We start from the raw sequence: 169655 nt of genomic DNA on the forward strand, positions 1-169655 counted from the left end.
CTGCTCAGCCCGACCACCCATCAACCCCGCAACCCTTGTCGCTGCTGCGTTTGCAGCGCGGTTTGTGTTGCGAGGGGACGAATAGTAGGCGACTGATGGCGGGCTGGCAAGCGATTTCGCAAAATAATTCTAAAGTTCATCGCAGATGCTGTTTAGCGCACAAATATAAGGAAGCCATGACCATCCGCATCGTGAGATTGGGATCACCGCGCGTCGAGCACGAAGGGCTGCGCATGGGCACCGTCCGGCGGCCGCCGCGGGGCGTGCCCAAGGCCGAGTTTGCCAGCCGGGACTATTACGATGTCTGGTACCCGGCACTTGCGCCGTCCACAGACCTCGTCGCGCTGGCCCAGACGGCCACGGACGACAAGGCGTGGCGCGTCTTCGAAAAAAAGTACCGCGCCGAGATGGCCGAGCCCGATGCCAGCCGCACGCTCGATCTGCTTGCGGCGTTGTCTCATCAGACAAACTTCTCGCTCGGTTGCTATTGCGAAGACGAATCTCACTGTCATCGCGCCATCCTGCGCGACCTGCTGGCCAAGCGGGGCGCCGACCTGGCGTAATCCGCACGCTATGATGCGAAGCTTCGCCGCCTCCTTATTAGTAAGAAGGCGAGGCGAAGCTTCTCACTGGCCTCTCATACGTCGATGGCACTTAACCTCGTCTGGCTTGGATTCTTTCTGATTTCCTTCCTGGCCGCCTGCGTGCGGCTAGCCCACGGCGACACCGCGGTCTTCCCCGCCATGCTCGCCAGCCTGTTCGACAACGCGCGCACCGCTTTTGAGATTTCTCTTGGGCTGGCCGGCGTCATGTGCCTCTGGATTGGCATCATGCGGATTGGCGAGCGGGCCGGCGTCGTCGATCTCTTCGCCCGGGCGATGAACCCACTACTGCGTCATTTCTTCCCGGGCGTGCCGCAGGGCCATCCGGCACAGGGCGCGATGATGATGAATGTGTCGGCCAACCTGCTTGGCCTGGACAACGCCGCCACGCCGCTCGGGCTCAACGCGATGCGCGAGCTCCAGGCGCTGAACCCCAAGGCCGACACTGCCAGCAACGCCCAGATCATGTTCATCGTCCTGAACACGGCCGGGCTGACGCTGATTCCCACGTCCGTCATCGCCATCCGGCAGGCGATGGCGGTCAAGCAGGGGCTCACCGGCTTCAATGCGGCCGATATCTTCCTGCCGACGCTGCTCGCCACGGGCGTTTCCTGCCTGGCCGGCCTGCTGGCCGTGGCCTGGGTGCAGCGGCTGAACCTGCTCAAACCCGCTGTGCTGGCCGCGTTCGCGATCGCAGCGGCCGCTGTCGGCGGCCTGTTCGTCTGGCTGCGGCACGCGCCGCCGGACCAGGTCAGCCAGTTGGCGGCGCTCGTCGGCAGCGCCTTCATCTTGTCACTGATCACCCTGTTCCTGGTTTGCGGCGCGGTGCGGCGGGTCAATGTCTACGACGCCTTTATCGATGGCGCGAAGGAAGGCTTCGGCGTCGCGGTTCAGATCATTCCTTATCTAGTGGCAATCCTCGTGGCGATTGGGCTGTTCCGCGCCTCGGGGTGCATGGATGTGCTCATGCAAGGTCTGTCGGCCGGATTCGCATGGCTGGGACTCGATACCGACTTCGTGCCCGCCCTGCCGGTTGGCCTGATGAAGATCCTGTCCGGCGCCGGCGCACGCGGGTTGATGGTCGATGTGATGAGCACCTACGGCGTCGACTCCTTCCAGGGGCGCCTCGCGGCAATCATCCAGGGATCGACCGAGACCACCTTCTATGTGATGGCCGTCTATTTCGGTAGCGTCAATGTGCGCAATACCCGTCACGCGTTGGGCTGCGCGCTGTTCGCCGACATCGTCGGCATGACCGCCGCCGTGTGGATCGCCTACCTCTTTCGATAAGACTGTTGTCCAAATGCAACGTGATTGTGCGCTTTTGAAGTCATTCTCGAGCGCAGGACTTGGTGCGTCGCAACAACTTGTGTATAGTGAAGTCTGTCTCCTCCACCACCTCGGTGGATTCCAACCCGCGCATCACCTGCGCGGGTTTTTTTTGCCCAAAATCCGCGGAATCCTCAGATCGATAGGTAGTTTTTGATCGGTCTACGTCATGAATCTGACATCTGCACCGGTCAGCGTCACATTTCCCCGCCGTGGTGCAAACGCGCACAGTTGCCGCGCAAATCGCAGAAAACCCACAGCTTTGTTGCGACGCACCAATCGGCATCGTAGAGTGGCATCAGCAATAACCCTGATCCCCGCCGCTCTCCTTTATTTGCCTGCGATGCCTACCGCTGCGCGCCTTCTCCGCTACTGGCCCGATGCCGCTTACCTGCGGCGAGGCATCGTCTACGCGTTGTCTTTCCTCGCGCTGGCGGGCACTGGCTGGCTGACCGGCGAACACGGTTATCTCTGGTCCGCGACGGCGTCGATCTGGACCTGCCTGGCCGACCGCCAAGGCACGGCGGCAGCCCGCATGCGCGCGCTGGGCACGGTGGGCATTGGCGGCGCGCTGGCCAGCGGCCTGGGCGCGAGCCTTTCCGGGTCGCCGCTGCTGGCGCTGCTCGTGGTGCTCGCCGCAGGGCTGGCGGCCGGTTTGGTCGAGTTGCGCGGCCCCGCAGCCGCTTTGTGCTTCAAGCTGCTCTATGTCGTGCTGATTGCCGCCTGCCTGCAGCCGGCCGAAGGCTTGCCGATCGGCACCTACGCGTGGACTAGCAGTGTCGACTACCTGCTGGGCGGCGTCTTTGCCTGCCTGACTTGCCTGCTGTTGATTCCCTCCCAGCGTGACACCCGGCCACGTACCGAGGTGGTTGCCGTCTACGACGCCCTGCTGCGCTTTGCCGATTTTCTGGCGACAACCTCGCCCGCGCACGACAGCACGCCGCACAAGCAGGAAATCCGCCTTCGCATCGAGGCCGCGCGCGCCGCCGTGACCGCCCGGCGCGGCCTGCGTGACCCGCTGGGCCTGCTCCACTACGCCTACGCCGTGGCGGTAGCCGACGCGATCTTCGCCCTGTTGATCGTTGCTGGCGAACTGCGCGAGCGCGCCGGCGACACCCACGGCCTGCCGCTGGCCTATGCCGCGCGCTGCCTTGCCGATACGCAGGAGCAGGTTCGCCAGGCCCTCGCCCGCCATGCCCCGGACCTGCCGGCTCTCAGCGCGATGCTGACCCGCGACCTGCGCAGCCTCGTGGCGCAGCGCCCCAATGCGTCCGCGCCGCCCCCCTACCAGTCCGCCCTGGCCGCGCTGGCCCAGCACCCCGCTTTCGACCGCTGGCGCGAGCGCTTCGTCTGGCCGAATACCGGCGTCACGGCCATGCTCGACCGTCTGGCCCATACGCTGGCCGACCTCGCCGCGCGCGATGCCCGGGTGTCGCGCCACGCGGTCCGGCTGGCGCTGGCGGGCGGACTGAGCCTGTTGCCGTCGCAGATCTGGCAGGTCCATCACAGCTACTGGGTCGCCGTCACTGTGATCATGGTGCTGAGCCCGCGCCTGCAAACCACGCGGCAGATCTCATTTCTGCGCTTTGCCGGTTCGCTGGGCGGTGCGCTGCTAGCCTGCGGCATCAGCCTGATGCATCCCACGCCGGCGCTGGCGCTCGGCATCAGCGCCGCGTTCCTTGCCGCCGCCTATGCCACGCGACTGGCCGGCAATGCCGGAGCCTTCGCGTTCTGCCTGACGCCGGCGGTCATCCTGTTCTCGTGGCTGGGCGAGCCCGCCGCCAGCAGCAGCCACGTGGCGGCGCTGCGCGGTGCCGATACGGCCATCGGCTGCCTGATCGCGCTGGCCAGCTATGTGGTGTTGGCGCCGCGCGCGGAGCTGTCGCGCGCTTTCCGCCACAGCCTGGATGCGCTCGCGGTCAACGCCGTCTACCTCCGTGCATCGATCAGCGCGGCGCGCGCGCTGTCCGCAGCGCCGGCTCGGCTCGAGGCGCTGCGCGTGGCCGCAGGCCGTGCTTCCACCCGGGCCGAGGACACGCTCTCCCAATGTGCTGCCGAGCTGGACCCGGCTCTGGCGGCCACCCATCGCGCCCTGCACGCCACGGCACGGCGCATGGCCGCGCTGGCGGGGCTGCTGCGCGCCGGCACCGAATCGGGGGAGATCTACACACGGCCCGTGCCGGCCGTGCAGGCGCTGCTGGGCGACCTGGAGGCGCGGTTGGCCGAGGTGGCCGTCCGGCCGGGTCACACCGGCGTGACGGACGCGGTGGCGCCGGCCCGCCTGGCACCGCTGACACCCACCGATCCGCCCTTCGACCGCTTTCTGGCCGAACAGGCCGGCTACGCGGACAACCATATCGATGCCGCGCATCACACGGTGGCCCGGCTGCGCACCCTGGTGGCGGAACAGGCGCTGGCGACGCGCCCGCGCTTGCGCGGGGTCAAGGCGGGATGAGATAGCCCGGCGTTTTGGGGTTCGGGCAGGCGATCAGGCAGACACCGGCAACTATCCTAGAATGATTGGATACCCGCCGTTTCCCCGTTCCCGACAAGTCCGAGGTGCGCCATGGCTCAAATCTCCTTCCCGACCAGCGTTCCGTCTTACTGCGCCGCCAGTCTGACGCTATCGTGCCCCGCCACGGTCAATGGCAATTCATCGCAGTATTCCGTCACGGCCGAGGCGCTCGAGAACCATTGCGGCGCCCAGTCGCCGCGCGAGGACGACCTGCGCGCCGCGTTCACGAGTCACCGCCAGCGCATCGAGCATCTGGCGGAAACCATGTTCGAGCTGACCAAGGCGCGCGAGATTGTCCTGCGCAGCGGGCATTTCCGCTTCGCGGACTGAGCGATTACGACTGAGCGGTTACCCTTCGGCCGCCTGCCCGCGTACCAGCAGCACCGGCATCGTCGCCTGACGGATCACCGCCTCGGCCACGCTGCCGAGCACGATACGCCGCACGCCGCGCCGGCCATGGGTGCCGATGACCAGCAAGTCCCCGCCCCACTCGCGCGCGGCTTCATTGATCGACCCGGCGATGTCGCCGGCCACGGCGGGCTCCGTCACCAGCTTGGTCTCGAACGTCGCGCCGGCATCGGCCAGCACCTTGCCGGCCGCCTCCAGCGCGCGTTTGCCGCTGTCCGCGAAGGCGCGCTCGATCTGCGTGGGGTCGTAGTAGCCCGCGTCGAACAGCATCACACCGTTGTCCACCACATAGAGCGCCAGGATCGTCGCACCGCCGCCGGCCACGCGTAGGGCCTCGCGCAGGGCCAGGTCGGACGTGCTGCTGCCGTCCACCGCCACCACGATCCTGTTGTAAGCCGTGCTAGTCATTGCCTTGTCCTCCGGTAAGAAGAGAGAAGCGCCGCAGCCGTGCCGCGACCGCTACATCCGATACTACACGTGGCGCCAAACCCACGTGATGAGCCAATTCTGAAAATGGGATAGGCGGATCACCCATCACGTGGCCCCGTCCATACGCCATTAAATTGACCGACCGGTCGGTTTATATATATAGTGAGCAGACCCGCCGCCGCCGTCCAGCCCTCGACAAGAACAACCCCCGCGCGGCCACCCACCAGAAGGAGACGTTATGTACACGCAGAGTCTCGACCTGCCCGGCCAGCCCAGCGCAGCCGCGTCGCATGGCGGGCCGCAGGACGCCGGCCTCGCCACGCGCCAGGCCGCGTTCGACGCGCGCATGGCGGAAGACGGCAAGATCGAGCCGATGGACTGGATGCCCGACGCCTACCGCAAGACGCTGGTGCGCCAGATCTCGCAGCACGCGCACTCGGAGATCGTCGGCATGCTGCCGGAAGGCAACTGGATCAGCCGCGCGCCGTCGCTCAAGCGCAAGGCCATCCTGCTGGCCAAGGTGCAGGACGAAGGCGGCCACGGCCTCTATCTATATAGCGCAGCCGAAACACTCAATGCCTCGCGCGACGATCTGGTCGATGCCCTGCACACCGGCCGCGCCAAGTATTCGTCGATCTTCAACTACCCGACGCTGACCTGGGCGGACGTCGGCGTGATCGGCTGGCTGGTGGATGGCGCGGCGATCATGAACCAGATTCCGTTGTGCCGCTGCTCGTACGGCCCGTACGCGCGCGCGATGATCCGCATCTGCAAGGAGGAGTCGTTCCACCAGCGCCAGGGCTTCGACGCCCTGCTGGCCATGATGCGCGGCACCGACGCCCAGCGCGAGATGGTCCAGGACGCAGTGAACCGCTGGTGGTTCCCGGTGCTGATGATGTTCGGCCCGCCGGACGCCGCCTCCACCAACAGCAGCCAGACCATGGCCTGGGGCATCAAGCGCATCTCGAATGACGACCTGCGCCAGAAGTTTGTCGATGCGACCGTCGAGCAGGCCAAGGTGCTGGGCGTGACGCTGCCCGACCCCGGCCTGAAGTGGAATGCCGAGCGCGGCCACCACGACTACAGCCCGCTCGACTGGGACGAATTCTGGCGTGTGATCAACGGCGACGGCCCCTGCAACAAGGAGCGCCTGGCCACGCGCGTGAAGGCGCACGAAGACGGGGCCTGGGTGCGCGAGGCCGCGCTGGCCCACGCCCGCCGCCGCGCGGAACGACCCCAGCGCGAAGCCGCCTGAACGCGGCCCAAGGAGACAGAAATGGCGCAATCGACACCCGAGATGCACCCGAACAAGAAGGAATGGCCGCTGTGGGAGGTGTTTGTCCGCAGCAAGCAAGGGCTGGAGCACAAGCATTGCGGCAGCCTGCACGCCGCGGACGCCGAGCAGGCGCTGCACATGGCCCGCGATGTCTACACGCGCCGGCAGGAAGGCGTGTCGATCTGGGTGGTGCCCTCGTCCGCCATCACGGCCAGCGCGCCGGCGGAGAAGGCCGAGTTGTTCGACCCGGCCGCCGACAAGATCTACCGGCACCCGACGTTCTACCAGCTCCCCGACGAAGTCAACCATATGTAAGGCCGGCCCCATGATGCAGACCCCCATCGCCGACGACCGCTCCCTCGACCGCACCGCAGACCTCGCCCGCACCGCGCCGTTGCAGTACGTGCTGCGGCTGGCCGACAACGCGCTGATCCTGGGCCAGCGCAACGCCGAATGGTGCGGCCATGGCCCGGCGCTGGAAGAAGACATCGCGCTGGCCAATATCAGCCTGGACCTGATCGGCCAGGCGCGGCTGCTGTACACCCATGCCGGCGAACTCGAGGGCCGGCTGACCGGCCGCGCGCGCCAGGAGGACGAGTACGCGTACTGGCGGGAGGAACGCGAATTCCGCAACTGGACCCTGCTGGAACTGCCGCACACCGGCCCGCTGGCCGGCACCGCCCGGACCGAGCGCGACTACGCGGTCACCATCATGCGAAATTTCCTATACGGGGCGCTGATGGCCGCACTCTGGCCCGCGCTGGAGAACAGCCGGGACGCCGGGCTGGCCGCCATCGCCGCCAAATCGGCCAAGGAGGCGCGCTACCACCTGCAGCATGCGGCGGGATGGGTGGTGCGGCTGGGCGATGGCACCGATGCGTCCCACGTCCGCATGCAGCGCGCGCTGGACCACCTGCTGCCCTATATGAACGAATGCTTCGCGCCCGATCCGGTCGAGCAGGCCGCCGCTGACCAGGGCGTGGCCGTGCCGACGGCGAGCCTGCGCGACGACTGGGAGGCCATCGTCCACGCCACCCTGGAGGACGCCACGCTGCGCCTGCCGGCCCCGTCGGCGTTCGTCTCCACGGGCAAGCTCGGCCTCCATTCGGAACACATGAGCTACCTGCTGGCCGAAATGCAGGGGCTGGCGCGCGCCCACCCCGGCGCGCAGTGGTAGGCGGGGGTCCGGTCATGCGGATTGCGTCGACGATCCCCTCCCCCTTCGCACCGGCCTTCCCTGCCGCCGCCCCGGCTGGCCCGCGCTCGGCCGACGACCGGCTCGCCGCCGCCTGGGCCGCGCTGGAGGCCGTGCCAGACCCCGAAATCCCGGTCGTGTCGATCCGCGATCTCGGCATTTTGCGAGACATACGGCTGTCCGACGACGGCGCGACGGTCGAGGCGATCATCACGCCGACCTACTCCGGCTGCCCGGCCATGTCACAGATCGAGGAAGACGTAGGCCGCGCGCTCGAAGCCGCCGGACTGGCGCCGTGGCGCGTGCGCACGGTGCTGGCACCGGCCTGGACCACCGACTGGATCACCGAGGCCGGCCGCGCCAGCCTGCGCGCGTACGGCATCGCCCCGCCGGGGCGTTGCGGATCGCAAGACAGCGAGATGGGCGCGGGCGCCGCGGTCCGGCCGCTGCGCTTTGTACCGCGCGCAACCCAGGTCATCGCCTGCCCCCATTGCGGCAGCACGCATACCGAGGAGCTGTCGCGCTTCGCCTCCACGGCGTGCAAGGCGCTCCACCGTTGCCTGGACTGCCGCGAGCCGTTCGACTACTTCAAGCCCTACTAAGCCCAGAAAGCCAGAGGCAGACACGCGATGACCCCACAGTTCCACCCGCTGCGCGTGGCGCAGGTACGCCCGGAAACGTCCGACACGGTGTCGATCGCCTTCGAGGTGCCCGAGCCGCTGCGCGACGCCTACCGCTTCACGCAGGGCCAGTTCCTCACGCTGAGGGCTGCCGTCGATGGCAAGGACGTGCGTCGCTCCTATTCGATCTGTTGCGGGGTGCAGGACTACGACGAGCGCGGCGAGCTGCGCGTGGCCGTGAAGCTGGTGGACGACGGCCTGTTCTCCACCTGGCTGCACGACACCGTGGCGCCCGGGCAGGTTTTCGAGGTAATGACCCCCGATGGCCGCTTCCACGTGCCGCTGGACGCCGCCGCGGCGCGCCACTACGTGGCCTTTGCCGCCGGCAGCGGCATCACGCCGGTGCTGTCGCTGATCCGCACCACGCTGGCGCGCGAGCCGCGCAGCCGCTTCACGCTGGTCTACGGCAACCGCAGCGTGGACAGCATCATCTTCTCCGAGGCGCTGGAGGATCTGAAAAACCAGTATCTGTCCCGTTTCACGCTCTATCACGTGCTGTCCCGCCAGCCACAGGAGGTGGACCTGCTGCACGGCCGGCTCGACCGCGCCCGCGTGGCCGCCTTCCTGGAAACGCTGATTCCCGTCGACGATATCGACGCCGCCTTTGTCTGCGGCCCGGCCTCCATGATCGACGAAGTGGAGGCAGCACTGAAGGCGGCGGGGCTGGACCCCCACCAGATCCACGCTGAACGCTTTGGGGTGCCGCTGGCGTCCGCGCCGCGCAAAACGTCGACGGAACACTACGCCAGCCACGCCGGCACGGCCGAACTCGTGGTCGTGCTGGACGGCAAGCAGCACAAGATGCGCCTGCCGCTGGAAGACGCCAATGTGCTGGACACCGCGCTGGCGGCCGGGCTGGACCTGCCCTACGCCTGCAAGGGCGGGGTCTGCTGCACCTGCCGCGCCAAGGTGCTCGAGGGCCAGGTCGAAATGGAGAAGAACTACACGCTGGAGCCGTGGGAGATGGAAAAGGGGTTCGTGCTCACCTGCCAGGCGCGCGCGCTCACGCCCCGGGTGGTGGTCAGCTACGACGAACGCTAGTTGTTGCTGGTGGCACGACTGTTGCCGTGATTACAATGGCGGGACACGCTCCATGCGTCGCATCGTCCGCCACAGGGCCGTCCGCCGACGGCGGGGCCGATGGCGGCCGGGATTCCTCCGGGACACGTCGCACCCTATACAATCACGGTCATGCAATATATCCATGTCGTCAACGGCGATGTTGCGGGCAACACGCTGCGCCAGGCCCTGGCCCAGGCGGCCCGTCCCGACCCGGTGGTCGTCCTGCGCGACGACCTGGCCGTCGGCCCCATCGCGGACGTGGACAGCACCGGCCTGATCCGCTCCGGCTTCTGGCAGCGGGTGGCGCCCCATACCGATATCGACTTCGCGGCCGAGATGCGCCAGGCGCTGGACCAGCTCCAGTCGCTGCGCCGCGCCGACATGGAGGTCGCCATCTGGCACGGCCAGAGCGCCTCCGACCAGCTGATGCTGCGCCGGGTGGTCTTCCACCTGTACCAGGCGCCCCAGCGGATCAATGAAGTGTCGATGGACCTGCGCGAACTGGAGGTGCCCGCCCAGGGCAACCTCGCCGCCATCGGCATGTACCCGGCCGCACGGCTGGCGCGGCGGTTCTCGACCATCGCCCCGGTCTCGGTGCTGCGGCTGGGCCGGCTGGGCTACGAATGGCAGCAGAACGTGAAGGAGAACGCCGACGTGCGGCTCTGGAAGGGCAACACGCTCGTGCCGGCCGCCTACCATAACGTCGACGACGTGATCCTGGAGCGCGCCCCCGAGGACTGGAAGCCGGCCGCCGAGGTGGTGGCCAGCGTCATGGGCGCCATCGAGGGCCTGCTGGCCAGCGACTGGTTCGTGTTCTGGCGCTGCCGGGAGCTGATCGGCACGGGCCAGCTCGTACTGCGCGGCAACGCCGATTCGCTCCAGACCTGCGAACTGCGCCGCAACCAACTCAACGCGAGCGCGGAATAAGCGGCCCATGGCAAGAACCAAGGCGCCCGATTTCGAGGCACAGCGCGAGCAGATCCTGGACCTGGCCGCCGCCGCCTTCGCGGCGAGCAGCTACCCGAGCACCTCGATGGCCGACCTGGCAGCGGCCTGCGGCACGTCCAAGGCGCGGCTCTATCACTACTACGAGAGCAAGGAAGCGATCCTGTTCGACCTGCTGGACCGCTACACGCGCCGGCTGATGCTGATCGTCACCGAGGTGGAGGCCGAAAGCGAGCGCCAGGGCCGTACGGACGCCGAGAGTTTCGGCGATCTGCTGCGCGCCTTCCTCGCCGAGTACGAAACGTCTCAAACCCGACACATCGCGCTGATCAACGACGTCAAGTTCCTGGCCGAAGAGCAGCGCGACCTGATCCTGAAGCGCGAGCGCGACGTGGTGGCTGCCTTCTCCCGCAAGCTGCGGCTGGCCTACCCGGCGCGCGTCACGCGCGACAACCAGACCGCGCTGGCGATGACCGTGTTCGGCATGATCAACTGGACCTTCACCTGGCTCAAGCCGGGCGGCAAGCTGTCTTACGCCCAGTTCGCCGAGATGGTCGTGGACCTGCTCGACAATGGGTTGGCAACTGGGTTGGCAACCGGGCTGGCCAGCGGGCTGGCGCGCAGCGCGCCGGCCCAGCCCTGAATCAGGACCACTCCGCGTCTTCCTGCTTCTGCCGCTGCTCGCGGTCCTGGCGGAACATTTCCTCGAGTTCGTCGCGCGCCTGCCGCGCCAGCGACACCAGCTTGGTCTGGTCGCGGTAGTGCGGATAGAAGCGGTCGATCGCCTGGATATTGTGACGCCGGAAGCGCAATGCCACGCTGCGCGCATCGGCCGGATCGATTCCCAGCCCTTCCAGCACGCGGCGCCCCATCATCAGCGAACCCTCGAACATCTCGCGCTCGAAGATCTCCACGCCACGGTCCTTGAGCTGGTACACGTGCGAGACGTGGCGCGCCCGCGCGTAGATCTTCAGGTGCGGAAAGCGCGCCCGCACGCGGTCGATCAGCGCCAGGCTGTCTTCCATACCCTCGATGGCCACCACGAGGATCTTGGCCGTGCCGGCGCCCGCCGCCTCGAGCAGGTCCACGCGGGTGGCATCGCCATAGAACACCTTGAAGCCGAAGCCTTTGAGGAACTCGATCTGGTCCGGGTCGTGGTCGAGAATCGTCGCCGTAATGCCCTGCGAGTACAGCAGGCGGCCGACGATCTGGCCAAAGCGCCCGAAGCCGGCAATCAGCACCGGGTTGTGCTGCGGCGGGATCGCGTCATCCTTGCGGCGCGACAGCGCATGCAGGCGCGGCGCGATCAGGCGGTCGAAAACCAGCAGCAGCAAGGGCGTCGCCACCATCGACAAGGCCACCACCAACACCAGCAGCGCCTCCATATGCGGCGGCAGCAGGCCCGCATGGGCGGCCACGCCGAATACCACGAAGGCGAACTCGCCGCCTTGCGAGATCAGCAGCCCGAACAGCAGCCACTGGCCACGCGCGATGCCGAAGCGGCGCGCCAGCAGCGCCAGGATCAGCGTCTTGACCACCACGAAGCCCGCCACGAGGCCCAGCACCTGCCCCGGCGCCTGCGCGAGCACGCCGAAGTCGATCGACATGCCCACGGCCATGAAGAACAGGCCGAGCAGCAGGCCCTTGAACGGCTCGATATCGGCCTCGAGCGCATGGCGGTACTCCGAATCCGCCAGCAGCACGCCGGCCACGAAGGTGCCGAGCGCCATGGAAACGCCCACCGCGTCCATCATCAGCGCGATGCCCACCACCAGCAGCAGCGCAAACGCGGTGAACATCTCGCGCATGTCCGTGCGGGCGATAAAGCGCAGCACCGGGCGCACCAGGTAGCGGCCCACCACCACCAGCAGCGCCATCACGGCCACCGCCTTGCCGGCGGTCTGCCACGCGGGGGGGCCGTGCGGCACCGCGCCAACGGCGTCGGCGGCCAGCAGCGGCAGCAAGGCGATCATCGGGATCGCGGCGATATCCTGGAATAGCAGAATGCCGAAGCTGGCCGCGCCGGCCGGGGTGCTCATCAGGTTCCGCTCGGCCAGCGTGGCGAACGCGATGGCGGTGGAAGACAGCGCCAGGCCAAGCCCCGCCACCAGCGCCACCTGCCATGGCGCCCCCAATAGCGCGGCCAGGACGCCCAGCACCAGCGCGCAGGCCGCAAGCTGGGTCGATCCGTAGCCGAAAATTGATTTCTTGAGGTTCTTGAGCTTGCGCGGCTCCAACTCCAGGCCGATGACGAACATCATCATCACGACGCCGAATTCCGAGAAATGCAGGATCGACTCGACATTGGTGACCAGCCGCAGCGCAAACGGGCCGATGGCGGCGCCCGCAATCAGGTAGCCGAGCACCGCGCCCAGGCCCAGCCGCCGCGCCAGCGGCACGGCCACCACGGCCGCCACCAGGAACACCAGCAGCGCGATCAGGAAGTCATGCTGGTTCATGGCGCGTCCTCCGGCTCCTCGGACGGCACTTCATCGGCCGAGGACACCTCGGGCGGTACCGGCAGGGGCGGCGTCAGGTGCCGGGCCACGTGTTCGACATGCTGGGCAATGGCCTCCGGATCGGCATTGCCGGCATCGTGCAGCACCACCGGCGGCAGCCAGGTCATGCCGCACAGCAAGGCGGTCTGCTCCAGCGGCAGCAGGAAATCGGCAATCGGATGGCCGTGGGAGCCGTCCGGCCCGTAAGCGTCGGCGTGGCCGCCGGTGCTGACCACCACCAGCATCGACTTGCCGCGCAGCGCGGTGCCGCCCGGCCCGTAGGCCCAGCCGGATTCGAGGACTTCGTCGATCCAGAGCTTCAGCAGCGCAGGCACGCTGTACCAGCGCACCGGGAATTGCAGGACCACCGTCTCGGTGGTGGAAAGCAGCCGCTGCTCGGCCACGACGTCGATGTCGTAATCCACATAGAGCCGGTAGAGCTCGCGCACGGCCACGTGAGGGAGGGCCGACAGTGCCTCGGCGAGCGGACGGTTGACGCGCGAACGGCGGGGCGCAGGATGCGCATAGATCACAACGATGGGGGGCTCGTGCATGGAGGGTGGCAAGGCGAAGATTCCGAGTTAGCGTCTGATAGCCACAGACCGCTGGAAGTGTGCGGCGTTGCAGCAAATCCACAGCCGTCACCCATATGACGTTGTAGTCTCTCCGGCAACCGCTTGATTTTACGGGATTTTCTGAGCTGTCACAGTCTGATGCAATTTCCTGCGGCGACTGTTGCGCCCGAAAGCTTACGCGACCCTGACAAATCCACTACAATACTTTTCGCATTGCAGCAACCTAGTGTTTGCCCCGAGTATCGCTGAAAGTGACTGGGCATTCATGGCGTGGGTGCTATTTTCATACTGATTGTCGCAAGAGGAAACCAAAGTGAACCCGCTCGAACTGAGCAAGGCCGTCGGTGCCGTAACCGATGAAGATCTTCGCCGTGCCGCCGAGGCCAGTGCCGCCAGCCGGGCCGGACAACGCTCCACCGTCCTGGTGCGGGAGTTGGCCGCGCATCACCGCTCGCGCCTGCTCAAGCATTTTCTCGCCCTGGGCGAGGAAGATCGCCTGCTCCGTTTTGGCCAGTCCGTTGGCGACCACGTGATCGAAGCCTACGTGGACAGCATCGACTTCGACCACGACACCGTATTCGGCGTCTATGACGAAGACCTCGTGCTGATTGGCGTGGGGCACTTTGCCAACCTGCGCGACAACGCCCAGGGCCGCGTGGCCGAGTTCGGCGTGTCGGTCTCGCAGAGCGCGCGCGGCCGGGGTATCGGCAGCGCGCTGTTCGAACGCGCCGCAATGCATGGCCGCAATACCAATGTCCGCACGCTGTATATGCACTGCCTGTCGCGCAATGCCGCGATGATGCACATTGCCAAGAAGGCCGGCATGAAGGTGCAATATGCCTATGGCGAGGCCGATGCCTATTTGGAACTGCCGCCCGCCGACACCGTGAGCCGCCTGACCGAGGCGCTCGACGAACAGGTGGCCGACCTCGACTACATGGTCCGCCGCAACCTGCGCGACGCACGGCGCTTCGGCCTGCGCTTCTGGCGCTCGCTGCTGCCGCAGAAGCGCGTGGTCTGACGGCTCGCCCGCAACGGCATGACCGAATCGGCGCACCCTGGTGGTGCGCCGATTGCGTTTAACGAACCACTTACCAGGCCGACTTCCCCCGATCAGCCCCCGGCCACCGGCAGCGCCGTGGTGTCCTTGATCGACTCCAGCGCGAAGCTGGACCGCACATCGATCACCGACGGATGCGCCAGCAATTGCTCCTGCATGAAGCGGGCGAAGTGCTCCATGTCCTGCACATAGACCTTGAGCAGCAGGTCCATCTCGCCGGTCATGGCGTGGCAGGCGGCCACCTCGGGCCAGTTCTGGATGGCCGCACGGAACTGGTCCAGCGGCGCCTTGCCCTTGGGCGTACCGCCCTGCTTCTCCAGCCGCACATTGATATAGGCGAGCAGCCCCAGCCCGATCTTGTAGGGCTCGAGCAGCGCCGCGTACTGGCGGATCACCCCGATTTCCTCGAGCCGGCGGATCCGGCGCAGGCATGGGCTCGGCGACAGGTTCACGCGCTCGGCCACTTCCAGATTGGTCAGCCTCCCGTTGGTCTGCAGGACCTCCAGAATCTTGCGGTCGATCTTGTCCAGCTCCACCTTGCTCACGTTTTGTTGCTCCGCAGTATATTTGTCGGCAATTTTTTTGCGCAAATTTAGCAAGTCAGGCACAAGTACGCAATTTATTTGATGAGATATCCGCCTGAACCGCCCTCGACGTGCGCCGGCGGTGCGCCCCGGAGAGGCAAGGATGGTGCCAACTTCGGCACTTTCCGGGGTACCCAGACAAAAAAAAGCGCGACCCGAAGGTCGCGCTTTCCAGCGGGGTGGCGAAGACTTAGCCGCCGCTGCTCGACGGCACCGCCGGGGCCGAGGCGCCCGGGCCGCGGCCGGGGCCGCCGTGGCGCTTCATGTGTTCGTCGCGCATCTTCTTCATGCTCGACTCCACTTCGGCGGTGGTCACCTTGCCGTCGCGGTTGGCATCGATCGCATCGAAGCGGTTGGCCATGCGCGGGAACGCGGCCTTGAACTCGTCACGGGTCAGCGCGCCGTCGTTGTTCTTGTCCGCTGCCTTGAATTTGGCTTCGAACTCGGCCTTCATCTTGGCGCGATGCTCTTCCATGGCGGTCTTGCGGTAGGCCGCCAGTTCCGACTTGTCGAGCTTGCCGTCCTTGTTGGTATCGATCTTGGCGAACATCGCGTCGGCCTCGGCCTTCGAGATGGCGCCGTCGCCGTCGGTATCCACCGACTTCAGCCACATGCCGCCATGGTGGTGGCCGGGGCCGCCGTGGCGACCTGCCATGTCGCCGCGCGGGCCGCCTTGGGGGCCTTGCGCCGCCGGGGGGGTGGTCGGTGCCGGGGCCGGGGTGGTGGCCTGGGCGAAAGCGGCGCCCGCCACCACGACCATGGCCGAAGCGGCCGCGAACTTCTTCAGGATGTGGGTCTTGTGAGTCCGTTGCATGTCTGTGCTCCTTTTCGTCATGTTGGGCATGTACGGATTAGAACGCAGACGATCTCGCAAAGTTGGCACTTTTAATACGATGTTACGGGCCTCACAGAATGGACGACTCGCGTAAACATGCGAAAGACAGCCCAATATTGCGCAACCGTTTGAAACGGTTGCGTCAGCCGCCCCCGGGGGCGTCAGGCATGCCTGGAGGCATCTGCGGCGGCGCCACCTGGGGCTGCGGCTGCATGGTCTGCTGCGGTGGTGGCTGATAAGGCTGATAAGGCTGCTGGGGCTGCTGGGCCGGTTGCGCCATCGCACCAGCCGTTACGGAAGGCGGCGGTGCGAGGTTGCCCGGCGGTTGCAACGGCGTGGAGAGCGGCGCGGCGGCGCCCGATGGCGGTGCCGCCGGCGCGGGGCCACGGCTGCCGGCGCTCACGCCGGTCTGGAGCGGCAGCGCGATTTCCTGCCGCACGCCGTTGCGTTCGATCACGATGTTGCGGCCGTGGATCTCGGTCAGCTTGATCTGCGGCGACAGCGACGTCCCGGCGCGCACGGACTTGGCCGGCCCGCCGTCGAGCGAGAGGATGGCGGCGGCCGGACCCACGCCGTCGAGGTCCGCCACCACGCCGATCAGCTGCACGTCACGCACGCCCGCCTGGGCGCTGCCGCCGAACAGCGTGGCCACGGCGCCTGTCTCCACCGCCTCCGTCTGCGCCACGCGCGCGCTCTTGGGCACCGGGATCGTGCGCATCGCGCTGAACGCGAGCACCCAGTGCGTCACCAGCGCGCACAGTGCCACAAATAGCAGCAGCCCCGCGACGCGGGGCAGCCAGGGAGCGGAGAGGTCGAAGCGAAGCGGAGACCGGGAAAGGGTGGCCACGAGACAGTACGCCGGCACGCCGACGATCAAAGAAGATCGCCTAGCGTACCAGACGCATGTGTCGGCTGTCAGTCGACTGTCAATCGGCGGTCCGCCAGCCGGTCAGAGCAGGTCGTCGAGCAGGTCGGGACCGAACACTTCGCGATGGATATGGCCCACCGGAATCCCTGCCGAGATCAGCGCCAGGCGCTGGGCCTGCATGAAGCCGATCGGGCCGCACATATAGAACTGGCCGTCCTGGAACGCGGAGGTTTCCTCGGCCGTCAGCAGCGCGTGGATCGGCAGCGTGCCGACGTGATCGTAGTCGTGCCCGGCCACGTCGCCCGCCTGGGGCGTCTCGTAGCTGATATGGGTACGCAGGTTGGGCATGCGCTCACGCGCCCAGGCCAGGTCCTTGCGGTGGGCGTGGTGACGGCCATGGCGCGCCGCATGGGCGAACAGCACCGGGCGGTTCGGGTTCTCCAGCGCCAGCGTGCGCAGCACGGCAATCATCGGCGTGATGCCGATGCCGGCCGACATCAGCACCATCGGCTTGGTACCGGCCAGCGCGGGCGCGAAGTCGCCCCACGGCGTGCTCACGTTCAGCGTCGTGCCGACATGGGCGGTGTCATGCAGCCAGTTGGAGACGGCGCCGGCCGGGGTCTCGGCATTGCCGGCCTCGCGCTTGACCGAGATGCGCCACGTCGGCAGGCCACGTTCGGCGGAAAGCGAATACTGGCGCAGCTGACGGCCGCCATCGGGAAAATTGGCTTCCACGCTGATGTACTGGCCCGGCGCGAAGTCGCGCAGCGGCGTGCCATCCTCAGCGGCCAGGGTCAGCGCCACCACGGCATCGCCCTCGTTCTCGCGGCGTACCACGCGCACGGCCTGCAGCTCGCCCGCCTTCACGTTGTGGCGGTCGTAGAGGCGTGCCTCGGCGGCAATCAGTTCGCCGGCCAGCAGCCAGTAGGCTTCGTCCCAGGCGGCCATCAGCGGCGGCGTGGCGGCGTCGCCCAGCACGGCGGAAATCGCTTCGAGCAGATGCTTGCCGACGATCGGGTAGTGCGCGGAGGTCAAACCCACGGCCACGTGCTTGTGGACAATGCGCTCCACCACGGGCGCGAGCACGTCGGCGCGGTCCACATTGGCGGCGTAGGCGAACACGGCCGAGGCGAGCGACTGCTGCTGCGCGCCATTGGCCTGGTTGCCCATGTTGAACAGCCGGGTCAGTTCCGGCCGCGCGGCGAACATTTCGCGATAGAAGTGCGTCGTGATGGCAAGGCCGTGCTCACGCAGCACGGGAACGCTGGCATCGATATAGGGGCGGGAAGCTGCCGACAGCATCTGGAAAACTCCGAATTATCATGCATGTTGGATGCATGTTTTATCGCACAATAAAGCCGGCGCATGGCTCGAGGGTCCGGGATCTGTGGTCCCGGAACCGTCAGGCTGCTCGCCGGCTCAGGAAATTACGATGCAGGGTGATGATCGACTCGGCGGTACGGCTGCCGATGACATCGCCCAGGGTGACGCCGTCCAGCGCGCGGTAGAAGGCCTCCTCGGCCTCGTCCAGCGCCAGCTTCAGCCGGCAGTTGCCCTTGAGCGCGCACGGCGGATCGGCGCAGTCGACCACCGACTTGTGCCCTTCCAGCTCGCGCAGGATCGTGCCCACCGACAGCCGTTCCGCACCCGGCCCAAGCTGCAGGCCACCATGGCGGCCGCGCGTGGCCGTGATCCAGCCGAGCTTCGACAGCCGCGCAGCCACCTTCACGAGGTGGTTGTGCGAGATGTCGAATTGCTGGCCGACCTCGGCAATCGTGATCGGCCGGCTGCCATCCGCCCGCGATACATACATCAGCAGGCGCAGCGCATAGTCGGAGAAACGGGTCAGTTGCATCGTGGATGAAATACTAGATAAGATGCATTGAAGATGCAAGTTATAAATGCGCGGTTGCCGGGTACGCCACACCCCACACGAAACAGTCACGCCGCGGGGGTTATACTTTCTGGCCATACCCGGCCGTGCCTGCCCGCCAGGCGCGGAATGTCCATCCCGATAAGGCCAGACACACGATGCGCAGATTCGCCAACTTCTCCTCCGCCCGCACGCCCGCCACCGCCCGCCCGCATGGCCAGCGCCGTGCCCGCGGCTTCACCCTGATCGAGATCATGGTGGTGATCGTCATCCTGGGGGTGCTGGCAGCGCTGGTGGTACCCAAGATCATGAGCCGCCCGGACGAAGCCCGTATCGTGGCCGCGCGCCAGGATATCTCGTCGATCATGCAGGCGCTCAAGCTGTACCGCCTCGACAACGGCCGCTACCCGACCACCGAGCAAGGCGTGCAGGCGCTGGTCAGCAAGCCGACCACCGAGCCGGTGCCGAACAACTGGAAGGGCGGCGGCTACCTCGAAAGGCTGCCGAAAGACCCCTGGGGCCATGCCTACCAGTACCTGAACCCCGGCGTGCGCGGCGAGATCGACGTATTCAGCTTCGGCGCCGACGGCCAGGCCGGCGGCAGCGCCAACGACGCCGATATCGGCAACTGGGAATAAGTCCTCCCGCCTCCCGCTCCTTCATCCACATGGTCCCGGCGACGCCCGCCTTGCTACCGCGCCGCCCTTGCCCGCAGCGCCGCCGGCCCGCCGGCTTCACGCTGCTCGAATTGCTGGTGGTCATGGTGATCGCCGGCATCGTCATCTCCCTGGTGGCCGTCAACGCCTCGCCCAACGAGCGGGGCCGCGTGCTCGATGACGGCCAGCGCATCGCCCGGCTGTTCGAACTGGCCCAGGAAGACGCCCAGCTGGGCGCCCGCCCGCTGGCCTGGGAGGGCGATGCCGGCGGCTGGCGCTTCCTGGAATCCACCCCGCAGGGCTGGGTGCCGATGCGCGCCGATGTCTTCGCGCCCGGCCGCTGGCGGCTGGGGCTGGACAGCGTGATGATCGTCGAAGGCGGCCGGCGCGTGGGCACTGGCCCGCAGCGGCTGGTATTCGGCCGCGAACTGGTGGACGAGCCGCAGCGGCTGGTCCTCACGCGCGGCGACATCCGCGTGGACATCACCGGCGACGGCAGCGGCCGCTACCAGGCCACGGTGCCGCAATGAGCCGCCGCACGCTCCCCCGATCGACCCTCCGTCCGCAACACCGGTCCGGCTTCACGCTGATCGAGGTGCTGGTGGCGCTGACCATCCTCGCCGTGGCGCTCACGGCCGCCATGCGGGCGATGGGATCGATGACCGAGTCGAGCGCCGCGCTGCAATCGCGCATGCTGGCCGAGTTCAGCGCCGAGAACCATTTCGCCACACTGCGCCTCTCCAAGACCTGGCCCGAGGCCGGCACGCGCGGCTACGACTGCCCGCAGGGCGGCACGCCGCTCTGGTGCGAGGAATCGGTCTCGGGCACCCCCAATCCGTCGTTCCGGCGCGTGGAAATTGCCGTGTACCCGTCGGCCACCGACAAATCGGTCAGGCTGGCCTGGCTCGTCACCCTGGTTCCCAATGAAACGCGCGGCGTCCTCTGAGCGGCCCTCCCCCCGCAGCCATGGCCGGAATGGCCGAGGTGGCTTCACGCTGCTGGAGATGCTCGTCGCCATCACGCTGATGGCCGTGATGGCCGTGATTGGCTGGCGCGCGCTGGATTCCCTGACGCGCAGCCGCGAACGCCTGACCGACCACGACGCGCGCCTCGACGCCCTGAAGGTGCTCTACGGCCAGTTCCAGTCCGATTGCGAGCACCTGGCCAACCCCACCCAACTCCAGGCCAGCCCCGTGGAACTCGGCGCCAACCAGCTGATGCTGGTGCGCGACCGCCGCGACGAAGGCCAGCCCACCGCCTGGCAGGTGGTGGTCTACCGTGTGGATAACAACACGCTGGTCCGCATGGCCAGCCGCCCCGCGCTCTCCCGCAACGCGGTGCAGGGCGCGATGGTGAACCTGCGCCAGGGCGCGCCCGGCGGCGCCCAGGTGCGGCCGCTGCTGCCCGATACGGCCGAGCTGGCCGCGCGCGTCTGGGTGGAGCCAGCCGGCTGGCAGGCCGAGAACGGCCGGGTACGGGCCGCGCTGATGCAGCAGAGCGCCATCGACAGCGCGGCGGCACAGGCCGCAACCGCCGCCACGGCTGCCGGCGCCAGTGACGCAGACGCCAGTGCCGCCAATATCAACGGCAACGCCACGCTGCGCGCGCTGGAGTTGACCGTGCTGGCAAAGATGGGCGATGGCGACGCGCCACGCCGGTTCCAGAAAGTCTGCATGACCGGCCTATGAACGCGCGCCCTGCCCTCCCTCGCCACCGTACCCACCAGCGCGGCGCCGCCGTGGTCACGGCCCTGCTGATGGTGACGCTGGCCGTGGTCATCGTCTCCGGCATGCTGTGGCGCCAGCAGGTACAGATCCGGTCGATCGAGAACCAGCGCCTGACCGCGCAGGCCGCGTGGATCGAGCGCGCCGCCGTGGACTGGGCGCGGCTGATCCTGCGCGACGACCAGCGCCGCTCCAACGTCGACTATCTCGGCGAGCCGTGGTCGGTGCCGGTGGCGGAGACGCGGCTGTCCGACTTCCTCGGCGCCGGGCTGCGCACGGACCAGGCCGGGGAGACCTCGTTCCTGTCCGGCCGCATCGTCGATGCGCAGGCGCGCTTCAACCTCAACAACCTCTATATCTGGAACGCCTCGGGCACCGGGCGCGTGGTGGAGATCGACCTGCCCTCGCTGCTGGTCTACCGCCGCCTGCTTCAAACGCTCGGCATGAACCCGTCGCTGGCGGAGCCCACCGCGCAGTATCTGGTACGCGCGGCGCGCGGGGCGTCGCCCGACGGCCAGCCCGTGCCGCGCCCGCCCGACACCGCCGCCGACCTGCTCGCCATTCCCGGCTATAACCCGGATATGGTGGCCGCACTGGAACCGTTCATCGTCTTCCTGCCCGAACGGACCAAGATCAACGCCAACACGGCCGAGCCCGAGGTGCTGGCCGCCGCCATCGACAAGCTCCCGCTGGACCGCGCCCGCGAGCTGGTGCGCCAGCGTGACCGCGCCTACTTCCGCAATACGGGCGACATCAGTACGCAGCTGCGCGCCGTGGCGCCGCAGGCCGGCAGCACCGCCGGCGAAGCCCTTGAGGTAAGTACCCACTATTTCCTGGTGTATGGTCTGGTGCGGCACGAGCGTGCGCGGCGGCTGCAGGTATCCCTGGTGCAGCGCGCCCCCACGCTCGGGAGCGGCAACACCACCCGTGTACTCTGGGTACGCGACACCGACCGCCTCCCCGAGGCGCCCTGAGCCGCGCAGGCACCCCGGGTGCGGCATGCTCCATAGATGTGGGACGAATGTCGGACGAATGTCGGCCCCAGATTCAGACAGGACTGTATTGACGTGCTTTAGTCACACAGGCAAGGTACGCTGTTGCGCCGAACCCGGGCGGCCTGCCGCGCCGCCCATCCAGACCGAGCGATTCCATTTAGGTAACCCTTGAGCACCACCCTCTACGTCCGCCTGCCGCAACGGCCGCACGACCAGCCGCAACCGTGGCAGTTTGGCGCCATGGCGTTTGCCTTGGTCCGCACGCCGGTGGCGGACAAGAGCCGCCGTCCGGGCCTGCCGCACGCCCCCGAACTGTTGCGCGAAGGCCACGCCTTGGCCGCCGACATGCCGGCGGCGGACCGCCTGGTGCTGATCGTGGCCGCCAGCGACGTGCTGCTGACCACGGCGATGGTGCCCCCGCTGCCCCCCGCGCGGCTGCGGCTGGCCCTGCCGAACCTGGTCGAGGACATGCTGGCGACGGACGCCGCCCCGTGCCATATCGCGCTCGGGCCGGCGCTGGACCCAGCGGCCACCGCCCGTGGCGCGCGCCGCCGCCTGCTGATGGTGACGGACCGCGCCTGGCTGCGCGCCGCGCTCGACAATTTCGCCGAACACAAGCACCGCCGCCGCCACGTAGTGGCTGCGCAGCTTTGCCTGCCGCTGCCGGAACCGGTCGAGGCAGTGCCCGCCGACGCCGAGGCGCCCGAGCCGGTGTTAGCTGGCGCCGGCGCTGCCCAGCCGGCTCCGGCCGTCCCGGTATCGAAGCCTGTCGTCCCGGTCCAACCGGCCACGTTGATCGTGGAAGCGGCTGCTACGGCACTTTCGCAATCCGCCTCGCTGCTCGACGTCACGGCCACCGCCACGACGGAAGCAACGCGCATGTGGCAGCTCACCGCCCGCACCGGCCAGTACGAAGGCTTCGGCCTGTTGCTGGGCGATGCCGCGCTGGCGGCCTGGCAGGCGCTCGCCCCGGCCGGCCAATGGCATGGCGATGCCACGGCGCGCGCCCACGCCCCGGTGCCGGCGCTCCGCGCGCAGCCCACGGTTACCCGCGCCTCGCGGATTTCCGAAACCTGGCGCATCTGGCTGACCGGCGCCGAAGAATGCCTGCAGAATCCCCAGCTCGACCTCGCCCAGTTCGAGTTCGCGCAGGGCCGCATGGATCGCTGGAACCTGCGCGCGTGGCGCCTGCCCGTGGCGCTGGCCGTCGGCCTGCTGCTGGTGCAGATCATCGGCACGAATATCCAGTGGCTGCTGCTGCGCAACGAGGCGAAGCGGGTCGAGGCCGCGCAGGCGGACCTGCTCCACACCGCCTTCCCCAATGTGCCGCAGATCGCCGAGCCGCCGCTGCTGATGCGCCGCCAGGTGGAACAGCTGCGCACGGCGAGCGGGCGCAGCGTGCCGGGCGATTTCCTGCCGCTGGCCGATGGCTTCGCGCGCGGCGCCCAGCAGTTGCCGCCTGATGCGCTGCTGGCGCTCGAGTACCGTGCGGGCACGCTCTATGTGACGCTGAAACCCGGCACCAACACCGGCGCGCTGCGCAACGCGGTGCGCCAGACCGGCCTGCAGATGGAAGAAGACAAGAATCCGCCGGACGCCGCACGCGGCGGCAGCTCGCCCCCGCAGGGCGCCACGCGCTGGATCGTGAAGGCTGCATCATGAAGATTTCGCGCCCTTCCACCCAGCCCAGCACCGTTTCCGCCCTGTCCGCCCGCTTCGCGCGCCTGAAGCCGCGCGTGCCGGAACGCTGGCGCGAACGCTTCGATGCCTTCTGGAACGCCCGCAACCCGCGCGAGCAGGCCATCCTTGGCGGCGGCGCCGTGTTGCTGGTGCTCGTCTTCGGCTACCTGCTGCTGTGGGAACCGGCCGCCGATGGCCTTGCCCGCCTGAACCGCAACCTGCCGCAGATGCGCGCGGACCTCGCCGAGATGGAAACGCTGGCGCACGAGGCACGCGGCCTGGCCGCCAGCCCGGCGCCCACGCTGCGCGGCGATGCGCTGACCCAGGCGCTGCAGGACAGCATGGGCCAGCACGGCCTGAAACCGACCCGGCTGGCGCCGACCGGCGACAATGCCGTGCAGCTCCAACTCGACAAAGTGCCGTTCGGCGCGGTAGCCGGCTGGCTCCAGGACGTACGCGCGCAGCAGCGGCTCAAGGTGGTCGATGCCCGCATCGCCTACGTGGGCGCCACGGCGCTGGTCAACGTGACCGCCACACTCCAAGGCCCCGGCTCGGGCGGCCGCAACTGATGGTCCGGCTGGAATCGCTGCGTCTGACGCGCCGGCGCGCGCCCGTGGCGCATGGCTGGAAGCGCGTGCGCTGGGCCCTGCTGGGCGTGGCCACGGTAGCCGTGACGGTGGCGGCCTGCGCGCCCGCCGCGTGGCTGGCCGAAAGCGTGGCCAGCCGCACGCAGCGCCGGGTACTGCTGGCCGATGCGGCCGGCACGATCTGGCACGGCAGCGCCACGCTGGCGCTGTCCGCCGGCACGGGCAGCCAGACCGCGACGGTCCTGCCGGGCCGGCTCGAATGGAACGTGGCGGGCTGGCCGCTGCTGACCGGCACGCTGCGCGTGGCGCTGGCGCACAGCGAGGCCATGGCGGCCCCGGTGACGCTGGCTGTGACGCCCACCGGCTGGACCGCGCAGGCCGGCGCCATCCGCCTGCCGGCCGCACTGCTGGAAGGTATCGGCGCCCCGTTCAACACGCTGCGGCCGGACGGCCAGATGCGGATCGACTGGTCCGCGCTGCGCAGCCAATTCGGCGACCAGAAGGCCGGCAGCCAGACCTTCGGACACCTGACGTTGCAGTTCGACCAGGTGTCTTCCGCCGTGAGCCGGCTGCGTCCGCTGGGCAGCTATCGTGCCGAAGTGGACCTGGCCGGCGCGGACGGCACGCTGCAACTGAAGACCACGGCCGGACCGCTGTACCTGGAGGGCAGCGGTACCCTGGGCCGGCAGGCGCGCTTCGAGGGCACGGCCCGTACCGACCCCGACGCCGCCACGCAACTGGCAGGGCTGTTGAGCCTGCTGGGTAGACATGAGAACAACGTGACACGGCTGCGCTTCTGAGCCACCACTAGCCCTTGACCCCGAGCGCAGCACGCTTCGAACCATGATGACAACGCACGCACACCACCGCATTCTCCGTACCGCCTGCGCCCGCGCCACCGCGCTGCTGTGCGGCCTGTCCCTGCTGGCCCCGGCCCCGCTGTGGGCCCAGGGCCAGCCGCCGCAGCCCAACGACATCACGCCGCGCACGCAGAACCGCGACCAGGTGGTGCTGAACTTCGTCAACGCCGACCTCGACTCGGTGGTCAAGGCCGTGGGCCAGGCCACGGGCAAGAACTTCGTCATCGATCCGCGCGTGAAGGGCACGGTGAATCTGGTGACGGAGCAGCCGGTGTCGCGCGCGCAGGCACTGGAGACGCTCGGCTCGGTGCTGCGCATGCAGGGCTATGCGATGGTGGAGAGCAACGGCTTCACCAAGGTGGTGCCCGAGGCGGACGCCAAGCTGCAGGGATCGCCCACCGTGATCGGCGCCGGCTCGAGCCGGGGTGACCAGGTCGTCACACAGGTGTTCCGGCTCAACTACGAGTCCGCCAACAACCTCGTGCCGGTGCTGCGCCCGATGATCGCGCCGAACAACACCATCACCGCCTACCCGGCCAACAACACGCTGGTCATTACCGACTACGCCGACAACCTGCGCCGGCTGGCCCGCATCATCGCCGCCGTGGACGCGCCGGCGTCGGGCGAAGTCGAACTGATTCCGCTGAAGAACGCCATCGCCAGCGACGCCGCCGTGATCCTGCAACGGCTGCTCGATCCGTCGGCCTCCGGCGGCGCCGGTGGCGGCGCCGCGCCGGGTGGCGATGCCAGCCTGCGCACCTCGGTGGTGGCCGAGCCGCGTACCAATTCGCTGATGATCCGCGCCTCCAGCCGCGCGCGCGTGCAGCAGGCGCGCCAGCTGATCGAGAAGCTCGACCAGCCCTACGCCCGCCCCGGCAACATCTGGGTGGTGCCGCTCAAGAACGCCGATGCGGTGAAGCTGGCCGCCACGCTGCGCGCCATCGTCGCCGCCGACACCAGCTTCGCCAGCTCCACGCAGCCGGGCGGGACGGCCGGCGCGGGCGCGAACACCGCCACGTCCGGCACGTTCCAGAACCAGGCGTCCACGCAAAGCGGCCAGTACGGCGGCGGGTCGTCCAGCAGCGGCGGCTATGGCCGCTCGGGCTCGTCGGGCTCGGGCTTCGGCGGCGGCGGGTCGAACGCGTTCTCGTCGTCGTTCGCGGTCAACCAGCAGCCGACCACCGGCGGCACGATCCAGGCCGACCCCACCACCAACGCGCTGATCATCACCGCCAGCGAGCCGGTCTACCGCAACCTGCGCGCCGTGATCGAAGACCTCGACGCGCGCCGCGCGCAGGTCTATATCGAGTCGATGATCGTGGAAGTGAGCGCCACGCAGGCCAGCGAACTGGGCATCCAGTGGCAGGGCCTGATCAACTCGGGCGGCAACGCCATCGGCTTCGCCGGCACCAACTTCGGCTCGGGCGGCAAGAACATCATCAACCTGACCGGCGCCATCGCGGCCATCAACAACGACAGCACGGCGGGCATCGCGGCCGCCACGCAGCTGGTGCCGGATATTGGCGGCCTGAACCTGGGCGTGGTCAACAAGGCCATCGGCCTGGGCGCGCTGCTGCGCGCGCTGGGCAGCAACGACAGCGTGAACCTGCTCTCCACGCCGAACCTGATCACGCTGGAGAACGAGGAAGCCAAGATCCTGATCGGCCAGAACATCCCGATCACGACCGGCTCCTACGCCCAGACCGGCAGCTCGGCCTCCGTCACGCCGTTCCAGACCTTCGACCGCAAGGACGTCGGCATCACACTGCGCGTGCGCCCGCAGATCACGGACGGCGGGCTGGTCAAGATGCAGATCTACCAGGAGTCCTCGTCGGTGGTGGCCAACACGGTCAACGCCACGCAGGGCCCGACCACCAACGTGCGCTCGATCGAGACCAACGTGCTGGTGGATGACGGCCAGATCATCGTGCTGGGCGGCCTGATCGAGGACAGCTACGGCGACGGCGTGCAGAAGGTGCCGCTGCTGGGCGACATTCCCTACCTCGGCGCCCTGTTCCGCTACGAGAACAAGAACCGCAAGAAGACCAACCTGCTGGTGTTCCTGCGCCCGTACATCATGCGCACGGCGCAGGCCACGGACCGCCTGACGCAAGACCGCTACGAGTACATCCGCGGCCAGCAGCAGGGCTTTGTCTCGCCTAACATGTTCGTACACGACAAGGACACCCCGGTGCTGCCGCCGGCGGACGCGCCGGGCGCGCCGTTCGTCGATCCGCGCTACAACGGGCCGGTGCAGAGCCCGCTGCCGCTGGACCCGACCGTGCCTGCCGCGCCGTCGCCGGCCCCGCAGGCAGCGCCGCGCCCGATCTCCAAGGGCCCGCAAGCCACCGATACGCCACACGCCGGTTAAAGGCGAACCATGGCCACCGAAACCCTCGACAACACCGCCCCGCCGGCACCGCCGGCACCGTCGGCACCGGCACCTGTACCGGCACCACTCGAGCCGCCCTCGCCGATGGCGGCGCGGCTGGTCTCGTACTCGTTCTCGCGCGAAGCGCCGCTGCTGATCGCCCACCAGCGCCCCGATGGCGTGGAGGTCTGGGTCAGCCGCGCCACGGCGCCGCAGGCGCTGGCCGAGGTGGCCCGCGTGCACGGCGCGCTGCAACTGCGCGTGCTGGAGCCGGACGCGCTGATCGCGGCAATCTCCGATGCCTACAACCGCCAGGACGGCAGCGCCGCCCAGGTGGTGGGCGAGGTGGAGGGCGAAGTCGACCTGTCGCGCCTGATGCAGGACATCCCCGCCGTGGAAGACCTGCTCGAGTCCGAGGACGACGCGCCGATCATCCGCATGATCAACGCCCTGCTGACCCAGGCGGCGCGGGAGCAGGCCTCGGACATCCATATCGAGCCGTTCGAGTCGTCGTCCGTGGTGCGTTTCCGGGTGGATGGCACGCTGCGCGACGTGGTGCGGCCCAAGAAGGCCCTGCACGGCGCGCTGATCTCGCGCATCAAGATCATGGCGCAGCTCGACATCGCCGAGAAACGCCTGCCGCAGGACGGCCGCATCACGTTGCGCGTGGGCGGCCGGCCGGTGGACGTGCGCGTCTCCACGCTGCCCACGGGCCACGGCGAGCGCGCGGTGCTGCGTCTGCTCGACAAGGAAGCCGGCCGGCTGGACCTTGCCAAGCTTGGCATGGCGCCCAATACGCTGGTCGGCTTCGACCATCTCGTGCGCCAGCCGCACGGCATCGTGCTGGTGACCGGGCCGACCGGCTCCGGCAAGACCACCACGCTGTACGCGGCGCTGTCGCGGCTCGATGCGCGCACCACCAACATCATGACGGTGGAAGACCCGATCGAGTACGACCTGGACGGCATCGGCCAGACCCAGGTGAATCCGCGCATCGACATGACCTTCGGCAAGGCCCTGCGCGCGATCCTGCGGCAGGACCCGGACGTGGTGATGATCGGCGAAATCCGCGACCTGGAGACGGCGCAGATCGCCGTGCAGGCCTCGCTGACCGGCCACCTGGTGCTGGCCACGCTGCACACCAACGATTCGGCCTCGGCCGTGACGCGTCTGGTCGACATGGGGATCGAGCCATTCCTGCTGTCGTCGTCGCTGCTCGGCGTGCTGGCGCAGCGGTTGGTACGCCGGCTGTGCCCGCACTGCAAGCGCGAGGAAGTGATCGAAGTGACACCCGCCGAGGCCGAGATCCTGCACGCGCAGGGCAAGCCGCTCCAGCGCGTGTGGCACGCCGTGGGCTGCGACAAGTGCGGCCATTCAGGCTATCAGGGCCGGATGGGCGTCTATGAACTGCTGACCGTGGATGCCGACATCCAGACCATGATCCACCGCCAGCAGCCCGAATCCGAGATCAAGCAGGTGGGGCTGGCCAAGGGCATGCACACCATGCGCACGGACGCCCAGCGCTGGATCGACAGCGGCGCCACGTCGCTCGAAGAAGTGCTGCGCGTGACGCGCGAATAGCCGGGAGCCGCACCGCATGCCCGCCTATCGCTACGAAGCGGCCGACGCCGCCGGCCGCGCCGACCGCGGCGTCATCGAGGCCGACAGCCCCAAGCAGGCGCGCACGCAACTGCGCGCGCGCGGCCTGACGCCGATTACCGTCGATCCGCTGGCCGGCGCCGGGCTGGCGCCACGCACCGGCAGCAGCGTATTGGTGCGCCGGCTCTCCACGCAGGAGCAGGCGCTGTTCACGCGCCAGCTCGCCAGCCTGATCGTCTCCGGCCTGCCGCTGGACGAGGCGCTGGGCGCGCTGGCCGATCAGGCCGAACGCCAGTACGTGCACGAACTGCTGGCCGGCATCCGCGCCGAGGTGATGGGCGGCAGCTCGCTCTCCGTGGCGCTGGCCCAGCATCCGAAGGACTTTCCCGATATCTACCGCGCCCTGGTCTCGGCCGGCGAACATTCCGGCCACCTCGGCGTGGTGCTGGAACGGCTGGCCACCTATATCGAGACGCGCAACCAGCTCACCTCGAAGATCCGGCTGGCCTTCACCTACCCGGCCATCGTCACCGTGGTGGCGTTCGCCATCGTGATCTTCCTGTTGTCGTACGTGGTGCCGCAGGTGGTGAGCGTGTTCGCCAATACGAAGCAGAAACTGCCGACGCTGACCATCGTCATGCTGGCGCTGTCGGATTTCGTGCGGAACTGGTGGTGGGCGGCGCTGGGCGTGATCGCGGTGGCTACGCTGGCCATCCGCAGCGTGCTGCGCCAGCCGGACGTCCGCCTGGCCTGGCACCGCTGGCTGCTGACCGCCCCGCTGGTGGGCAAGCTGATCCGGGGCTACAACACGGCGCGCTTCGCCAGCACGCTGGCCATCCTGGTCTCGGCCGGCGTGCCGATCCTGCGCAGCCTGCAGGCCGCCGGCGAAACGCTGACCAACCTCGCGCTGAAAACCAACGTGGACGACGCCACCACCCGCGTGCGCGAAGGCGCCTCGCTGGCCCGCGCGCTGGCCGCCCAGAACCAGTTCCCGCCGGTGCTGGTCCACCTGATCCGCTCCGGCGAAGCCACCGGCAACCTGCCGATCATGCTGGAACGCGCCGCCATCGGCGAAAGCCAGGAACTGGAACGCCGCACGCTGTTCCTGACCAGCCTGCTGGAACCGCTGCTGATTCTGACGATGGGCGTGGTGGTGCTGCTCATCGTGCTGGCGGTGCTGATGCCGATTATCGAGATCAATCAGCTGGTGCGCTGAGTTTCGAACTCGTACGATGTTCGCGGCGATACGGAGTCGCTAGCCTCGTGGGCTCTACTGCCTGCGAGGTGAAATGACTACGCTTATCCGCTACCTGCTGCTCGGCCTGTGGACCATCGTGGGGACGCTCGGCCTGACCTACGTGTGGTTCCACTGGGTCTCGTTCCTCATCCCATTTCCGGAAGCTTTCTGGGTCTGGATGTTCACCCAGTTCCCTGAGTTCGGGGACTGTGAATCGTCCCACGACCTCGTCATGCTGATCCACCTCGGGCTGTCGTTCGGGGTGGTGGTCATCGGAACCTGGCTGACCCGCAGATGGGTGCTGGCCCGGCGCCGGCGCATGGCCGGACTTCGTTGATGCGCCTGCCCTCTCCCTCGGTCCCTCTCCCACGGGGAGAGGGAAGCACCCCGAAGGCATAGCCACGGCTGGCGGTTAGCTCCCCGCGCCCGCCTGCTCAAGCGCGCAGCCCTCTGATGCGCTGAGTTTCGAACTCGTACGATGTTCGCGCCAAAGTCTGAGGCGTAGCCTCCTTCGTGCTCTCACGGTTGAGAGACTTCGATGGAGAACGAACATGCTCGAATGCACCTTTGAACTGAATGGCAAAGCAATGAGTGCGCTGCGCTGCGGCGCTCTGGCTTTTCCAGCGTTTTCTGGCCTGGATCACCATAAGAATCGACCCGAATTTTCCTGCTATGCAAGTACAGGTCCGATTCCCCGCGGAACCTACTACGTCGTTGATCGGCAATCCGGAGGCATGCTCGGGTCGATCAGAGATTCGCTTCGGAACAAGAACGAATGGTTCGCTCTCTATGCTGTTGACGGCAAGATAGATGACGAAGCCTTCTGCAACGCCATACGGCGCGGCGAATTCCGCCTCCATCCGAAGGGCGGCCAAGGCATCAGCAAAGGGGCATTACCGTCGAGAGCCACATGGGCTACCACCACCTACGCTCGCTCCTCAAAGCCCAGCGACAACACCCCGTGCCGGGGACGACGCTCAAGGCGTATGGCAGGGTGATCGTCAGATGAAGACCTTGGCTCGGTGGCTATTGTTGGCCGTGTGGACGGTTTTTGCCACGCTCGCGCTAACCTTCGTTTGGCTGCGTTGGCTTGCGGCCATCTTCCCATTCCCGGAGTCGTTCTGGTTCTGGATATTCACCCATGTCCCGGGATTCTGGGACGGCGAAGCTGGCGACGATCTGGAACTCCTGGTCCACCTCGCCTTGTCATTCGTGGCGGTGGTGATCGGAACCTGGCTGGCGCGCAGGTGGATGCTGGACCGGCGTGGGCGAGCGGCCCGGCTTCGTTAAGCCGGCCGCCCTCCCCTCACTACCTTACTCCGCTGCCTTCTTCACCGCCTTCTTGGCCGGCGCGCGCTTGCGCGGGGCGGCTTTCTTTGCGGGAGCTTTCTTGTCGGCGGGCTTCGGGGCTTCCTCGGCGGGGGCCGGGGCGGGCTCGGTGGGTTCCTCGACAACCTGGGCGGACAGCACCGTCGTGCCCGGGGCGGCGAAGACCGACTGGTCGATTGGCCACGGGGTGTCGCTCAGGGCGACTTCCGGACGCTTGGCGCGCTTGCCGCGTGACGAGGCCGGGGGTTCCACGGCTTCCGGGATCAGGGTCGAGGCGGAGCCGGCCGGCTCATCTTCGGACGCCGCCGAGAAGATCGGGGCCGGCTCGGGGATGGCGTCGATCTCGACCACCGGCGCGGGCGTTTCCACCGGCGGCACAGCCTGGGCCACCGTGGTGGCCGGCAGCGGCGGCGGCGACGGACGACGCTCCTGCTGGTTCGACTGGTTTTGCGGCTGGTTTTGCTGCGGGCGTTGCTGCTGGCCGGACTGACCGGACTGACCGGACTGACCGGACTGACCGGACTGACCGGACTGACCGGACTGCTGGCCAGACTGCTGCCCCGGCTGGCCGCCCTCCCCCCTGGCGCGCTTCTTCAGCCGCACCCAGATGGTCTTGTTGTTCCCGCCGTTGCGCGTCTCCACCTCGAACAGGTTGGTCGACGCCACGAGTTCGGACAGCTTGCCGTACCCATAATTGCGCGAGTCGAATTCCGGCGCCTGCTTGGCGATGTGGTTGCCCATGCCGCCCAGCGTGGACCAGCCGTCTTCGTCGGACACCGCCTGCGCCGCGCTTTGCAGCAGGCGCACCAGCCGCGAGTCCTGGCGCAGTTCCTGGCTGTTGCGGCGGCGCGCCGGGGCCACGGCGCCCTCGGCTTCCACGTCGGTATCGGTGTCCGCGCGCAGCACATCGGAATAGATGAACTTGTCGCACGCCGTCACGAACGGCTTGGGGGTCTTGCGCTCGCCAAAGCCGTAGACGATCAGCCCCTGCTCGCGGATCCGCGAGGCCAGCCGCGTGAAGTCGCTGTCACTGGAGACGATGCAGAACCCGTCGAAGCGGCCCGTGTAGAGCAGGTCCATTGCGTCGATGATCATCGCGCTGTCCGTGGCGTTCTTGCCCACGGTGTAGCGGAACTGCTGGATCGGCTGGATCGAGTGCGACAGCAGTCGCTCCTTCCATCCGGCCAGGTTGGGCTTGGTCCAGTCGCCGTAGATGCGCTTCACGGCGGCCACGCCGTACTTGGCCACTTCGGCCAACAGGCCTTCCACGATGGCGGGCGCCGCGTTGTCGGCGTCGATCAGCACAGCCAGGGTCGCGCCCTGGCGAGGGGAATTTGTCATGTGTCGATAGGGGGGTTGCGGTGCAGCCGGCGCCGCCCGGAGCGGGCAGCCGCGGCCGCCTGGATGCAACGCAGTGTACACGCTGGAGGCCCGCCCCTACGGGAAATCACGGGGGTAGCTGGCCCGGTTTATGCTGCATAGCAAGGTACCGCGCGCGCTACGCGGGTGCTACCATGCCGCGCAGAGACACGGCCTTCCCACGCCTCCACAAGAGGCCCCGGAAGGTTGCCCACAACTGATGTGTCGGTGATCCCGACAGCATGCCCATAGAGGAGCACTTATGAATGCCCCCCTGACCCCGCCGGTCAGCGACGCCATTCGTCGCGCGCTAGAGAACGTTTCCCTCGAAGACAAGTACACGCTGGAACGTGGCCGCATCTATATCAGCGGCACGCAGGCGTTGGTACGGCTGCCGATGCTGCAGCAGGAACGGGATCGCGCCGCGGGTCTGAACACTGCCGGTTTCATCTCCGGCTATCGCGGGTCGCCGCTCGGCGCACTCGACCAGTCGCTCTGGAAAGCCAAGAAGCATCTTGCAGCGCACAACGTCGTCTTCCAGGCTGGCCTGAACGAAGATCTCGCCGCCACCTCGGTGTGGGGCTCCCAGCAGGTCAACATGTATCCGGATGCCAAGTTCGATGGCGTCTTCGGCATGTGGTACGGCAAGGGCCCGGGCGTGGACCGCACCGGCGACGTCTTCAAGCACGCCAACTCCGCCGGCTCCAGCCAGCACGGCGGCGTGCTGGTGCTAGCCGGCGACGACCATTCGGCCAAGTCCTCCACGCTGGCGCACCAGTCCGAGCACATCTTCAAGGCCTGCGGCCTGCCCGTGCTCTACCCGTCCAACGTCCAGGAATACCTCGACTACGGCCTGCACGGCTGGGCGATGAGCCGCTACTCCGGCCTCTGGGTGGCCATGAAGTGCGTGACCGACGTGGTGGAATCGTCGGCCTCGGTCGAACTGGACCCCCACCGCGTGGAGATCGTGCTGCCCGACGACTTCATCCTGCCGCAGGGCGGCCTGAACATCCGCTGGCCCGACCCGCCGCTGGATCAGGAAGCGCGCCTGCTTGACTACAAGTGGTACGCCGGCCTGGCCTATGTGCGCGCCAACAAGCTCGACCGGATCGAGATCGACTCGCCGCACGCGCGTTTCGGCATCATGACCGCCGGCAAGGCCTACCTCGACACCCGCCAGGCGCTGTCCGACCTCGGCCTCGATAACGAGACCTGCGCGCGGCTGGGCATCCGCCTCTACAAGGTGGGCTGCGTGTGGCCGCTGGAAGCGCACGGCGCGCGCAAGTTCGCCGAGGGGCTGCAGGAAATCCTCGTGGTCGAGGAAAAGCGCCAGATCATGGAATACGCGCTCAAGGAGGAGCTGTACAACTGGCGCGACGACGTGCGCCCCAAGGTGTACGGCAAGTTCGACGAGCGAGACAACGCGGGCGGCGAATGGTCGATCCCGCAGAACAACTGGCTGCTGCCGGCCCACTACGAGCTGTCCCCGGCGATCATCGCCAAGGCCATCGCCACGCGGCTGGAGAAGTTCGATCTGCCGTCCGATGTGCGCGCCCGCATCGCCGCCCGGCTGGCGGTGATCGAGGCCAAGGAGCGCGCGCTGGCCACGCCGCGCGTGACCGCCGAGCGCAAGCCATGGTTCTGCTCCGGTTGTCCGCACAATACGTCAACCAACGTGCCCGAGGGTTCGCGCGCGCTGGCCGGCATCGGCTGCCACTACATGACCGTGTGGATGGACCGCAGCACCAGCACCTTCAGCCAGATGGGCGGCGAAGGCGTGGCCTGGATCGGCCAGGCGCCGTTCGCGGGGGACAAGCACGTGTTCGCCAACCTGGGCGACGGCACCTACTTCCACTCGGGGCTGCTGGCCATCCGCGCGTCGATCGCGGCGGGGGTCAACATCACCTACAAGATCCTCTACAACGACGCCGTGGCGATGACCGGCGGCCAGCCCGTGGACGGCCAGCTCTCGGTGCGCGACATCGCCTGGCAGGTGGCCGCCGAGGGCGCGAAGCAGATCGTCATCGTCACGGACCAGCCCGAGAAGTACAACGGCGCGATCAAGCTGCCGGAAGGGCTGAACGTCTACCATCGGGACCAGTTGGATCGCATCCAGCGTGAACTCCGCGAGGTGCCGGGCTGCACCATCCTGATCTACGACCAGACCTGCGCCACCGAAAAGCGCCGGCGCAGGAAGCGCGGCACCTTCCCCGATCCGGCCCGCCGCGCCTTCATCAACGACGCGGTGTGCGAAGGCTGCGGCGACTGCTCGGTCAAGTCGAACTGCCTGTCGGTGGAGCCGCTCGAGACCGAGCTGGGCACCAAGCGCCAGATCAACCAGTCGTCGTGCAACAAGGACTTCTCGTGCCTGAACGGCTTCTGCCCGTCCTTCGTGACGGCCGAAGGCGCCCAGGTGCGCAAGCCCAAGGCGCAGGGCATGTCGATGGAGAACCTGCCGGCGCTGCCGGAGCCGACCCTGCCGGGGCTCGATCATCCGTTCGGCGTGCTGGTCACGGGCGTGGGCGGCACAGGCGTGGTGACGATTGGCGGCCTGCTCGGCATGGCCGCGCACCTGGAAAACAAGGGCGTGACGGTGCTGGACATGGCCGGGCTGGCGCAGAAGGGTGGCGCGGTCCTCTCCCACGTGCAGATTGCCGCGAAGCCCGATGACCTCCATGCCACGCGCATCGCCATGGGCGAGGCGGATCTGGTCATCGGCTGCGATGCCATCGTCTCCGCCAACGACGAAGTGATCTCGAAGACGCAGGCGGGCCGCACCCGCGCGGTGGTCAACACCGCGCAGACGCCGACCGCCGACTTCATCAAGAATCCGAAGTGGCAGTTCCCGGGGCTGTCGGCAGAGCAGGACATCCGTACCGCCGTGGGCGAGCAGTGCGAGTTCATCAACGCCAGCGCGCTGGCCGTGGCGCTGATCGGCGACGCCATCTACACCAATCCGCTGGTGCTCGGCTTTGCCTGGCAGAAGGGCTGGATTCCGCTGACGCTGCAGGCGCTGGAGCGCGCCATCGAGCTGAACGGCGTGTCGGTGGACAAGAACAAGGCTGCGTTCGACTGGGGCCGCCATATGGCGCACGACCCGGCGCAAGTGCTGGCGCTGACCGGCAAGCTCAAGCCGGCCATGGAAGGCGCGGACGTGGTGAAGCTGCCGACGTCGTCCGGCGCGCTGCTGGAGAAGCTGATTGCAAGCCGCGTGGACCTGCTGACCCAGTACCAGGACGCCGCCTACGCGGCCCGGTACCGCGACGCCGTGCAACGCGTGCGCGCGGCCGAAACCGCCTTGGTGGGCGCCGGCAAGCCGCTGCCGCTGACCGAGGCCGCTGCGCGCAACCTGGCCAAGCTGATGGCCTACAAGGACGAGTACGAGGTAGCGCGGCTCTACACGGACCCGGTGTTCCTCGACAAGCTGCGCGCCCAGTTCGAAGGCGAACCCGGCCGCGACTACCAGCTCAACTTCTGGCTCGCGCCGCCGCTGATGGCCAAGCGCGATGAGAAGGGGCATCTGGTCAAGCGCCGCTTCGGTCCGTCCACCATGACACTGTTCCGCCTGCTCGCCAGGCTGAAGGGCCTGCGCGGCGGCGCGCTCGATATCTTCGGCAAGACCGAGGAACGGCGTACCGAGCGCGCGCTGATCGGCGAGTACCGGGCGCTGCTGGACACGCTGACGCAAGGCTTGTCCGCCGCGAACCATGACACCGCGATTGCGCTGGCGAACCTGCCGGACGACATCCGCGGCTTCGGGCACGTGAAGGAGAACAATCTCAACGCGGTGCGCGGCCGGTGGGCCAAGTTGCTGGCGCAGTTCAAGCATCCGGAGGCGGGGCAGCAAGCCGCCTGATAGCGCTGAGGTAAGCAGGGGCAGGTGTCGGCAATCGCTGGCACCTGCCCTTTTTTTCGTCTATCAATGTTCAAGTGAATCTTGGCGACTTGCGTATCGCCACAGCAACAGCGTCACGGCGCTGACATGGTCAGCCGGAACAATCCGCATTGCCGCCACCCAGTCGTGCATCAGGCGGCACTTTTCGCAGTTCCATCGCCAATTCCATCGCCATTTCACCTTCAAAGCGAGGTTCGCATGTCGTCCACTACGCTGGTGTTTCGACGTTTCATTCGCGCATGTTCCGGGCTGTTACTGATTGCGGTGTGCTCCCCGGCATTCGCGGGCTACTGGACCGGCGTGTCCCGCAGCCTGCCGGTCTCGCCACTCGGCAACACGGTCGCGCTGTCCTGCCACAACTGCTACGGCACCACCAACGCTGCCACGACCACCCAGGTGTCGATGGCGCTGAACCGGGGGCTCGACCTCGTGGAGTTCGACCTGACCCTGCACGCCGATGGCCAGGTCTATGTCGAGCACAGCGACTCCGAGTCCGCCGTGGGCACCTTCGCCAGCGCCCTGGCCAATACCGCGCTGCAACAGAGCGACCGCATGCTGTTCCTCGAAATCAAGGAGGGCTACTCGACGGCTGCCGCCAGCGACACCCTGATGCTCGGCGTGCTGCGCGCGATCCGCGACTGGGGCTATGCCACAGCGGGCCGGCCAGTCATGCTGCGCGCCTTCATGGACGGCAACAATCGCCACCAGCATCTGGTGCGAGCCAAGGCGCTGCTGGCCCAATCCGAATTCGCCAGCATTCGCGACCATGTGCGCTTTCATGCACTGATCGAGAGCGATATCCGCAACCGCATGCGCACGGCCAAGAGCCTGGGCTTCCAGGGCGTGGAACTCGAATACCGGATGGCCAGCCTGTTCGGCGCGATCGATCAGGCCAAGCTGCTCGGCCTCGGCGTGGGCGTCTACACCACGCCGGCCAGCCTCGGCGAGCTGTACCTGTCGGCGCTGCGCGAGGATGTGGACTTCATCACCTCGGACTACGACCGGGGCGCCACGCCGCTGGCCACCTCGGCCCGGGCGCTGATCACCGAAGCCACCTCGCTGTTGCACATGAACACGCTGACGCAGACCGCCTACCCGCTGACATACAGGCGCACGGGCCTGGCGACCTCCACGGTGGCCCAGAGCGGCACCACGCCGACGCTGGAAGTGCTGTCGGTCACGTCCGATGAGGACCGCGTGGGCGGCAGCATGGTGTTTGCCGGTGCGCAGTCGGTGACGACCTGGCAGGCCGACAACGACACCAACGGCGGCTTCCTGGTCAGCGCAGTGGTGAACTTCGACGACCTGACCTCGGGCGCCACCGCCGCGATCCTGGCCAAGAGCGACGCGGGCGGCTTCGCGCTGGAGCAGGCGGGCACGCTGCTGCGCTTCGGCGTCTACGTCAACGGCGGCTACCAGTACGCTACCGTGCCGCTGTCCTCGCTCAATGGCACGGATTCGTACTTCATCGTCGGCGCCTATGACGGCGACGGCGCGGTGCGGCTCTGGGTCAACAACGTGGAGCGCACCCCGTCGGTCTCGGTGACGGGCGGCGTCGGCCTGAACACCAGCCCGATCGTGATCGGCGCCGACCCGCAGGGCGCCACCGACCGCCGCTACTTCTTCAAGGGCAAGGTCCAGCAGGTGATGGTGCAGCGCTGGCGCAACCACTGATCGCGCCCCGGCCCCGCCTCGCGCGGGGCCAGTTTTGCCGGGCTACTTGATGCCGGCGTTCATGAACGACTGCATGAACTGGCGCTGGAACAGCAGGAAGGCGACCAGCAGCGGGCCAATCGACAGCAGCGTGCCGGCGGACAGCACGCCCCAGTCCACACCGGTCTCGGGCGCCGCGAACAGCGCCATGCCCACGGTCACCGGGCGGCTCGCCTCGGTGTTGGTAATCACCAGCGGCCACAGGAAGTTGTTCCAGTGATAGCTGATGGACACCAGCGCATAGGCCAGGTAGGTGGGCCGGGCCAGCGGCACGTACACCTTGAGCAGGATCGCCAGCCGGCCCAGGCCCTCGATGCGCGCCGCGTCCTCCAGCTCCTGCGGCACCATCATGAAGGTCTGGCGCAGCAGGAAGATGCCGAACGCGCTGCCAATGTAGGGCAGCGCCACGCCGAGGTAGTGATCCACCTGCCCGAGGCGCGCCACGCTGACGTAGTTCTCGGTAATCAGCACCTCCGGCATCACCATCAGCTGGAGCATGACGATGGCGAACACCAGCCCCCGGCCCGGGAAGCGCAGCCGCGCCAGCGCATAGCCGGCCAGCGTGCACACCAGGAGCTGGAGTACCAGCAGCAGCGTGACGATGCAGAAGGTGTTGACGAGGTAGCGCGCGAACGGCGCCACGCGCCACGCGGCGGGGAAGTTGCCGAAGCCCCAGCGGGTATCGAAGGACAGGCGCAGCGCATCGCCATCGGGGTGGAACGCCGCCCAGAACATCAGCAGCAGCGGGGCGATCCACAGCAGGCCGGCCAGCCAGCCGGCCACGGGAAGCAACAACCGGGGAGGAGCGATCGTCATCGGTAATGGACCCGCTTGCGGGAGAACCAGAACTGGAGCGCCGAGCACAGGGCCAGCAGCGCCAGCAGCACCAGCGTCAGCGCCGAGGCGTATGAGATGTCCTGGAACTTGAACGCCACTTCATAGAGGTAGTAGAGCAGCAGCGTGCTGGCGTTGTTCGGGCCGCCGCGCGTGAGCACGAACAGGTGATCGACCAGCTTGAACGCGTTGATCAGCGCGTTGACCACCACGAACAGCGTGGTCGGCGCCAGCAGCGGCAGCGTGACCCGCCGCAGCCGATACCAGGCGGACGGCGCCTCGATGCGCGCCGCGTCGCGCTGTTCGGGCGAGATCGACTGGAGCGCGGCGAGGTAGAAGATCATGAAGAAGCCCGCCTCCTTCCAGATGGTGATGACCATCAGCGCAGGCAGCACGGTCTCCACATCGCCCAGCCAGTTGCGGCCAGCAATGCCGACGGCGCCGAGCAGCTGGTTGAACAGGCCGATGTCCGGCGCGTAGAAGAACAGCCAGACATTGGCGGCGGCCACCATCGGCAGGATGGTCGGCGTGAAGAAGGCCAGCCGCAGCAGGCCGCGGCCCGCGAAGCGCTCGTTGACCCAGAGCGCCATCGCCAGCGCCAGCATTACCGAGACCGGCACCGTGACCAGCGCGTACCAGAAGTTGTTGCGCAGCGCCTGCAGGAACACCGGATCGTCCAGCAGCGCGGCGAACTGGTCCGCGCCGCTGAACATCGGATCGACGCCGGGCGCCTGCGTGTGCAGGCTCTCCCAGACGCTGCCCGCGATGGGCCAGTAGGTGAACGCCGCCAGCAGCACCAGCGCCGGCAGCAACATCAGCCACGCATGGACAGCCGGCCTGGAGACGAAGGATCGGGAAGTCATGGCGTGGCGGATGTCGTTCACGATGAGCCCGCCGCGTCAGCGCTGGTACGGCTTCAGGATGCGGTCAGCCTGCGCCTGGGCACCGGCCAGCGCGGCCTTCGGCTCCTGCTGGCCGGTGATGGCCGACTGGAGCGAGTCCTCGAGCACCTTGCGCACGCGGCCCGCCTGGTGCGTCGACAGTTCGGCGGTCGCCACCTGGAGCTGGTCACGCGCGACCAGCGTCTGCGGCACCTTGGCAGCGTAGCTCTTGAGCGTCGGCGTCTCGTAGCTGGCCGGGCTCACGCCCATGTAGCCGGTGGCCACGCTCCATTCGGCCGAACGCTCCGGCGCCGTCAGGAAGCGCACCAGACGGTAGGCCGCCTTCTGCTCGGCCTCGCTGCCGCTCTTGAACAGGTAGAAGTTGCCGCCGCCGGTGGGCGAGCCACCCGTCGGGTTGCCCGGCAGCGGGGCCACGCCCACGTCGAACTTGGCGTCCTTGAGCACGGCGGTCAGGTTGCCGGTGGAATGCCACATCATCGCCGTCTTGCCCTCGACGAAGTTCTGGCGCAGCGTGCCCCACTCGATCAGGCCCTTCGGGCTCAGGCCGTCCTTGGCCAGCGAGGTCCAGTACTGGAGCGCTTCCACGGTCTTCGGCGTGTCGAAGGTGGTGTGCGAGCCGGCCGCGTTCATCAGCGTGGCACCGTTCTGCTTGGCCAGCGCGCCGAACATCCAGTAGGCGTAGCCGGTGGACGGGATCATCACGCCCCAGCGCGACGTGGCGCCACCGTCCTGCTTCACCAGCTTGGCGGCGGCCTCGCGCATCTCGGTCCAGGTGCGCGGCGGCTTGTTCGGATCCAGGCCGGCCTGCTTGAAGGCGTCCTTGTTGTAGAACATCACGATGGTCGAGCGCTGGAACGGGATCCCCCAGGTCTTGCCGTCGGCACGGCCGTTGTCCATCAGGCCCGGGTAGAAGCTCTGGAGCCACGCCTTGTCCTCGGGCGTGGTGGCGAAGTCATCGAACGGCCGGATCACGTTCTGGTCCTTCAGCTCGAACAGGTCGATCGAGAACAGCACCGAGGTCTGCACCGGCGTGCCGGCCTTGAGGGCGGCCAGCGCCTTGGTGCGGGCGTCGTCGTAGTTGCCGGCGTAGATGGCGTTGACCTTGACGTCCGGGTTGGCCTGCTGGAACTGGTCGACCAGCTTGTCCACCACCTGCGTCAGCGGGCCGCCGACCGAGACCGGGTAGTACATGGTGACCTGCGTGGTCGCCTGCGTCTGCGCCGCCGCGCCCAGCGCGGCCATCGAGAGAACGGCGCCCAGCGCAAGGGCCAGGCCACGGGATTTGAACGACATGAAGGCTCCTGGTGAAAGACGAATCAAAACATCGGGAAAGTCATCGGGAATGGCATGGAAGGCGTTTCACGCGGCAAACCGGTGGGCGCGCGCCGCCGGCCATTCCAGCGCCAGCCGGCTGCCGGTCTGCAGCGCGAGCCGGCCCGGATGGCGCACCAGCACGGGCTGCTCGTACACCTGCACCTCGATCAGCGTGTCGGCGCCGTGATATTCGCTGCGCGCGACGACGCCATCGTGAACATCCGTGCCGCCAGTGCCGGCCGCCGCCAGCGCGATGTGTTCGGGCCGAATCCCCACCAGCCCGTCCGTCCCCGGCACGCGCAGCAGGTTCATCGGCGGCTGGCCGATAAAGCGGGCCACGACCGGCGTGGCCGGCTGCTCGTAAAGCTGTTCGGGCGTGCCGACCTGGGCGATCTCGCCCTGATGCATCAGCACGATGCGGTCAGCCATGCTCATGGCTTCCACCTGGTCGTGGGTGACGTAGATCACCGTCAGGCCGAGCGCGCGCTGGAGCTTGCGCAGTTCGGCGCGCATCTCGGCACGCAGCTGGGCATCGAGGTTGCTGAGCGGCTCGTCCATCAGGCAGACCGGATGATGCGAGACGATGGCGCGGGCCAGCGCCACGCGCTGCCGCTGGCCGCCCGACAGCTCGCCCGGCTTGCGCGCGAGCAGCTTGTCCAGCCCGAGCATGTCGGCGGCCTGCTTGAGCCGCGCCGCCTGCTCGTCGCGCGGCAGCTTGCGCGCGCGCAGGCCGAACACGATGTTCTCGCCCACGCTCAGGTGCGGAAACAGCGCGTACGACTGGAACACCATGCTCAGGTGGCGCTCGGCGGGGTCCACATCGGTCACGTCCGCGCCATCGAACCAGATCCGCCCGCCGCTCGGCCGGTCCAGGCCGGCAATCAGCCGCAGCAGCGTGGTCTTGCCGCAGCCCGAGGCGCCGAGCAGCGCGATGAACTCGCCGCGCGCCACGTCGAGGTCGATGCCGCGGAGCACGTGGTGCTCGCCGAAGCGCTGCTGCAGGTTGTCGAGTCGCAGGTAGGCCATGGTTGTTTTGTTGGCGTAGGGGTCGGCGTAGGGGTCGGCGAATCCGTCAGCAGATATGAAGCGTCACGCCCGCGCGCTCGCACAGCGCGGGCAGGTCCGCGCCGGCGACGGTGCGGGCTTCCTCGTCGGTGAAGAAATGGTCGATCTGGGCGAGCGTGGCCACGCGGCACGGCGCGTCGCGCAGGAACTTGCTGCTGTCGGCCAGCACCGCGCGCACGTGGCTGTTGGCGAACAGCACCTGGGTGAACTCCGCCTCGTCCGGGTGGAACTCGAACAGGCTGCCCTCGGCATCCACCGCGCCCGCGCCGCAGATCGACAGGTGCGCGCGAAAGCGGCGGATGAATTCGAGCGTGGCGCTGCCCATCACGTCGCGGTCACCGGGACGCAGCCGGCCGCCGGCCACCCAGGTCTCGATGGCGGGCTTCTCGGCCAGCGCGTGCACGGCGTCCAGGTTGTTGGTGACCACGCGCAGCGGCCGGTCGGCGGGCAACGCGCGGGCGAACTCGGCCACCGTGGTGCCGTAGCCGAGGAACAGCGTGGCGTTGTCCGGCACCAGCGCGATGGCCGCATGGGCAATGCGCCGCTTGCGTTCGATCTGCGCCGTGCTGCGCTGCAAAAAACTGAGGTTGCGCTGGCCCGCCGGCAGGCTCAGCCCGCCATGCAGCCGCCGCACCAGGCCCTGCTCGCTCAGGTCGTTGATGTCACGCCGGATCGTCTGCGTGCTGACCTGGAAGCGATCGGCAAGCTGGTCGGTGCTGAGTTCGCTGGCATCGCGCAGCCAGTCGAGGATTTCACGTTGTCGCGGAGTTAGGCTCATTCGATCATGTTAGATGTTCGAATGAAAATTTAAACCCGAAGTGTGTCGGCGCGATGACTGTCGCTTTCGGTACACTGGGGTTCACCCTGTCTTCCCCCACACCGGTCTTACGCGCATGCAGATCCGCCCCTTCCGCCCCGCCGACGAATCCGCCGTGGTTGCCCTGTGGCAAGCCTGTGGCCTGACCCGCCCCTGGAACGATCCCCACCGCGACATCGCGCGCAAGCTGACCGAGCAGCCCGAGCTGTTCCTCGTCGGCGAGGCGGATGGCCGCTTGGTGGCCTCGGCGATGATCGGCTTCGACGGGCATCGCGGCTGGGTCTACTACCTCGCCGTCGCGCCTGCCTGCCAGGGGCGCGGCTATGGGCGTATGCTGATGGCGCGCGCCGAGGCGCTGCTGATCGAGCGCGGCTGCCCCAAGATCAATCTGCAGGTGCGCGAAGGCAACGACGCCGTGATGGCGTTCTACGCGAAGCTTGGCTATGGCCGGGATGCGGCCGTCAGCCTGGGCAAGCGGCTGATTCCGGACCAGTAGGCGGGCGGAAATCCACAAAAAAGGAGACCCCATGACCACGTACCAGGGAAGCTGCCACTGCGGCCGCGTCGCCTTCGAGGCGGACGGCGAGATCACGCAGGTGCTGCAGTGCAACTGCACCATCTGCCGCCGGCGCGGGCATCTGCTCTGGTTCGTGCCCAAGGCGCAGTTCCGGCTCAAGACGCCGGACGAGCACGCCTCCACCTATCGCTTCAACACGATGAAGATCGCGCATCGCTTCTGCCCGGTCTGCGGCTGCGGCCCCTACGCCGAAGCGACCGACCAGAAAGGCAATCCCACCGCCGCCGTGAACGTGCGCTGTGTGGATAACGTCGATCTGGCCAGCCTCAAGGTCATCGAGTACGACGGCCTGCACGCCTGAACCTGGCTGACGCGCCCATGCTCCGCATCGCCGGCATCGACCACCTCGTCCTGCGCACCGCCAACGTGCCGCGCCTCGTGCGGTTCTATGTCGATGTGCTCGGCTGCACCGTGGAGCGCGAGCAGGCCGCCATCGGCCTGACGCAACTGCGCGCCGGCAACGGCCTGATCGATCTCGTCTCGCTGGACGGCCCGCTGGGCCGGGCCGGCGGCGCGGGACCGGGCGCTGAGGGGCACAACCTCGACCACTTCTGCCTACGTATCGATCCGTTCGATGCCGAGGCGATCTTTACCCACCTGCGCATTCATCATATCGATAGCGGGCCGGTCGAGCAGCGCTACGGCGCCGAGGGCACCGGCCCGTCGATCTATGTGAAAGACCCGGACGGCAACACCGTCGAACTGAAAGGCCCGCCCAACCTGCCCGGCGATGGCGGTAGCTGAGCAAGTGCGCTGACGTAGGCATTCGCGCGCCGCGCCGATACAATTCCCGCTTCATCCATCGCATCGCCACCGGCGCGCGCCCGCCCTGCGCCAGGCGCGCCATGACCACCATCGACGCCCCCGCCGTACCCACCGCTGCGCCCCCGCCCCGCCATATCGTCTGGACGCTCGGCCTGACCGAGATCATCAGCTGGGGCACGCTCTATTTCACGTTCACGGTCTTCATCGACCCGATGCACCAGTCGCTGGGCCTCGGCAAGCCGTTCCTGGCCGGCGGGTTCTCGCTCGGGCTGCTGGTCTGGGCGATGTGCTCGTTCGCCGTGGGCCGGCTGCTGGACCGCGTGCCGGCGCGCAAGGTGATGGGCGGCGGCTCCGTGCTGGCGGCCATCGGCCTGTTGCTGTGGGCCTGGTCGCCCTCGCCCACGATGTTCCTGCTGATGTGGATACCGCTCGGGCTGGCCATGGCGTCCACGCTCTATGAGCCCGCCTTCGTGGTGCTGCGCCAGGCGTATGGCGATGGCTACCAGAAGCCGATCGTCCACGTGACGCTGCTCGCCGGCTTTGCCAGCACGATCTTTATCCCGCTCGGTCAGTGGCTGGTGCTGCACCTGGGCTGGCGCGGCACGCTGGTGATCTTTGCCGCGCTGAACCTGTTCGTCTGCGCGCCGCTGCATGCGCGGCTGCGCTACACGGCGCATGCCACCTATGCGTCCGCGCAGGCCGGCGGGCCGCTGGCCGGTGCCGGCGGACCCAGCATCGCGCGGCTGACACTGCGCCAACCCGTGTTCTGGGCCGTGGTGCTGGCCTTCACGGCGACGGCGGTGGTGGCCTCGCTGCTCGGCGCGCACCTGATCCCGATGCTGACCGAGAAGGGCATGCCGGTGGGCCAGCAGCTCATCGTGGCGGCACTGATCGGCCCCGCGCAGGTGGCCGGCCGGCTGGTCATGGCGCGCCTGCCGATCCACCATCCGGTGCGGCTGTCGATGCCGGTCTACTTCCTGATGGGCGCCGGGCTGGCCTGCTTCGCGCTCGGCCACGGCTACTGGCTGATGCTGGCCGCTGTGCTCTATGGCTGCGCCAACGGCGTCAACACCATGCTGCGCGCGATGGCCATGCCCGAGCTGATCTCCCGCCACCACTACGCCACGCTGAACGGGCTGATGATGACGCCGGTGCTGATCATGCAGGCCGCCGCGCCGTGGTTCGGCGCGCTGCTGTGGCGCGCCGCCGGCGGCTACTGGCTGATGCTGTGGGTCATGGTGGCGCTGGCCGTGGCCGCGCTGCTGGCGTTCGGCTTCGCCCTGCACCGGCGCGGGCTGCTGCGCCCGGGGGCCGCGGCATGACGGATGTCTCCCGCGCCACGCGCGGCACCATGGCGCTGTTCTTCGTCAACGGCGCCACCTTCGCCACCTGGGGCGTCCACATCCCGACCATCAAGGCGCGCTTCGGGCTATCCGACGCCATGCTCTCGTTCGCCATGCTCGCCGTGGCCGGGGGCGCCATCCTGGCGATGGGCCCGGTCGGCCGCTGGGTGGCGCGGCTGGGCAGCGGGCGGGCCTCGATGCTGGGCGGCGTGGCGTTCGCGCTCTGCACGCTTGGCATCCTCGCCATGCCCGCCTTCACGCTGCTGCTGCCGATGCTGCTCCTCTTCGGCATGACCAACGCCGCGTTCGACGTGGCCATGAACGCGCAGGCCGCCACGGTGGAAGCCAGCCGCCCCCGGCCCGTGATGTCGGCCCTGCACGGCATGTTCAGCCTCGGCGGCATGGCCGGCGCGGCGTTTGGCGGACTGATGCTGACGCTGGGCGTGCCGCCACTGGCCCATGCGGCGATGATCGCGGCCATGACGGCGCTGACCGCCGTGGGCGTCGCGGGCGGGCTGCTGGCCGATCATCCGGCCATGCCGACGACCGATCATCACCACCGCGCGCACGCCTCCCGCGCGCTCTGGCTGCTCGGGCTGATGGCGTTCCTCGGGCTGGTCGGCGAAGGGGCGATGTACGACTGGACGGCGGTCTATATGCGCGATGTGGCCGATGCGCCGCTCGGCTGGATCAGCTTTGGCTACGCCACGTTCTCGGGCGGCATGGCCTGCGGGCGCTTTGGCGGCGACCTGCTGCGCGCGCGCCTGGGCGATGCGCGCACGCTCACCGGCAGCGCCTGGCTCGGCTTTGCCGGCATCGCGCTGGCCATCGCAGCGCCGTGGCCGGTGCCGACGTTGATCGGCTTCAGCCTGATGGGGCTGGGTGCGGCCAATATGGTGCCGATCTTCTTCGTGGCGGCGTCGCGCCTGCCCGGCGTGACCGCCGCAGAGGGCATCGCGCGCGTGGCGCGCTTCGCTTATGTGGGATTGCTGCTGGGGCCGGTACTGATCGGCGGGGTGGCGCACCTGGCCAACCTGCGCTTCGGGCTGGCCGTGGTGGCGGTGACGATGGGGGTGATCGCGCTGTTCGGGGCGCGCGCCGCGCGGCGGTATCTCACGCCGCGCTAGCCCGAAGGAAGATCAGGCGGCCTGCCGCGCAGGGGCGCTGCCCGCGCCGCCCTCGAACACGAAGGTGTCCATGGCGAGCACGCCGTAGGTGACTTCATCCGCGATGCGATCGACCTGGGCCTGTCCATCGGACTTGGATGCCGGACCGAGCGCCGCGCCCAGCGCCACGAAGAACGGCAGCAGGTGTTCGTCGGTCGGGTGCGCGCGGCGGGCGAACGGGGCGTTGTCCCGATAGCCGGCAATCCGGCTGGTGTCGCCGGTGGCCAGCGCCTCGTCCAGCGCGTCTTTCATCCAATCGCGGAAGGCGTCGACATAGGGCTCGGTCTCAGGACCGTGCTGGGCCTTGCGCCCACCGCCGAATACTTCCTGCAGGTTATGCGTGAAGCTGCCCGAGCCGATCACGATCACGCCTTCATCGCGCAAAGGCGCCAGCGCGCGGCCGATCTCGATCTGCGTGGCAGGGCTCAGGTACGGGTTCAGCGCAAGCTGCAGCACGGGCATATCGGCGTCCGGGAAAAAGTGACGCATCGGCATCCAGGCACCGTGGTCGAGCGGTCGGTCGGCGTCCTCGGCCACGTAGCAGACGCCCTCCACGCCTGCGGCTTCGACCAGCGCCTTGACCCGGGCGGCCACGTCCGGGGCGCCGGGCGCGTCGTAGCGGAGCGCGTACAACTCGCGCGGGAAGCCGCCGAAGTCGTGCCACGCCTCCTGGCGCGTGCGCGTGCCGACGACCAGCGTGCTGTAGATCCAGTGTGCCGAGATCACCAGCACCGCCTTGGGCTGGCGCGCGCGCAGGCGTTCGCCCAGCGCATCGAATGCGGCGCCGGAGGGGCCGGGATCGATCGCCAGCATCGGCGATCCGTGTGACACGTAAATGGCGGGAAGCGTGCTCATGGCCTTCAATCCTTTTGTCCAACTGCATGAAGTTTGGCAACATTGGCGTCCCCCGGTACACGCGGATTGCGGATACCTCATGCAAATTTTCTGAACATGGAACGGTGTGCGTCACGCTGGCCGCGCCGCCGCGTTGGATAGCGCACACAGGCCGACAGCGTAGGCCGCTGCCTGACGGCAGGCACATGGCGATTGGGCCTATGATGGCGAAAAGCACGCGATCCCCGGATCGCCTCCCCAAGCTGCCTCGGACCGGCTCGCCGGCGAACATCGTGTTCAAGCCCCACGCTCCGCTTCACGCCCTGCCCCACGCGCTGTGGTGGCAGCCGGGCGTCTATGGCAGCGGGCCCGCCGTGCTGCTGTGGATCGTGGCGCGGCTGCCGGCGGACACACTGGCCGCCGTCTTCGGCACGCCGCTGGCCCCCGCGCTGTTCAACCATGCTGGCGATACCGTCTTCGTCACGGGCTGGATCGCCAGCGCGCTCTGGCTGTGGTTCACGCGCAAGCGCCCGGCCCCTCCGGCGCAGCAAGACGCCCTCCCGACGGTGCCCGACACCTCCCAACCGCGTACGCAAACCCGGCAAATGTAAGGATTCGCTTAATATGGCGGCTGTTTTTCACCGTCATATAAGAGTGTAATGTCCGTCACAATTGCCACCGCCAATGACCTCTCCAAAGCCACCCGACGACGCGCGATCCTCGCCGCGACCATCGGCAATGGCCTGGAATGGTTCGATTTCACCGTCTACAGCTTCTTCGCGGTCATCATCGCCAAGCTGTTCTTCCCCACCGGCGACGACCTGACCTCGTTCCTGCTGACCGTGGCCACCTTCGGCGTGGGCTTCTTCATGCGGCCCGTGGGCGCCATCGTGCTCGGCGTCTACGCCGACCGCGTCGGCCGCAAGGCGGCGCTGACGCTGACCATCCTGCTGATGGCGCTCGGCACGGCCATCATCGGCCTGGCCCCCACCTACGACAGCATCGGCCTGTGGGCCCCGGCGCTGATCGTGGTGGCACGGCTGATCCAGGGCTTCTCGGCCGGCGGCGAAGTTGGCGGCGCCACCGCGTTCCTGATCGAACATGCACCGGACGAGGAGCGCGGCGCCTATGCCAGCTGGCAGCAGGCCAGCCAGGGCATCTCCTTCATGCTCGGCGCGGCGATGGGCGCGCTGGTGACCAACGGCCTGAGCCCCGAGCAGATCGATGCCTGGGGCTGGCGCATCCCGTTCCTGTTCGGGCTGCTGATCGGCCCCGTCGGCATGTACATCCGCTCGCATCTGGAAGAGCCGCCCGAGTTCGAGGCGCGCCAGGCCGAGCGACGCGCGAACAATGTGAAGTTTTCGCCGCTCTCGCAGGTGCTGCGCGACCATCCGCGCGAAGTGCTGGCCGGCCTGGGCGTGACCATCCTCTGGACGGTCTGCACCTACGTGCTGGTGTTCTACATGCCGTCGTACGCCAAGCAGCAGCTGGGCCTGCCGCTGGGCGCGACGTTCCAGTCCACCGCCATCTGCGGCGCCATCATCCTGGTGCTGTGCCCGCTGATGGGCATGCTGTCGGACCGCGTCGGCCGCAAGCGCATGCTGACGGTGGTGGCGGTGGCCATCGGCGCACTCGCCTACCCGCTGTTCCACTGGCTCAATGTCTCGCCGACCACGTCCACGCTGCTGCAGGTACAGATCGTGCTGGGCATCCTGCTGGCCGCGTTCACCGGCCCGGCCCCGGCCGTGCTGGCCGAGCAGTTCCCGACCGAGGTACGCTCCACCGGCCTCTCGCTGGCGTATAACTTCGCCGTGACGATCTTCGGCGGCTTCGCCCCGCTGATCGTGACGTGGCTGATCACATCGACGCAAAACAAGCTCGCGCCGGCCTACTACGTGATTGCCGCCGCGCTGATCAGCATCGTCGCGCTGGTGTTCATGCACGACCGCACGGGCAAGCGGCTCGCCTGAGTACGCGGCGGGGTCGCCGGAAGTCAAAAAAGCCAACCCTCGGGTTGGCTTTTTCTTTGGATGCGCGGGGCTTAGCGGGCGGCGGTGGCAGGCGCTACAGCGTTCGCGGGGGCCACCGGGGCCGCCGTGGCCACGCTCGGCACGGTGGACTGGGCCAGGCCGTACATGCCGGCGATCATGCTGGACACCGACTTGACGTCGCCCATCGACAGGCGCTGCATCACGCCGGGCACCTTGGCCGCATCGGCCAGCAGGCTGTCGAACAGCAGGTATTCGTCGTCGCTGGAGCCGGTGCCCGAGCGCAGCGCATATTCCTGCTTCCGGATCAGCCGGTTCTGCTCGCCCACGCGGAACGTGTAGGTGCCCTGGAAGGCGGGACGATAGGAATCGGTCATGCTGGCGGACACGTAGGCCGTCATGGTCTCCACGGTCAGCACGCCAACGCCGGCGGTGGGCTTGCGGGCGGCGAAGATCGCGTCGGGCTCCACGACCACGCGCAGGGCCGGCTGCACCTCGGCAATCTGCTTCGCAACCGCCTCGGCCAGGGCCTTGTTGACGTCCGGCACAGCGGGGTCCTGCTCCCGGACGGCCTCGATCCGGCTGGCGAGCTGTTGCGTGCGCTCGACCAGCGCGCCGGAGCCGGCAGCCTTGTCAACGGCCAGCGCCGCGCCCAGGGCGGCCAGCGTGCCGATGGCCCCGAAGGCGCTGCCAAGATTGGTCATGTGCTGGACATTCTGGCCACCGATGGTGCTCACCACGATGTACTTGGTGGGCAGGTAGGTGACCACCAGTTCCGCGAACGGCTCGGGCGGGGCGGGCGGCGGCGCGACCTTGGCGCGCCGGGACGCGCCGGCGCAACCGGCCAGGAGCACGGCAACCATGCCGAACACGACGCAACGGGAGGCAAAGCGGTGAGACATCATGGAGACCAATCCGAAAAATAGACCAGACCTTGCCTAACGGCTGCCCCGGGTGAAACCTGCATCACTCGGTGGTGGGGGGGAGCCTGCGCGGCGGCGGGGTTCCAATTGCATGTCCGCATCCAGCCTTCCGCAAATCCGCTGGTGCGGGCATGATCGCAGCCAAAGCGCCAGCGCGCGCCGTCCATCCCATCAGGAGCTTCCACGCATGACATCGCCAGAGACCGCCTCGCAGCCCCGGGTACGCTGCAGCTGGTGCGGGACGATCGAGGATTACTGCCACTACCACGACCACGAATGGGGCTTTCCAGTCGATGACGACCGGCGCCTGTTCGAGAAACTGTGCCTGGAAGGCTTCCAGTCCGGGCTGAGCTGGCTCACGATCCTGCGCAAACGTGAGAATTTTCGCAAGGCGTTCGCCAATTTCGAGATCGACAAAGTTGCCCGGTTTACGGCGCGCGACGTGGAGCGGCTGCTGGGCGATGCCGGCATCATCCGCCATCGGGGCAAGATCGAGGCCGCCATCCACAACGCCCGCTGCGCGCAGGATCTGCTGAAGACCGAACCCTCGCTGGCTGCCTATTTCTGGAAATTCGAGCCGGACCCGAAGTCGCGGCCCCGCAAGGTCACGCCGGAGGTGCTGCGCGAGCTGACGACGTCGCCGGAGTCCGTGGCGCTCTCGAAGGACCTGAAGAAGCGCGGCTGGAAGTTCGTTGGCCCGACCACGATGTATGCGCTGATGCAAGCCATGGGCCTGGTCAACGATCATCACGAGGGCTGCGCCACCCGCGCCGAGGTGCTGAAGGCCCGCAAGGCTTTCAAGGTGCCACGCTGATGCTCGCCTGAAGGCTAGCTGGAGGCCAATCCATCCACAGCGCCTTTCTGTTTCGGCAACGGTGCGTATACGTATACAGATATTGTTTACGTATACATAAATAGTAGTAGTAGGTAAACGTCGCCCCTGGCCGTTGATAACCCGGTTTTTCCCTTTCCCCTCAGGGGCTTGAGAAAAAGACAAGCCTAGGGGCGGCGCACCGCGTATACGTGGACAACCGCCCCGCGCCCGGTTTCATCCCCCGCCACGCCCCGGAGATATCCGTATACCGCCCACACGCGGCCCCCAGGCAGGCCACAGGCAATCCATGTGGTTGTCCCCAAGGCGGGGCGAAGATGTCCACAGGGTCCGTGCATGGGGGCGAGGATCGGGGCACACTGGCGGTTCGCTGCCGAAGGAGCCCCGACGATGGATGCCACCACCCTCTTTCTCTACCTGATTGCGGTTGCCGCCGTGATGGTCACGCCCGGCCCGACCATGCTGCTCGCGCTGAGCAACGGCGCCACGCGGGGCATGCGGGTGGCCGCCTGCGGCATTGCCGGCGCGGCGCTGGCCGACCTGCTCCTGATCGGCGCGGTGGGCTGCGGGCTGGGCGCGCTGCTGCTGGCGTCCGAGCAGTGGTTCACCGTCATCAAGTGGATCGGCGCTGCCTACCTGCTCTACCTGGCGTGGGGGATGTGGCGCGCGCCGACGCAGGCACTGGTGGCCACCTCCGGCGCGGCCTCGGCCAGCGGCCGGGCGGCGTTCTTCCGGGCGCTGTTCGTGGCGCTCTCCAACCCCAAGACGCTGCTGTTTACCTCGGCCTTCGTGCCGCAGTTCGTCCACGCGGACCAGCCGGTGGCGCTGCAATACACGATCCTGGCAGTCGTTGCCGCGCTGATGGACATCCTGATGATGTCGATCTACGCGTACGGCGGGCGCCACGCCATGCGCACGCTGTCAGCGCGCGCCGTGCAGTGGATCAACCGCAGCTGCGCCGGCATGCTCGCCTTTCTAGCGGTCGGCCTGAGCCTCTACCGCCGCAGCGACCTGCGCTGAATCGGGAGCCGGGGCCGGCACCGGGTCCACGTGGGTCATCACGTTGAGGACATCGTCGCGCAGCATGGCGCGGCGGCGCGCCTCGGCGGCGATGGCGTGGCCGCGTTCCACGGTCAGGTCGGCGCGGATCTCCAGGTGCACGTCGACCAGCACCATATCGCCCATCTTGCGCGTCTTGAGGTCGTGCAGGCCGAGCACCCCCGGGGTGTCGAGCATGGCGGCGCGCAGGGCGGCCACCACGTCGTCATCGGCGGCGCGGTCCATCAGGTCGCTCAGGGCCGTCCAGCCGAACTGCAGCCCCATGCGCGCCACCATCAGCCCGACGATGATGGCCGCCACGGGGTCCAGGATGTGATAGCCCAGCAGGTTCCCGCCGATGCCGAGCGCCACCACCAGCGACGACGCCGCATCGGACCGCGCATGCCAGGCATTGGCCACCAGCATGCTCGAGCGCACGCGCTCCGCCACGCGGAGCATGTAGCGGAACAGCAGTTCCTTGAAGATCAGCGTGCCAATCGCCACCCATAGCGCGACCGCCTTCACCGGCTGCAGCGCTTCGGGATGCTGGATCTTGCCGATGGCCGACCACAGCATGCCAGCGCCCACCGCCAGCAGGATCACCCCCAACGCCAGCGACGCCGCCGTCTCGAAGCGCTGATGGCCGTACGGATGGTCGTCATCCGGGTCCTTGCTGCCGTGATGCCCGGCGAACAGGACCAGGAAATCCGAAACCAGATCGGAAAGGGAGTGGATGGCATCCGCCACCAGCGCCTGGGAGCCCGCCACCACGCCGATCGCGCCCTGCGCGATGGTCAGCACGACATTGACGGCCACGCTGACAAAGGTACTGCGCCGGCCGGCCTGGGCGCGGGCGACGGGGTCGGTGCGATCGGGTGAGTCCTTGCCGAAGGTGTTCACGGGATTGAAGAGTGGTTCCAGGGATTGATGACGGTCAGCCCGGCGGCCTCGAAGGGGGCGGTATCGCGTGTTGCGACAATGTAGCCCCGGGAGGCGGCAATCGCACCGATATAGCCATCGGGCGTGGGGAATCCCTTCCCCGCCAGCCGCGCCTTCACGGCCAGTTCGGCATAGTGCCGGGCAGCACCGGTATCGAACATCAACACGCGATCGCCGAACAGCGCGAGCAAGCCGTCGAGGGTTTCGGACAAACCGTGCTTGCGCCGGCCTTCCGGCAAGGCGCCGATCCCGAACAGCAGTTCGGCGAGCGTGACACTGGACAGGTACAGCGTTTCCGCAACCTGCGCGTTCAGCCAAGCGCGCACGGCCGGATTGGGCTCCGGCTTCATCGCCTCGGAGACGACGTTGGTATCGAGGACGATCATTCGAACTTCATCGGCTCCGCCGGCGCTTTGTCACGCTGTGTGTCGAACACCGCGAAATCGTCGTTTGTCAGGCCCGCGCGCTGGCCCAGCGCGGCCAGGGCGTCACCCATCCGCACACGCTGCTCGGATTTCACCGCGCGTTCCAGAATCTCGCGGACCTCAGCCTCGGTGCTGCGGCCATGCTCGGCAGCCCGCATGCGCAGGGCGCGATGCACCTCATCGGGCACATTTCTCACGGTCAGCATCGGCATAGGCACCCCTTAAAAACTGCATTCAATGCCTGCAATTATAGAAAGGTGACAGCATGGGGGCAAGGCGGCATTAAAAACGCCGCCCCCAAAGCAAAACAACGCACTACATCTCTCGACGTAGTGCGTTGTTTTACAAGACAAATCCTGGTGGACCGAAGGAGGATCGAACTCCCGACCTCTGCATTGCGAACCTAAAAGTCTTCCTATATAGATCAATGAGTCTAGCGTCATGTTGGCTTATTTGCCACAATCTTGCCACAGTGAACTTAAAGGCACCTGAGGCATGGCAACAATTCGCAAGCGTGGTCCTTACCAGTGGGAAGCGCAGATCCGCCGCAAGGGATACCCCGCTCAAAGCAAGACATTCACCACGAAAGCTGAAGCTGAGGCATGGGCGTCCGTTATCGAATCTGAAATGACGCGCGGTGTGTGGACGAGCCGTGCCGAAGCCGAAGCGACCACTCTCCGTGAAGCTCTGGATCGCTACGAGATTGAAATCCTGCCGGCAAAGAAGGGAGCGGAGCCCGAGCGTTCGGTTGTGCGCACCTGGCGAGACCTACAACTTGCGAAGCGCACTCTGGCATCTATCCGTTCCGCTGATGTTGCGGGCGTTCGCGACGAATGGCTGAGGCACTACAAGCCGGCCACCGTACTGCGCCGGCTGGCCGTTCTCTCACATCTCTTTAACATTGCACGCAAGGAATGGGGGATGGAGAGCTTATCCAATCCGGTGGAATATGTTCGCAAGCCTCAGCCAAACAACGCTCGTACACGGCGCATTGCCGTCGTAAGTCCGTACCCACTTTCCGACGACTCGTCAAACGACGGTCCGGAGCGCGTGCTGGGGCATGGAGAATTGGAGCGCATCCTGGCAGCTAGCGAGTCAGCGCAGCTTCCCTCTATCGTCAAACTCGCCGTTGAAACGGCCATGCGGCGCAGCGAGATCATTGGCCTCAGGTGGGAGCACATTGACCTACAAAGGCGGATTGCCCATCTGCCAGCGACGAAAAACGGGAGCGCACGGTATGTGCCGCTTTCGTCGCGGGCAATAGTTGTCCTCAAGGCGCTTCGTGGGCAGAACGTTCACGCTACACGAGTTTTCGACATCCGTTGCGACGCCGTGACTAGGGCCTTTGAGCGTGCTGTTAGGCGCGCTCGCAAGGAATATGAGCGCCAATGTGATGCTGTCGGCCAGCGCCCTGATGCGAAGTTCCTAACGGACTTTCGGTTTCATGATTTGCGACACGAAGCAACCTCGCGCCTGGCGTCGATCTTCCCGATGCATGAGCTAACGAAGATCACCGGGCATCGGGACCCTCGCATGCTAATGCGGTACTACCACCCTCGTGCCGAAGAGTTGGCGAGGCGACTTTTGTAGTCAAACGCGGAGTCACGCCGGCTGCCCCACGTTTGGGCGGTTCCTGCTCTCTAGGTGTACACACTACAGTGCTGTTCTCGCCATGTTCGCGTCGATACCCCCGCAATTGTGTTTTCACACAACAGCGGTCGGAATGCAGCTCGCGCGGCACATGGTTGAAATTTGGATTGCAGCAACTTAACCTATAAGTTAAGATCAGTTCCATGCGCCTACGTGAGGTCCTCTTCTCTGATGTAATGCCCACGGGTCACAAGCCTCTTGTGACTCCGCCTAAGGCCCCCTTGGCGCTGTGGAAGGTGACTGTGCTTACAAAGGAATGTGAGCCATTCGACGCAACGGACTTCGCTCGGAGCGTTCAGGCAGAGGTCGACGACGATGACAAGGTCGGAAACTACGTTGCGATGCTGTTTGCGCTATTTAATGCGATCAAACAGGCGGACTTTCATGCCGCCCTTACGCAACTCGCAGTCCAGTGCAAAGAGGCACACGCATTCAAGTATCGCGGACACGGAGAGCGCCTATGGGAGTTGAAATCTAGCAAGAAGGACCGCATCTATTTTTATACTTTGGGCAAGCCCAAGATTATTGTGTTGCTTGAAGCGCACCACAAAAAAGATCAGACAACACCCAAAGCAGTTAAGAATCGCGCGGAAACAGCGATCAAAAAGATCGTCGACGATTCTGATTCTATTGAGTTTTGCAAAGGGTCTAAGCCATGAAATCCAACACCGAAATTGCCGCCGCTATTCTTAGGAGCGCTTCGATTTGGAAGGCGGCTCGCCGCTTGGCTCCGGTTATGCAAGTTCGACAAATTATGCATGAGAAAGGGCTGAAAAATGTCGACCTTGCAGAACGATTGGGCGTATCCGAAGCAAATATTTCTAAGCTTCTGAAGGGTGATAAGAACCTTCAGCTGGATACGCTTTACCTCCTCGCTGATGCAATTGGGGAGGAGCTCGCACTTTCCTATGGCCAAGACAATGCTCAAGCCGAGGATAAAGACCACGAGGATTGCAACGACCAACCCTCGCAGAGCGCTTTCAGCGAATGGACGGAAATTTCCGTAGAAGATGAAACGGTTGAAGCGGCACCAGCGTGTGCTGGTGCCGTTATTCATCTAGATACGTTTCGAAATCTAAGAAATGTGCTTAGCCGCCAATCCATCGCAGAAGACAGATTCTCTGGACAGGATTTTATAAATGAAAGCCGCGCCGCTTACGCTTAACAGACTCGAATTTACGCAAGTCTCTATCGAGGCAAACGATCGCTTTACTACCGAAGAGCAGCGGTATGCACCTCAACTAGAATTCGATTTTAGCGGTGCGATGTTCCGAAAAAAATCTTCACTCGCATACCAGGACGGTGAGAATTTTGAGCCGAAGGAGTTTGCACTGAAATTTGAGCTTGCTCTTAATAAGGAAGATCAGCCGAGCGAAATCTGCCCTCCCTACTACTTCCGTTTGACAGTTCAAGCGTTTATGACGCTGGAAAAAAACGGATTCGATAACACAATTGAAGTGTTTCGGGCCGTGCGGCAGACTGGGTATAGCATCATTTATGGCGCGATGCGAGAGATGATGGCTAATCTTACTGCACGGAGCACTCACGGAATGATGCAACTTCCGACGGCACAGTTTCAGCAGGCCGCAAAGGACGAGGCTGAAAAGGATGAGGCGGAACGCGTAAATAAGCTTAAAAAATTGCAGGCTAAAGCGTCGGCTCAGCTGTCAGGTGATTCGAATTTGCGCGACGCAACGGAGAAATCCTCTGCAAAGCGTCGTGCGATCCGAACAAAAGCAAAAACAGCTGAAACAGTAAAGACGCGCGATACGCTGAAGAAAGAGTAATTTTTACGATAGGCTTCGTATGAGAAATGTTCTTGCAACCAGATTCCGACACCAGATGCCGAGACTTCTCCGAATATGAGCTCATGGGAGCTCATATCATGTCATTTTGACAAGGAGATGTGAAATGACGCTGACTACTGGCAGCTGGTCCGGCAAGGACAACAAGCATTATCGGGGACACCTGGATCGAATCAATGTTTCGATTACCGAAGAGTGGGAGGTGGAGTATTTTATCGACAAATTCCTCACTTCTCACAACTACAGTCTCAGTGCGCCCAATCGCGAAGTGGTTCTCAAAGCAATCTCCGAATACCAGGGCAGGAAGCCTGTTTTGCGGGAGAAGTTGAACGCCTATCTGGAGCAAAAATTGCTGAAAAAATAGTCCGGAAACTGCTTATCAAAGATAATCAATCCTTAAGCCATGCACCGCTGCGTGGCTTATTTTTTGCCCAGCAAACTTAGCTGGCTCACCTAATTAGGTTTGCAAAAATCTACGATCCGGTGATCTTCAACAGTTAAAGACTCACAGACAGTCCCTGAAAAGGGGCTATTGGTACGCCCCGCGAGAGATTTAGCGGCTAAAAAATTCTGAGGATAGCTGTTCGCCTTGCAGAGCAAGAATTCCCTTTGAGCGCCCCCGGCGCGAATGTGGGAACATGAAGGTAGCAAGCCGGATTGCCGGTTAGCTAACTTCACATATCCTGCCCGCGCTCCTCGCTTTATGTGGTCTTTAGGCGTCGCGATGCCATCGTACGGGGGCTTTTATCGTTCCAACACGGAACTTTTGCCGAGCCGATGCTACGGCTTTACAGTTGCTCTATCGGCCAACACGAAACTTCAAAACTTCAGCCGAACCGCGCCGCACAAAATGGCGTTTCGTCGGTGCATTCGACGTGTCGACCATGAGCCGCTCTGTGTCGATCTACGCCAGAGAAGTTGAGCCCGAGTCCGCCGGCAACCCCACGCAGCCGCTCCCTCATGCAACCGGCAACTCGGCGTCAGCGGACTTAGTCTCTTCATCGGCACTGCCAGAATTTGGCCCCACTGCCAGCCGAATCGCCTCCAGATCGACCTTAATCTCATCGAAACTCATGTCGTCAGCAGCACGGGCAATCAAAGTCTGGGCCGCGCCAATCACGAAGCGGTCACCTGCAGAAATACGAATGCCTGCATCTTGCAGCCGCGCAGCCAGCGCATCGACGGCATGTCGTACATCCTGCATGGCGGATGACTGGTGCAGGGCAAATGGCTTCTTGCGACACACGAGGATTGCATCCAGGCTGATTGGGTCTTTGGCCGCCGTCTTTGGGCTCGCCGCGCGCAGCTCAGCGTGGACTGGATGGGCCGCGACCACCGCCAGTCCCGCCTTGTTGATCGCCTCGTAGATGGCCGCCCATCCCTCGGCCCGCGAATGATGGAAGCTGAAGGCTAGGACCCCATCGTCCTTGAGCACGCGGCATGCCTCGGTGAAAACCGAAGCAAGCTGGCGGGCGAACATACGTGGGTCCTTGTGCTGCACCTCTCCCTTATCAGACGAGTCCTCGCGAGCCATCCAGGGGTAGCGCTGACGCAGAACGGGCGAGAGCCAGGCAAAGAAGAAGTCGCTCAGCTCCGAGTAGTGAACGAAGTCGAAGTATGGCGGATCAGTTACCACCGCATCCACCGAGCCAGCGGGTACGGGCAGCCTTGAGCTGTCTCCATTGAGGATCATCAGGCCATGATCCGCGGCTTCCAGTTCGGGCCACGTCTCGACGTGACGCGCGCGGATTGGATGACTGGCCACCATCTTGCGCGAGCCCGCACGGTTGCCGTCCTGGTCATGCTCCAAAGCGACTTCGAAAGGCTCATCGAGATAGCGCTTTGCGCGCAGCAGTCGCGACTCGAACAACGTGCTAAACGTGCCGCTGCTCTTGTTAGTGCCCCACACGGAGTTCTCCAGCGGGGTGCGCTCTGGCTTGAGTATGTGGTTCGAGAACATGTGCCGCACGGCCCCAGTTCCCTCACCCTTGAAGCTGCAGAACAAATTGTTGAACTCCAAGGTGCTGGAGAACAAGCACAGCATCTGCTCTTGCACTGCCAGGTCGGCGATGGTCAGTATTTCGCGAAGCAGCAACCCAAGGCACAGGAGTTGGCGCGCATTGAAGAAGTCACGCCACTGGGTGTAGTTATAACCGCGCGCCTGGTCGGTGTTGTGGCCGGGTCGTACAGAGGTTTCCGGCAGGGGCAGCACCTCATTCGCAAGGCGCTCCTTGGCTTCCTCGTAGAGAGCCATATCCTCATCCCGCACAGGCAGGTAGACCTTCGTACCATCAGCTCGCAAGCCCATCATCGCGTACATGCGATGGATGGGCGGCGCACCGTCCTTAGGCAGTAGCTCCTTGATCCGGTAACGCCGGCCACCCGTGGTGGTGACGTATTGACCAGCGGCCGGGCCTTCCTGCGGGTTGAACTGGTGGCCGCAGTGCTGGCAGCGCAGGTCGGTTGCATCGTAGCGATCCTCCAGCACGCTCCAGCAGCCAGGGCAAACGATTTGCGCTCGTGGCTTCTTCTTCGGATAGGCATCCTGCGAGAACACGTAGCGCGACAGCAACGGGATCACCTCGCCCTCCGGCGTCGTGACTGTCTTGACCCAAAAGTAGTACAGCACCTGGATCAATTCGCCTGTCAATGGATTTCGGGTCTGGTAATAGCGCCGAATCTCTGGCGCCACATTGCGTTCCAACCGTTCAAAGGCAGCGCGAAGCTCTGTCTCGGACGCTGGCGTAAATGCCTGGCGCACAAGAAAAGTGCTGACTGGGTTGATGTCGCAGCCGATGGCTTTGGCACCCAGCTTGACGGCCTCACCTAGCGTCGTGCCACTGCCCATGAAAGGATCGAGTACCACCTTACCCGCCAGGTCGTGAGTCTTGTAGAACTGCGCCCAGGTGTCGGTGCCAGGCTGACTCAAAGCCCCGAGCGTGATGCCACGGAACACCGACCCGAGTCGGGTCGCCCACCATTTGTGGATGTGGTAGATAGGGCGATTGATTTCCTTACGCCAACTTTCCTGTTCGGCGATCTGACTGATCTCGACCAGCGGGAAATCGCGCTCCAGCTCCGTCGCTACTGCCGGAAATGCGAGTTCGATCTGATCAGTTCTATTCATTCTTCGTCCGGCAGGTTGTTCTCGTCGGGTTGCACCAGGGTGTCAACCATAGTGACCAGCTTGTTCGCGTCGTCCTTTAGCCTGTAGGCCACAAATTGGTGCCGGGTGCCTGCGTTTGGATTGGGCACGCGCTCTGCACTCAGCTCGTTAGTACGAAGGTCAAAGTTGTAGCCAACAACCAATGTTTCGGCCTCGACACGAGTAAGATTGCCGACCACTTGATAGCGGTCATCGCTGCCGAAGTTCTCCGGCAGGATCAGAGTCATCAGACCAGTAGTGCCCTTGGTCAACGCAAACGGCGTCGGCGCAACGTACATCTTCCGGTCACGGATCATGATGTCCCCGTAGGTGCCAAAGCCCTTTACGTTCTTGTTCTTGTGAACATAGTTGTGGTCAGCGTTCAGGAAGTCGCCGTGGCAGATCACCAGATCGACAACTGGGTACTCCATGCCGTCAGGCTCTTTCGGATAGCGACCGAAAACGTAAAAAATCTGACGCCCGTTGTGATAGCCAGTAGGCACTTGACTGTTCGAGTCGTAGTCGCGCTCTCGCCCAGGCCACGCCAGACCCTTGATTTCATAGCCTTCGGTGTACTCAACCAGCGAAAAATCAGGGTAGGTATTTCGTCCTGAACCCTCGAAGTGTCCCGCAAGGCCAGCCAGGCGCTTCTCGAACCAGTTTTGAAAGTGAAACTCTTTGTCTTTCTTGTGCTCCAGCTTGATGTTCTCGCCAGCTCCTTTTGCCTCGACGCACTTTTCAAACACGTCAAATACGGTTGTCTTTTGGATCACGTTGTCCATTTGCTGGATTTCTTGCTGTAGTTGTTCAGTTGCGATGCCATCTGCCATTTCATGTGCTAGCGGCAAAGGCCAATGAAAGTTCCCAAATTGGGTGCCGTCTGGGTCAGAAGGATGGCGCCCCCACGGTCGAGTTGCACCCATACAGATGCCACAAACGGCAGGGTACAGCTTTGGACATACCCTGAGCATTCCCGATGGCTCGGCCTCATAAGTAGCCGTGCCCGTTTAGGTCCGTGCCGGCGCCGAACCGCCAGACAAATAGGAGTTGCCTCGCTTGGAGCGAGGCGGGGCGCGTATTTTAACATTCGGGCCGCCTATCTACCGTCAAAAGGGGGACGAAGCGAGGCGCTTTGCATAGGACTGTAGTTGGGCAAGCTAGGCTTATGCCGCAACGAGTTCGGGAGCGCGTTCACTCAAACCTAGCGTTCAGACTTTAGCTGCTAAATTTTTGGGCATGCCCCCCCCTCGCGGTAGCGTAGGGCAGGCAATCGTCCATGAGCGCCAGAGGTGCGAATGGTCGTGAAAGTAGCGAATCGGCGTGCCGGTTAGCTAACTTCACATATCTTGCCCTGCTGCCGCACTTTGTTGCGGCTTCATAGTTCTGGGCTCATCTGAAAACTACCTTTATCGCGGTGGCACCAAGGTTTAGGGAAGCTTCACGGAAGCTTTGCGCAGGCTTTACGCATCCGAAGAAGTCGTGACGCCAGGCAATGGTGGCTTCCGCAGTCCGGCTCAGGATCGGCCATCGACCTCCCTTTTGAACGCCAGCATCTGTCGCATGGCGGCCTCCGACTCCTTGGCGTCAGTAACAGACTCCCCGCAAACGGGGCAGAACAAGCCCGTGACAGCACAGACCACAGTATCCCGACCCTTGTAGCGGTAAGGAACATCTCTGGTGGCGGGTTTCATCGCTGCGGCATTGCATGTAGGACAGATCATCGTTGTTCCAATGTGCTCAGCACTTACAGGGCCGAGTTATCCACAGATTTCGTGGCTCTTACTATCGGTAAACATATAGGAGTAAACCTATAGGTTTTAGGGGGGGGTGGATACGGCGCGAAAAAGGGGGGTGGATTCGGCGCAAAGGGGGGGTAAATTCGGCGTGGACAAGTCTTGCTATCGACAGGCTTATCCACAGCCGCCCCCTTCGGTTTCAAACGCTTTGGCCGGGGTGAATGGATCGTTCGCGCCGTTGGCGCTCCACTTGCTCAGCTTTCGTGGGGCGGCCTCGACGCGGCGAAGGCCCTTGCAAGGGGCTCAGAGCCCCTACGAGCCGCGATCTCGCGACGTGGGCTGCTAGCCAGCTCTCCACGTCCTCAGCACGCCATAGGAGCCGTTTGGTGCCCGGGAGCCGACAAATCGGCGGAAGGGACTGCGGATTACGCGTGGCGTCGCTACGGACGCTTGCTACGGACTTATGGAGGCATTGCGCCAATTGCTCGACCGTCAGAAGGACGGCCGTAGTTACTGCGACAGAAGTCTGTCCCATTTCGATAACCCAGTAAGCCGGCTAGGGTCATCAAGTAGTTGCGCCGTTGAGCTACTCGGTGATTGACCAGGGCGACACCGGGGCCCGGCCTTGTGTGTGTGAAATCACGATGTCGAGGCGAACCCGCAGCACAAACGGGGCTCTGTAGTCATCGAACCAACTGCGCAGGGCGCAGTTGGCCGGTAGTTGACCTGGGCGACACCGAAGCCCGGCCTTGTGGATGTGAAGTCACGGTGTCAGGTACAAACGCCCGCGTAGCAGGCGAGCAAAGTCTAGCAGCAGTGTTGCGCAGTGTCATGCATGCGAGTAGGTGTGGCACGTTGGTCGAATGCCACAAATCTGCCACACCCGATGTGCAAAAACCCGCATCCCAAAGCAAAACAACGCACTACATCGCCAGACGTAGTACGTTGTTTTACAAAGAAAATCCTGGTGGACCGAAGGAGGATCGAACTCCCGACCTCTGCATTGCGAACGCAGCGCTCTCCCAGCTGAGCTATCGGCCCGTGACGGACGATTCTAACCGAACTCCGCGCGGGGCATCAATTGCGTCCGCCCAACACTGCACATCGGCGAGAGCGCCTCAGGGCCTCAGGCCACCATGCCCGGGTTGCCGTCCATGCCGCGCACGGTGGGCAGGTTCAGCGGCCGGGCGCTGACTTCCTTGTTTGACCGCAGCCATTGGGCCATGACGTCCCACACCGGGGGGCCGCCGGTCTGGCGGGCTTCCTCGGCCACCGGGGCCCAGCCGGCTACCTTGTAGGTCTTGCTGGCGTCGAGCGGGTGGCCGGCCAGCCGCATGTTGCTGATGCGCCGGCCCATGGGCTGGTTCGGGTCGATGGTGTACTGCAGCCCGCCCACGCGCACCATGTCGCCGCCCTGCTGGTAGTACGGGTCCGGGTTGAACAGGTTGTCCGCCACGTCTTCGAGCACGGTCTTGATGGTCTCGCCGGTCATCGCCGTCACCGTCGTGTACGGGTAGGTGATGGCGGTCTGGTCCATCAGCGCCTCCATGGTGATCGGCTCGCCCGGCACCAGCGTGGTGCCCCAGCGGAAGCCCGGGGAGAAGGCGATTTCGGCGTCCTGCACCGCCATCAGGCCGTCCAGGATCAATTGGTCGAAGGTGCCGTTGAAGTTGCCGCGCCGGTACAGCAGGCCACGGTTCACGGCCAGGACCTCGCCAAGCTTGGCTTCGTAGGGGGCGCGGACCTTGCGGATCAGCGCATCCATGTCCGGGTCGGCGGGCAGGAAATCGGCGAAGACCGGCAGCAGCTTGTATCGGAAATCGACGACTTTGCCGTTGCGCACATCGAAATCCAGCACCCCCAGGAACTTGCCGTTCGAGCCGGCATTGGTGACCAGCGTGGTCCCGCCCGGGTTCTTCACCGGCACCGGCGCCGGCACGCCATCGTGGGTGTGGCCACCTAGTATTGCGTCCAGTCCGCGTACGCGCGAGGCCAGCTTCAGGTCCACATCCATGCCGTTGTGCGACAGCAGCACCACCACCTGGGCGCCCTTCCCGCGCACATCGTCAATCACCTGTTGCAGGCTTTCCTCCTGGATGCCGAAGGTCCAGTCGGGCACGAGGTAGCGCGGATTGGCGATGGGCGTGTACGGGAAGGCCTGGCCGATGATGGCCACCGGCACGCCGTTCATGTGCCGGATCACATACGGATCGAACACCGGATCGCCGAAATCGTTGGTCTTCACGTTCTGCGCGAGGAAGGACACGCGGTCCTTGAAGTCCTTGCCGACGATTTCCTTCACGCGGTCCGCGCCGAGCGTCATCTCCCAGTGCGGCGTCATGACATCCACGCCGAGTTGCAGCGCGGCATCGACCATGTCCTGGCCCTGGGTCCACAGCGCGGTGGCCGAGCCCTGCCAGGTGTCGCCGCCGTCCAGCAGCAGCGCGCCGGGCCGGCTGGCGCGCAGGCGCTTGACCAGCGTGGCGAGGTGGGCAAACCCGCCGACCTTGCCGTAGCGGCGCGCCGCCTCGGTGAAGTCGAGCGAAGTGAACGCGTACGCGGCGGGCGTGCCCGGGCGGATGCCGTACTGGCGCAGGAACGCCTCGCCCACCAGGTGCGGCGGCTTGCCCGCCCAGGGCCCCACGCCCAGATTCACGCTCGGCTCGCGGAAGTGCACGGGCCGCAGCTGGGCGTGGCAATCGGTGAAATGCAGCAGGTGGACGTTACCGTGGCGCGGCACATCGTAGAACTGCTGGGCGGCGCGCGCGGCCTGGGCCTCGCCGGCGGGCAAGGCCATGCCGCCCGCGCCGGCCACGGCCAGCACCTGCAGGAATTCGCGTCGATTCATGCCCGGAGCCGCGCCGGCCTTACTGGTTGACCGGCGATGCCGGGTCCAGCAGCAGCGCCATCACATCGCGGATCTGTTGCTCGGTCAGGATGCCCTTGTGGCCAAAGCGCGGCATGTTGGAGCAGGCGCTGTAGGCGTTGGAGTCCCAGATCTTGCCCCAGGTGTACTTGACCACCTCCGGCGAATTGCCGCGCAGCTTGCCGTACTGATATAGCGACGGGCCGATATTGCCGAAGGAGATCTCGGCCTTGGTCATCTGGTGGCAGGCATAGCAGTTGCCGCCGTTCACGCCGCCCACCGGGTCGGTGAACTGCATGCCACGGCCGTTCTGGGCGATTTTCTCGCCTTCCTTCCAGTCGCCGATCCAGTTGCTGTCGGCCGGATACTTCACCTGCTTCAGCTCGGCCGCTTCCACCTTCTTGGCCACGGCGGCCGGCACGCGCGTGCGGTCCGGGTACTGGCTGCACGCCTTCTGGGCGCCGTCCTGGTTGATTACGCCTTCCACGGTGGCCGGGCCCTTCGAGGTGAAGGAGGCCTCGATCATCTGGCGCACGTCGGCGTCGGTGACCTTGGCGGTGAAGGCCGTGGTGGCCGTGCTACCCGATTTGGCGGCGCGGGCGGGCTTGGCGGTGTCCTGGGCCAGGGCCGACAGGCTGAACGTGGCCATCGCGGCCAGGACCAGGGTGGCGACGGCAGTCAGCGCCATCGATTGGTATCGCGTCATCGTGTGCTCTCCGTGCCTCAGCGCTTCATGTTGGGACCGTCGTACGTGCCGCCGTTGGCGTTTTTCGCCAGGAACATCGACAGGGCGGTGATCACGTCGGAGCCATAGGCGGGCTCGGGGAAGCGCTGCTGGCGCAGGCAGTCGTAGATCCGATGCTGCATGGTGCGGACCTCGCCCTGCGAGACGCGGTACGCCGGCCACGTGGTGTATGCGGCCTGGGCGCCCTTGGGCTCCAGCAGGTTCGGCAGGTCCTGGAGGCGGATGCGCTGGCCGTCCACGGCGTGGCAGGTGGCGCAGGCGAAGTCATAGGCGCCGCCCCGGTAGAAGAACATCTTCTGGCCGAGCGCGTAGACGCGCTTTTCCTCGGGGTGCGTGAGTTGCACGTTCATCTTCACGCCGCGCGACTCGCCGGTCAGGTAAGACGCCAGCCGCTCGATGTCGGAAGGCTTGCCCGATGCCGAGAACGGCTGCTTCGTCGCCTCTTCCTGGGTCAGGCCCTGCAGCGTCACCCGGCACCAGGCCAGGCGCTGCTCAAGGTCCATCACCTTGTTGGCGTCCTTGAAGTAGCGCGGGAGTTCGGCGTAGGCGCCCTTGGTCACGCCCGGGCCCTTGCCCAGGTCGCACTGTTCGAGCGAGGCGTTCTTCGGCCCGGCCGGCTTCTTCCACAGTTCCTCGCCGGCGGCTTCCCAGAGTTCGGCGGGATTGCCTTCGGCCAGCATCTGGCGATACTTGGCGATTTCCTCGGCGGTGCTGCCCTGGGCTTGCGCCAGCGAGGCCAGGCCGGCCAGCGAGGCGGCGGCGATGGCCGCGGCGGTCAGCGCCACGGTGCCGCGCAGGCGGCGACGGGTATTGCGCATTGGGGGCTTCTCCTCGCGATGGCACCGCCGGCGTCAGCCCCTCATCGAGGCTGGGCGGTGCATCACTGTTCTATTGCACTGGACTTCGGCATCCGGCCAGCTTGGCTCCTGGCCGGATGCCGGGCACTGCGATCAGGGCTTCAGGTACGCGTAGCCTTCGTCGAACTGCAGGCGGGCGATCTCCACCACGCCGGCCTGCACGATCTTGGCGTCCATCAGCAGGCTTTGCTCGGAAATCCGGCGCGCGGTCAGCGTGTTACGGCAGACGCGGAACTCCACGCCCGACGACCCCAGCGCGCCCACGGCGGCCTCGAAGGTGTTGCCGCGCGAATCCTTGGCGCCTTCCACGAGGAAGTCCACGCCGTAGCCGAACGCCACCACCACGATCTTGGTGTCCGGCGCCGCGTTCAGGTGGTTGCGCAGGTTGGCCATGGCGCGCACGGCCTGGTCGATGCCCTCGGACAACTGGTACACCACCTTGACCCGTCCGCCCTTGCCTGCCTTGGCGCCCGTTCCTGCCGGGGCCGGGGCCTGCTGTGCCGCCGCCCTGGCCGAAAGGCCGATGGCGGCCAGCGCCGCCGTGGCCCGAATGAATGCTCGCCGCATGCTGCTTCCTCGCTTCGCCCGTTCAGGCGATGGTGGCCTCGTCGGTGCGCTTGTCGCCCCGGTTGTCGACCCAGGTCACGGTGACCTTGTCACCCTTGGCGCCGCCCTTGAACTTGAAGTTCAGGAACGGGTCCTTCGACACGGCGGGGCCAAACTGGGCGTTGAACACCTCGCGCCCCTTGTACGTGGCGATCACGGTCTGGATGTGCCAGGCCGGAATCGTCTTGCCGGCCGCATCCTTGCGCTGGCCGGTTTCCATGTCGTGCTTCATCAGAATCTTTACGTCTACGACGCCGCCGTTCTCGGTGGCGCGGACGCGCATCGGGTCTGCCATCTGGCTCTCCTGCTCGGGGTGGTTCGGGGTGGCTTGGGATAAATCGGGGAAATCGGTGCGATGGGGGGCGCGGGCGTCAGCCGCCGCAGCCGCCCAGCGTGACCTTGATTTCCTTCGATGCCACGTACCACTTGCCGCCAGCCTTGACCGCCGCATGCACGACGGACGTCTGGCCCATCTTCACGCGCGTGGAGACGAACGGCTCGGTGCCGGCCGGGATGGTGAAATCGGCCGCCAGCGTATTCGGATTCTTCTCAACCAGGATGGCGATCTGCTCGGTGTCCGGCAGCGTGCTGGTCACGGCCACGGGCACCACGGCGCCGTTCTCGGCGATATCCGGCGCGTTGAACGTGATGGCGCCGCTCTTCTCGGTGCCGCTGCCGCCCAGCGCCTTGATCACATCGGCCACGCTCTTGCCGTCGAAAGCCGTCTTGTTCCACTCCGCGGCCTGCGCCTCGCTGATCAGGCCGGTGGCCGCCATCAGCGAGAGCACCGCGGAAACCCGCAATACTTCTCGTCGTTTTTGATTCATCGTCTGTCCCGTACTTGCTTGCTGCCGACCCCGGTATTCGTGCTGCCTGCCGCTTCCGGGTCTTCCGGAAACAGCGCGGGCCGCCGGCGCTGCCGGACGGCCCGCGATACCAGATGGGGCTTACTTGGCCGGCGAGCCGGCCAGGATCCACTCCACTACCGTCTTGATATCGGCGTCGCTGACACTGGCATTCGCCGGCATCGGCACCGGGCCCCAGACGCCCGAACCGCCGCTCTTCACCTTGGCCGACAACTTGGCCAGGGCACCCTTGTCACCCTTGTACTTGGCGGCCACTTCCTTGTAGGACGGGCCCACCAGCTTCTTGTCCACCTGATGGCAGCCCATGCAGGCGTTCTTGTTGGCAATCTCCTGCGCGCGGGCGGCGTCCACGGCGGCGTGCGCCGACGCGGCGGCCGCGAACAGTGCGGCGGCGATGACAAACTGCTTCATATCGTGTTGCTCCAAACGGATTGAGCCGTGGGGACGGCAAATGGCCGCGCTTCATCGGTCGGGCGGCGCGGCGCGCTCGGCCGCCGTTGGGGCGATGCCTCTGCGGGCAGGTGCGGCCAGTCCGCTATTTTGCCTCAATAATCCATCGGCCTACGGATGCGCCGGTGATAAGGGTATTCACAAAACCACGGCAAAACGCTGTCGAATCAAGGGTTAACCCTCGCACAGGCAGCGGCTCACCCGCACGGTCAGCGCCGTACCAGCCGCCGCCCCGCCCCGAGCCGCCCGCCGAACACGTTGAGCAGCAGGCCGCCCATGACCACCAGCGCGCCGAGCCATTGCGCCAGCGACAGGTCCTCGCCCAGCAGCGCATGGGCCGAGATCAGCCCCACCACCGGCACCAGCAGCGTCAGCGGCGCCACCTTGCTGGCCGGATAGCGCGTGAGCAGCCGGCCCCACATGGTGTAGCCGAACAGCGTGGCCGCGAAGGACAGGTAGCAGATCGCCAGCACACTCATCATCGGAATCTGGCCGAGCGCCGCCGTGATCCGCGCCGGCCCTTCGAACCAGTACGAGAGCAGCGCGAACGGCACGATCGGCACCAGCCCGCCCCAGACCACCAGCCCGAGCAGGTCCACCGGCCCGATCTTCTTGCTGACGATATTGCCCGAGGCCCAGCAGAACGCCGCGCACAGCGTCAGCGCGAAGCCGGCCACGCTCATGCCGCCCGGCCCGTGCGCCGCCCCGCTGCCGATCAGGGCCAGCCCGCCGGCCGCAATCGCCATGCCGGCGATGTTGTGCCAGCGCACCGGCTCGCCCAGCCACATCCCGGCAATCGCCACGGTAAAGAACACCTGCGACTGCAACACCAGCGAGGCCAGCCCGGCCGGCATGCCCACCGCCATCGCATAGAACAGGAAGGCGAACTGGCCGAGGCTGATGAACCCGCCATAGGCCAGCAGCATGCGCAGCGGAATGCGCGGGCGCGGGATGAAGAAGACGGCCGGGAACGCCACCAGGGCGAAGCGCAGCGTGCCCAGCAGCATCGGCGGCACGCCGGCGAGGCCCACCTTGATGACGACGAAGTTGACGCCCCACACCACGATGATGGCGAGGGCAAGAAGGCGGTCTTTGGCTTGCATGGTCGGGTTCGGGGGGCGGCATGTCACGAAGGCGCAACACACCGGAACCCGCTAGCCTACCAGCACCTCGCCCAGCATGTCGGACCAGATGCTGCGCGCCCAGGCCCACGCGTAGCGCCCTTCGAGTGCGTTCGGGGCTGTGGATAACCCCCCGGAGCCGGGCACCGTGACCATCGTCCGCTCGACCGGGTCGTAGCGATGGACACTGGCGATGTGGATGGCCTCGTCGGCGGACGTGAAGCTGTAGCAGGTGTTCGTATACAGAGGGGTCGGGTCCGGCCCCTGTCCGGCCAGCAGCTGGAGGATGGCGGCGGCAGCCACCTTGCCGTGCTGGTTGGCCATGGTGCCGGACTTCGGCATCAGCGGCGCGATCTGCACGGCATCACCCAGCACATGGATTTCGGGCGCCACGCGCGAGGCCATGGTCAGGAAATCGACCTCGCACCAGCGGCCATTGGCCGTGGCGAGCCCGCTGGACACCGCGATGGCGCCGGCGCGCTGCGGCGGGATCAGGTTGACCACGTCGGCGCGCTCGTCGTCCTGGACCTCGAACTTGAGGGTGCGCGTGGCGGGGTCCACGTCCACGGTCTCGTGCTGGGGCCGATAGTCGATCATGCCCCGGTAGCGGGTCTCCCAGACCTGGCGGAACAGCGCGCCCTTGGAGGTGATGTCCGGATTGGCGTCGAAAATCAGCACTTTGCTACGCGGCTTGTGCGCGCGCAGGTAGTTCGCCACAAGGCAGGCGCGTTCGTATGGCCCGGGCGGGCAGCGGTACGGGGCGAGCGGAATGGTGATGGCGAAGGTGCCGCCGTCGCGCATCGCCGCCAACTGGCGGAACAGCGCGTCGGTCTGCGGGCCGGCCTTCCAGGCGTGCAGGATCTGGTCCCCGCCCGGCTGCGCCAGGCCGGGGATTGCGCTGGACTGCATCTCCACGCCCGGCGACAGCACGAGGCGGTCGTAGCGCAGCGTGGCGCCGCCCGCCAGCCGCACGGTGCGCGCGGCGGGATCGATCGCAAGCGCCGTATCGCGCACATGACGCACGCCATGTCGGCGCGCCAGCGCGTCATAGGTGAGCGTGATGTCGGCCATGCCGCGCTGGCCGCCCACCACGAGATTCGAGAGCGGGCAGGAGACGAACGCCGCGTCGGGTTCGACCAGCGTCACATCCACGGCGCCCCGGCTCCAGTGGCGCAGGTAGCGCGCGGCGGTGGCCCCGCCAAAGCCGCCGCCGATGACCACCACCCGGGCCGGCGCGGCGGCGCGTGCCTGGCGCGGGGTCAGCATGCCCAGCGCGGCGGCGCCCATCAGGCCGCCGAACGTTCCCAATACGGCGCGTCTGCGCATGAAGGCCTTCTTATTGTTGGTCGGCGAACCAGGACGCGATGCCGAGGATCTCCGTATCGCTGTACCCCTTGGCGATCTGCGGCATCACGGTGCCGGGTCGCTTGCCGTTCTTGTAGTTGAGCATCAGTTCGACGAGTTCCGCACTTGGGCGGCCGGCAAGTCCCGGCACGGGACTATCGGCCGGCGCGCGGCCGTCGGGACCATGGCAGGCCGCGCACGAGGCGGCCTGATTGCGAGCCTGCTGCATGCGCGCCGACTGCGCTTCCACGGTGGTGCGCGCCTCGCTGGCCGGGCCGGACGTGCCGGTCTGGGCCAGCGCCGCCCCCATCGTGGCGATGGCCGCCAGCGCCACCCATCCGCCAATCCAGAAGGCCAGCCGTGCGGTGGACATCTTGTGGCGAAGGGGCGGGGGCGCGCGCATGGTTCGGTTCCTGGGCGGGACTATCGCAAGACTACGGCAGGTTGCGGCCCGGCGGCAGCGCCGTCGGGGAGGTCACCGGCGCCGTGACCGGCGCGGTACTGACGGTGCCGGCCGGCGCATCCGAGGTCACCGGCGCGTTCGGCGCGGTGCCGGGCACGGTCTGCACCGGCGCCGGCGAGCCCACGGACTGGCTGCCCGCATCCGGATTCTGCGAGCTGGCGGCGGCGTCCAGGCGGGCGCGCTCGGCCTCGCTCACGTAGTCGAACGCCTTGACCACCTTCTGCACGCCGCTGGCGTTGCGGGCCACGTCGGTGGCGCGGTCGCCCTCGGCCGCCGTGACCACGCCCATCAGGTAGACCACGCTCTTGTCGGTGGTCACCTTGATCGAATTGGCCGGCACGCCCTCGGCTGTCACCAGGAAGGTCTTGACCTTGCTGGTCAGGTAGGCGTCGTTGCTGCGGGTCATGAAGCCCGGCGTGGACACCACTTCGAGTTCGTTGATCACCTCGCGCGCATTCGGCAGGCTCTTCACGTACTGCTCCACCTGCTGCTTGGTGTTGGCGTTGTTGGCCTCGCCCACCAGCAGCACCTTGCGGTTGAACACGGCGGCGTCCACGCGGGCCTGGCCGCTGTACTTGGCGTCTAGCGTGTTGTCGATCTCGAGCTGCAGGCCACGGTCGATGGCCTGGGTGCCGGTGGGACGGCGGTCCGTGGCCATGACCACGCCCGTGCCGACCGCGCCGGCCAGCACCGGGAAGCAGCCGGCGAGTTGCGTGGCCGACACCAGCAGTGCGGCCACGGTAATGGCCGTGCGCGCCACGCGCGCCGGAGTGGTCTTCTGGGTCATTGCGGTCGTTACGTTAGTCATGCGGTCCTTGGCTGGATACGGAATGATGCGGAAATAAGACGAAACCGGCGCGGCGCTGCTGTGGATGACTCTGTGGATGACGCCGCAATTCCTGTGAACAACTTGGGCAAATCCTGTGGATAAGGTGGGATAACCCCCCGCTTCCTATCCCCTATGCCCTATCCCCCGTTCCCTATGCCTCGCCCAGCAGCGCCTCGTCGATCCCGTCGCAGAGGCAATGCAGCGTCAGCAGGTGCACTTCCTGGATGCGCGGGGTACGGTCGCTCGGCGCGCACAGGTGGATGTCGAACTCGTCCAGCAGCGTGGCGATCTTGCCGCCGCCCTTGCCGGTCAGCGCCACCACGCTCATGTCGCGCTGGCGCGCCGCCTGGATGGCCGCGATCACATTCGCCGAATTGCCGGAGGTGGAGAGCGCCAGCAGGATGTCGCCGGGCTGGCCCAGCGCCTCCACCTGCTTGGAGAACACCACCGTGAAATCGTAGTCGTTGCCGATGGCGGTCAGGATGGAGCTGTCCGTGGTCAGCGCAATCGCCGCCAGCCCGGGCCGCTCGCGCTCGAAGCGGCCGATCAGTTCGGCGGCGAAGTGCTGGGCGTCGGCGGCCGACCCGCCATTGCCGCAGACGAGGATCTTGTTGCCACTGGTCAGCGCGGCCACCATGCGCTCCACCGCCGCGTCGATATGCGGCGCCATCAGCGTGGCGGCCTGCCGCTTGGTGTCGGCGCTGTCCAGGAAATGCTGTTCGATACTTTCAATACTCATGGCTCTTTGACTTCTGCCCAATCCCGCGCATTATGACGCAGCCCAGGACGCGCCATCGTCACCCCCGGCATTTTGGTCGAATGCGTTCGGCAACCAGGCCAGGCGCCCGGGCTCCAGCGCCACCACGTCGAAGCGGCACGGCGGCGTGTGGTCCAGCGTGCCGAGGTAGTGTTCGGCCGCCCGCAGCAGGCGGCGCTGCTTGGCCGGCGTGACGCTGGCCGCCGCGCCGCCAAAGGCGCGGCCGCTGCGCTGCCTGACCTCGACGAACGCCAGCGTGCCATCGGCGGCGCGCATCACGAGGTCGATCTCGCCGCCTTTGCAGCGATAATTGCGCACCACCAGCGCCAGCCCCTGCCTGAGCAGGTAGGCCAGCGCGCGATCCTCGGCCTCCGCGCCGCGCGCGGTCGTGGTGGTTTTGAATGAGCGAATCAACGGAAGTTCTCAAGCATGAGTGACTGGACCTCGCTGGCCTCGGGCCAGACCTACCCGCCCGGCACGCTGTACGTGGTGGCCACGCCCATCGGCAACGTGGCCGACCTGTCGCTGCGCGCGCTGCATGTGCTCGGGCTGGCGGACGCCATCGCCTGCGAAGACACCCGCAACACCGGGCAACTGCTGTCCCGCGTGGGGCTGCAACGGCCGCTGGTGGCCGTGCACGAGCACAACGAGCGCGAGGCCGCGGTGAAGATCGTCGCCCGGCTGGCTGCCGGCGAGCGCATTGCCTATGTGTCCGATGCGGGCACGCCCGGCATCTCCGACCCCGGCTCCCGTCTGGTGGAAGCGGTGCGCGCGGCCGGCCTGCGTGTGGTACCGCTGCCGGGGCCGAGCGCGGCCGTGACCGCGCTGTCCGTGGCCGGCGACATGCTCGAAGCCGGCGAAGGCCGCTTCACCTTCATCGGCTTCCTGCCCGGCAAACCCAAGGCCCGCGCCGACGCCATCGCGCAACTGGCCGCCCTGGACCACGCCTGGGTGGTCTACGAGGCGCCGCACCGCATCGCCGACACCCTGGCGGCGCTGGCGGCCGCCCTGCCCGGCACGCGCCGGCTGCTGGTGGGCCGCGAGCTGACCAAGCTGTTCGAGGAAACCCCGGTGCTGACCGTGGCCGAGGCGCCGGCGTGGCTGGCCGCCGAGGCGTCGCGCGGCAAGGGGGAGTTTGTGCTGGTGGTGGAAGGCGCGGGGCGCGCCGAAGGGGCCGATGCCGATGCGCCCGATGCCGAGGCCCAGCGCGTGCTGAAGCTGCTGGTGGCCGAGCTGCCGGCCAAGCGCGCCGCCAAGCTGGCGGCGGCGATCACCGGGGCGAAGACCGATGCGCTGTACCGGCTGGCGCTGGCGCAACGCGCCGCCGAGAGTGACGCGGGTGACGCGGGTGACGGCGGCGACAGCGAGGAATGAGAAAAGTCTGAAAGGAAGAGGGGGAAGCGGGCTGGCGGTGGAGCGGGAGTCGATCACGCCAGGCCGCATCGGGGTGCCTACCGGGGCTTGCGCTTGGTGGTCGCCTTGACCGTCCCAGCCTTGTTCCTGGCCTTGGACTTGACCGGGACCAGCGCGTTGGCGGTCTCGGGCAGGTCATCGGCACCGCTGCCGTCACCGGCTTCGTTGCCGCCCGCCTCGAGCTGCGGGCCCAGCGCCGCCACTTCCGTGCGCGACAGCCGGCGGATTTCCACCTGCGTAGCACCACGTTCGACGAAATTCAGCCGCTTGGCCGCCGCATAGGACAGGTCAAGCACCCGGCCACCGTGGTAGGGGCCGCGGTCATTGATCCGCACCACCGCCACCTTGTCATTGCGCAGGTTGCGCACCAGCACCCAGCTATCGAGCGGGAGCGACGGGTGCGCGGCAGTCATCGCGCGCATGTCGAAGCGTTCGCCATTGGCGGTCTTGCGGCCATGGAAGCCCTTGCCGTACCAGGACGCCGTGCCGCGCTGCTCGAAGGTGCCCAGATCCGGACGCAGGCCGTCCAGCGACGACTGCGCCGGCGCGTTGTCATCCTTGCCCCAGCCGAACAGATCCCAGTTGCCACGCTCGTCGGGACGGGCGCCGGACTTGTCGAGCTTCGCCTTGGCGGCGCGCGTCGGCACCGCACCGGTGGCATCGGCGGTCTGTTGGGAGTCGCTCTCCGGCGGCGTCGCGCAAGCGGCCATCACCAGCGCCGATACGAGGATCGCGCAGTGACGCAGCAAGCGGTTAGTGTCCGGTTTGGCGGGGGTCGCGCGTTGCGTCGCGCGTGCGAGACCAAACCCCGGACGAGATACGGGCAAATTGAACATCGGCGCAGTCTAACATCGGTCTCCGTGGGCTACATCCTTGATTTTGTTACGAAATTTAATCAAGTGGCTTTGAAGATCGGCACGAATCCCCGCAATCCAAAGCCTGACAAGGGATTGCGCCGAATGTGCCCGGGGCGGTTTGGGGCGGCGCAAACTTCACTTTCAGAATCTTCTCAACCGGTCTGACACCCGTTTGAGACGGGGTGCCATGGGCCGACGTTACAATGACCGCCTCGGCCAGACCGTGCCGTGGCGCACACGCCAAAGCACCCGCATCGACCCATGAAAGTCCTCCTGATTCCCGTTACCCCGTTCCAGCAAAACTGCTCGCTGCTGATCGACGAGACCACCGGCCGTGCCGCCGTGTGCGACCCCGGCGGCGACCTCGACCGCATCCTGGCCGCCGTGGCGGAGCAAGGCGTGACGCTGGAGAAGATCTTCCTGACGCACGGGCATGTCGACCATTGCGCCGGGGCGGCGGCGCTCGCGCGCCAGCTTGGCATTCCCATCGAGGGGCCGCACCAGGACGAGCGGTTCTGGATCGAGCAACTGCCCGACCAGACGCGCCGCTTCGGCTTCGGCCATGCGGAGGCCTTCGAGCCAGACCGCTGGCTGGATAACGGCGATACCGTGACGTTCGGCGGCGAGACGCTCGAGGTCTACCACTGCCCCGGCCACACGCCGGGCCACGTGGTGTTCTTCTCGCGCGCCAACCAGCTGGCGATCGTCGGCGATGTGCTGTTCGCCGGCTCGATCGGCCGCACCGATTTCCCGCGCGGCAACCACGCCGACCTGATCCGCTCGATCCGCACCCGGCTGTGGCCGCTGGGCGACGACGTGACTTTCGTGCCCGGCCATGGCCCGGTGTCCACCTTCGGCGAGGAACGCCGCAACAATCCCTACGTGGCCGATCATCTGATCGACGCGGCCTGAGCCGCCGGTTTCCCCTCCCCGATGGCGAAAAAGCAGGCACCCGACACCCGCCCCGAGATCTACGTCAGTACCGACGTGGAGGCCGACGGGCCGATCCCGGGCCCGCATTCGATGCTCTCGTTCGCCTCGGCGGCGATGCTGGCCGACAAGACCGTGCTCGGCACCTTCTCCGCCAACCTGGAAACCCTGCCCGGCGCCGCCGGCCATCCGGTGCAGATGCAGTGGTGGAAGACCCAGCCCGAGGCCTGGGCGGCGTGCCGGCGCGACCTCGAACGCCCCGAGGACGTGATGCCGCGTTACGTGGAATGGGTGGAGAGCCTGCCGGGCAAGCCGGTGTTCATCGCCTTTCCGGCCGGTTTCGATTTCACCTGGGTGTTCTGGTACATGATGCGGTACGCCGGCCGCTCGCCCTTCGGCTGGGCGGCGCTGGACATCAAGACGCTCGGTTTCGCCCTGACCGGCCGGCCGTACCGCAAGTCGGTCAAGCCGGCTTTCCCGGCCCACTGGCACGACCCCTTGCCGCACACCCACATCGCGCTGGACGATGCCCTGGAACAGGGCGCCCTGTTCTGCAATATGCTGGCCGAACTGCGCGCGCGGGAAGCGGCGCTGGTGGCGGCGTTGGTGGCGGTCACTTCGCCAGATTCCGCCACCAGCAAGGATTCTGCCGATAGCGACAGCTCACTTCCCGACGCCAGCCGCTGAACTGGGTACGCTCCGGCGGCCGCAGTAAACGGCGCGTTTCCCGTGGCATTTGCCTATAGTAGAAGTGGCTGTTGAAGCGGCTCCCGACGCCCGAGGAGGTGTGCCATGCGATTCCATCCCGATCTCCATCTCAAGGACCTGAGCGGCAGGCTGCACTGGCCACACCGCACGCACACGCGCACGTCCGCCATCACCCGTACGCATTCCCCAAGCGAGGATGCGGAAATCGCCAAGGCAACGGTCTATGTCAGCACGGTCACGCTGGTGACGCTACTGGTGGTGCTCGCCGCCATCGCTTTCGGTCAGGAGGCACTGCACTGGCTGGGTGTTTGATTACGACGACTCGCCTGACGCGAATCGCCTGTCTGACCGGCCGGCCTCCCCTTGCGGGAGGCCGGTTCTATTTCAGGCCCCGGAGCGGTGCTGGCGGTCAGCCCAGCAGCGCTGACACGGCCTCTGGCGGGCGGCCGATGGCGGCCTGGCGGTTGCGGACCACCACCGGGCGTTGCAGCAGGATCGGGTTGTCGGCCACGGCGGCCAGCAGCTCGGCGTCGGTCAGGCCGGGGTCGGCCAGATCGAGTTCCTTGTAGACATCCTCGTTGCTGCGCAGCATCTCGCGCACCGGCACGCCCAGCATCGTATGGAGCTGGCGCAGCGTGGCCAGCGTGGGCGGCTGCTTCAGGTACTCCACCACCTCAACCGGCTCGCCCAGACGCTGCGCCGCCGACTCGACCAGCGCGAGCGTCTCGCGCGACTTCGAGCAACGGGGGTTGTGGTAGATCGTGATCATGGTGGCGTTCTCCGGATAAATATCACCGCACTATATACAAGCGCCTGCGCACGCGACGCGGTAAGGTACGGAATGTGCTTCGCACAAGATTTCCCTGACTGGTCTGACTGCCTCCGAAACACCGTGTCCGAATCCTCCGCCCCCCGCAAGCCCTTCCACCTCCGCGATGCCACGCCCGACGACGTGCCGGCCATCCATGCCATCTACGCCCATCATGTCGTCCACGGGCGTGCCTCGTTCGAGGAAGTCATCCCGTCCGTGGACGACATGCGCCAGCGCTATGCCGAGGTACTCAAGAAGCACCTGCCCTACATCGCTGCCGAGCGCGACGGCGAGGTGCTGGGCTACGCCTACGCCTCGTCCTACCGCGCGCGCAGCGCCTACCGCTTCGCCATCGAGGATTCGATCTATATCGATCATCGCCACACCGGCGAGGGCCTGGGCCGCGCCCTGCTGGCCGAGCTGATCGCCCGTTGCGAGACCGGGCCGTGGCGCCAGATGGTGGCCGTGGTGGCCCTTACGGCCAGCGGCGAGGGCGCCGGGTCCGTGGCGGTGCATGAGCGGCTGGGCTTCCGTACGGTGGGCCGGCTCGAATCGGTCGGGCTCAAGCACGGCCAGTGGATCGACACGGTGCTGATGCAGCGCCCGCTGGGCGTCGGCAATGCCTCGGTGCCGGGCTGATCAGGCTGCGGCTTCGGTCGGGACAACCAACCCCGGCAGCGTGGCATCGGCCCAGGTCTGCAGGTGTTCAAGGCCCTGCGCGATGTACTCCGGGCCACGGGCGGTGTTGTCCATGCGCAGCACTTCCACGCTGGTGAGGCCGATCGTGCCAAGCACGTACTTCAGGTAAGGCGTCAGGAAGTCCTGCTGGCTGCCGGGGCCTTCGCGCACCGGGCCGCCACAGGCCACCACGGCCAGCACGGGGCGGTCGCGCAGCAGCCCGACCTTGCCCTGCCGCGTGCTGCGGAAGGTGCGCTCGGGCCGCACGACCAGATCGATCCAGGTCTTCAGCGTGGCCGGCACCGTGAAGTTGTGCATCGGCGTGGCCAGCAGCACCATGTCGGCGGCTTCGAGTTCCGCGATCAGCGTCTCGGACAGCGCCAGCGCCGGCGGCACCTCCCCTTCCTTCAGCAACCCGGCCGCGCCGGCCATGTTGGCGTCCGTGAACGCGGCGCTGATGGGCGGCAGCGGGTCGGCGGCAAGGTCCCGTTCGAGCACGGTCAGCGGCGCATGTTGCGCGGCCAGCTTCTGGCGAATCCAGTCGGCCGCGCGGCGGCTGTGCGACGTCTCGCCCCGGGGGCTGACGTTCAGGTGCAGCAAGGTCGTCATGTCTCAGTCCAATTGAAATTTGAAGCGCAGCGTCTGGGCCAGCAGCCCGTTACGGTAATAGAAGCGATGCCCGAGCACATTGGTGAGTGGCGTATCCAGCACCAGCAGGCGGGCGTTGAGCGCGCCGGACTCTTCCTTGAGCCAGTCCATCAGCATCTGGCCGTACCCAGCGCTGCGGGTGTTGGCGTCGGTGACCAGGTCGTCCACGTACAGGAAATCGCCGTAGACGAGGTTCTCCTGCATCCGATACCCGGCCAGCGCCACGAGTTGGCCGTCGTCCCACAGGCCGACCAGGCGGTAGCCCACGTCGGCCTGGCGCCGCCAGCGCGCCACGAGTTCATCGGCATCGGCCAGATGCGGCCGGAGCTGGTGCATCAGCGGGAAGCAGGCCGCCACTTCGCCGCCGGTGTCGATGCGACGAATCTGAATCAGGTCGATTTCGCGGACGACGGTGCTCATGTGCGGCTCCCGGTGGGGGTGGTGGACGTGGTCGGCGTGACGGATGTGGCGGCCGGCGGCGGGAAGTGCAGCCCCACGGCAATGCGGTTCCAGGCGTTGATGGCGGCGATGGCGGTGGCCAGGAACACGCGTTCCGGCTCCGTGAAGGCCACCTTGACCTGCGCCTGCGCGGCGTCCAGCGCGGCGTGGTCGGTCATGCGGACCAGCGCCTCGGCCCAAGCCAGGGCGGCCTGCTCGCGCTCGGTGTAGATGCCGGCGTCGCGCCATCCGGCCAGCAGGTCGAACTTGCGCGGGTCGATGTCGAGCTTGCGCGCGATGTTCAGGTGGAATTGCAGGCAGAAGGCGCAGCCGTTGAGCTGGGAGACCCGCAGCTTCACGAGTTCGGTCAGCGCCTTGTCCAGGCCGGACGCGTCCACCGCGCGGCCCACGCCGCCCATTGCCGCGTAGACATCGGGCGCTGTCGCCGCAAATTGTTGGAAATCCATCGCCATATGGTGCTCCTTGGTCCAGGTGGCCCGCTCGGTCGGGTTGCGGTAAGATGTAAGAGTTCGAACATGATATAAGAGCTTTGACATTATGACGAAGACCACGGCACCTGTAGGGGCATCAGAGGCGGAAGCGTCACGCATTCCCGGGCCCGGCGAAGGCAAGCGCGGCGAGAGCGGCTACCTGGCCTACCTGCTCCGGCAGGCCAGCGCCGCCAACCGGCTGCGCATGGAACGCGCGCTGGACGACCTCGGCGTGACCGTGCCGCAGTTCTTCGTGTTGACGATGCTGGGCGCCTACCCGGGCATCTCGGGCGCGGACGTGGCGCGGCTGGCGCTGCTGACGCCGCAGACCGTCAGCGTGATCATGAACAACCTGGAGAAGGTGGGCGCCATCGCCCGCACGCCGCATCCGGTGCACGGGCGCATCCAGACCATCGCGCTGACGGACGCCGGCCGCACGCTGCTGGCCGGCTGCAAGGCGCGCGCGACCAAGGTCGACGAAGACTTGCGCGCCGGCCTGACACCGGAGGAAGAGCAGGTGGTGCGGCGCTGGCTGGTCAGCCTGGCATCGCCCGAGGAGGGCCTGACCGCCTAGCCGGGCCATGAAAAAAGCCCGCGAGACGAAGGTCGCGCGGGCCGCAAGTCACAACAAAGGATTCTTTACAGGCGCTCAGGCCATCGGGAGCAGGCCCATGGGATCAGGCCATCAGGTCCGAGAGCGCCAGCGCCACCACCTTGGTCGCGCGGTTCAGGTCGTTCAGGCGCAGGTTCTCGTCCGAGTTGTGGCCGCGCGCTTCCATCAGCGTGCGCGGACCGGCGCCGTACAGCACCGTGGGAATGCCGTGGCTGGTGTAGTGGCGGGCGTCGGTGTAGAGCGGCACGCCCTGCACCGGGATCTCCACGCCGAACACGGCCTCGGCACGGCGCTTGAGCGCGCCGATCAGCTTGTCCACGCCGGGCAGCTCGGACAGCGGCTCGGCCAGGATGATGCGTTCCACCTTGACCTCGATGCCCGGGCGATCCTTGGCGGCACGCTCCACCACGGCGCGCAGCTCGCCTTCGGCATCAAAGCCGATCTCTTCCGGAATCATGCGGCGGTCCACGCGGAAGGTGACCAGGTCCGGCACCACGTTGGTGTTGATGCCGCCCTTGATCAGGCCGACGTTCAGCGTGGCCGTGTCGATGCCCGGCACCTTGCTCTTGCGCGTGGCCAGCTGCGCGCGCAGGCCGTAGATCGCCTGCAGGATGTGGGTGGCGGCCTCGATGGCGTCCACGCCGGTGTGCGGCATCGCCGCGTGGCCCTGCTTGCCCTTGACGGTCACTTCCACGTGCAGGCAGCCGTTGTGGGCCGAGGTGATGCCGTACGAGAAGCCGGCCGAAATCGCATAGTCAGGCTTGGTCAGCCCTTCGTCGAGCAGGAACTTCGGGCCGATGTCGCCGCCGGTTTCCTCGTCGTACGTGAACTGGAGTTCCACCGTGCCGTTGAGCTTGGCGCCCTGCTTCTCGGCTTCCTGGAGCGCCAGCACCGCGTAGGCGTAGGTGGCGAAGTCCGACTTGGACACCGCCACGCCACGGCCATACATCACCGGGCCGTGTTCGCTGTCGGCAATCTCGCCGCCGTACGGGTCCTGGGTCCAGCCCAGGCCGGGGGGCACCACGTCGCCGTGGGCGTTCATGGCGATGGTCGGGCCGCCCTTGCCGAAGGTCTTGCGCACCAGCAGGTTGGTGGCGCTGATCATGCCCGCCGCGCGGACCTTGTCCTCGGGCACCTTGTGCGCTTCCACCTGGAAGCCCAGCCCTTCGAGCAGCGTCTTGGCGCGCTTGCCGTGGGCGTCGCAGTCGCCGGGCGGGTTGTCGGACGGCACCTTGACCAGCTCGGCCAGGAAGGCCTCCTGCTGCGGACGCAGGGCGTCGATGGTCTGCGTGAGCGTGGTCTCGATGGGGTTCATGTTGTCTCGTGCGGTCATGTTCTGGCTCTGGATTCGGATTTGTTCGATAGATGGCTTGGGCGCGCTGCGTGGTACCGCCGGGGCTTACTGCTGCCGCTGGAAGTGCTCGACGAAATCGGCGAACACCCGCGCGGCGGTCTGCGCGTCTTCGGGGGTCATGGTCTCGGTGGGGTGATGGCTGATGCCGCCGTTGCCGCAGCGCACGAACAGCATCGCCACATCGGCGATCGCGGAAATCGCCATGGCGTCGTGGCCGGCGCCCGAGGGCAGGTGCCGCACCGGCACGCCCTGGCGCCCGACGGCGGCGGCCCATTGCGACTGCAGCCACGGTGCGCACGGCACGCTCTTGGCTTCGTGGGTCTTGCGCACCTGCACGCGCACGTTGCGGCGCGCGCCGATGCGTTCGACTTCGGCCAGCACGTCGTTGACGGCCGCCTCGCGCTCGGCGTCCTGCCCGGCGCGGATGTCGATGGAGAATACGGCGCGGCCCGGCACCACGTTGGTCGCGCCATTGGGCACGTTGAACTGGCCGACGGTGCCGACCAGGCCCGGCTTGCCGCTGCAGCGCTTCTCTATATAGAGGCCGATCTCGGCGCCGGCCATTGCGGCGTCGCGGCGCATGTCCATCGGCACGGTGCCGGCGTGACCGGCCAGCCCTTCGAGTTCGACGATAAAGCGCGTGGCGCCCGAGATGGCCGTCACCACGCCCACGGGCAGGCCCTCGTTCAGCAGCACTGGGCCCTGCTCGATATGCACCTCGACGAAAGCCAGCACGCGCTGGCGGGCATGGGCGGCGGCGGGCAGTTGGGCGGCGTCGAAACCGGCCGCGCGCATCACCTCGCGCATGGTCTTGCCGGAGTCGTCCATGTTGTCGAGCACGCTGGTGTCGAAGGTGCCGGCGATCGCGCGACTGCCCAGCAGCGTCGCCTTGAAGCGCACGCCCTCTTCCTCGGCAAAGCCGACCACCTCGATGGCGAACGGGAAGCGCTTGCCCTGGCGGTGCCACTCGGCCACGCAGGCAATCGGCAGGATCACGCCGAGGTTGCCGTCGTAGCGGCCGGCATCGCGCACGGTGTCGAAGTGGGAGCCGGTGAGCAGCGCGGGGGCGTCCGGCGAGGTGCCTTCGTAGCGGCCGATGACGTTGCCGGCGGCGTCGCGGCGCACGGTCATGCCGGCTTCGCGCATCCATTCGGCCAGTTGCGCGGCGGCGCCGTGGTGGGCGTCGGTCAGATAGGTGCGGGTCAGCAGCCCGGGCTGCTCGGTGTGGACGGCCAGGGCGTCGGCCCAGGCCATGATGCGGGCGCCGGCCTCCGGGGCCAAGGTCGTCGGGGTTGCTGCCGGGGTCACTGCCATAGCGGGTCTCCTGCGATCTACATGTAGCCCGGCGCTGAGGGTCCTGGCGGGGGCGCCAGTCCGGGCGGGCGCCCGGTGCCGAAGCTCTATTCTCTGCGATTCATGTTAGCACAGTGAATTCAAAAATTGCATACAAAAATGATATGCACTATATTGGCCTGCACGCACCGACAATCCCGCCCGGACAATCGTTTCTCGACAATCCTGTCGCAGCCGGCAAAGGGGTGCCGTGGCGTTCCCAAACCCAGATCAGGGCAGGCCATTTCCGGACCCGCCCGGCACGGAGACAACGATGCAGCAATCCCTTCCCGCGCAGCGCCCCCCTCGCCTGCATGCCCGCAGTTTTAGCCGCTTTACTCGCTCGCTATTCGGCCAGGTATTGATCGCCCTGGTGCTCGGCACCCTGCTCGGGCTCTGCTTTCCCGAGTTCGCCGCCAAGCTCAAGCCACTTGGCGATGCCTTCATCAAGCTGATCAAGATGCTGATCGGCCCCATCGTGTTCTGCGTGGTGGTGGCCGGCATCTGCGGCGCCGGTGAGCTGAAGAAGGTGGGCCGGGTCGGCATCAAGGCGGTGATCTACTTCGAGATCGTCACCACCATCGCGCTGGCGCTGGGCATCGTGCTGGCCTACGTGTTCCAGCCCGGCACGGGCATGAACGTGAACCCGCGCACGCTCGATATCTCGGCCATGTCGGCCTATATCGACAACGCCGAGAAGGTGAAGAGCGCCGGCACGGTCGATTTCCTGCTCAAGCTGATCCCGAACACGGTGATGGGCGCCTTCGCCAGCGGTGACGTGCTCCAGGTGCTGCTGGTCTCCGTGCTGTTCGGCTGCGCGCTGTCGCTGGTGGGCGAGCCGGGCAAGCCGCTGGTGCGCCTGATCGACACCTTTTCCCACACGCTGTTCAAGATGATGGGATTCATCATCAAGCTGGCCCCGCTGGGCGTGCTGGGCGCGGTGGCGTTCACGGTGGGCAAGTACGGCATCGGCTCGCTCAAGCAGCTGGGTTTCCTGGTGATCCTGTTCTACGGCGCGGTGACGGTCTTCGTGCTGGTGGTGCTGGGCACCATCATGCGGATCTGCGGGTTCTCGGTGATCAAGCTGATCCGCTATCTGAAGGCCGAACTGCTGGTGGTGCTGGGCACCGCGTCCTCGGACAGCGTGCTGCCGCAGATCATGAAGAAGCTCGAGTTCATGGGCGTGCGCAAGTCGGTGGTCGGGCTGGTGATTCCCACCGGCTACTCGTTCAACCTCGATGCGTTCTCGATCTACCTGACGCTCGCGGCAGTCTTCATCGCACAAGCCACGAATACGCCGCTTGCACTGGGCGACCTGCTCGGCATCCTGGCCGTGGCGCTAGTCACCTCGAAGGGCGCGCACGGCATTCCGGGCTCGGCCATCGTGATCCTGGCGGCCACGCTGTCGGCCCATCCGGCGATTCCCGCCATCGGCCTGGTGCTGGTGCTGTCCGTGGACTGGTTCATCGGCATCGCGCGCGCCGTGGGCAACCTGATCGGCAATTGCGTGGCGACGGTGGTGGTGGCGGCCTGGGAGAAGGATATCGACCGGGAGCGTGCCCACGCGGTGCTCAACGGCACGATTCCGGCGGGTGATCTCGACGCGGGCCTGGAGGCGCTGGGCGACAGCATCGGCGCGGACACCGGGAAAGTCCCCGTGGGCGCGCCGCTGCCTGGCACGGTCGCGGGGCGCTAGAATCACGCATTCCCAATCCCGCACCGCGCCGGTCGCCCCCCAACGGCGAGACGCGCGACACCATGCCCGAGCACATCGATCCAGACATGACCGCCGAGGCGATTGCTGACGACATCGTCGCCGCCATCGTCTCGCACCGCCTGCCTCCCGGCACCAAGCTGCGGGAGGAGGCGCTGGCCAGCGTCTATCGCGTCAGCCGCACCAAGGTGCGGGCCGCGCTGCTGATGTTGTCCAAGGACAAGGTCATCCAGATCGTGCCGGACAAGGGCGCCTTCGTCGCCAAACCGAGTGCCGAGGAGGCGCGCGAAGTCTTCGCGGTGCGCCGCATCCTGGAGGCCGCGCTGGCGCGCGAGTTCGTGGCGAAGGCCACGGCGGCGGACTACAAGCGCATCGACAAGCATCTGGCCGCCGAGCGCAAGTCACTGGGCGGCAACGACGCGCAGGTGCGCACCCGGCTGCTAGGCGACTTCCACATCGTGCTCGCGGAGGTGGTTGGCAACAACGTGCTGACGGAGATCATGCGCGAGTTGTCGATGCGCAGCGCGGTCATCACCATGCTGTACCAGAGCCGGCGCGATGCCACGTGTTCGTCCGACGAGCACCGCGAGTTCATCGACGCCGCGCGCGCGGGCGATGCGGAGCGGGCGGTCACGCTGATGGTCGATCACCTCGCCCATGTGGAGGCGGCGTTGCACTTTGAGGAAGTTCCGGGCGCCTCGCGCGGCAAGGATCTGGTGACGGCATTGCTGGCCTGATCGCTGCATCATCAGGGAATGCCAGGCGCTTGACGGCGATCAAGTCCAAAACGTGGCGGGAGGCGCATCATTCCTCTCGCCATGAAGTTGCGGGGGCGCACTTCATGAGCTCTCCCCGCCCTTCGCAAGAAGGGCTGCCCGCAGACCGCAACGGCTGCGGGCTTTTTCGTTTACGGCCCTGTTTTTACGCTTCGGCGCGCCCGGTCCAGTAACCAGGCTTCGCAAACGCCGTCTTCAGGTGTTCGATGAAGAAGCGGATCTTGGCCGGCACCGGCCGCTGCTGCGGGTACACGGCGAGGATGTCGTAGTCCGGCAGCGCGTATTCGTCGAGCACCGTGATCAACTCGCCGCTCTCCAGCTGCGGCAGGATCTCCCAGGTGGAGCGCCAGCCCAGTCCCAGGCTCTCGCCAGTCCAGCGGTGCAGCAATTCCCCGTCATTGCAATCGAGGTTGCCACGCGCGCGCACCGTCACCGTCTTGCCGTTCTGCTGGAAATACCAGCCCCGTTGCTGCCCGCCCTGCAGGTTGAAGGCGAGGCAGTTATGCCGCTCCAGATCCTCCAGCGTATGCGGCACCCCGTGTTTGGCGAAGTAGGCCGGCGTGCCGCAGACCACGCGCTTGTTCGTCGCGAGCTTGATCGCCACGAAATTCGGGTCGATGGCGCCGCCGATGCGGATGCCCACGTCGTAGCCCTCGCGCACGAGATCCACCACGCGGTCCGTCAGGTTGAACGATATCTGCACTTCGGGATTGGCACGCAGAAACGCCGGCGCGTGCGGCGCCACATGCTTGCGGCCGAACGCAGCCGGGGCGGACACGATCAGGTGGCCGGTGGCCTTGTGCTTGCCTTCGGCAATCAGCATCTCGGCGCGGTCCAGGTCGGACAGCGCTTTCTTGCACTGCTCCATGAACGCCGCGCCCTGCTCCGTCACGACGATGCGGCGTGTGGAGCGGTGCAGCAGCTTCACGCCGATGCGCGCCTCGAGCGCGTTGATGCGGCGGCCGATCATCACCGGCGTCACGTTCTGCGTGAGCGCGGCGGCGGCCATGCTGCCGTGTTCCACCACGGCGATGAAGGCTTCGATTTGTTTGAGTTTGTCCATATGGGCCAGTCAAGCCGGTTGTCTCCTGCTGGCACATTGTGAGGCATTCGCAGCCCCGGCGGGTCAGCTGGGGCGGCTGCGCAACAGCGCGTCGTTGATCTCGGCGGCCTCGCCCAGCACGTGGGCCAGGCGTCGCAGCGGCGCGCAGCACTGCAACTGGGCGAACAGGGCGAACGCCGCGCCGGCCACCAGCACGGCGCCGTACACGGCCACCAGCGCGGGCCCCTTGTCGGGCGCCGCCACGACCAGCCCATCGGCCAGCACGGCCGCCGCCGGGCCCAGCGCCAGCACCAGCGCCACGGTGCGCGCGGCGCCTTCCCAGAGCCGCGCCTGCAGCACGATGCGCCGCTGGCGCGCGCGCAACTGGAGCGCAGGAATCCGCCCAAGCTGCCGCACCAGCGCATCCTCCGCGTCGCTCTCCACATCCACCCGGCGCGACAGCCAGCGCAGCGGATGCCGCAGCGCATCGCGCCGCGCCAGCAGCCGCACCAGCCACGCGCCCACATAGAACACGCCACACACCGCCAGCAGCCCATGGAACACCTGCGGCAGCCACGCCGGCGGCGCCTGGCCGAGGATCTCGTGCCACCAGACCAGCCCACCTCCGGCCACCAGCGCCGGCACCAGCGCCAGCACGAAGCCGGCCCAGAGCACCGCCGCGAGCCGGCTGTCCGGCGCGCGCTCGGCGGGTCCGGCCTGGAGCGCTTCGATCAATTCATAGGTGGACGGCAGCCGCGTGTACATGGCAAGGCGATGGCGAGAACAGAGCCCGCTATTTTGGCCGGGGCAGCCTGCTACCGAAAGCCCGAATTGCACGGAAACCACCCCAAATCAGCCCAACCCCCACGCCGTGGGGGGACGGGGATTGCGCACTGCAACGTACCGAATTCATCACATAAATTTGGCGCCGGCGGTGCCATTACATACCTCAGGTATCGAATCAACTGATCGCCCTTCTGTTTATCCGCGCCCCGCTGCGGGCATAGGATCGACGCCAGCGGACATTTCACCCATTTCAATTCGATCCCTGGAGACAGACATGCCGAAGATGAGAGCAGTTGACGCGGCCATCGCCGTGCTGGAGAAGGAAGGCATCACCACCGCGTTCGGCGTGCCCGGCGCTGCGATCAATCCGTTCTACTCGGCCATGCGCAAGGCTGGTTCGATCAAGCACCTGCTGGCCCGCCACGTGGAAGGCGCCTCGCACATGGCCGAAGGCTATACGCGCGCCGAGCCGGGCAATATCGGCCTGTGCGTGGGCACCTCGGGCCCCGCCGGCACGGACATGATCACGGGCCTGTACTCGGCCTGGGCGGATTCGATCCCCATCCTCTGCGTGACCGGCCAGGCCCCGCGCGCCCGGCTGTACAAGGAGGATTTCCAGGCCGTCGATATCGAATCGATCGCCAAGCCGGTGACCAAGTGGGCCGTGACCGTGCGCGAGCCGGCGCTGGTGCCGCAAGTGTTCCAGCAGGCGTTCCACCTGATGCGCTCGGGCCGCCCGGGTCCGGTGCTGATCGACCTGCCGTTCGACGTGCAGGTGGCCGAGATCGAATTCGACCCGGAGACCTACCAGCCGCTCCAGCCATACAAGCCGGCCGCCTCGCGCGCGCAGATCGAAAAGGCCATCGCCATGCTCAACGCGGCCGAGCGCCCGCTGATCGTCTGCGGCGGCGGCGTGATCAACGCCGATGCGGCCGACCTGATGGTGCAGTTCGCCGAACTGGTCAACGTGCCGGTGGTGCCGACGCTGATGGGCTGGGGCGTGCTCGCCGACGACCATCCGCTCCAGGCCGGCATGGTCGGCCTGCAGACCTCGCACCGCTACGGCAATGCCACGCTGCTGGCGTCCGACTTCGTGATGGGCATCGGCAACCGCTGGGCCAACCGCCACACGGGGAGCGTCGATGTCTATACGAAGGGTCGGAAATTCGTCCATGTCGATATCGAACCGACGCAGATCGGCCGCGTGTTCGGCCCGGATCTCGGCATCGTCTCGGACGCCAAGGCCGCGCTGGAGCTGTTCGTGGAAGTGGCGCGCGAGATGAAGATGGCCGGCCGCCTGCCGTGCCGCAAGGCCTGGGTGGCCGATGTGCAGAAGCGCCGCCGCACCATGCAGCGCAAGAGCGACTTCGACAACGTGCCTATCAAGCCGCAGCGCGTGTACCGCGAGATGAACCAGTACTTCCCGCGCGACGTGCGCTACGTCAGCACCATCGGCCTGTCGCAGATCGCCGCCGCGCAGTTCCTGTCGGTGAACCAGCCGCGCCACTGGATCAACTGCGGCCAGGCTGGCCCGCTCGGCTGGACCATTCCCGCCGCCATCGGCGTGAAGACCGCCTCGCCGGAATCGGACGTGGTGGCCATCTCCGGCGACTACGACTTCCAGTTCATGATCGAGGAACTGGCCGTCGCCGCGCAGTTCAAGGTGCCGTACATCCATCTCGTGGTGAACAACTCCTACCTCGGCCTGATCCGCCAGGCGCAGCGCAACTTCGAGATGGATTACTGCGTGCAGCTGGCGTTCGACAACGTCAACGCGCCGGAGCTGGACGGCTATGGCGTGGACCACGTCAAGGTGGTGGAAGGGCTGGGCTGCAAGGCCATCCGCGTGCACAAGCCCGAGGACATCGCGCCGGCCTTTGCCGAGGCGCGCGACCTGATGGCCGAGTTCTCGGTGCCGGTGGTGGTGGAAGTGATCCTGGAGCGCGTGACCAATATCGCGATGGGTACCGAGATCGACAACATCAACGAGTTCGAGCCGATCGAGGACATCGAGGACGCCGACGAGGCCATCCTGTCCGAAGAAGTGGCCACCGCCTGACCGGGAGAGAGAGACACATGCCAAAGCTCGCCGCCAACCTGACCATGCTGTTCAACGAAGTGGCCTTCCTGGACCGCTTCGAGGCCGCCGCCCGTGCCGGATTCCGGGGCGTGGAGTTCCTGTTCCCGTACGCGTTCCATGCGGACCAGATTGCCGACCGGCTGAGCCGGTTCCAGCTGGACCTCGTGCTGCACAACCTGCCCGCCGGCAACTGGGAGGCCGGCGAGCGCGGCATTGCCTGCCATCCGGACCGCGTGGGCGAGTTCCAGGAAGGCGTGGGCGAGGCGATCAAGTACGCCAAGGTACTGGGCGTGCGCCAGCTGAACTGCCTGGTCGGCAAGCTGCCGCAGGACGTGAAACGCGAGCAGGCCAACGAGACGCTGGTGGAGAACCTGCGCTTCGCGGCTGCCGCGCTGGCGAAGGAGCAGATCGACCTGTTGATCGAGCCGATCAACACCTTCGATATCCCCGGCTTCTTCCTCTCGCGCACCCAGCAGGCGGTGGACCTGATCGGTCAAGTCAATGCGACGAATCTGTATGTGCAGTACGACATCTATCACATGCAGCGCATGGAGGGCGAGATCGCCGCGACGCTCAAGGCCAACCTGCCGAAGATCCGCCACGTGCAGCTGGCGGACAACCCGGGCCGCAACGAGCCGGGCACGGGCGAGCTGAACTACCCGTTCCTGTTCCGCTACCTGGACGAGATTGGCTACACCGGCTGGATCGGCTGCGAGTACAAGCCGAAGACCACCACCGAGGCCGGCCTGGGCTGGCGCGCCGCAATGGGCGTGCAGTAAGCCGTCCATCGGACGGGCCAGGCAGGCATTCAAGAATTTTTCGATAGCTTAGAGAGGAGACATTCCATGGCAGATCAACGAAACGTCGGCTTTATCGGCCTCGGCATCATGGGCGCGCCGATGGCGGGCCACCTGCGCGCCGCCGGGCACACGCTGTTCGTGCACGACGTTAATCCGGCGCCGCAGGCGCTGGTGGACGCCGGCGTGACCGTGTGCACCAGCGCCGAGGAAGTGGCCAAGCGCGCGGACATCATCGTCATCATGGTGCCGGACACCCCGCACGTGGAGGCGGTGCTGTTCGCCGACAAGGGCGTGGCGGCGGCGCTCAAGACGGCCGGCAAGGAAGCCAGCTACAGCAAGATCGTGGTGGACATGAGCTCGATCTCGCCGATCGCCACCAAGGACTTTGCCGCGCGCATCAACAAGCTTGGCGCGTCCTACCTCGACGCGCCGGTGTCCGGCGGCGAGGTGGGCGCCAAGGCGGCCTCGCTGACCATCATGGTGGGCGGCCCGGCCGAGGCGTTCGATCAGGTCAAGCCGTTGTTCGAGCTGATGGGCAAGAACATCACGCTGGTCGGCGGCAACGGCGACGGCCAGACCACCAAGGTGGCCAACCAGATCATCGTGGCGCTGAACATCCAGGCGGTGTCCGAGGCGCTGCTGTTCGCGTCCAAGGCTGGCGCCGACCCGGCCAAGGTGCGTCAGGCGCTGATGGGCGGCTTCGCGGCGTCGCGCATTCTGGAAGTGCACGGCGAGCGGATGGTCAAGCGCACGTTCGACCCCGGCTTCCGCATCGAACTCCATCAGAAAGATCTGAATCTGGCGCTGCAAGGGGCCAAGACGCTGGGCGTGTCGCTGCCGAACACGGCTACCGCGCAGGAGCTGTTCAACGCGTGCGCGGCCAATGGCTTCGGCAAGCTCGACCACTCGGCGCTGTGCCGGGCGATCGAGATCATGTCGAACCATGAGATCGCAAAAAGCGTGAAATAAGCGTGAAATAAGCGCGCGACGTAGACCTAGCCTCACCCGCCCGGGCCCTGCGCCCGGGTCTTGCCTTGCCTTCCGGACCCCACATGCTTGCCACCGACGCCACCGCCGCCCTGCTGTCGCCCCAGCGACAGGGCAGCCTCCCTGACCTCCGCGATTCCCGCCACGCGCGCACGCTGCTGCGCGACCTGTTCGATACCGCCGTGGCGTCCGTCAGCGCCGCCCACTGCCTGCCGCCGCACCTGCCGTCGCCGCCGAAGGGCCGCACCGTGGTGATTGGCGCGGGCAAGGCCGCCGCCGCGATGGCGCAGGCCGTGGAGGCGCACTGGCAGGGCGAGCTGTCGGGGCTGGTGGTCACGCGTTACGGCCATGGCGCCGACTGCCGGCGCATCGAGGTCGTGGAAGCCGCCCACCCGGTACCCGACGCCGCCGGCCAGCGCGCCGCCCAGCGCATGGTCGAGGCCGTGCAGGGACTGACCGCCGATGACCTCGTACTCTGCTTGATTTCCGGCGGCGGCTCGGCGCTGCTGGCGGCGCCGGCCCCTGGCCTGACGCTGGAAGACAAGCAGGCGGTCAACAAGGCGCTGCTGCGCAGCGGCGCGAGCATCGGCGAGATGAACTGCGTGCGCAAGCATCTCTCGGCGCTCAAGGGCGGCCGGCTGGCGCTGGCCTGCGCGCCGGCGCGCGTGGAGACGCTGCTGATTTCCGATATTCCTGGCGATGACCCGACCCTGATCGCCAGCGGCCCCACGCTGCCGGACGCCACCACCTGTGCCGACGCGCTGGCGGTCATCGCCAAATACCAGATCGAGGTGCCCGCCAACGTGCGCCGGCACCTGGAGAGCGGCGCCGGCGAGACGCCCAAGCCCGGCGATGCGCGCTTTGCCGGCCACCGCAGCGTCACGCTGGCCAGCGCCCAGCAGTCGCTCGAAGCCGCCGCGGCCCGGGCGCGCGAACTGGGCCTGACCGCGCACATCCTCTCGGACTGCATCGAGGGCGAGGCGCGCGACGTGGCCGAAGTGCACGCCGCCATCGCCCGGCAGGTGGCCACGCGCGGCCAGCCGTTCCAGAAGCCGTGCGTGATCCTGTCCGGCGGCGAGACCACTGTCACCGTGCGCGGCGACGGGCGTGGCGGCCGCAACGCTGAATTCCTGCTGGCACTGGCCGTGGCGCTCGACGGCCTGCCCGGTGTGCACGCCATCGCCGGCGACACCGACGGCATCGACGGCTCCGAAGACAACGCGGGGGCCCTGCTCGGCCCGGACACGCTGACGCGGGCCGGCGCCCGTGGCCTGTCGGCCCGCGCCCACCTCGACAACAACGACGGCTACGGGTTCTTCGCCGGCATCGACGATCTGGTCGTGACCGGCCCCACCCGTACCAACGTCAACGATTTCCGCGCGATCCTGATCGTCTGATGCCGGATCGCGCCGCCCCACAAGACGCACAAGAGCCCCACGGAAACAGGAAGGAGACATCATGAGACGCCAGCGCAAAGCCAAGATCGTTGCCACGCTCGGACCCGCCAGTTCGGACATCGCGGTCATCCGCCAATTGTTCGATGCCGGCGCGGACGTGTTCCGGCTGAACTTCAGCCACGGCACGCACGAGGACCATCGCACGCGCTACGACGCCGTGCGCCAGGTGGAAGCCGAGACCGGCCGCCCCATCGCCATCCTGGCCGACCTGCAGGGCCCGAAGCTGCGCATCGGCACCTTCGCGGTGGGCAAGGTGGCGGTCAAGGCCGGCGATAGCTTCGTGCTCGACAGCGACCCCACGCCCGGCGATGCCACGCGCGTCTACCTGCCGCACCCGGAGCTGTTCCGCGCGGCCAGCGCCGGGCAGTCGCTGCTGATCGATGACGGCAAGGTGCGGCTCAACATCGTGTCCGTGGCGAGCGGCAGCATCACCACGCGTGTGGCCAACAACGGCACGCTGTCCGACCGCAAGGGCGTGAACGTGCCGGACGCGGTGATCCCGATCCCCGCGCTGACCGAGAAGGACCGCCGCGACCTGGCCTTCGCGCTGGAGCTGGGGGCGGACTGGATCGCGCTGTCCTTCGTGCAGCGGCCCTCGGACATCGCCGAGGCGCGCGAGATTATCGGCACGCGCGCAGGCGTGCTGTCCAAGATCGAGAAGCCGGCGGCACTGCAACAGCTGGAAGAGATCGTGCGCGTGTCCGACGCGGTGATGGTGGCGCGCGGCGACCTCGGCGTGGAACTGCCGCCCGAGCGCGTGCCGGGCGTGCAGAAGCGCATCCTGCGCATCTGCCGCCAGCTCGGCAAACCCATCGTCATCGCCACGCAGATGCTGGAATCGATGATCGACTCGCCGGTGCCCACGCGCGCCGAGGCCTCGGACGTGGCCAGCGCGATCTACGACGGCGCCGACGCGGTGATGCTGTCCGCCGAATCGGCCAACGGCCGGCATCCGGTACCGGCGGTATCGATGATGGACCGGATCATCACCGAGGTGGAGCAGGACCCGCTGTACCGCAATATGATCGATGCGCAGCACGAGGCGCCGCTTTCCACGCGCCAGGATGCGATCTGCGCGGCGCTGCGCGAGGTCACGCAGATCATTGGCGCGCGGGCCACGGTGACGTACACGTCGTCTGGCGCCACAGCACTGCGCGCCGCGCGCGAGCGGCCGTGCGCGCCCATCGTCAGCATCACGCCGAATCTTGAGATTGCACGGCGGCTGGCCATGGCCTGGGGGATTCATTCGACGGTCAGCCCGGACGTGCAGAGCGTGGACGAGATGGTGGAAGCCGCCACCCGCGCGGCCCTGGTGGAAGGCTACGCGGCGCCGGGCGACCAGATCACCATCGCGGCGGGCATGCCGTTCGGCCAGGGCGGCACCACCAACCTGCTGCGCGTGGCCGAAGTCGGCACCGAGGTGGCGGGCAGCCTGGACGCGGACCTCGGCATCGGCGGCGCGCTGCGCCAGCCGGCGGCGGTCTGAGGGCCCGCTGAGGGCCACTAAGGGATGTGCCTGACGGTGGATGGCTGACATCTACCGTCGGGCGCCATTGCTATACTGCTCCGACATATGGCGGCCCCACGCGGCCGCCGCCATTCAAGATATGACGGAGCCCTCATGCGTCTCGACGACGAAGCCGAAAGCCAGAATGTGGAAGACCGCCGTGGCGGCGGATTTGGCGGCGGAGGCTTCCCCATCGGCGGCAAGTCCATCGGTATCGGCACCATCGTCATCGCGCTGGCGGCCTCGTATTTCTTTGGGATCGATCCGTCGCTGATTTTCCAGGGCGCCTCGGTCATCCAGGGCCAGCCGCAGCAGGCGCCGCAGTCCCAGGCGCACCGCCCGCCGGCCACCGACCAGCTCACCGTGTTCACGCGCAAGGTGCTCGGCAATACCGAGCGCACATGGGAGCACATCTTCGAGACCGACCTGAACCGCCGCTACGCGCCGCCCACGCTGGTGCTGTTCTCGGGCGCCACGCCCACGGCGTGCGGCACCGGGCAGTCGGCGATGGGGCCGTTCTACTGCCCGGGCGACCAGAAGGTCTATATCGACCTGGCCTTTTATGACGAACTGCGCAAGCGCTTCGGCGCGAGCGGGGACTTCGCCCAGGCATACGTGATTGCCCACGAGATTGGCCACCATGTGCAGAACCTGCTCGGGGTGTCCGCCAAGGTAGACGCCGCGCGCCGCCGCATGGGCGAGGCGCAGGCAAACCAGTTGTCCGTCCGCATGGAATTGCAGGCCGACTGCCTGGCCGGCGTCTGGGCCGCGACGGCGCAAAAGGCCAATCAGGCACTGCTGGAGGCGGGCGATGTGGAAGAAGGGCTGAAAGCCGCCGCCGCGATTGGCGACGACCGCCTGCAACGGCAGGCGCAGGGCTACGTGGTGCCGGAGGCGTTCACCCATGGCACGAGCGAACAACGCGTGCGCTGGCTCAGGCAGGGGCTGACCACGGGGGATATCCGCAAATGCGACACGTTTGCGGCGAAGAAGTTATAAGGCCGCGCTGAGTTGTGCAGGGAAAAATCACCTGCCGGGCGGAGAGAGAGAAGGAGGAGGTCGGCCGGCAGGTGGGAGAGAAAACTGTCGCGGCCACCTAAGTGGCCGCGTTGTCCGTCAGGACTGGCTACGCTCAGACGCGATAGTTGTAGCCATACAAATCGCCATTGCGCGAGTTGTCGAGCGGGCTGGCGGAGATTTCGCCGCTGAACGCACGGCTGCCTTCGCTGAAGCTGTCGAACTTGCCTTGCCGGGTGCCTTCGCCGTACGGGTTGAACGGGCCCTGGCGGGCGCCATCCGTGAACGTGTCGTACGGGCCGGTCTTCGCGCCGTCCGTGTAGACATCGAACCTGCCGGTGCGCAAGGCATCGGCATAGACGTCGAACTTGCCAGCCTTGCTGGTGGCGGCCGGCGCGGCCATGGCCGCGGTTGACGCTGCGAATGCGGCGAACACAAGGGCGCCGCCAAGGATATGTTTGGCGTTCATCTGGGACTCCTTCAACTGATTCACTGCTTTTTTATGTAGACAGCTGAACTGCTGCCCGGATGAACAATCTGCGTTGCCATCTGAGCACGGAGTGAAGGTTAGAGGGTCGGCCGTCAACGAGAAATACCGCTGCGACGAATGGTGCGTTGCACGCCGTGAAACGCCGGACCTGCCGATGAACGGTGGCCGCGGGGCGCGACTGGCGGGGTGCCAGCCGCGTTGACCGGTCAATCCTGGGCGGATGACCGGTGGCTCAGCGCGAAGTCAGCGCGGGATCAGAGCGTGAACTGGCCGCTGGCCTCGGGCTGGAAGGCCACTTCCAGCACGGTCACGCGTTGCTGGCGGCCGTCCGGCAGGCGGTAGTCCACGGTCTGGCCGGCGCGGGCGCCGAGCAGCGCCTGCCCCACCGGGGACAGCACCGAGAGGCGGCCGGCGGCCAGGTCGGCATCGTCCGGATAGACCAGCGTCCAGTCGCGCGGCGCGGGCTCCCCTTCCAGCGCGCAGACCACACGGGAGTTCATCGTCACCACGTCCTTGGGAATGGCGTCCGGCGGCACGATAGCCGCGCGCGTCAGCAGCGCGTCCAGCATTTCGTCGAGTTCGGCGGTGGCGGCGCGGCTGGCGATGCCTTCCAGGCGCGTCACGTCCAGCTCGGTCAGGTACAGGGTGGGGGCGTTGCTGGAAACGCCGGTGGACTTGGCCATGGCAAAGGTCTCTCTCGCAAGGCGGCGGCCGGACGCAGATTCAGGCGCGCGGCGGCCAGGGTGTCAGGAATTCAATGGCCGGCGCGATGTGGCGACGCCGGCAGGATGGATGCTGCGGTGACTCGGGCCCGGTTCGGCGCCGGGCCCGCTTGTTGGGGGTCGGTCAGGCCGGGAACCGGGCGGGATCAAGCGGGGCGTTGATCCGGCGGTCGATGCTGCGCATGGCGATGGGCGCCACCAGCGCGCACGCACCCGCCGGCCGCTGGAAGCGGACTATGGCGAATGCTGCGAGAGGCCGGTGACGAGACATCGTGAGAATGATCTGAGATGCAGGGGTTACGAACGGCCATGCTAGCACAGCCGTCCGCGGGCGCGCGCCGAGGGTGTACCCTATGCGTTGCATTGATATGCATTCATACAATTGAGCGTATCACATCAATGCCGTGGATGACATTCGCAGGCTGCTCCTTCGGCCGCCTGCTGGAGGTTCTGGAGAATCCCGCACTCGCTGGCCGGATGCGGGTTCGGGTTCTCGCAGGTATGCCGCAGCGCACGCAACTGCCCTTCCAGCGCTTCCAGCGCCACGCGCTGGGCGTGGATCTGGTCGATCTGGCGGTCGAGCAATGTGTCGATATCGCCACACGCCATCGCCGGGTTGCGCTGGAAATCACGCAGCCGCCGCACATCGGACAGGCTCATGCCCAGCGAACGGCAATGGCGCACGAAGTTGAGCTGTACGAGGTGCGGGTCGCCATAGCGGCGATAGCCGTTGTCCTCGCGCTGCGGGGCGTCGAGCAGCCCCTCGCGTTCGTAATAGCGGATGGTCTCGACGTCGCAGCCGCTGTGGCGGGACAGTTCGCCGATACGCATGGTCTGGTCCTCCGGGTTCGGAAATCCCTGTAGCGAATACAGGGTTGCCGAGGCAGTGTAGGCGATTTGGCGTCAGGTTGCTGCCGGGCCACCGACCCCAGCCCCCTGCGGTAGAATCGACGCCAATGTCGTCCCCTCCGTCACACCGCCCTGTGCAACCGCTTCGGCTCCTGCTGATGATCGTGCTGCTTGCCTTCCTGCCGTTGCAGGCCTGGGCAGGCGTCAGCACGCCAGTGGCCCAGGCGGAGACGTCGATGCATGCGGTGGTGATGGCCGCCGACCCCGTGCTGGCGGACCAGGCCGACTTCGCCGCTCCGGACGCCCCAGCCGAGCCGGGCCTGCCGATGCCGGCCGACAACGCCGAGCCCTCGCCGCCTGGCGCCGACTTCGCCGAACAGCTGCTGCCCGCGCCGATGCCGCGCGTGGCCGCCCCACCTGTGCGCGGCGCCTTGCCGCGCTACGCCAGCATCACGCTGCCGGACCCCCACCTTCCCCGCCTGCCGCGCCCGCCGCGCGGCTGATCCCCATTGCGCGCGCTGCCGCCACTGGCCGGCTGGGCGCGCCCCGTTTGTCGTGCGGCGCCCAGTCAGCGCCGCGCGCGCCTGCGGCTCGTCCGCGTATTTATCCTTGCCCCACACACCATGAAACGCATTTTCCTGTTCCTGGCGACCAACATCGCCGTCATGCTCGTCCTCAGCGTCGCGGCCAGCCTGCTGGGCGTGAACCGCTATCTGACCGCCAACGGCCTCAACCTCGGCATGCTGCTGGCGTTCGCCGCGCTGATGGGCTTCGGCGGCTCGTTCATCTCGCTGCTGATGTCCAAGACCATCGCCAAGTGGTCGGTCGGTGCCCAGGTCATCACCCATCCGAGCACCAGCACCGAGTTGTGGCTGATGCAGACCGTCGAGAAACTCGCCACCCGCGCCGGCCTGCCGATGCCCGAAGTGGCCATCTATGACGGCGAGCCGAATGCCTTCGCCACGGGCGCGTCGAAGAAAAGCTCGCTGGTGGCGGTGTCCACCGGCCTGCTCCAGTCGATGTCCCACGACGAAGTGGAAGCCGTGCTCGCGCACGAAGTGGCCCACATCGCCAATGGCGACATGGTCACCCTGACCCTGATCCAGGGCGTGGTGAACACCTTCGTGATCTTCATGGCGCGCGTGGTCGGCTACTTCGTGGATTCGTGGCTGCGCCGCAACGACGAGGAGTCGAGCGGCCCCGGCATCGGCTACATGATCACCGTGGTGGTCTGCGAGCTGCTCTTCGGCATCCTGGCCAGCGTGATCGTGGCGTGGTTCTCGCGCCAGCGCGAATTCCGTGCGGACGCAGGCGCGGCCAGCCTGATGGGCACCCCCACGCCGATGGTCTCGGCGCTGCGCCGCCTGGGCGGGCTGGATGCCGATGGCCTGCCGCAGAACATGCAGGCGATGGGCATCTCGGGCGGCCGCAAGTGGCTGGCGATGTTCTCGAGCCATCCGCCGATCGAGCAGCGCATTGCCGCGCTGCAATCGAGCCGTTAATTGGACTGAGGGAATAGGGGCCGGCGCGTGGCTACGCCGCCGCGCCCCGCTCCGCCCGGAAGGCTGCCCGGTAGCGTTCCGGCGTAGTCTGCACATGCCGCAGGAAGGCCTGCCGCATGACGTCCGCGTTGGCGAAGCCGGTGGCGTGGGCGATGCTCTCCAGCCGGCGGTCGCCGGCCTCCAGCATCCGCCGCACCGCTTCCACCCGCAGCCGCTCCACGTAGCGCGCCGGGGTCTCCCCCACCTGCCTGGCGAACACGCGCGCGAAGTTGCGCGGGCTCATCGCCACCCGTTCGGCCAGCACGGCCACCGAGAGGTCGCGGTCGAGGTGATCCGCCATCCATCCCTGCAAGGCCCGCAGCTCCACGCTCTCCGCCGCCTGCGCGCGCAGCGAGGTGGAGAACTGCGCCTGGTTGCCCGGTCGACGCAGGAACAGGACGAGTTCCCGCGCCACTTCCAGCGACACCGCGTATCCCAGGTCTTCCTCCACCAGCGCCAGCGACAGGTCCATGCCCGCCGTCACGCCGGCCGAGGTGTAGTAGCGGCCCGCGCGAATCCAGATCGGGTCCGCATCGACAGTCAGCCGGGGATAGCGCGTGGCCAGGCGGTCCGCGTGGCGCCAGTGCGTGGTCACGCGCGCTTCGTCCAGCAGCCCCGTGCGGGCGAGCACGAACGCGCCGGTGCAGACCGCGCCGAGCCGCCGCACCCGGGGCGCCTGCTCGCGGATCCAGCCGATCAGCCGCGCGTCGTCAGAGGCCGCCGCATGGCCGGAGCCGCCCGAGATCAGCAGGGTGTCGATGGGCTGGCCGATGGTGTCGGCGATCCGGTGGTACGGCGCGTCGGCCAGCATCCGCACGCCGCTTTCGGTGCGCACGATGGCGTCGTCGCTGACGCTGACCACGCGCACGTCATAGAACGGCTCGGTGCGCCCGCACAGCTTGTTAGCTGCGCCGAACACGGCGGTCGGCCCGGTGACATCAAGCTCCTGCGCCGGGTCCGGCGCCACGATCACCACCACGCGGGGCGATGCGGCGATGAGATGGAGGTCGGTGGGCATGGGAATCGAGCGGTTTGAGCGAAGGGAGTGGCAACGATCATACGCCGGCCGATCAGGCCGCCGCCATCGCCCCCACCCGCCGCGCATGCCGCTGCCAGCGCAACGTGATGACCAGCGCAAGCGCCAGCGCCGGCAGCACGGCCAGATTCACGGCCTGCCAGCCCCAGTGATGGAGCACCTGCCCCGCCGCCAACGTAGCCAGCGCGGTCAGCACGGCGGCGGAAAACTCGGCCGCCGCCTGGGTGCGCGCGCGCTCGGCGGTGCGGTAGCTGCCCGCCAGCAGCGTCGTGCCGCCCACGAACATGAAGTTCCAGCCGATGCCGAGGCACAGCAGCGCGAGGTAGAAGGCCGGCAGCGCCGTCGAGCACAGCGCCACCACCGCCGCAAGCGCCGACAGCGCGATGCCGCTGGCCAGCATCGCCGGATTGCCGAAGCGTTGCAGCAGCCAGCCCGAGAAGAACGATGGCGCGTACATGCCGACCAGGTGCCATTCGATGATCTGCGCGCCCTGCGTGATCGTGTGCTGGCACGCCACGGCGGCAATCGGCGTGGCCGTCATCACGAACATCATCACCGCGTTGCCGATGCCGTTGTTGGCGAACGCGGCGAGGAAGAGCGGCTGGCGCACGATTTCGCCGAGCGGGCGTGCGGGCAGGCCATCGCTGGCGGCACTGCCGGCTGCCAGCGAGGCCGGTTCGCGGTAGGCGAAAGCCAGCACCAGCATGGTCAGCACGCCGAACACGGCGACCACCGCGTACGAGCCCGCGAACGGCAGCGGCTGCATCATGTCCGCGCTCCACGCGGCGATGGCCGGCCCGCAGACGGCGGCCACCACGCCGCCGGTGAGCACAGCCGAGATGGCGCGCGGCTTGTCCGGCGCGGGCGCGGCATCGGCGGCGGCGAGCCGGTAGAAGCGCGCAAACGCCTGGAACACGCCGACCAGCGCCGTGCCGACGCAGAACAACACGAAGTGATGGGTATGGATCGCCCAGACCGAGACCACGCCGCCCAGCGCGCAGGCCAGGCCCCCGAGCGAGAACGCCAGCCGGCGGCCAAAACGCTCGATCAGGAACGCGGCGGCGATGGCGGTGAGCGCCGAGGCCACGGTAATCAGCGCGAACGGCAAGGTGGCCAGCGCCTTGTCCGGCGCGAGCGTGTAGCCAACCAGCCCGGTCAGCGTCAGGTCAACGGACAGCGCGGCGGTGTAAAGCGCCTGGCACAGCGCCAGCACGCGCGCCTGCCGCATGGCGGAGGTAGCCATTGGGTTCTCCGGATAAAAGGGATGGCTACCAGCGTACGGACGGCGCGGGGCGGCTGACGGACAATGATCCGTCGATTTCTGCCAGCGAACGCGTCAATCCGTGGCGTCAGTTGAACACGTCCTGCCGGTACCGCCCCTGCGCCACCAGCGCGGCGAACCAGTCGGACGCCTGCGCGCCGTCCATCCCGCCTACCTGCGTGCCGATGTCGATCAGCGTCTGGCGTACGGCTGGCGCCATGCGTCGGCCATCGCCGCAGACGTAGACCGTCGCGCCGGCGTCGATCTGCGCCCAGACGGCTTCGCGCCGTTGCCAGAGCAAATCCTGCACGTAGCGCGGCGCCTCCGGCACCACCGAATAGGCGACATGGATTTCGGCCACGCCCTGCCCGGCCCAGGCAGCGATCTCGTCGCGGTAGAGCCAGTCGTGCGAGGGATGGCGGCAGCCGAAGTAGAGTTGCACCGGCGCCACGGCTTGCCCCGCCGCGCGCTGCGCCGCCCTTTCCTCGATAAAGCCCCGGAACGGCGCGATGCCGGTGCCCGGGCCGATCAGCAGCATCGGCACGCGCGGGTCTGCCTCGGGCGCGAACGGCGGGTTCGGCGTGCGGATGGACGCCGCCACGCGCGCACCCGGCGCCAGCCCGTGCAACCACGTCGAAGCCACGCCGCGGAACTGCCCGCGCCCGGACAGCGCCGGCGCCCAGACCGTGCCGACCAGCAGCGTCGCCACGTCCGGCGACACCAGCGGCGACGACGCAATCGAATAGAAGCGCGGCCGCATCGGCACCACGCAGCCGAGCAGGCCCTCCAGCGACAGCGTGAGCGCCGGATGCGCCACCAGCACGTCGAGCAGCCCCAGCCGCAGCGCCGCCACCTGCGCCGCGTAGCCGCGCTCGGCATCGTCCGAGGCCAGCAGCGCCAGCGCCTGCTGGGTGAACGGGCAGCGCGTGGCGCGCATCAGCCCGCGCAGCGTCTGCCGGGAAACCACGTCCTGCAATTCAACAAAGTGTGTCAGCAACTGCCGCAGCGGCAGCGGCTGGCCAATCGGCAGGCCGCGCCCAGTGCCCTGCGGGGCGGAGAGCGTGACCATGGCGTTCGCGTCGAGGTCGAGCCGTTCGCACAGCGCCTCCACCAGCGTGGCGTCGTTCTGCGGCCAGACGGCCAGGTGATCGCCGGTCTGGTAGGTCACGCCGGGCGGCAGTTGCAGGCGGATGTCGCGCGTGGAGGTGCGCGGCGCCTCCAGCGAAAAGTCCCACAAGCCGCTGGGATCGTTCACGAGTTCGGTATTCGACAGCACCGTGCAGCCCTGGGTGCCGGCCGGCAGCGTCTCGGCGCGGATCGCCGCCAGACTGCGGACTTCCGCGACGATGCCGCCGTTGCCCGCCCCGCCCGGGTCCACGCCATCGGCCTGCAAGGCCTGCCAGAGCTGGCCCAGCCAGCGTTCGGCGGACTGGTCGAAGTCGCCGTTGCCATCGGCTTCGCCACGCGCCAGCAGCGGCACGGCGCCTGCCGCCGTGAAGAAGTCGAACACGCGGCGCGGAAAGGCCTGATACGTCGCCCATTGGGAATTGCCACAGCCGAGCAACGCCAGCCGGAGGCCATCGGCGCGATAGCCGGCCGCCGCGTGCGCGTCGGCATCCGCATCCAGCATCGCCTCGAAGCGGCGGCCCGAGTCCGGCGCGCGGCCGTTGTAGGTAGCGGCGACGATCACCACGATGCCCGACGCCGGCAGCGCGCCGACGATCTCGTCCAGATCCTGCAGCTTCGCCGCAAAGCCGGCGCCTACCGCCCCGGCGTGGATCTGCTCGGCCAGCTCGCGCGCGGTGCCCAGGCTCGACGCGCACAGCACGGTCAGCGCCTGCCCGTGGCCCCGTACCTCGGCCTGCGCGGCGGGCGTGGCCTCCGCCGCCACGGGCTGGGCCGCGATGCGCTCGTGCAGCCGGCGCCGCCGCGCGCGCAGCACGAGGTTGTCGGGCTTGATCGTCAGCGTTTCCTTGAGCTTGAACTGGTAGTCGTACGGGTCGTGGAAGGCGAAGTGGCGCAGCATCAGCGCCAGCGCCAGCTTGGCCTCGGTCAGCGCAAACTGCCGGCCGATGCACGCGCGCTCGCCCTGCCCGAACGGCATGTAGGCGTGCGCCGGCAGCCGCGCCTCGTGCTCGGGCAGGAAACGGTCGATATCGAAGCGCTCCGGGTGGGCCCACACCTGTGGGTCGCGGTGCAGCGCGGTCAGCACCACCGAGATGCGCCGGTCCTTGCGCAGGTGGTAGCGCCCGCCGATCACCACATCGTCGAACGGCGCCACGGCAAACGCCGGCGCGGTCGGCCAGAGCCGCAGCGTCTCCTTGAGCACGCGGTCCAGCACCGGCATCCGGGCGAGATCGGCGTAGACCGGCGCGGCGTCGCCCGGCAGCACCGCGTCCACCTCCGCGTACGCCTGCGCCAGCACGCCGGGGTTGCGCAGCAGCTCGTAGAGCGCGAAGGTCAGCAGGCCGCTGGTGGTCTCGTGCCCGGCAATCAGGAAGGTGATGACCTGGTTGCGGATGTTCGCGTCGTCCAGCCGGCGGTCGGTCTCGGGGTCGCGCGCCTCCAGCATCAGGTTCAGCAGGTCCATGCCGGCGGTGGGCGCGGCACGGCGCTGGCGGATCACATCGTCCACCAGGTTGCGCATGTAGGCGATGTCCGCGGCGCACTGGCGGTGCGCGCGGCCCATGAAGCGGTCCTGGATCGGCAGCCGCGTGAGCTTGTTCATCGCCTCTTCCAGCGCGCCGACCATCGCCACGATGAACGGGTCTAGCTGTTCGCTGGAAAACGAGTCGAAGTCGTAGCCGAAACCGGACAGCGCGATGGTGTCCAGCGTGAGCCGGGTCATGTCGTCGGCCACGGCGATATCGGCGTCCGGGCCCTGGCGGTCCCACTTGTCCACGAGGCGGTTGGCCACGCGCAGCATCACGTCGAAGTAGCCCTTCATCGCCCGCTGGCTGAACGCCGGCATCAGGATGCGGTGGGCGCAGCCCCAGTTCGGCTCGTCGCTGTGCGCGGTGAACAGGCCGTCGCCGGCCATGTCGCGCAGGTAGGAGAGCGGCGGGCCGATGATCTTGCGGAAGCGCGTGGCGTCGCACAGCTCGCTGGCCAGCGCCACGGACGACACGAACGGCACGCGCCGCCCGGCGAAGTCCAGCTCGAAGATGCCGTCATGGTGCCGGCTGCGCGCCAGCAGATGCTGCCCGACCTCGCCCGGCGTGATCTGGAACAGATTGCCGACGATGGGCCAGCCCGGGTCGCGCGGAATAGGCTGGAGGGCAACGGCGGGCTGGACGATGGACATGGGGGCGGGGCTGGATGGAGCGGCTGTGGGAGCGGGTCGTGACTGCCGTAGACAATCGCCGAGTTTCGGGGGCGAAGTCAACGCGCGGACACCGAGCATGCCCTCCAATTCCCGCGCCGGCGAGTCGCCCGCCGTGCGTTTGAAATAAACGTTCGAATAATGTGACGGATCGTTGACTGGTCGCCGGGGCGTCGGGTCGCCTAGTCAACCACGCGCCCGCGCAGCGCCTTGATCTGGCCGCGCTGGGTCTTGGCCTCGATGCGCCGCTTGCGCGACGCCAGCGTGGGCCGCGTGGCGCGCCGGGTGCGCGGCGGCGTGGCCACGCTCTCCACCAGCTCGTGCAGGCGCCGGACCGCTTCCTCGCGGTTCATCTCCAGGCTGCGGTGCTGCTGCGCCTTGATGACGATTACGCCGTCGCGGGTGATGCGGTGGTCGTGCAGGGCCAGCAGCCGCTCCTTGTGGTCGGCCGCCAGCGACGCCGTGCGTACGTCGTAGCGCAGGTGCACCGCGTTGGACACCTTGTTGATGTTCTGCCCGCCCGCGCCCTGGGCGCGGATCGCGGTGATCTCGTATTCGTGATGAGGGATGAGGAAGTCGCCGGCCATGGCCGCCATCATAGCAACGCATGGTCCGGCGATGTGTGGCGGAACGTGTCCGCCACGGGCGTCCAACCCCGGCTTACGGTGCCGGGGCGATGTTCTGGTTTGTGCAGAACAGGTTCTGCGGATCGTATTGGCGCTTGATGCGCGCCAGGCGGTCGTAGTTCGGCCCGTAGGCGGCGCCCACGCGCGCGGTTTCCTCCTCGGTCAGGAAGTTCACGTAGACACCGCCCGTGGCGTACGGCTCGGTGGCGCGGAAGAAGTCGCGCGCCCAGGCGATGCAGGCGGCGTCCTCGTCATTGCGCTCCCAGCGCGCGTGTACGTTCATCACGTAGCGGGCGTTGCGGTGCGCGTAGGCGGTGGCATCGGGCGGCACGCGGTTGGCCACTCCGCCCACATGGCCGATGAAGATGTCCGCCAGCGGCGACGGCAGGCGCAGCGCGAAGTCGGTCATCGCATCGATGGCAGCATCGTCCAGACCCGAGAAATTGTGCGATTTCCAGTAGTTGCGCGCGCCCGGGCCGAGCAGCGGGTCGAACGCCTGCTGCCACGCCGCGTACGGCGCCGGCCCCACATGCTCGCCCACGGTCTGGCCGAACTGGCGCAGCGGGGCGATGGCCGCATCGGCCTTGTCGGGGTCGCCGTTGTAGAACACGGCCAGGATCACCACGTCGCTGCCATGCGCGGAGGCCGGCAGGAACGGCAGCGGCGGCGCCTTGCGCAGCACGACCCAGACGTTCAGGTCCTCCGGCATCGCATTTTCCGCGAAGGTGCGGTACTGGCGCAGCACCGACTTGCCTTCGGCGGCGGGGAAGACAAGCAGCCCGGTGGTGACCATCGGCCCGACATCGTGCAGCTTGAACTGGAACAGCGTGACCACGCCGAAGTTGCCGCCGCCACCGCGCAAGGCCCAGAACAGGTCGGGCTCCTCGGTGGCGCTGGCCCAGCGGCGCTGGCCATCGGCGGTCACCACCTCGCAGCCGAGCAGGTTATCCACAGTCATGCCGTACTGGCGCGTCAGCCAGCCAAACCCGCCGCCGAGCGTCAACCCGGCCACGCCGGTGGTGGAGTTGATGCCGAGCGGCGTGGCCAGCCCGAGCGCCTGCGCCTCGTGATCGAAATCGGCCAGCAAGGCGCCGCCGCTGACCCAGGCCACTTTTTCCTTGGGATCGATCTGGACACTGCGGTGCGCGGAGAGGTCGATGACCAGCCCGTCCGCGCAGATCGCACTGCCTGCGATATTGTGTCCGCCGCCGCGCACGGCCAGCACCAGCCCGCGGTCTCGCGCGAAGTTGACGGCCTGGATCACGTCGGCGGTGCCCGTACATTGCACGATGACGGCGGGCCGCTTGTCCACAGTGGCGTTCCAGACGGTGCGGGCCGTGTCATAGCCCGGGTCGGCGGGCAGCAGGACCTTGCCGCGCACGGCCTGGCGCAGCATGTCGAGATGGGCAGGGGTCAGGGTTGGCATGGCGGTTTCCTCCACGGTGTGCGCGATGCAGGCGATGAAACCTCTTCACCTTGCAAGGCGCGCGCCACAATCGCCGAGGGGGCATCCACGCTGGCCTGCCGGCCGTTGCCGGGCCGTGCGGCGTGCGCCGGAGGCCGGAAATCGACCGATCGGTTACAGCGGTGAGGCGGCGCGGGAGACGCCTCGCGCGCGGCGGCGCACCTTGCGTCACGCGCCCCCGTTGCCTAGCATCGTTCCCATGACTTCTCCGCTCAGAGACCGCGTCGCGCTGGTGGCCGGTGCCACGCGTGGCGCCGGGCGCGGCATCGCCGTGCAACTGGGCGCAGCCGGTGCCACGGTCTACGTGACCGGGCGCTCCACGCGCGCCCAGCGCTCCGAAATGGATCGACCGGAGACCATCGAGGAAACTGCCGAATTGGTGTCGGCGGCGGGCGGCCGGGGCATCGCCGTGCGGGTGGATCACACGGTGCCGTCCCAGGTCAGCGCGCTGGTGGACCGCATCCGCGCCGACCACGGCGCGCTGCACATCCTCGTCAACGACATCTGGGGCGCCACGGTCATGGAGTGGAATAAGACCGTGTGGGAATCGTCGCTCGACATTGGCCTGCGCACGCTCGAACTGGGCGTGCATACCCATGCGATTACCAGCCATTTTGCGATCCCGCTGCTGATCGAATCACCGGGCGGGCTGGTGGTGGAAGTGACCGATGGCACCGCGACCTACAACGCCACCAGCTACCGCGTTTCGTTCTTCTACGATCTGGCGAAAGCCAGCGTGCTGCGCATGGCCTTCGCCCTCGCGCACGAACTGGCGCCGTACGGCGCCACCGCCGTCGCGCTGACGCCGGGCTGGCTGCGCGCCGAGGCCATGCTGGACGCCTACGGCGTCACCGAGGCCAACTGGCGCGACGCCACCTCACGGCAGCCCCATTTCGCGATCTCGGAAACGCCGGCCTACGTCGGCCGCGCCGTGGCAGCCCTCGCCGCCGACCCCGAGCTGGCCCGCTGGAACGGCCAGACGCTATCCAGCGGCCAACTGGCGCAGGTGTACGGCTTCACCGACCTCGACGGCAGCCAGCCCGACGCCTGGCGCTACATGACCGAAGTGGTCGATGCGGGCAAGCCGGCGGATATCACGGGGTATCGGTGAGACGGGCGCAAGCGTCCGCTGCTCGGAAGTCGATCTGGCTTCGGACCACAAACTGTTGGAAATTCGCGTGCGCGGGATTGACTAGCGTGGACTGACTACAAGCCAGTCTATTGGCGCGCCCGGCTGGGATCGAACCAGCAACCCCTGCCTTCGGAGGGCAGTACTCTATCCATTGAGCTACGGGCGCGATGTGAGCTGCGTTTGACGTCGGACGAGGGCCGGCGTCGGAAAGTCGCATAGGATACCTCGTTTGCCGGGCGGCGTCCATGCGGGTTGCGCCGGGAGGGGTTCCGGCAGGTCTCGCCGCCGCCGCTTTTGACCCCGGACGCCACGGCTTGGGTCTATAATCGCCAGCTATTTGCGTCGAAACGAGACGTACCCGGGACACGAGACATGGCCCGGACGCAGATAGCCGAAAGGCAAAAACAGACCCATCCCCGACAAGGGCCAACAAAGCAAGCCGCCCCCAACGCGCTGCACTAGGTTTCCCTGCAAAATCGAGAGTTCTGTATGAGTGACGTCCACCAAGAAAACGACCACCACGAGTCTCCCATCAAGACCCCGAAACAACTGATCGCTGTCGTGATCGCCGCCTTCCTGGTGCCGATTATCGTGATCGTCCTGTTGGTCAGTTTTGTTGGTCACGGTACCCACGAGGGCGCCGGCTCCACCCAGACGGCCGAAGCCGTCAACCATCGCATCCAACCCGTCGCCACCCTGGAAATCAAGGACCCGAACGCGCCGCGCGTCTTCAAGACCGGCGAGCAGGTCTACAAGGAAGTCTGCGCCGCCTGCCACGCCACCGGTGCGGCCGGCGCGCCCAAGCACGGCACCCCCGGCGACTGGACCGCGCGGATCGGCCAGGGCTTTGACGGCCTGCTGAAGTCCGTGATGAACGGCAAGGGGGCGATGCCCGCCCGCGCCGGCACTTCGCCGGACGACTACACCGACTACGAACTGGCCCGCGCCGTGGTGCACCTGGCCGACGCCGGCGGCGCCAAGTTCCCGGAACCGCCCGCGCCCGCACAGGCCGCACCGGCGCAGGCTGCCGCCTCGGCACCTGACGCGCAGGCTGCGGCACCGGCTGCTCCCGCCGCGCCGGCTGCCGCTGCCGCACCGGCACCCGCTGCCGCCGCACCCGTTGCTGCGGCGGCTGCCGCCCCGGCCGCTGCGTCGGCCGAAACCGGCAAGAAGGTCTACGACCAGGTTTGCGCCGCCTGCCACGCCGCCGGTGTGGCCGGTGCGCCGAAGCTCGGCGACAAGGCCGCCTGGGCGCCGCGCATCAAGGAAGGCATGGACGCCGTCCACAACTTCGCGCTCAAGGGCAAGGGCGTGATGCCGCCCAAGGGTGGCTATGCCGGCGCCGATGCCGATGTGATCGCCGCCGCCGACTACATGGTCAACGCCTCGAAGTAACGCAAAGCGCACCTGTAAGTCCACGCAAAAAAGCCCGCGACGATCCTCGCGGGCTTTTTTGTTTCGATTGGGGGCCGGTCGGTCCGGCGCCCCTATCCCTATATATATAGGCAGCAGTTCAGACCACGCGCGAATAGCGCACCAGCGGCACTTCGCGCCCCGCGTCCTGGCGCAGGTAGCGGTCGAACACCATCGCCACGCGACGCACCAGCAGCCGGCCCAGCGGAGTGATGTCGATCCGCGACGCATCGCGCCGCAACAGCCCCTCCGTCGCCAGCGCGTCCAGCCCCGCCAGTTCCGGCGCGAAGGTCCGGGCGAAGTCGATGCCATGCCCGGCCTCCACCGCCGCGATGTCGAGCGTGCCGTGGCACATCAGCGCGCCAATGATCGTCTTGCGCAGGTGGTCGTCTGCGGACATGCCAAAGCCGCGCGCCACCGGCAGCCGGCCCTCGTCCAGCGCGGCGTAGTACTCGTCCGTGGTGCGCGCGTTCTGCACGTAGTGGCCGGCCACCGCGCCAATCGCCGAGACGCCGAAGCCCAATTGATCGTGCCCCGCATGCGTGGCGTAGCCCTGGAAGTTGCGTTGCAGGCGCCCGGCCTGCTGGGCGATGGCAAGGTCGTCGTCCGGCAGCGCGAAATGATCCATGCCGATATAGACATAGCCGGCGGCGGTCAGGTGCTCGATCGTGGATACCAGGATGTCGAGCTTCTCGCCGGCGGGCGGCAGCGCCGCCTCGTCGATACGCCGCTGCGGCTTGAACACATGCGGCAGGTGCGCGTAGCTGTAGACCGAGAGCCGGTCCGGCCGCAGCGTCAGCACGCGGTCGATGGTCGCCGCGAAACGTTCGGTGGTCTGGTGCGGCAACCCGTAGATCAGGTCCATGCTGACCGAGCGGAAGCCGAGCCGCCGCGCCGCCAGCACCACATCGCGCGTTTCCTCGTAGGACTGCACGCGATGGATCGCCTGCTGCACCTTCAGGTCGAAGTCCTGCACGCCAAGGCTGATCCGGTTGAAACCGAGTTCCGCCAGCAGCGCCATGCGCGCATCGGTCACGCGGCGCGGATCGATCTCGATCGCGTGCTCGCCATCGGGCAGCAGGTGGAAGTGTTGCGTCAGCGCCGCCATCACGCGGCGCATTTCGTCGGGATCGAGGAAGGTCGGCGTGCCGCCGCCCCAGTGCGATTGCATGACCGCGCGGCGCTCCCCGAGCCGGCCGGCCACCATCGCCATTTCCCGGGCGAGGTAGTCGACGTAGCGCGCGCTGCGCGCGTGGTCCTTGGTGATGATCTTGTTGCAGCCGCAGTAGTAGCAGATGTTCTCGCAGAACGGGATGTGCAGGTAGAGGGAGAGCGGCGCGGGCGAGTCGGCGCGGCAGGCGTCGAGCGCGGCGAGGTAGCGCGCGTCGTCCATCTCCGCCTCGAAGCGGTCGGCGGTGGGGTAGGAAGTGTAGCGGGGGCCGTTGCCGTCGATACGGCCGGCCAGGCTGCGGAAGTCGGCCAGCGCGCGGCGGTCGAACGCCGTGGTGGCAGGCATGCTGGGGAGGGTGGGGGCTGACATGGCGCGCTCTTTTTGCAGGCGAAGATGGTCACGATGCTATGCCGCTGCGCCACCGCTCACCTTGACGCGCATCAAGCGCACGCCGCGCTTGCGCCCGCAGCCCCGCCGCCGTGGGGCGTTGGCGTCATCCGAGCGTCACGAACGGCCGATAGGCTCTGCCCGCCGTCCCCCCTCCACCCGATTCCAACGCCCGCCGACCATGCGCCCAGCCTCGCCCAGAACGATGTCGTCCGCCGTGCCGGCGCGCCGACGCATGCTCCGGTCGTTCGGCACGCTGGCCGCGATGCTCGCGGCTCCGGCCGCCTTCGCCCAGCCCCAATCCGCCAACCCCGCCGCCGCACAGCGCCGGTCGCTGGTGGTCGGCCACCTGCTCGACCGCGTGGGGCCGCAGGCGGATCTGGCGCGCGACTACCTGGCCGGCGCCAAGGTGCTGTTCGATGCGACCAACGCCTCGGGCCAGGGGCCACGCATCGTGCACATGGTGCGGGATGCCGATGCCAGCCCGCGCATCGCCACGTCGCAGGCCATCGGCATGGCCGAGTCGGACCACATCGACGTGCTGTTCGGCCCCGGCGACACGCTGCTGCCCGCGCTGGCCACCTCGTCCGAACTGAGCCGGCGCGGCGTGCAGATCGTCGCCCCGCTCTCCGGGCTCTCGCTGGCTGCCGACAACATCTGGTTCACGCGCGCCGACTATCAGGCGGAGCTGGACGCCGCCGTGCGGCAGTTGCGCAGCTATGGCCTGAAAAACATCGTGCTGGCCGTGTCGCCCGATTTCGCCGCCGGCACGCTCGCGGCGGGCACGCCGTGGCTCGAACGGATGGAGCGCGACCTCGCTACGCGCGCCGTAACGCTGACCGGGAGTGTCGATGACAGCGCGCGCCGCATCGCCGCAACGCGGCCCGGCGCGGTCATCGTGGCTGGCGACACGCTCGCCTACGGCAGCCTCGGCCGCGCGCTGGCCGCGCAAGGTTGGTACGGCTTTCTGGTGGGATTGTCGGCGGTGAGCCCGGCCGCCGCGCGCGAGATTCTCGGCGGCCACTACGCGGGTGGCGTGGTGGTCACGCAGGTGGCGCCCGGCCCGCAGGAATCCACGCTGCGCGTGGTCAAGGAGCACGTGGCGCGGATGAAGCAATACCTGGACGAACCGCCCTCGCCCGCCACGCTGGCCGGCTACATCGGCGCGGCCTGGCTGGTGCGGGCCGCCAGCGCGGCCAGGGCGCCGGGTGCGCTGGAGCTGCGCCGCGCGCTGCAATCGCGCATCGACGTGGGCGATTTCACGCTCGACTTCACGCGCGGGCTGCGCGGCTCGCAGTACGTGCAGCTGGCGCCGATCGGCAAGTCGGGCGTGCCGCAGCGCGCCTGACCCAGGCGCCTATATCTATCAGTCGCGCGGCAGCGTGATGCGCACGCGCAGGCCGCCCTCGACGCGGTTGTCCAGCGTCAGCTCGCCGCCATGGCGATTAACGATATCGGCGGCAATCGACAGCCCCATCCCCACGCCGCCGGTGGCCCGGCTGCGCGACGACTCCACGCGATAGAACGGCTCCAGCACGCGCGGCAACTCTGCCGGCGGAATGCCGGGGCCGTTGTCGCAGACGTCGATCTGCACGCGCTCGGGGCTGTCCGTCAGCACGATATGCGCGGCGCCGCCGTAGCGGTGCGCGTTCTCGACGAGGTTGACCACGGCGCGGCGCAACTCCGCCGGGTAGGCCAGCAGCGGCGCGGCGGTGCCGGAGAGCCGCACGTCCTGGCCGAGTTCCTCGGCATCGTCGACGATGGCCTGGAGCAGCGCCTGCACGTCCACGCGCTGGCGCGGGCCGGTGCCGTCGTCGCGGTCACGCAGGTAATAGAGCGTGGCATCGATCAGCCCGTTCATCTCGGCCAGATCCTGCCGCAGCCGGTAGCGCACGTCGTTGTCCTCGATGCGCTCGATGCGCAGGCTCATGCGCGTGAGCGGCGTGCGCAGGTCGTGGGAGACTGCCGCCAGGAAGCGCGACTGCTGCGCCAGCTGCGTGCGGATGCGTTGCTGCATCAGGTTCAACGCCTTGGTGGCGGCGCGCGCCTCGGCCGGCCCCGTGTCATCGTCGAGTGGCGGTGCGTGCACATCCTGCGCCAGCCGGTTCGCGCCGGTGGCCAGCCGCTGCACCGGCCGCGCCAGCAGCCGCGCGCCGACCCACGACGAAATCACGATGGCGATGAACTGGAAGATCATGCCCGGATGCAGGGGCCAGAGCCCGTGCCAGGGGGGGAAGTGGCGGGGCGGTCCAGCCGGCCCGCCCCGCCGGTCCGGATCACCGGGACGGAACATGCCGCGATCCCCGGACGGGCCGCCTTCGCCCGCATCGTCATCTTCCTCGAAACGCGGTCCGCGCTGCGGCGGCTCGAGGCGTCGGAACGGCTTGCCGGCGGCGGCGGCCTCCGAGGCTGCCTCGCGCATACGCTCTTCCCAACGGGCCGAGCCGGGGCGCGGGAACAGGCCCTCGATGACGGTCACGCCGAGGACGTGCACCGCCACCATGATCGCGGCCATGACAAGGAACAGCCGCAGGAACATCGAATCGAAGGGGCGACGTCGCGTGGCGGTGTCCATCCGGACGGCAGCGCTGGCGTTCGGCGGCGGGGAGGACGCGGCCATGCGTCAGGAATCCACGCTGACCGTGAAGACGTAGCCCTCGCCCCGCACCGTGCGGATCAGGGCCGAGTCGCGCGGGTCGTCGCGCAGCTTCTGGCGCAGGCGCGAGACCAGCAGGTCGATGCTGCGATCGAACACATCGAGGTCGCGGCCGCGCGCCTGGTTGATCAGCATCTCGCGGTCCAGCACGCGGTTCGGGTGCTCGATGAAGGTCAGCAACAGGCGGAATTCGGCGTTCGAGAGCGGCACGACCGTGTCCTCCTCGTCGACCAGCTGGCGCAGCGTGGTGTTGAGCCGCCACGCGCCGAACTTGACTTCGTGCCCTGCCGGGGTGGGTGCTGCACGCCGCACATCCGCCCGACTGCGCCGCAGCACGGTGTGGATGCGCGCCACCAGTTCGCGCATCTCGAACGGCTTGGTCACGTAGTCGTCCGCCCCCACCTCGAGCCCGACCACACGGTCGGCCAGCTCGGCGCGGGCAGTCAGCATGATCACGGGAATGTCGGTGCGCTCGCGGATCTCGCGGCACAGCGTCAGGCCGTTCTCGCCCGGCAGCGAGAGGTCCAGGATCACCAGGTCATAGTGGTGCTGCGCCATGGCCGTGCGCATCGACGCCCCGCCTTCGGCCCCATCGGCCGCCATGCCGAACGTGGCCAGGTATTCGGCCAGCATGGCGCGGATCTGGGGATCGTCATCGACGATCAGCAGGCGGGTAGGCAGGGCGGGAGTGAGGTCCATGGCAAAACGGGAGGGATGGGAAACGCCGGCGGGCGGTGCGGACAGCCGATGCGCGAAAACTGGCAGGCGCCCGCGCAACAGCCGGCGTCCAACTGTACCAGTTTGCAATATCGGCGCTGTGGCGGCTTTGTATCGGGCTTGATACGTACGCTGTGGATAACTTCGCCTGATAAAACGACGCCCCCGGCACTGCCGCGCCGGGAGCGTTCAACAGGGAAGAGCCAGGCACGCAAGCGTACCCAGCCGCACCGCTAACCGAAGGGCAGGCGCGGCACGGCGCCAGTCGCCGAGGCGTCTGACGCGTCGCCATATTAGAAAGCGCCGGGCGCGCGGTCTTGTCCGCCTTGTATCGGCGGTGATGCGTGGGCTGGGGCGAGGGTGCGGCTCAACCTGCCACGGGCTTGCCGGGCGCGCCCGGCGTACCCAGCAGCGCCTTGAGATTCGCCAGCCGGTCCTTGGGGCTCATGGCCGGGGTCTCGTCGACGGGGGCCGGCGCTTCTTCGAGTTTCATTTCGGCGATGAAGCGCGAGGGTTCGCAGGAGTAGGTGTCCCGGGCGCGCTTGCGCTTCTTGCACCAGCTGATCTGGAGGCTGCGCTGGGCGCGGGTGATGCCCACGTACATCAGCCGGCGCTCTTCCTCGATTTTCTCGTCGCTCATGTCTTCGTCCTCGCGCGCGTGGGGCAGGATGCCCTCTTCCACGCCCACCAGGAACACGTGCGGATATTCGAGGCCCTTCGAGGCGTGGAGCGTGGAGAGCCGCACCGCGTCCGGGTCTTCCTCGCGGCCTTCGAGCATGCTCATCAGCGCCACGGTCTGGGTCAGCTCCAGCAGGTTCTTGCCTTCGTCGCCAAAGCCGTCGGCGTTGTCGAAGCCGGTGGCCTCGCCCTCCCCGGCTTCGGCTTCCGGGCGGGTGCCCTTGCGCTTGAGCCAGTCGAGGAATTCGAGCGTATTGGTCCAGCGCGACTGGGCCTGGCGTTCGTCGAAGGTATCGTACAAGTACGATTCATAGTGGATGCCGGCCATCATGTCGTCGAGCAGCACGGTGGCCGGATCAGTCTTGGCGCGGTCCGCCAGGCGCACCATCGACTCGCAGAACACACGCAGCGGCTCCAGCTGGCGCGGCTGGAGCTTGCCCTCGATGCCGCCCATCATCGCGGCCTCGAACAGCGACACCTTGGCCTGCCCCGCGAACGTGCCGAGGGCCTCCAGCGTGGTGTTGCCCACGCCGCGCCGGGGCGTGGTGATGGCGCGGATAAAGGCGGGGTCGTCGTCCGGATTGGCAATCAGCCGCAGGTAGGCGCAGATATCCTTGATCTCGGCCTTGTCGAAGAAGCTCTGGCCGCCGGACAGCACGTACGGAATCCGCTCGCGCCGCAGGATCTGCTCGAACAGCCGCGCCTGATGGTTGCCGCGATACAGGATGGCGTAGTCGCGGAACTGCGCGCGGCGCTCGAACTTGTGGGCGGACAGGCGGAACACCACCGACTCGGCCTCGTGCTCCTCGTCGTTCATCGGGTGGATGGCGATGGGGTCGCCCATGCCGTGCTCCGACCACAGCTTCTTGTCGAACAGCTTGGGATTGTTGGCGATGACCGCGTTGGCTGCCTCGAGGATGCGCACCGTGGAGCGGTAGTTCTGCTCGAGCTTGATGACCTTGAGGTCCGGGAAATCGGTCTGCAGGCCGCGCAGGTTGTCCAGCGTGGCGCCGCGCCAGCCGTAGATGGCCTGGTCGTCATCGCCCACGGCCGTGAACGCCGGCGCGCGCAGGTGCGAGCCGCCGGCCAGCAGCTTGAGCAGCGCGTACTGGCAGGCGTTGGTGTCCTGGTATTCGTCGACGAGGAAGTAGCGCAGCCGGTTCTGCCATTTCAGGCGCACGGTCTCGTCACGCGCGAACAGCTCGGCGGGCAGGCGGATCAGGTCGTCGAAATCCACCGCCTGGTAGGCGTGCAGCGTGGCCACGTAGTTGCGGTAGACCGTGGCGGCCTGGTGCTCGTCGGCATTGGCGGCCTGGGCCAGCGCGGTCTCGGGGTCGACCATGCCGTTCTTCCACAGCGAGATCGTGCCCTGCACGCTGCGGATCAGCTTCTTGTCCGTGGTGGCGAGCTGCTCCTGCACCAGCCCGAAGCAGTCGTCCGAATCCATGATCGAGAACTGCGGCTTCAGGCCGACGTGCTCCGCCTCCATCCGCAGGATCTGTACGCCGAGCGAGTGGAAGGTACACACCGTGAGCTGCTTGAGCGGAATCCGCTTGCCCTCGCGCGTGGTCTTGCCCTCCATCAGCTTGGCGATGCGCTCCTGCATCTCCTTCGCCGCCTTGTTGGTGAAGGTGACGGCGGCGATGTGGCGCGGCTCGAAGCCCTTGTCCTCGATCAGGTGGGCAATCTTCTGCGTGATGACGCGCGTCTTGCCGGACCCGGCGCCCGCGAGGACGAGGCAGGGCCCGTCCAGATAGCGAACGGCTTCGGATTGGGCGGCGTTGAGTCCGTGGGTCATGGGTGGGCGGGTGCCGGATGGCGCACGCTTGGCGGGCGCGCGAAAGGCGTCGATGTTAACACGCAGGGTGGCCCGCGCCGGTGCCTGATGGCGGACATCAAGGACGCGAGTGCTACCAGTGTTTCATCGCGGTAACACTTCGTAAAAGTGACGTCAGAGGGGGCACCCGGGGCATGGAGATTGCCTCATAGGGTCATGCGGGACCGGCGGCGACGCCGTCCTGATGACAAATTCGGCACATTCGGAGGCGATCATGAAAACAATGCGGACCCTGGCGAAAGTTACGCTGATCGGTGTCACGCTGGCGGCCTTTGGCGGCTGCGCGGACATGAGTCCCAAGCAACGCAACACCGCCATCGGCGCGGGCGTGGGCGCGCTGGGCGGCGCGGCGTTGACCGATGGCAGCGTGCTCGGCACGGTGGGCGGTGCGGCGGTGGGCGGCGTGGTGGGTAACGTCGTCACCAAGGATGGCCGCTGATCCGGCGCGGCGCGCCCCCCCTCGGGGCGGCAGCGGGTAGTCAGCGGGTAGTCCTTACCCGCAGGCGGCAGGAATTACCGCCGCGCCCTCCCCGGCCCCTAGCAAGGTGGCGCTGGCGCCGCGTTGACAAAGGTCAACCCGTCCCGTACATTCACGCGCATCCAACCGGGAGAGCGCGCAGCCATTGCGCCGCCGAAGGGGTATCACCCGAAAACTCTCAGGCACCACGGACCGGTCGGATCGGCATGCAACATGCACACGATGCATGCCGCACTCTGGAGAGCGACACCCGCCCGTGCCAACGCATGGCGAGCGTGTCCACCGAAGGGGCGCGCGATGCGGCAAGCTGCATCGTAATCTCTCAGGTATCGAGGACAGAGGGGTCATCCGCCGCGGCGGATTGGTGGCATTGCCATCGATCCCCACGGCGGATGACCCTTTTTTTGTTTTCGCTGCCGTATTCGCTCCAGAGGATTTCCCATGACGCTCCAGGCCACGCCCCTTAACGCCATCCACCGCTCGCTCGGTGCCCGCATGGTCGATTTCGGCGGCTGGGACATGCCGGTCAACTACGGCTCCCAGATCGAAGAACACAACGCGGTGCGCGGCGATGCCGGCATGTTCGATGTCTCGCACATGTGCGTGGTGGACCTGTCCGGCCCCAACACGCGCGCCTTCCTGCGCGGCCTGCTGGCCAACAACGTCGACAAGCTCCAGACCCCGGGCAAGGCCCTGTATGCGTGCATGCTCGACGAAAAAGGCGGGGTCATCGACGACCTGATCGTCTATTTCTTCGCCGAAGACCGTTTCCGCCTGGTGGTGAACGCCAGCACGGCGCTGGGCGACATCGAATGGATCACAGCCCGCAACGCAGCCACCGGCAGCGGCGTGACGATCACCCCGCGCCGGGGCGACGTGGCGCCGGCCGGCGTGGGCAAGCTGGCGATCATCGCCGTGCAGGGCCCGAACGCGCGTGCCAAGGTCCACCAGGCCTTCCCCTCGACCCAGCCGGCGGACGCGCTCAAGCCGTTCAACGCCGTGGTGGTGCAGGACCCGATGATGGGCGAGCTGATGGTGGCGCGCACCGGCTATACCGGCGAGGACGGCTTCGAGCTGGTGGTGGAGGCCGAGAACGTGGCCGGCTTCTGGGAGAAGCTGCAGTCCGTGGGCGTGCGCCCGGCTGGACTTGGCGCGCGCGACACGCTGCGCCTGGAAGCCGGCATGAACCTGTACGGCCAGGACATGGATATCCACACCTCGCCGCTCGACGCCGGCCTGGCCTGGACCGTGGACCTGCAGAGCGAGCGCGATTTCACCGGCAAATCCGCGCTGCTGGCGGCCGGACAACACAAGACATTTGCCGGCCTGATCCTGCGCGACAAGGGCGGGGTGCTGCGTGCGCACCAGAAGGTGATCACCCCCGCCGGCGACGGCGAGATCACGAGCGGCACCTTCAGCCCGTCGCTCTCCCAATCCATTGCCTTTGCCCGGCTGCCGCAGGGCGTTGTGCCCGGCACCGAGGTCCAGGTCGAGATTCGTGACCGCAAACTGACCGCGACTGTGGTTAAACTGCCGTTTGTGCGCAATGGCAAGGCACTCGTGAGCTGAGGCATCCGCCCGGCTGACACCAACGGTCGCCATCACGCCTGCCCGGCTGGCCCCGGCAGGCGAACCGAAACAAGACAAACACTGCATTCCCGGAGAACCCGTCATGAATTTCCCTGCTGACCTGAAGTACACCGAATCGCACGAGTGGGTGCGCGTTGAAGCCGACGGCACGCTGACGATCGGCATTACCGACCATGCGCAGGACGCGCTGGGCGACATCGTCTTCCTGGAGCTGCCCGAAGTCGGCAAGTCGGTAGGCGCCGGCGACGCGCTGGCCGTGGTGGAGTCCGTCAAGGCCGCTTCCGACATCTACGCCCCGGTGGCCGGCGAAGTCATCGCCGTGAACGAAGCCGCGAGCGCCGCGCCGGAATCCGTCAACGCCAACGCCTTCGACGCATGGCTGTTCAAGCTGAAGCCGGCCAATGGCGACGATGTGAACGGCCTGATGACCGTCGACGCCTACAAGGCCAGCGTCGGCGCCTGACGCGCTGTACCAGCCGTCTCCCGAGCCAGGAGGCGGCGCCCGAGATGCCCGCGCGGCGGCCAGGCTGACCACCTGCCGCCCCGCCCCACGAGAGACTTGCCATGAATGCCCCGCTTCCCATGAACGCCGCCCAAGGTAGCCGGCCCACGCTGGCCGAACTGGAGGCGCGCGACGCCTTCGCCGCCCGTCACATCGGCCCGGACACCGCCGAACAGCAACACATGCTCAAGGTGCTCGGCTACGAGACGCGCGCCGCGCTGATCGACGCCGTGGTGCCCGCCGCCATCCGCCGCCGCGACGGCATGCCGCTCGGCGAATTCACCGAGCCGCTGACCGAGGAAGCCGCGCTGGCCAGGCTGCGCGGGCTGGCGAACAAGAACCGCGTGCTCAAGAGCTTCATCGGGCAGGGTTACTACAACACGCTCACGCCGGGCGTCATCCTCCGCAATATCTTCGAAAACCCGGCCTGGTACACGGCCTACACGCCGTACCAGCCCGAGATCTCGCAGGGCCGCCTGGAGGCGATGCTGAACTTCCAGCAGATGGTCACGGACCTGACCGGGCTGGACATTGCCAATGCGTCGATGCTGGACGAAGGCACCGCCGCCGCCGAGGCGATGACGCTGCTCCAGCGCGTGAACAAGCACGCCTCGAACACGTTCTACGTGGCGGACGACGTACTGCCGCAGACGCTGGAAGTGGTACGCACGCGCGCGCTGCCGCTGGGCATCGAGGTCAAGGTCGGCCCCGCCGCCGAGGCCGCCGGCGCCCATGCCTTCGGCGTGCTGCTGCAATACCCGGGCGTGAACGGCGACGTGGCCGACTACCGTGCCATCGCCGATGCCGTGCATGCGGCTGGCGGCCTGGTGGTGGCGGCGGCGGACCTGCTGGCGCTGACGCTGATCGTGGCGCCGGGCGAATGGGGCGCCGACGTGGCCGTGGGCAACTCGCAGCGCTTTGGCGTGCCGCTCGGCTTCGGCGGCCCCCACGCCGGCTACATGGCCGTGAAGGACGAATTCAAGCGCTCGATGCCGGGCCGTCTGGTGGGCGTGACCATCGACGCGCAGGGCAACAAGGCGTACCGGCTGGCGCTGCAGACGCGCGAGCAGCATATCCGCCGCGAGAAGGCCACGTCGAACATCTGTACCGCGCAGGTGCTGCTGGCCGTGATGGCGTCGATGTACGCCGTGTACCACGGGCCGCAGGGCCTCCAGCGCATTGCCCAGCGCGTGCACCGCCTGACCGCCACGCTGGCCGCCGGCCTGAAGGCGATGGGCGTGACCCCGGTCAACGCCACGTTCTTCGACACCCTGACGCTGGAAACCGGCTTCAACACCGAGGCCATCCACGCCGCCGCCACGGCGCGCGGCATCAACCTGCGCCATATCGGCGCCACCCGCGTGGGCATCTCGCTGGACGAGACCGCCTCGCGCGAGGACGTGGTCGCGCTGTGGGAGATCTTCGCGCATGGCAAGCCGGTGCCGGCCTTCGATGCGACCGAGGCGACCGTCGGCGACGGTTTCCCGGCCGCACTGGCCCGCCAGAGCGCCTACCTGACGCATCCGGTCTTCAACACGCACCACGCCGAGCACGAGATGCTGCGCTACCTGCGCTCGCTGGCGGACAAGGACCTCGCGCTGGATCGCACGATGATCCCGCTCGGCTCCTGCACCATGAAGCTCAACGCCACCAGCGAGATGATTCCGGTGACGTGGCCCGAGTTCAGCAAGATCCACCCGTTCGCGCCGCTCGACCAGACCGTGGGCTACCGCGAGATGATCGACCAGCTCGAGGCCATGCTCTGCGCCGCCACCGGCTACGCCGCGGTGAGCCTGCAGCCGAACGCGGGCTCGCAGGGCGAGTACGCCGGCCTGCTGATCATCCAGAAGTACCACGCCAGCCGGGGCGAGGCGCACCGCGACATCTGCCTGATTCCCTCGTCCGCGCACGGCACCAACCCGGCGTCGGCCCAGATGGCCGGCATGAAGGTGGTGGTGGTGGCGTGTGACGCCGACGGCAACGTCGACCTGCAGGATCTGGCGAAGAAGGCCGAGCAGCACAGCCAGAACCTCGCCGCGATCATGATCACCTACCCGTCCACGCACGGCGTGTTCGAGCAGGGCGTACAGCAGATCTGCGAGATCGTGCACCAGCACGGCGGCCAGGTCTACGTGGATGGCGCCAACATGAACGCGATGGTCGGCACCGCCGCGCCGGGCCAGTTCGGCGGCGATGTCTCGCACCTGAACCTGCACAAGACGTTCTGCATTCCGCACGGCGGTGGCGGCCCCGGTGTGGGCCCCGTGGCGGTGGGCGCGCACCTGGCGGACTTCCTGCCGAACCAGGACAGCGTGGGCTATCGCCGCGACGACAACGGCATCGGCGGCGTCTCGGCCGCGCCGTTCGGCTCGGCCAGCATCCTGCCGATCTCGTGGATGTACGTCGCCATGATGGGCTCGGCCGGCCTGACCGCCGCCACCGAGAACGCCATCCTGGCCGCCAACTACGTGGCGCGCCGGCTCTCGCCGCACTTCCCGGTGCTCTACGCCGGCCAGCACGGGCTGGTGGCGCACGAGTGCATCCTGGACCTGCGCCCGCTGCAGAAGGCCACCGGCATCAGCAACGAGGACGTGGCCAAGCGCCTGATGGACTACGGCTTCCACGCGCCGACGATGAGCTTCCCGGTGCCGGGCACGCTGATGATCGAGCCGACCGAGAGCGAGGCGCTGCACGAGCTGGACCGCTTCATCGACGCCATGATCGCCATCCGTGGCGAGATCGCGCGGGTGGAGGACGGCAGCTTCGACCGCGACGACAACCCGCTGCGCCACGCGCCGCACACCGCCGCCGTGATCACCGCCAATGACTGGACCCACGCGTACACGCGCGAGGAAGCGGCCTACCCCATTGCCTCGCTGCGCACGCAGAAGTACTGGCCGCCGGTGGGCCGGGCGGACAACGTGTACGGCGACCGCAACCTGTTCTGCGCCTGCGTACCGATGAACGAGTACGCGCAGGACTAAGGCGCCGTGTCTGGCGGCGTCCGGGCAGACCGGGCCCGCCGGCGCGCTTTGCATCCCGCAGCACACCATCCCTAGCGGAGGTCTCGTCCATGTGGAATCTCAGCGCCCCCTGGTGGGAATTCGTGCTGCGCGGGCTGATCGTCTACGCCGCGCTGCTATTCCTGATGCGCGTGTCGGGCAAGCGCCAGATCGGCCAGTTGTCGCCGTTGGACCTGGTGCTGCTGCTGATCATCTCGAACGCGGTGCAGAACGCCATGAATGGCGGCGACAACTCCGTGACCGCCGGGCTGATCCTGGCCGCCACGCTGTTCGGCGCCGACGTGCTGGTGGGCTATGGCACCTGGCGCAGCCACCGCCTGGAGACGCTGGTGGAAGGCCGGCCCGAGATCCTCATTCACCAGGGCGAGATCTTCCGTGATGTGATGCGCCGGGAGCGCATCACGCCGCGTGAGCTGCAGAAGGCGCTGCGCCGCAACGGCTGCGAGCGTGTGGCAGACGTGCATTTCGCTATCCTTGAGACAGACGGCACGGTCAGCGTGATCCAGAAGGAGAAGTCCGAGGAAGGGCAGGCCAAGCCGACCATCGACCCGATGTGGCAGGACCCCGCCCGGCCCGATGCCGATATGTCGCTCTGACCCGACACCCGACCGGCTCCCCGACTGCATTCCCGCCCTGCGCCCCCGCGCGCCGCCCCCTACCGGAGTTCCCCGTGGCTGTCAGCGTTTTCGATCTGTTCAAGGTAGGTATCGGGCCCTCCAGCTCGCATACCGTGGGGCCCATGCGTGCGGCCCTGATGTTCGCGCACGGGCTCGAGCGGGACGGCCTGCTGCCCCGCGTGGGTAGCGTGCGCGTGGAGCTGTACGGCTCGCTCGGCGCCACCGGCAAGGGCCACGGCACCGACAAGGGCGTGATGCTGGGGCTGATGGGCGATGCGCCCGACACCGTCGACCCGGAAACCATCGAGGCCCGGCTGGCCACGCTGCGCACCCGGCGCACGCTCGCTCTGCTCGGCACGCACGAGGTGCCGTTCGTGGAGCGCGAGCACATCGTGTTCTATCGGCGCGAGGCCATGGCCGAGCATCCCAACGGCATGAAGTTTCACGCCTTCGACGCGGACGGCACGCCGCTGCGCGAGGCACGCTATCTGTCCGTGGGCGGCGGCTTCGTGGTCACGGCCGGCGCGCCGAACACCCAGATCCTGGCGGCCGAGCGGCAGTTGCCGCACCCGTTCCGGAGCGGCCGGGCGATGCTGGAGATGGCGCACGCGAGCGGCAAGTCCATCGCCCGGCTCATGATGGAGAACGAACTGACCTGGCGGCCCGAGCAGGAAGTGACCGATGGCCTGCTTCATATCTGGGACGTGATGCAGCAATCCGTGGCGCGCGGCTGCCGCACCGACGGCGAGCTGCCGGGGCCGTTCAAGGTACGGCGGCGCGCGCCCGAGTTGTACCGGGGGCTGACGCTGCACGCCGAGCGGGCGCTCTCCGATCCGCTCTCCGTGATGGACTGGGTCAACCTCTACGCCATCGCCGTCAACGAGGAAAACGCCGCCGGCGGGCGTGTGGTCACGGCGCCGACCAACGGCGCGGCCGGCATCATCCCGTCGGTGCTGCACTACTACGACCGCTTCATTCCCGGCGCCAACCGCGCCGGCGTGGTCGATTTCCTGCTCACGGCGGGCGCCATCGGCCTGCTCTACAAGCTCAACGCCTCGATCTCGGGCGCCGAAGTCGGCTGCCAGGGCGAAGTCGGCGTGGCCTGCTCGATGGCCGCCGGCGCGCTGGCGGCGGTGCTCGGCGGCACGCCGGAGCAGGTCGAGAACGCGGCCGAGATCGGCATGGAGCACAACCTCGGCCTGACCTGCGACCCGGTCGGCGGCCTGGTCCAGATCCCCTGCATCGAACGCAACGCCATGGCGTCCGTCAAGGCGGTCAACGCCGCCCGCATGGCCCTGCGCGGCGACGGCACCCACTATGTCTCGCTGGATTCGGTCATCAAGACCATGCGCGAAACCGGCGCCGACATGAAGACCAAATACAAGGAGACGGCGCGCGGCGGGCTGGCGGTGAATATCGTGGAGTGTTGAGTACCTGCCGGCGTATCATGGCGGCACCCCCGGTTTGCCAAGAAGAAAACGGCCATGCAGACCTTCCATCAGCTGTTCGACGAGACTTCGTCCACCTTTACCTACCTGCTGATCGACGCCGAGACGCGCGAGGCGCTGCTGATCGATCCGGTGGACCGGCAGTACGCGCGTGACCTGGCGCTGCTGGGTGAGACCGGCGTGCGGCTGGTGTGGATTGTCGAGACCCACGCGCACGCCGACCACATCACCTCCGCCGGGCAGTTGGCCCAGCAGACGGGTGCCAACACCGCCGCGCCGTCCGGCTGCGACATCAAGCCCGCGCTGAAACAGCTGATCGACGGGGATACCGTCACCTTCGGCAAGCAGGTGCTGCGTGCGATCCATACCCCCGGGCACACCGCCGGCAGCATGAGCTACCTCTGGGAGGAAGCCACACCGGACGGCGTGGTGCGCCGCATCTTCACCGGCGATGCGCTGCTGATCGACGGCTGCGGCCGCACCGATTTCCAGTCCGGCGACGCCGGCACACTGTTCGACAGCCTCACCGAGAAGCTTTTCCGCCTGCCCGACGACACGCTGGTCTACCCCGCCCACGACTACAGGGGCCGCACCCAGTCGACCATCGGCCATGAGCGCGCGCACAACAGCCGCGTGGCGGGACGCACGCGCGACGAGTTCATCGTCATGATGCGCGCCCTCAACCTGCCCCGACCCAAGCTGATCGATATCGCCGTGCCGGCGAACCAGCGCCTGGGACTCGTGACCGGGCGAGATGGGGAAAGCGTGCCGCACGGCATCTGATTTTTCGTTCTTCTACTACCCGGAGTGACCAGCATGGCCGAACACACCGCCGAGATCGTGTGGGAGCGTGGCGATCAGGATTTCGTGAGCAACCGCTACAGCCGCAAGCATGCGCTGCGCTTCGACGGCGGCGCGGAAGTGCCGGGCTCGTCGTCGCCGCACGTGGTGCCGCTGCCGATGTCCGATGCCAGCGCGGTGGACCCCGAGGAAATGCTGATCGCCTCGATTTCGGCCTGCCACATGCTGTGGTTCCTGGCGCTGGCCGCCAAGCAGCGCTTTGTGGTCGATCGCTATGTGGACAAGTCGGTGGGCGAGATGGCCAAGACCGCCGAAGGCCGCATGGCGGTGACCGTGGTGACGCTGCGTCCCGATGTCACGTTCTCGGGCGAGCGCCTGCCGACCCGCGCGGACATCGATCACCTGCACCACGCCGCGCACGACGCCTGCTTCATCGCAAATTCGGTGAAGTCCGAGATCCGATGCGAGCCGGTGTATCCGACCTGACCCCTGCAAACGCCTAATACGCGGCACGAAGGAATTCATTTGACTTCGCCCCCTGCGCTGCAATACTGAGACCGCACACGCGGGCACATGGCCCCGCCGGAGGAGGTACATCATGCATCACAGCAAGCGATGGGGGATGGTGCTCGGCGCCGCAATCGCAGTGGTTGCGGCCGGCGTGCAGGCGCAGTCGAAACCGGTGGCCTATCCGGCCAAGGGTCAGTCCGCGCAGCAGCAGTCCAAGGACGACGGGGAGTGCTATAGCTGGGCCAAACAACAGACCGGGATAGATCCCGCGGTGGTAGCCCAGGCACCGCCGCAACAGCAGGCCCAGGGCGGCCAGCGCGTGCAAGGCGCGGCGCGCGGGGCAGCCGGCGGCGCTGTGGTGGGCGCGATTGCGGGCGATGCCGGCAAGGGCGCGGCGGCCGGTGCCGCGGTCGGGACCATGGCGGGCGGCTCGCGGAACCGGCAGGAACGCCGCAACGTGCAGGCAGCGAACGAACAGAACGCCGCAAGCCAGCAACAGGCGATGGGCAGCTACTACCAGGCGTGGAAGGCTTGCATGGGTGGCAAGGGATACACGGTGCAGTAGCGCCGCCCTGCCGCCGGCTTCAGGCTTCCCAGCGCTCGCAGGTACGCCGCACGGTTTCGCGCAGGCTGTGCGCATCGGCATCGACGGTGCGCACCCAGTGCGCGTCGTTGTCGCGGCTCGAGGCCAGCGCGCGGATGTTCTCGAGCGCCTTGAGCGACCCGAGCGCCTCCGCGTGCGGCACCAGCGCGTCGCAAATCGACAAAATATGATCCGAGATCGGCATCCGCGTCAGTTCGTTCGGATGCACGTACTCGCCCTCCAGCCCGAAGCGGCACGCCTGGAAGCGGTTGAAGGTGTACACCAGGTAGTCGTCTTCCTGCGGCATGAACGGCCGTGACAGCAGCAGGTAGCGCGCCAGCGCCTGGATGTACGCCGCGATGTCGCAGGCGCGCTCCACGGTCAGCGGGGTGTCCATCACGCGCACCTCGATCGTGCCGAACTCCGGCTTGGGACGGATATCCCAATAGAAGTCCTTCATGCTCTCGATCACGCCCGTGTTGCGCATCTTGTTGAAGTACGCCGTGAAGGCGTCCCACGTCAGCACGTGCGGCGCGCGGCCGCTCATCGGGAACGCCGCCACCGAGTTCAGCCGCGCCGAGGCAAAGCCGGTATCCACCCCCTGCACGTACGGCGACGACGCCGCCAGCGCAATGAAGTGCGGCACGTAGCGGCCGATGGCGTGGAGCAGGAACAGCGACTCGTCCGCGCTCGGGCAGCCGATGTGGACGTGCTGGCCGAACACCGTGAACTGCTTGGCGAGGTAGCCGTACAGCTCGGAAATGTACTGGTAGCGCGGCGAATCGGAGATGGTCCGGTCCGACCATTGCTGGAACGGATGGGTGCCGCCGCCGCAGATGCCCAGGTTCAGCGAGCGGGAGGCGCGCGTCATCAGGTCGCGCATGACCGTCAGCTCCTCCAGCGCCTGCGCGTAGTCGCGGCAGATGCCGGTACTGATCTCGATCATCGACGGACTGATCTCGGGCTTGATGTCCCCCGCGTGCTGGGCGCCCTTGAGCGCACGCAGCAGATCCGGCGCAAACGGCGCCAGGTCATAGTCATGACGGTTCACGAGCTGGAGTTCCAGCTCCACGCCAAACGTCAGCGCCTCGGAATGCTTGAACGGTTCGAGCGACATCAGCGCCCTCCTCCATTGTCACGCGCCTCGCCGGCATAGCGCAGCGCCCAGGACGCGATGACCGGCCCCAGCAACTGTTCGATGGCCAGCGCGCACAGGATGATCGATGCCAGCGGCCCGCCGGTGCTCGGGTACAGGCGCGCCACGTCGTTCATCAGCAGGTAGGCCAGCCCAGACATCGGCGCCAGCGCCAGCCCCAGCGCCATGCACTGGCGCAGGCTCAAGCCCGAGAACGATCCGAGCGACACCACGCCGGCCAGCTTCGCCACATGGCGCATCACGACCAAGGCCACCGCCAGCGTGCCGCCGACCACCCAGTCATGCGCCGTCAGCGGCAGGCCCAGCGACACCACCATCACGATGATCAGCAGGCTCCCGGCGCTGCCGAAGTGCGCCGGCCACACGTGCGGCTGGCGGTCCTGGTGCTTGAAGACCACGCCGGCCAGCATCAGCGTCAGCGGCATGGACAATTTTAGGACGCGCGTCAGCGCCAGCGTGAACAACACCAGCCCCACCAGCACCAGGAAGCTGTAGTGATCGTCCGCGGACATGCGCGCGTACAGCGCGTGCCCGAGCTTGCCCACCACCCACGCCAGCAGGCACGAGCCCACCAGCAGGTAGAGCGGATGCAGCAGCGCCGCGCCGATATTGCCGTATTCGGAATGGAGCCAGCCCGTGGCCACCTGGACGATGGCCGCCGCGTAGATGCTGTTCAGCGCCGCCATGGCCATCAGCCGTTCCGTGACCTGCCCCTCGGCGCGCAGTTCGTTCTTGAGCTGGAGCACGATGGTGGGCGAGGTACTGACCGCGATGCCGCCGGCCAGGATCGCCACGCCCGGCGACGCCCCGAGCCACTGGAGTACCGTGGCAACCAGCCCCCAGGTCAGCAGGCTCTCGGCCGCGCTGGTAAACAATAGCCAGCGGTTGGCGCGCAGCCATGACAGCGACAGCCGGTGGCCGAGTTCGAACAGGGCCAGGGCCAGCGCCATGTCGATCAGCACCCGCGTCTGCAGGATCATGTTGTCGTCGACGATGCTGCGGCCGAGCATGCCGGCGAACAGCCCCACCACCGCGTAGCCGACGATGCGCGGCAGGCCCAGCCAGCGGCGGCAGACCTCTCCGGCCAGGCCCGCGCCAACCAGCGCGAGACCCACCCAGAACAGGCCGCCCGGCACCAGCGGCAGGGTCGGGAAAAGTTGGCTCAATCCGTTCATGGCCGACATGGTAACGGAAGCACTTGGGTTGCAGTGTCGGGCTTTGTCCGACCCCCCATGGAAGATGCCGGCAACTCACGGCAACTTCCAATAAAAAACGCCATCGTCGGCGATGGCGTTTTGTAGGAGTTTCAAGAATCAGAATCGGGGACGGTTTCCCGGGCCGGTTTCAGCGCCCGGAGCTCCCTCGCACCGCCCCGAAGTTACACACCCCACACCTTCCACTTCGGACGGGTGGCCTTCAGGCTGGCCTCCGCCTTGGCGTACAGCGGGCGGGTGCGGCCCTTGTCCGCGCCGAGGTTGCGGGCGCGTTCGAACCAGCCCAGCGCCGTCTCGCGCTGGCCCATGCCCAGCGCCGCCAGCACCGCGTGCAGCCAGGTTTCGGCATCCCAGTCGGCGCGGGCGGCGAAGGCCAGCTGGAAGTCGGTCAGCGCTTCCGGAAACTGCTCCATCTCCGTCAGCAGCCGGGCCCGCTGGGCGCGCGGCGCGGCCTGGTCGGCCGGATCGCCCTCGGTCAGCAACACCGCCCGCTCGAACAGCGGCAGCGCGCGGGCCGGCTCGGCCAGTTCGTGCCAGATCTGGCCGAAGCGGTTGAACAGCCACGCGTCCTCCACCAGCAGCGAGCGGCGTTGCAGGGCTTCGAGTTCACCCAGGGCGTCGATCTTGTCGTGCTCGTCCATCGCCGCCATGCCCGCCTGCAGCAACGCCGCATAGTGGGCGCGGGCGTGCGCCATGGCGTGGGCGCCGGCGGTGCGGGCCTCCACGGGCAGCGCGTCCAGCCGCGCATCCATATGGGTGATGGCGGCGCGCGCGGATTCGGTGGCATCGCGCCCGCCCAGCGCGCGCCAGGCGGCTACCAGCCGGCTGAACGCCCACGTCACATCGGCCGGATTGCGCTCCACCGGGTAGCGGTTGAGCACCTCGCCGGCCAGCTCCACCACCTGCTTGTGCTGGCCCGCCGACGCATGGGCGTCGAGCAGGTCGATCCAATGGTCGATGAAATCGCTCGCGGCCATGCCCTTGTGGTGCAGTGCCACTTTTTCCTCGACATGGGCGGCATCGGCCGGCAGCAGGCGCGCCGTGAGCCGGCACAGCAGCGAGTACAGGTGCGGGTCGGCGTTGCCGCCGTGGCCGTCGGCATCGCCCTCACCTGTGGAAAAGTAGGCTTCGAAGCGCTCCAGCCCTTTGCGGCAGGTGGCCTCCAGCATCGGCTTCAGGGCCGACTCGGACGCCGGCACCTCGTCGATGAACGCGCCCAGCGCCGTGGCGGCGTGGAAGTAGGCGGCGCCGTCGTCGGCATCGGCGGTCATGGCGAAACCCTGCCAGGCCGGCGGCGTACCCGGCGCTGCGTCGGCAGACTGATGGCGCCAGGTCAGGTCGCGTACCTGCGCCTGCGGGTCGGGCCGCTGGCGCAGGTAGGTGGCCAGGTCGTCCAGCGCGCCGGCGCGGTCGCTGCCCAGCCGCAGCGGCGCGCGCAGCCGGCGCGCCTCGGGGTGATCGGGGTGCTCGGCCAGCACGCGCTCGGCCTCCATGCCCGCCATGGCGTCGCCGGCTTCTGGCGTCAGGTCGAGCAATTCGGGGGAATCGAGGGCGATACGGGCCAGGCAGATGCGCATCAGCGGCTCGCCAAGCTGGCTGGCGGCGTCGGCACGATCCACGTAGTCCTGCACCAGCGGCAGGATATCGGCGGCGCCGAGATCCGGCGCGCGATACAGCAGGTCGTGCCAGTAGCGACCCGCGCGGGCGAAATCGTTGAGCCGGAAGGCGACGAAGCCGGCGTAGAAGTGCGCGGCCCACTCGCCCGACGCCAGCCCGTTGCGGCGCGCGGCCTCGTGGAGCCACGGCAGCGCCTCGGCGTCCTGCCCCTGGCGCATCAGCAGCGTGCCGTAAAGATGGGCGAGCGCGCCGCGCGACGCCCAGCGGTGCACCGGCGCCAGCGGCAGCTCGGGCAGACGGGCCATGGCGGCCTCCAGCGCGGCCAGCGCGCCGGGCACATCGTCCTGGTCCGCATGCAGTTGCGCCTGCAGCGCGGCGTAGTCGACCACTTCGGGGTGGGCCTCGCAAAGCTGGTCGGCGATCTGTAGCGCCTCGGCGTGGCGCCCGGCATTGGCTAGCGCAATCGCGTGCTCATAACTGACTTCCTGCACGGACGGCTCCTATGGAAAAAGTATGCAAAAGCGCGATTATGCGCCAACGCCGGGAAAGACCATGGGAAGAACAGCGGGGGAAACCCATCTGCTTTGGTATAAAAAAACGCCACCCGGGGGGTGGCGTGAGTCCTGCAGGCGCGCCGGCCGGAGGAAAGCCAGCCGGCGGCCCTGTGTCTTGCGCAGTCAGGGCTTACTTGCCGCCCACCGTTTCCAGCACGGTCCACTTGCCGTCCACGACCTTGTAAACGGTAATGCCGCCGTCCTTCAGGTCACCGCGGGCGTCATAGGCCAGCGTCTTGGTGGTCACGCCCTGCATGTTGGTCGCGGCCAGTACCGGCAGGTAACGCGCCGGGTCAGCCGAGCCGGCCTTGATCATCGCCGTCATCATGGCGGTGGCGCCGTCATAGGCGTACGGCGAGTAGGTCTGCACCTTGCCGCCGAAGCGCTTTTCGTACTTCTTCTCGTACGCGGCGCCGCCCGGCATCTGGTCCAGCGGCAGGCCGGCCAGCGACACCACCGTGCCATCGGCCGCCGAGCCGGCCAGCTTCAGGAAGTTGTCGGTCTTCGACATTTCGCCCGACACCAGCGGCGCCTTCAGGCCCAGTTCCTTGACCTGCTTGGCCATCGGGGCCGATTGGGTCTCGGCGCCGCCGTAGAAGATCACGTCCGGGTTGCTGCGCTTCAGGTTGGTCAGCACGGCCTTGAAGTCCACCGCCTTGTCGTTGGTGAACTCGCGGCGCACGATCTTGCCGCCGGCGGCCTTGGCGGCCTTCTCGAACTCGTCAGCCAGACCCTGGCCGTAGGCGGTACGGTCATCGACGATGGCGATGTTCTTGGCACCCAGCTTCTTCACCACAAAGGCGCCGATCACCGAACCCTGCTGGGTATCGGACGTCATCATGCGGAACGTGGTCTTGAAGCCCTGGCGCGTGTACTCGGGGGCCGTGGCCATGGCGATCTGGGGAATGCCGGCGCGGTTGTAGACCATCGACGCCGGGATGCTGGTGCCCGAGTTGAAGTGGCCGAGCATGCCCTGGATGCCCGAGTCCACCAGCTTCTGGGCCACCACGGAACCCGTCTTCGGATCTGCCTGGTCATCTTCCGAGACCAGCACGAACTTGACTTCCTTGCCGCCGATCTTCGGCTTGGTGGCGTTCATGTCCTCGATGGCGAGGACCACGCCGTTCTGCATGTCCTTGCCGTACTGCGCCTGGCCGCCGGTCATCGGGGCGGCGAAGCCCAGCTTGATTTCCTGCGCCTGCGCGAAGGCAGCCTGCGCGGCGGTCAGGCCTGCAACGGCCATGGCAACGGTCATGGCCGTTTTTTGGAATGTCGAGCTCATCAGTTCTCCTTGGGTCCCATTGGGTGCTTAGGGTGCCGTATTGTGGCTGCGCGGCCGGCCTCCGGCGCGCATCGCGGACCGGCGTTGGCAGCACCGCTCCGTTCCTCGGTTGCGCGGCGGGGTCGGGATCGCCGGCCCCCACCGCACGCATCGACAACCGATCAACTAAGGACTTGCTTAATACTTAGCCAATCGTCATCAGACTTGCATTGCCGCCCGCTGCCGCCGTGTTGACGGACAGCGAACGCTCGATCAACAAACGCTCCAGCGCGACATTCGGTTCACCGTGAGCCAACCCCTGCACGCCGACGATGGGACCAGGCCGCTGGGCCACCTGTTCGCAGACGGTACGCAGCTGGTCGGAATCGCCGTGGTGCAGCACCGCGTCGAAAGCGGCGTCCGCAGCCTGCGCATCTTGCCAGTTGGCGGCCAGGCGGACGCGCGATTGTACTGCCTGGGGCAGGCGCGACAGCAAGCCCTTGTTTGCAGTGGTGTCTGGCCACAACGCCTGGGCGCCCACGGCCAGTACGGCGGCCAGCTGGGTGAGCAGGTCTGCCTCTTGCTGGGCCAGGCACAGCACCCGCTCGCGCGGCAGCAGCGAGTAGGTATTGCGCTCGCCGGTGGGGCCGGGCAGCGTCACGGCCAGGCCGGACGGGCTCGCCTCGGCGAAGCGGTCGCAGGCGGCCGCCAACTCGGGTTGCGAGCCCTGCGCCCACGCCTTCAGCGCGGCCAGGCCGGATGAGACCGGCGCAACCTGCGCCCCGCCGTTGGTATCGGCGCTACGCACGGTGCGGGCCACGGCGTCCTGCGGGCACACCGACAGCAGGCGGTGCAGGTAGAGCGGGCCGCCCGCCTTGGGGCCGGTGCCGGACAGGCCCTCGCCACCAAACGGCTGCACGCCAACCACTGCACCAACAATGTTGCGATTCACATACAGGTTGCCCACATGGGCACGATCCACGATGCGGGCGATGGTTTCGTCAATCCGCGTATGGATGCCCAGCGTCAGGCCATAGCCGGTGCCGTTGATCTGGTCGATCATCGTGTCGAGCGCGGCGCGCGGGTAGCGCACCACGTGCAGCACCGGGCCGAAGACCTCGCGTTGCAACTCATCCAGGCTTTCCAGCTCGATCAGCGTGGGCGGCACGAAGGTGCCGTGGCGGCAGGCGGCAGACTGCGCGGCGCCCGGATCGGCCTGATGGACACGGCGGCCCTTGGCGCGCATCGCCTCGATATGGCGGACGATGCCGGTACGCGCTTCGTCGTCGATCACCGGGCCGACGTCGGTCGAGAGGCGGTCCGGGTTGGCCAGCGTCAGCTCGCCCATCGCGCCCTTGAGCATTTCCAGGATGCGGTCGGCCACGTCTTCCTGCAGGCACAGCACGCGCAGCGCGGAGCAGCGCTGGCCAGCCGAGTCGAAGGCGGAGGACACCACGTCCGCCACCACCTGCTCGGCCAGCGCGGACGAATCCACGATCATCGCGTTCTGGCCGCCGGTTTCGGCGATCAGCGGGATCGGACGGCCGGCGGCGTCCAGACGGCCAGCCACGTTGCGTTGCAGCAGGCGCGCCACCTCGGTGGAGCCGGTGAACATCACGCCCTTGACGCGGGCATCGCCCACCAGCATGGCGCCGACGGTCTCGCCGCGGCCCGGCAGCAGTTGCACGGCACCAGCCGGCACGCCGGCCTCGCGCAGCAGGCGCACGGCCTGGGCGGCGATCAGCGGGGTCTGCTCGGCCGGCTTGGCCAGCACCGGGTTGCCGGCGGCCAGCGCGGCAGCCACCTGGCCGGTGAAGATCGCCAGCGGGAAATTCCACGGGCTGATGCAGACCACCGGGCCCAGCGGGCGATGGGTATCGTTCGAGAAGCCCTCCCGCACCTGCACCGCGTAGTAGCGCAGGAAGTCCACGGCCTCGCGCACTTCGGCAATCGCGTTCGAGAAGGTTTTGCCGGCCTCGCGCATGATGGTGCCCATCAGCGACTGCATCTGGGCTTCCATCAGGTCAGCGGCGCGCTCCAGGGCGGCGGCGCGCACCTCGGGCGGCGTGGCCTGCCAGATCGGCGCCACGTTGACGGCGGCGGCCAGCGCGGCCTCGATCTCGTCCGGTGTGGCTTCGCTGACGTGGCCCACCACGTCGCGGTGGTCGGCCGGATTCAGCACCGGGGCGAACACGGCGTCGGCGCGCGACACATCGCCACCCAGCAGCGGCTCGGCACGCACGGTGTCGCTCGTGCCGGCCAGCAGCGCCGACGACAGCGACGCCAGCCGGTGCTCGTTCGACAGATCGATACCGATCGAATTGGCGCGCGACTTGCCATACAGCGCGCGCGGATGCGGGATGCGCGGGTGCGGCAGGCCGAGCGTGCCTTCGGTCTTGTGCATCTGCTCGACCACGGCCACCGGGTCGGCCACCAGCTCGTCGAGGGCGATGGTGTCGTCGGCAATCCGGTTCACGAACGACGTATTTGCGCCATTTTCCAGCAGGCGGCGGACCAGATAGGCCAACAGCGTTTCGTGCGTGCCCACCGGCGCGTAGATCCGGCAAGGCCGGTTGAACTTGCCCTCGGCAAGGGGACCCACCACCTGGTCGTACAGCGGCTCGCCCATGCCGTGCAGGCACTGGAACTCGTATTGGCCGGGGTAGTAGTTCTGGCCGGCGATCTGGTAGATCGCCGAAAGCGTGTGCGCGTTGTGCGTGGCGAACTGGGGATAGATCGCGTCGGGCACGGACAGCAGCTTGCGCGCGCAGGCGATGTACGACACATCGGTGTACACCTTGCGCGTATAGACCGGGTAGCCCTCCAGGCCATCGACCTGCCCGCGCTTGATCTCGCTATCCCAATAGGCGCCCTTGACCAGGCGGATCATCAGGCGGTGCCGGCTGCGGCGCGCGAGGTCGATCACATAGTCGATCACGAACGGGCAGCGCTTCTGGTAACCCTGCACCACGAAGCCGATGCCGTTCCAGCCGGCGAGGTCGGGTTCGAAGCAGAGGCGTTCGAGCAGGTCGAGCGAGATTTCGAGGCGGTCTGCCTCTTCCGCATCGATATTGATGCCGATGTCGTACTGGCGCGCCAGCATCGTCAGGGACTTCAGGCGGCCGTAGAGTTCCGAGATCACGCGCTCGTGCTGGGCGCGGCTGTAGCGCGGATGCAGCGCGGACAGCTTGATCGAGATGCCCGGGCCCTCGTAGATGCCCCGGCCGCGTGACGCCTGGCCGATGGCGTGGATGGCCTGCTCGTAGGAGGCCAGGTAGCGCTGGGCGTCGGCCTCGGTCATGGCGGCTTCGCCGAGCATGTCGTACGAGTAGCGGAAGCCTTCGGCCTCGTATTTCCGGGCGTTGGCGAGCGCCTCGGAGATGGTCTCGCCGGTGACGAACTGCTCGCCCATCAGGCGCATGGCCATATCCACGCCCTTGCGGATCAGCGGCTCGCCGCCCTTGCCGATGATGCGCGTCAGCGCCTTCGACAGCCCGGACTCCGTATGCGTGGCGACCAGCTTGCCGGTCAGCAGCAGGCCCCAGGTGGCGGCGTTGACGAACAGCGACGGGCTCTGGCCCAGGTGCGACTGCCAGTTGGCGCCGCTGATCTTGTCGCGGATCAGCGCGTCGCGCGTGGCCTTGTCGGGAATGCGCAGCAGCGCTTCGGCCAGGCACATCAGCGCCACGCCTTCCTGCGACGACAGCGAGAATTCCTGAATCAGGCCCTGCACCAAGCCTTCGCGGCCGGTGCCCACCTTCTGCTCGCGCAGGCGCTGGGCCAGCGTCTTGGCCATCTTGATCGCGGCGTCGGCCTGTTGCTGCGGCAGGCGGGCCTGTTCCAGCAGCACCGGCACGCAATCGGTTTCCGGGCGACGATAGGCCGAGGTAATCGCAGCGCGCAGCACGGACTGCGGCTGGATACTCTGGGCGAATTCGAGGAATGGCTGCGGGGCGGTGTCGCCCGGTTGCACCTCGGTGTCGCTGCCGTCGGCGTCCGCGCTGGCGCCGAACCCGCCTTCGTGCGGCAGATGGCCGCGCTCGACCTGCTCCAGATACGTGAAGATCGCCTGCTTGATCAGCCAGTGCGGGGTGCGGTCGATCGATTGGGCAACGCGTTTGAGGCGGTCGCGCGAGGCGTCGTCGAGCTTGACGCCGAGGGTGGTGGTGGCCATGCGAGCAGTTCTCCGAAAAGCGGGGGAAGCGGCCACGCGGTCCGCGCGCGGTGCGCACGCGAGCCCCGGCCGCTTCAGGGCTGCCGCGATATTACCCTCGGAAAATTGCGAGGTGCAACCTAGTGCAACCCCTTAGCCTGCGAAGGGGTGCGACGGTTGCACCACTACAACACTTTGCACGCCGTCTAGATCCGCAGCGGGTCGATCTCCAACTGCCAGCGCACCCCCTTCACGGCGCTGCCGACCTCGCCAAATGTTTGCACCCACTCGCTCACAAACCGTTGCAACACCGGGCGGGCGCTCGCTTCCACCAGCATCTGCGCACGCTCCTTGTTGAAGATCCGCACCATCGACATCGGCACCGGGTCGTGGAGTTGCACCTCTGGCGCCAGCGCACAGGCATCGGCCCGTTCGCGCGCGGCCTGGAGGAAGGCCAGCGCCCGTTCGAGCTGGCCGTGCTCGGCCGTGACCAGCACTTGATAGGCGAATGGCGGCAGGCTGGCCTGACGGCGCTCGCGCAACTGGCTGGCGGCAAATCCATCATAGTCATGCCGGACCAGCGCCTGCAACGCCGGGGCGTCCGGGTAACGGGTCTGGATCAAGACTTCGCCCGGCAGCCCGGCCCGGCCCGCGCGGCCGGAGACCTGCATCAGCGACGCGAACAGGTGCTCGGCGGCGCGGAAGTCGTGACTGAACATCGCGGCGTCCGGATGGACGATGCCGACCAGCGTCACGCGCTGGAAGTCGTGGCCCTTGGCCACCATCTGCGTGCCAACCAGGATGTCGACCTCGCCCGCGTGGACTTCGTCGAACATCGCCTGCGCGGTGCCCTTGCGGCGCGTGGAGTCGGCGTCGATCCGGGCGATGCGGGCGTCTGGAAAACGCGTGGCGAGGGCCTCCTCGATGCGCTGCGTGCCCCGCCCAAGTGGCGCAATATCGACATTGCCGCAGTCAGGGCAGTGATGCGGCACTGGCGATTCCAGCCCGCAGTGGTGGCAGCGCAGCCGGCGCTCCGGCCGGTGCAGCACGAGGTACGCCGAGCAACGCGGGCAGCCGGAGAGCCAGCCGCAACTGTCGCAGGCCAGCACCGGCGCATAGCCGCGCCGGTTCAGGAACAGCAGGCTTTGCTGGCCGCGCTCCAGCCGTTGCTGGATGGCGTCCAGCAGCGGCACGGAGAGCCCTTCGAACAGATGGCGCTGGCGCTGCCGCTCATGGTTCAGGTCGATCAGCCGCACAGTGGGCAGCGCGGCGTCCGCCTGGGCGCGCTCGCGCAGCACGAGCTTGCGGTAGGCGCCCTGCTCGGCGCGATGCCAGGTCTCCATGGACGGCGTGGCGGAGCCCAGCACGATGCCGATCTTCAATTGGTTGGCGCGCCAGACGGCCAGGTCGCGCGCCGAGTAGCGCAGCCCTTCCTGCTGCTTGTATGACGTATCGTGCTCTTCATCGACGACAATCAGCCGCAAGTGCGGCATCGACGCCAGCACCGCCATCCGCGTACCCAGCACGATGCGCGCCTCGCCGCGATGGGCGGCGAGCCATTGCAGACTGCGCTCCTGATCGGCCAGCCCGCTGTGGAGCACGGCCAGCGGCTCATGCGGGAAGCGGGCGGCAATGCGGGCCTGGAGCTGCGGCGTGAGATTGATCTCAGGCACGAGCATCAGGATCTGCGCGGCGGGGTCGGCGGCCAGCAGGCTCGCCATGGCGTGCAGGTAGACCTCGGTTTTGCCGCTGCCGGTGACGCCGTGTAGCAGGAACGGCGCGAAGCCTTCGGCGCCGGCGATGGCGTCCACGGCCTGCCGCTGCTCGTCGTGGAGGGGCGGCGCGACGGAGGGTGGCTGGTCCGGCGCAATATCGAGCAGCCTTCGCGCAGCAATCGACGATTCGATCCAGCCGGCGCCTTCCCACTCGGCCAGCCGGGCGGGGGCGGCGGTGCAGAGGGCGCGGGCGTCCGCCAGACCGATCCAGTCCGGCGTTGCGGCCAGCGCGGCGGCCAGCGCATGGGCGGTGCGGGAGCGCGTGGGTACGGCGGCGCGCAAGGCATCGCCCTGCCCTTCGCGTACCCGGTACTGCGTGCTTTGGGCGCGTTGGCCGAGGCGACCCCACGTCTCGGCCTCGCGCAGCGAGGGCGGCAGCGCAGGCAGCATGACCTCGCCCAGCCGGCGGTGGTAGTAGCGCGCCGCAAAACGGGCCAGCGCCATCCATTCGGCGTTCAGCGGGGGCATCCAGCCGATATGGCGCTCCACCGGGCGCAGGCGGTCCGGGGGCACATCGCTGCTGTCGGCCATCTCCACGGCCACGCCGACCATGCTGCGGCGGCCGAACGGCACCACCACGAGGTCACCCGGGGCCACGCCATGCGCGGCCACGTAGTCGAAACAGTCGTCGGCCGGGGTATCGAGCGCCACGCGCACGATTGGTGCCGGGCCCGGGGAGGCTTCCAATGTCTGTGATGTTTGCGCGACGTCGAGCAGGGGGACGGTCATCGGCGGCCCCCCGACTGGTGCAGCCCGGGTGCGCAATCGTTGTGCATGCGGCGCATGGTCGACACCATGAGAAAAGTCTGTGTGCGGCGCAACATCAACTTAAAGTAAAACTTCAAATGTGACCCTAAGTCGATGATCCATGGATGGTTTTCCACCTCCCCCGGAGTGCCTGTGGATAACTTTGTTGAAAAGTCGCGCCAACTTCCCCGGAAGGCGCTTAAATCCACGGTTCCATCGCTGTCGGCAGCTCGCTTGAAGAAGATTCAAAGCCTTATGAATCAAGGACTTGCGAAGACCCCCCAACTGAGTTAAGGGGTAACCCGCTCGTGCACTGCCGCAAACCTATCAGTGTGCATAAGTCAAGCCTTGACAACGGCCCATCGGCACCTTTTTGGAGACAAATCAAAAAATAGTTTACTTGACAGCCCCTGGCGTGAGCCTCCCCGTGCACAAGGCCGGCGCACGGACCCGCGTCGCTGCGACGCGGGGTATTTCAAACGGCCGACAGACTGTGTTACCGCGCGCCGCGCAGGGCGCGACTGTAACGATGCACCTCGTCCACCAGCACGGAAACGCTCTCGGGCGGCGTGAACTGCGAGATGCCATGGCCGAGGTTGAACACGTGTCCGTCACTCCCGCCGCCGGCGGCGTAGGTGTCGAGAACGCCACGCACCTGCTCGCGGATGGCCGCTTCGGGCGCGAACAGCACGGTCGGATCGATATTGCCCTGCAAGGCCACCTGCCCGCCCGTGCGGCGACGGGCCTGGGCGAGGTTCACGGTCCAGTCGAGACCGATGGCATCGGGACCGATCTCGGCGATTTGCTCGAGCCAGTGGCCGCCGCCCTTCGTAAAGACAATCGCCGGAATCTGCTGGCCCTCGTGCTCGCGCTTGAGGCCGGCCAGCACGCGCCGCATGTATTCGAGCGAGAAGCGCTGGTACATGCCGTCGGCCAGCGCGCCGCCCCAGGTATCGAACACCATGACGGCCTGCGCGCCCGCCTCGATCTGGGCGTTCAGGTAGGCGGACACGGCCTGCGCGTTGATGTCGAGGATGCGATGCATCAGGTCCGGGCGGCCGTACATCATCGCCTTGACCGTGCGGAAGTCGTCCGAGCCGCCGCCTTCGACCATGTAGCAGGCCAGCGTCCACGGGCTGCCCGAGAAGCCGATCAGCGGCACGCGCTGGCAGCCGTCCTGGATCAGCGCGCGGCGGATCTCGCTCACGGCGTCAAAAACGTATTGCAGGGACGCCATGTCCGGCACGGCGAGCCTGGCCACATCGCCTTCAGTGCGCAGCGGGTGCGCGAAGCGCGGGCCTTCGCCTTGGGCGAACGACAGGCCGAGGCCCATCGCGTCGGGCACGGTGAGGATGTCCGAGAACAGGATTGCGGCGTCTAGCGGATAGCGGTCGAGAGGCTGAAGCGTCACTTCCGTTGCGTAGGCGGGATTCTTCGCCAGCCCGAGGAAGCTCCCCGCGCGGGCGCGCGTGGCGTTGTATTCGGGCAGGTAGCGGCCCGCCTGGCGCATCAGCCACAGCGGCGTGTACTCGGTGGGTTGCCGGCGCAGCGCGCGCAGGAAGGTATCGTTCTGCAATGCGGTCATGGTCATCCTCTCAAGACCGCCATTCTAAGGGATGGCCGCCGCCGCACGCTGTTCGGGAAAGATGTCACGCATCGTCGAAGATGCCGACGAAGGCCTGCGCGGCACGGCGCATCCACTCGCGGGCGCGCGGCGCGTCCGGTTGCAGGCGGGCGAAGCCGTGGGTCATGCCGCTGGCCTCGATCGTGACGACCATGGCGTCGTGGCGCACGAGGAAATCCGCGTAGGCAAGGCCGTCATCGCGCAATACGTCGTTGGCGGCTACCAGCACCACGCTGGCCGGCGGCAGCTGCGACGGCGCGGTGGCCATCAAATGGATGCGTGGGTCGGTGGTCTCGGGGCCACGGGTCAGGGCGTCGGCGCCGATGAACTGGGTCCAGAACCAGGCCATCTCGTCACGCGTCAGGCCAGGGCCATCGGCGAAGGCGCGGTAGCTCTCCGTGGTCAGCACCGGCGCGGTAACCGGATAGATCAGCAGCTGCGCGTTGACGACTGGCGCGCCAGCGGCGGCATTGACCTCGCGGGCGGCCAAGGCGGCGAGGTGTCCACCCGCGCTATCGCCGGCCACGGCGAGGAAGTCGGGATCGACGTCGAGCGCTTCGCGCATTGCCGCCAGCGCGCGCACGGCGTTAATGGCGTCATCGCACGGTGCGGGGAAAGCGTGTTCTGGCGCGAGCCGGTAGTCGACACTGGCCACCGCGCAGCCCGTGTCTTCGGCCAGTAAGGCAGCTACCGTGTGGTGGGTGCGCGGCGAGCCGACCACCCAGCCGCCGCCATGGAAATAGACGATCAGGCGCGGGCGTGCCACCTCGGCAGGGCGAAACAGGCGCACGGGCAGCGATGCCGCGCCTGGCTCGAGCGCGATGTCGGTGACGCCCATCCCCGCTGGGTCATCGATCAATGACTGCGCGGCCACCTCGTCGAAGCGGGCGCGGCGTGCGGACGCATCAACGGGTACGGGCTGGCCGGCGTACTGCTCGGCCATGCGTTGGTAATAGGCGAGAATCTGGGGATCGATGGCCATGGCGCGTCGTGGAAAATCTAAACTGGCGCCAGTGTAATCGCCCGTCGGGCGGGCGGCGAAGGAAACAAAGCGGCGAAGGGTGCGCTTGAACCGTATCGAATCGTAACGCTAGAGGCGCTAGCGAACACAGTTTTAAAGCGGGAGTTTTCTTTATCCCCCAAAAGTGGGGCATGCGGATTATGTATTCGCAGAAAACCTAATGCATTCAGTAGCCTAGCACTTAAATGTCTTAACATTGGCTTACCGGAGCCACATCGATCCGTGTGCAGATTGCGCCTCGAACGGCGCATAAAAGCGGCTAAAACGCCGGATTTTTACCCGCCGGGCTTTCAACTACTTGCAAAACGATACATTTTGTTACTGCCATCCCCAGAAGTTTCCCCCACAATGCATTGACACACCGAACGCTGGTGTGAAGTGTCCCCACCCGTAAAGTATTGAAAAATAAGGGGATGCGGAAGAAAGCCTGAAAGAGTTTGCTTGGCAGTATCCCGATTTTCCGGACCAGCAAGTCAGAACTTGCCGATCCGGAGCACCAGGAAAGACCGATCGGCGCGTGGCTTGAGTTTCCCCGGATGTGATGTCGGGGACTCGCCAAGAGATGCGGAGAGAAGACTCCGATGCGCTCGTGAGTAAATCCTGGACCGAACCCGTTCCTTCGAATTGACCCCTCGAAGGGATTTTCCCGTCCGCGCGGAGCCTCCCCGGCCCGCGCGCTTTTTTTTGTGGTCCAGGCAAGAAAATATAGCGCCCGCCGAACAAAAAAGGCAGCCACATGGCTGCCTTTTTCCATGGCGCACCGAAAAAACAACAGGTGCGCCAGTCCTACTTAACTGCTTACTTCTTACGACGCAGACGGGCGATGGCTGCCAGCTGCGCAGCGGCCACGGCCAGCTCGCTCTGCGCGCGCGCCAGATCCAGGTCGCTGCCCTGGTTCTGCATCAGTTCCTCGGCCGCACGCTTGGCGTCCCGCGCCTTGGCCTCGTCCAGGTCGCTACCGCGGATGGCGGTATCGGCCAGCACGGTCACGTGCTTCGGCTGGACTTCGAGAATGCCGCCGGCAACGAACACGAACTCTTCGCTACCGTCTTCCTTCTCGATGCGCACCGCACCCGGCTGGATGCGGGTGATCAGCGGCGTGTGGCCCGGCAGGATACCCAGTTCACCCGTCTCGCCCGGCAACGCCACGAACTTCGCCTGACCGGAGAAGATCGACGCTTCCGCGCTGACGACGTCTACAAGAATGGTTGCCATATCAGATCCTTTCTCCTGAAAGCGTTAGCTTCCCGATACCAGGAAGCAAGTTTTCGCCTCCACGCGGGTCGCGGCAATCGCCACGGTGCATGAAGGCGAAACACACCGCTTACTGGAGCTTCTTGGCCTTCTCGAAGGCTTCGTCGATCGAACCGACCATGTAGAACGCCTGCTCGGGCAGGTGATCGCACTCGCCATCCACCAGCATCTTGAAACCACGGATGGTTTCCTTCAGCGGCACGTACTTGCCCGGCGAACCCGTGAACACTTCGGCCACGTGGAACGGCTGCGACAGGAAACGCTGGATCTTACGGGCGCGGGACACGGCCAGCTTGTCTTCCGGCGACAGTTCGTCCATGCCCAGAATCGCGATGATGTCGCGCAGTTCCTTGTAGCGCTGCAGGGTCTGCTGCACGCGGCGGGCCACTTCGTAGTGTTCCGTGCCGACGACTTGCGGATCCAGCTGGCGCGACGTGGAGTCGAGCGGGTCAACGGCCGGGTAGATACCCAGCGCGGCGATGTCACGCGACAGCACCACGGTGGAGTCCAAGTGCAGGAAGGTCGTGGCGGGCGACGGGTCGGTCAAGTCATCCGCAGGCACGTACACGGCCTGGATCGACGTGATCGAGCCAGTCTTGGTCGACGTAATGCGCTCCTGCAGCTTGCCCATTTCCTCGGCCAGCGTCGGCTGGTAGCCCACGGCGGAAGGCATACGGCCCAGCAGTGCGGACACTTCGGTACCGGCCAGCGTGTAGCGGTAGATGTTGTCCACGAAGAACAGGATGTCGCGGCCTTCGTCACGGAAGCGCTCGGCCATGGTCAGGCCGGTCAGCGCCACGCGCAGACGGTTGCCCGGCGGCTCGTTCATCTGGCCGAACACCATGGCCACCTTGTCGAGCACGTTCGAGTCCTTCATTTCGTGGTAGAAGTCGTTCCCTTCACGGGTACGCTCGCCCACGCCGGCGAACACCGACAAACCGCTGTGCTGCTTGGCGATGTTGTTGATGAGCTCCATCATGTTCACGGTCTTGCCCACGCCGGCGCCACCGAACAGGCCCACCTTGCCGCCCTTTGCGAACGGGCAGACCAGGTCGATCACCTTGATGCCGGTTTCCAGCAGGTCCACCGACGGCGACAGTTCGTCGAACCTCGGGGCCTTCTGGTGGATGCCGCGCAGCTCGTCAGCCTGGATCGGGCCGGCTTCGTCGATGGGACGACCCAGCACGTCCATGATGCGGCCCAGCGTACCGTGGCCAACCGGCACGGAGATGGGGGCGCCGGTGCTCTTGACCGGCATGCCGCGGCGCAGGCCGTCGGACGAACCCAGGGCAATGGTACGCACCACGCCGTCGCCCAGCTGCTGCTGCACTTCGAAGGTCAGGCCCTTCTCGGCAAACGACGAGTCGCCGGATTCTTCCAGCACGAGCGCGTCGTACACCTTCGGCATTGCGTCGCGCGGGAACTCGATGTCCACCACGGCGCCAATGCACTGCACAATATTTCCGATACTCATTTCGTATCTCCGATAGCTTGAATACTTGACGCCTTAGACCGCAGCGGCACCGCTGACGATTTCCGACAGTTCCTTGGTGATCGCTGCCTGACGGGTCTTGTTGTAGACCAGTTGCAGTTCGCCGATCACGTTCTTGGCGTTGTCGGAAGCAGCCTTCATGGCCACCATGCGCGCCGATTGCTCGGACGCCATGTTCTCGGCCACGGCCTGGTACACCAGCGCTTCGACATAGCGGACGAGCAGCTCTTCCACTACGGTCTGGGCGTCAGGCTCGTAGATGTAATCCCACGAGTAGGCACGCTTTTCGTCTTCGGTCTGGCTGAGCTTGTCGGCTGCCAGCGGCAGCAGTTGCTCGACCATCGGCTCCTGCTTCATCGTATTGATGAACTTGGTGTACGCCAGGTACACCACGTCGACCTCGCCATTGGCGAATGCGTCGAGCTGGACCTTGATCGCGCCGATGAGCTTTTCCAGATGCGGGGTGTCACCAAGGTGCACCACATGCGAGACCACCTTGGCGCCAATGCGGCCCAGGAACTGCATGCCCTTGGTACCGATCGCGGTCGCTTGCACGTCCACGCTGCGGCCCTGCAGGGTCTTCAGTTCATTGGTCACCGCGCGCAGCACGTTCGTGTTCATGCCGCCGCACAGGCCCTTGTCCGTCGTCACCACGATCAAGCCGGCGCGCTTCACATCGCGGGCCTGCATGAACGGATGCTTGAACTCGGGGTTGGCCGTAGCCAGGTGCGCCGCGATATTCCGCACTTTCTCGGCGTAGGGGCGGGCATTCCGCATCCGTTCCTGCGCCTTGCGCATCTTGGACGCGGCGACCATCTCCATCGCCTTGGTGATCTTGCGCGTGTTCTGCACGCTCTTGATCTTGGTTCGAATCTCTTTCGTTCCGGCCATATCTTCCTCTCCATTCGATTCGCGCCGCGCTGCCGTTGCTCCCGGCGCGCGGCGCGATCCGTGGAATTACGCGGTTAGAACGCGGCGGACTTCCTGAAATCCTCGATCGCGGCACGCAGAGCGGCCTCGTCGTCCTTCGACAGATCCTTGGTATCTTCGATGCGGTTGACGAGATCGGCGAACTTGGTCTTCAGGTGGTCGTGGAGGCCCTTCTCGAACGGCAGGATGTCCTTCACGTCCACGTTGTCCAGGAAGCCGTTGTTCGCGGCGTACAGCGACGCGGCCAGTTGCCACACCTGCAGCGGCTGGTACTGCGGCTGTTTCAGCAGTTCCGTCACGCGGCGGCCGCGCTCCAGCTGCTTGCGGGTGGCATCGTCCAGGTCCGAGGCGAACTGCGCGAACGCAGCCAGCTCACGGTACTGGGCCAGGTCGGTACGGATACCGCCGGACAGCTTCTTGATGACCTTGGTCTGGGCAGCACCACCCACGCGCGACACCGAGATACCGGCGTTGATAGCGGGGCGGATACCGGCGTTGAACAGGTCGGTTTCCAGGAAGATCTGGCCGTCGGTGATCGAGATCACGTTGGTCGGCACGAATGCGGACACGTCACCCGCCTGCGTTTCGATCACGGGCAGCGCGGTCAGCGAACCGGTCTTGCCGGTCACGGCGCCTTTGGTGAACTTCGACACGTAGTCTTCGTTCACGCGGGCAGCACGCTCGAGCAGACGCGAGTGCAGGTAGAACACGTCGCCGGGGTAGGCTTCGCGGCCCGGCGGGCGGCGCAGCAGCAGCGACACCTGGCGGTAGGCCCAGGCTTGCTTGGTCAGGTCGTCATAGACGATCAGCGCGTCTTCGCCGCGGTCGCGGAAGTACTCGCCCATCGTGCAGCCGGCGTAGGCGGCCAGGTACTGCATGGCGGCCGAGTCCGAAGCGGCAGCGGCCACGACGACGGTGTATTCCATCGCGCCGTGCTCTTCCAGCTTGCGCACCACGTTGGCGATCGTCGAAGCCTTCTGGCCGATTGCCACGTACACGCAGAAGACGCCCTTGCCCTTCTGGTTGATGATGGCGTCGACAGCCACGGCGGTCTTGCCGGTCTGGCGGTCGCCAATGATCAGCTCACGCTGGCCACGGCCGATCGGCACCATCGCGTCGATCGACTTCAGGCCGGTCTGCACCGGCTGGCTCACCGACTGACGCGCGATCACGCCCGGGGCCACCTTCTCGATCACGTCCGATTCCTTGGCGTTGATCGGGCCCTTGCCGTCGATCGGCTGGCCCAGCGTGTTCACCACGCGGCCCAGCAGTTCGCGACCCACCGGCACTTCCAGAATGCGGCCGGTGCACTTCACCGTGTCGCCTTCGGAAATGTGTTCGTAGTCACCCAGCACCACGGCGCCCACGGAGTCACGCTCCAGGTTCAGCGCCAGGCCAAAGGTGTTGCCGGGGAATTCCAGCATCTCGCCCTGCATCACGCCGGACAGGCCGTGCACGCGGCAGATACCATCGGTCACGGAGATCACCGTGCCGGTGTTGCGCACTTCAGCGTCGGCGCCAAGACCCGAGATGCGGGACTTGATCAGCTCGCTGATTTCTGAGGGGTTCAGTTGCATCACAATGCTCCTAATTCTTCAATCCGTCGGCCGTTGCGGTCAGGCGGTCAGCGCGGCTTGCATGGCAGCCAGGCGCGCGCGCACGGAGGTGTCGAGCACTTCGTCGCCGACCTTGACGCTCACGCCGCCGATCAGGGACGGGTCCACCGCCACCTGTGCGTACAGCTTGCGACCGAACTTGCGTTCGAGTGCGGCGACCAGTTCGTTGACTTGCGAGGTCTCCAGCGGGAAAGCGCTGGTGATCTCGACGTCGGACGACCCCTCGCGGGCGTTCTTGAGCGCATGGAACTGTTCGGCGATTTCCGGCAGCACCGTCAGGCGGTTGTTCTCCGCCAGCAGGTTCACGAAGCGGCGTGCCTCGTCGTTGACCGGGCTCTTCAGCACCGACAGGAACACTTCCGCCAGCTTCTGGGCGGAAACGTTCGGATCGTCGGCAAGCGCCTTCATGTCGGGATTGGCGGCAACCTGCCCCATCTCCGACACCAGTTCGGACCATGCACCCAGGTTGCCTGCACCGGCTTCGCTCGCGACGCGGAACAGCGCCTCGGCGTAGGGACGGGCAATGGTTGCGGTTTCAGCCATGATTAGAGCTCAGCCTTGAGTTGATTGAGCAGGTCGGCGTGCACCTGCGCGTTCACTTCACGCTTGAGGATCTGCTCGGCGCCCTTCACGGCCAGCGTGGCAACCTGGTCGCGCAGCTGTTCGCGGGCGCGGGTCACTTGCTGGTCCGCCTCGGCCTTGGCCTGGGCGATGATGCGTGCGGCTTCTGCCTGGGCGTTCTGCTTGATCTCGTCGGCCGTCAGTTGGGCGCGCTTCTCGGCGTCAGCGACGCGTTGGGCGCCCTCGGTGCGGGCTTCGGCCAGGGCCTGGTCCACACGCTTGTTGGCGAGTTCGAGCTCGGCCTTGCCTTTTTCGGCAGCGGCGAGGCCATCGGCGATCTTCTTTGCGCGTTCGTCGAGCGCCTTCACCAGCGGCGGCCAAATGAATTTGGCAACAACCCACCACAGGATGAAGAACACGACCATCTGCGCAAAAAACGTTGCGTTCAGATTCATGGTGTGTTCCTTTCGGTAATCAAACTACAGATAAATGCACAAGGGCGGCCAGGCCATCGGACTGAGGCCTGCGCCGCCCGTCAGCATCATGCAGACCGAAAAGACTTACTGAATGACAGCCAGCAGCGGGTTGGCGAAGGCGAACAGCATTGCAACACCCACGCCGATCAGGAATGCCGCGTCGATCAGGCCAGCCAGCAGGAACATCTTGGTTTGCAGCGGGTTCATCAGCTCAGGCTGACGTGCGCATGCCTCGATGTACTTGCCGCCCATCAGGGCGATACCCAGGCAGGCACCGATGGCGCCCAGACCGATGATGATGCCGATGCCGATAGCGGTCAGACCCTGGATGTTGGCGAGATATGCTTGCATGATGACTCCTTTAAATTGAGAGAGACTTAGAACCAAAAAACCAAAAAACCAAAAACCGTGAAATCAGTGGTGATCGTGAGCCTGGCCGATGTACACCAGCGTCAGCATCATGAAAATGAATGCCTGCAGCAGCACGATCAGGATGTGGAAGATGGCCCAGACGGCGCCAGCAATCACGTGACCGACAAAGCCCAGTGCGGACAGATCGCCGCTGAACGTCCAGATCGAACCCAGCAGCGCGATCAGCAGGAACACGAGTTCGCCGGCGTACATGTTGCCGAACAACCGCATGCCGAGCGAAACGGCCTTGGCCAGGTATTCGATGATGTTCAGGATCAGGTTGAACGGGGCCAGGTACCACTTGGCGCCGAACGGGGCCGAGAACAGCTCGTGCATGAAGCCGCCCACGCCCTTGATCTTGAAGCTGTAGTAGATCATCAGCACCAGCACGGCGCACGACATGCCCAGCGTGCCGTTCAGATCGGCGGTGGCCACGGCGCGGTGATGCGGCAGGTGGAGGTGGAAGATGCCCAGCAGGTGGTTCAGGCCGGTGACCCAGTCCACGGGGATCAAGTCGATCGCGTTCATCACGGTGATCCAGCAGAACACCATCAGCGCCAGCGGGGCGATCCACGAGCGGTCGCCGTGGATGATGCCCTTGGCCTGGTCGTCCACCATCTCGACGATCATTTCCACGAAGGCCTGGAAACGGCCCGGCACGCCGGCTGTCACGCGGCGCGCGGCTGCGTACAGGAACAGCAGTGCGAGCACGCCGCACAGGACGGACCAGAACACCGTGTCATAGTTGATGACACTGAAATCGACCACGGACTGCTGCTTGCCGCCGATCGAATTCAAGTTCTGCAAATGTTCGGCGATATAGCCTGAGGGTGTGAGCGTATGCCCTGCGCCTTGCGTAGCTTCTGCTGACATGTCGATGCGAACCGTATATTGCGAAATGGATAGGCACTGGCCCCCGCTCTGGCGGAAGCCCGGTACGCGTCTTGCATGGCCTTCGGTCACGTGACCGGTCACCGCCAGGCAAGCCGCCTTGTTGTTCTGGGCAAACCTTGCTCACGCGGCACGGGCCCTTTCGAGACGCGCCGCGCGTGAAACTGAAACCTCTTGATATTCCGGAGGGGTGCCTCATTTCAATCGGCAGCCGACCCTTGCATCCGGCCACCGCTTCATGAATCCACTCAGCGAATCGCGAGTGCCACCCAATATGTCTTCAGCGCCAACAGGAACGTGACCAGCATCGGTACCCAGCGCAGATCGCGGTACAGCACCACCACCAGCACGAACAGTGCGACGGTGCCGAAGACCTTGATCGCCTCGCCGGCCACCAGGCCGCCGACCGACGGCTGCCCGCGCGACATCCACAGGCGCAGCGCGAAGAAACCGCTCGGCACGAAACACACCGTGCCGCCAAAGAACGCCGACCAGCCAGACGCCGCCTGCTCCTGCGCGAACACCGCCCAGGCCAGGGCCGACAGCAGCGTCACAACGACCTGCGCCATTACCACCCTGGCCGGCGTCATCCGCGACGGGCGCAGCGCTCGCTCGCCCAGCAGTGTCACCGCCTCGGCACGCGAGAGCGGATCGACAGCCTGTTCTTCATTCGCGCCATCATCGTCCCAGTCATCATCACGATCGCTCCAGTCGTCGTAACGACGAGCGGTTTTCGGATGTTCCGGAGACGCTGCACGGTCCAGCGAAGGGTCTTGCTGACGGTCTCGCACCACCACCTGCCTAGCCTCGTTCCAGGCCGGAACTTTTCGGGTCCGGCCAGAATTCAAACCGCACGATTCTACGGGGAATCCACGAGTCGAGTCAATCTGCTTTCAGTTAGCTTGCAGCATGTTGCGCACAACGGTTGCTATCACGCCTCCATGATGGCTGGCGGGATATTGCGCGGCAATGACGCAAGACGTAATTGGATTGCGCGCGCAAGGGGGCGCATGATGGCGATTTGACCTGTGCCCGAGCGGTGCACCCTGCCCTTCGACGGTGCAGGCCGTTCGGTTATCGCGCAGATTGTGGGACGCGCCGCAATGGCATCGCGGCATTGTCGCAACAGGCCGACAACCGCGTGCCGCCGGGACACAAAGCGGTTGCCGTAATGCGTGGTTGGCGTTAGGCCACGCGCTGGCCGTCCACCCGCTCGCGCAGGCGGGTGAGCACGCCGTCCAGGGCGTCGTTGCTGGTGAAGTGGATCGTCAGCTGACCCTTGCCGCGCGCGCCGAGCTTGATCTGCACGGCCAGGCCCAGCGTATCGGACAATTCTTCTTCCAGACGCGCCACGTCGCGCGTGCCGTTACCGGTCTTCTGCTTGAGCGACTTGAGGTCGAACGGCTTCAGCGTCGAGGTGACCAGCTTTTCGGTCTCGCGCACCGACAGCCGCTTGTTGACGATCTGGTTGGCCAGGGTGATCTGGTTGGCGCCATCCACGGCCAGCAGCGCACGCGCATGGCCCATGTCGAGGTCGCCCGCCATCAGCATCGTCTGCACGGGATTGGCCAGGTTCAGCAGGCGCAGCAGGTTCGACACCGCGCTGCGCGAACGGCCGACCGACTCGGCGGCCTGTTCGTGCGTGAACTGGAATTCGCGGATCAGCCGCATGATGCCCTGCGCTTCCTCAAGCGGGTTCAGGTCCTCACGCTGGATGTTCTCGATCAGCGCCATCGCGGCGGCGGCCTCGTCGGCCACGTCCTTCACGAGCACCGGCACCTTGTCCAGGCCCGCAATCTTCGAGGCGCGGAAGCGGCGTTCGCCGGCGATGATCTCGTAGCGGTCCGGCTCGGCCACGCGGCGCACGAGGATCGGCTGCATCAGCCCCTGTGCGCGGATGCTGGCGGCCAGCTCCTGCAGCGCGCCCTCGTCCATGCGCGTGCGCGGCTGGTACTTGCCCGGCTGCAGCTGCTCCAGGCGGAGCACGGTGGGCGCGCCCTCCTGCTTCGCGGTCTCGACGATCTCGGCGGGGCCGCCCAGCAGTGCCTCCAGTCCACGGCCGAGGCCCTTCTTCTTCGCGGTACTCATGGTCGCCATCCTTCTATGCAAATCCGCGACGCTCAACCGAGCTGCCGCACGCGCGCGATCATCTCCGCGCCGAAATCGAGATACGCCTTGGCACCCTTCGACGCGGCGTCGAACGCCACGCCCGGCATGCCATAGGACGGTGCCTCGGCCAGCCGCACATTGCGCGGAATCACGGTCTTGAACACCTTGTCACCGAAGTGGGCCTCCAGTTGCGCCGACACCTGCTGCTGCAGCGTCACGCGCGGGTCGAACATCACGCGCAACAGGCCGATCACCTTCAAATCGCGGTTCAGGTTCGCGTGAACCTGCTTGATCGTGTTGACGAGGTCCGAGAGCCCCTCCAGCGCGAAGTACTCGCACTGCATCGGCACGATCACGCCATGCGCGGCGCAGAGGCCGTTCAGCGTCAGCAGCGACAGCGATGGCGGGCAGTCGATCAGCACGAAGTCATACTCGGCATCCACCTCGGCCAGCGCCTGCTTGAGGCGGCGCTCACGCTGGTCCAGCTCGACCAGTTCCACCTCGGCACCGGCCAGTTCGCGGTTGGCGGGTACCACGTCGTAGCGGCCCGACTCCGAACGCTGCCGCGCCTGCTGCACCGTCGACAGCCCCACCAGTACCTGATACACGCTGTGTTCGAGCGACTGCTTGTCGATGCCGGAACCCATCGAGGCATTGCCCTGCGGGTCGAGGTCCACCAGCAACACGCGCTGCCCCTGCGCAGCCAACCCGGCGGCCAGATTCACCGTGGTGGTGGTCTTGCCCACACCGCCCTTCTGATTGGCGATCACGAATACCTTGGCCATAGGCGCTTGCTGCTCCTCAGTGCTTGCCGCCGGCGAGAGGCCGGCTTGTGCTGAATTGTTCACATTATCGTTCATGACCGGCGCGACAGCACCACGAGGTGCCGTTCCGCATCCAGTTCCGGCACCGTCAGCTTCGGTACCGCCTCCACCTGCCACATCGCCATCAGTCCGGCAGCTTCCATGCGATCGATCTCCGCCTGTGGATAAATCCCCTTCATCGCGATCAGCTTCCCGCCCGGCGCCAGCAACTGGCCAGACAGGTTCACGAAATCGGTCAACTCAGCGAATGCCCGCGAGGTAATTACGGCATAGCCGCTGGCGTCCTCGAGCTTCTCCACCGGTCCCCAATGCGCTGCAGCATTGGACAGCCCAAGCTGCGCGCGGCACTGCGTGAGGAACGCGGTCTTCTTCTGGACGATGTCGACCATCAGCACGGACACGTCCGGGCAGGCAATCGCCAACGGCAGCCCGGGCATGCCGCCACCGGAGCCGACGTCGAGCACCCTGCCCCGTGCCGGCTCGGCCACGTCCAGGGCGCGCGCGGCTTCCGCCAGCGCCGGCACCGCAGTCAGCGAATCGAGCAGGTGATGCGTGAGCATCTCGTCAGGATGACGGATCGCGGTCAGGTTGTAGACGCCGTTCCACTTGCGCAGCAGCGCCAGGTAGGCGAGCAGCGTGTCGATCTGGGCCGGCGCCAGCGTCAGGCCGATGACCGCGAGCCCGGCTTCCAGGCGGCGGCGTTGCGCGGCGTCGTCGATCGCGGGGTGTCGGGGGCCGCCCACTCAGGCAGCCTCCTGGCCGTTGCCGGCCGGCGTGGCAGCGGGCGCGCCGCGTCCCATGCCCTTCTTCTTGAGGTGTACCAGCAGCAGCGAGATCGCCGCCGGCGTGACGCCCGAGATCCGCGATGCTTGCCCGAGCGTTTCCGGGCGATGCTGGTTCAGCTTCTGGCTCACCTCGAAGCCCAGCCCGCGTACCTCGGTGTAGTCGAAGTTAGGCGGTAGTTTCGTCGCCTCGTTGGCTTCCAGCTTGTCCACTTCGGCGGCCTGGCGGGCGATGTACCCGTGGTACTTCACGCCGATCTCGATCTGCTCGCGGATCTGCCCGGCCAGCATCGGATCGGCGTCCAGCACGCCTTCGGGCGCATGACGGCCATCCTGCAGCGTCATCAGTGCCTCATAGGTAACCTCGGGGCGGCGCAGCAGGTCGGCCAGCGAATACTCGCGCTCGATGGCCTTGCCAAGCAGTGGCACGGCGTCGGCTTCCGGCAGCAGCGTCGGGTTGACCCACGTGCTCTTCAGGCGCTCTGTTTCACGTGAAACAGCGTCGCGCTTGCGATTGAAAGCGTCCCAGCGGGCATCATCGACTACGCCCAGTTCGCGCCCCATCTCGGTCAGGCGCATGTCCGCGTTGTCTTCACGCAGGCTCAGACGGAATTCGGCGCGGCTCGTGAACATCCGGTACGGCTCGGTCACGCCACGCGTGATCAAGTCATCGACCAGAACACCGAGATAGGCCTGGTCGCGACGCGGCGTCCAGGCATCCCGCTCGCGCACAAAGCAGCCTGCGTTAATACCGGCCAGCAGGCCCTGCGCGGCGGCTTCCTCGTACCCAGTCGTACCGTTGATCTGGCCGGCGAAGAACAGCCCCTGGATGGCCTTGCTCTCCAGCGACGCCTTCAGCGCACGCGGATCGAAGTAGTCATATTCGATCGCGTAGCCGGGACGCAGGATGTGCGCGTTCTCCATGCCGCGGATCGAATGAACCAGATCGAGCTGCACGTCGAACGGCAGGCTGGTGGAAATGCCATTCGGATAGAACTCGTTGGTCGTCAGCCCTTCCGGCTCGAGGAAGATCTGATGGCTTTCCTTGCTCGAAAAGCGATGGATCTTGTCCTCGATGCTCGGACAGTAACGCGGCCCTACCCCTTCAATCACGCCGGTGTACATCGGCGAGCGGTCCAGGCCGCCACGAATGATGTCGTGGGTACGGCTGTTGGTATGGGTAATCCAGCACGGGAGCTGCTGCGGATGCTGCTCCGGACGGCCCAGGAAGGAGAACACCGGCACCGGATCGAGATCGCCCGGCTGCTCTTCCATCACCGAAAAGTCGATGGTGCGCCCGTCGATACGAGGCGGCGTGCCGGTCTTGAGCCGGCCCTGCGGCAGCTTCAATTCCTTCAGACGTGCCGACAAGGAGACCGCCGCCGGATCGCCGGCACGCCCACCCGTGTAGTTATCCAGCCCGACGTGGATCTTGCCGTCGAGGAACGTCCCCGCCGTCAGTACCACGGCTCGGGCCCGGAAAGCGATGCCCACTTGGGTCATGGCGCCCACCACGCGGTCGCCCTCCACCATCAGGTCATCGACCGCCTGCTGGAACAGCATCAGGTTCGGCTGGTTTTCCAGCCGGGTCCGAATCGCCTTGCGATACAGCACACGATCCGCCTGGGCGCGCGTGGCGCGGACGGCCGGCCCCTTGCTGGAGTTGAGAATACGGAACTGGATACCGGCCTCGTCCGTGCCCGCCGCCATCGCACCGCCCATCGCGTCCACTTCCTTGACCAGATGCCCCTTGCCAATGCCGCCAATCGACGGATTGCAGCTCATCTGACCCAACGTCTCGATGTTATGGCTCAACAGCAGCGTCTGGCAGCCCATGCGGGCGGCGGCAAGCGCGGCTTCGGTGCCGGCGTGACCACCACCGACGACAATGACATCGAACTCTTTCGGGTAAAGCATGGGACACCTCCTCCGGGAGGCTGGGCGGGAAAATTTCAGGATGCCGAATTATAGCGGCAATCCCATGAGGGACTTTGGTCGGACACCATGTTTCACGTGAAACATGGCGGGTGCGGTACATGGTGGGAGGAAGTGTTTCACGTGGAACACAGTCTGTGATCTCCGCCACGCACGTCATTTGTGACGTATTTGATGCATTTTTTGCGTCGCAACATGACTCGGCGCATGATCTTGGACTCACCAGACAGGAGTTCAGTCATGAGTTTCCAGGATTCACGGGTCTTCACATGCTGCCGCAGGCGCCAGAGGAGGCAGCCTATTACACCTACGGAACGCCTAGCGCCGGCCGAGGCCAGTATGCGCATCCGAATATGTTGTCGTTCCTTTTCCACCTGGAGTTTCGATGGAGTCTTCGAGACGATCGAAAATTGGCGATCGGCAACATCAGTCTGGCGGACCGAACTAAATTCCCAGACCACGGTACTCATGGGCATGGGCTGGACGTCGACATCCGGCCCATCCGAAAAGACGGAAAGCGCCTGCCGGTACGCTACCAGGATGCGGTCTACGATCGGGACGCAACGAGGCGATTAGTGGAGCTTATCTGGCAGAGCGGAATGGCAAAGCTTGTGTATTTCAATGACCCGGCGCTTACGCGTGTCACTCGGATGCCTAAGCACGACAACCACCTTCATATCAGTATCAAAGCTTGAGGCTAACCATGAGAGCTCTACTGCTGATTGGCATTCTCTTGATCAGCTGCGTGGTCCACGCAGCAGCCGAGTGGGTCTACGAGTATCGGCCCGCTAAAGCCGAGTATGTTGTTTATAGCGGCGAGCTCGGGGACACGTATGTCCCGACCGCCAAGGATGCCAAAATCACAATCGTGTTGTCCGGCTCAGCGGCACGAGACATGTTTAACGCACTGGGGACCGACCGGGCAGACGCATGCAAAGATGAAGAATCCACCCGGGTACGCTATCGAGACAATATCGTGTGCCAGCGCAATAAATCAAAAAGACACGTGTGCCACATCGGCTTCGACTTGAAGACCGGCAAAAGTATCGGCGGCATCATCTGTTAATCAAAAGAAAAAACCCCGCTTCCGCGGGGCCCTTCCCTCTCCGATGTTTCACGTGAAACATCCGGGATCCGCTTTCACACCTTCCCGCGGATATACGTCGCAATGCTCGCCGACAGTAGTTCCAGATCCCGCTGGAGCGTCGCGAAACCCGCATTCGGCACCTTGGTCGCCTCGTCCATATAGAGCGGGCGACGGATCTCAATCTGAAGGCTATTGCGGCACTCGGCGGGGCGGCCGATTTGGGCGATGAGCTGCACACCCTTGTACGGGTCGTTGCGGGCTACGGTGTAGCCCATCTTCCGCAGTTCCCGCTCCACGAGGTTGACGAGGCCGGGCTCGCATGTGGTGCCGTCCCGGTCGCCCAGTACGAAGTCCGCCAGCGGGTGCGGGCTCTGGATCTTGAGCCGCTCGTAGGCGTTGTTCGGCATCGAGTGCAGGTTCAAGTGCCACACCGCGCCGAAGCGGCTGTAAGCGGCCTCCACCGCCGACGACAGCACCGCGTGGTACGGCCGGTAATAGCGGTCGATCCGTGTCTGCACTTCCGCTACGGACAGCTTGCGGTCATAGATCGGGGTATTCGCATCCAGCCTGCGCCAGACCAGCCCGTAGCCGAGGCGCGTCTTCTCGCCCGGGGCCAGCGCGGTCGGCCAGGGGCCGTCGAGCAGGTCCGGGTCGAGGTCGTCGAGCATCCGGTTCGGGTCGATATAGACGCGGGGGAAAGTGGCCGCGACCAGCGTCCCGCCGACCTTGGGCACGGCTTCCCACAGCGTGTCGATGTGGGTGTCCTCCCCGCCTCGCAGCCGCGCCAACGGCACCGTCGCGCGGAAGTCGTCCGGATAGAACACGCCGCTATGCGGGGAATCGCAGACCAGCGGCAGCGGGTCGCCCTGAGGGCCGGCCAGCGAAAACGGGCCAATCGGGGCGTCGCCCTGTACAGCTTCGAAGGTCGCCATCGCTCAATCCAGCTTGATATTGGCGGCCTTGGCCACGCGCGCATAGCGGGCCATGGCCTGCTGGATCTGTGCCTTGAACTGGTCAGGCGTGGTCGGCACCAGTGTGCCGCCAGACTCCTCGACCTTGCGCTTGAACTCGGGGTTCTGCATGGCCTTGTGGATGGCAGCGTTGAGCTTGTCGACGATGGCGGGCGACGTGCCCGCCGGTGCGACGATGCCGAACCAGCCGCCGTCGCCCATATCCTTGAAGCCGAGTTCGCTATAGGTCGGTACGTTCGGCAGCTGCGACGAGCGCGTGGCGCCCAGCACCGCCAGCGCCCGCAGACGGCCCGATTTCACGTGGGGCAGCGTGGACGACAGGTTGTCGGTAATCGCATTGACCTGCCCCGCCACGGCATCGTTGAGTGCCAGCCCGGCACCCTTGTAGGGCACGTGCAGCAGGTCAATCTTGGCCAGCATCATGAAGTTCTCGATGTTGACGTGCCCCAGCGAGCCCGCGCCCGGCGACGCGAACGTGTACTTGCCCGGGTTCGCCTTGGCCAGCGCGATGAACTCCTGCATCGTCTTGGCCGGCACGCTCGGGTGCACGGCGAACACGCTCGGGATGGCAACCACGTTGGTCACCGGCGCAAAGTCCTTGATCGGGTCATAGCCGAGCTTCGGGTAGACGGCCGGGTTCGAGCCGTGCGTGCTCACGGTGGCCATGCCGATCGTGTAGCCGTCCGGCGCCGAGCGCGCCACCTGCTCCATGCCGATGGAGCCGCCCGCCCCACCCTTGTTGTCCACAACGATGGTCTGGCCCAGCTCGCGGCCGGCGAATTCGGCCACCAGACGGGCCGACAGATCGGTGGATCCGCCCGCCGCGAATGGCACGACAAGCCGGATCGGCTTGTTCGGATAGCTGCCTTGCGCGATGGCGTGGCCGCTGACGGTGGCGCCCAGCGTGGCGGCCATGGCGATGCCGCTCAGCAGGAACTGGCGTCGCGGGGAACGGGCTCGGGTCATCTGATCAAACTCCTCTTTATCGTTCTCGATGGGGGATACCGAGCGTCGAGTGTCGGGAGTTTACCGGTCGCGCACAAACGACTATATTGCACGGTTGCATTACCAAAGCTCATCTTAACCGCGCCCCCCCGCGCCCTGCCCCATGCGGCTCCGTTCCCCGTCGATGTCCGAGTTGCACGCGTTTGCCACGGCGGCGCGGCTGGGCAGCTTCACGCGCGCGGCGGAGACGCTCTGCGTGACCCAGGGCGCCATCAGCCGAGCCATCGCACGCCTGGAAGAACACTTCGGCCAGCCGCTGGTCCACCGCAACGCACACCGGCTGACGCTGACCGAGGCGGGGCGAACCTATCTCGAGGCCGTGGCGGGCCCGCTGGCCGCCATCGAATCCGCCAGCGCGGCGATGCTGCAACGGGATCAGGCCCGGCAGCACCACCTCACGCTATCGGCTGTCCCCACCTTGGCGAGCGTCTGGCTCGTGCCGCGCCTGCCCGACTTTCACCGCCGACACCCTGACATCCGCCTCGACTTCGTGCCCTATCGCCGCAACGAGGATCTCTCCGGGCCGACGCCCGATGCGGCGCTGCTCGCCGGCGTGGCGGACAAGTGGCCGGGCCTGCAGGTCGACTATGTGATTGGCCGCGAGATGGTGCCGATCTGCCACCCCGCACGGGCCCACGCGCGGCGTGCGGCGGGAGGATGGCAGCACCCCGCCGACCTGCTCCAGGAACCACTGCTGTTCCACACCACGGCGCCCGCCAACTGGCAGCACTGGCTCGAAGCGGCGGGCGTACCCAGTGCTGCGCCCCGGCTGGCCACCGGCTTCGATCAGGTGTCGATCCTCGTCCAGGCAGTGAAGGCGGACATGGGACTGGCGGTGCTCCAGCGCTGCCTGGTGCGCGACGAAATCGCCGCCGGCGCGGTGGTCGCCCCGTTCGATCTGCCGATCCGGCTACAGCGTGGATACTTCCTTTGCGCACCGAAGGAGCGGCGCGACCATGTGGCCCTGAATTACTTCCGCACATGGCTGTTGGAGGTGGCGCGGGAAGATGAGCTGCATAGATGATCTTTCTGGATGGATGCATGAAAACATCAGTCCTGAACATCTATCCGCCATTTTATTCTCCCCACAAATAATAAAGCCGGCAGACAGCCGGCTTTATTCCTCAAACCAAGCAACCGTACCCACTTCGTACGCTAAGCCGCCTTCTTCGCCAGCCCCAGGTACGTCTCGATCACCTTCGGATTGCTCGCCAACTCCGCCGCCGGCCCTTCCATCGCCATGTCGCCGGTTTCGATCACATAGGCGTAGTCGGCCACCTGCAACGCGGCGCGCGCGTTCTGCTCGATCAGCAGCGTCGCCACGCCGGTCTCGCGCAGGTTGTGGATGATGTGGAAGATCTCCTTGACGATCAGCGGCGCCAGCCCGAGGCTAGGCTCGTCGAGCATCAGCAACTGCGGCTTGGCCATCAGCGCGCGACCCACCGCCAGCATCTGGCGCTCACCACCTGACAGCGTGCCGGCGTCCTGCCTTGACCGCTCCTTCAGCCGGGGAAACAGCCCGTAGACCACCTCCATCTGATCGAGGTAATTGCGCTCGCCGGCCTTCTTGCGCCGGAACGCGCCAAGCTGGAGGTTGTCCTCCACCGTCATCGACGCGAACAGCTCGCGCTTCTCCGGCACCAGGCACATGCCGCGCGCGACGCGCCCCTCCACCGGAATGCCCGCCATGTCATGGCCGAGGTAGCGCACCGCGCCGCTCGACGATCCACTGACCGGCAGCGCGCCCATGATCGCGTTGAGCATCGTGGACTTGCCCGCGCCATTCGGGCCGATCACGGTCACGATCTTGCCGGCGGCCACCTTCAGGCTGGCGCCATGCACCGCCTCGACTTTGCCGTAGCGGACATGCAGGTCATCGACTTCCAGAATCAGATTCATCTCATATCCTCACTCGACGCCGCCCAGATAGGCTTCCAACACAGCCGGATCCTTCTGGACCTCCTCCGGCACGCCCTCGGCGATGCGCGTCCCGAACTCCATCACCACGAGGCGATCGGTCAGGTTCATCACGAAATCCATGTCATGCTCCACCAACAGCACGCTCATGCCCTCGCCCTTCAGCTTCTTCAGCAGCTCGGCCAGCGCCTGCTTCTCCTTGTAGCGCAGGCCGGCCGCTGGTTCGTCCAGCAGCAGCAGCGCCGGGTCGCAGCACAGCGCGCGCGCAATTTCGAGAATGCGTTGCTGGCCCAGCGCCAGGCTGCCTGCCTCCATGTACATGCAGTCGGCCAGGCCCACGCGCTCAAGCTGCCGGCGCGCCTCGAACAGCAGCTTCTGCTCCTCGACCTGGTTCATGCGAAGAATCGCCGCCGCCACACCGCCCTGGGGGCGGAAGTCCCCGCGCAGATGCGCGCCGATAGCCACGTTCTCGAGGACCGTCATCGTCGGCAGCAGATGCACATGCTGGAAGGTCCGGCCCACGCCGCGCTTGACGATCTCGCGCGACGGCAAGCCCGAAATCACCTCGCCGCGATACCGCACCTCGCCGCGCGTCAGCGGCAGCACGCCCGTGACGAGGTTGAACGTGGTGGACTTGCCGGCACCGTTCGGCCCAATCAGCCCGATGATCTCGCCCGCGCGCACCTGGAAGCTCACGTCGTTCACCGCCACCAGCCCGCCGAACTGCTTGCGCGCCGCGCGCACATCCAGAATCAGCTCGCCGGCCTCGGGCTTCTGGCGCACCGGCAGCGGCTGCGCGTCGTCCGGCGCCGTCACCGGCGGCCCGGACGGGAACAGCCGGCGCAGGAACGGCCAGATGCCGTCGCTCGCATATTGCAGCAGCAGCACCATCAGCACGCCGAAGACAATGATCTCGAAGTTGCCCGTGGAGCCGAGCAGCTTCGGCAGCAGCCCCTGCAGCACGTCCTTGAGGATGGTGAGGATGCCCGCGCCGAGCACCGCGCCCCACACGTGGCCCACGCCGCCCACCACGGCCATGAACAGGTACTCGATGCCGTAGTTGAGCCCGAACGGCGTCGGGTTCACGGCGCGCTGGAGGTGCGCGTAGAGGAAGCCCGACACGCAGGCCAGCACCGCCGCCACGACGAAGATCACCACCTTCATCCAGGCGGTGTTCACGCCCATCGCCTCGGCCATCGTGCCGCCGCCCTTGAGCGCCCGGATGGCGCGGCCCGGCCGCGAGTTCAGCAGGTTCTGCATGGCCAGCACGGCGAGCAGCACCACCACCCAGATCAGATAGAACATCGAGCGCCCGGACTGCAGCGACACGCCGAAGAACGACAGCACCGGCACGCCGTTCAGGCCATCGTACTTGCCCAGGAACTCAAGGTTGCCGAACAGGAAGAACAGCGAAAGCCCCCAGGCGATCGTCGCCAGCGGCAGGTAGTGGCCCGACATCCGCATCGTGATCAGCCCGATGATGTAGGCGCAGGCCATCGTGATACCCAACCCCACCACCAGCCCGAACCACGGCGACAGGCCGAACTGCGTGGTCAGGTAGGCCGTGCTGTAGGCGCCCAGGCCCACGAACGCCGCCTGGCCGAACGAGGTCATGCCGCCCACGCCAGTCAGCAACACGAGCCCGATCGCCACGATGCTATAGAGGCCGATGTAGTTGCCGAGGGTGATCCAGAACTCGGGCGTCGGCAGCACAGGCAACAAGGCCAGCACGACGACGAACAACATCGTGAGAATACGATTGCGCGCGGCGGCTGGGGTGCGCGCTTTCGTGCGAGGGTGAGCGATGTCTACCGGCTTGTCGGCCACAGTCTTGTCGGTCAGCAATGTCATGGCTTACTCCTCTTCCTCGACATGCTTGCTGGTCAGCGAGCGCCACAACAGCACCGGGATAATCAAGGTAAATACGATGACCTCCTTGAACGCGCTGGCCCAGAAGGACGAATAGGATTCCAGCAAGCCGACCAGGATCGCGCCCAGCGCCGCCACCGGATAGCTGACCAGCCCGCCGACGATGGCACCCACGAAGCCCTTCAGGCCCACGAGGAAGCCGGACTCGTAGTAAATGGTGGTCAGCGGGGCGATCAGGATGCCGCACAGCGCGCCCATCGCCGCCGCCAGCGTGAACGACAACCGCCCCGCCTGCGTGGTGCCGATGCCGACCAGCCGCGCGCCGAGCCGGTTCACGGCCGTGGCGCGCAGCGCCTTGCCCTGGAGCGTGCGCTCGAAATAGAAGTACAGCGCGCCGATCAGCAGCGCCGACACGCCCACCACCCACAGGCTCTGGCCGGAGACACTCAGGGTGCCGATATCGAAGCGCGCATCGGAGAACGCGCTGGTGCGCGAGCCCTCGGCGCCGAACATCACCAGACCCAGCCCCACCAGCGCAAAGTGGACGCCCACCGAGACGATCAGCAGCACCAGCGTGCTGGCCTCGGCCAGCGGCTGGTACGCCAGCCGGTACAGCATCGGCCCGAGCGGAATCACGATCAGCAGCGTCAGGGCGATCTGCGCGAGCATCGGCAAGGGCTGCCCGCCGTACTGCTGCACCACCAGGTGGACGGCCAGCGGAAACACCACGTACTTGCCGGCCAGCACGGCCAGCCGGCGCGGGGCGGTACGGCGCAGCTCGGCACTGCGCAGCACGGTCACGCACTCGTAGAGGAACGTCAGCAGGCCCATGGCCAGCAGCAGCCACGTGGTCTGTGGCGCGTGGCCGGCCTGCATCGCGGCGAGCGTCAGGGCGCCATACGCCACGAACTCGCCCTGGGGGATGAAGATGACGCGCGTCACCGAGAACACCAGCACCAGTGCCAGTGCCAGCAGCGCGTAGATCGCGCCGGAGGTGATGCCGTCCTGCGCCAGGATGGCCGCAATCGAGAGGTCCATTGTCTCCCCGTGTCTGGAAACGTGTCGTGGAAGAAGGCATGGCGTCACCGGCTCGGCGCCGCCGCCCTCCTGAACAGGGTCATCCGGGCATCATCACAGGATTCGGCGGACAAAAAAAGGGCGCATGGATCGCCATGCGCCCTTTTTTGCCTCGTGACTCCGCGACTTGCTCCGTACCGCCGGTCGATTGCCGGCTTACTTCGTTTGCAGCTTCCACTTGCCATCCACGATCTGCACCATCACGCGCGCGCGCTGGTCCATGCCGAGGTGGTCGGTGGGGCTCATGGTGATGATGCCGTGCGAGACGGGCAGGTTCTTCGTCTGCTCGAGGGCGTCGCGCAGTGCCTTGCGGAATTCCTTGGTGCCGGGCTGGCCCTTCTTCAGCGCCTCCGGGATCGCGTTCTGCAACAGCAGACCGGCGTCCCAGGCGTGGCCGCCGAAGGTCGACACCTGCCCGCCGAAGGCCTTCTCGTAGGCAGTCTTGTAGGTCACCGCCGGCTTCTTCACCGGATTGCTGTCGGGCAGCTGCTCGGCCACCAGCAGCGGACCAGCCGGCAGGTACGTGCCCTCGCAGTCCTTGCCGCAGACGCGCAGGAAGTCGGGGTTGGCCACGCCGTGGGTCTGGTAGATCTTGCCCTTGTAGCCGCGCTCCTTGAGCGTCTTGGCCGGCAACGCCGCCGGCGTACCCGAACCAGCGATCAGCACCGCGTCGGCGTTGGCGCCCATCATCTTGAGGACCTGGCCGGTCACCGAGTTGTCGGTGCGCGCAAAGCGCTCGTTGGCCACTACCTTGATCTTGCGCATCTCCGCCACCTTGGCGAATTCCTGCGCCCAGCTCTCGCCGTAGGCATCCGCGAAGCCGATGAATGCCACCGTCTTCACGTTGTTGTTCGTCATGTGCTCGGCAATGGCGGTGGCCATGTGCGAGTCATTCTGCGGCGTCTTGAACACCCAGGCGCGCTTGGCGTCCATCGGCTCGATGATGCGGGCCGAGGCGGCCATCGAGATCATCGGCGTCTCGCTCTCGGCGGCGATGTCGACCATCGCGAGCGAGTTCGGCGTGACCGTGGAGCCCACCACCACGTCGACCTTGTCCTCGCTGATGAGCTTGCGGGTGTTCTTGACGGCGGTGGTGGTGTCGGTGGCATCGTCGAGCACGAAGTACTCGATCTTCTTGCCCGCGATCTCCTTGGGCAGCAGCGTGAACGTGTTCTTCTCGGGAATGCCGAGCGAAGCGGCAGGCCCGGTGGCCGATACGGTAACCCCCACCTTGACCTGGGCACTGGCCGCCCCGGCAAACAGACTGGCGGCGGCAAGGGCCATCACGCTGGCGCGCTTGAATGTCATCTCGTCTCCTTCGGTTCCAAAAAGGAAAAAGGCATCCGCCGGCTTCCGGCCGGCGGATGCCCTCAGTTCTTGGTTTGGCCCGTTTTTCGGGCTCTATGGCCGGCGCAGCGCTGGCGCCGGCGTCAATGTCGGGAACTTCGAAGACCGTCCCGTTTGCTTTTCCCGTCCTGCGCGGCTTACCCCCGGATTGCGCAGTGGCATTCACCGACCGTGCGGTCGGGAATGCGAATCGAGTCTAACACAGCGATTTCGTACGAAAAGGCGGGATTAACCCGCAGCGGCGCGGGCGCAACAGTCAGGGTCGGCCGGGAAGGCCGGCCCGTGGCGGGATTCGGGTCGATGCCGAGGTCAGCCGAGCTGCTTGGGCGTCGGCACCAGGCTGCGGTGCAGGAGCCCATCGGCCCCGGGTGCGAAGCCACGCGGCGCGGCTGTGGGATCGGCCAGCAGTCCGGGCGCCAGCCACACCTGCCGGATACCGTGCGCACGGCACCACTCGGCCAGTACGTCACAGCAGGCGGCGAGCGACGCCGCCGAAGCCGCCAGATCGGCCGGCCCCCACCATTCCGCTGCCAGCGCAACCCGGCCACCGGTGGACAAGCTGTGGATAAGTGTGACCGGCAGCAGACCGCGCACCGAGTTGGGGCTTGCCTCTCCGGACGGATTTCCGGCATCAGCGGCGGTGCCATCGATAAGACAAAGCCCCTGTCCGCCCTGCGCCAGCACGGCTTCCAGCGACAATCGGCGGGCGCGGGCCTCGGGTACGGCAAGCGGTGCGCGGGCCATCAGCCAGGCGTCGATCAGGGCGGCGTCGGCGCTGGTGCCGACCCGCACGAGCCCTTGTGGGCGCGAGGAAAGCGGGGATGGGTGATCCATGGACAGGAAGGACGGCAGAACGATAAGCCTCGTGCGCCAGCCGGCGCAGCAAATGAAAAAGGCGCTGCCAGGGATCACCTGGCAACGCCTTTTTATTGTATTGGCTGCTGCTACCCGACACCGGGTGCGCGCCTGTCGTCTCCTCGCTTCCGCCTCCATTTAACCTGCGAAAACCGTATATGCAATGTAACGAAGCGGTGCGTATGAAACAAGCTAGAAGAAACCCTAGCCCCAAAAGCGGGCATGTCGACCTGTCATCACTCGCACTTTTACTATTTTTTGCGACTCGTCAGCGCGATCAGCTCGCCCATGATGCCCCGGCGGAACGTCAGCACGCAGATCACGAAGATGATGCCGGTGACCATCGTCACCGACTCGCCGAGCGCGTTGAACCAGGAGATGCCGGTCAGATTCGCCAGGAACGAACCGATGTCGCCAAGCTTGTTCTCGAGCGCCACCACCACGAAGGCGCCGACGATCGGGCCAGACAGCGTGCCCAGGCCGCCCACCAGCGTCATCAGGATCACCGAGCCGGACATCGACCAGTGCACGTCGGTCAGCGTGCCGAAGCCCAGCACCAGCGCCTTGATCGAACCGGCCAGCCCGGACAGCGCAGCCGAGATCACGAAGGCGAGCAGCTTGAAGCGATCGACATCGTAACCAAGCGAAATCGCACGCGGCTCGTTCTCCTTGATGGCCTTGAGGATCTGGCCGAACGGCGAGTGCACGGTACGCACGATCAGTGCGAATGCCGCCACGATGATGGCCAGCGCCACGTAGTACAGCGTGATGTCCTCGGAGAGCGAGAGCACGCCGAACAGCTTGCCGCGCGGAATGCCCTGCAGGCCGTCCTCGCCGCCCGTGAACGGCGCCTGCAGGCAGATGAAGAACAGCATCTGCGCCAGCGCCAGCGTGATCATCGAGAAATAGATGCCCTGGCGCCGGATGGCCAGCGAGCCGACCACGTAGCCGATGCCCGCCCCGGTCAGTGTGCCGAGGATCAGGCCCACTTCCGGCGTCACGCCCCAGACCTTCATCGCGTGGCCGGCCGCGTAGCCGGCGCCGCCGAAGAACGCCGCGTGGCCGAACGAGAGCAGCCCGGTAAAGCCGATCAGCAGGTTGAATGCGCACGCGAACAGCGCGAAGCACATCACCTTCAGTACGAACACCGGGTAGGCGCCCGCCATCGGGGCCACGATCAGCCCCAGCAGCAGCAAGCCGTAAAGCACCTTCTTCTGCACACCCGCTCCGTTCCTGATGGTTCCGGTGCTAACAGGCACCGCGGTTTGTCCGGTTTGTCCGCTCATCACTTCTCCCTCCCGAACAGGCCAGCCGGGCGCAACAACAGCACGATCACCATGATGAAGAACACCACCGTGGCGGATGCCTCAGGATAGAACACCTTGGTCAGGCCCTCGATCACGCCGAGGCCCAGGCCAGTGAGGATGGAACCCATGATCGACCCCATGCCGCCGATCACCACCACGGCGAACACGACGATGATCAGGTTCTGGCCCATCAGCGGCGACACCTGGATCACCGGCGCAGCCAGCACGCCCGCGAAGGCCGCCAGCGCCACGCCGAAGCCGTAGGTCAGCGTCACCATCAGCGGCACGTTGACGCCAAAGGCCTCCACCATCTTGGGGTTCTCGGTACCGGCACGCAGATAGGCGCCAAGCTTGGTCTTCTCGATCACGAACCACGTGGCAAAGCAGACCACCAGCGAGGCCACCACGACCCAGGCGCGATAGTTCGGCAGGATCATGAAGCCGAGGTCGGTGGCGCCCTGGAGCGCGTCGGGCGGCGAATACGGCAGGCCCGAGACGCCGTAGATCGAGCGGAACACACCTTCGATCACCAGCGTGATGCCCAGCGTCAGCAGCAGCCCGTAGATATGGTCGAGCTTGTAGATCCAGCGCAGCATCGACTTCTCGATGATCACGCCGAGCACGCCGACGATGATCGGCGAGAGCGCCAGCATGACCCAGTAGTTGAGCCCGGCGTACTCCATGCCCGCCCAGGCCAGCAGCGCGCCGAGCATGAACAGCGCGCCGTGTGCGAAGTTGATGACGTTGAGCAGGCCGAAGATCACGGCCAGCCCGAGGCTCAGCATCGCGTAGAAAGCGCCATTGACCAGCCCCAGCAGCAACTGGGACAGCATGGCGGGTAGAGGAATTCCGAATATGTCCATTGGCGTCGAGTGCCTGAGTGTCTATCCCCTCCCCCGCCAGCGGGAGAGGGGCGCAAAACCAATGCTTACTTCTTCAACATTGCGCACTTCGACTCGGCAACCGTCGTGAAGGCCTGGTCACCCGGAATGGTCGCCACGACCTTCAGGTAGTCCCAAGGCTTCTTCGATTCCGCCGGCGCCTTCACCTGCATCAGGTACATGTCGTGGATGTTGCGGCCGTCGGCGCGGATCTGACCCTTGTTGTAGAAGTCGTTGATCTTCATCTTCTTCAGCTCGGCCATCACCTTGTCCGGATCGTCGGTCTTGGCCGTCTCCACCGCCTTCAGGTAGGTGCTGACCGCCGAATAGTCGGCTGCCTGCAAGCTGCTCGGCATCTTCTTCATCTTGCCGAAGAAGCGGTTGGCCCACTTGCGGGTGTCGTCGTTCATGTCCCAGTACCAGCTGTCGGTCATCAGCAGGCCCTCGGTGTTCTTCAGGCCCAGGCTATGCACGTCATTGATGAACATGAGCAGACCAGCGATCTTCATATTCTTCGTGATACCGAATTCCTTGGCCGCCTTGATCGAGTTGATCGTGTCGCCGCCGGCGTTGGCCAGGCCCAGGATCTGCGCCTTGGACGCTTGCGCCTGGAGCAGGAACGAAGAGAAGTCCGATGCCGACAGCGGATGGCGCACGGTGCCAACCACCGTGCCGCCATTGGCCTTGACCACGGCCGCGGTGTCGGTCTCGAGCGAGTGGCCGAAGGCGTAGTCGGCGGTCAGGAAGAACCACGACTTGCCGCCCTGCTTCACCACCGCGCTGCCAGTGCCCTTGGCCAGCGCCACCGTGTCATACGCGTAGTGCACCGTGTACGGCGAGCACTCCTCGTTGGTCAGGCGGGCCGTGCCGGCGCCGATGTTGATGTAGACGCGCTTCTTCTCGGACGCCACCTTGTTCATGGCCAGCGCGGTACCGGAGTTGGTGCCGCCCACCAGCAGGTCCAGACCCTGCTGGTCCATCCATTCGCGTGCCTTCGAGGCGGCGATATCGGCCTTGTTCTGGTGGTCGGCGGACATCAGCTCGATCGGCTTGCCCAGCACCTTGCCACCATGGTCCTCGATGGCCATCTTCACCGCTTCCAGGCCGCCCGGGCCGTCGATGTCGGCGTACAGGCCCGACAGGTCGGTGATATAGCCAATCTTCACGGTGTCGCCCGACACCTGCGCCGATGCCCCCGTGGACACCGCGCCCAGAACAGTCGCCGCCACAGCCACGGCCAGCCGAGTCATCTTCATGTTTTGTCTCCTGAGTTTCGGCGGCGTGCTCACGCCACCCGTTCCTGCCACCATCAATCGAGTAACCCGCGCGCACGAAGGCGCGTGCGGATCAGACCCCAAGCAGTTCGTTCAGCACCGGCATCTTGGCCTGCAGCTCGGCGGCGGCGAAGCGCTCGACGATCTGCCCGTGCTCCATCACGTAGAAGCGGTCGGCCAGCGGCGCGGCGAAGCGGAAGTTCTGCTCCACCATCACCACCGTGTAGCCCTTCTTTTTCAGCATCAGGATCATGCGCGCAAGGGCCTGCACGATCACCGGCGCAAGGCCCTCCGAGATCTCATCCAGCAGCAGCAGGCTCGCGCCGGTACGCAGGATGCGCCCCACCGCCAGCATCTGCTGTTCGCCGCCGGACAGTCGTGTGCCCTGGCTCTGGCGCCGTTCGGCCAGGTTCGGGAACATCTCGTAGATCTCGGCCTCGCTCATGCCCCGGCTGGCGTCGGCACCCTTGAGCACCGGGGGCAGCATCAGGTTCTCTTCGCAAGACAGGCTGGAGAAGATCGCCCGCTCTTCCGGGCAGTAGCCGATGCCGTAATGCGCGATCTTGTGCGTGGGCAGACCAATGGTCTCGTGCCCGTTGACCTTGATCGAGCCCTTGCGGGCGCCGG

Annotated in this window: 160 protein-coding genes, 2 tRNA genes, 1 pseudogene and 2 riboswitches; of the genes and pseudogenes, 73 read left to right on the forward strand and 90 right to left on the reverse strand. The window is 66.8% G+C overall.

From position 1 onward, the window contains the following. The first annotated feature begins 176 nt into the window (after positions 1 to 176). From SB751_RS21645 to SB751_RS21660, 4 genes are all read left to right on the forward strand, one after another. Entirely contained in the window at positions 177 to 563 is a 387-nt protein-coding gene (locus SB751_RS21645) for a DUF488 domain-containing protein (protein ID WP_410748562.1), read from the forward strand. Positions 564 to 647: 84 nt separating this feature from the next. Next, positions 648 to 1892, forward strand: coding sequence for a nucleoside recognition domain-containing protein (locus tag SB751_RS21650; RefSeq protein ID WP_144201940.1), 1245 nt, complete (start codon positions 648 to 650; stop codon positions 1890 to 1892). A gap of 382 nt (positions 1893 to 2274) precedes the next feature. Further along, positions 2275 to 4386, forward strand: coding sequence for an FUSC family protein (locus tag SB751_RS21655; RefSeq protein WP_211943714.1), 2112 nt, complete (start codon positions 2275 to 2277; stop codon positions 4384 to 4386). A 111-nt stretch (positions 4387 to 4497) separates the two neighbouring features. Then, on the forward strand, positions 4498 to 4776 hold the full coding sequence (locus SB751_RS21660) for a DUF1488 domain-containing protein (protein WP_144201944.1): 279 nt from the start codon (positions 4498 to 4500) through the stop codon (positions 4774 to 4776). An 18-nt stretch (positions 4777 to 4794) separates the two neighbouring features. On the opposite strand, the gene SB751_RS21665 is transcribed toward SB751_RS21660, so the two are convergent. Next, positions 4795 to 5262, reverse strand: coding sequence for a universal stress protein (locus SB751_RS21665; RefSeq protein WP_211943715.1), 468 nt, complete (start codon positions 5260 to 5262; stop codon positions 4795 to 4797). A 259-nt stretch (positions 5263 to 5521) separates the two neighbouring features. Between SB751_RS21665 and paaA the strand changes: the two genes are divergently transcribed. From paaA to SB751_RS21700, 7 genes are all read left to right on the forward strand, one after another. After that, positions 5522 to 6538 (forward strand): 1,2-phenylacetyl-CoA epoxidase subunit PaaA, encoded by a 1017-nt coding sequence (gene paaA / locus SB751_RS21670; protein WP_144201948.1) that lies wholly within the window; start codon positions 5522 to 5524, stop codon positions 6536 to 6538. A gap of 42 nt (positions 6539 to 6580) precedes the next feature. After that, the gene (gene paaB, locus SB751_RS21675; protein ID WP_144202142.1) at positions 6581 to 6874 is read left to right on the forward strand and encodes a 1,2-phenylacetyl-CoA epoxidase subunit PaaB; all 294 of its coding nucleotides are present in this window, start codon (positions 6581 to 6583) and stop codon (positions 6872 to 6874) included. A 13-nt stretch (positions 6875 to 6887) separates the two neighbouring features. Continuing rightward, a complete protein-coding gene (gene paaC / locus SB751_RS21680; protein ID WP_410748563.1) occupies positions 6888 to 7736 on the forward strand; it encodes a 1,2-phenylacetyl-CoA epoxidase subunit PaaC in 849 nt (282 codons plus the stop codon). A 14-nt stretch (positions 7737 to 7750) separates the two neighbouring features. Next, positions 7751 to 8356, forward strand: coding sequence for a 1,2-phenylacetyl-CoA epoxidase subunit PaaD (gene paaD / locus SB751_RS21685; protein ID WP_144201953.1), 606 nt, complete (start codon positions 7751 to 7753; stop codon positions 8354 to 8356). A gap of 27 nt (positions 8357 to 8383) precedes the next feature. After that, positions 8384 to 9475: a 1,2-phenylacetyl-CoA epoxidase subunit PaaE gene (gene paaE, locus SB751_RS21690; RefSeq protein ID WP_410748537.1), complete on the forward strand. Its 1092-nt coding sequence runs from the start codon at positions 8384 to 8386 to the stop codon at positions 9473 to 9475. Between the two features lie 150 nt (positions 9476 to 9625). Continuing rightward, complete coding sequence (locus SB751_RS21695; RefSeq protein WP_144201957.1) at positions 9626 to 10423, forward strand: DUF1835 domain-containing protein; 798 nt, start codon at positions 9626 to 9628, stop codon at positions 10421 to 10423. Positions 10424 to 10430: 7 nt separating this feature from the next. After that, positions 10431 to 11084 carry a TetR/AcrR family transcriptional regulator gene (locus tag SB751_RS21700; protein WP_244844918.1) on the forward strand — a complete coding sequence of 218 codons (654 nt, stop codon included), beginning with the start codon at positions 10431 to 10433 and terminating at the stop codon, positions 11082 to 11084. A 1-nt stretch (position 11085) separates the two neighbouring features. Here the strand turns inward: SB751_RS21700 and kefC are convergent, their stop codons facing one another. After that, complete coding sequence (kefC, locus tag SB751_RS21705) at positions 11086 to 12900, reverse strand: glutathione-regulated potassium-efflux system protein KefC (RefSeq protein WP_144201959.1); 1815 nt, start codon at positions 12898 to 12900, stop codon at positions 11086 to 11088. Beyond that, positions 12897 to 13493: an NAD(P)H-dependent oxidoreductase gene (locus tag SB751_RS21710; RefSeq protein ID WP_250024866.1), complete on the reverse strand. Its 597-nt coding sequence runs from the start codon at positions 13491 to 13493 to the stop codon at positions 12897 to 12899. Before SB751_RS21710 ends, kefC begins: the two co-directional genes overlap by 4 nt. A gap of 334 nt (positions 13494 to 13827) precedes the next feature. On the opposite strand from SB751_RS21710, the gene SB751_RS21715 reads away from it, so the two are divergent. Continuing rightward, positions 13828 to 14535 (forward strand): GNAT family N-acetyltransferase, encoded by a 708-nt coding sequence (locus SB751_RS21715; RefSeq protein WP_144201963.1) that lies wholly within the window; start codon positions 13828 to 13830, stop codon positions 14533 to 14535. A 92-nt stretch (positions 14536 to 14627) separates the two neighbouring features. On the opposite strand, the gene SB751_RS21720 is transcribed toward SB751_RS21715, so the two are convergent. The 5 genes from SB751_RS21720 to SB751_RS21740 all read right to left on the reverse strand — a co-directional run bounded on the left by SB751_RS21720 (position 14628) and on the right by SB751_RS21740 (position 18716). After that, positions 14628 to 15119 carry an Lrp/AsnC family transcriptional regulator gene (locus tag SB751_RS21720; RefSeq protein ID WP_144201965.1) on the reverse strand — a complete coding sequence of 164 codons (492 nt, stop codon included), beginning with the start codon at positions 15117 to 15119 and terminating at the stop codon, positions 14628 to 14630. Between the two features lie 229 nt (positions 15120 to 15348). After that, positions 15349 to 15972 (reverse strand): EF-hand domain-containing protein, encoded by a 624-nt coding sequence (locus SB751_RS21725; RefSeq protein WP_144201967.1) that lies wholly within the window; start codon positions 15970 to 15972, stop codon positions 15349 to 15351. A 163-nt stretch (positions 15973 to 16135) separates the two neighbouring features. Next, a complete protein-coding gene (locus SB751_RS21730; protein ID WP_244844920.1) occupies positions 16136 to 16840 on the reverse strand; it encodes a general secretion pathway protein in 705 nt (234 codons plus the stop codon). Positions 16841 to 16942: 102 nt separating this feature from the next. Beyond that, a complete protein-coding gene (locus SB751_RS21735; protein ID WP_144201969.1) occupies positions 16943 to 18163 on the reverse strand; it encodes a globin domain-containing protein in 1221 nt (406 codons plus the stop codon). 100 nt (positions 18164 to 18263) lie between these two features. Next, positions 18264 to 18716, reverse strand: coding sequence for an RrF2 family transcriptional regulator (locus SB751_RS21740; protein ID WP_144201971.1), 453 nt, complete (start codon positions 18714 to 18716; stop codon positions 18264 to 18266). 176 nt (positions 18717 to 18892) lie between these two features. Between SB751_RS21740 and gspG the strand changes: the two genes are divergently transcribed. The 14 genes and pseudogenes from gspG (at position 18893) to SB751_RS21810 (ending at position 31733) form a co-directional block, all read left to right on the forward strand. Next, positions 18893 to 19372 carry a type II secretion system major pseudopilin GspG gene (gspG, locus tag SB751_RS21745; RefSeq protein ID WP_144201973.1) on the forward strand — a complete coding sequence of 160 codons (480 nt, stop codon included), beginning with the start codon at positions 18893 to 18895 and terminating at the stop codon, positions 19370 to 19372. 29 nt (positions 19373 to 19401) lie between these two features. Further along, positions 19402 to 19920 (forward strand): prepilin-type N-terminal cleavage/methylation domain-containing protein, encoded by a 519-nt coding sequence (locus tag SB751_RS21750; protein ID WP_149137164.1) that lies wholly within the window; start codon positions 19402 to 19404, stop codon positions 19918 to 19920. Continuing rightward, positions 19917 to 20336 carry a type II secretion system minor pseudopilin GspI gene (gene gspI, locus SB751_RS21755; protein ID WP_211943732.1) on the forward strand — a complete coding sequence of 140 codons (420 nt, stop codon included), beginning with the start codon at positions 19917 to 19919 and terminating at the stop codon, positions 20334 to 20336. Before SB751_RS21750 ends, gspI begins: the two co-directional genes overlap by 4 nt. Then, positions 20314 to 21078: a type II secretion system protein J gene (locus SB751_RS21760; RefSeq protein ID WP_144201977.1), complete on the forward strand. Its 765-nt coding sequence runs from the start codon at positions 20314 to 20316 to the stop codon at positions 21076 to 21078. Before gspI ends, SB751_RS21760 begins: the two co-directional genes overlap by 23 nt. Beyond that, on the forward strand, positions 21075 to 22088 hold the full coding sequence (gene gspK, locus SB751_RS21765) for a type II secretion system minor pseudopilin GspK (protein WP_313818673.1): 1014 nt from the start codon (positions 21075 to 21077) through the stop codon (positions 22086 to 22088). Before SB751_RS21760 ends, gspK begins: the two co-directional genes overlap by 4 nt. A 189-nt stretch (positions 22089 to 22277) precedes the next feature. After that, positions 22278 to 23771 carry a type II secretion system protein GspL gene (gspL, locus tag SB751_RS21770; RefSeq protein ID WP_211943734.1) on the forward strand — a complete coding sequence of 498 codons (1494 nt, stop codon included), beginning with the start codon at positions 22278 to 22280 and terminating at the stop codon, positions 23769 to 23771. Beyond that, positions 23768 to 24358, forward strand: a complete 591-nt coding sequence (locus tag SB751_RS21775; protein ID WP_410748538.1) for a type II secretion system protein M — start codon at positions 23768 to 23770, stop codon at positions 24356 to 24358. Before gspL ends, SB751_RS21775 begins: the two co-directional genes overlap by 4 nt. Continuing rightward, a complete protein-coding gene (locus tag SB751_RS21780; RefSeq protein ID WP_410748539.1) occupies positions 24358 to 25176 on the forward strand; it encodes a type II secretion system protein N in 819 nt (272 codons plus the stop codon). The genes SB751_RS21775 and SB751_RS21780 overlap by 1 nt, the downstream gene beginning before the upstream one ends. 46 nt (positions 25177 to 25222) lie before the next feature. Then, positions 25223 to 27607: a type II secretion system secretin GspD gene (gene gspD / locus SB751_RS21785; protein WP_211943614.1), complete on the forward strand. Its 2385-nt coding sequence runs from the start codon at positions 25223 to 25225 to the stop codon at positions 27605 to 27607. 105 nt (positions 27608 to 27712) lie between these two features. Continuing rightward, the gene (gspE, locus tag SB751_RS21790; RefSeq protein ID WP_410748564.1) at positions 27713 to 29188 is read left to right on the forward strand and encodes a type II secretion system ATPase GspE; all 1476 of its coding nucleotides are present in this window, start codon (positions 27713 to 27715) and stop codon (positions 29186 to 29188) included. Between the two features lie 16 nt (positions 29189 to 29204). Continuing rightward, a complete protein-coding gene (gspF, locus tag SB751_RS21795; protein ID WP_211943612.1) occupies positions 29205 to 30422 on the forward strand; it encodes a type II secretion system inner membrane protein GspF in 1218 nt (405 codons plus the stop codon). 73 nt (positions 30423 to 30495) lie between these two features. After that, complete coding sequence (locus tag SB751_RS21800; protein WP_144201992.1) at positions 30496 to 30780, forward strand: hypothetical protein; 285 nt, start codon at positions 30496 to 30498, stop codon at positions 30778 to 30780. 214 nt (positions 30781 to 30994) lie between these two features. After that, positions 30995 to 31452: pseudogene (locus tag SB751_RS21805) on the forward strand (DUF2778 domain-containing protein). Further along, positions 31449 to 31733 (forward strand): hypothetical protein, encoded by a 285-nt coding sequence (locus tag SB751_RS21810; protein ID WP_092300085.1) that lies wholly within the window; start codon positions 31449 to 31451, stop codon positions 31731 to 31733. Before SB751_RS21805 ends, SB751_RS21810 begins: the two are co-directional and overlap by 4 nt. Positions 31734 to 31757: 24 nt before the next feature. Here SB751_RS21810 and SB751_RS21815 read toward each other — a convergent pair whose 3' ends face one another. Further along, on the reverse strand, positions 31758 to 33113 hold the full coding sequence (locus SB751_RS21815) for an NYN domain-containing protein (RefSeq protein WP_410748540.1): 1356 nt from the start codon (positions 33111 to 33113) through the stop codon (positions 31758 to 31760). Between the two features lie 280 nt (positions 33114 to 33393). Here SB751_RS21815 and SB751_RS21820 point away from each other — a divergent pair, with 280 nt between their 5' ends. Both SB751_RS21820 and SB751_RS21825 read left to right on the forward strand, forming a co-directional pair. Next, positions 33394 to 36987, forward strand: coding sequence for an indolepyruvate ferredoxin oxidoreductase family protein (locus tag SB751_RS21820; RefSeq protein WP_144201996.1), 3594 nt, complete (start codon positions 33394 to 33396; stop codon positions 36985 to 36987). Positions 36988 to 37224: 237 nt separating this feature from the next. Continuing rightward, complete coding sequence (locus tag SB751_RS21825) at positions 37225 to 38700, forward strand: LamG-like jellyroll fold domain-containing protein (RefSeq protein ID WP_410748541.1); 1476 nt, start codon at positions 37225 to 37227, stop codon at positions 38698 to 38700. Positions 38701 to 38742: 42 nt separating this feature from the next. On the opposite strand, the gene SB751_RS21830 is transcribed toward SB751_RS21825, so the two are convergent. The 5 genes from SB751_RS21830 to SB751_RS21850 form a co-directional block, all read right to left on the reverse strand. Further along, positions 38743 to 39555, reverse strand: coding sequence for a carbohydrate ABC transporter permease (locus SB751_RS21830; protein ID WP_092300097.1), 813 nt, complete (start codon positions 39553 to 39555; stop codon positions 38743 to 38745). Continuing rightward, entirely contained in the window at positions 39552 to 40436 is an 885-nt protein-coding gene (locus SB751_RS21835; RefSeq protein ID WP_144202000.1) for a carbohydrate ABC transporter permease, read from the reverse strand. Before SB751_RS21835 ends, SB751_RS21830 begins: the two co-directional genes overlap by 4 nt. A 36-nt stretch (positions 40437 to 40472) precedes the next feature. Then, positions 40473 to 41768, reverse strand: a complete 1296-nt coding sequence (locus SB751_RS21840; protein ID WP_144202002.1) for an ABC transporter substrate-binding protein — start codon at positions 41766 to 41768, stop codon at positions 40473 to 40475. 66 nt (positions 41769 to 41834) lie between these two features. Further along, positions 41835 to 42815 (reverse strand): ABC transporter ATP-binding protein, encoded by a 981-nt coding sequence (locus SB751_RS21845; RefSeq protein WP_313818670.1) that lies wholly within the window; start codon positions 42813 to 42815, stop codon positions 41835 to 41837. Positions 42816 to 42861: 46 nt separating this feature from the next. Next, positions 42862 to 43632, reverse strand: coding sequence for a DeoR/GlpR family DNA-binding transcription regulator (locus SB751_RS21850; RefSeq protein ID WP_144202006.1), 771 nt, complete (start codon positions 43630 to 43632; stop codon positions 42862 to 42864). Between the two features lie 115 nt (positions 43633 to 43747). On the opposite strand from SB751_RS21850, the gene SB751_RS21855 reads away from it, so the two are divergent. The 5 genes from SB751_RS21855 (at position 43748) to SB751_RS21875 (ending at position 47483) form a co-directional block, all read left to right on the forward strand. Then, a complete protein-coding gene (locus tag SB751_RS21855) occupies positions 43748 to 44167 on the forward strand; it encodes a GNAT family acetyltransferase (protein WP_144202008.1) in 420 nt (139 codons plus the stop codon). 31 nt (positions 44168 to 44198) lie between these two features. Beyond that, entirely contained in the window at positions 44199 to 44549 is a 351-nt protein-coding gene (locus tag SB751_RS21860; protein ID WP_144202010.1) for a GFA family protein, read from the forward strand. A gap of 17 nt (positions 44550 to 44566) precedes the next feature. Next, positions 44567 to 44992 carry a VOC family protein gene (locus SB751_RS21865; RefSeq protein ID WP_144202012.1) on the forward strand — a complete coding sequence of 142 codons (426 nt, stop codon included), beginning with the start codon at positions 44567 to 44569 and terminating at the stop codon, positions 44990 to 44992. 101 nt (positions 44993 to 45093) lie between these two features. After that, positions 45094 to 46335 carry an MFS transporter gene (locus tag SB751_RS21870; RefSeq protein WP_144202014.1) on the forward strand — a complete coding sequence of 414 codons (1242 nt, stop codon included), beginning with the start codon at positions 45094 to 45096 and terminating at the stop codon, positions 46333 to 46335. Continuing rightward, complete coding sequence (locus tag SB751_RS21875; RefSeq protein WP_186296965.1) at positions 46332 to 47483, forward strand: MFS transporter; 1152 nt, start codon at positions 46332 to 46334, stop codon at positions 47481 to 47483. Before SB751_RS21870 ends, SB751_RS21875 begins: the two co-directional genes overlap by 4 nt. 12 nt (positions 47484 to 47495) lie before the next feature. Here SB751_RS21875 and SB751_RS21880 read toward each other — a convergent pair whose 3' ends face one another. Beyond that, complete coding sequence (locus SB751_RS21880) at positions 47496 to 48377, reverse strand: dioxygenase (RefSeq protein ID WP_250024872.1); 882 nt, start codon at positions 48375 to 48377, stop codon at positions 47496 to 47498. 314 nt (positions 48378 to 48691) lie between these two features. On the opposite strand from SB751_RS21880, the gene SB751_RS21885 reads away from it, so the two are divergent. Together SB751_RS21885 and SB751_RS21890 are read left to right on the forward strand one after the other, a co-directional pair. Continuing rightward, positions 48692 to 48967 (forward strand): hypothetical protein, encoded by a 276-nt coding sequence (locus SB751_RS21885; protein ID WP_377732352.1) that lies wholly within the window; start codon positions 48692 to 48694, stop codon positions 48965 to 48967. 48 nt (positions 48968 to 49015) lie between these two features. Then, positions 49016 to 50326 (forward strand): MFS transporter, encoded by a 1311-nt coding sequence (locus SB751_RS21890; protein ID WP_144202018.1) that lies wholly within the window; start codon positions 49016 to 49018, stop codon positions 50324 to 50326. Between the two features lie 71 nt (positions 50327 to 50397). Here SB751_RS21890 and SB751_RS21895 read toward each other — a convergent pair whose 3' ends face one another. Then, complete coding sequence (locus SB751_RS21895; protein WP_144202020.1) at positions 50398 to 51249, reverse strand: hypothetical protein; 852 nt, start codon at positions 51247 to 51249, stop codon at positions 50398 to 50400. Between the two features lie 205 nt (positions 51250 to 51454). Here SB751_RS21895 and SB751_RS21900 point away from each other — a divergent pair, with 205 nt between their 5' ends. Further along, positions 51455 to 52081 carry a DNA-3-methyladenine glycosylase I gene (locus SB751_RS21900; RefSeq protein WP_144202022.1) on the forward strand — a complete coding sequence of 209 codons (627 nt, stop codon included), beginning with the start codon at positions 51455 to 51457 and terminating at the stop codon, positions 52079 to 52081. A 408-nt stretch (positions 52082 to 52489) separates the two neighbouring features. Continuing rightward, entirely contained in the window at positions 52490 to 53119 is a 630-nt protein-coding gene (locus SB751_RS21905; protein WP_144202025.1) for a LysE family translocator, read from the forward strand. On the opposite strand, the gene SB751_RS21910 is transcribed toward SB751_RS21905, so the two are convergent. From SB751_RS21910 to SB751_RS21920, 3 genes are read right to left on the reverse strand one after another with little or no spacing between them, the layout of a single operon-like run. Beyond that, on the reverse strand, positions 53075 to 54037 hold the full coding sequence (locus SB751_RS21910; protein ID WP_144202028.1) for a cation diffusion facilitator family transporter: 963 nt from the start codon (positions 54035 to 54037) through the stop codon (positions 53075 to 53077). The genes SB751_RS21905 and SB751_RS21910 overlap by 45 nt on opposite strands. Beyond that, positions 54034 to 54462 (reverse strand): type II toxin-antitoxin system VapC family toxin, encoded by a 429-nt coding sequence (locus tag SB751_RS21915; protein WP_144202030.1) that lies wholly within the window; start codon positions 54460 to 54462, stop codon positions 54034 to 54036. Before SB751_RS21915 ends, SB751_RS21910 begins: the two co-directional genes overlap by 4 nt. Continuing rightward, complete coding sequence (locus tag SB751_RS21920) at positions 54459 to 54713, reverse strand: FitA-like ribbon-helix-helix domain-containing protein (RefSeq protein ID WP_144202032.1); 255 nt, start codon at positions 54711 to 54713, stop codon at positions 54459 to 54461. Before SB751_RS21920 ends, SB751_RS21915 begins: the two co-directional genes overlap by 4 nt. Positions 54714 to 54996: 283 nt before the next feature. Between SB751_RS21920 and SB751_RS21925 the strand changes: the two genes are divergently transcribed. The 5 genes from SB751_RS21925 to SB751_RS21945 all read left to right on the forward strand — a co-directional run bounded on the left by SB751_RS21925 (position 54997) and on the right by SB751_RS21945 (position 58320). Further along, the gene (locus SB751_RS21925) at positions 54997 to 56091 is read left to right on the forward strand and encodes a site-specific integrase (protein WP_410748542.1); all 1095 of its coding nucleotides are present in this window, start codon (positions 54997 to 54999) and stop codon (positions 56089 to 56091) included. 281 nt (positions 56092 to 56372) lie between these two features. Further along, positions 56373 to 56810, forward strand: coding sequence for a type II toxin-antitoxin system RelE/ParE family toxin (locus SB751_RS21930; protein ID WP_410748543.1), 438 nt, complete (start codon positions 56373 to 56375; stop codon positions 56808 to 56810). Beyond that, positions 56807 to 57316 (forward strand): helix-turn-helix domain-containing protein, encoded by a 510-nt coding sequence (locus SB751_RS21935; protein ID WP_410748544.1) that lies wholly within the window; start codon positions 56807 to 56809, stop codon positions 57314 to 57316. Before SB751_RS21930 ends, SB751_RS21935 begins: the two co-directional genes overlap by 4 nt. After that, a complete protein-coding gene (locus SB751_RS21940; protein ID WP_410748545.1) occupies positions 57291 to 57938 on the forward strand; it encodes a hypothetical protein in 648 nt (215 codons plus the stop codon). Before SB751_RS21935 ends, SB751_RS21940 begins: the two co-directional genes overlap by 26 nt. 124 nt (positions 57939 to 58062) lie before the next feature. After that, the gene (locus tag SB751_RS21945; RefSeq protein WP_410748546.1) at positions 58063 to 58320 is read left to right on the forward strand and encodes a hypothetical protein; all 258 of its coding nucleotides are present in this window, start codon (positions 58063 to 58065) and stop codon (positions 58318 to 58320) included. Between the two features lie 594 nt (positions 58321 to 58914). Here SB751_RS21945 and SB751_RS21950 read toward each other — a convergent pair. The 17 genes from SB751_RS21950 to SB751_RS22030 all read right to left on the reverse strand — a co-directional run bounded on the left by SB751_RS21950 (position 58915) and on the right by SB751_RS22030 (position 74155). Further along, entirely contained in the window at positions 58915 to 61083 is a 2169-nt protein-coding gene (locus tag SB751_RS21950; protein WP_410748547.1) for a DNA methyltransferase, read from the reverse strand. Further along, entirely contained in the window at positions 61080 to 61931 is an 852-nt protein-coding gene (locus tag SB751_RS21955) for a hypothetical protein (protein WP_410748548.1), read from the reverse strand. The genes SB751_RS21950 and SB751_RS21955 overlap by 4 nt, the downstream gene beginning before the upstream one ends. Before the next feature lie 684 nt (positions 61932 to 62615). After that, on the reverse strand, positions 62616 to 62822 hold the full coding sequence (locus SB751_RS21960) for a type II toxin-antitoxin system MqsA family antitoxin (protein ID WP_410748549.1): 207 nt from the start codon (positions 62820 to 62822) through the stop codon (positions 62616 to 62618). A gap of 980 nt (positions 62823 to 63802) precedes the next feature. After that, a tRNA-Ala gene (locus SB751_RS21965) sits at positions 63803 to 63878 on the reverse strand. An 85-nt stretch (positions 63879 to 63963) separates the two neighbouring features. Next, positions 63964 to 65685, reverse strand: a complete 1722-nt coding sequence (gene soxB / locus SB751_RS21970; protein WP_410748550.1) for a thiosulfohydrolase SoxB — start codon at positions 65683 to 65685, stop codon at positions 63964 to 63966. Positions 65686 to 65704: 19 nt separating this feature from the next. Then, a complete protein-coding gene (soxX, locus tag SB751_RS21975; RefSeq protein WP_144202057.1) occupies positions 65705 to 66409 on the reverse strand; it encodes a sulfur oxidation c-type cytochrome SoxX in 705 nt (234 codons plus the stop codon). 17 nt (positions 66410 to 66426) lie between these two features. Then, a complete protein-coding gene (gene soxA, locus SB751_RS21980) occupies positions 66427 to 67266 on the reverse strand; it encodes a sulfur oxidation c-type cytochrome SoxA (RefSeq protein ID WP_144202059.1) in 840 nt (279 codons plus the stop codon). A 132-nt stretch (positions 67267 to 67398) separates the two neighbouring features. Beyond that, positions 67399 to 67872, reverse strand: a complete 474-nt coding sequence (locus tag SB751_RS21985) for a DsrE family protein (protein ID WP_144202061.1) — start codon at positions 67870 to 67872, stop codon at positions 67399 to 67401. 22 nt (positions 67873 to 67894) lie between these two features. Next, on the reverse strand, positions 67895 to 68206 hold the full coding sequence (gene soxZ / locus SB751_RS21990; protein WP_092300146.1) for a thiosulfate oxidation carrier complex protein SoxZ: 312 nt from the start codon (positions 68204 to 68206) through the stop codon (positions 67895 to 67897). A gap of 76 nt (positions 68207 to 68282) precedes the next feature. Continuing rightward, the gene (gene soxY, locus SB751_RS21995; protein WP_144202063.1) at positions 68283 to 68738 is read right to left on the reverse strand and encodes a thiosulfate oxidation carrier protein SoxY; all 456 of its coding nucleotides are present in this window, start codon (positions 68736 to 68738) and stop codon (positions 68283 to 68285) included. A gap of 120 nt (positions 68739 to 68858) precedes the next feature. Then, entirely contained in the window at positions 68859 to 69188 is a 330-nt protein-coding gene (locus SB751_RS22000) for a c-type cytochrome (protein WP_144202065.1), read from the reverse strand. Positions 69189 to 69436: 248 nt separating this feature from the next. Then, positions 69437 to 70330, reverse strand: coding sequence for an EamA family transporter (locus SB751_RS22005; RefSeq protein WP_144202067.1), 894 nt, complete (start codon positions 70328 to 70330; stop codon positions 69437 to 69439). A 51-nt stretch (positions 70331 to 70381) separates the two neighbouring features. After that, positions 70382 to 71674, reverse strand: coding sequence for an NAD(P)/FAD-dependent oxidoreductase (locus SB751_RS22010; protein WP_313818667.1), 1293 nt, complete (start codon positions 71672 to 71674; stop codon positions 70382 to 70384). Between the two features lie 10 nt (positions 71675 to 71684). Next, positions 71685 to 72095 (reverse strand): c-type cytochrome, encoded by a 411-nt coding sequence (locus SB751_RS22015; RefSeq protein ID WP_244844875.1) that lies wholly within the window; start codon positions 72093 to 72095, stop codon positions 71685 to 71687. A gap of 31 nt (positions 72096 to 72126) precedes the next feature. Continuing rightward, complete coding sequence (locus SB751_RS22020; protein WP_410748551.1) at positions 72127 to 72963, reverse strand: BON domain-containing protein; 837 nt, start codon at positions 72961 to 72963, stop codon at positions 72127 to 72129. 172 nt (positions 72964 to 73135) lie between these two features. Continuing rightward, positions 73136 to 73723, reverse strand: a complete 588-nt coding sequence (locus SB751_RS22025) for a phosphoheptose isomerase (protein WP_144202072.1) — start codon at positions 73721 to 73723, stop codon at positions 73136 to 73138. 30 nt (positions 73724 to 73753) lie between these two features. Next, on the reverse strand, positions 73754 to 74155 hold the full coding sequence (locus SB751_RS22030) for a YraN family protein (RefSeq protein WP_144202074.1): 402 nt from the start codon (positions 74153 to 74155) through the stop codon (positions 73754 to 73756). 15 nt (positions 74156 to 74170) lie between these two features. Between SB751_RS22030 and rsmI the strand changes: the two genes are divergently transcribed. Beyond that, entirely contained in the window at positions 74171 to 75115 is a 945-nt protein-coding gene (gene rsmI / locus SB751_RS22035) for a 16S rRNA (cytidine(1402)-2'-O)-methyltransferase (protein WP_144202076.1), read from the forward strand. Between the two features lie 77 nt (positions 75116 to 75192). Here rsmI and SB751_RS22040 read toward each other — a convergent pair whose 3' ends face one another. Next, a complete protein-coding gene (locus SB751_RS22040) occupies positions 75193 to 75864 on the reverse strand; it encodes a septal ring lytic transglycosylase RlpA family protein (protein ID WP_144202154.1) in 672 nt (223 codons plus the stop codon). Positions 75865 to 76272: 408 nt separating this feature from the next. Between SB751_RS22040 and SB751_RS22045 the strand changes: the two genes are divergently transcribed. The 3 genes from SB751_RS22045 (at position 76273) to SB751_RS22055 (ending at position 77961) form a co-directional block, all read left to right on the forward strand. Then, entirely contained in the window at positions 76273 to 76923 is a 651-nt protein-coding gene (locus tag SB751_RS22045) for an MBL fold metallo-hydrolase (protein WP_144202078.1), read from the forward strand. 21 nt (positions 76924 to 76944) lie between these two features. Further along, positions 76945 to 77628 (forward strand): exonuclease, encoded by a 684-nt coding sequence (locus tag SB751_RS22050; protein ID WP_144202080.1) that lies wholly within the window; start codon positions 76945 to 76947, stop codon positions 77626 to 77628. A 105-nt stretch (positions 77629 to 77733) separates the two neighbouring features. Then, positions 77734 to 77961: a hypothetical protein gene (locus SB751_RS22055; RefSeq protein WP_144202082.1), complete on the forward strand. Its 228-nt coding sequence runs from the start codon at positions 77734 to 77736 to the stop codon at positions 77959 to 77961. Between the two features lie 97 nt (positions 77962 to 78058). On the opposite strand, the gene arsC is transcribed toward SB751_RS22055, so the two are convergent. Beyond that, positions 78059 to 78418 carry an arsenate reductase (glutaredoxin) gene (gene arsC, locus SB751_RS22060; RefSeq protein WP_144202084.1) on the reverse strand — a complete coding sequence of 120 codons (360 nt, stop codon included), beginning with the start codon at positions 78416 to 78418 and terminating at the stop codon, positions 78059 to 78061. A gap of 123 nt (positions 78419 to 78541) precedes the next feature. Here arsC and SB751_RS22065 point away from each other — a divergent pair, with 123 nt between their 5' ends. Then, positions 78542 to 79099 carry a GNAT family N-acetyltransferase gene (locus tag SB751_RS22065; RefSeq protein WP_410748552.1) on the forward strand — a complete coding sequence of 186 codons (558 nt, stop codon included), beginning with the start codon at positions 78542 to 78544 and terminating at the stop codon, positions 79097 to 79099. Here the strand turns inward: SB751_RS22065 and SB751_RS22070 are convergent, their stop codons facing one another. The 3 genes from SB751_RS22070 to SB751_RS22080 are packed head-to-tail and all read right to left on the reverse strand — an operon-like array spanning position 79100 to position 80691. Continuing rightward, positions 79100 to 79747, reverse strand: a complete 648-nt coding sequence (locus SB751_RS22070; protein ID WP_144202089.1) for an FMN-dependent NADH-azoreductase — start codon at positions 79745 to 79747, stop codon at positions 79100 to 79102. A 3-nt stretch (positions 79748 to 79750) separates the two neighbouring features. Continuing rightward, positions 79751 to 80206, reverse strand: coding sequence for a GNAT family N-acetyltransferase (locus SB751_RS22075; protein ID WP_313818665.1), 456 nt, complete (start codon positions 80204 to 80206; stop codon positions 79751 to 79753). Continuing rightward, a complete protein-coding gene (locus tag SB751_RS22080) occupies positions 80203 to 80691 on the reverse strand; it encodes a carboxymuconolactone decarboxylase family protein (protein WP_144202156.1) in 489 nt (162 codons plus the stop codon). The genes SB751_RS22075 and SB751_RS22080 overlap by 4 nt, the downstream gene beginning before the upstream one ends. A 91-nt stretch (positions 80692 to 80782) precedes the next feature. Between SB751_RS22080 and SB751_RS22085 the strand changes: the two genes are divergently transcribed. Continuing rightward, positions 80783 to 81289, forward strand: coding sequence for a MarR family winged helix-turn-helix transcriptional regulator (locus tag SB751_RS22085; protein ID WP_211943596.1), 507 nt, complete (start codon positions 80783 to 80785; stop codon positions 81287 to 81289). Between the two features lie 103 nt (positions 81290 to 81392). On the opposite strand, the gene SB751_RS22090 is transcribed toward SB751_RS22085, so the two are convergent. Both SB751_RS22090 and SB751_RS22095 read right to left on the reverse strand, forming a co-directional pair. Next, positions 81393 to 82643 carry a M20/M25/M40 family metallo-hydrolase gene (locus SB751_RS22090; protein ID WP_410748565.1) on the reverse strand — a complete coding sequence of 417 codons (1251 nt, stop codon included), beginning with the start codon at positions 82641 to 82643 and terminating at the stop codon, positions 81393 to 81395. Positions 82644 to 82727: 84 nt separating this feature from the next. After that, complete coding sequence (locus tag SB751_RS22095) at positions 82728 to 83996, reverse strand: allantoate amidohydrolase (protein WP_144202097.1); 1269 nt, start codon at positions 83994 to 83996, stop codon at positions 82728 to 82730. A gap of 292 nt (positions 83997 to 84288) precedes the next feature. Here SB751_RS22095 and SB751_RS22100 point away from each other — a divergent pair, with 292 nt between their 5' ends. Together SB751_RS22100 and SB751_RS22105 are read left to right on the forward strand one after the other, a co-directional pair. Further along, positions 84289 to 85710 (forward strand): C4-dicarboxylate transporter DctA, encoded by a 1422-nt coding sequence (locus SB751_RS22100; RefSeq protein ID WP_144202099.1) that lies wholly within the window; start codon positions 84289 to 84291, stop codon positions 85708 to 85710. Positions 85711 to 85772: 62 nt separating this feature from the next. Continuing rightward, entirely contained in the window at positions 85773 to 86465 is a 693-nt protein-coding gene (locus SB751_RS22105; RefSeq protein ID WP_092300207.1) for a GntR family transcriptional regulator, read from the forward strand. A gap of 184 nt (positions 86466 to 86649) precedes the next feature. Here the strand turns inward: SB751_RS22105 and SB751_RS22110 are convergent, their stop codons facing one another. Both SB751_RS22110 and SB751_RS22115 read right to left on the reverse strand, forming a co-directional pair. Continuing rightward, the gene (locus tag SB751_RS22110) at positions 86650 to 87567 is read right to left on the reverse strand and encodes a LysR family transcriptional regulator (RefSeq protein WP_092300210.1); all 918 of its coding nucleotides are present in this window, start codon (positions 87565 to 87567) and stop codon (positions 86650 to 86652) included. Between the two features lie 63 nt (positions 87568 to 87630). Further along, entirely contained in the window at positions 87631 to 88311 is a 681-nt protein-coding gene (locus SB751_RS22115) for a hypothetical protein (RefSeq protein ID WP_144202101.1), read from the reverse strand. A gap of 295 nt (positions 88312 to 88606) precedes the next feature. Between SB751_RS22115 and gcl the strand changes: the two genes are divergently transcribed. The 6 genes from gcl to SB751_RS22145 all read left to right on the forward strand — a co-directional run bounded on the left by gcl (position 88607) and on the right by SB751_RS22145 (position 96162). Next, complete coding sequence (gene gcl / locus SB751_RS22120) at positions 88607 to 90391, forward strand: glyoxylate carboligase (protein ID WP_144202103.1); 1785 nt, start codon at positions 88607 to 88609, stop codon at positions 90389 to 90391. A 17-nt stretch (positions 90392 to 90408) separates the two neighbouring features. Then, a complete protein-coding gene (hyi, locus tag SB751_RS22125) occupies positions 90409 to 91191 on the forward strand; it encodes a hydroxypyruvate isomerase (protein ID WP_211943594.1) in 783 nt (260 codons plus the stop codon). A 66-nt stretch (positions 91192 to 91257) separates the two neighbouring features. Next, a complete protein-coding gene (gene glxR, locus SB751_RS22130; protein WP_144202107.1) occupies positions 91258 to 92181 on the forward strand; it encodes a 2-hydroxy-3-oxopropionate reductase in 924 nt (307 codons plus the stop codon). An 83-nt stretch (positions 92182 to 92264) separates the two neighbouring features. Beyond that, a complete protein-coding gene (locus SB751_RS22135; protein WP_313818663.1) occupies positions 92265 to 93596 on the forward strand; it encodes a glycerate kinase in 1332 nt (443 codons plus the stop codon). Between the two features lie 61 nt (positions 93597 to 93657). Then, positions 93658 to 95142, forward strand: a complete 1485-nt coding sequence (pyk, locus tag SB751_RS22140; RefSeq protein ID WP_144202111.1) for a pyruvate kinase — start codon at positions 93658 to 93660, stop codon at positions 95140 to 95142. Between the two features lie 135 nt (positions 95143 to 95277). After that, positions 95278 to 96162, forward strand: a complete 885-nt coding sequence (locus tag SB751_RS22145) for a neutral zinc metallopeptidase (protein WP_144202113.1) — start codon at positions 95278 to 95280, stop codon at positions 96160 to 96162. A 133-nt stretch (positions 96163 to 96295) separates the two neighbouring features. Here SB751_RS22145 and SB751_RS22150 read toward each other — a convergent pair whose 3' ends face one another. From SB751_RS22150 to SB751_RS22160, 3 genes are all read right to left on the reverse strand, one after another. Next, positions 96296 to 96649 (reverse strand): hypothetical protein, encoded by a 354-nt coding sequence (locus SB751_RS22150; protein WP_144202115.1) that lies wholly within the window; start codon positions 96647 to 96649, stop codon positions 96296 to 96298. A gap of 275 nt (positions 96650 to 96924) precedes the next feature. Beyond that, positions 96925 to 97353 carry a nucleoside diphosphate kinase regulator gene (gene rnk / locus SB751_RS22155; protein ID WP_144202117.1) on the reverse strand — a complete coding sequence of 143 codons (429 nt, stop codon included), beginning with the start codon at positions 97351 to 97353 and terminating at the stop codon, positions 96925 to 96927. A 435-nt stretch (positions 97354 to 97788) separates the two neighbouring features. After that, a complete protein-coding gene (locus SB751_RS22160) occupies positions 97789 to 98223 on the reverse strand; it encodes a Cd(II)/Pb(II)-responsive transcriptional regulator (RefSeq protein WP_144202119.1) in 435 nt (144 codons plus the stop codon). Positions 98224 to 98399: 176 nt separating this feature from the next. Here SB751_RS22160 and SB751_RS22165 point away from each other — a divergent pair, with 176 nt between their 5' ends. Next, positions 98400 to 98744, forward strand: a complete 345-nt coding sequence (locus SB751_RS22165; RefSeq protein WP_144202121.1) for a hypothetical protein — start codon at positions 98400 to 98402, stop codon at positions 98742 to 98744. Positions 98745 to 98864: 120 nt separating this feature from the next. Further along, the gene (htpX, locus tag SB751_RS22170; RefSeq protein ID WP_144202123.1) at positions 98865 to 99743 is read left to right on the forward strand and encodes a protease HtpX; all 879 of its coding nucleotides are present in this window, start codon (positions 98865 to 98867) and stop codon (positions 99741 to 99743) included. Between the two features lie 31 nt (positions 99744 to 99774). Here the strand turns inward: htpX and SB751_RS22175 are convergent, their stop codons facing one another. From SB751_RS22175 to SB751_RS22195, 5 genes are all read right to left on the reverse strand, one after another. Beyond that, positions 99775 to 100800 (reverse strand): GlxA family transcriptional regulator, encoded by a 1026-nt coding sequence (locus SB751_RS22175; protein WP_144202125.1) that lies wholly within the window; start codon positions 100798 to 100800, stop codon positions 99775 to 99777. A 52-nt stretch (positions 100801 to 100852) separates the two neighbouring features. Beyond that, a complete protein-coding gene (locus SB751_RS22180; RefSeq protein ID WP_410748553.1) occupies positions 100853 to 102061 on the reverse strand; it encodes an MFS transporter in 1209 nt (402 codons plus the stop codon). Between the two features lie 106 nt (positions 102062 to 102167). Beyond that, positions 102168 to 105383: a bifunctional cytochrome P450/NADPH--P450 reductase gene (locus SB751_RS22185; protein ID WP_144202130.1), complete on the reverse strand. Its 3216-nt coding sequence runs from the start codon at positions 105381 to 105383 to the stop codon at positions 102168 to 102170. 200 nt (positions 105384 to 105583) lie between these two features. Further along, entirely contained in the window at positions 105584 to 105997 is a 414-nt protein-coding gene (arfB, locus tag SB751_RS22190) for an alternative ribosome rescue aminoacyl-tRNA hydrolase ArfB (protein WP_377732348.1), read from the reverse strand. A 64-nt stretch (positions 105998 to 106061) separates the two neighbouring features. Continuing rightward, on the reverse strand, positions 106062 to 107453 hold the full coding sequence (locus SB751_RS22195) for an FAD-binding oxidoreductase (protein ID WP_144202132.1): 1392 nt from the start codon (positions 107451 to 107453) through the stop codon (positions 106062 to 106064). A 238-nt stretch (positions 107454 to 107691) separates the two neighbouring features. On the opposite strand from SB751_RS22195, the gene SB751_RS22200 reads away from it, so the two are divergent. Next, positions 107692 to 108603, forward strand: a complete 912-nt coding sequence (locus tag SB751_RS22200; protein ID WP_313818659.1) for an SDR family oxidoreductase — start codon at positions 107692 to 107694, stop codon at positions 108601 to 108603. 111 nt (positions 108604 to 108714) lie between these two features. On the opposite strand, the gene SB751_RS22205 is transcribed toward SB751_RS22200, so the two are convergent. Continuing rightward, a tRNA-Arg gene (locus SB751_RS22205) sits at positions 108715 to 108790 on the reverse strand. Between the two features lie 323 nt (positions 108791 to 109113). On the opposite strand from SB751_RS22205, the gene SB751_RS22210 reads away from it, so the two are divergent. Further along, the gene (locus SB751_RS22210; protein WP_144202136.1) at positions 109114 to 110019 is read left to right on the forward strand and encodes a c-type cytochrome; all 906 of its coding nucleotides are present in this window, start codon (positions 109114 to 109116) and stop codon (positions 110017 to 110019) included. Positions 110020 to 110137: 118 nt separating this feature from the next. On the opposite strand, the gene hemN is transcribed toward SB751_RS22210, so the two are convergent. Beyond that, on the reverse strand, positions 110138 to 111577 hold the full coding sequence (gene hemN / locus SB751_RS22215) for an oxygen-independent coproporphyrinogen III oxidase (protein WP_410748554.1): 1440 nt from the start codon (positions 111575 to 111577) through the stop codon (positions 110138 to 110140). 199 nt (positions 111578 to 111776) lie between these two features. Between hemN and SB751_RS22220 the strand changes: the two genes are divergently transcribed. Further along, positions 111777 to 112943 (forward strand): ABC transporter substrate-binding protein, encoded by a 1167-nt coding sequence (locus SB751_RS22220; protein WP_144202140.1) that lies wholly within the window; start codon positions 111777 to 111779, stop codon positions 112941 to 112943. A gap of 18 nt (positions 112944 to 112961) precedes the next feature. On the opposite strand, the gene SB751_RS22225 is transcribed toward SB751_RS22220, so the two are convergent. From SB751_RS22225 to SB751_RS22235, 3 genes are all read right to left on the reverse strand, one after another. Next, positions 112962 to 114215 (reverse strand): ATP-binding protein, encoded by a 1254-nt coding sequence (locus tag SB751_RS22225; protein WP_377732306.1) that lies wholly within the window; start codon positions 114213 to 114215, stop codon positions 112962 to 112964. Between the two features lie 3 nt (positions 114216 to 114218). Further along, positions 114219 to 114950, reverse strand: a complete 732-nt coding sequence (locus SB751_RS22230; RefSeq protein WP_144203407.1) for a response regulator — start codon at positions 114948 to 114950, stop codon at positions 114219 to 114221. Positions 114951 to 115335: 385 nt separating this feature from the next. Continuing rightward, positions 115336 to 117444 carry a UvrD-helicase domain-containing protein gene (locus tag SB751_RS22235; RefSeq protein ID WP_144203405.1) on the reverse strand — a complete coding sequence of 703 codons (2109 nt, stop codon included), beginning with the start codon at positions 117442 to 117444 and terminating at the stop codon, positions 115336 to 115338. A 253-nt stretch (positions 117445 to 117697) separates the two neighbouring features. Between SB751_RS22235 and SB751_RS22240 the strand changes: the two genes are divergently transcribed. From SB751_RS22240 to SB751_RS22280, 9 genes are all read left to right on the forward strand, one after another. Beyond that, entirely contained in the window at positions 117698 to 117922 is a 225-nt protein-coding gene (locus SB751_RS22240) for a glycine zipper 2TM domain-containing protein (protein WP_144203403.1), read from the forward strand. A 156-nt stretch (positions 117923 to 118078) separates the two neighbouring features. After that, a riboswitch (glycine riboswitch) is annotated at positions 118079 to 118166 on the forward strand. A 21-nt stretch (positions 118167 to 118187) separates the two neighbouring features. Further along, positions 118188 to 118310, forward strand: a riboswitch (glycine riboswitch). 92 nt (positions 118311 to 118402) lie between these two features. Continuing rightward, positions 118403 to 119530: a glycine cleavage system aminomethyltransferase GcvT gene (gene gcvT, locus SB751_RS22245; RefSeq protein ID WP_144203401.1), complete on the forward strand. Its 1128-nt coding sequence runs from the start codon at positions 118403 to 118405 to the stop codon at positions 119528 to 119530. Positions 119531 to 119633: 103 nt separating this feature from the next. Next, the gene (gene gcvH / locus SB751_RS22250) at positions 119634 to 120014 is read left to right on the forward strand and encodes a glycine cleavage system protein GcvH (RefSeq protein WP_144203399.1); all 381 of its coding nucleotides are present in this window, start codon (positions 119634 to 119636) and stop codon (positions 120012 to 120014) included. A 101-nt stretch (positions 120015 to 120115) separates the two neighbouring features. Next, on the forward strand, positions 120116 to 123037 hold the full coding sequence (gene gcvP, locus SB751_RS22255; RefSeq protein WP_410748555.1) for an aminomethyl-transferring glycine dehydrogenase: 2922 nt from the start codon (positions 120116 to 120118) through the stop codon (positions 123035 to 123037). 89 nt (positions 123038 to 123126) lie between these two features. Then, positions 123127 to 123672, forward strand: coding sequence for a DUF421 domain-containing protein (locus SB751_RS22260; protein ID WP_144203394.1), 546 nt, complete (start codon positions 123127 to 123129; stop codon positions 123670 to 123672). A gap of 74 nt (positions 123673 to 123746) precedes the next feature. Next, positions 123747 to 125123 carry an L-serine ammonia-lyase gene (locus SB751_RS22265; protein ID WP_144203392.1) on the forward strand — a complete coding sequence of 459 codons (1377 nt, stop codon included), beginning with the start codon at positions 123747 to 123749 and terminating at the stop codon, positions 125121 to 125123. 54 nt (positions 125124 to 125177) lie between these two features. Then, positions 125178 to 125924, forward strand: coding sequence for an MBL fold metallo-hydrolase (locus tag SB751_RS22270; RefSeq protein ID WP_211943681.1), 747 nt, complete (start codon positions 125178 to 125180; stop codon positions 125922 to 125924). Positions 125925 to 125957: 33 nt separating this feature from the next. Next, positions 125958 to 126428, forward strand: a complete 471-nt coding sequence (locus SB751_RS22275) for an OsmC family protein (RefSeq protein WP_211943682.1) — start codon at positions 125958 to 125960, stop codon at positions 126426 to 126428. Between the two features lie 112 nt (positions 126429 to 126540). Next, positions 126541 to 127017 carry a glycine zipper family protein gene (locus SB751_RS22280; protein WP_186296994.1) on the forward strand — a complete coding sequence of 159 codons (477 nt, stop codon included), beginning with the start codon at positions 126541 to 126543 and terminating at the stop codon, positions 127015 to 127017. A gap of 19 nt (positions 127018 to 127036) precedes the next feature. Here the strand turns inward: SB751_RS22280 and SB751_RS22285 are convergent, their stop codons facing one another. The 21 genes from SB751_RS22285 to mnmG form a co-directional block, all read right to left on the reverse strand. Further along, positions 127037 to 128152: a YbdK family carboxylate-amine ligase gene (locus SB751_RS22285; protein WP_144203386.1), complete on the reverse strand. Its 1116-nt coding sequence runs from the start codon at positions 128150 to 128152 to the stop codon at positions 127037 to 127039. Next, positions 128152 to 129375, reverse strand: a complete 1224-nt coding sequence (locus SB751_RS22290) for a cation:proton antiporter (RefSeq protein WP_186296993.1) — start codon at positions 129373 to 129375, stop codon at positions 128152 to 128154. The genes SB751_RS22285 and SB751_RS22290 overlap by 1 nt, the downstream gene beginning before the upstream one ends. A gap of 194 nt (positions 129376 to 129569) precedes the next feature. After that, complete coding sequence (locus SB751_RS22295; RefSeq protein ID WP_144203382.1) at positions 129570 to 131513, reverse strand: hypothetical protein; 1944 nt, start codon at positions 131511 to 131513, stop codon at positions 129570 to 129572. A 193-nt stretch (positions 131514 to 131706) separates the two neighbouring features. Then, positions 131707 to 132858: a branched-chain amino acid ABC transporter substrate-binding protein gene (locus SB751_RS22300; protein ID WP_144203380.1), complete on the reverse strand. Its 1152-nt coding sequence runs from the start codon at positions 132856 to 132858 to the stop codon at positions 131707 to 131709. Positions 132859 to 133042: 184 nt separating this feature from the next. Next, on the reverse strand, positions 133043 to 137011 hold the full coding sequence (gene putA / locus SB751_RS22305; protein WP_144203378.1) for a trifunctional transcriptional regulator/proline dehydrogenase/L-glutamate gamma-semialdehyde dehydrogenase: 3969 nt from the start codon (positions 137009 to 137011) through the stop codon (positions 133043 to 133045). A 185-nt stretch (positions 137012 to 137196) separates the two neighbouring features. Beyond that, positions 137197 to 139494, reverse strand: coding sequence for a primosomal protein N' (locus tag SB751_RS22310; RefSeq protein WP_144203376.1), 2298 nt, complete (start codon positions 139492 to 139494; stop codon positions 137197 to 137199). Between the two features lie 514 nt (positions 139495 to 140008). Beyond that, the gene (gene hemE / locus SB751_RS22315) at positions 140009 to 141097 is read right to left on the reverse strand and encodes a uroporphyrinogen decarboxylase (protein ID WP_211943684.1); all 1089 of its coding nucleotides are present in this window, start codon (positions 141095 to 141097) and stop codon (positions 140009 to 140011) included. A 64-nt stretch (positions 141098 to 141161) separates the two neighbouring features. Further along, positions 141162 to 142118 carry an alpha/beta hydrolase gene (locus tag SB751_RS22320; RefSeq protein ID WP_144203372.1) on the reverse strand — a complete coding sequence of 319 codons (957 nt, stop codon included), beginning with the start codon at positions 142116 to 142118 and terminating at the stop codon, positions 141162 to 141164. Positions 142119 to 142955: 837 nt separating this feature from the next. Continuing rightward, positions 142956 to 143372: a F0F1 ATP synthase subunit epsilon gene (locus SB751_RS22325; RefSeq protein WP_144203370.1), complete on the reverse strand. Its 417-nt coding sequence runs from the start codon at positions 143370 to 143372 to the stop codon at positions 142956 to 142958. A gap of 109 nt (positions 143373 to 143481) precedes the next feature. Continuing rightward, positions 143482 to 144885 (reverse strand): F0F1 ATP synthase subunit beta, encoded by a 1404-nt coding sequence (gene atpD, locus SB751_RS22330; RefSeq protein WP_144203368.1) that lies wholly within the window; start codon positions 144883 to 144885, stop codon positions 143482 to 143484. 33 nt (positions 144886 to 144918) lie between these two features. Next, positions 144919 to 145794, reverse strand: a complete 876-nt coding sequence (gene atpG, locus SB751_RS22335) for a F0F1 ATP synthase subunit gamma (protein WP_144203366.1) — start codon at positions 145792 to 145794, stop codon at positions 144919 to 144921. A 74-nt stretch (positions 145795 to 145868) separates the two neighbouring features. Further along, positions 145869 to 147410 carry a F0F1 ATP synthase subunit alpha gene (gene atpA / locus SB751_RS22340; protein ID WP_144203363.1) on the reverse strand — a complete coding sequence of 514 codons (1542 nt, stop codon included), beginning with the start codon at positions 147408 to 147410 and terminating at the stop codon, positions 145869 to 145871. A 39-nt stretch (positions 147411 to 147449) separates the two neighbouring features. Further along, positions 147450 to 147992 (reverse strand): F0F1 ATP synthase subunit delta, encoded by a 543-nt coding sequence (locus SB751_RS22345; protein ID WP_144203361.1) that lies wholly within the window; start codon positions 147990 to 147992, stop codon positions 147450 to 147452. A 2-nt stretch (positions 147993 to 147994) separates the two neighbouring features. Continuing rightward, the gene (locus tag SB751_RS22350) at positions 147995 to 148465 is read right to left on the reverse strand and encodes a F0F1 ATP synthase subunit B (RefSeq protein ID WP_144203359.1); all 471 of its coding nucleotides are present in this window, start codon (positions 148463 to 148465) and stop codon (positions 147995 to 147997) included. Between the two features lie 105 nt (positions 148466 to 148570). Beyond that, the gene (atpE, locus tag SB751_RS22355; RefSeq protein ID WP_092138471.1) at positions 148571 to 148837 is read right to left on the reverse strand and encodes a F0F1 ATP synthase subunit C; all 267 of its coding nucleotides are present in this window, start codon (positions 148835 to 148837) and stop codon (positions 148571 to 148573) included. 63 nt (positions 148838 to 148900) lie between these two features. After that, on the reverse strand, positions 148901 to 149770 hold the full coding sequence (atpB, locus tag SB751_RS22360) for a F0F1 ATP synthase subunit A (RefSeq protein ID WP_144203357.1): 870 nt from the start codon (positions 149768 to 149770) through the stop codon (positions 148901 to 148903). Positions 149771 to 150036: 266 nt separating this feature from the next. Continuing rightward, positions 150037 to 150585 (reverse strand): ATP synthase subunit I, encoded by a 549-nt coding sequence (locus SB751_RS22365; RefSeq protein WP_144203355.1) that lies wholly within the window; start codon positions 150583 to 150585, stop codon positions 150037 to 150039. Between the two features lie 388 nt (positions 150586 to 150973). Next, positions 150974 to 151876 (reverse strand): ParB/RepB/Spo0J family partition protein, encoded by a 903-nt coding sequence (locus tag SB751_RS22370; RefSeq protein ID WP_144203353.1) that lies wholly within the window; start codon positions 151874 to 151876, stop codon positions 150974 to 150976. Positions 151877 to 151908: 32 nt separating this feature from the next. Continuing rightward, complete coding sequence (locus SB751_RS22375) at positions 151909 to 152682, reverse strand: ParA family protein (protein ID WP_144203351.1); 774 nt, start codon at positions 152680 to 152682, stop codon at positions 151909 to 151911. Positions 152683 to 152753: 71 nt separating this feature from the next. Then, positions 152754 to 153464 (reverse strand): 16S rRNA (guanine(527)-N(7))-methyltransferase RsmG, encoded by a 711-nt coding sequence (gene rsmG, locus SB751_RS22380; protein ID WP_313819284.1) that lies wholly within the window; start codon positions 153462 to 153464, stop codon positions 152754 to 152756. Beyond that, entirely contained in the window at positions 153465 to 155420 is a 1956-nt protein-coding gene (gene mnmG, locus SB751_RS22385) for a tRNA uridine-5-carboxymethylaminomethyl(34) synthesis enzyme MnmG (RefSeq protein WP_410748556.1), read from the reverse strand. A gap of 155 nt (positions 155421 to 155575) precedes the next feature. Here mnmG and SB751_RS22390 point away from each other — a divergent pair, with 155 nt between their 5' ends. Beyond that, positions 155576 to 156133 carry a penicillin-insensitive murein endopeptidase gene (locus SB751_RS22390; protein WP_186296992.1) on the forward strand — a complete coding sequence of 186 codons (558 nt, stop codon included), beginning with the start codon at positions 155576 to 155578 and terminating at the stop codon, positions 156131 to 156133. An 8-nt stretch (positions 156134 to 156141) separates the two neighbouring features. Further along, the gene (locus tag SB751_RS22395) at positions 156142 to 156504 is read left to right on the forward strand and encodes a hypothetical protein (RefSeq protein ID WP_410748557.1); all 363 of its coding nucleotides are present in this window, start codon (positions 156142 to 156144) and stop codon (positions 156502 to 156504) included. 74 nt (positions 156505 to 156578) lie between these two features. Here SB751_RS22395 and SB751_RS22400 read toward each other — a convergent pair whose 3' ends face one another. Further along, a complete protein-coding gene (locus SB751_RS22400) occupies positions 156579 to 157457 on the reverse strand; it encodes an N-formylglutamate amidohydrolase (protein ID WP_410748558.1) in 879 nt (292 codons plus the stop codon). 3 nt (positions 157458 to 157460) lie between these two features. Continuing rightward, a complete protein-coding gene (locus tag SB751_RS22405; RefSeq protein ID WP_410748559.1) occupies positions 157461 to 158462 on the reverse strand; it encodes a Bug family tripartite tricarboxylate transporter substrate binding protein in 1002 nt (333 codons plus the stop codon). 142 nt (positions 158463 to 158604) lie between these two features. Between SB751_RS22405 and SB751_RS22410 the strand changes: the two genes are divergently transcribed. Further along, positions 158605 to 159525 (forward strand): LysR substrate-binding domain-containing protein, encoded by a 921-nt coding sequence (locus SB751_RS22410; RefSeq protein ID WP_144203335.1) that lies wholly within the window; start codon positions 158605 to 158607, stop codon positions 159523 to 159525. A gap of 131 nt (positions 159526 to 159656) precedes the next feature. Here SB751_RS22410 and SB751_RS22415 read toward each other — a convergent pair whose 3' ends face one another. The 9 genes from SB751_RS22415 to SB751_RS22455 form a co-directional block, all read right to left on the reverse strand. After that, the gene (locus SB751_RS22415) at positions 159657 to 160400 is read right to left on the reverse strand and encodes an ABC transporter ATP-binding protein (protein WP_410748560.1); all 744 of its coding nucleotides are present in this window, start codon (positions 160398 to 160400) and stop codon (positions 159657 to 159659) included. A 9-nt stretch (positions 160401 to 160409) separates the two neighbouring features. Next, complete coding sequence (locus tag SB751_RS22420) at positions 160410 to 162269, reverse strand: ABC transporter permease subunit (protein ID WP_250024917.1); 1860 nt, start codon at positions 162267 to 162269, stop codon at positions 160410 to 160412. A 3-nt stretch (positions 162270 to 162272) separates the two neighbouring features. Beyond that, a complete protein-coding gene (locus SB751_RS22425; RefSeq protein ID WP_144203329.1) occupies positions 162273 to 163325 on the reverse strand; it encodes a branched-chain amino acid ABC transporter permease in 1053 nt (350 codons plus the stop codon). Positions 163326 to 163520: 195 nt separating this feature from the next. Further along, positions 163521 to 164672 carry an ABC transporter substrate-binding protein gene (locus SB751_RS22430; RefSeq protein WP_144203327.1) on the reverse strand — a complete coding sequence of 384 codons (1152 nt, stop codon included), beginning with the start codon at positions 164670 to 164672 and terminating at the stop codon, positions 163521 to 163523. A 348-nt stretch (positions 164673 to 165020) separates the two neighbouring features. After that, complete coding sequence (locus SB751_RS22435) at positions 165021 to 165623, reverse strand: hypothetical protein (protein WP_144203325.1); 603 nt, start codon at positions 165621 to 165623, stop codon at positions 165021 to 165023. 194 nt (positions 165624 to 165817) lie between these two features. After that, a complete protein-coding gene (locus SB751_RS22440) occupies positions 165818 to 166852 on the reverse strand; it encodes a branched-chain amino acid ABC transporter permease (protein WP_377732280.1) in 1035 nt (344 codons plus the stop codon). After that, a complete protein-coding gene (locus SB751_RS22445) occupies positions 166852 to 167736 on the reverse strand; it encodes a branched-chain amino acid ABC transporter permease (RefSeq protein ID WP_092300384.1) in 885 nt (294 codons plus the stop codon). The genes SB751_RS22440 and SB751_RS22445 overlap by 1 nt, the downstream gene beginning before the upstream one ends. Before the next feature lie 65 nt (positions 167737 to 167801). Further along, entirely contained in the window at positions 167802 to 169010 is a 1209-nt protein-coding gene (locus SB751_RS22450) for an ABC transporter substrate-binding protein (protein WP_144203321.1), read from the reverse strand. A gap of 91 nt (positions 169011 to 169101) precedes the next feature. Further along, the coding region (locus tag SB751_RS22455; RefSeq protein WP_410748561.1) for an ABC transporter ATP-binding protein at positions 169102 to 169655 on the reverse strand (554 nt) is incomplete at its 5' end.

This window comes from Cupriavidus sp. SIMBA_020 (genome assembly GCF_046535395.1).
Taxonomy (GTDB): domain Bacteria; phylum Pseudomonadota; class Gammaproteobacteria; order Burkholderiales; family Burkholderiaceae; genus Cupriavidus; species Cupriavidus campinensis.

Excerpts from the sequence above, each read along its gene's own strand:
- SB751_RS21645 (WP_410748562.1), top strand. The coding sequence starts at position 177 with ATGACCATCCGCATCGTGAGATTGGGATCACCGCGCGTCGAGCACGAA.
- SB751_RS21650 (WP_144201940.1), top strand. The coding sequence starts at position 648 with ATGGCACTTAACCTCGTCTGGCTTGGATTCTTTCTGATTTCCTTCCTG.
- SB751_RS21655 (WP_211943714.1), top strand. The coding sequence starts at position 2,275 with ATGCCTACCGCTGCGCGCCTTCTCCGCTACTGGCCCGATGCCGCTTAC.
- SB751_RS21660 (WP_144201944.1), top strand. The coding sequence starts at position 4,498 with ATGGCTCAAATCTCCTTCCCGACCAGCGTTCCGTCTTACTGCGCCGCC.
- SB751_RS21665 (WP_211943715.1), bottom strand. The coding sequence starts at position 5,262 with ATGACTAGCACGGCTTACAACAGGATCGTGGTGGCGGTGGACGGCAGC.
- paaA (WP_144201948.1), top strand. The coding sequence starts at position 5,522 with ATGTACACGCAGAGTCTCGACCTGCCCGGCCAGCCCAGCGCAGCCGCG.
- paaB (WP_144202142.1), top strand. The coding sequence starts at position 6,581 with ATGCACCCGAACAAGAAGGAATGGCCGCTGTGGGAGGTGTTTGTCCGC.
- paaC (WP_410748563.1), top strand. The coding sequence starts at position 6,888 with ATGCAGACCCCCATCGCCGACGACCGCTCCCTCGACCGCACCGCAGAC.
- paaD (WP_144201953.1), top strand. The coding sequence starts at position 7,751 with ATGCGGATTGCGTCGACGATCCCCTCCCCCTTCGCACCGGCCTTCCCT.
- paaE (WP_410748537.1), top strand. The coding sequence starts at position 8,384 with ATGACCCCACAGTTCCACCCGCTGCGCGTGGCGCAGGTACGCCCGGAA.
- SB751_RS21695 (WP_144201957.1), top strand. The coding sequence starts at position 9,626 with ATGCAATATATCCATGTCGTCAACGGCGATGTTGCGGGCAACACGCTG.
- SB751_RS21700 (WP_244844918.1), top strand. The coding sequence starts at position 10,431 with ATGGCAAGAACCAAGGCGCCCGATTTCGAGGCACAGCGCGAGCAGATC.
- kefC (WP_144201959.1), bottom strand. The coding sequence starts at position 12,900 with ATGAACCAGCATGACTTCCTGATCGCGCTGCTGGTGTTCCTGGTGGCG.
- SB751_RS21710 (WP_250024866.1), bottom strand. The coding sequence starts at position 13,493 with ATGCACGAGCCCCCCATCGTTGTGATCTATGCGCATCCTGCGCCCCGC.
- SB751_RS21725 (WP_144201967.1), bottom strand. The coding sequence starts at position 15,972 with ATGCAACGGACTCACAAGACCCACATCCTGAAGAAGTTCGCGGCCGCT.
- SB751_RS21735 (WP_144201969.1), bottom strand. The coding sequence starts at position 18,163 with ATGCTGTCGGCAGCTTCCCGCCCCTATATCGATGCCAGCGTTCCCGTG.
- SB751_RS21740 (WP_144201971.1), bottom strand. The coding sequence starts at position 18,716 with ATGCAACTGACCCGTTTCTCCGACTATGCGCTGCGCCTGCTGATGTAT.
- gspG (WP_144201973.1), top strand. The coding sequence starts at position 18,893 with ATGCGCAGATTCGCCAACTTCTCCTCCGCCCGCACGCCCGCCACCGCC.
- SB751_RS21750 (WP_149137164.1), top strand. The coding sequence starts at position 19,402 with ATGGTCCCGGCGACGCCCGCCTTGCTACCGCGCCGCCCTTGCCCGCAG.
- gspI (WP_211943732.1), top strand. The coding sequence starts at position 19,917 with ATGAGCCGCCGCACGCTCCCCCGATCGACCCTCCGTCCGCAACACCGG.
- SB751_RS21760 (WP_144201977.1), top strand. The coding sequence starts at position 20,314 with ATGAAACGCGCGGCGTCCTCTGAGCGGCCCTCCCCCCGCAGCCATGGC.
- gspK (WP_313818673.1), top strand. The coding sequence starts at position 21,075 with ATGAACGCGCGCCCTGCCCTCCCTCGCCACCGTACCCACCAGCGCGGC.
- SB751_RS21775 (WP_410748538.1), top strand. The coding sequence starts at position 23,768 with ATGAAGATTTCGCGCCCTTCCACCCAGCCCAGCACCGTTTCCGCCCTG.
- SB751_RS21780 (WP_410748539.1), top strand. The coding sequence starts at position 24,358 with ATGGTCCGGCTGGAATCGCTGCGTCTGACGCGCCGGCGCGCGCCCGTG.
- gspD (WP_211943614.1), top strand. The coding sequence starts at position 25,223 with ATGACAACGCACGCACACCACCGCATTCTCCGTACCGCCTGCGCCCGC.
- gspE (WP_410748564.1), top strand. The coding sequence starts at position 27,713 with ATGGCGGCGCGGCTGGTCTCGTACTCGTTCTCGCGCGAAGCGCCGCTG.
- gspF (WP_211943612.1), top strand. The coding sequence starts at position 29,205 with ATGCCCGCCTATCGCTACGAAGCGGCCGACGCCGCCGGCCGCGCCGAC.
- SB751_RS21800 (WP_144201992.1), top strand. The coding sequence starts at position 30,496 with ATGACTACGCTTATCCGCTACCTGCTGCTCGGCCTGTGGACCATCGTG.
- SB751_RS21810 (WP_092300085.1), top strand. The coding sequence starts at position 31,449 with ATGAAGACCTTGGCTCGGTGGCTATTGTTGGCCGTGTGGACGGTTTTT.
- SB751_RS21815 (WP_410748540.1), bottom strand. The coding sequence starts at position 33,113 with ATGACAAATTCCCCTCGCCAGGGCGCGACCCTGGCTGTGCTGATCGAC.
- SB751_RS21820 (WP_144201996.1), top strand. The coding sequence starts at position 33,394 with ATGAATGCCCCCCTGACCCCGCCGGTCAGCGACGCCATTCGTCGCGCG.
- SB751_RS21825 (WP_410748541.1), top strand. The coding sequence starts at position 37,225 with ATGTCGTCCACTACGCTGGTGTTTCGACGTTTCATTCGCGCATGTTCC.
- SB751_RS21830 (WP_092300097.1), bottom strand. The coding sequence starts at position 39,555 with ATGACGATCGCTCCTCCCCGGTTGTTGCTTCCCGTGGCCGGCTGGCTG.
- SB751_RS21835 (WP_144202000.1), bottom strand. The coding sequence starts at position 40,436 with ATGACTTCCCGATCCTTCGTCTCCAGGCCGGCTGTCCATGCGTGGCTG.
- SB751_RS21840 (WP_144202002.1), bottom strand. The coding sequence starts at position 41,768 with ATGTCGTTCAAATCCCGTGGCCTGGCCCTTGCGCTGGGCGCCGTTCTC.
- SB751_RS21845 (WP_313818670.1), bottom strand. The coding sequence starts at position 42,815 with ATGGCCTACCTGCGACTCGACAACCTGCAGCAGCGCTTCGGCGAGCAC.
- SB751_RS21850 (WP_144202006.1), bottom strand. The coding sequence starts at position 43,632 with ATGAGCCTAACTCCGCGACAACGTGAAATCCTCGACTGGCTGCGCGAT.
- SB751_RS21855 (WP_144202008.1), top strand. The coding sequence starts at position 43,748 with ATGCAGATCCGCCCCTTCCGCCCCGCCGACGAATCCGCCGTGGTTGCC.
- SB751_RS21860 (WP_144202010.1), top strand. The coding sequence starts at position 44,199 with ATGACCACGTACCAGGGAAGCTGCCACTGCGGCCGCGTCGCCTTCGAG.
- SB751_RS21865 (WP_144202012.1), top strand. The coding sequence starts at position 44,567 with ATGCTCCGCATCGCCGGCATCGACCACCTCGTCCTGCGCACCGCCAAC.
- SB751_RS21870 (WP_144202014.1), top strand. The coding sequence starts at position 45,094 with ATGACCACCATCGACGCCCCCGCCGTACCCACCGCTGCGCCCCCGCCC.
- SB751_RS21875 (WP_186296965.1), top strand. The coding sequence starts at position 46,332 with ATGACGGATGTCTCCCGCGCCACGCGCGGCACCATGGCGCTGTTCTTC.
- SB751_RS21880 (WP_250024872.1), bottom strand. The coding sequence starts at position 48,377 with ATGAGCACGCTTCCCGCCATTTACGTGTCACACGGATCGCCGATGCTG.
- SB751_RS21890 (WP_144202018.1), top strand. The coding sequence starts at position 49,016 with ATGTCCGTCACAATTGCCACCGCCAATGACCTCTCCAAAGCCACCCGA.
- SB751_RS21895 (WP_144202020.1), bottom strand. The coding sequence starts at position 51,249 with ATGATGTCTCACCGCTTTGCCTCCCGTTGCGTCGTGTTCGGCATGGTT.
- SB751_RS21900 (WP_144202022.1), top strand. The coding sequence starts at position 51,455 with ATGACATCGCCAGAGACCGCCTCGCAGCCCCGGGTACGCTGCAGCTGG.
- SB751_RS21905 (WP_144202025.1), top strand. The coding sequence starts at position 52,490 with ATGGATGCCACCACCCTCTTTCTCTACCTGATTGCGGTTGCCGCCGTG.
- SB751_RS21915 (WP_144202030.1), bottom strand. The coding sequence starts at position 54,462 with ATGATCGTCCTCGATACCAACGTCGTCTCCGAGGCGATGAAGCCGGAG.
- SB751_RS21920 (WP_144202032.1), bottom strand. The coding sequence starts at position 54,713 with ATGCCGATGCTGACCGTGAGAAATGTGCCCGATGAGGTGCATCGCGCC.
- SB751_RS21925 (WP_410748542.1), top strand. The coding sequence starts at position 54,997 with ATGGCAACAATTCGCAAGCGTGGTCCTTACCAGTGGGAAGCGCAGATC.
- SB751_RS21935 (WP_410748544.1), top strand. The coding sequence starts at position 56,807 with ATGAAATCCAACACCGAAATTGCCGCCGCTATTCTTAGGAGCGCTTCG.
- SB751_RS21940 (WP_410748545.1), top strand. The coding sequence starts at position 57,291 with ATGAAAGCCGCGCCGCTTACGCTTAACAGACTCGAATTTACGCAAGTC.
- SB751_RS21945 (WP_410748546.1), top strand. The coding sequence starts at position 58,063 with ATGACGCTGACTACTGGCAGCTGGTCCGGCAAGGACAACAAGCATTAT.
- SB751_RS21950 (WP_410748547.1), bottom strand. The coding sequence starts at position 61,083 with ATGAATAGAACTGATCAGATCGAACTCGCATTTCCGGCAGTAGCGACG.
- SB751_RS21955 (WP_410748548.1), bottom strand. The coding sequence starts at position 61,931 with ATGGCAGATGGCATCGCAACTGAACAACTACAGCAAGAAATCCAGCAA.
- SB751_RS21960 (WP_410748549.1), bottom strand. The coding sequence starts at position 62,822 with ATGATCTGTCCTACATGCAATGCCGCAGCGATGAAACCCGCCACCAGA.
- soxB (WP_410748550.1), bottom strand. The coding sequence starts at position 65,685 with ATGAATCGACGCGAATTCCTGCAGGTGCTGGCCGTGGCCGGCGCGGGC.
- soxX (WP_144202057.1), bottom strand. The coding sequence starts at position 66,409 with ATGACGCGATACCAATCGATGGCGCTGACTGCCGTCGCCACCCTGGTC.
- soxA (WP_144202059.1), bottom strand. The coding sequence starts at position 67,266 with ATGCGCAATACCCGTCGCCGCCTGCGCGGCACCGTGGCGCTGACCGCC.
- SB751_RS21985 (WP_144202061.1), bottom strand. The coding sequence starts at position 67,872 with ATGCGGCGAGCATTCATTCGGGCCACGGCGGCGCTGGCCGCCATCGGC.
- soxZ (WP_092300146.1), bottom strand. The coding sequence starts at position 68,206 with ATGGCAGACCCGATGCGCGTCCGCGCCACCGAGAACGGCGGCGTCGTA.
- soxY (WP_144202063.1), bottom strand. The coding sequence starts at position 68,738 with ATGAATCAAAAACGACGAGAAGTATTGCGGGTTTCCGCGGTGCTCTCG.
- SB751_RS22000 (WP_144202065.1), bottom strand. The coding sequence starts at position 69,188 with ATGAAGCAGTTTGTCATCGCCGCCGCACTGTTCGCGGCCGCCGCGTCG.
- SB751_RS22005 (WP_144202067.1), bottom strand. The coding sequence starts at position 70,330 with ATGCAAGCCAAAGACCGCCTTCTTGCCCTCGCCATCATCGTGGTGTGG.
- SB751_RS22010 (WP_313818667.1), bottom strand. The coding sequence starts at position 71,674 with ATGCGCAGACGCGCCGTATTGGGAACGTTCGGCGGCCTGATGGGCGCC.
- SB751_RS22015 (WP_244844875.1), bottom strand. The coding sequence starts at position 72,095 with ATGCGCGCGCCCCCGCCCCTTCGCCACAAGATGTCCACCGCACGGCTG.
- SB751_RS22020 (WP_410748551.1), bottom strand. The coding sequence starts at position 72,963 with ATGACTAACGTAACGACCGCAATGACCCAGAAGACCACTCCGGCGCGC.
- SB751_RS22025 (WP_144202072.1), bottom strand. The coding sequence starts at position 73,723 with ATGAGTATTGAAAGTATCGAACAGCATTTCCTGGACAGCGCCGACACC.
- rsmI (WP_144202076.1), top strand. The coding sequence starts at position 74,171 with ATGAGTGACTGGACCTCGCTGGCCTCGGGCCAGACCTACCCGCCCGGC.
- SB751_RS22040 (WP_144202154.1), bottom strand. The coding sequence starts at position 75,864 with ATGGCCGCTTGCGCGACGCCGCCGGAGAGCGACTCCCAACAGACCGCC.
- SB751_RS22045 (WP_144202078.1), top strand. The coding sequence starts at position 76,273 with ATGAAAGTCCTCCTGATTCCCGTTACCCCGTTCCAGCAAAACTGCTCG.
- SB751_RS22050 (WP_144202080.1), top strand. The coding sequence starts at position 76,945 with ATGGCGAAAAAGCAGGCACCCGACACCCGCCCCGAGATCTACGTCAGT.
- SB751_RS22055 (WP_144202082.1), top strand. The coding sequence starts at position 77,734 with ATGCGATTCCATCCCGATCTCCATCTCAAGGACCTGAGCGGCAGGCTG.
- arsC (WP_144202084.1), bottom strand. The coding sequence starts at position 78,418 with ATGATCACGATCTACCACAACCCCCGTTGCTCGAAGTCGCGCGAGACG.
- SB751_RS22070 (WP_144202089.1), bottom strand. The coding sequence starts at position 79,747 with ATGACGACCTTGCTGCACCTGAACGTCAGCCCCCGGGGCGAGACGTCG.
- SB751_RS22075 (WP_313818665.1), bottom strand. The coding sequence starts at position 80,206 with ATGAGCACCGTCGTCCGCGAAATCGACCTGATTCAGATTCGTCGCATC.
- SB751_RS22080 (WP_144202156.1), bottom strand. The coding sequence starts at position 80,691 with ATGGATTTCCAACAATTTGCGGCGACAGCGCCCGATGTCTACGCGGCA.
- SB751_RS22085 (WP_211943596.1), top strand. The coding sequence starts at position 80,783 with ATGACGAAGACCACGGCACCTGTAGGGGCATCAGAGGCGGAAGCGTCA.
- SB751_RS22090 (WP_410748565.1), bottom strand. The coding sequence starts at position 82,643 with ATGAACCCCATCGAGACCACGCTCACGCAGACCATCGACGCCCTGCGT.
- SB751_RS22095 (WP_144202097.1), bottom strand. The coding sequence starts at position 83,996 with ATGGCAGTGACCCCGGCAGCAACCCCGACGACCTTGGCCCCGGAGGCC.
- SB751_RS22100 (WP_144202099.1), top strand. The coding sequence starts at position 84,289 with ATGCAGCAATCCCTTCCCGCGCAGCGCCCCCCTCGCCTGCATGCCCGC.
- SB751_RS22105 (WP_092300207.1), top strand. The coding sequence starts at position 85,773 with ATGCCCGAGCACATCGATCCAGACATGACCGCCGAGGCGATTGCTGAC.
- SB751_RS22110 (WP_092300210.1), bottom strand. The coding sequence starts at position 87,567 with ATGGACAAACTCAAACAAATCGAAGCCTTCATCGCCGTGGTGGAACAC.
- SB751_RS22115 (WP_144202101.1), bottom strand. The coding sequence starts at position 88,311 with ATGTACACGCGGCTGCCGTCCACCTATGAATTGATCGAAGCGCTCCAG.
- gcl (WP_144202103.1), top strand. The coding sequence starts at position 88,607 with ATGCCGAAGATGAGAGCAGTTGACGCGGCCATCGCCGTGCTGGAGAAG.
- hyi (WP_211943594.1), top strand. The coding sequence starts at position 90,409 with ATGCCAAAGCTCGCCGCCAACCTGACCATGCTGTTCAACGAAGTGGCC.
- glxR (WP_144202107.1), top strand. The coding sequence starts at position 91,258 with ATGGCAGATCAACGAAACGTCGGCTTTATCGGCCTCGGCATCATGGGC.
- SB751_RS22135 (WP_313818663.1), top strand. The coding sequence starts at position 92,265 with ATGCTTGCCACCGACGCCACCGCCGCCCTGCTGTCGCCCCAGCGACAG.
- pyk (WP_144202111.1), top strand. The coding sequence starts at position 93,658 with ATGAGACGCCAGCGCAAAGCCAAGATCGTTGCCACGCTCGGACCCGCC.
- SB751_RS22145 (WP_144202113.1), top strand. The coding sequence starts at position 95,278 with ATGCGTCTCGACGACGAAGCCGAAAGCCAGAATGTGGAAGACCGCCGT.
- SB751_RS22150 (WP_144202115.1), bottom strand. The coding sequence starts at position 96,649 with ATGAACGCCAAACATATCCTTGGCGGCGCCCTTGTGTTCGCCGCATTC.
- rnk (WP_144202117.1), bottom strand. The coding sequence starts at position 97,353 with ATGGCCAAGTCCACCGGCGTTTCCAGCAACGCCCCCACCCTGTACCTG.
- SB751_RS22160 (WP_144202119.1), bottom strand. The coding sequence starts at position 98,223 with ATGCGTATCGGCGAACTGTCCCGCCACAGCGGCTGCGACGTCGAGACC.
- SB751_RS22165 (WP_144202121.1), top strand. The coding sequence starts at position 98,400 with ATGATCGTGCTGCTTGCCTTCCTGCCGTTGCAGGCCTGGGCAGGCGTC.
- htpX (WP_144202123.1), top strand. The coding sequence starts at position 98,865 with ATGAAACGCATTTTCCTGTTCCTGGCGACCAACATCGCCGTCATGCTC.
- SB751_RS22175 (WP_144202125.1), bottom strand. The coding sequence starts at position 100,800 with ATGCCCACCGACCTCCATCTCATCGCCGCATCGCCCCGCGTGGTGGTG.
- SB751_RS22180 (WP_410748553.1), bottom strand. The coding sequence starts at position 102,061 with ATGGCTACCTCCGCCATGCGGCAGGCGCGCGTGCTGGCGCTGTGCCAG.
- SB751_RS22185 (WP_144202130.1), bottom strand. The coding sequence starts at position 105,383 with ATGTCCATCGTCCAGCCCGCCGTTGCCCTCCAGCCTATTCCGCGCGAC.
- arfB (WP_377732348.1), bottom strand. The coding sequence starts at position 105,997 with ATGGCGGCCATGGCCGGCGACTTCCTCATCCCTCATCACGAATACGAG.
- SB751_RS22195 (WP_144202132.1), bottom strand. The coding sequence starts at position 107,453 with ATGCCAACCCTGACCCCTGCCCATCTCGACATGCTGCGCCAGGCCGTG.
- SB751_RS22200 (WP_313818659.1), top strand. The coding sequence starts at position 107,692 with ATGACTTCTCCGCTCAGAGACCGCGTCGCGCTGGTGGCCGGTGCCACG.
- SB751_RS22210 (WP_144202136.1), top strand. The coding sequence starts at position 109,114 with ATGAGTGACGTCCACCAAGAAAACGACCACCACGAGTCTCCCATCAAG.
- hemN (WP_410748554.1), bottom strand. The coding sequence starts at position 111,577 with ATGTCAGCCCCCACCCTCCCCAGCATGCCTGCCACCACGGCGTTCGAC.
- SB751_RS22220 (WP_144202140.1), top strand. The coding sequence starts at position 111,777 with ATGCGCCCAGCCTCGCCCAGAACGATGTCGTCCGCCGTGCCGGCGCGC.
- SB751_RS22225 (WP_377732306.1), bottom strand. The coding sequence starts at position 114,215 with ATGGCCGCGTCCTCCCCGCCGCCGAACGCCAGCGCTGCCGTCCGGATG.
- SB751_RS22230 (WP_144203407.1), bottom strand. The coding sequence starts at position 114,950 with ATGGACCTCACTCCCGCCCTGCCTACCCGCCTGCTGATCGTCGATGAC.
- SB751_RS22235 (WP_144203405.1), bottom strand. The coding sequence starts at position 117,444 with ATGACCCACGGACTCAACGCCGCCCAATCCGAAGCCGTTCGCTATCTG.
- SB751_RS22240 (WP_144203403.1), top strand. The coding sequence starts at position 117,698 with ATGAAAACAATGCGGACCCTGGCGAAAGTTACGCTGATCGGTGTCACG.
- gcvT (WP_144203401.1), top strand. The coding sequence starts at position 118,403 with ATGACGCTCCAGGCCACGCCCCTTAACGCCATCCACCGCTCGCTCGGT.
- gcvH (WP_144203399.1), top strand. The coding sequence starts at position 119,634 with ATGAATTTCCCTGCTGACCTGAAGTACACCGAATCGCACGAGTGGGTG.
- gcvP (WP_410748555.1), top strand. The coding sequence starts at position 120,116 with ATGAATGCCCCGCTTCCCATGAACGCCGCCCAAGGTAGCCGGCCCACG.
- SB751_RS22260 (WP_144203394.1), top strand. The coding sequence starts at position 123,127 with ATGTGGAATCTCAGCGCCCCCTGGTGGGAATTCGTGCTGCGCGGGCTG.
- SB751_RS22270 (WP_211943681.1), top strand. The coding sequence starts at position 125,178 with ATGCAGACCTTCCATCAGCTGTTCGACGAGACTTCGTCCACCTTTACC.
- SB751_RS22275 (WP_211943682.1), top strand. The coding sequence starts at position 125,958 with ATGGCCGAACACACCGCCGAGATCGTGTGGGAGCGTGGCGATCAGGAT.
- SB751_RS22280 (WP_186296994.1), top strand. The coding sequence starts at position 126,541 with ATGCATCACAGCAAGCGATGGGGGATGGTGCTCGGCGCCGCAATCGCA.
- SB751_RS22285 (WP_144203386.1), bottom strand. The coding sequence starts at position 128,152 with ATGTCGCTCGAACCGTTCAAGCATTCCGAGGCGCTGACGTTTGGCGTG.
- SB751_RS22290 (WP_186296993.1), bottom strand. The coding sequence starts at position 129,375 with ATGTCGGCCATGAACGGATTGAGCCAACTTTTCCCGACCCTGCCGCTG.
- SB751_RS22300 (WP_144203380.1), bottom strand. The coding sequence starts at position 132,858 with ATGAGCTCGACATTCCAAAAAACGGCCATGACCGTTGCCATGGCCGTT.
- putA (WP_144203378.1), bottom strand. The coding sequence starts at position 137,011 with ATGGCCACCACCACCCTCGGCGTCAAGCTCGACGACGCCTCGCGCGAC.
- SB751_RS22310 (WP_144203376.1), bottom strand. The coding sequence starts at position 139,494 with ATGACCGTCCCCCTGCTCGACGTCGCGCAAACATCACAGACATTGGAA.
- hemE (WP_211943684.1), bottom strand. The coding sequence starts at position 141,097 with ATGACCGCATTGCAGAACGATACCTTCCTGCGCGCGCTGCGCCGGCAA.
- SB751_RS22320 (WP_144203372.1), bottom strand. The coding sequence starts at position 142,118 with ATGGCCATCGATCCCCAGATTCTCGCCTATTACCAACGCATGGCCGAG.
- SB751_RS22325 (WP_144203370.1), bottom strand. The coding sequence starts at position 143,372 with ATGGCAACCATTCTTGTAGACGTCGTCAGCGCGGAAGCGTCGATCTTC.
- atpD (WP_144203368.1), bottom strand. The coding sequence starts at position 144,885 with ATGAGTATCGGAAATATTGTGCAGTGCATTGGCGCCGTGGTGGACATC.
- atpG (WP_144203366.1), bottom strand. The coding sequence starts at position 145,794 with ATGGCCGGAACGAAAGAGATTCGAACCAAGATCAAGAGCGTGCAGAAC.
- atpA (WP_144203363.1), bottom strand. The coding sequence starts at position 147,410 with ATGCAACTGAACCCCTCAGAAATCAGCGAGCTGATCAAGTCCCGCATC.
- SB751_RS22345 (WP_144203361.1), bottom strand. The coding sequence starts at position 147,992 with ATGGCTGAAACCGCAACCATTGCCCGTCCCTACGCCGAGGCGCTGTTC.
- SB751_RS22350 (WP_144203359.1), bottom strand. The coding sequence starts at position 148,465 with ATGAATCTGAACGCAACGTTTTTTGCGCAGATGGTCGTGTTCTTCATC.
- atpE (WP_092138471.1), bottom strand. The coding sequence starts at position 148,837 with ATGCAAGCATATCTCGCCAACATCCAGGGTCTGACCGCTATCGGCATC.
- atpB (WP_144203357.1), bottom strand. The coding sequence starts at position 149,770 with ATGTCAGCAGAAGCTACGCAAGGCGCAGGGCATACGCTCACACCCTCA.
- SB751_RS22370 (WP_144203353.1), bottom strand. The coding sequence starts at position 151,876 with ATGAGTACCGCGAAGAAGAAGGGCCTCGGCCGTGGACTGGAGGCACTG.
- SB751_RS22375 (WP_144203351.1), bottom strand. The coding sequence starts at position 152,682 with ATGGCCAAGGTATTCGTGATCGCCAATCAGAAGGGCGGTGTGGGCAAG.
- mnmG (WP_410748556.1), bottom strand. The coding sequence starts at position 155,420 with ATGCTTTACCCGAAAGAGTTCGATGTCATTGTCGTCGGTGGTGGTCAC.
- SB751_RS22395 (WP_410748557.1), top strand. The coding sequence starts at position 156,142 with ATGAGAGCTCTACTGCTGATTGGCATTCTCTTGATCAGCTGCGTGGTC.
- SB751_RS22400 (WP_410748558.1), bottom strand. The coding sequence starts at position 157,457 with ATGGCGACCTTCGAAGCTGTACAGGGCGACGCCCCGATTGGCCCGTTT.
- SB751_RS22405 (WP_410748559.1), bottom strand. The coding sequence starts at position 158,462 with ATGACCCGAGCCCGTTCCCCGCGACGCCAGTTCCTGCTGAGCGGCATC.
- SB751_RS22410 (WP_144203335.1), top strand. The coding sequence starts at position 158,605 with ATGCGGCTCCGTTCCCCGTCGATGTCCGAGTTGCACGCGTTTGCCACG.
- SB751_RS22415 (WP_410748560.1), bottom strand. The coding sequence starts at position 160,400 with ATGAATCTGATTCTGGAAGTCGATGACCTGCATGTCCGCTACGGCAAA.
- SB751_RS22420 (WP_250024917.1), bottom strand. The coding sequence starts at position 162,269 with ATGACATTGCTGACCGACAAGACTGTGGCCGACAAGCCGGTAGACATC.
- SB751_RS22425 (WP_144203329.1), bottom strand. The coding sequence starts at position 163,325 with ATGGACCTCTCGATTGCGGCCATCCTGGCGCAGGACGGCATCACCTCC.
- SB751_RS22430 (WP_144203327.1), bottom strand. The coding sequence starts at position 164,672 with ATGACATTCAAGCGCGCCAGCGTGATGGCCCTTGCCGCCGCCAGTCTG.
- SB751_RS22440 (WP_377732280.1), bottom strand. The coding sequence starts at position 166,852 with ATGAGCGGACAAACCGGACAAACCGCGGTGCCTGTTAGCACCGGAACC.
- SB751_RS22445 (WP_092300384.1), bottom strand. The coding sequence starts at position 167,736 with ATGGACATATTCGGAATTCCTCTACCCGCCATGCTGTCCCAGTTGCTG.
- SB751_RS22450 (WP_144203321.1), bottom strand. The coding sequence starts at position 169,010 with ATGAAGATGACTCGGCTGGCCGTGGCTGTGGCGGCGACTGTTCTGGGC.